217 protein-coding genes and 3 tRNA genes (1 of these 220 cut by a window edge) are annotated in these 230,686 nt (G+C 63.4%); 81 read left to right on the forward strand and 139 right to left on the reverse strand.

The window, feature by feature from the left end; all coding sequences use genetic code 11:
* Positions 1-276: 276 nt before the first annotated feature.
* Positions 277-897 carry a hypothetical protein gene (locus H6955_01295; GenBank protein ID MCP5312159.1) on the reverse strand — a complete coding sequence of 207 codons (621 nt, stop codon included), beginning with the start codon at positions 895-897 and terminating at the stop codon, positions 277-279.
* A gap of 423 nt (positions 898-1,320) precedes the next feature.
* Here H6955_01295 and H6955_01300 point away from each other — a divergent pair, with 423 nt between their 5' ends.
* Together H6955_01300 and H6955_01305 are read left to right on the forward strand one after the other, a co-directional pair.
* On the forward strand, positions 1,321-1,560 hold the full coding sequence (locus tag H6955_01300) for a heavy metal-binding domain-containing protein (protein MCP5312160.1): 240 nt from the start codon (positions 1,321-1,323) through the stop codon (positions 1,558-1,560).
* Positions 1,561-1,781: 221 nt separating this feature from the next.
* Entirely contained in the window at positions 1,782-2,102 is a 321-nt protein-coding gene (locus H6955_01305; protein ID MCP5312161.1) for a heavy metal-binding domain-containing protein, read from the forward strand.
* A gap of 7 nt (positions 2,103-2,109) precedes the next feature.
* Here the strand turns inward: H6955_01305 and H6955_01310 are convergent, their stop codons facing one another.
* The 9 genes from H6955_01310 to H6955_01350 all read right to left on the reverse strand — a co-directional run bounded on the left by H6955_01310 (position 2,110) and on the right by H6955_01350 (position 12,332).
* Positions 2,110-3,561 carry a sigma-54-dependent Fis family transcriptional regulator gene (locus H6955_01310; protein MCP5312162.1) on the reverse strand — a complete coding sequence of 484 codons (1,452 nt, stop codon included), beginning with the start codon at positions 3,559-3,561 and terminating at the stop codon, positions 2,110-2,112.
* A gap of 3 nt (positions 3,562-3,564) precedes the next feature.
* Positions 3,565-3,906, reverse strand: a complete 342-nt coding sequence (hypA, locus tag H6955_01315) for a hydrogenase maturation nickel metallochaperone HypA (GenBank protein ID MCP5312163.1) — start codon at positions 3,904-3,906, stop codon at positions 3,565-3,567.
* Entirely contained in the window at positions 3,899-5,104 is a 1,206-nt protein-coding gene (locus tag H6955_01320; GenBank protein MCP5312164.1) for a nickel-dependent hydrogenase large subunit, read from the reverse strand. The genes hypA and H6955_01320 overlap by 8 nt, the downstream gene beginning before the upstream one ends.
* 31 nt (positions 5,105-5,135) lie before the next feature.
* Complete coding sequence (locus H6955_01325) at positions 5,136-5,327, reverse strand: hypothetical protein (GenBank protein ID MCP5312165.1); 192 nt, start codon at positions 5,325-5,327, stop codon at positions 5,136-5,138.
* A 194-nt stretch (positions 5,328-5,521) separates the two neighbouring features.
* Positions 5,522-7,858, reverse strand: coding sequence for a carbamoyltransferase HypF (gene hypF, locus H6955_01330; GenBank protein MCP5312166.1), 2,337 nt, complete (start codon positions 7,856-7,858; stop codon positions 5,522-5,524).
* A complete protein-coding gene (locus H6955_01335; GenBank protein MCP5312167.1) occupies positions 7,855-9,312 on the reverse strand; it encodes a nickel-dependent hydrogenase large subunit in 1,458 nt (485 codons plus the stop codon). Before H6955_01335 ends, hypF begins: the two co-directional genes overlap by 4 nt.
* Complete coding sequence (locus H6955_01340; protein MCP5312168.1) at positions 9,309-10,319, reverse strand: HupU protein; 1,011 nt, start codon at positions 10,317-10,319, stop codon at positions 9,309-9,311. Before H6955_01340 ends, H6955_01335 begins: the two co-directional genes overlap by 4 nt.
* A complete protein-coding gene (locus H6955_01345) occupies positions 10,316-11,686 on the reverse strand; it encodes a PAS domain S-box protein (GenBank protein ID MCP5312169.1) in 1,371 nt (456 codons plus the stop codon). The genes H6955_01340 and H6955_01345 overlap by 4 nt, the downstream gene beginning before the upstream one ends.
* A gap of 262 nt (positions 11,687-11,948) precedes the next feature.
* Entirely contained in the window at positions 11,949-12,332 is a 384-nt protein-coding gene (locus H6955_01350; protein MCP5312170.1) for a hypothetical protein, read from the reverse strand.
* A 292-nt stretch (positions 12,333-12,624) separates the two neighbouring features.
* On the opposite strand from H6955_01350, the gene H6955_01355 reads away from it, so the two are divergent.
* The gene (locus H6955_01355) at positions 12,625-13,218 is read left to right on the forward strand and encodes a YceI family protein (protein MCP5312171.1); all 594 of its coding nucleotides are present in this window, start codon (positions 12,625-12,627) and stop codon (positions 13,216-13,218) included.
* Positions 13,219-13,257: 39 nt separating this feature from the next.
* On the opposite strand, the gene H6955_01360 is transcribed toward H6955_01355, so the two are convergent.
* The 3 genes from H6955_01360 to H6955_01370 form a co-directional block, all read right to left on the reverse strand.
* Entirely contained in the window at positions 13,258-13,635 is a 378-nt protein-coding gene (locus H6955_01360; protein ID MCP5312172.1) for a PilZ domain-containing protein, read from the reverse strand.
* 113 nt (positions 13,636-13,748) lie between these two features.
* The gene (locus H6955_01365) at positions 13,749-14,561 is read right to left on the reverse strand and encodes a class II glutamine amidotransferase (protein MCP5312173.1); all 813 of its coding nucleotides are present in this window, start codon (positions 14,559-14,561) and stop codon (positions 13,749-13,751) included.
* Positions 14,562-14,796: 235 nt separating this feature from the next.
* Positions 14,797-15,774: a M48 family metalloprotease gene (locus H6955_01370; GenBank protein MCP5312174.1), complete on the reverse strand. Its 978-nt coding sequence runs from the start codon at positions 15,772-15,774 to the stop codon at positions 14,797-14,799.
* Positions 15,775-15,908: 134 nt separating this feature from the next.
* Here H6955_01370 and H6955_01375 point away from each other — a divergent pair, with 134 nt between their 5' ends.
* The gene (locus tag H6955_01375) at positions 15,909-16,739 is read left to right on the forward strand and encodes a Mut7-C ubiquitin/RNAse domain-containing protein (protein ID MCP5312175.1); all 831 of its coding nucleotides are present in this window, start codon (positions 15,909-15,911) and stop codon (positions 16,737-16,739) included.
* A 23-nt stretch (positions 16,740-16,762) separates the two neighbouring features.
* Here the strand turns inward: H6955_01375 and H6955_01380 are convergent, their stop codons facing one another.
* Positions 16,763-17,323: a hypothetical protein gene (locus tag H6955_01380; GenBank protein ID MCP5312176.1), complete on the reverse strand. Its 561-nt coding sequence runs from the start codon at positions 17,321-17,323 to the stop codon at positions 16,763-16,765.
* Between the two features lie 383 nt (positions 17,324-17,706).
* Here H6955_01380 and nosZ point away from each other — a divergent pair, with 383 nt between their 5' ends.
* From nosZ to H6955_01435, 11 genes are all read left to right on the forward strand, one after another.
* Positions 17,707-20,013 (forward strand): Sec-dependent nitrous-oxide reductase, encoded by a 2,307-nt coding sequence (gene nosZ / locus H6955_01385; protein MCP5312177.1) that lies wholly within the window; start codon positions 17,707-17,709, stop codon positions 20,011-20,013.
* A gap of 100 nt (positions 20,014-20,113) precedes the next feature.
* Positions 20,114-20,431: a c-type cytochrome gene (locus H6955_01390; GenBank protein ID MCP5312178.1), complete on the forward strand. Its 318-nt coding sequence runs from the start codon at positions 20,114-20,116 to the stop codon at positions 20,429-20,431.
* 143 nt (positions 20,432-20,574) lie between these two features.
* Positions 20,575-21,291, forward strand: a complete 717-nt coding sequence (locus tag H6955_01395; GenBank protein MCP5312179.1) for a c-type cytochrome — start codon at positions 20,575-20,577, stop codon at positions 21,289-21,291.
* A gap of 78 nt (positions 21,292-21,369) precedes the next feature.
* Positions 21,370-22,566, forward strand: a complete 1,197-nt coding sequence (locus H6955_01400) for a hypothetical protein (GenBank protein MCP5312180.1) — start codon at positions 21,370-21,372, stop codon at positions 22,564-22,566.
* A 10-nt stretch (positions 22,567-22,576) separates the two neighbouring features.
* Positions 22,577-23,953 carry a nitrous oxide reductase family maturation protein NosD gene (nosD, locus tag H6955_01405; GenBank protein MCP5312181.1) on the forward strand — a complete coding sequence of 459 codons (1,377 nt, stop codon included), beginning with the start codon at positions 22,577-22,579 and terminating at the stop codon, positions 23,951-23,953.
* 47 nt (positions 23,954-24,000) lie between these two features.
* Entirely contained in the window at positions 24,001-24,843 is an 843-nt protein-coding gene (locus tag H6955_01410) for a 4Fe-4S binding protein (GenBank protein ID MCP5312182.1), read from the forward strand.
* 10 nt (positions 24,844-24,853) lie between these two features.
* Positions 24,854-25,831: a NapH/MauN family ferredoxin-type protein gene (locus tag H6955_01415; protein ID MCP5312183.1), complete on the forward strand. Its 978-nt coding sequence runs from the start codon at positions 24,854-24,856 to the stop codon at positions 25,829-25,831.
* A 7-nt stretch (positions 25,832-25,838) separates the two neighbouring features.
* Positions 25,839-26,729, forward strand: a complete 891-nt coding sequence (locus tag H6955_01420; protein ID MCP5312184.1) for an ABC transporter ATP-binding protein — start codon at positions 25,839-25,841, stop codon at positions 26,727-26,729.
* Positions 26,722-27,228, forward strand: a complete 507-nt coding sequence (locus tag H6955_01425; GenBank protein ID MCP5312185.1) for a nitrous oxide reductase accessory protein NosL — start codon at positions 26,722-26,724, stop codon at positions 27,226-27,228. The genes H6955_01420 and H6955_01425 overlap by 8 nt, the downstream gene beginning before the upstream one ends.
* Positions 27,229-27,238: 10 nt before the next feature.
* Positions 27,239-28,066, forward strand: coding sequence for an ABC transporter permease subunit (locus H6955_01430; protein ID MCP5312186.1), 828 nt, complete (start codon positions 27,239-27,241; stop codon positions 28,064-28,066).
* Positions 28,063-28,563 (forward strand): hypothetical protein, encoded by a 501-nt coding sequence (locus tag H6955_01435; protein MCP5312187.1) that lies wholly within the window; start codon positions 28,063-28,065, stop codon positions 28,561-28,563. Before H6955_01430 ends, H6955_01435 begins: the two co-directional genes overlap by 4 nt.
* Before the next feature lie 64 nt (positions 28,564-28,627).
* Here H6955_01435 and H6955_01440 read toward each other — a convergent pair whose 3' ends face one another.
* Both H6955_01440 and H6955_01445 read right to left on the reverse strand, forming a co-directional pair.
* Positions 28,628-29,890 (reverse strand): hypothetical protein, encoded by a 1,263-nt coding sequence (locus tag H6955_01440; GenBank protein ID MCP5312188.1) that lies wholly within the window; start codon positions 29,888-29,890, stop codon positions 28,628-28,630.
* A 212-nt stretch (positions 29,891-30,102) separates the two neighbouring features.
* Positions 30,103-30,504 (reverse strand): hypothetical protein, encoded by a 402-nt coding sequence (locus H6955_01445; protein MCP5312189.1) that lies wholly within the window; start codon positions 30,502-30,504, stop codon positions 30,103-30,105.
* A gap of 291 nt (positions 30,505-30,795) precedes the next feature.
* Between H6955_01445 and H6955_01450 the strand changes: the two genes are divergently transcribed.
* Genes H6955_01450 through H6955_01460 form a run of 3 tightly spaced genes read left to right on the forward strand, consistent with a single transcriptional unit; the run spans position 30,796 to position 32,784 of the window.
* Positions 30,796-31,860: a ChaN family lipoprotein gene (locus tag H6955_01450; GenBank protein MCP5312190.1), complete on the forward strand. Its 1,065-nt coding sequence runs from the start codon at positions 30,796-30,798 to the stop codon at positions 31,858-31,860.
* A 51-nt stretch (positions 31,861-31,911) separates the two neighbouring features.
* Positions 31,912-32,475 carry a cytochrome c oxidase subunit 3 family protein gene (locus tag H6955_01455; GenBank protein MCP5312191.1) on the forward strand — a complete coding sequence of 188 codons (564 nt, stop codon included), beginning with the start codon at positions 31,912-31,914 and terminating at the stop codon, positions 32,473-32,475.
* A gap of 3 nt (positions 32,476-32,478) precedes the next feature.
* Positions 32,479-32,784, forward strand: coding sequence for a hypothetical protein (locus H6955_01460; GenBank protein MCP5312192.1), 306 nt, complete (start codon positions 32,479-32,481; stop codon positions 32,782-32,784).
* A gap of 82 nt (positions 32,785-32,866) precedes the next feature.
* Here H6955_01460 and H6955_01465 read toward each other — a convergent pair whose 3' ends face one another.
* Positions 32,867-33,661: a pentapeptide repeat-containing protein gene (locus H6955_01465; GenBank protein ID MCP5312193.1), complete on the reverse strand. Its 795-nt coding sequence runs from the start codon at positions 33,659-33,661 to the stop codon at positions 32,867-32,869.
* Entirely contained in the window at positions 33,639-34,319 is a 681-nt protein-coding gene (locus tag H6955_01470) for a c-type cytochrome (protein MCP5312194.1), read from the reverse strand. Before H6955_01470 ends, H6955_01465 begins: the two co-directional genes overlap by 23 nt.
* Positions 34,320-34,446: 127 nt before the next feature.
* Here H6955_01470 and H6955_01475 point away from each other — a divergent pair, with 127 nt between their 5' ends.
* The gene (locus H6955_01475; GenBank protein MCP5312195.1) at positions 34,447-35,037 is read left to right on the forward strand and encodes a hypothetical protein; all 591 of its coding nucleotides are present in this window, start codon (positions 34,447-34,449) and stop codon (positions 35,035-35,037) included.
* Between the two features lie 15 nt (positions 35,038-35,052).
* Here H6955_01475 and H6955_01480 read toward each other — a convergent pair whose 3' ends face one another.
* The 6 genes from H6955_01480 to H6955_01505 form a co-directional block, all read right to left on the reverse strand.
* Positions 35,053-35,556 carry an Hsp20/alpha crystallin family protein gene (locus H6955_01480; protein MCP5312196.1) on the reverse strand — a complete coding sequence of 168 codons (504 nt, stop codon included), beginning with the start codon at positions 35,554-35,556 and terminating at the stop codon, positions 35,053-35,055.
* 27 nt (positions 35,557-35,583) lie between these two features.
* A complete protein-coding gene (locus H6955_01485) occupies positions 35,584-35,976 on the reverse strand; it encodes a hypothetical protein (protein ID MCP5312197.1) in 393 nt (130 codons plus the stop codon).
* The gene (locus H6955_01490) at positions 35,903-36,862 is read right to left on the reverse strand and encodes a DnaJ domain-containing protein (protein MCP5312198.1); all 960 of its coding nucleotides are present in this window, start codon (positions 36,860-36,862) and stop codon (positions 35,903-35,905) included. The genes H6955_01485 and H6955_01490 overlap by 74 nt, the downstream gene beginning before the upstream one ends.
* An 83-nt stretch (positions 36,863-36,945) precedes the next feature.
* The gene (locus tag H6955_01495) at positions 36,946-37,380 is read right to left on the reverse strand and encodes an Hsp20/alpha crystallin family protein (protein ID MCP5312199.1); all 435 of its coding nucleotides are present in this window, start codon (positions 37,378-37,380) and stop codon (positions 36,946-36,948) included.
* A gap of 138 nt (positions 37,381-37,518) precedes the next feature.
* Positions 37,519-38,871: an LOG family protein gene (locus H6955_01500; GenBank protein MCP5312200.1), complete on the reverse strand. Its 1,353-nt coding sequence runs from the start codon at positions 38,869-38,871 to the stop codon at positions 37,519-37,521.
* Between the two features lie 107 nt (positions 38,872-38,978).
* Positions 38,979-40,010 (reverse strand): toll/interleukin-1 receptor domain-containing protein, encoded by a 1,032-nt coding sequence (locus tag H6955_01505; GenBank protein MCP5312201.1) that lies wholly within the window; start codon positions 40,008-40,010, stop codon positions 38,979-38,981.
* Positions 40,011-40,499: 489 nt separating this feature from the next.
* On the opposite strand from H6955_01505, the gene H6955_01510 reads away from it, so the two are divergent.
* Together H6955_01510 and H6955_01515 are read left to right on the forward strand one after the other, a co-directional pair.
* Positions 40,500-41,624, forward strand: coding sequence for a hypothetical protein (locus H6955_01510; GenBank protein MCP5312202.1), 1,125 nt, complete (start codon positions 40,500-40,502; stop codon positions 41,622-41,624).
* A 99-nt stretch (positions 41,625-41,723) separates the two neighbouring features.
* Positions 41,724-42,263 carry a response regulator transcription factor gene (locus tag H6955_01515; GenBank protein ID MCP5312203.1) on the forward strand — a complete coding sequence of 180 codons (540 nt, stop codon included), beginning with the start codon at positions 41,724-41,726 and terminating at the stop codon, positions 42,261-42,263.
* Between the two features lie 34 nt (positions 42,264-42,297).
* Here the strand turns inward: H6955_01515 and H6955_01520 are convergent, their stop codons facing one another.
* The 6 genes from H6955_01520 to sufB are packed head-to-tail and all read right to left on the reverse strand — an operon-like array spanning position 42,298 to position 47,021.
* The gene (locus tag H6955_01520; protein MCP5312204.1) at positions 42,298-42,717 is read right to left on the reverse strand and encodes a SufE family protein; all 420 of its coding nucleotides are present in this window, start codon (positions 42,715-42,717) and stop codon (positions 42,298-42,300) included.
* A gap of 7 nt (positions 42,718-42,724) precedes the next feature.
* Entirely contained in the window at positions 42,725-43,051 is a 327-nt protein-coding gene (locus H6955_01525; protein ID MCP5312205.1) for an iron-sulfur cluster assembly accessory protein, read from the reverse strand.
* A 35-nt stretch (positions 43,052-43,086) separates the two neighbouring features.
* Positions 43,087-43,452: an SUF system Fe-S cluster assembly protein gene (locus H6955_01530; GenBank protein MCP5312206.1), complete on the reverse strand. Its 366-nt coding sequence runs from the start codon at positions 43,450-43,452 to the stop codon at positions 43,087-43,089.
* Positions 43,453-43,455: 3 nt separating this feature from the next.
* On the reverse strand, positions 43,456-44,802 hold the full coding sequence (gene sufD / locus H6955_01535; protein ID MCP5312207.1) for a Fe-S cluster assembly protein SufD: 1,347 nt from the start codon (positions 44,800-44,802) through the stop codon (positions 43,456-43,458).
* Positions 44,799-45,554, reverse strand: coding sequence for a Fe-S cluster assembly ATPase SufC (gene sufC, locus H6955_01540; GenBank protein ID MCP5312208.1), 756 nt, complete (start codon positions 45,552-45,554; stop codon positions 44,799-44,801). Before sufC ends, sufD begins: the two co-directional genes overlap by 4 nt.
* Positions 45,555-45,575: 21 nt before the next feature.
* Entirely contained in the window at positions 45,576-47,021 is a 1,446-nt protein-coding gene (sufB, locus tag H6955_01545) for a Fe-S cluster assembly protein SufB (GenBank protein ID MCP5312209.1), read from the reverse strand.
* 213 nt (positions 47,022-47,234) lie between these two features.
* On the opposite strand from sufB, the gene H6955_01550 reads away from it, so the two are divergent.
* From H6955_01550 to H6955_01560, 3 genes are all read left to right on the forward strand, one after another.
* The gene (locus H6955_01550) at positions 47,235-47,903 is read left to right on the forward strand and encodes an ABC transporter ATP-binding protein (protein MCP5312210.1); all 669 of its coding nucleotides are present in this window, start codon (positions 47,235-47,237) and stop codon (positions 47,901-47,903) included.
* Positions 47,900-50,407, forward strand: a complete 2,508-nt coding sequence (locus H6955_01555) for an FtsX-like permease family protein (GenBank protein MCP5312211.1) — start codon at positions 47,900-47,902, stop codon at positions 50,405-50,407. Before H6955_01550 ends, H6955_01555 begins: the two co-directional genes overlap by 4 nt.
* A gap of 107 nt (positions 50,408-50,514) precedes the next feature.
* The gene (locus H6955_01560) at positions 50,515-51,609 is read left to right on the forward strand and encodes a carotenoid 1,2-hydratase (GenBank protein ID MCP5312212.1); all 1,095 of its coding nucleotides are present in this window, start codon (positions 50,515-50,517) and stop codon (positions 51,607-51,609) included.
* Here the strand turns inward: H6955_01560 and H6955_01565 are convergent.
* Together H6955_01565 and H6955_01570 are read right to left on the reverse strand one after the other, a co-directional pair.
* Complete coding sequence (locus H6955_01565; GenBank protein MCP5312213.1) at positions 51,581-52,363, reverse strand: type IV pili methyl-accepting chemotaxis transducer N-terminal domain-containing protein; 783 nt, start codon at positions 52,361-52,363, stop codon at positions 51,581-51,583. The genes H6955_01560 and H6955_01565 overlap by 29 nt on opposite strands.
* Positions 52,364-52,591: 228 nt before the next feature.
* On the reverse strand, positions 52,592-54,379 hold the full coding sequence (locus tag H6955_01570) for an SLC13 family permease (protein MCP5312214.1): 1,788 nt from the start codon (positions 54,377-54,379) through the stop codon (positions 52,592-52,594).
* Between the two features lie 241 nt (positions 54,380-54,620).
* Between H6955_01570 and H6955_01575 the strand changes: the two genes are divergently transcribed.
* On the forward strand, positions 54,621-55,598 hold the full coding sequence (locus H6955_01575; protein ID MCP5312215.1) for a substrate-binding domain-containing protein: 978 nt from the start codon (positions 54,621-54,623) through the stop codon (positions 55,596-55,598).
* Between the two features lie 141 nt (positions 55,599-55,739).
* A complete protein-coding gene (locus tag H6955_01580) occupies positions 55,740-56,129 on the forward strand; it encodes a hypothetical protein (protein MCP5312216.1) in 390 nt (129 codons plus the stop codon).
* A gap of 21 nt (positions 56,130-56,150) precedes the next feature.
* Here the strand turns inward: H6955_01580 and H6955_01585 are convergent, their stop codons facing one another.
* Positions 56,151-57,734: an AAA family ATPase gene (locus tag H6955_01585; GenBank protein MCP5312217.1), complete on the reverse strand. Its 1,584-nt coding sequence runs from the start codon at positions 57,732-57,734 to the stop codon at positions 56,151-56,153.
* 209 nt (positions 57,735-57,943) lie between these two features.
* Here H6955_01585 and H6955_01590 point away from each other — a divergent pair, with 209 nt between their 5' ends.
* Both H6955_01590 and H6955_01595 read left to right on the forward strand, forming a co-directional pair.
* Positions 57,944-58,657 (forward strand): class I SAM-dependent methyltransferase, encoded by a 714-nt coding sequence (locus H6955_01590; protein MCP5312218.1) that lies wholly within the window; start codon positions 57,944-57,946, stop codon positions 58,655-58,657.
* 73 nt (positions 58,658-58,730) lie between these two features.
* Complete coding sequence (locus tag H6955_01595; GenBank protein MCP5312219.1) at positions 58,731-59,240, forward strand: histidine phosphatase family protein; 510 nt, start codon at positions 58,731-58,733, stop codon at positions 59,238-59,240.
* Between the two features lie 10 nt (positions 59,241-59,250).
* Here the strand turns inward: H6955_01595 and H6955_01600 are convergent, their stop codons facing one another.
* The 8 genes from H6955_01600 to H6955_01635 form a co-directional block, all read right to left on the reverse strand.
* Positions 59,251-59,871 carry a YdbL family protein gene (locus H6955_01600; GenBank protein MCP5312220.1) on the reverse strand — a complete coding sequence of 207 codons (621 nt, stop codon included), beginning with the start codon at positions 59,869-59,871 and terminating at the stop codon, positions 59,251-59,253.
* Between the two features lie 17 nt (positions 59,872-59,888).
* Positions 59,889-61,949 (reverse strand): hypothetical protein, encoded by a 2,061-nt coding sequence (locus H6955_01605; protein MCP5312221.1) that lies wholly within the window; start codon positions 61,947-61,949, stop codon positions 59,889-59,891.
* 149 nt (positions 61,950-62,098) lie between these two features.
* Positions 62,099-63,277, reverse strand: coding sequence for a 2-methylaconitate cis-trans isomerase PrpF (gene prpF, locus H6955_01610; protein MCP5312222.1), 1,179 nt, complete (start codon positions 63,275-63,277; stop codon positions 62,099-62,101).
* A 17-nt stretch (positions 63,278-63,294) separates the two neighbouring features.
* Complete coding sequence (gene acnD / locus H6955_01615; protein ID MCP5312223.1) at positions 63,295-65,889, reverse strand: Fe/S-dependent 2-methylisocitrate dehydratase AcnD; 2,595 nt, start codon at positions 65,887-65,889, stop codon at positions 63,295-63,297.
* Positions 65,890-65,911: 22 nt separating this feature from the next.
* On the reverse strand, positions 65,912-67,060 hold the full coding sequence (prpC, locus tag H6955_01620; protein ID MCP5312224.1) for a 2-methylcitrate synthase: 1,149 nt from the start codon (positions 67,058-67,060) through the stop codon (positions 65,912-65,914).
* A gap of 106 nt (positions 67,061-67,166) precedes the next feature.
* A complete protein-coding gene (gene prpB / locus H6955_01625; protein MCP5312225.1) occupies positions 67,167-68,057 on the reverse strand; it encodes a methylisocitrate lyase in 891 nt (296 codons plus the stop codon).
* 4 nt (positions 68,058-68,061) lie between these two features.
* Entirely contained in the window at positions 68,062-68,712 is a 651-nt protein-coding gene (locus H6955_01630; protein ID MCP5312226.1) for a GntR family transcriptional regulator, read from the reverse strand.
* Between the two features lie 61 nt (positions 68,713-68,773).
* Positions 68,774-70,669 carry a propionyl-CoA synthetase gene (locus tag H6955_01635; protein ID MCP5312227.1) on the reverse strand — a complete coding sequence of 632 codons (1,896 nt, stop codon included), beginning with the start codon at positions 70,667-70,669 and terminating at the stop codon, positions 68,774-68,776.
* Positions 70,670-71,024: 355 nt separating this feature from the next.
* On the opposite strand from H6955_01635, the gene H6955_01640 reads away from it, so the two are divergent.
* From H6955_01640 to H6955_01655, 4 genes are all read left to right on the forward strand, one after another.
* Positions 71,025-71,798: an FkbM family methyltransferase gene (locus tag H6955_01640; protein ID MCP5312228.1), complete on the forward strand. Its 774-nt coding sequence runs from the start codon at positions 71,025-71,027 to the stop codon at positions 71,796-71,798.
* Positions 71,799-71,872: 74 nt separating this feature from the next.
* The gene (locus H6955_01645) at positions 71,873-73,954 is read left to right on the forward strand and encodes a PAS domain S-box protein (GenBank protein ID MCP5312229.1); all 2,082 of its coding nucleotides are present in this window, start codon (positions 71,873-71,875) and stop codon (positions 73,952-73,954) included.
* Positions 73,955-74,178: 224 nt separating this feature from the next.
* A complete protein-coding gene (locus H6955_01650) occupies positions 74,179-74,835 on the forward strand; it encodes a response regulator transcription factor (GenBank protein ID MCP5312230.1) in 657 nt (218 codons plus the stop codon).
* A 294-nt stretch (positions 74,836-75,129) separates the two neighbouring features.
* On the forward strand, positions 75,130-76,872 hold the full coding sequence (locus H6955_01655) for an EAL domain-containing protein (GenBank protein ID MCP5312231.1): 1,743 nt from the start codon (positions 75,130-75,132) through the stop codon (positions 76,870-76,872).
* A 20-nt stretch (positions 76,873-76,892) separates the two neighbouring features.
* Here the strand turns inward: H6955_01655 and ppsA are convergent, their stop codons facing one another.
* The 10 genes from ppsA to phaE form a co-directional block, all read right to left on the reverse strand.
* Complete coding sequence (ppsA, locus tag H6955_01660) at positions 76,893-79,262, reverse strand: phosphoenolpyruvate synthase (GenBank protein MCP5312232.1); 2,370 nt, start codon at positions 79,260-79,262, stop codon at positions 76,893-76,895.
* A 73-nt stretch (positions 79,263-79,335) separates the two neighbouring features.
* On the reverse strand, positions 79,336-80,145 hold the full coding sequence (locus H6955_01665) for a kinase/pyrophosphorylase (GenBank protein ID MCP5312233.1): 810 nt from the start codon (positions 80,143-80,145) through the stop codon (positions 79,336-79,338).
* The gene (locus tag H6955_01670) at positions 80,138-80,977 is read right to left on the reverse strand and encodes a hypothetical protein (protein MCP5312234.1); all 840 of its coding nucleotides are present in this window, start codon (positions 80,975-80,977) and stop codon (positions 80,138-80,140) included. The genes H6955_01665 and H6955_01670 overlap by 8 nt, the downstream gene beginning before the upstream one ends.
* A gap of 170 nt (positions 80,978-81,147) precedes the next feature.
* Positions 81,148-81,627: a ribonuclease E activity regulator RraA gene (gene rraA, locus H6955_01675; GenBank protein MCP5312235.1), complete on the reverse strand. Its 480-nt coding sequence runs from the start codon at positions 81,625-81,627 to the stop codon at positions 81,148-81,150.
* Positions 81,628-81,635: 8 nt separating this feature from the next.
* Complete coding sequence (aceK, locus tag H6955_01680; GenBank protein MCP5312236.1) at positions 81,636-83,375, reverse strand: bifunctional isocitrate dehydrogenase kinase/phosphatase; 1,740 nt, start codon at positions 83,373-83,375, stop codon at positions 81,636-81,638.
* Between the two features lie 216 nt (positions 83,376-83,591).
* Entirely contained in the window at positions 83,592-84,899 is a 1,308-nt protein-coding gene (gene aceA, locus H6955_01685; GenBank protein ID MCP5312237.1) for an isocitrate lyase, read from the reverse strand.
* A 309-nt stretch (positions 84,900-85,208) separates the two neighbouring features.
* Complete coding sequence (locus tag H6955_01690) at positions 85,209-86,951, reverse strand: NAD-dependent malic enzyme (GenBank protein MCP5312238.1); 1,743 nt, start codon at positions 86,949-86,951, stop codon at positions 85,209-85,211.
* Between the two features lie 12 nt (positions 86,952-86,963).
* The gene (locus tag H6955_01695; GenBank protein MCP5312239.1) at positions 86,964-89,159 is read right to left on the reverse strand and encodes a malate synthase G; all 2,196 of its coding nucleotides are present in this window, start codon (positions 89,157-89,159) and stop codon (positions 86,964-86,966) included.
* A gap of 176 nt (positions 89,160-89,335) precedes the next feature.
* The gene (locus H6955_01700; GenBank protein ID MCP5312240.1) at positions 89,336-90,397 is read right to left on the reverse strand and encodes a class III poly(R)-hydroxyalkanoic acid synthase subunit PhaC; all 1,062 of its coding nucleotides are present in this window, start codon (positions 90,395-90,397) and stop codon (positions 89,336-89,338) included.
* A gap of 28 nt (positions 90,398-90,425) precedes the next feature.
* Complete coding sequence (gene phaE, locus H6955_01705; protein ID MCP5312241.1) at positions 90,426-91,856, reverse strand: class III poly(R)-hydroxyalkanoic acid synthase subunit PhaE; 1,431 nt, start codon at positions 91,854-91,856, stop codon at positions 90,426-90,428.
* 232 nt (positions 91,857-92,088) lie between these two features.
* Between phaE and H6955_01710 the strand changes: the two genes are divergently transcribed.
* The 4 genes from H6955_01710 (at position 92,089) to H6955_01725 (ending at position 94,971) form a co-directional block, all read left to right on the forward strand.
* A complete protein-coding gene (locus H6955_01710; GenBank protein MCP5312242.1) occupies positions 92,089-93,276 on the forward strand; it encodes an acetyl-CoA C-acetyltransferase in 1,188 nt (395 codons plus the stop codon).
* A 1-nt stretch (position 93,277) separates the two neighbouring features.
* Positions 93,278-94,015, forward strand: a complete 738-nt coding sequence (gene phbB / locus H6955_01715; protein ID MCP5312243.1) for an acetoacetyl-CoA reductase — start codon at positions 93,278-93,280, stop codon at positions 94,013-94,015.
* Positions 94,016-94,114: 99 nt separating this feature from the next.
* The gene (gene phaR / locus H6955_01720; protein ID MCP5312244.1) at positions 94,115-94,567 is read left to right on the forward strand and encodes a polyhydroxyalkanoate synthesis repressor PhaR; all 453 of its coding nucleotides are present in this window, start codon (positions 94,115-94,117) and stop codon (positions 94,565-94,567) included.
* 104 nt (positions 94,568-94,671) lie between these two features.
* Positions 94,672-94,971, forward strand: a complete 300-nt coding sequence (locus H6955_01725; GenBank protein MCP5312245.1) for an STAS domain-containing protein — start codon at positions 94,672-94,674, stop codon at positions 94,969-94,971.
* 5 nt (positions 94,972-94,976) lie between these two features.
* Here H6955_01725 and sthA read toward each other — a convergent pair whose 3' ends face one another.
* Positions 94,977-96,368 carry a Si-specific NAD(P)(+) transhydrogenase gene (sthA, locus tag H6955_01730; protein ID MCP5312246.1) on the reverse strand — a complete coding sequence of 464 codons (1,392 nt, stop codon included), beginning with the start codon at positions 96,366-96,368 and terminating at the stop codon, positions 94,977-94,979.
* Between the two features lie 179 nt (positions 96,369-96,547).
* Here sthA and H6955_01735 point away from each other — a divergent pair, with 179 nt between their 5' ends.
* Both H6955_01735 and H6955_01740 read left to right on the forward strand, forming a co-directional pair.
* Positions 96,548-96,793, forward strand: coding sequence for a hypothetical protein (locus H6955_01735; protein ID MCP5312247.1), 246 nt, complete (start codon positions 96,548-96,550; stop codon positions 96,791-96,793).
* A 7-nt stretch (positions 96,794-96,800) separates the two neighbouring features.
* Positions 96,801-97,103: a hypothetical protein gene (locus tag H6955_01740; GenBank protein ID MCP5312248.1), complete on the forward strand. Its 303-nt coding sequence runs from the start codon at positions 96,801-96,803 to the stop codon at positions 97,101-97,103.
* Here H6955_01740 and H6955_01745 read toward each other — a convergent pair.
* Positions 97,084-98,277 carry a ribonuclease H-like domain-containing protein gene (locus H6955_01745; protein ID MCP5312249.1) on the reverse strand — a complete coding sequence of 398 codons (1,194 nt, stop codon included), beginning with the start codon at positions 98,275-98,277 and terminating at the stop codon, positions 97,084-97,086. The genes H6955_01740 and H6955_01745 overlap by 20 nt on opposite strands.
* Complete coding sequence (locus tag H6955_01750; protein ID MCP5312250.1) at positions 98,274-100,694, reverse strand: DEAD/DEAH box helicase; 2,421 nt, start codon at positions 100,692-100,694, stop codon at positions 98,274-98,276. The genes H6955_01745 and H6955_01750 overlap by 4 nt, the downstream gene beginning before the upstream one ends.
* An 80-nt stretch (positions 100,695-100,774) precedes the next feature.
* Here H6955_01750 and lexA point away from each other — a divergent pair, with 80 nt between their 5' ends.
* A complete protein-coding gene (gene lexA / locus H6955_01755; GenBank protein MCP5312251.1) occupies positions 100,775-101,395 on the forward strand; it encodes a transcriptional repressor LexA in 621 nt (206 codons plus the stop codon).
* A 27-nt stretch (positions 101,396-101,422) separates the two neighbouring features.
* Here lexA and hspQ read toward each other — a convergent pair whose 3' ends face one another.
* The 6 genes from hspQ to H6955_01785 form a co-directional block, all read right to left on the reverse strand.
* On the reverse strand, positions 101,423-101,731 hold the full coding sequence (gene hspQ, locus H6955_01760; protein MCP5312252.1) for a heat shock protein HspQ: 309 nt from the start codon (positions 101,729-101,731) through the stop codon (positions 101,423-101,425).
* A gap of 24 nt (positions 101,732-101,755) precedes the next feature.
* On the reverse strand, positions 101,756-102,745 hold the full coding sequence (cmoB, locus tag H6955_01765; protein MCP5312253.1) for a tRNA 5-methoxyuridine(34)/uridine 5-oxyacetic acid(34) synthase CmoB: 990 nt from the start codon (positions 102,743-102,745) through the stop codon (positions 101,756-101,758).
* Positions 102,742-103,473 carry a carboxy-S-adenosyl-L-methionine synthase CmoA gene (cmoA, locus tag H6955_01770; protein MCP5312254.1) on the reverse strand — a complete coding sequence of 244 codons (732 nt, stop codon included), beginning with the start codon at positions 103,471-103,473 and terminating at the stop codon, positions 102,742-102,744. The genes cmoB and cmoA overlap by 4 nt, the downstream gene beginning before the upstream one ends.
* Before the next feature lie 21 nt (positions 103,474-103,494).
* Entirely contained in the window at positions 103,495-103,836 is a 342-nt protein-coding gene (locus H6955_01775; GenBank protein ID MCP5312255.1) for an SET domain-containing protein-lysine N-methyltransferase, read from the reverse strand.
* Complete coding sequence (locus H6955_01780) at positions 103,833-104,708, reverse strand: deacylase (GenBank protein MCP5312256.1); 876 nt, start codon at positions 104,706-104,708, stop codon at positions 103,833-103,835. The genes H6955_01775 and H6955_01780 overlap by 4 nt, the downstream gene beginning before the upstream one ends.
* A 70-nt stretch (positions 104,709-104,778) precedes the next feature.
* Positions 104,779-104,979, reverse strand: a complete 201-nt coding sequence (locus tag H6955_01785; protein ID MCP5312257.1) for a hypothetical protein — start codon at positions 104,977-104,979, stop codon at positions 104,779-104,781.
* A 158-nt stretch (positions 104,980-105,137) separates the two neighbouring features.
* On the opposite strand from H6955_01785, the gene H6955_01790 reads away from it, so the two are divergent.
* On the forward strand, positions 105,138-105,305 hold the full coding sequence (locus H6955_01790) for a hypothetical protein (GenBank protein MCP5312258.1): 168 nt from the start codon (positions 105,138-105,140) through the stop codon (positions 105,303-105,305).
* Positions 105,306-105,461: 156 nt separating this feature from the next.
* Here H6955_01790 and ihfB read toward each other — a convergent pair whose 3' ends face one another.
* The 7 genes from ihfB to H6955_01825 all read right to left on the reverse strand — a co-directional run bounded on the left by ihfB (position 105,462) and on the right by H6955_01825 (position 113,188).
* Entirely contained in the window at positions 105,462-105,785 is a 324-nt protein-coding gene (gene ihfB, locus H6955_01795; GenBank protein ID MCP5312259.1) for an integration host factor subunit beta, read from the reverse strand.
* Positions 105,786-105,862: 77 nt separating this feature from the next.
* Positions 105,863-107,539: a 30S ribosomal protein S1 gene (gene rpsA / locus H6955_01800; protein ID MCP5312260.1), complete on the reverse strand. Its 1,677-nt coding sequence runs from the start codon at positions 107,537-107,539 to the stop codon at positions 105,863-105,865.
* Positions 107,540-107,660: 121 nt separating this feature from the next.
* Entirely contained in the window at positions 107,661-108,335 is a 675-nt protein-coding gene (locus H6955_01805; GenBank protein MCP5312261.1) for a (d)CMP kinase, read from the reverse strand.
* Positions 108,328-109,647 carry a 3-phosphoshikimate 1-carboxyvinyltransferase gene (aroA, locus tag H6955_01810; GenBank protein MCP5312262.1) on the reverse strand — a complete coding sequence of 440 codons (1,320 nt, stop codon included), beginning with the start codon at positions 109,645-109,647 and terminating at the stop codon, positions 108,328-108,330. Before aroA ends, H6955_01805 begins: the two co-directional genes overlap by 8 nt.
* A gap of 103 nt (positions 109,648-109,750) precedes the next feature.
* Positions 109,751-111,205, reverse strand: coding sequence for a glycosyltransferase family 39 protein (locus tag H6955_01815; GenBank protein MCP5312263.1), 1,455 nt, complete (start codon positions 111,203-111,205; stop codon positions 109,751-109,753).
* A gap of 47 nt (positions 111,206-111,252) precedes the next feature.
* Positions 111,253-112,242, reverse strand: coding sequence for a glycosyltransferase family 2 protein (locus tag H6955_01820; protein ID MCP5312264.1), 990 nt, complete (start codon positions 112,240-112,242; stop codon positions 111,253-111,255).
* A gap of 31 nt (positions 112,243-112,273) precedes the next feature.
* The gene (locus H6955_01825; protein ID MCP5312265.1) at positions 112,274-113,188 is read right to left on the reverse strand and encodes a flippase-like domain-containing protein; all 915 of its coding nucleotides are present in this window, start codon (positions 113,186-113,188) and stop codon (positions 112,274-112,276) included.
* A gap of 232 nt (positions 113,189-113,420) precedes the next feature.
* Between H6955_01825 and H6955_01830 the strand changes: the two genes are divergently transcribed.
* Positions 113,421-113,762 carry a hypothetical protein gene (locus H6955_01830; protein MCP5312266.1) on the forward strand — a complete coding sequence of 114 codons (342 nt, stop codon included), beginning with the start codon at positions 113,421-113,423 and terminating at the stop codon, positions 113,760-113,762.
* 306 nt (positions 113,763-114,068) lie between these two features.
* On the opposite strand, the gene H6955_01835 is transcribed toward H6955_01830, so the two are convergent.
* Positions 114,069-114,929 (reverse strand): choice-of-anchor N protein, encoded by an 861-nt coding sequence (locus tag H6955_01835; GenBank protein ID MCP5312267.1) that lies wholly within the window; start codon positions 114,927-114,929, stop codon positions 114,069-114,071.
* A 768-nt stretch (positions 114,930-115,697) separates the two neighbouring features.
* Between H6955_01835 and H6955_01840 the strand changes: the two genes are divergently transcribed.
* Positions 115,698-116,252 carry a hypothetical protein gene (locus H6955_01840; protein MCP5312268.1) on the forward strand — a complete coding sequence of 185 codons (555 nt, stop codon included), beginning with the start codon at positions 115,698-115,700 and terminating at the stop codon, positions 116,250-116,252.
* Between the two features lie 287 nt (positions 116,253-116,539).
* Complete coding sequence (locus H6955_01845; protein ID MCP5312269.1) at positions 116,540-117,205, forward strand: phosphatase PAP2 family protein; 666 nt, start codon at positions 116,540-116,542, stop codon at positions 117,203-117,205.
* 7 nt (positions 117,206-117,212) lie between these two features.
* On the opposite strand, the gene H6955_01850 is transcribed toward H6955_01845, so the two are convergent.
* The 9 genes from H6955_01850 to H6955_01890 all read right to left on the reverse strand — a co-directional run bounded on the left by H6955_01850 (position 117,213) and on the right by H6955_01890 (position 127,362).
* The gene (locus tag H6955_01850) at positions 117,213-118,076 is read right to left on the reverse strand and encodes a prephenate dehydrogenase/arogenate dehydrogenase family protein (GenBank protein MCP5312270.1); all 864 of its coding nucleotides are present in this window, start codon (positions 118,074-118,076) and stop codon (positions 117,213-117,215) included.
* A gap of 8 nt (positions 118,077-118,084) precedes the next feature.
* Positions 118,085-119,182 (reverse strand): histidinol-phosphate transaminase, encoded by a 1,098-nt coding sequence (locus H6955_01855; GenBank protein MCP5312271.1) that lies wholly within the window; start codon positions 119,180-119,182, stop codon positions 118,085-118,087.
* A 25-nt stretch (positions 119,183-119,207) separates the two neighbouring features.
* Positions 119,208-120,293, reverse strand: coding sequence for a prephenate dehydratase (gene pheA, locus H6955_01860; GenBank protein ID MCP5312272.1), 1,086 nt, complete (start codon positions 120,291-120,293; stop codon positions 119,208-119,210).
* Between the two features lie 62 nt (positions 120,294-120,355).
* A complete protein-coding gene (locus H6955_01865; protein ID MCP5312273.1) occupies positions 120,356-121,531 on the reverse strand; it encodes a phosphoglycerate dehydrogenase in 1,176 nt (391 codons plus the stop codon).
* Between the two features lie 109 nt (positions 121,532-121,640).
* Complete coding sequence (serC, locus tag H6955_01870) at positions 121,641-122,726, reverse strand: 3-phosphoserine/phosphohydroxythreonine transaminase (protein MCP5312274.1); 1,086 nt, start codon at positions 122,724-122,726, stop codon at positions 121,641-121,643.
* An 86-nt stretch (positions 122,727-122,812) separates the two neighbouring features.
* Positions 122,813-125,380 carry a DNA gyrase subunit A gene (gene gyrA / locus H6955_01875; protein MCP5312275.1) on the reverse strand — a complete coding sequence of 856 codons (2,568 nt, stop codon included), beginning with the start codon at positions 125,378-125,380 and terminating at the stop codon, positions 122,813-122,815.
* 215 nt (positions 125,381-125,595) lie between these two features.
* Positions 125,596-126,357, reverse strand: coding sequence for a sulfur oxidation c-type cytochrome SoxA (soxA, locus tag H6955_01880; protein MCP5312276.1), 762 nt, complete (start codon positions 126,355-126,357; stop codon positions 125,596-125,598).
* Positions 126,354-126,848, reverse strand: a complete 495-nt coding sequence (soxX, locus tag H6955_01885; protein ID MCP5312277.1) for a sulfur oxidation c-type cytochrome SoxX — start codon at positions 126,846-126,848, stop codon at positions 126,354-126,356. Before soxX ends, soxA begins: the two co-directional genes overlap by 4 nt.
* 49 nt (positions 126,849-126,897) lie before the next feature.
* On the reverse strand, positions 126,898-127,362 hold the full coding sequence (locus H6955_01890; protein MCP5312278.1) for an Lrp/AsnC family transcriptional regulator: 465 nt from the start codon (positions 127,360-127,362) through the stop codon (positions 126,898-126,900).
* Between the two features lie 281 nt (positions 127,363-127,643).
* Here H6955_01890 and leuA point away from each other — a divergent pair, with 281 nt between their 5' ends.
* Both leuA and H6955_01900 read left to right on the forward strand, forming a co-directional pair.
* Positions 127,644-129,311: a 2-isopropylmalate synthase gene (gene leuA, locus H6955_01895; GenBank protein ID MCP5312279.1), complete on the forward strand. Its 1,668-nt coding sequence runs from the start codon at positions 127,644-127,646 to the stop codon at positions 129,309-129,311.
* A 135-nt stretch (positions 129,312-129,446) separates the two neighbouring features.
* Positions 129,447-131,378: a methyl-accepting chemotaxis protein gene (locus tag H6955_01900; GenBank protein MCP5312280.1), complete on the forward strand. Its 1,932-nt coding sequence runs from the start codon at positions 129,447-129,449 to the stop codon at positions 131,376-131,378.
* A gap of 2 nt (positions 131,379-131,380) precedes the next feature.
* On the opposite strand, the gene mtnA is transcribed toward H6955_01900, so the two are convergent.
* The gene (mtnA, locus tag H6955_01905) at positions 131,381-132,445 is read right to left on the reverse strand and encodes an S-methyl-5-thioribose-1-phosphate isomerase (GenBank protein MCP5312281.1); all 1,065 of its coding nucleotides are present in this window, start codon (positions 132,443-132,445) and stop codon (positions 131,381-131,383) included.
* Between the two features lie 136 nt (positions 132,446-132,581).
* Here mtnA and H6955_01910 point away from each other — a divergent pair, with 136 nt between their 5' ends.
* The 8 genes from H6955_01910 to H6955_01945 all read left to right on the forward strand — a co-directional run bounded on the left by H6955_01910 (position 132,582) and on the right by H6955_01945 (position 142,786).
* Positions 132,582-133,907: a TRZ/ATZ family hydrolase gene (locus H6955_01910; GenBank protein ID MCP5312282.1), complete on the forward strand. Its 1,326-nt coding sequence runs from the start codon at positions 132,582-132,584 to the stop codon at positions 133,905-133,907.
* A gap of 32 nt (positions 133,908-133,939) precedes the next feature.
* Complete coding sequence (gene ubiG, locus H6955_01915; protein MCP5312283.1) at positions 133,940-134,650, forward strand: bifunctional 2-polyprenyl-6-hydroxyphenol methylase/3-demethylubiquinol 3-O-methyltransferase UbiG; 711 nt, start codon at positions 133,940-133,942, stop codon at positions 134,648-134,650.
* Complete coding sequence (locus tag H6955_01920) at positions 134,647-135,333, forward strand: HAD-IA family hydrolase (protein MCP5312284.1); 687 nt, start codon at positions 134,647-134,649, stop codon at positions 135,331-135,333. The genes ubiG and H6955_01920 overlap by 4 nt, the downstream gene beginning before the upstream one ends.
* Entirely contained in the window at positions 135,320-136,087 is a 768-nt protein-coding gene (locus H6955_01925; GenBank protein ID MCP5312285.1) for a squalene/phytoene synthase family protein, read from the forward strand. The genes H6955_01920 and H6955_01925 overlap by 14 nt, the downstream gene beginning before the upstream one ends.
* Before the next feature lie 17 nt (positions 136,088-136,104).
* Positions 136,105-136,863 carry a YciK family oxidoreductase gene (locus H6955_01930; GenBank protein MCP5312286.1) on the forward strand — a complete coding sequence of 253 codons (759 nt, stop codon included), beginning with the start codon at positions 136,105-136,107 and terminating at the stop codon, positions 136,861-136,863.
* A 10-nt stretch (positions 136,864-136,873) separates the two neighbouring features.
* Positions 136,874-139,360, forward strand: coding sequence for a glycogen/starch/alpha-glucan phosphorylase (locus H6955_01935; GenBank protein MCP5312287.1), 2,487 nt, complete (start codon positions 136,874-136,876; stop codon positions 139,358-139,360).
* 168 nt (positions 139,361-139,528) lie between these two features.
* Positions 139,529-141,406 (forward strand): EAL domain-containing protein, encoded by a 1,878-nt coding sequence (locus H6955_01940; GenBank protein ID MCP5312288.1) that lies wholly within the window; start codon positions 139,529-139,531, stop codon positions 141,404-141,406.
* Between the two features lie 126 nt (positions 141,407-141,532).
* A complete protein-coding gene (locus H6955_01945) occupies positions 141,533-142,786 on the forward strand; it encodes an MFS transporter (protein MCP5312289.1) in 1,254 nt (417 codons plus the stop codon).
* A 29-nt stretch (positions 142,787-142,815) separates the two neighbouring features.
* On the opposite strand, the gene H6955_01950 is transcribed toward H6955_01945, so the two are convergent.
* Entirely contained in the window at positions 142,816-143,859 is a 1,044-nt protein-coding gene (locus H6955_01950; GenBank protein MCP5312290.1) for a thioredoxin fold domain-containing protein, read from the reverse strand.
* Positions 143,860-144,254: 395 nt separating this feature from the next.
* On the opposite strand from H6955_01950, the gene H6955_01955 reads away from it, so the two are divergent.
* Complete coding sequence (locus tag H6955_01955) at positions 144,255-145,166, forward strand: GGDEF domain-containing protein (GenBank protein MCP5312291.1); 912 nt, start codon at positions 144,255-144,257, stop codon at positions 145,164-145,166.
* Between the two features lie 25 nt (positions 145,167-145,191).
* Here H6955_01955 and H6955_01960 read toward each other — a convergent pair whose 3' ends face one another.
* The 8 genes from H6955_01960 to H6955_01995 all read right to left on the reverse strand — a co-directional run bounded on the left by H6955_01960 (position 145,192) and on the right by H6955_01995 (position 151,856).
* Entirely contained in the window at positions 145,192-145,749 is a 558-nt protein-coding gene (locus tag H6955_01960; GenBank protein MCP5312292.1) for an endonuclease, read from the reverse strand.
* Between the two features lie 122 nt (positions 145,750-145,871).
* Complete coding sequence (locus tag H6955_01965) at positions 145,872-146,717, reverse strand: rRNA pseudouridine synthase (GenBank protein MCP5312293.1); 846 nt, start codon at positions 146,715-146,717, stop codon at positions 145,872-145,874.
* On the reverse strand, positions 146,714-147,601 hold the full coding sequence (gene scpB, locus H6955_01970; protein MCP5312294.1) for an SMC-Scp complex subunit ScpB: 888 nt from the start codon (positions 147,599-147,601) through the stop codon (positions 146,714-146,716). Before scpB ends, H6955_01965 begins: the two co-directional genes overlap by 4 nt.
* Positions 147,602-147,603: 2 nt before the next feature.
* On the reverse strand, positions 147,604-148,374 hold the full coding sequence (locus tag H6955_01975; GenBank protein MCP5312295.1) for a segregation/condensation protein A: 771 nt from the start codon (positions 148,372-148,374) through the stop codon (positions 147,604-147,606).
* A 62-nt stretch (positions 148,375-148,436) separates the two neighbouring features.
* The gene (locus H6955_01980) at positions 148,437-149,651 is read right to left on the reverse strand and encodes a tryptophan--tRNA ligase (protein ID MCP5312296.1); all 1,215 of its coding nucleotides are present in this window, start codon (positions 149,649-149,651) and stop codon (positions 148,437-148,439) included.
* Between the two features lie 9 nt (positions 149,652-149,660).
* The gene (locus tag H6955_01985) at positions 149,661-150,341 is read right to left on the reverse strand and encodes a site-2 protease family protein (GenBank protein MCP5312297.1); all 681 of its coding nucleotides are present in this window, start codon (positions 150,339-150,341) and stop codon (positions 149,661-149,663) included.
* 40 nt (positions 150,342-150,381) lie between these two features.
* On the reverse strand, positions 150,382-151,005 hold the full coding sequence (locus H6955_01990; protein MCP5312298.1) for a threonylcarbamoyl-AMP synthase: 624 nt from the start codon (positions 151,003-151,005) through the stop codon (positions 150,382-150,384).
* 8 nt (positions 151,006-151,013) lie between these two features.
* Positions 151,014-151,856 carry a PHP domain-containing protein gene (locus H6955_01995; GenBank protein MCP5312299.1) on the reverse strand — a complete coding sequence of 281 codons (843 nt, stop codon included), beginning with the start codon at positions 151,854-151,856 and terminating at the stop codon, positions 151,014-151,016.
* 109 nt (positions 151,857-151,965) lie between these two features.
* Here H6955_01995 and H6955_02000 point away from each other — a divergent pair, with 109 nt between their 5' ends.
* From H6955_02000 to H6955_02015, 4 genes are read left to right on the forward strand one after another with little or no spacing between them, the layout of a single operon-like run.
* Positions 151,966-152,703 carry a hypothetical protein gene (locus tag H6955_02000; protein ID MCP5312300.1) on the forward strand — a complete coding sequence of 246 codons (738 nt, stop codon included), beginning with the start codon at positions 151,966-151,968 and terminating at the stop codon, positions 152,701-152,703.
* Positions 152,704-152,722: 19 nt separating this feature from the next.
* A complete protein-coding gene (locus tag H6955_02005; protein MCP5312301.1) occupies positions 152,723-153,271 on the forward strand; it encodes a septation protein A in 549 nt (182 codons plus the stop codon).
* Positions 153,272-153,275: 4 nt separating this feature from the next.
* Positions 153,276-153,578, forward strand: a complete 303-nt coding sequence (locus H6955_02010) for a YciI family protein (protein ID MCP5312302.1) — start codon at positions 153,276-153,278, stop codon at positions 153,576-153,578.
* Between the two features lie 29 nt (positions 153,579-153,607).
* On the forward strand, positions 153,608-154,465 hold the full coding sequence (locus tag H6955_02015) for a peptidylprolyl isomerase (GenBank protein ID MCP5312303.1): 858 nt from the start codon (positions 153,608-153,610) through the stop codon (positions 154,463-154,465).
* Positions 154,466-154,494: 29 nt separating this feature from the next.
* On the opposite strand, the gene H6955_02020 is transcribed toward H6955_02015, so the two are convergent.
* The 6 genes from H6955_02020 to surE form a co-directional block, all read right to left on the reverse strand.
* Complete coding sequence (locus tag H6955_02020) at positions 154,495-154,785, reverse strand: segregation and condensation protein A (protein MCP5312304.1); 291 nt, start codon at positions 154,783-154,785, stop codon at positions 154,495-154,497.
* 108 nt (positions 154,786-154,893) lie between these two features.
* Positions 154,894-155,907 carry an RNA polymerase sigma factor RpoS gene (rpoS, locus tag H6955_02025; protein MCP5312305.1) on the reverse strand — a complete coding sequence of 338 codons (1,014 nt, stop codon included), beginning with the start codon at positions 155,905-155,907 and terminating at the stop codon, positions 154,894-154,896.
* A 54-nt stretch (positions 155,908-155,961) separates the two neighbouring features.
* Positions 155,962-156,732, reverse strand: coding sequence for a peptidoglycan DD-metalloendopeptidase family protein (locus H6955_02030; protein MCP5312306.1), 771 nt, complete (start codon positions 156,730-156,732; stop codon positions 155,962-155,964).
* Positions 156,733-156,821: 89 nt separating this feature from the next.
* Entirely contained in the window at positions 156,822-157,400 is a 579-nt protein-coding gene (locus H6955_02035; protein ID MCP5312307.1) for a DedA family protein, read from the reverse strand.
* Positions 157,401-158,033 carry a protein-L-isoaspartate(D-aspartate) O-methyltransferase gene (locus H6955_02040; GenBank protein MCP5312308.1) on the reverse strand — a complete coding sequence of 211 codons (633 nt, stop codon included), beginning with the start codon at positions 158,031-158,033 and terminating at the stop codon, positions 157,401-157,403.
* Between the two features lie 23 nt (positions 158,034-158,056).
* Complete coding sequence (surE, locus tag H6955_02045) at positions 158,057-158,806, reverse strand: 5'/3'-nucleotidase SurE (GenBank protein ID MCP5312309.1); 750 nt, start codon at positions 158,804-158,806, stop codon at positions 158,057-158,059.
* 118 nt (positions 158,807-158,924) lie between these two features.
* Between surE and H6955_02050 the strand changes: the two genes are divergently transcribed.
* The gene (locus H6955_02050) at positions 158,925-159,470 is read left to right on the forward strand and encodes a Smr/MutS family protein (protein ID MCP5312310.1); all 546 of its coding nucleotides are present in this window, start codon (positions 158,925-158,927) and stop codon (positions 159,468-159,470) included.
* Between the two features lie 6 nt (positions 159,471-159,476).
* On the opposite strand, the gene truD is transcribed toward H6955_02050, so the two are convergent.
* A complete protein-coding gene (truD, locus tag H6955_02055; GenBank protein ID MCP5312311.1) occupies positions 159,477-160,529 on the reverse strand; it encodes a tRNA pseudouridine(13) synthase TruD in 1,053 nt (350 codons plus the stop codon).
* Positions 160,529-161,005: a 2-C-methyl-D-erythritol 2,4-cyclodiphosphate synthase gene (gene ispF / locus H6955_02060; protein ID MCP5312312.1), complete on the reverse strand. Its 477-nt coding sequence runs from the start codon at positions 161,003-161,005 to the stop codon at positions 160,529-160,531. Before ispF ends, truD begins: the two co-directional genes overlap by 1 nt.
* A 62-nt stretch (positions 161,006-161,067) precedes the next feature.
* Here ispF and H6955_02065 point away from each other — a divergent pair, with 62 nt between their 5' ends.
* The gene (locus tag H6955_02065; GenBank protein ID MCP5312313.1) at positions 161,068-161,829 is read left to right on the forward strand and encodes a TatD family hydrolase; all 762 of its coding nucleotides are present in this window, start codon (positions 161,068-161,070) and stop codon (positions 161,827-161,829) included.
* A 49-nt stretch (positions 161,830-161,878) separates the two neighbouring features.
* Here H6955_02065 and ispD read toward each other — a convergent pair whose 3' ends face one another.
* From ispD to H6955_02090, 5 genes are all read right to left on the reverse strand, one after another.
* Entirely contained in the window at positions 161,879-162,601 is a 723-nt protein-coding gene (gene ispD, locus H6955_02070) for a 2-C-methyl-D-erythritol 4-phosphate cytidylyltransferase (GenBank protein ID MCP5312314.1), read from the reverse strand.
* Positions 162,594-162,884 carry a cell division protein FtsB gene (gene ftsB, locus H6955_02075; GenBank protein ID MCP5312315.1) on the reverse strand — a complete coding sequence of 97 codons (291 nt, stop codon included), beginning with the start codon at positions 162,882-162,884 and terminating at the stop codon, positions 162,594-162,596. Before ftsB ends, ispD begins: the two co-directional genes overlap by 8 nt.
* Positions 162,885-162,914: 30 nt before the next feature.
* Entirely contained in the window at positions 162,915-164,192 is a 1,278-nt protein-coding gene (gene eno / locus H6955_02080; GenBank protein ID MCP5312316.1) for a phosphopyruvate hydratase, read from the reverse strand.
* A 123-nt stretch (positions 164,193-164,315) separates the two neighbouring features.
* Positions 164,316-165,149: a 3-deoxy-8-phosphooctulonate synthase gene (gene kdsA, locus H6955_02085; protein ID MCP5312317.1), complete on the reverse strand. Its 834-nt coding sequence runs from the start codon at positions 165,147-165,149 to the stop codon at positions 164,316-164,318.
* Complete coding sequence (locus H6955_02090) at positions 165,146-166,795, reverse strand: CTP synthase (GenBank protein MCP5312318.1); 1,650 nt, start codon at positions 166,793-166,795, stop codon at positions 165,146-165,148. Before H6955_02090 ends, kdsA begins: the two co-directional genes overlap by 4 nt.
* Positions 166,796-167,120: 325 nt before the next feature.
* Here H6955_02090 and H6955_02095 point away from each other — a divergent pair, with 325 nt between their 5' ends.
* The 9 genes from H6955_02095 to H6955_02135 all read left to right on the forward strand — a co-directional run bounded on the left by H6955_02095 (position 167,121) and on the right by H6955_02135 (position 174,277).
* Positions 167,121-167,564: a sulfur globule protein CV1 gene (locus tag H6955_02095; protein MCP5312319.1), complete on the forward strand. Its 444-nt coding sequence runs from the start codon at positions 167,121-167,123 to the stop codon at positions 167,562-167,564.
* A gap of 147 nt (positions 167,565-167,711) precedes the next feature.
* On the forward strand, positions 167,712-168,476 hold the full coding sequence (fnr, locus tag H6955_02100) for a fumarate/nitrate reduction transcriptional regulator Fnr (GenBank protein ID MCP5312320.1): 765 nt from the start codon (positions 167,712-167,714) through the stop codon (positions 168,474-168,476).
* A gap of 178 nt (positions 168,477-168,654) precedes the next feature.
* Positions 168,655-170,088 (forward strand): cytochrome-c oxidase, cbb3-type subunit I, encoded by a 1,434-nt coding sequence (gene ccoN / locus H6955_02105; GenBank protein MCP5312321.1) that lies wholly within the window; start codon positions 168,655-168,657, stop codon positions 170,086-170,088.
* An 18-nt stretch (positions 170,089-170,106) separates the two neighbouring features.
* Positions 170,107-170,733, forward strand: coding sequence for a cytochrome-c oxidase, cbb3-type subunit II (gene ccoO / locus H6955_02110; GenBank protein ID MCP5312322.1), 627 nt, complete (start codon positions 170,107-170,109; stop codon positions 170,731-170,733).
* A gap of 5 nt (positions 170,734-170,738) precedes the next feature.
* Positions 170,739-170,915, forward strand: coding sequence for a cbb3-type cytochrome c oxidase subunit 3 (locus tag H6955_02115; GenBank protein MCP5312323.1), 177 nt, complete (start codon positions 170,739-170,741; stop codon positions 170,913-170,915).
* Entirely contained in the window at positions 170,912-171,835 is a 924-nt protein-coding gene (ccoP, locus tag H6955_02120) for a cytochrome-c oxidase, cbb3-type subunit III (GenBank protein MCP5312324.1), read from the forward strand. The genes H6955_02115 and ccoP overlap by 4 nt, the downstream gene beginning before the upstream one ends.
* A 209-nt stretch (positions 171,836-172,044) precedes the next feature.
* The gene (locus H6955_02125; GenBank protein ID MCP5312325.1) at positions 172,045-172,344 is read left to right on the forward strand and encodes a hypothetical protein; all 300 of its coding nucleotides are present in this window, start codon (positions 172,045-172,047) and stop codon (positions 172,342-172,344) included.
* Positions 172,345-172,362: 18 nt separating this feature from the next.
* Complete coding sequence (ccoG, locus tag H6955_02130; GenBank protein ID MCP5312326.1) at positions 172,363-173,766, forward strand: cytochrome c oxidase accessory protein CcoG; 1,404 nt, start codon at positions 172,363-172,365, stop codon at positions 173,764-173,766.
* A gap of 7 nt (positions 173,767-173,773) precedes the next feature.
* Complete coding sequence (locus H6955_02135; GenBank protein ID MCP5312327.1) at positions 173,774-174,277, forward strand: FixH family protein; 504 nt, start codon at positions 173,774-173,776, stop codon at positions 174,275-174,277.
* A 32-nt stretch (positions 174,278-174,309) separates the two neighbouring features.
* On the opposite strand, the gene dnaQ is transcribed toward H6955_02135, so the two are convergent.
* The 3 genes from dnaQ to H6955_02150 all read right to left on the reverse strand — a co-directional run bounded on the left by dnaQ (position 174,310) and on the right by H6955_02150 (position 176,308).
* A complete protein-coding gene (gene dnaQ, locus H6955_02140; GenBank protein MCP5312328.1) occupies positions 174,310-175,032 on the reverse strand; it encodes a DNA polymerase III subunit epsilon in 723 nt (240 codons plus the stop codon).
* A 72-nt stretch (positions 175,033-175,104) separates the two neighbouring features.
* Complete coding sequence (gene rnhA / locus H6955_02145) at positions 175,105-175,554, reverse strand: ribonuclease HI (protein ID MCP5312329.1); 450 nt, start codon at positions 175,552-175,554, stop codon at positions 175,105-175,107.
* Complete coding sequence (locus H6955_02150) at positions 175,547-176,308, reverse strand: methyltransferase domain-containing protein (protein ID MCP5312330.1); 762 nt, start codon at positions 176,306-176,308, stop codon at positions 175,547-175,549. Before H6955_02150 ends, rnhA begins: the two co-directional genes overlap by 8 nt.
* A 132-nt stretch (positions 176,309-176,440) precedes the next feature.
* Here H6955_02150 and H6955_02155 point away from each other — a divergent pair, with 132 nt between their 5' ends.
* The gene (locus H6955_02155; GenBank protein MCP5312331.1) at positions 176,441-177,772 is read left to right on the forward strand and encodes a LysM peptidoglycan-binding domain-containing protein; all 1,332 of its coding nucleotides are present in this window, start codon (positions 176,441-176,443) and stop codon (positions 177,770-177,772) included.
* On the opposite strand, the gene H6955_02160 is transcribed toward H6955_02155, so the two are convergent.
* The 4 genes from H6955_02160 to H6955_02175 are packed head-to-tail and all read right to left on the reverse strand — an operon-like array spanning position 177,721 to position 184,315.
* The gene (locus H6955_02160; protein MCP5312332.1) at positions 177,721-179,790 is read right to left on the reverse strand and encodes an ABC transporter ATP-binding protein; all 2,070 of its coding nucleotides are present in this window, start codon (positions 179,788-179,790) and stop codon (positions 177,721-177,723) included. The genes H6955_02155 and H6955_02160 overlap by 52 nt on opposite strands.
* A gap of 17 nt (positions 179,791-179,807) precedes the next feature.
* A complete protein-coding gene (locus H6955_02165; protein ID MCP5312333.1) occupies positions 179,808-181,196 on the reverse strand; it encodes an ABC transporter permease in 1,389 nt (462 codons plus the stop codon).
* A 3-nt stretch (positions 181,197-181,199) separates the two neighbouring features.
* The gene (locus H6955_02170; protein MCP5312334.1) at positions 181,200-182,177 is read right to left on the reverse strand and encodes an ABC transporter permease; all 978 of its coding nucleotides are present in this window, start codon (positions 182,175-182,177) and stop codon (positions 181,200-181,202) included.
* Positions 182,174-184,315, reverse strand: coding sequence for an ABC transporter substrate-binding protein (locus H6955_02175; protein ID MCP5312335.1), 2,142 nt, complete (start codon positions 184,313-184,315; stop codon positions 182,174-182,176). Before H6955_02175 ends, H6955_02170 begins: the two co-directional genes overlap by 4 nt.
* Before the next feature lie 230 nt (positions 184,316-184,545).
* Between H6955_02175 and H6955_02180 the strand changes: the two genes are divergently transcribed.
* Entirely contained in the window at positions 184,546-185,322 is a 777-nt protein-coding gene (locus H6955_02180; GenBank protein MCP5312336.1) for an enoyl-ACP reductase, read from the forward strand.
* 58 nt (positions 185,323-185,380) lie between these two features.
* On the opposite strand, the gene H6955_02185 is transcribed toward H6955_02180, so the two are convergent.
* The 12 genes from H6955_02185 to prmB all read right to left on the reverse strand — a co-directional run bounded on the left by H6955_02185 (position 185,381) and on the right by prmB (position 197,114).
* A complete protein-coding gene (locus H6955_02185) occupies positions 185,381-187,297 on the reverse strand; it encodes a SurA N-terminal domain-containing protein (GenBank protein ID MCP5312337.1) in 1,917 nt (638 codons plus the stop codon).
* A 72-nt stretch (positions 187,298-187,369) separates the two neighbouring features.
* A tRNA-Asp gene (locus H6955_02190) sits at positions 187,370-187,446 on the reverse strand.
* 12 nt (positions 187,447-187,458) lie between these two features.
* A tRNA-Val gene (locus H6955_02195) sits at positions 187,459-187,534 on the reverse strand.
* Between the two features lie 14 nt (positions 187,535-187,548).
* Positions 187,549-187,821: an HU family DNA-binding protein gene (locus tag H6955_02200; GenBank protein ID MCP5312338.1), complete on the reverse strand. Its 273-nt coding sequence runs from the start codon at positions 187,819-187,821 to the stop codon at positions 187,549-187,551.
* Between the two features lie 199 nt (positions 187,822-188,020).
* Complete coding sequence (lon, locus tag H6955_02205; protein MCP5312339.1) at positions 188,021-190,468, reverse strand: endopeptidase La; 2,448 nt, start codon at positions 190,466-190,468, stop codon at positions 188,021-188,023.
* 256 nt (positions 190,469-190,724) lie between these two features.
* Complete coding sequence (gene clpX / locus H6955_02210) at positions 190,725-192,005, reverse strand: ATP-dependent Clp protease ATP-binding subunit ClpX (protein MCP5312340.1); 1,281 nt, start codon at positions 192,003-192,005, stop codon at positions 190,725-190,727.
* Between the two features lie 129 nt (positions 192,006-192,134).
* Positions 192,135-192,725 (reverse strand): ATP-dependent Clp endopeptidase proteolytic subunit ClpP, encoded by a 591-nt coding sequence (gene clpP / locus H6955_02215; protein ID MCP5312341.1) that lies wholly within the window; start codon positions 192,723-192,725, stop codon positions 192,135-192,137.
* Positions 192,726-192,824: 99 nt separating this feature from the next.
* Positions 192,825-194,126, reverse strand: coding sequence for a trigger factor (locus H6955_02220; protein ID MCP5312342.1), 1,302 nt, complete (start codon positions 194,124-194,126; stop codon positions 192,825-192,827).
* Between the two features lie 93 nt (positions 194,127-194,219).
* Positions 194,220-194,304: transfer RNA gene (locus H6955_02225), tRNA-Leu, on the reverse strand.
* Between the two features lie 142 nt (positions 194,305-194,446).
* Entirely contained in the window at positions 194,447-195,832 is a 1,386-nt protein-coding gene (hemN, locus tag H6955_02230) for an oxygen-independent coproporphyrinogen III oxidase (protein ID MCP5312343.1), read from the reverse strand.
* A 41-nt stretch (positions 195,833-195,873) separates the two neighbouring features.
* The gene (locus H6955_02235; protein ID MCP5312344.1) at positions 195,874-196,194 is read right to left on the reverse strand and encodes a general secretion pathway protein GspF; all 321 of its coding nucleotides are present in this window, start codon (positions 196,192-196,194) and stop codon (positions 195,874-195,876) included.
* Positions 196,191-197,114: a 50S ribosomal protein L3 N(5)-glutamine methyltransferase gene (gene prmB / locus H6955_02240; protein MCP5312345.1), complete on the reverse strand. Its 924-nt coding sequence runs from the start codon at positions 197,112-197,114 to the stop codon at positions 196,191-196,193. Before prmB ends, H6955_02235 begins: the two co-directional genes overlap by 4 nt.
* Before the next feature lie 182 nt (positions 197,115-197,296).
* Here prmB and H6955_02245 point away from each other — a divergent pair, with 182 nt between their 5' ends.
* A complete protein-coding gene (locus H6955_02245) occupies positions 197,297-199,291 on the forward strand; it encodes a HAMP domain-containing protein (GenBank protein ID MCP5312346.1) in 1,995 nt (664 codons plus the stop codon).
* 74 nt (positions 199,292-199,365) lie between these two features.
* On the opposite strand, the gene H6955_02250 is transcribed toward H6955_02245, so the two are convergent.
* From H6955_02250 to H6955_02270, 5 genes are all read right to left on the reverse strand, one after another.
* Positions 199,366-199,839: an Rrf2 family transcriptional regulator gene (locus H6955_02250; GenBank protein ID MCP5312347.1), complete on the reverse strand. Its 474-nt coding sequence runs from the start codon at positions 199,837-199,839 to the stop codon at positions 199,366-199,368.
* Positions 199,840-200,061: 222 nt separating this feature from the next.
* Positions 200,062-200,544: a DUF1249 domain-containing protein gene (locus H6955_02255; protein MCP5312348.1), complete on the reverse strand. Its 483-nt coding sequence runs from the start codon at positions 200,542-200,544 to the stop codon at positions 200,062-200,064.
* Between the two features lie 165 nt (positions 200,545-200,709).
* Complete coding sequence (gene trxA / locus H6955_02260; protein ID MCP5312349.1) at positions 200,710-201,081, reverse strand: thioredoxin; 372 nt, start codon at positions 201,079-201,081, stop codon at positions 200,710-200,712.
* Between the two features lie 119 nt (positions 201,082-201,200).
* A complete protein-coding gene (gene adk, locus H6955_02265; GenBank protein MCP5312350.1) occupies positions 201,201-201,848 on the reverse strand; it encodes an adenylate kinase in 648 nt (215 codons plus the stop codon).
* A 143-nt stretch (positions 201,849-201,991) separates the two neighbouring features.
* Positions 201,992-202,462: a cyclic nucleotide-binding domain-containing protein gene (locus H6955_02270; GenBank protein MCP5312351.1), complete on the reverse strand. Its 471-nt coding sequence runs from the start codon at positions 202,460-202,462 to the stop codon at positions 201,992-201,994.
* A gap of 234 nt (positions 202,463-202,696) precedes the next feature.
* Here H6955_02270 and H6955_02275 point away from each other — a divergent pair, with 234 nt between their 5' ends.
* A complete protein-coding gene (locus H6955_02275; GenBank protein ID MCP5312352.1) occupies positions 202,697-203,503 on the forward strand; it encodes a fumarylacetoacetate hydrolase family protein in 807 nt (268 codons plus the stop codon).
* A gap of 106 nt (positions 203,504-203,609) precedes the next feature.
* On the opposite strand, the gene htpG is transcribed toward H6955_02275, so the two are convergent.
* Complete coding sequence (gene htpG, locus H6955_02280; GenBank protein MCP5312353.1) at positions 203,610-205,517, reverse strand: molecular chaperone HtpG; 1,908 nt, start codon at positions 205,515-205,517, stop codon at positions 203,610-203,612.
* A gap of 117 nt (positions 205,518-205,634) precedes the next feature.
* Here htpG and H6955_02285 point away from each other — a divergent pair, with 117 nt between their 5' ends.
* Both H6955_02285 and H6955_02290 read left to right on the forward strand, forming a co-directional pair.
* The gene (locus tag H6955_02285; GenBank protein ID MCP5312354.1) at positions 205,635-207,266 is read left to right on the forward strand and encodes an alpha-D-glucose phosphate-specific phosphoglucomutase; all 1,632 of its coding nucleotides are present in this window, start codon (positions 205,635-205,637) and stop codon (positions 207,264-207,266) included.
* A 46-nt stretch (positions 207,267-207,312) separates the two neighbouring features.
* Complete coding sequence (locus H6955_02290) at positions 207,313-207,762, forward strand: YaiI/YqxD family protein (protein ID MCP5312355.1); 450 nt, start codon at positions 207,313-207,315, stop codon at positions 207,760-207,762.
* A 56-nt stretch (positions 207,763-207,818) separates the two neighbouring features.
* Here H6955_02290 and H6955_02295 read toward each other — a convergent pair whose 3' ends face one another.
* Positions 207,819-208,643 carry a kinase/pyrophosphorylase gene (locus H6955_02295; GenBank protein MCP5312356.1) on the reverse strand — a complete coding sequence of 275 codons (825 nt, stop codon included), beginning with the start codon at positions 208,641-208,643 and terminating at the stop codon, positions 207,819-207,821.
* 155 nt (positions 208,644-208,798) lie between these two features.
* Between H6955_02295 and H6955_02300 the strand changes: the two genes are divergently transcribed.
* The 3 genes from H6955_02300 (at position 208,799) to H6955_02310 (ending at position 213,075) form a co-directional block, all read left to right on the forward strand.
* Positions 208,799-210,274, forward strand: coding sequence for an FAD-binding protein (locus H6955_02300; GenBank protein MCP5312357.1), 1,476 nt, complete (start codon positions 208,799-208,801; stop codon positions 210,272-210,274).
* Entirely contained in the window at positions 210,274-211,329 is a 1,056-nt protein-coding gene (glcE, locus tag H6955_02305; protein ID MCP5312358.1) for a glycolate oxidase subunit GlcE, read from the forward strand. The genes H6955_02300 and glcE overlap by 1 nt, the downstream gene beginning before the upstream one ends.
* Positions 211,330-211,662: 333 nt before the next feature.
* Positions 211,663-213,075, forward strand: a complete 1,413-nt coding sequence (locus H6955_02310) for a dihydrolipoyl dehydrogenase (protein ID MCP5312359.1) — start codon at positions 211,663-211,665, stop codon at positions 213,073-213,075.
* 33 nt (positions 213,076-213,108) lie between these two features.
* On the opposite strand, the gene H6955_02315 is transcribed toward H6955_02310, so the two are convergent.
* The 4 genes from H6955_02315 to H6955_02330 all read right to left on the reverse strand — a co-directional run bounded on the left by H6955_02315 (position 213,109) and on the right by H6955_02330 (position 217,343).
* Positions 213,109-213,609 carry a DNA-deoxyinosine glycosylase gene (locus tag H6955_02315; protein ID MCP5312360.1) on the reverse strand — a complete coding sequence of 167 codons (501 nt, stop codon included), beginning with the start codon at positions 213,607-213,609 and terminating at the stop codon, positions 213,109-213,111.
* 60 nt (positions 213,610-213,669) lie between these two features.
* Positions 213,670-214,296, reverse strand: coding sequence for a response regulator transcription factor (locus tag H6955_02320; GenBank protein MCP5312361.1), 627 nt, complete (start codon positions 214,294-214,296; stop codon positions 213,670-213,672).
* Positions 214,297-214,299: 3 nt separating this feature from the next.
* Positions 214,300-216,927, reverse strand: coding sequence for a PAS domain S-box protein (locus H6955_02325; protein MCP5312362.1), 2,628 nt, complete (start codon positions 216,925-216,927; stop codon positions 214,300-214,302).
* A gap of 62 nt (positions 216,928-216,989) precedes the next feature.
* On the reverse strand, positions 216,990-217,343 hold the full coding sequence (locus H6955_02330) for a PilZ domain-containing protein (protein ID MCP5312363.1): 354 nt from the start codon (positions 217,341-217,343) through the stop codon (positions 216,990-216,992).
* A gap of 229 nt (positions 217,344-217,572) precedes the next feature.
* Between H6955_02330 and H6955_02335 the strand changes: the two genes are divergently transcribed.
* Complete coding sequence (locus tag H6955_02335) at positions 217,573-218,055, forward strand: RDD family protein (GenBank protein MCP5312364.1); 483 nt, start codon at positions 217,573-217,575, stop codon at positions 218,053-218,055.
* Positions 218,056-218,078: 23 nt separating this feature from the next.
* Here H6955_02335 and lptG read toward each other — a convergent pair whose 3' ends face one another.
* Both lptG and lptF read right to left on the reverse strand, forming a co-directional pair.
* On the reverse strand, positions 218,079-219,146 hold the full coding sequence (gene lptG, locus H6955_02340; protein MCP5312365.1) for an LPS export ABC transporter permease LptG: 1,068 nt from the start codon (positions 219,144-219,146) through the stop codon (positions 218,079-218,081).
* Positions 219,143-220,243 carry an LPS export ABC transporter permease LptF gene (gene lptF / locus H6955_02345; GenBank protein ID MCP5312366.1) on the reverse strand — a complete coding sequence of 367 codons (1,101 nt, stop codon included), beginning with the start codon at positions 220,241-220,243 and terminating at the stop codon, positions 219,143-219,145. Before lptF ends, lptG begins: the two co-directional genes overlap by 4 nt.
* A 118-nt stretch (positions 220,244-220,361) precedes the next feature.
* Between lptF and H6955_02350 the strand changes: the two genes are divergently transcribed.
* Together H6955_02350 and H6955_02355 are read left to right on the forward strand one after the other, a co-directional pair.
* Positions 220,362-221,861 carry a leucyl aminopeptidase gene (locus tag H6955_02350; GenBank protein ID MCP5312367.1) on the forward strand — a complete coding sequence of 500 codons (1,500 nt, stop codon included), beginning with the start codon at positions 220,362-220,364 and terminating at the stop codon, positions 221,859-221,861.
* 14 nt (positions 221,862-221,875) lie between these two features.
* Positions 221,876-222,304, forward strand: coding sequence for a DNA polymerase III subunit chi (locus H6955_02355; protein ID MCP5312368.1), 429 nt, complete (start codon positions 221,876-221,878; stop codon positions 222,302-222,304).
* 90 nt (positions 222,305-222,394) lie between these two features.
* Here the strand turns inward: H6955_02355 and pnp are convergent, their stop codons facing one another.
* The 7 genes from pnp to rimP all read right to left on the reverse strand — a co-directional run.
* Positions 222,395-224,491, reverse strand: coding sequence for a polyribonucleotide nucleotidyltransferase (pnp, locus tag H6955_02360; GenBank protein ID MCP5312369.1), 2,097 nt, complete (start codon positions 224,489-224,491; stop codon positions 222,395-222,397).
* A 33-nt stretch (positions 224,492-224,524) separates the two neighbouring features.
* Entirely contained in the window at positions 224,525-224,794 is a 270-nt protein-coding gene (gene rpsO / locus H6955_02365) for a 30S ribosomal protein S15 (GenBank protein ID MCP5312370.1), read from the reverse strand.
* A gap of 137 nt (positions 224,795-224,931) precedes the next feature.
* Positions 224,932-225,849, reverse strand: coding sequence for a tRNA pseudouridine(55) synthase TruB (gene truB, locus H6955_02370; GenBank protein MCP5312371.1), 918 nt, complete (start codon positions 225,847-225,849; stop codon positions 224,932-224,934).
* A gap of 2 nt (positions 225,850-225,851) precedes the next feature.
* A complete protein-coding gene (rbfA, locus tag H6955_02375) occupies positions 225,852-226,214 on the reverse strand; it encodes a 30S ribosome-binding factor RbfA (protein MCP5312372.1) in 363 nt (120 codons plus the stop codon).
* A gap of 26 nt (positions 226,215-226,240) precedes the next feature.
* Entirely contained in the window at positions 226,241-228,808 is a 2,568-nt protein-coding gene (gene infB, locus H6955_02380; protein MCP5312373.1) for a translation initiation factor IF-2, read from the reverse strand.
* Positions 228,809-228,823: 15 nt separating this feature from the next.
* A complete protein-coding gene (gene nusA / locus H6955_02385) occupies positions 228,824-230,326 on the reverse strand; it encodes a transcription termination/antitermination protein NusA (protein MCP5312374.1) in 1,503 nt (500 codons plus the stop codon).
* A gap of 15 nt (positions 230,327-230,341) precedes the next feature.
* Positions 230,342-230,686, reverse strand: partial view of a ribosome maturation factor RimP gene (gene rimP, locus H6955_02390; protein MCP5312375.1) — the 3' portion only. Its footprint extends 114 nt past the window's final position; 345 of the gene's 459 nt are visible here — the last part of the coding sequence; its start codon lies beyond the right edge, outside the window — the gene reads right to left on this strand; the stop codon is at positions 230,342-230,344.

The raw sequence follows: 230,686 nt of genomic DNA on the forward strand, positions 1-230,686 counted from the left end.
GGGTCGGTGGGTCGTTTTTTTGGCGCATCGCGTGGAGTCGTAATGGTGCAACGCGGATCGTCCAGGCATTCCGGCGTATCGTGAACCTCGACGCCGGGCGCCGCGTGGATCGGCTCCAAATCCTTCGCGATCCCTTTGCGCTCTTTCCGCGACGCGGACTACCGCCTTAACCAATGCAAATCGATCGGGCGCACCATCACGACACTTCACGTCGAGCATCGGGTGTCGGGGGATGAACCGCTCGCAAGGGGACACGGCTCATCCCATCGAAAGCCCTCACTTCGCTCGGTAGTGCTTCTCGCTGAAGCCCTCGTATTTCTCGACGAGTGTGCCGGTATACTTGTTCACGACCTGGATCCGAAGAACCGTGTATGCGCCTTGGTTCGGCGCGCAGTTGTTGATGTGCCGCATCTGGACCCTGAACTCTTCCGGGTTGGACGCGTTGCGAATCGCCTTTGCGGGATCGGTATAGGGTTGATGCGTCTGCCGGCTGTACGGAACGCAATTGATCACGTATTTGAAGTCGGCACCCTCTCTGATCGTCCACGGCCAGTTCTCGACCTTCAACGACTGTAGGCCGCGATTGGTCGGTATCGACACCAATGCACGCTCTCGTTCCTTGTAGGCTTCATCTATTTCGCCGAGTTGCCTTTGCAGGTCCGCGATTATCCGCCTGCACTCTTGTGGTGGCGGTGTCGACCCGCCTCCAAAACATCGCGTGAACCGTTCCCACAACTCCTGGCTTTTTTGAAACTTCACCCGCATCTCGGCTTCCTGCCGTCTAAGATCCGGTTCACGGACGATCATCTGTTCGAGTTCACCCGCCGATGCGGCCTGAACGGCAATGCCAACGATGGCGAAACTCAACAGCATCACTTTTCGCAAGATCGCTTCCATCTTGCATCCCTCCTTCCCGGTTCTGGCCCATCCTCACCTTCAACGCTCAACGAAAAGGCGAGTCCACCAGCGCCGCCCGTTCCTGATGAACTGCGGCCTATTTCCAGAATCGACCTAAATGGCGTGGAATGCCTTGATACCCGTCAACGGGCTAATGAGCACGCCTGCATCGGGGAGGCAGGCCGCATCCATGTTGGCCTGAGGACCTCGGGGCCGCCCCTCGCCGAAATCGGGGGTGAACGCTCCCGGAATCCGCGACCTGTTACACGGTCTTCAGATTGATGGGTCGATGCAGATCGGCGTGGCAGCCCCTTGGCTCAGGCATACGGATGCCAACCCCGCCCGTGCTTGCAGCGGTGCACGCCGCCGCCCAAGATGGTCCGGAACGGACAGTCCGGTAGCGCAGGCGACGAGGTGCAGCAGATGATCCTGACCACGACCCCGAACATCGACGGCCGAACGATCACCCAGTATCTGGGCGTCGTCGCCGGCGAGGCGATCCTCGGCGCGAACCTGTTCCACGACCTGTTCGCCGGGATCCACGACATCGTCGGCGGCCGCTCCGGCGCCTACGAGAAGGAACTGCGCAATGCCTTGATACCCGTCAACGGGCTAATGAGCACGCCTGCATCGGGGAGGCAGGCCGCATCCATGTTGGCCTGAGGACCTCGGGGCCGCCCCTCGCCGAAATCGGGGGTGAACGCTCCCGGAATCCGCGACCTGTTACACGGTCTTCAGATTGATGGGTCGATGCAGATCGGCGTGGCAGCCCCTTGGCTCAGGCATACGGATGCCAACCCCGCCCGTGCTTGCAGCGGTGCACGCCGCCGCCCAAGATGGTCCGGAACGGACAGTCCGGTAGCGCAGGCGACGAGGTGCAGCAGATGATCCTGACCACGACCCCGAACATCGACGGCCGAACGATCACCCAGTATCTGGGCGTCGTCGCCGGCGAGGCGATCCTCGGCGCGAACCTGTTCCACGACCTGTTCGCCGGGATCCACGACATCGTCGGCGGCCGCTCCGGCGCCTACGAGAAGGAACTGCGCAAGGCACGGGAGATCGCGTTCCAGGAGATCGAGGACGCCGCCGCGGCGCTCGGTGCGAACGCGGTGGTCGGCATCGACATCGACTACGAGGTGGTCGGCAGTCGCGGCGGCATGCTGATGGTGAGCATCAGCGGTACCGCGGTGCGCCTGGCGTGACCGGATGTCAGTCGCCGCCGCGATCGAGGCGGTAGCGATCCAGCTTGTTGCGCAGCCCGACCCGTGACAGGCCGAGTTCCTCGGCGGCGCGGCTCTTGTTCCAGCGATGGCGGATCAGGGCCTCGCGCAGAATGCGCGCCTCCAGCGCCTCGACCCGCTCCTTCAACGATCCATCCAGGCCAGCCATCAGGTCGGTGAGCGCCTCGTCGGCGCGCGGTGCGGCGCGCAGCACCCGCGGGCTCAGCAACGCGGCCTCGAGGACCGGTGCGCCGCTCATGACCAGCATCCGCTGGATCTCGTTGCGCAGCTCGCGGACGTTGCCGGGCCAGTGATAATCCTGCATGCAGGCGATCGCCTCGTCGCTGAAGCCCTCGCTGGGCTTGCCGAACGCACGCACCGCCTCGTCGAGCAGGCACTGGGCGATCACCACGATATCGCCGCGCCGCTGCCGCAGCGCCGGCAGGTGCAGGCGCACGCCAGCCAGCCGGTAGTACAGGTCTTCGCGGAAACGGCCGGCGCGGATCTCCTCGGCGAGGTCCTTGTTGGTCGCCGCCACGACGCGGACGTCGATGCGGCGCCGCTTCTCGCTGCCGATCGGGCGCACCTCCCCTTCCTGCAGCACGCGCAGCAGCTTCATCTGGAAGGTCGGTGAGGTGTCACCGATCTCGTCGAGAAAGATGGTGCCGCCGTCGGCCTGTTCGAACAGCCCGACGTGCTCGCTGACCGCACTGGTAAATGCGCCGCGGCGATGCCCGAACAGCTCGCTCTCGAGCAGTTGATCGGGCATCGCCGCGCAGTTCTCGGCGACGAACGGCCGGTCCGCGCGGTGGCTGTTGTAGTGGATCGCACGCGCGAACAGCTCCTTGCCGGTGCCCGACTCGCCGTCGATCAGCACACTGATGTCGTACGGCGCGATCTGCGCCACCTGTTCGCAGACCGCATTGATCGCGCTGTCCGGGGCACGCACGATGCCGTCCAGGCGGTAGCTGCGCTTGAGCCGGCTGCGCTGCTGGCCGACGCGCCGTTCCAGCGTCGGTGTCGCGACCCGCATCTCCAGCGAGAGCAGGCTGTTCTCCTGTTGCAGGCGGTACAGCTGGCAGGCGTTGCGCACGATCAGCGTGAGATTGTCCGGATGCCAGGGCTTGGTGACAAACTGGTAGATCCCGGCGCGGTTGATGCCGTCGATGATGTCATCCGGATCGGTATAGCCGGAGATGATCATGCGCACCACCCCCGGCCACTGCTCGCGCACCCGGGCGAGGAAGGCGACACCGGTCTCCTCGGGCATGCGCTGGTCGGCGAGGATCGCCTGGACCCGCTCGCGTTCCAGCAGCTGCTCGGCCTCGGCCGCGCTCTTCGCGGTGAACACCTCGAACTCCTCGTCCAGCGTGCGGGTCAGGGTCTGCAGCGACAGCGGTTCGTCGTCGACGATCAATATGCCGGGGCGGGTCGTGGTCATCGTCTACTCGACCTCGAGGTCCTTGATCCGCATCGCGTCGCCGTCGACCACCTGTAGCTGGTAGCTGCCGCACAGCGGGCAGGCGTCGAAGCGCTGCCGCACCTCGACCTCGCACCCGCACGGCAGGCACCAGGCACGCCCCGGCAGCTCGATGATCTCGAGTGCGGCGCCGTCGGCGAGCGAGCCGTGCGTGACCGCATCGAAACCGAAGCGTATCGCCTCGATCTCGACGCCGGACAGTCGGCCGATCTCCAGGCGCACCCGGGTGACCCGCGAGAAGCCCTGGCGCTGTGCCTCGTCCTCGATGATCTGCATGATCGACTCGCAAAGCGACATCTCATGCATCGTCGAAGACCTCGATGTGCGATTCGACGCAGGGATCGATGGCATCCACGAGCAGGCGTGCCCGCTGCACCAGCCGGTCGTCCGCCGGCAACGTCTGCAGCCCGAGCGCCAGCGCGCCCTGCGGATGGAAGTTCCACTCGGTCGGCGCGAGGATCCGGTAGTCGGCGACCCGGCCATCCTCCAGGCGCAGCCAATGGGCCAGCTGACCGCGCGCGGCCTCGACGCGGGCGATCCCGACCCCGCTGACCGCGCCGCCCGATGCGCCGGGTCCGGCGGCGGCCAGCACATCGATCAGGGCGCGGATCTGCGCCAGCGTCTCGGCCAGTTCCACGACCCGGGCCAGCAGCCGGGTCAGCAGGCCGTTGCCGTATTCGCTGGCGGATTCGGCGACCAGCGGGTTGCCGCGGCGCCGTGCCAGCGCACCGGTCTCGAAGCAGGCGCCGTCCCACTGCGGCGCAGCGACGAAGGCATCGCCGTCGATCGCCGCGAGGCGCGCCGCCAGCGCAGCGGCTTCGATCTCCGGGAGCGGCTCGACGCGGCAGCGGCCACGTGCCGCCTCGTCCCCTGTCGCAAATGTGCGCAGCAGCCGCACCGCGATCGCATCGCCGTGCGCCACCCATTGGAGCAACGGCTGCAGATCCGTGATCGACCGCCAGCGCGCCAACCAGGCCTGCGCCGGTTCACCGATCGCGACCGCCGCCAGGCCTTCGACCTCGTCGGCCAGGCCGAGCAGCGCGCTGCGATCCGGTTGCAGTCGACCGCCCCCGGGCAGGAAGGCATCACCGTCCGGGTACAGCGCGCGCTGCCACGCGGTGCGCATGCGTCCGAGCGCGCCGAGGCCGGCCGCCACCGGGGCCACGCCCAACCCGTCGGACCAGCCGAGCAGGATCCGGAACAGGTGCTCGCGCGCGGTCTCGGCCGCGACCAGCAGCGACCGGGCGTTCGTGTGCGCTGGATCGGCGGGACTGCCGGACACCGCCTCGACCGCCTGCACCGCGGCGCAGGCCTGCGCGGTCGCACAGACGCTGAACACCATAGGCAGGGTCGTCATCAGATAATCGACCGGGCGCCCCGCGAACAGGCGGCGCGCGATGTCGGTCGGGCGCGACGAGCGCAGCTCGACCGCGTCGACCCGCCCGGCGCGCGTCGCGAGGCGCACGCTGATCGCGCCGGCCGGATGCGCGGCGCCCGGCGTCATGCGGTCACCCGCGCGCGCGGCGCCGAGGTGATCAACCGCGCCGCAGTGCCCGCACGACCAACAACGCCACCGCGCCGACCAGCAGGACGCCGAGCAGGTGCTCCAACGACAGGTGTGGATGCAGGTGGGCGATCAAGTGCGGCCCCTCGTGGGCCGAGACGGCGCCGCTCACCCCGAACAGGCTGCTGGCGATGACCGCATGGGACGCTGGACTGGCTTTCATGGCGCGAACTCCCCCGCATCGGCCCACGACCGGGCCCTTTGTCGACAAATGGAATGACCAACCCCGAAACGCTGAGCAATGCCTGTGCCATACCGCGGCAATCCCTTTCAGGACCGGTACTTGGCGCGTAAGCGGCGGCCTCCGTGCCGGCCAGACTGGACATTGACGTTGCGATATCGCATAGGGCTGGAAAGTTAGTTTGCATTCGGCCGCGCCGCAAGCCCCTGCGCCGCGGCGATCACCGCCTGTCCGAGGGCGAGGCCGCCGTCGTTGGCCGGGACCTGCCGGTGGGCCAGCACCGTGAGCCGGTGACCATGCAGGCGTTCGACCAGGCCCTCGAACAGGGTCCGGTTCTGCATCACCCCGCCGGACAGCGCGACACGGTCCGTGCCCTGGGTCGTCGCGAGGCGGGCGGCCAGGCCCGCGACCGCATCGGCGAGACCGGCCTGGAAGCGTCCGGCGATGCGGGCGCGCGCGACACCCGCGTCCAGGTCGTCGAGGAGCGCCCGCCACATCGGGGCCGGGTCCAGCAGTAGCGGTTCGGCGTCGCCGGCCTCGACCAGCGCGAACAGGTATCCGGCCTCGCCGGCGACCGCCAGCGCCTCGAGTTCGATCGCCGCCTGCCCCTCGTAGCCGACCCCGGCGCGTGATACGTCCAGGGCACCGGCGACCGCGTCGAACAGCCGGCCACAGGAACTGCTCGCCGGCGCGTTCAGGCGCCGCGCGAGCATCGTCGCCAGCACCTCCAGTGGCTGGCCGTGCAGCCACGCGGCGAGTTCGCTGTCGGCGTAGCGGTCGAGAAAGCGCTCCCAGCCGACGTGCACCGCCAGGTGGGCGTAGGTGTTGCGCCAGGGCTCCAGCATCGCCTTGGCACCCCCTGGCAGCGGGGCCGGCTTGAGGTGTGCCAGGCGCCGGTAGCCACGGTAGTCGGCGAGCAGGAACTCACCGCCCCACAGGCTGCCGTCGTCGCCGAACCCCAGGCCGTCCAGCGCGACACCGATCACCGGCCCGCTATCCAGCGGCTGCCCGTTGTCGGCCAGCACGCTCGCGATATGCGCGAAGTGATGCTGTACACCGACCAGCTCGAGGCCCTCGTGGCGTGCCAGCGCCTGGCCGAAGCGGGTCGAGCGATAGTCCGGGTGCAGGTCGACCGCGACCCGCTGCGGCCGGTGTTCGAACAGTGCGCGGTACAGCGTGACCGCGTGCTCGAACGCGTCCGCGGTGCGCCCGTCCTCGAGGTCGCCGAGGTGCTGCGACAGCGTCGCCTGACCGTGCTGCAGCAGGCAGATCGTGTTCTTCAACTCGCCACCGAGGGCGAGTACCGGCGGCGCACGCTCGAATCCCGGCGGCAGCACGATCGGCGTCGGGGCGTAGCCGCGCGCACGCCGCAACAGCCGCGGCCGACCGGCCATCACGCGGACCACCGAGTCGTCGACGCGGTTGACGATCTCGCGATCGTGCAGCAGGTACAGGTCGGCGAGATCGCGCAGGCGCTGCGCCGCGTCAGCATTACTGATGCATTGCGGCTCCTCGCTGACGTTGCCGCTGGTCATCACCAGCGGGCGGTCCCAGTCGGCGAGCAGCAGCAGGTGCAGCGGGCTGTACGGCAGCATGAAGCCGAGCGTCGTCTGTCCCGGCGCGACATCGGCCGCGACCGCCTGCGGTCCGTCGGCCTCGAGCAGCACCACCGGTGCCGCCGGCGACGCCAGCAGGGCCGCCTGCTGATCGTCGACCGCGGCGTAACGGCGGATCACCGCGAGATCGCGCGCCATCAGTGCGAACGGCTTGCGGTGGCGGCGTTTGCGCCGGCGCAGCTCGGCCACCGCGGCGTCGCTGCCGGCGTCGCACGCCAGGTGAAAGCCGCCGATCCCCTTCAGCGCGACGATCCGCCCGGCACGCAGCAGGCGGCTGGCGGTCGCCAATGCGTCCTCGCCCGCCTCCACCACGGGGTCGCCCGCGGCATCCTCCAACCAGACGCGTGGACCGCACACCGGGCAGGCGTTCGGTTGTGCATGGAAACGGCGATCGGCCGGGTCGTCGTACTCCGCCTGGCAGGCCGGGCACATCGTGAATGCCGCCATGCTGGTATGCGCGCGGTCGTAGGGTATGCGCTGCACGATCGAGAGCCGCGGTCCGCAGTGGGTGCAGTTGATGAACGGGTAGCGGAAGCGTCGGTCACCCGGATCGAACAGCTCGCCGCGGCAGGCGGCGCAGGTCGCCGCATCGGCGACCACGCCGGTACGCACCGCACCCCGGTCACTGGCCGTGATATGGAACCCTTCGCCGAGCAGCGACGCGTCCACCGCCACCCGCTCCACGGTATCGATGCGCGCCAACGGCGGGCATTCGGAACGCAACCGGCTGCAGAAGCGTTCGATGTCCTGCGCAGCGCCGGCGACCCGGACCAGCACCCCGTCACCGTCGTTGCGCACGTCACCGTGCAGGCCGCAATCGCGGGCGATGCGCCAGACGGTCGGGCGAAAGCCGACCCCCTGGACCAGGCCGCGGACGCGAATCTCCTCGCCGTTCAATGGACGGTGCACACCATGCAGGGATCGAACGAGCGCACGATGTGCTCGGCCGCCAGCGGCGTGCGTTCGCCGGCGCGCAGCGGCGTCCCCTGCAGGGCCAGCTCCAGCGCCCCCGGTGTACCGTCGGCATCGCGCGGTGAGAAGTTCCAGGTGGTCGGCGCGACGATCTGGTAGTTGTGGATGCGGCCGCCGCGGATGGACAGCCAGTGACCGAGGCTGCCGCGCGCGGCCTCGACCAGGCCGACGCCCTCGGCCTCGTCGGGCAGCGCCGCGACGTTGCAGAAGGGTTCACCCGGTCGCAAAGCAGCGACCCATTCCTGCATCATCAGCACTACGCGGGCAATCTCGAGCAGACGCGCGACCACCCGGTTGCGCACGTTGCCGCCGGAGCCCGCGACCAGCGTGCGGGCAAGCGGATGCCCGTCGACGACCTGGCGCGCCAGTGCGCCGACCTCGACCACCTGTCCGTCCAGGCGCGGCGCCTTGCACCAGCTGTAGGCGCCCGCCTTGTCGGGTGCCGGCAGCGTGACACCGCGGCTCGGGTGACGGGCGTCGTCACCCTGCATCCACGAGGATGCGAGGTCCTCGCTGATCGCGGCCGTGTCCAGCGCCTGCGGTCCACCGTCCCAGACGCCGGCGGCGAACAGGCGCCGCCCCGCGCTCGGGTAGCTGCCGTAACTCATGAAGCGGTCGCCGGCACGGCCGAGCTGTTCCAGGTCAAGCGCATCGGCGACCGTCAGGAAGGCGCGCAGGTCGCTGCTGAACGGCGCCGCCGCGGCGGCCCAGGCACCAAGAGCATCGCCGCTGTCGAGCGCCACGACGGTCTCCAGCGAATCGCCGAACGTGACCTGCTCGAGGAAGCGTCGAAAGCCGCCGAGTTGCAGCGCCAGACGCTGGCGCTCCTGCGGCGCCACCGACCGCGTACTGCCGCCCGGCTGCAGGCCGAGGGTATGCGGCCACTTGCCGGCCAGCAGGCCCATCAGGTGCAGCAGGCCGGCACGTGCCGCCAGGACCTCGCGCGCGGCGGTACCGGTCAACGCGCGGAAACGCTGCGCGACCGGCGCGTACCACGGCTCCGCGGCATAGGCCTCGCGCGCGAAATCGGGCATGAAGAACAGGTAGAAGTGGCTGAAGTGGTCGGCGACGTTCTCGGCCGCCAGCACGAGGTTGGTCGCCAGCTCGCCGTTGCGCGGCATCGCCAGGCGCTGGGCATCGGCCAGCGCGTAGGCCGCGGCCATCGACTGCGACACCGAGCAGATCCCGCAGATCCGCGGCGCGATCACCAGTGTGTCGCGCGGGTCCTTGCCGACCAGGATCTGTTCGAACCCGCGGTACAGGGGCGAATTGACGTAGGCGGCCGCGACCCGACCGTCGGCGATGTGCAGGCTGACCTCGAGATCCCCCTCGACCCGGTTGAACGGGCCGACCAGCACGCGTCGCTCGCCGTCGCTCATCGGTACTTGGTGCTCTTTACCTTCGGTGCGATGCGCGCATGATCCGAGACGGCGTTGGTCTTCAGGCGCTCGGGCGTCGCCGCCTTCGACAGCGACGACAGCGCGACGAACCAGGCCTTGGGCATGTCGGTCGGCAGTCCGACCGGGATCCCGGCGACCGAGGGGGTCACGCTGAACGGGTGGCCAGGCTCCTCGAACTCCGGCGCCGTGCAGTTGATGCACGCGTAGCCGCCACGGATGCACGAACCCTCGCCGTTCCACAGCCGGATGTTGCAGTCGGCATGCGCCTGGGTGCCCAGGCAGCCCAGGTGTTCCATCAGGCAGCCGAGCTGCGACGGCGCCCGCGCGCTGGCCTTGTACTCGTAGTATTCGTTGCGCGGACAACCATGATGTACCAGCTGGTCGGCGTAGGCGCGCGGCCGCTGCAGCGCATCCAGGTCGGCCGCGGCGAGATCCCCGGCGGCGATCGCCAGCAGCGTCTCCAGCACCCAGTTCGGATGCGTCGGACAACCGGCCACGTTGATCACCGGCAGCCCGGCCGCCGAGCGGTAGGCGTCGTCCAGCAGGCCGCCCGGATGACTGCCGTCGAACTGCAGGCCGCAGGCATCGGTCGGATTCGGGCCGGCGGCCGTCACGCCACCGAAAGCGGCGCAGGAGCCGACCGCCAGCGTATAGCGGCTGCGGGCGGCGATCGCGCGCACCCAGTCGATCATCGGCCGTCCGGTCCCGGCGAGCACATGGAAGCGCCCGCTGCCGAAGGGTCCGCGCAGCAGTGCACCCTCGACGCACAGCACGTCCACGCCGATCTCGCCATCGACCACGGCCTGCAGCAGGTGGATCAGCTCGTCACCGCCGGTCTCGCTGAGCGAGGGATGCCACAGCAGGCGGATCCCGCCGAGTTCCAGGGTAGCGAGCAGGTCCGGCGACTCGGCACACAGCAGCGACATGCTGCAGCCGCCGCAACCGCCGGACTGCAACCACAACACGTCGAGCGTCGCCGCCGTCATCCCGCGTCTTCCAGCGGCAGCGACAGCGTGAACAGGGCGCCGCCATCGGGGTGGTTCTCGGCAACCAGTCCGCCACCGTGCTCGACGGCGATGCTGTAGCTGATCGACAGCCCGAGACCGGTGCCCTGCCCGACCGGCTTGGTGGTGAAGAACGGGTCGAACACCTTGAGCAGGTCTTCATCGGCAATGCCGTGACCGGTGTCGCGGACCTGCACCAGGACCTCGTCGTCGCTTGTCGCCACCCGTACCTCGATGCGTGGCGATGCGGCGTCGCGCAGCGCGTCGACCGCGTTCTGCACCAGGTTCATCAGGACCTGCTGCAACTGCCCGGGATGCCCGCTCACCATCAGCGACGGCGGCGCCTCGATGTCCAGTCGCAGGTCCTGGCGTGCGCCCTTGGTGACCCAGTGAACCGCGGTCCCGACCACGTGCACCAGGTCGAAGCGCGTCCGCTCCCCGCTCTGACCGGACGAGAAGCGACGCAGATCCTGCACCAGGTCGCGCACCCGTTCGGCTCCCTGCAGCGTGCCGTCCAGCAGGGGTCCGATATCGTCGAGGATCTTCGGCACGCGCAGTTCGTCGCGCAGCTGCCGCAGCTCGTCCGGCAGGTCCGCGGCATCCACCGCGGCCAGGTAACGCACCATGCGCTCGCGGTAGCGAGCCAGCGCATGCACATTGCCGTAGACGAAGCTGATCGGGTTGTTGAGTTCGTGGGCGACCCCGGCGACGAGGCGCCCCAGTGAAGCCATCTTCTCGGCCTTGATCAGCTGTTGTTGCGCCTGCTGCAGCTCCAGGTGCGCCACGTGCAGCGCCTCGTAGGCACGCCGCAGCTCGCCGACCGGCCTGCCGATCAGGACCATGCCCACGCGCCGCCCCCGCTGGTCGTAGCGACAGGTACAGTTCATCGCCAACGGGATCTTCTGGCCCTTGCCGCACAGCGTGACCTCGCACTCCCCGACGACGCCGGCGCGGATGCGCTCGACCATGTGCTCGGCGAGCGGCTGACAGTCGCTGCTGAACAGGGTCTGGAAAGGCCGCCCCTTGAGGGTCGCCTCGGCCTCGCCGGTCAACGCCTCCATCGCCTTGTTGACCTGCAGCACGTTGCCCTTGGCATCGCATACGATCAGCACGTCGGTCATCGACGACAGCACGCTGGCGATGAATTGCTGCGCGGCCTCCAGCGAGCTGTTCTTCTCTTCCAGCTCGACCTGGTAACGCACGAGGTCCGCATAGGTCTCGTCCATCTTGCGGATCACCTCGATCCACGCCGCGTCCTGCGAGGCGCGCAGCGCAGTGCCCGGATCGGACGATCCGTCCTGCGTCCGACTCGACGCTGTCGAGATCGGTGCGAGCCTGTCTTCGCTCATCCCGCTGCGCCCCGGGTGGCTGATACCGGTACAACTATAGGGGTGTTCGATTGATTATGCGCGAATCACATCGGCGAACGGGATTCTGCAGATCGAGTTGCAGAGCCGTCCGGCGTGCGCTCTGCAGATGATTGGACAGGAATCCGGACGCATCCGCACGCGCGGCATGGCACGCGTGGACGGGTAGACCGGGAGTCCGGGCCCGAAGACCCGGCGAACAACCGCGACGACGGCGGCCATCCGGGCCGCCGTCGCGCACGCATCAGGACGCGTCGACTGCCCCGGCCGAATCATTGCCGGCAATCGTGCTCCAGCCGCTGGTCGGGAAGCGCTCGTAGTAGGCGCGATAGGCGGTCGCTTCGGGGCTGCCGCGCTGCACCTCATACAGGCTGATGCGAGTCGGGCCGCTCGCGACGATGTCGCCGACGAACCGGTTCGGCGCGATGCCGTCGACGTCGGATGCAAGCATCAGCGCGCTCAGCGACGAGGCCGTACCGGATTCGACGACCGGCTCGAACCTCAGGTGCGCGGTATCGGCGCCGGGTACGTACTCGCTCGATCCGAACTGGCGCTGGAAATCGAACGGTTGGGCGATCGCACTGCCGGTGGCGATTGCGAGCAGACTGGCGATGAGGGTACGTTTCATGATCATTGTCTCCTGGGTTTCGTTTGCAACGGCAGATGTCCGTCTTGCCTCAGGAGACCCGGGGCAGCGGCATTTTTTTTCACACGCCTCAACGCCTGTCGACCCACTACCGGCGTTCATGCAGAACCCTGTGGCCACGAAAACGCGAACCGCGACGCAAAATCGGGCTTTGCAGGTATCGCGGTTGGGCGCGCCTGTTGATCGCTCCAGGCAGCACTCGCAGAATCGATCGGGTACCGATGAATGCAACAGGCCCCACCGGGGCCATGACACTGCGCGGAGGATGGCCAAGATGGTGAACAGGCAGATCGTTTTCGCCGGCGTCGCGGGCCTGGCCATGGTCGCGGTCACGGCGTCGGCCGCAGACTGGACACTGATGCCCGAAGAGTCACACGTGGTCTACACCACGACCAAGGTGTTCCCGGAGAACAAGTCGAGCGCTGCGGAGAACAACCGCTTCACCTCGCTGACCGGCAGCGTCAGCGACGCTGGCGAGGCCGAGGTGAGGATCGCATTGGCCAGCGTCGCGACCAATGTACCGATCCGCGACGAGCGCATGCGCACCATCGTGTTCGACACCGAAAAGTTTCCGGAGGCGACCGTGCAGGCGCAGGTGCCCCCGGTCGTCTTGTCCAAGGAAGGCACCCACCAGATCGATCTCAGCATGACGCTGGCGCTCAGGGACGCGACGAAACAGCTCACGGTACCGGTGGTCGTGTACAACGAGCGGGGCCGCGCCGTGGTCACTGCTTTACAGCCGGTGTTGATCTCGGCCGGTGATTTCGGCCTCGACACGGGGGTCGCGGAACTCACGAAGATTGCCGGCCTCGGGTACATCCCGGCGACCGTGCCGGTGTGGTTCCATCTGGTGTTCCGCCGTGACTGACGACGCCTGATGCGGTCGCGCGGCGTGCCCGAAGCGGGATCAGCCCCAGCGGGCCTTCTGCGCGACCTCGATCAGGCCGTCGATGACATCTTCGGATCCAGGATCCAGCTGCTCAAACCAGGTGCCGGCGACGTACTTCTCCTGCGACACGCGGCGTACCTCGCGCACCCGGCAACGCAGATCCAGTTCGCCGCGCCCGCCCGCGACGTCCGCCGGCAGGACCACCCGAAGATGGTCACCCGGACCGAGGATATGCCCGCCCTGGGCCAGCGCGACCACCGATTCGCGGGTCAACTCGAGGCCAATGCCGCCGACCGAGATGTCGGAGGACATCGCCTGGAACTGCTCGCCCCGGGCGCCACGGAGCCGAACGCTGTGCGCCCAGGGAAAACGCGGGTAGAGTCGGCGCTCCTGCATATCGCTTCCAATTGTAGACGCAACTTCGTCCAAGAGCTCAAAAAAGCTCTTCATCTATCAAATAAATAACAGATTTTGTCAGAATCACACCGGTATGCCGGTGACCGAGTCACTCACCCGACCTGACGCTCGGCTATGCGTCCGCGTTCGATCGCCAGGATTTCGCCATCCCCCAGCGGCCGCCAGTCCTCCTGCGTCAGCGGGACGCTGGCGACCAGGGTCAGTGCCTGGCGCACCGGATTCAGTACCACGCCCGACCGCGAGAGATCGGGCACACCTTCTTCGCAGCTGCGCTCCAGGACATGCATCCCCGGGCATACCGCCTCGCTACCGGGCGGCGTACGGCGGTGCGAGTGCACGAACAACGCCTCTCCGTCGCTGTACAGGAAGTTTGCGGTACCACAGCGACGCAGCTCGCGCGCGAAGTCGCTGACGATACCCAGTCGCTCGGCGAGGGACGGGACCTGCCCCTGGGCCGCGTCCCAGATCGGCGCCAGTCGCGTCATCAGATTGCAGAACGCCAGTTCCGAGTCCGTCTCGCCGAGCGCCAGGAAACGCGCCGGCGACCCGCCCTGCTCCGCACGAATCTCCGGCAGATCACCGTTGTGTGCGAATACATGCATCCTGCCGCCAAGCTCGCGTGCGAACGGCTGGGTGTTGGCCAGGCTCAGTTCGCCCACCGTGGCCAGGCGGATATGCGAGATCACCAGCTCGCTGGGTGGTCCGTGCCGCTCGATGTGCCTGACCAGGGCACTCTCGCTGGCGGCGCCGGGCTCGCGCAGCAACAACACATCGCGGCCACCGTAGAATGCGACCCCCCAGCCATCGCGATGAGGACCCTCGTCCCCGCCACGCCGGGCCAGTAGTTCGAGCGAGAAATCCACCGTCGTCGGACACCTGCTCGACATCGCAAACAGTTCACACATCGCAGCTCACCCACCCCCGCAGCCGGCCGTCGGCCATCAGTCTGAATAGCGTTCTCATCGTCCTCCCCTGGTGGGCCAAGCCGACAATTGTGTAACGCTCAGAGCCGATGTGCGAGTGCGAATCAAGGCGTGTTTCGCAGGCAATGGCCACTCCCCTGGCAAGGAACGCTGCGCGGAGTCGCGTTCGCACAGCGGCTACGGGAGGGCCGCGCCACACGATCAACGGCCTGACCCACTAGTGCCATAACCCGGAGACGTGCCAGCGCGGCGGCCGCGTGACCGGCTGGCCGAACCCATCCCGATGGCCCGCCCCGGCGTCCGACAATCTATCCGCCGGCCGCAGCGAGGGCCCTTGTTTCAGCGACATCAAGCGCCGGACGCGGTCGCCGGTCTGTGGATGGGTGCGCAGCAGTGATGGTTCGGGGACGCGTCGCCCGGGCATGAAGATCCTCTCCATCCAGCCACCCTGGATCTGTTCAATCTTGGCCAGTGCCGACGCCAGACCGTCCGGATCCCCGGTCAGGCGCACCGCATTCAGATCGGCGTCGTACTCGCGCGTACGCGACAACGCCAACTGTGCGAGCGCGCTCAGCGTCGGCGCGAAGATCAGCAGCCCGATCGCCAGCCAGTTGATCGAGACCGGGGCGAACAGCAGCAGCGGGAGGTTGATCAACAACAGAAGCTGCCCGATCAGCGACAACAGACTGGTGGTCCGACTGAACATGTCCGCCAGACCCATGACCCAGAGGTCGTTCGCTCGCACATGGCTGATCTCATGCGCCAACACGCCGATCAACTCCGGCAGCCGCAGCCGCCTGACCAGACCGTCGGTGACGGCGATCGCGGAACGCGTCGGCGTACCGACTGCGAACGCGTTGAGCATCCGGCTCGGCACATAGTAAAGCACCGGGCGCGATGGCAGGCCGGCCCGTTCGGCCAAGGCGCCGACCGCATTCCACAACGCCGGGGCTGCGCTGGCGTCGATGCGGCTCGCCCCGTACAGGCGCATCACCCACGCGGGAGAGGTCGTCGGATTGAGCAGCACCGCGACTACGCCGATTCCCAGCAGCGCCAGCAGCCCAGCCGTGCCCCACAACAACCAGCCGAGCAACGCCAAGAACCCGCCCATCGCCACCAACAGCAGCAGTGACTGTGCACGGTTCGCCCAGGCATGCTGCCGCCAGCGTTCGTTGTCGATGATGCCACCCCGCATCGCGCACCTTCCCCGACCCGCAGTACCTTTCCGTGACGGCTCTCCGACGATTCTGCCTGTCGTGAGGGCCCGGCTCAAACGCCTGCTTGGCATAATGGCAGTCAAACCCCTTCACCCGCCGGAGGCAGGGTCCGATGGCAGATACACGCAAGGAGCAGGGGCGACACCAGGCACAGGCGCCCGCCGCGCAAGCGACATTGCGCCTCTACGAGGAGTTGAACGATTACCTGCCGAGGGAGCTGCGCAAGCGCGATGTCGCGGTCAGGTTCTCGCCACCCGCGCCGGTCCGCCATCTGATCGAGACATTGGGCGTTCCGCATACCGAGGTCGAGCTGATCCTGATCAACGGCGACTCGGTCGGGCTGGAGACGAGTGTCGACGATGGCGACCGCATCGCGGTCTATCCGGTGTTCGAGTCTCTCGACGTCTCACCGTTGTTGCGTGTGCGTGAACGGCCTTTGCGATCGCCCCGTTTCATCGCCGACGCACAACTCGGTCGGCTTGCGCGCTACCTGCGCCTGCTGGGATTCGACACCCTGTATGAAAACGATCCCGGCGACGCGGCCCTGGTCCGTTTCGCGAGCGAACAACGGCGGATCATCCTGACGCGCGATCGGCGCCTGTTGATGCGCCGCGCAGTAACCCACGGCTGCCATATCCGCGACGACCGACCGCTGCGCCAACTGACTTACGTGGTCCGGCGCTGCGACCTCGCAGGACTCGCACGCCCGTTCACCCGCTGCATGGAGTGCAACGGGGATCTGGAGAGTGTTTCGAAGGAGGCGGTTGCCGATTACCTGCCCGAAGGCACGAGGACGCAGTATGACGCGTTTTGGCGCTGTCGCGATTGCCAACGCCTCTATTGGAAGGGCAGCCATTACGCGGCGCTTCAGCACCTGATAGACACAGCGCTCACCGAGCGCCGCGACTGTTCCGGCCGCGATCAGCGAGCTGGGGCGGAGTGATCCGCCCCGGCCGCTGATGAGAGCTAGGCCATCGCCGCCCGCTGGGTCTGGCGGAACTCCTCCAGGGCGGTCTGGAACCAGCCGGCGTGCTGGGCCTCCGAATCGATCACCCGCTGATAGACCGCCGCCGTCTCCGGCTGACCCTCGGCGAGTGCCTGGTCACGGAAGCCCGGGTAGATATCGCGATACTCGCGCTCCTCGACGCTGATCGCGACGCTCAGCGCCTTTTCGACGACGCCCTGCGGATTCATCTCGATCAAACGGTCACAGTTCGCCTGGATCGTCTCCAGCGCATCGATCGCCCGCTGTGTGTCCTCGCCGCGGCTCGGCACACCGATGTCGTCGTACAGTTCGCGCAACCAGACGGCATGCAGTTTCTCCTCACCCGCCACCTTACGGAACAAGCGCGCGAGATCGGGATGCCCGGCCTTCTCGGCCCAACGGGCGAACTCGGGATACATAATCTGGTTTTCGTATTCCTCGACATCGACGAACGATTCAGCAGTCTGGTGCGCGCGGCTTTCCTGCTTGGCGGCGGCGAAGCAGGCAAAGATCATGTCTTCGGTGATCTCAGGGACAGTCATGTTTCCTCCATCGGGGTTCTGTTTATTGGGCCGGCTGGCGCTGTAATGCTGCAACAGCCTCGCCGCCGGTGACAAGGCGTTTGACGCCCGCTCTCACAGAGTTCCAGGACAAGGCCCGCCAGCAGCTGATCGGGCAACCGGCGCGGGCATAATAACGGCACCGATGCGGCGGTGTGTCTAAATAAGGTTAAAGTCCCGCGCCGGTGCGTCGCCAAGACGAAGCACCCGTCGATATCACCTCGACGATCGGCCCAGGCGCTGCGCGCGACACATTTGCGCCCGTCCATTTTCATAAACTTGATCTTTATCAAGGCTCGTAACCGGCCAAAGTCGATGATGCGATCGACCAATCACCACCGACAAGAGGGGAGATACCGCCCACTATGAGAACCAAAAAGACAACCTTATCGCTGCTGCTTGGCCTTGCGCTCGGTGCTACCGGCACTGGCAGTGCGCTCGCCGACGGCCAGCTGGAAAAAGTGATGAAGGACCGCGGCCTGACCGAGAAGGATGTGCTCGCGGCGGCCAAAACCTATACACCGACCGGCGGACGTGACGAATACCTTGCGTTCAGCTCGGGGGGACAAAGCGGCCAGGTGATCGTCTACGGCATACCGTCGATGCGCATCCTGAAATATATCGGCGTGTTCACCCCGGAACCCTGGCAGGGTTACGGCTTCGACGACGAGTCGAAGGCGGTACTCGCCCAGGGCAAGGTGCGCGGTAAGGACATCCTGTACGGCGACACCCACCATCCGGCATTCTCCGAAACCGCCGGCGAGTACAACGGCAAGTATCTGTTCATCAACGACAAGGCCAACCCACGTGTCGCGGTCATCGACCTGCATGACTTCGAAACCAAGCAGATCGTGGTCAACCCCGTCTACAAATCACAGCACGGCGGTGCGTTCGTCACCGAAAACACCGAATATGTGATCACCGCTGCGCAATATGCCGCACCGTTCGAGAACGACTTCGTCCCGTTGGAGGAATTCAACGACAAGTACCGCGGTGGCGTGACCTACTGGAAATTCAACAACGAAACCGGCCGCATCGAGCCGGAGAATTCGTTCACCGTCGAGGCGCCGCCCTACAGCCAGGACCTTTCTGACGCCGGCAAGGGTCCGTCGCATGGCTGGTCGTTCACCAACTCATTCTGTTCGGAGCGCTACGTTGGTGGTATCGAGCGCGGTCGTCCGCCGTTCGAAGCCGGCTGTTCGGCCAAGGACACCGACTTCCTGCACGTGATCAACTGGAAGAAAGCGGAAGAGCTGTTCAAAGCGGGCAAGACCAAGAAGGTCAACGGCGGAAATGTGCTGCCGATGGACGTCGCCGCGAAAGAAGGCGTGTTGTTCCTGATCCCGGAGGTCAAGAGCCCGCACGGCGTCGATGTGTCGCCGGATGGCAAGTTCATGATCGTATCGGGCAAGCTCGACACCCATGCGACCGTGTACAGCTTCGACAAGATCCAGGCCGCGATCAAGGCCGGAAAATTCGAAGGCAAGGACCCCTACGGTATCCCGATCATCAGCCTGAAGGACTCGATCCACAAGCAGGTGGAGCTGGGCCTCGGTCCGCTGCACACGCAGTACGACAGCAAGGAGTGCGTGGTCTACACCTCGCTGTACGTCGACTCGATGGTTGCGAAATGGGACTACTGCCAGGGCAAGGTACTCGACAAGGTATCGATCCACTACAACATCGGCCACCTGGTCTCGATGGAGGGTGACTCGGTATCGCCGGATGGCAAGTACCTGGTTGCGCTCAACAAGCTGGCTATCGACCGCTTCAACCCGGTCGGGCCCCTGCATCCGCAGAACCACCAGCTGATCGACATCAGCGGCGACAAGATGGAGCTGCTGTACGACATGCCGCTGCCGCTCGGCGAACCGCACTACGTGGTCGCGATCAAGGCCGACAAGCTGAAGCCTGCCGTGCGCTACAAGTCCGGATGGGACAGCCGGTCCGACAAGGTCTCGGAGTTCAAGACCCGCGCCGGCCGCGAGAAGACGGAACGCACATGCGATGCCGGCGGAAACTGCACCACCGAGGTCTGGGGTACGGTCATTCGCTCGCATATCACGCCTGAGATCATCGAGGCCCAGGTCGGAGACACCGTCAAGATCCACCTGACCAACCTGGAGCGTGCCGAGGACGAGGTGCACGGCTTCGCGATGTACGGCCAGAACGTCCAGCTCTCGATCGAGCCGGGCAAGACGGCCTCGGCGACATTCGTCGCCGATCAGGAAGGTGTCTTCCCCTACTACTGCACCGAGTTCTGCTCGGCGCTGCACCTGGAGATGCAGGGCTACCTGCTGGTCCAGCCGAAGGGTTATCAAGCCACCGCCGTCTCGATGAAAGAGGGCGAGTCCTATACCCAGGCTGACTACGACAAGCAGGTGAAGACCAACGTCGAGACCCAGGGGGTCATCGACCAGGTGGTCGCCTACATCACCAGCCACAACTACCAGGACTTCCCGACCGTCGTCGGCCTGGTGGAAGACGCGACCGACCAGCTCGGCTTCGCCAAGGGTGCCAAGGAGAAATCCGAGGCCGCTGCGGGCAAGCAGGACTGGCAGAACGCGATGCTGTGGGCCAACCAGTGGTGGCAGTATCAGGTCAAGGCAGCCGACCTCGGTCTGCGCGCCAAGACCTTCCTGGAACAGAACGGGGCGAAGAAGGTCAAGTGACCTGACAGCAACCCGAAACAAAGGACTGACCGGGGGGCGCGAGCCCCCCGGCTTTGTTATCAACCACCCAAAGCCACAAATTTCACGAGGTTAAACAGCCATGTTCAAGAAACCACTGGTCGGCATCGCGCTGACCTCGGCGTTGGTGCTCGCCGCCGGTAGCGCGGTCGCGTTGGACGGCGCAGAGCTGTACCAGAAGAAGACCTGCTTCTCCTGTCACGGCAAGGATGCGAAGACACCGATATTGCCGATGTATCCCAAACTCGCGGGCCAGAACGCTGCCTATGCGGCGCAACAGATGAAAGACATCAAGAGCGGTGCACGCGCCAACGGCCAGGCCGCCGCAATGAAGGGGGTCATGCACCTCGTCTCCGATGAAGAGATCGACGCGATCGCACAGTGGCTGTCCACGCTCTGAGGCATGCCAGCCGGGCCGCCGGCCGGTCGGTTGGCGGCTTGACTACTGTCAAGGCACCTTTGTCAGTTCCGGCTAGTATTTCAGAGACACTCGAGTCCGACATTCTTTCGGACGCATCGACTGATTTTCGAGGAGTTTGGCCCATGAAACCGTCACATCTGAGACACACCATTGTCGCGGCGGCCATCGCCGCATTGTTTTCCTCCCCGGCGTTTTCGTGGAACGAGGGCGGCGGCGAACAGGACGAGGCCCTGCATCTGACACCCGACCTGGAAAATGGCATGGACGTGTACGAGGTCTGCTCGGCCTGCCACCTGCCGGAGGGCTGGGGTCTGCCGGATGGGACCTTTCCGCAGCTGGCCGGACAGCACCGCGGCGTGTTGATCAAACAGCTCGCCGACATCCGCGCACGCAACCGGGACAACCCGACCATGTACCCGTTCGCCCTCCCCGAGTCGATCGGTGACGCCCAGGCGCTGGCCGACGTGGTCGCCTACATCGAGAAGCTGCCGATGAACCCCGAGGCCGGGCGCGGCCCATGGGGACCGGACACTCCGGAATATGCCAAGGGTGAGCAGCTGTACAAGGACAACTGTGTCAAGTGCCACGGCGAGACCGGCATGGGCGACAAGGAAAAGTTCTATCCACGCATCAACGGCCAGCACTACAACTACATGGTGCGTCAGTTCGAATGGATCCGTGACGGGAAACGGCGTAACGCCAACCCGGACATGGTCGCGCAGATCAAGGGCTTCAGCGACGACGATATGAAGCAGGTGATCAACTACGTCACCCAGGTTCCGGTACCGAAAGACCAGCTGGCACCCTCGGCCGACTGGCAGAACCCGGACTTCAAGTAATCGCAAGTGCCTCGACCGACCGGTTACGAAACCGGTCGGTCTTCCCGCCTCCCCTCAGCCCGTTTTGGATTAGCAACGATGAACCCGCCCATCCAGATCCGTCAAAACCTCCCGGTAATGGCGCTCGCCATCGTGGCCATCGCCCTGCTGGTGGCGATCTACTTCGCCCCCACCTGGTGGGTCGCCCTGAAGGCACCCAACTATCCGCCGGAGGCCTTTCCGGATGGGGTCCGCATCCACTTCCATATGAATGGCGTGTTCAACGGCTGCCGCAAGATCGAGAGCACCGAGATCCGCGAGGACCAGGCGCTCGACTGCGTGCACGAGATGGACACGATCAACCACTACGTCGGCATGTACCCGATTGCGGCCGGTGGCGTCATCGAGCGCGCCTTCTCACCGTTCCTGGTATCGATGCTGGGTGTCATGATCGTGGGTTTCGCATGTTCCCAGCGGGCGTTGCGTCTGGGGATCATGAGCGCCGGTTTCGCATTCATCGTCGGTTGGATGGCAGTGACGTTCTTCGGCGAAGACGGGCTCAGCTTCCAGAACACCGGCTACGTCGAATCGATGGTGACCTCGATGGACCAGGAGGCCGGCAGCGAAGCGGAAGCCGAACCCGAGCCCTCGGGGATCATCGCGCGTCTGAAGGCGGAGATGGCTGAGGTCGCGGCGCGCGAAAAGGGCGAACAGCCTGCCGCAGCGGCCGAAGCGGAGGTCACCGAGCGCTCGGCCAAGACAGACTACATCGAGAGCCTGCGTGTCACCTACGAGAAAGACCGCGAGCGCCGCGGTGCCAGCGTGGTGCCCGAATGGAGCGGCAGTGGCCGGCAACTGCTGCTCTGGCACTATGAGAAGAGTCTTGGGCGCTACTTCAACAATCCAGCGGAGATCGGCCCCTTGGTGTCGGCGATGGGTACCGCCTTCTATGTCGTGTTCTTCGGCATTGTCGCTGCGATGCTGGTACTGCTGTACGGCGCGCTCCGCGGCAAAGGGCCCCTGTACTGGTTGCTGGCGGCGGTGCCCGCCTTGCTGCCGGTGTTCTTCATCATCGACTACTCCGCCTGGCTCTGGTGGTACGGCCACCGCCTGAACGACATGGGTGCCTTTACCGTCAAGCCGTTCATGCCGACCGTGTTCGGAGACGGCAAGGTGGCCCAGTTCTCGACGCACTCTTACCCGTACTGGGGATTCGGTCTGATGCTGGTCCTCAGCGTCGTCGTCGCACTGATGGTGATCATGCGCCGCAAGCAACTCAGTCGTGCCGATACCTGAGGATCGGGCGATGCACGTTCGCCTGGCGAGACCCTGGGCGGCAATACCGATCGCTTGGCTCATCCTGACCACGGTCGCCTCGGCCGAGCTGCCGTCGTTCCAGGCGCTGATCGACGCGGCGGAACCGAACAGCCTGCTTTCACCGCCGGCCGGCACCTATGCCGGTCCGGTCATCGTCGACAAACCGCTGGATATCGACGGTCGTGGCGAGGTCACGATCGATGCCGGAGGAAAAGGCAGTGTCGTGGTACTGGACACCGACGGCGCGACGCTGCGCAATCTGCACCTGATCAACTCCGGCGACTCTCACAACGACCTCGATGCCGGCGTTCAGGTACGCGGCAATTTCAATGTCGTGAAGGACAATCGCATTGAGGACTGCCTGTTCGGCGTCGATATGCAGCAGTCCGAAAACAATATCGTGCGCCGTAACCACATCACCTCGAAACCGGTCGAACTGGGCATACGCGGCGATGCAATTCGACTCTGGTACAGCTTCTCGAACCGCGTTGAAGACAACACCGTCGTCGACTCGCGTGACATCGTCGTCTGGTATTCGCGCGACAACGTCATCCGGCGAAATTCGGCGCGTGGCGGCCGTTACTCCCTGCATTTCATGTACTCGCAGTACAACCTGGTGGAGGACAACGATTTTCGCGGCAACTCGGTCGGCATCTTCCTGATGTACAGCGACAGCGTGGTGGTCCGCAGAAACCACATCTCGCACGCTGTCGGGGCCGCCGGCGTCGGTATCGGGTTCAAGGAGACCAGTGACGTCGACATCGTCGATAACGAGATCCTGTACTGTGCGACCGGGCTGCATCTCGACGTGTCGCCTTTCCAACCCGACACGAGCAACCGGATCCATGGCAATCTGCTCGCCTACAACGGTATTGGCATCCAGTTCCTGAACGATTGGACCGGCAACGTGTTCGAGGACAATCTGCTCAAGGGCAACCTGACCCCGGTCGCTGTCCTCGGCGGCAAGACCGCAGCACGCAACGACTGGAACGGCAATCATTGGGACGACTATGCGGGGTTCGACCGTGATCGCGACGGCATCGGCGACACGCCGTACGAACAGTATGCGTACGCCGACCGCATCTGGATGGACGTGCCGCCAGCCAGATTCTTCAAGGGCACGCCGATGCTCGAGGTATTGGATTTTCTCGAACGCCTGGCACCTTTTACGTCGCCCGACCTGTTGCTGAGGGATAATAAGCCCCTGATGGCCGCCGAGTTCCGGCTCGACAAGTCCCCGACGACACCGGTCGCACCCACCCGGTCGCCGAATGGCGACGACGCTTCGGGCCAATCGACCGATGCGCAACCGGCGGAGCCGGATGCGTACCAGCTGCTGTTGAAATCACTGGGCAGGCAGGACTGAATGGAACCGATGTCCCGCCACTTCCCGTCACCGCGAGGTTCCTGACAGTGGGCACAGAAAACCGCCCTCCCAAGGCGAGCAAGACACCAATACGCCGCGAGCAGAGCCGTCGCGAGTTCATCCGCTCGTCGGTGCTGGTCGGTGGCACCCTGATCGCTGCGCTTGCAGGCCTGGTACCGGTTGCCGGCGGCGGCACCCACCGCCTGCGCCCACCCGGCGCCCTGAAAGACGCCCAACTCGACGAACGCGACTTTCTGTCCGCCTGCATCAAGTGCGGCCAATGTGTGCAGGTCTGCCCGGTCGAGGCGATCAACCTGGCCGACCTTGCGGATGGCGTCGGCGTCGGGGTGCCGTATATCGATGCGCGTGCCCAGGCCTGTGATTTCTCGTGCGACGGCCTGCAATGCGTACTCGCCTGCCCGACCGGCGCCCTGACCCACAGCCTCAACTATCCGGCGCAGTCACGGATGGGCTTTGCGCGCGTGGCGCGCCCTGCCGCCTGTCTCGCCGCACAGGGAAAAGGCTTCGTGGGCCAGGCGCGCGGCCCCGGCTTCACCGGCAAGCTGCGTTTCGAGGAGATCGATCGCTGGAACCCGATCGCCGTCTCCGAACATCCTTATGATCTGGAACTGTGCGACCTGTGCGTGCGCCAGTGCCCGATCGAGATCCGCATCGCGCAGTGCGATGCCGGCAAACCACCATCCGGCGATCCGAACCAATGCCCGCCACGCCACGCGATCCGCCTCGAGCCCATCGGCAGCGGCAAGGCGATGCTGCCGGTCATCCAGGACGGCTGCGTCGGTTGCGGCGTCTGCGAGATGATCTGCCCCGTGGACGAGACGGTGATCGTGATCGACGTCGACACCACCGCCGACACCCTGAGCGCCTGAGGTCAATGCGATGAACTATTTCCTCGAATCGGTCGCACAGATGTTCGGTCGCGCGCCGAGCAAACCCGCCAGGGAAGAACTCAAGGTCGAGGTGCAGCAGATCTACGAGGAGAAACGCCGGCACAAACTGACCAAGGAGGAACTGCGCGGACTGGAAGAGGCGCACGCGCGTACCCGGCATCGCCACAAATGGCGCAACCGGCGCTGGGCGACGCTGATCATCGTCAACCTGCTGTTTGTCGTCTCCTACTACTTCGACGTGCAACTGGTGGAAGGTGCGCTGACGGCCTCACGCGTGGTCGGCTTCCACATGGCGGACCTGAATTCCGCGTTGCAGGTCATGCTGGCTTATAAACACGTGGTCCTGAACCTGTTGATCGGTACCGTAACGGTGTTTCTGTTGTGGGTCCTGCTCGGCGGACGCACCTTCTGTTCCTGGGTCTGTCCCTACCATCTGCTCGCGGAGTTCGCCGAGAAACTGCACCTGAAGCTGGCCGACAAGAAGCTGATCAAGCCGGTCTCCTTCCACCGCGGCGTACGCACGGTGTTCTACGTGATCTTCGCGCTGCTCGCACTCGTCACTGGCTATACGGTATTCGAGACGATCTCGGCGACCGGCATCGTCAGCCGCGCACTGATATACGGTCCGGGTCTGGCGCTGTTGTGGGTGCTGTTTCTGCTGTTGTTCGAGATCTTCGTATCGCGCCGTGCCTGGTGTCGCTACGTCTGTCCGATCGGCCTCACCTATGGCCTGGTCGGTACCATCTCGCCGATCCGTGTCAAGTACAACGTAAAGAACTGTCATCACGAGGGCGACTGCCGCAAGGTCTGCATGGTGCCACATGTGCTGGATACCACCATTCGCATGCGGGCACGCGATGTCGAGGTGCCGATCGGTGCGGATTGCACACGCTGTGGCCTGTGCGTCGACATCTGCCCGACCGACTCGTTGAACTTCGAGCTCGTCGGTTCCAAGAAACTGGGTTGAACGGCCGATGATCGTCGTCCACAGACTGCGCAAACGCCTTGGCCGGCGCGATGTGCTCCAGGGGCTGGACCTGGAGATCGGGCGTGGCCAGCGTGTCGCGCTGATCGGCTCGAACGGTGCCGGCAAGACCACCTTGATCCGCTGCCTGCTCGGCGAATACACGCATGATGGCGATATCCACCTGGTCGGGCTCGATCCGCGGCGCGCGCGCACCGAGGTCCTGCGCCATGTCGGTTTCGTGCCGCAGTTGCCGCCGCCGCTGAAGATGCCGGTCGGACAACTGATCCGCTATGTGGCGGCACTGTGCGGGGCGGACACCGCACGCATCGCCGCGGTGGCGGCGCGCCTCGGCTTCGATGCCGAACGCTTCCGCCGCCACCCCTTCGTGCGCCTGTCCGGTGGCCAGAAACAGAAGCTGCTGATCGCCACCGCGCTCGGCCGCGATGCCGACATACTGATCCTCGATGAACCCGCGGCCAATCTCGATCCCGAGGCCCGTGGCACCTTCTTCGAGTTGCTCGCCGAGCGTCAGAACGAGGCGGTGATGCTGATCTCCAGCCATCGCCTCGACGAGGTCGCGCCACTGGTCAACCGGGTGATCGAACTCGACCAGGGCAAGGTCGTGCTCGACGACCGCGTGGCCGACAGCGTGGATCTGACAAGCCGCCTGCGTTGTACGGTGCGGCTGTCGCGACCGGAAGGCGCCTTCGCCAAGGCCATCGCCGCCTGGGGATTCACCGACGCCGGACAGGGCCTGCATTGGCAGGGGACGGTATCGGGCGCCGATCGTTTGCGTTTCCTCGGCATGCTGTCACGCTACGCGGCGCTGATCGCTGCGCTCGAACTGCACGAACTGGATACGGCTGGCGCACAGCCGCGCGAGCGCGCGAATGCTTGATCGCCCTGTGCACCGCCTATGGCAGCTCGCACCGCTAGTGCTGCTGTTAACCGCCTGTTCCGGCGATCCCGGCACAGGCCCGGTCGAGGTCAAATGGGACCGCGACGTCTGTACCCGATGCAACATGGTGTTGAGCGATCGCCAGCACGCTGCCCAGGTCCGTTACACCCCGCAAGACGGCCGACGCAGCGAGGTGACCAAATTCGACGACTTCGGTTGTGCCGTGCTCTGGCTCGACCAGCAGCCCTGGAAGGACGAACCGGGGGTCGAGTTCTGGGTGACCGACTACCGTGACGGCCACTGGATCGACGCACGCAGTGCCCGCTATGTCACCGGGCGTCATACGCCGATGCAGTACGGGCTCGGCGCACAGGTCGATGCGTCGGCAGACAGCATGGGGTTCGCCGATGCGCGCCAGCACGTGTACCGCATCGAACAGCAATACAACGTCCACGGCGGCAATCTCGACCACCGCGTGGTACCGACACCCTCGAACTAGGAGCGCATCGATGTCATCCCTGTGGCTGACTGCCTGGACCGATATCCTCGAATCGCTGCGCGCCCGTTGGTTCGCGGTCTATACCCTGGTGTTCGGCGGCCTGGTGGTGTTGCTGTTCGTACTCGGCCTGACCGAGTCGCGGGTGATGGGTTTCACCGGGCTGTCACGGCTGATGCTTACCTACATCCAGCTCAGTATGGCGATCCTGCCGATCTTCGTATTGATCACCACGGTACGTTCGCTGGCCGGCGACCGCGAGGCCGGCGTCTTTGAGTACCTGCTCGCGCTGCCGGTTCCCCTGGGCGCCTGGTACTGGGGCAAACTCGCCGGGCGTTTCCTGATGGTGTTCACGCCGGTGTTCCTGGCCATGGTCGCCGCGCTGATCTGGGGTGCGCTGCAGGGTGCACAGATTCCGTGGCGGCTGTTCGGCTACTACACCGGCCTGCTGGTGGCACTTTCCTGGTGCTTCCTCGGCATCGGCATCCTGATCTCCTCGATCGCGCGATCGGTCGACGTCGCTCAGGGTGCCGCGTTCATCGTCTGGCTGGCCCTGCTGTTGTTCCTCGACCTGATCCTGCTCGGCGTGATGATCCAACAGCAGGTACCGGCCGAGACCGCGGTGGCGATCGCGCTGCTCAACCCGATGCAGGTGTTCCGCACCGGCACCATGATGCTGTTCGATCCACAGCTCGTGATGCTCGGACCGGCTGCCTATGTCATTCTCGACCACTTCGGCACCATCGGTTACATGGCCTTCGCACTGATCTATCCGGTCGTGCTGGGTACGCTCACCGCGTGGTTGGGTTTCCTGCTGTTCCGCCGGGGCGACCTGATATGACGCCCTCGCTACCGCTCACCGGGCATGGCTCCGGCTGGCGTGCGCCGCTGGCAGGTCTCGGCCTGGCGATACTGTTGGGCGCCCTGGCCTATCTCGGCACGGTCGCCTGGCCTCTGCTGTTCCCACGTCCGCAGTTCGTCGCCGACGCCGCAGACGATTGCGACCTCAGGGTCGGCCCCTGCACGGCGACGTTCGCTGGCAAGGGTTTCATCCGCCTCACGCTGCGGCCGCAGGACTTTTCGCCGTCGTCGGCGCTGCCCGTGACGGTCGAAACCGGCGGCCTCGCGGTCGAGTCGGTCGTGATCGAGTCGACCGGACGCGACATGAACATGGGCCTGATCCGCCACGAGCTGGTCGGCAACGCTGGCACATCCACCGGCGAGCTGGTGCTGCCGGTGTGCGTGCGTCGGCAGATGGCGTGGCAGGCCGTGGTCATCGCCGACGGCAGCGACGGCTCTTACCGGGCGCGATTCGAGTTCGAAGTCAGCCGCCACTGAGCGGCAGGCGCAGTGCCGCGGTCCGCTGGCTCCCGACAGACAGACCGGCGGTTTCGATCGCAGATCAATCCGCCCTCGCCAACACCCCGGTCGACGTACCCGAGGCTCCGGGCATGTGGCGGTTCAACCAATGCGCTGCGGCCGCGGACTCGTTGATCGTGCGCTGGCTGATCGCCGGGTCGGCACCCTGGAAGCCGAACGCCCGCACAGTGCGGGCCGAGCGCGTCGCGAGTGTTGCGTTGGCGAGATCGAAGCGCTCCGGATCGGGGTTGCGAAAGGTATCCACCGATTCGCGCGCGTCCAGTTCGGGGAACCGATTGCGGACGTAGAAACGCGCGGCGTCGGCAAAATGACAGCTCGCGCAGTCGAGGTTGTCGACATGGGTACGCAGCGGGTTGCGAAATCGCGCCAGCGCGTCCAGCTTGCGCTCAAACTCCGGCAGGTCGCGCGCGTCATTGAAGCGAAAGCCCTTGTTGATCACGGTGAACAGGTTGTCCGCGGCCGGATACTCGTCCGGCAAAACGTTGAAAATCGCGTCCATGCCCCGCTCCGCGCCGAGATCCACACCGTCGGCGACGGCGACGTTGAACACGTCGACCTGCGGTGCATCGACACGCGGGATCTCGAGAACGCGCCAGGTACCCTCGTCGTCCCGTTGCAGGGCGCCGAAGCGCCACCACTTCGTCGGCACCAGCAGTGCCGTGAACGTGACCCGACGCAGGTTGGCGGTCCCGGCATGCTGCAGCACGAGCGCGCGCAGGCGTTCGGCGAAGGCCTCCGCGGTTCTCGGATCGCGGCTGGCGGGATGCACGCCGAGCGACGCCCCCCGCGTGTCTACGCCCTGTGTCGCCACTTCACGTTTGAGCCGCCACAGCCCATCCAGCAGGGTATCGAGCGTCCTGTCGGACAGGCCATAGACGCAATGCACTGCCGCATCGCGCGCCACCCAGCGCTGTTGGGTAACGTCAAACTCGACCGGTTGCCAGACAAGGCGCAGTTCGGCGGCACAGGCACCAACCGAGTTCGCCGGGCAGGGATCGACGCGCACGGCGGTGACACGCAGCGAATCGCGGTACAGCGATGCGTTGCCCTTGCCGGGCTGGTACAGCGTCGGCAGCAGCCCGTAAACCGCCTCTGGCAACAACTCACCCTGTGCGCTCCGCTCATTCGGGGACAGATGCAGTGGCATCGCATCCGCGCCTCCCTCCGGCAATGCCAGCAGGATGCTGACGTCGTTCAGATCCCAGGCCGGCACACCGGCCATTGCCTGGATGGAAAAAGACAGGCCCAGGGCGATGCAGCCCAGGCGCTCAAACCAAGTGTTCAATGTGCTTCTCCTTTGCACTCGACGCGCAGCCCGGTCGTCACGCTTCGCATCCGCTCCGCGTGGCAGCCGAACCGGCACCTGCGGACGGAGTTACGTAGCGATACGTACCTTTGGCATCGGGACGCACCTCACCCGTGTCGACGGCACTGCAGGCGCGTCAGGCGCAGCACCGGGCGGTCAGGTACAGGCGGGGGATCGGACCGACGCTTCGTTCAGGCGAGCGGCGGGCCGCGGGTCGGAAAGGCGGAGAAGTGTTCGGGAAAATAGCCTGGACTGCGCGGCGCGACGGCCAGCGCCAGCAGATGGGCGATCCTGTTCGGACCGGGCACTGCAGCGGGAGGGGTTGCGTGGCCGAACATCTGCAGCATCTGCAATGCCGGACAGTCGGCGGAATCGGCCTCCCCAGTTCCCGGCCCTTCGGCCAGGGCGATGAAGACCGGCTCGTTGCCCTTGAGGGTACACAGCACCGTCCACACGCCGTCGGCATGGCGTTGCGCGAGCGGCGTCGCGAGGTAGGTCAGCAATGGCGACGCCAACAGACCGGCGACCAGCAACCACGCGGTCAGCGTGTTCCGCGTGGCTGTCGATCGACGCTGTCTGTAGGCGACGTGCATGGCGATGTGCCGGACTCCTTAGAAGCCGGCACATTCTGGCCGGCCGCGCCTCGGCCGACAATAGAACCTGCCTATCTGCACATAGCGTGCATCGATGGGCCACCTGCCCGCTTGCGTTACACTAGCCACATCACAGTGGCCGAGGCGTCCGGCGTCGCCGTGGGCCACGCGGCTGCCGATTGCCGGATCGTGGGGAGACGCGGGATGGCATCGACACCTTTGAAGTCCGGATCGATCGGAGTTGACCAGGCAGCGCCCGCCGCCGGCCACCCTGCACGCGGATCGACCTGCATGCTGATCGCGTCGCTGGCGGCGTGCCTCGTCTGGACCGCGGCAGTGGCAGCGACCACCGCACCAACCGAAGGCATCGCGCGCTGGCAGGCGCCTTTGGGCCAGCAACACCCGCTGACCGGACTGATCTGGGACACGGAATCCGCTACCTTCATCGATGAGTCGACGCTGCTCGACCGCCTGGTCGACGTACGTTTCGTGGTCACCGGGGAATCGCACAACAACCCCGACCACCACCGTCTGCAACTCCGTATCCTCAGGGCCATGTTCGGCAACGGGCGTCGCGTCGCCGTGGGACTCGAGATCTTCACCACCAGCGACCAACGGGCGCTGGACGACTTCGCCGCCCTGCTGGAGCCGCAAGAACACGAACTGGTCGATTTCCTGGGCTGGAACATGCGACATCGCAGACTGTGGGAACAGTACCGCCCCCTGGTGACATTCGCTGTCGAATCAGGGTTGCCGTTGTTGGCGATGAACATCTCGCGCCGCGAGACGGCATCCGTGATGCAGCAGGGCACCGATGCGCTGCCGCCGGAACTGGTCGAGCGCTTCGACCTCGATCAGCCACTCGATGAGCGCCAGCAAGCGACGCTGCAGCGCGACCTCGCCCGCGCCCACTGCGGCATGCTGTTCTCCTCAAACCTGGAGGCCCTGATGCTCGTCCAGCGGGCGCGCGATGCCACCATGGCCCATCGACTGGTGGCCACCGATGCGGGCGGCGGCGCGCTGCTGATGGCCGGTTACGGCCATGCGCGTGGCGACCGCGGGGTACCTCACCTGCTCGATGGCCTGCGGCGCGACGGAGATCTGGTCAGCGTGCTGTTCGCCTCGGTCAAGCCCGAGATGACCGAGGCCAACGACTACGGCCAATGGTTCGAGGAGGACACCCCGCCGTTCGATTACGTCTGGTTCACCCCCCGGGTGGATGACGAGGACCCCTGCGACCGGCTGCGTCGCATCTACCGGAAGGACCGCAAGGTGTCGCAGCCGGCGGATTCGCCGGACAACGGGCCGGCACGCGGGGCGACCACTGCCGGCGCTACGGCGCCATCCGAGCCCTAGGCCGTGCACGACCCGGCCGTAGCGGGCCTCGCGGGGCGCAATGCCTTCGACGTGGAAGGACCGGGGCGGATTCCAGGCAACCGCGGCATCTGGGTCGGCATCACCTGCATATTCGTCGAGTTCGGGGTGCTGTTCATCGTCTACTTCGTCGCCCGCGCCCATTTTCCCGAAGCCTTTCACGCCGGTGCCGAGCGGCTGTCCCGGTCGGCCGGCACGCTGATCACCCTGCTGATGATCAGCAGCAGCACCTGCATCGCGGCCTCGGTCACCACCTTGCGCAACGATCGACGCCGGGCATCGCTGTACTGGCTGATCGCGGGCTTGGTGCTGGCCCTCGGTTATCCGTTGACCAAGTACTTCGAGATCCAATGGAACCTGGTGCACGGTATCGATGCGCAGGCCGGCGTCTTTGTCGGTGCCTACTACTACCTGACGCTGAACCACCTGGTACACGCCAGCTGGGGAATCCTCGGCATGCTGTGGGTCCTCGCCCGCCACCTCGGCGGCGCCTACTCGCGTAACGAGCACAGCGGGCTCGAGGCCCTGGCCAGTTACTGGCATGCGACCGACATCATCTGGCTGGTAATCTTTGCGTTCTTCTATGTGTTGGCCTGAACCATGAAAGACGCAGGACAGCCCGGTACGCGCCTGGCCCCGTTGTTTCTTGCCTGGACGCTGCTGGTGACGTTCACACTGCTCAGCCTCACCCTCGGTGCATGGTTGCAGGGCGCCGTCTGGCTACCGCTGCTGGTCGCGGCGATCGTCTGGCTGAAGGCCTGGCTGGTGGCGCACTATTTTCTCGAGGCACAGCTGTGCCGCACCTTCATCCGTCGCCTGGTGTGGATCTTCGTCGCCTTCGCACCGATCTCGCTGGTGCTGACCGACCTGTTCGGGCGGCAGTTCGCGGCACTGACCCGCCTGTAGGCGGGAAAGGCTGCCCTGCCGTGGCGGCGTCAGCGGCCGGCCCCACTACGGGGAACGCGTCGCAGGGATCTCGACAGCCGGATCAATCGCCCGCCGCGGTCGTCGCGGCATCGGGTGCGCCGGACGGCGACGGGTCGGCAAGATCGATGGCATCATCCACGCGCGCGTTTGCCAGGTTCAGGCCACGCATATCGGCGCCGGTAAAGCGCGCGCGCTGAAGATCCGCGCCATTGAGGTGCGCCCGCCGCAGGCGCGCATCACTGAAATCCGCGTCGCTGGCGGCGGCACCCGTCATCTGGCTGTACGAAAGATCGGCACCACGAAAGGTCGTCCCGATCGCAACCATGCGCAACAGGTTCACGCGGCGCAGCACCGCTCCGCTCAGATCCGCCTCTTCGAGTTCCACGTCCTTCATGTACGCATGCGTGAAGTCGGCGTCGCGTGCCCGGACGCCGTTGAGCAGGGCGCCGAAGAGGTTGGTCCGGAACAGCCGGGCACCGTCCAGGTTTGCCGAGTCGGCCACGACATGGAACATGTCGGCCCGACTGAGTTCGGCATCCGTCAGCCTGCTGTCATGGAGCTTGGTCCAGCGCAGGTCCGCCTCGCGCAGATCCGCATCGCTGAGATCCGCCGCCGACAGGTCCGCGTTGCTCAGATCGACACCGCGCAGATCCGCACCCCGCAGGTCTGCGCCGACCAGTTTGCGTCCCTGCAGCGTGCAGTGACGCAGGTCGGTGGCAGCCGCCGGCGCCGAGCATTCTCCGCGCGGCAGATCGGCCGCAAGCAGGTCGTGCGATGCGAGCGGGGACACCACGAGCAACCACAGCGACGCACCGACCAGCCGGCGCAGTGCGTCAGTCGTCGAGGGTCGAGACATAGGCGAAGATGTCGCGCAATTCATCCGTACTAAACTCCGCCAAAAGGCTGTCGTCCGGCGCACTGGGGTCGTGGATGCGTACCTTGGCGATGTACTTGTCGACCTGACGCCACAGGTAGTCGGTGTACTGTCCGGCGAGCAGGGGCACCCCATCCTTCGCCTCTCCGCGGCCGTCGCGACCATGGCACGAGGCACATTCACGCCGGTAGCCCTTTTCACCGCGGTCGATGTCACCTTCGGCGCGCGGGATCTGCAAAACCCGTTTGGCCTCGTTGAGACGGGCCAGGGCATCGAACTCCGCGGCGTTCTCGTCGACCGGCGCCAGCCGGGACGGGAGTTCGATCGCGGCCAGGTAAGCCGAGATATCCTGAATGTCAGCGTCCGGCATCTGACGCTCGTCGACGTACTCCACCATCGCCAGGTTCGGGCGTTTGCGCTCGCGGAACAACACCAGCTGATCGACCAGGAACCGGTACGGCTGACCGGCCAGGCGTGGATAGATCCCCTGCTTTCCGCCCTGGCCGAATTCGCCATGACAGCCTGCGCAGACCTCGTTGATCTCCTCGCCGTTGTCCAGGTCGGGGTCGCGAGCGGACACGCTGCCGGCCAACAGCATCGCCGCACCAACGACTCGCCAGTACCTGTACCCACGCGGCATCGCATCGTCCTCGTCGTACATCGCCGTTTTCAGAGCCCCGTATACACCAATCCCCGGCCCATGTCCTTGTCACCGGACATGGCAACGGGCACCGGCCAACGGCAGTCCAATCGGCTAGCATTGCAGGATGAACGGGATTGCGTCACGACTCGGGAGCGCGGGACTGGTCGCACTGAACCTGTGCGCCACCGCCGTGGCGGACACCCCGTCGGCGGGCGCACGGTTCGACGCCTGTATCGACTACCACTGCGACATGCGCCAGACGGTGGCACTCGATGACCGGACCTGGCGAGGGATCGTCGCACCGCTGCGATCCGACGGCGACGCGGCCGCCGAGCGTACGGCGATCGCCGAAAGCATTGCGCGCATGGAGCACGAGGTCGGCCGGCAGACCGGCACCTGGCGCGATCGTCCGCGCAATGACGCCGACAACGGTGAGCCCGGTCAGCTCGACTGCATCGCCGAATCGACCAACACGACCACCTATCTGCGGATGCTCGAACGCGCAGGCCTGCTGCGTTGGCATGTCGTCGAAGAACGTCTCAAACGTCAGCGCTGGGTGTTTGCAGTCCATTGGACCGCGGTGATTCGCGACACGCACAGCGGTGAGCGCTTTGCCGTCGACGCCTGGTATGGCGGCAACGGCACCCCTCCCTTCGTGCAGCCCCTGCAGGACTGGCGAGCCGGCATCGAGCCACCGGCTACCCCGGATACCTGACGACCGGCTACCCGCTCAGGCGCTGGTCACCGGGATCCGTCGGCTCATGGCCGACCGCAGCTTGGGCAGGGTCACGTTCAATACGCCGCGCCGATAGTGCGCACTTGCCGCCTGACCATCGACCTCGACCGGCAGCGGGATCGCGCGCTCAAAGCTGCCGTAGGCACATTCCATCACGTGGAAGCGCCCCTCGCGCTGTTCGCGCTGGACCCGCTTCTCGCCACGCACCACCAGATGGTTGTCGATCACGTCGATATCGAAGTCGTCCCGATCCATGCCCGGGATCTCGATGCGTACCAGCAGACTGCGCTCGTCTTCCTGGACCTCGGTCGTCAGCAGCGCCCAGTCGGCCGCATGCCGCATCACCTGGTCCTCCCAGGTATCCAGATCCTCGCGTCGTGCCAGCGGACGGAAACGGGTCAGCGCCTGATCGGCGCGCTCGCGCAGGTTGTGCCAACCCTCGGCGAGGTTGTCCCAGGTCCGTCCGAGGCTGCGACGCAGTTGTTGCAATGTGCTCATGTGACTCCTCCTCCCGCGCGACCAGGGTCAACGCGGAAACATCAGCGACTCCAGGAGGCGCACCCGTTCTCGCAGACGCCGCATCTCGTCGAGCAGATCGATCGCCAGTGCGGCCCCTGCCGCGTTGACGCCCAGATCCCGTTCGAGGCGCAGTGCGCTGAGCGCGCGCCCCAGGTCGCCGCCAGCGAAACGCCACTCGCGTTCCGAGTGGCCTTGCGGTGACAGCACACCCTCGGCGACCAACACCAGGATCTTCTCCGCGGTCACGCCGCAGCAGCGCGACAGCTCGGCGAGCGTGAGGTGGTACTCGACGTCCGGTCGATGGGTCTGTCGTTGCGCTGCCACGTCAACCTCCCAGGTGTGCACGCGGGTTGAACGCGAGATCTCGCGCCATCTGTTCGTACAAGGCACGCTTGGCATCGCTGTCGGCCGGTGGCGCGACGATCTGCAATACCGCGAACTGGTCGCCGGGGGCCTCCCCGGGCACCGGCAGACCGCGCCCCTTCAAGCGCAGTTTCTGCCCGCTGCGCGCGCCGGCCGGGATCGCCACATCGACCTGTCCTCCGAGCGTCGGCACCTTGACCTTGCCGCCCAGCGCGGCCTCCCACGGCGTGATCGGCAGATTGAGAAACACGTCCTTGCCGTCCACCTGGTACAGCGGGTGTGCGCGCAACGCCACTTCGAGAAAGAGGTCGCCCGGCGGACCACCGTTCAGCCCGGCGCCACCCTGCCCGGCGAGCCGGATGCGTTTTCCGGCCGTGACGCCGCGCGGGACCTTGACCTGCAGCTTGCGCGACCGGTCGATCAGTCGACCCTGCGCATCGTATTCCGGAATCCGCAGCTGCAGGCTCAAGGTCGCACCGGCGAACGCGTCTTCGAGACCGACCTCGACCCGCGCGTGATGATCCTCTCCCCGCCCGACGGTGCGCGCACCGGCGCCAAAGCCCGTGCTGCGGAAATGCCCGCCGTGTCCGAACAGACTCTCGAAGAAATCGGAGAAACCGCCACGGTCGGCATCCGTGTAACCGCCGCCGGAAAACTCGAAACCCGCGTCCCAACCGGGCGGAGGCCGAAACTCCTGTCCGGCACGCCAGTCCTTGCCGAGCTGATCGTAGGCCGCACGTTTCTCGGGATCCTTCAGGACCTCGTAGGCCTCACCCAACTCCTTGAAACGCCGCTCGGCATCGGCCTCTTTGCTGACATCCGGGTGAAACTTGCGCGCGAGCTTGCGATAGGCACGCTTGATGTCGTCCTGGGTGGCGTCGCGTGCCACGCCCATCACCGCGTAGTAGTCTTTGTAGTCCATCGTTACGAGGCTGCCGCACTCAATTCGGGTCGGCGAAACGAGGCTCCGCTACCACACCGGGTGGCAGCGGAGCCCACGCAGGTTCAGCTGTTGACCGCAATCTTGCGTGGCTGGACCTTTTCGTGTTTGCCGATACGTACTTCGAGCACACCGTTGTTGCTCTTTGCAGTGATCTTTTCAGGGTCCGCGGTATCCGGCAGGCTGAAGCGCCGATAGAAGCTGCCGAAGGTCCGTTCTACACGCTTGTAGCCTTCCTTCTCTTCCTTCTTCTCGGACTCCTTCTCGCCCTTGATCGTCAGCATGCCGTTTTCCATGTGTACCTCGATATCTTTCGGGTCGACGCCCGGGATATCGGCCACGATCAAGAAGCTGTCCTGTTCCTCTTTGATATCCACCGCAGGCACCCAGTCACTGGTGGCCACGCTGCTGCCTTCACCGGTGCGGGTGTCCATCGCCTGTTGCATCTCCCTGCGCATCTGCTCGAGCAGTGTCCAGGGTTCGTATTTCATCAGAGTCATGACGGCTTCCTCCCTTCCGAATCACACAAAGTGACCAAGTTGGCAGGCTCTGCGTCCTACCTTCCTGCCCGAAAGATGGGGCCGAACGGCCGTATTTCAAGGGGCCTGTTTGTCCCAGGTCAAGGGTTCGCGGGACCTTCAGTCGACCAGCGTATAGCAGGGCGTGTACTCGCCTTCGAGCTTCATGCGCCGCTGGGCGACGAAGCGCTGCAGCAGGTCGTCCATCGCGGCCGTCATATCCGGCGGTGCATGGATGTGAAAGGGACCGTGCGCCTCGACCGCACGGATTCCGTTCTCCTTGACGTTGCCGGCGACGATACCGGAGAACGCGCGGCGCAGGTTCGCCGCGAGCCGGTGCGGCGCCTGGTCGCGATCCAGTGACAGTCCCGCCATCGCCGCGTGGTTCGGCACGAATGGCTGCTGAAAATCCTTCTCGACCAGTAGCTGCCAGTTGAAATAGAACGCATCGCGGCCGGCGCGGCGGAAATCGGTCACGGTTTGCATCGCAACACGCATCGCACGCGCGACCTCGACCGGATCGTCGATCACGATGCGGTACAGGCGCTGGGCGGCACCGCCGAGCGTTTGCGCCACGAAATGGTCCACCGCTGCGAAATAGTCGGCGCTCTCTGCCGGCCCGGTCAGGATCAGAGGGAACGGGTGATCGGCATTTTCCGGGTGCAGCAGGATGCCGAGCAGGTACAGCAGCTCCTCGGTGGTTCCGACGCCACCGGGAAAGATCACCACGCCGTGACCAATACGCACGAAGGCCTCGAGACGCTTTTCGATGTCCGGCAGGATCACCAGTTCATTGACGATCGGGTTCGGTGGTTCCGAGGCGATGATCCCGGGTTCGGTGAGACCGATATAGCGACCCTGGGCGATGCGTTGCTTCGCATGTCCGATCGCCGCACCCTTCATCGGTCCCTTCATCGCCCCTGGACCACAACCGGTGCAGACGTCCAGGCCACGCAGCCCCAGCTGGTAGCCGACCTCCTTCGTGTAGTCGTACTCCTCGCGGCCGATCGAGTGCCCACCCCAGCAGACCACGACGTTCGGCTCGACCCCAGAGCGCAGCAGGCGCGCGTTGCGAAGGATATGGAACACCGCGGAGGTGATGTGCTCGCTACGATCGAGGTCCAGCGACGGATCGCCCTGGATCTCGTTGTGCGTGTAGATGATGTCGCGCAGAACCGCAAACAGGTGTTCGCGGATACCCTGGATCATCCGCCCGTCGACGAAGGCGCTGGCCGGGGCGTTCTCCAGGCGCAGCTTGATGCCCTGGTTGCGCTGCATCAGATTGATGCCGAAATCCCGATAGGTGTCGAAGATCTCGCGCGCATCATCGGTATGGCTGCCGCTGTTCAACACCGCCAGCGCACAGCTGCGAAACAGCCGGTACAGTCCGCGGGCGCTGGTGTCCAGCAGGGTCTTGACCTCGAGTTGCGAAAGGACCTCGAGACTGCCTTCCGGGCTGACCGAGGCGCTGATTCTCTTCATGGATGCTCCGTGTTCGAACCCAAAGGGCCAGGATAGCCGGCCGATATGACGAAACGCCATCCCGCCTCCGTCCGGCACAGCAGCTGCCGCTCCGCTGCTTATTGTGGATAGCGCGGATTCTGCAGGATCAACTGGCGTAGTCGCTTCTGGAACTCGCTGTCGGATATACCGCTTTCGGTGAGAAAGCGGAGGTCGCCTGCGGACACATGCACCGGCGTCGAACTCGGCGGACGGCGTTCCCGGTTGTGGCCCGACATATAACCGATGCCGATCGTCAATCCGCGCGGATCACCGCCCTCGACAGCCGAGTAATCGTTCGGAAAAAGGTACTCGATCTCGTACGGCACCTCTTCGAGCACCTCGCGCGCGATCTCCACCGGCACGAAATCGCCGATGAACACCGCATCGGGGGCAGCACGATCGCGATGGTCAAACACGTTCACCGTCATTCCGTAGCTGTGCAGATCCCGCCGGATCTTTTCGGCCTGCTGTCGGGTCAGCCCCGCGTCATGCACGTACATCACCAGGTTGATATCGGGATACTGTTCGACCAACACGCGATCCAACAGGCCCGACCGGTACGCAAAGAACCCGAGAAGCGACAGCAGCGCCACGGCGCCCAACAGGTAGGCGAGCCTGGCCGGGACCCGCCTTCCGGCACCGGGTCCGGCTGACGACCGCCGGGGTGGCTTGACCGGTCCAGTTGAATTGCCGGCGACCAGGTTTTGCAGGACCGCAGCGATCTGGTCCAGCCGACCGACGTCCGCGTGGTCGGGCAGTTCGAGATACTGAATGCCGGTGAGCTGATAGCGCAGCCGGTTGGAGAGGTCGGTCGGTTCGAGATAGACGGGAAGAATCGTCTTGTGCTCCTCGAGCGCGATCGACAGTTCCTTGGAGACGTTCTCCGAATAGGCGCTGGCGGGAGACAGGAACAACAGGACACCCGAACTGTGCTGGATCGCATCGACGATCTGCTCGCTCCAGAACGTGGCCGCCGAGATGTCTTCGGTATCGCGCCACAGGTCGACGCCTCTCGCCTCTAGCGCGCCGGCGACGCGCCCGACCACCTCGCTGTCGCTCCTTGCGTACGAAACGAACACGTAATCTTTGGTGGGTTTGCTGGCGGTCATCCGAAACGAGACCCCGGGTTGCGATGTCAGGTACAGCGTCAGGCCTCGCGCAAACGATAACACAGCGCGCCAGCCGACGGCGCTGAGCCAGGCGCCGCCTTGCGGTCCAGCGGAACACCGGGCAACCCCTTAAGACATGGGTTCTATGCGTCGCGGCCGACGCGACCGGCGCGGTCACCCGGACACCAGCCCGACACCGGCCGGGGACTGATGGGCGCGTCAAATAACGCCTGTAGACAGTGGTTTACCCGGCGCGCTCAGACGTGAGGTGCATGTTCGATGGAGCCAGGCGGGACCCTCTGCTTGAGTCTGAGCTGACAACCCGGCGCGTACCCGAGGGTTGCCAGTCACGGCCGAGACCGGCTGCGGGTGGTGCCCATCTCTCGCCGGCGCCCCGGGTTGCCAGCCATCAAGACCTGTTCAGCGGCACGTTCGGTTCCGATCACGCCAACGACGCCGCAATGTCTGCACAATTGCAAGGAGCCAAAAATGAAGTTGAACAAATCAACCAGCGCGCTGACTGTCATCGCTTGTTCGTTGTTGAATCTGACATTCGCCGCGCCCGCCGCGGCGGACGGAAAAAGAGATTCCGTGTGCGAAAAGACCGCAAAGACGATGTACAGCGCCTGTCGGCTCGACACCTGGGATGACTACAACGTCGCCGAGGCCAACTGCATGAACCTGTCGGATCGCAGCGACCGGCGCGCCTGCAGCCGGGCCGCGCTGGCCGAGCGGCGCGAGGGTCTGGCGTCGTGCCGGGACCAGCTCGATGCACGCGAAGAGACCTGCGAGGTGTTGGGCGAAGACCGCTATGATCCCGACCCATTGCTCGACCCCGACATCGTCTTCGTCGAACCCGACGACGTCGACCCACAGCAGGCCAATCCCTTTGTCTCGGTCGTGAGCGGACATACCCACGTGCTGCGTGAAGGCGACGAGACAATCGTCGTGCACGTCACCGCGGACACCAAGGAGATCAACGGCGTGGCCTGCCGCGTCGTCGTCGATGCCGTGGTCGAGCAGGAGACCGACGAAACCGGGACCGAGGTCGAATACGCGCCGGTGGAGGTCACCGACGACTGGTTCGCACAGGACGTCGACGGCAACGTGTATTACTGCGGTGAACTGGCGCGCAATTTCGAAGACGGCGAGCTGGTCGACCTGGATGGCTCATTCAAGGCCGGGGTCGATCGCGCGAAGAGCGGGCTGCTGATCGCGGCGCAACCGCAGGTCGGGCTCGCCCACCGGCAGGAGTTCGCACTCGGCGAGGCCGAGGACGTCATCCAGTATGCCGATCTCGCTGCCCATCCCACCGACGACAACCCGCGCTTCCCCTGCGCGGCCGCCGGCGGATGTCTGCAGACGCTCGAATTCACGCCGTTGGAGCCCGATACCGCGGAGTACAAGTACTATCTGCCCGGGATTGGATTCGTAATGGCGGAGAAGCTCGAGGACGGTCTGGCAACCGGTGAACGCGCTGAACTCGTATGCACCGGCGATTCGCTCGACGTGCTGCACGACGCCGCCTGCGAGATCGCCGACCCCGAGGCACTGCTCGCCAGCCTCTGCCGCTTGTCACCGGACGCGTTCTGCACGGACCAGGACGAGCTCTGAGGTATGCTGAGTGTGTGCCCCGGGGACTGTGCCGCACGGCAGCCCCCGGGGCACCGCATGGCTTGACGGACGGATGGGCGCTCGGGAGGCCTCGGCACGATGCGGGACGTGGATCAGCGGCGGAAGAACTGGATCAGCGCGGCGGTGATCATCGTCGGCAGCGCACTGCTGATCGGACTCGAGATCATCGAGGACCCGGGTCTGAGCCTCGGTGAGATCCTCGTCGAACTGATTCAACCGGCGCTGATCATCTCGATCGCCGTCGGCATGGTCCGTCTCACCGACCAGGTGAGACAGCAACACGATCAGCAGCAGTTGCTGATCCGGGACCTGGAGACCGCGCGCGTCGAGGGTATGCGCTGGCGGGAACACCGGCGCGAACTGATGCGTGGTCTGAGCCAGGGTATCAGCGATCAATTCGATGACTGGGGACTGACGCCCGCCGAGCGCGAGGTCGGTCTGCTGATCCTAAAGGGACTGAGTTACAAGGAGATCGCCGTGCTGCGCGACGTCAGCGAGAAGACCGTGCGTCAGCAATCGTTCGCGATCTTCCGCAAAGGGCGATTGAGCGGCCGCGCCGCCCTGTCCGCCTATTTTCTCGAGGACCTGCTGATTCCGCCCCCGACACAGGGCCGCTGAAGGACTGCGCAATCGCGGACGGCATCCCGCCCGGTCAACCGCCGGTGAACGTGCGCGCCTGGGCCTTCATCAGCTCCACGATGGAGTAGATGCCGAAATGCCGGTTCGGGCTGAGATGGTCGGCGAGCTTCAATCGGTCGAACAGCTGATCGAGATCCATCGCCTCGATCTCCTGCGGCGTGTGGCCGCTGACCAGCTCGATCAAAAGCGCCAGCACACCCTTGATCACCGCGGTATCGCAGTCACCGACATACCTCAGGCGGTCGGGGTCGTCCGGGTCGCGCAGTGCGCACACCCAGACCTTGCTCATGCATCCCTGCACGCGGTTCTGTTCGGTGCGGTAACGCTCGTCGAGTGGTGGAAGCGCCTCGCCGAGTTCTACCAGGTAGGTGTAGCGCGCGTCCCAGTCGTCGAGGAACTCGAAGTTTTCGATGACCTCCTCGGGTGTCAGCATGCGCCGCTCATACGCTGAAGGATTCGCCGCAGCCACACATGTCCTTGACATTCGGATTGCGGAACTCGAAACCCTGGTTGAGCAGGTTGGTCTTGACGAAGTCCACGACCATGCCATCCAGGTTCGGCAACGATTGTTCATCGACCACTACCTTGACACCGTGGCTTTCGAACACCCGGTCGCCGTCCTTCACCGTGTCGGCATAGTCCACCACATAGGCAAATCCGGTACAGCCACTCTTCTTCGTACCGATACGCAGCCCCTCGCCGGCGCCGCGCTTGGCCAACTGCCCCGCGACATGGCGCGCGGCCGCCTCTGTCAATTCGATAGCCATTCTCGTTTCACTCCTGCCGGCGCTTTCAACCGGCATCAGAACATCCCCAATTCGAGCCGTGCCTCGTCGCTCATCCGACTCTGGTCCCACGGCGGATCCCAGACGAGCTCGACGTCGCAGTGGTCGACACCGTCGACCGACGCCACCGCCTGCGCCACCTGTCCCGGCAGGATGCCGGCTACCGGGCAACCGGGTGCGGTCAGCGTCATCTTTATCGCGATATCGCGTTCACCCACCGCATCGATCGCATAGATGAGCCCGAAATCGTAGACATTCACCGGGATCTCGGGATCGTAGACGGTACGCAGCGCCGCGATGATTTGCTCGAGACGTGCGTCCCCGGCAGGTCCGCCCTGGGTCGCTTCGTCGCCCATTACCGTGTCTTCGCTGGACGCCAACATGGGTCACACCTCGTCATCTTGCAACGTTTCCAACAGACGCTGGCTGAGCAGCGTCGCTGCGCGCGCACGTAGCGGCGCATGGTCGATACGATCGAGCACCTCCTGCGCGAATCCATGGCACAGCATCTGGCGCGCCTTGGCCTCGCCGATACCGCGCGAGCGCAGGTAGAACAGCATGTCGCTGTCGAGTTCGCCGACCGTGGTTCCGTGGCTGCACTTCACGTCGTCGGCGTAGATCTCCAGCTGCGGCTTGGTGTCCACCTCAGCGGCACGGGACAACATCAGATTGTCGTTGGCGAGTACAGCGTCGCTCTTTTGCGCGTCGCGTGCGACGACGATATGGCCGTCGAACACCACCCTGCCGCTGCCGTCGAGAATCCCTTTGAAGGTCTCGCGGCTGGTGCAATGCGGCACCTTGTGTTGCACGCTCAGATGCACGTCGGTCAACTGGCGGTCGCGCGCCAGCATCAGACCGTCGAGTTCAGCCTCGGCGCCTTCACCGGTGAAATCGACGTGCACCTCGGTACGTGACCAGGCACCACCCAGCGAGGCCTGTACCAGGCGATAACGACTGCCGGCGGCCAATCTGACCTGCAGGTCGCTGAGATGCTGCGCATTGCGACTCTCTTCCTGCAGGCGTCCATGGACCAGTTGGCTGTCTTCGCCCAACGCGACCTCGATCAGCGCATTGTTGAAGTACACGCCGTCGCCCAGGCCACAATAACGCTCGATCACTTCCACACGCGCACCCGGGTCGACAACGATCAGATGACGCGGATGCACGATCGCCGGTTCGTCCATGCCGACGCCGATATGCAGGATCTCGATCGGCCGGCCGGCATCGTGGGCACGCGGCACATGGATCAGAGCGCCATCCGACATCAACGCGCTGTTCAGCGCCGTGAACACCGTGCGATGTGCGGTGATCGCATCGAGCTGGTCGCGCAACACCTGTGGCAGGTTGTCTGCCATGCCCTGCAGGCTGCCGACCAGGATGCCGTCGTTGGTGCCGGGCACGGTACTGAGGGATGCGGCCAGGTGACCGTTGACGAACACCAGGCGCAGCGCGTCACTGTCCTGCAACAGCAGGTCCTCGATGTCCGCGGGCTGCAGCGCATCGAATGACTGCTCACGCATCGGGCGGTAGGTCGCCTGATCGAGAAATCCAATCGAGGTGTAGCGCCAGGCCTCCTGACGACGGTCCGGCAGCGGCAGGCCTGCAAACTCGGCAGCACCGCGTTCGCGCACCTGTTCCAACCATGCCGGGGTGCCGGTCAGGTTCGCCGCCCGCTGCCGGCCGGCACGCAGCACCTCTTTGAGATCGGTTCCGGTCGCCGTCACGTCGTTCATGCCGCCTCACCCTGACCGGTCAACCAGCCGTAGCCCTTGGCCTCGAGTTCCTTGGCCAGCGACTTGTCTCCGGAGCGCACGATCCGACCACCGGCCAGCACATGCACGTAATCCGGCTCGATGTAGTCGAGCAGACGCTGATAATGGGTCACCAGCACGATGGAGCGTTCTTCGCTGCGCAGCGCATTGACGCCGTCCGAAACGGTCCGCAGCGCATCGATATCGAGTCCCGAGTCCGTCTCGTCGAGGATCGCCAGTTTCGGTTCGAACACCGCCATCTGCAGGATCTCGTTGCGTTTCTTCTCGCCACCCGAGAACCCGGCATTGACCGGGCGTTTGAGCAGCTCGGGATTCATCGACACCATCGCGAGCTTTTCGCGCACCAGGCGCAGGAACTGCACCGAGTCCAGTTCCGGCTCGCCGCGTGCCTTGCGCTGCGCGTTCAGCGCCTCCTTGAGGAAGTGGGTATTGTTCACGCCCGGCAGTTCCACCGGGTATTGAAACGCCAGAAAGAGCCCGCGCACCGCGCGTTCCTCGGGTTCCAGGTCGATCAGGTTCTCGCCATCCAGCAGCACCTCCCCGGCCGTCACGCGATACCCCTCGCGACCCGCCAGGACGTGCGCCAGGGTGCTCTTTCCGGACCCGTTGGGACCCATGATCGCGTGAACCTCGCCACGCCCCACGTCGAGGTCGACACCCTTGAGGATCTCTTTGCCGTCCACCTCGGCGTGCAGCTGCTTGATCGACAACATCATCTGATTACTCTCCATCGGTTACCCCACCGCCCCTTCGAGGCTGATGGCGAGCAGCTTCTGCGCCTCCACGGCGAATTCCATCGGCAGCTCGTTGAATATTTCTTTGCAGAAGCCGTTCACGATCAGCGACACGGCGTTCTCCTCCGACAGCCCGCGGCTGCGGCAGTAGAACAGCTGGTCCTCGCCGATCTTCGACGTGGTGGCCTCGTGCTCTACCTTCGCGGTCGGGTTCCTGACCTCGATGTACGGAAAGGTATGCGCGGCACAGCGGTCGCCGATCAGCAGCGAGTCGCATTGCGTATGGTTGCGCGCGTTTTCGGCCTTCTGCGCCATGCGCACCAGCCCGCGATAGGCCTGTTGGCCGTTGCCGGTCGAGATGCCCTTGGAGACCACGGTACTGCGCGAGTTGCGTCCGATATGGATCATCTTGGTCCCGGTGTCGGCCTGCTGCCGACCCTTGGTCACCGCGACCGAGTAGAACTCGCCGATCGAGTCGTCGCCACGCAGCAGGCAGCTGGGGTACTTCCAGGTGATCGCCGATCCGGTCTCGACCTGGGTCCACGAGATCTTGGAGCGGGCCCCGCGGCAGTCGCCGCGCTTGGTCACGAAGTTGTAGATCCCGCCCTTGCCTTCGTTGTCGCCGGGATACCAGTTCTGGACCGTCGAGTACTTGATCTGGGCATCCTGCATCGCCACCAGTTCGACGACCGCGGCGTGCAGCTGGTTCTCGTCGCGCTGCGGCGCTGTACAGCCTTCGAGGTAGCTCACATAGCTGCCTTCGTCGGCGACGATCAGCGTGCGCTCGAACTGTCCGGTGTTTTGCGCGTTGATCCGAAAATAGGTCGACAGCTCCATCGGACAGCGCACACCCTTCGGGACGTATACGAAGGTGCCGTCGGTGAACACCGCAGCGTTCAGCGCGGCGTAGAAATTGTCGGTGTGCGGCACGACCGAACCGAGATACTCGCGCAACAGGTCTGCGTGATCGTGCATCGCCTCGGAGATGGAGCAGAAGATAACCCCGGCATCCGCGAGGTTTTTGCGGAAAGTCGTCGCCACCGAGACGCTGTCGAACACCGCGTCGACCGCGACACCCGCCAGTGCCTTCTGCTCCTCGATCGGGATGCCGAGTTTCTCGTAGGTGCGCAACAGTTCCGGGTCGACCTCGTCGAGGCTCTCCAGCGTCGGTTTCTTTTTCGGCGCTGCAAAGTACGAGATCGCCTGGAAATCGATCTGCGGATAATGCACCGCTGCCCATTGCGGCGCCTGCATCGTCAGCCAGTGACGAAACGCCTTGAGCCGGTATTCGAGCACCCATTCGGGCTCGTTCTTGCGCTGCGAGATCAGCCGGATGGTCTCCTCGCTGAGACCCGGCGGTATCACCTCGGTCTCGATCTCGGTCACGAACCCATGCTCGTAGCCCTTGCCGACCAGGGCGTCCATCTGTTTTATGGTCGAGCTCATCGCTGCAGTTAAATCCCAAGTGTTTTAGTCAGGTTTGTTTTTAGGGCCTGAACGGAGGAATTTCAATACGCCAAAGGTAGGGTTTAAGTCGTTTTTTGCTTGTGATCCGGCGTGGGCGCGGGCGTCGCCGGCCTCCCGGGGCCGCAACCCACCCTGTGGCACGGTTGGCGGTAACATCCGTCCGCAACGCCTCCAGGGATTCCGTCGCCGTCGATGCTGAAGGTCGAAAATCTGTGCAAACACTACCGCGCCGGCGACCGGTCGCATGCGGTCTTCACTTCACTCGACCTGCAGGTGGCACCGGCCGAGGTCGTCGCGCTGCTGGGCGCCAGCGGCAGCGGCAAGACCACCCTGTTGAACCTGCTGAGCGGCATCGACACACCCGACAGCGGGCGCGTGCTGATCGACGGCACCGACGTTCATGCGCAGCCCGAACCCGAGCGCACCCTGTTCCGCCGCCACCGGATCGGTTTCGTGTTCCAGTTCTTCAACCTCATCCCGACGCTGACGGTTGCCGAGAACATCGCGCTGCCCCTGGAACTGGTCGGTGGCGCCCCCCGGTCCAATGCGCAACGCGTCACCGGGCTGCTGGCAGCGGTCGGTCTGCAGGGCATGGCGGATCGCTATCCGGAGACCCTGTCCGGCGGTGAGCAGCAACGCACCGCGGTGGCGCGGGCCCTGGCCCACCGCCCCCAACTGCTGCTCGCGGACGAACCGACCGGCAACCTCGACGAGGACACCGCGGACGGTGTCATCGCCCTGTTGACCGGGATGGCGCGAGAACACGCAACGACCCTGCTGCTGGTCACCCACAGCGGGCGCGTCGCCGACGCCGCGGATCGCGTGTTGCGCCTGACCCACGGCCGGCTGGTCGATGCATGAAAGGGATCGCGGCACCGCTGCTGTTGCGCGCCGGTCTGCGCCACCTGGTGCACCATCGCTGGCAGGCCCTGCTGGCGCTGCTCGGGATCGCGATGGGCGTCGCCGTGGTGCTCGCGGTCGATCTGGCAAACAGTGCGGCGCGCGCGTCATTTGCTTTGTCCGCCGAGCAGCTGCGCGGCAATGCGACCCATCGTATCGTCGGGACCACCGGCGAGGTGCCCGAGGCGCTGTACCGGCGCCTGTTCACGACCCCCGGACACCCGCCGATGGCGCCGGTCATCCGCCTGCAGGTCGAGGTACCGGGAATTGGGCAACGCATGCAACTGATCGGCCTCGATATCTTTGCCGAGCGGGGCTTTCGCGACGCGCTCGGCGACAGCGTGCGCGGCCAGGCGTCGCTCGCCGACTGGCTGGGCGATCCGGGCGCCCTGGTGGTCAGTCGATCGGCGGCCGACGTCCTCGGATCGGACGTCGGTGACCCTGTGGTCGTCGGCTACCAGGGCCGACGGCAGACCCTGCGGTTGCTGGCGATCCATCCCGACCGACATCTGGCCAGCCGAGACCTGTTGCTGGTCGACATCGCGACTGCGCAGGCCCTCGGCGGTCGGCCGACGCATCTGAGCCACATCGACCTGATCCTGGATGCAGCGGCGCGCGACTGGGTCGCCGAGCGACTGCCGCCCGATCTGCAGCTGGTCGAGATCAGCGAGCAGATCGCCGGCATCGCACGCATGTCCGGTGCGTTCGAGTTGAATCTCACCGCCATGGGGCTGCTCGCGTTGCTGGTCGGCGTGTTCCTGATCTTCAACGCGATCAGCCTGGCGATCGTACAGCGCCGTCCCCTGCTCGGTCGGCTGCGCGCCCTGGGCGTGCTGCCGGGCGAGATCGCGGGCCTGGTGCTGGCGGAGGCGGCGATACTCGGCGGCATCGGCACCCTGCTCGGCGTGTTGCTCGGAATCTGGCTCGGCAATGCCCTGACCGCGATCGTCGCGGCGACCGTCAGCGAGCTCTACTACGAGGTCAGCGTCGCGGCTGCGCGACCCGATGCCTGGCTGTTGGCCAAGGCGACGCTGCTCGGGATGGGCGGCACCCTCGCCGCGGCCTGGTGGCCGGCGCGCGATGCGGCCGCGACCCCGCCGCTGACCACGCTGTCGCGTGCAGCCCTGGAACGCACCACGGTCACCCGTGTCGCACGTCTGGCGGCGGCCGGATCTCTGCTGGCCCTGCTCGGCCTGACGTTCGCGTTCCACGCGCCGGGCGGCGTCATCAGCGGTTTTGCCGGCCTGTTCATGCTGCTGCTGGGCGCCGCGCTGCTGACGCCGATGGCGCTGCGCGGCGTGCACCGCGTGCTGCGTCCGCTCGCCCGACGCGGTGTCTGGCGTATGGCGACGCGCGACCTCGATCGGCACCTGTCGCGCCTGGGCACCGCGACGGCGGCACTGAGTGTCGCGCTCGCCGCCAGTGTCGGGGTCGCGGTGATGGTGGAAAGCATGCGTGGTGCCGTCAGCAGCTGGCTCGACGATCTGCTGGCCGCCGACCTGTACATCGCCGCCGAGGGTTTCGACGACGGTGCGACGCTGCCGCCGACTGTGCTCGACGAGATCTCACGACTGCCGGGCCTGGCGGGGACAAGCCTGTACCGCAGCCGCACGCTGTCGCTGGACGGTGCGCCTTTGCGCCTGGTCGCCGCGGCACTCGCGCCGCGCTCACGCGCCGGCTTGCAGATGCTGGCCCGGGTCGAGGAGCCATGGACCCGCTACGATCAGGGCGCCGTGCTGATCTCCGAACCGCTGGCCCATCGCCTGGCGTTGAGCGCCGGCGACCGCCTGGTCCTGCCGACGCCGCAGGGTGAACGCGAGTTCCCGATCGCCGCCGTGGTGCGTGACTATGCCAGCGAACACGGCCGTGTGTTCATGCCGCTGGATCGGTACCGTGACCTGTGGTCGGACCCGCTGATCAATACGCTGGCGCTGTTCGGCGACAGCCCCGGGCCGACCGCGTTGCTGGATACCGCTCGTCGGCGGCTGTCGGCGCACCCCGGGCTGGTGTACACCGCGGCGCGCGAGATCCATGCCGAGTCGATGGCGGTGTTCGACCGCACCTTCCGTATCACCGAGGTGCTGCGCTACCTGTCGCTGCTGGTCGCGTTCATCGGTGTGCTCAGCGCCTTGATGGCGCTGCAGCTGGAACGCCGCAAAGAGTATGCGGTGCTGCGCGCCCTGGGCATGACGCCGTCACAGATCGCCGCGCTGATCACCCTGCAGTCCCTGCTGCTCGGCCTGCTCGCAGCCCTGCTGGCGATCCCGACCGGAATCGCGCTCGCCTGGGTGTTGACCGACGCGATCCAGGTGCGGGCATTTGGCTGGAGCATGGCGCTGCAACTGCCACCATCGCCGGTGTTGTTCACCCTGGTGCTGGGCTGCACCGCGGCGCTGCTCGCCAGCCTGTATCCGGCGTGGCGTTCCGCACGCCATGACCCGGCACCGCAGCTGCGCGAGGACTGAAGGTGCGCGTGCTCCACGGTCTGCTGTTGACGACGCTGCTCGCCGCCTGCGAACCGGGCACACAGGCGCCGTCGCCGCCGACAGCGCCGATCGCCGTCGCACAACGCATGGCCGCACCACCCGACCCCGGCTTCGCCCGTGCACTCGTACCACGGCCGTTCGTGTTCCCCGACGATCACGGCGCGCACCCGGCATTCGCGACCGAATGGTGGTATTTCACCGGCAACCTGCAGGACGACGCCGGTCGGCCGTTCGGCTACCAGCTGACATTCTTTCGTATCGGCCTGCGGCCCGGTACAGCACCCGCAGATTCGGCCTGGCGCAGTCACCAGTTGTACATGGCTCATCTGGCGATCAGCGACATCGCCGATCGCCGCCACCACAGCGCGGAGCGCTTCAGCCGCGCGGCGGCCGGACTCGCGGGCGCACATGTCTCACCGCTGGCGGTGTGGCTCGGTCCCTGGTCGATCCACTCGACCGGGGAACGGACATTCCCGCTACGCCTGCGCGCGCAGAGCGAGGGGTTCGCGCTCGATCTGCAGATCGAACGCGGACCCAAGGCACTGGTGCCGCAGGGCGAGCGCGGTCTTTCGCGCAAAGGTGCGGCACCGGGTAATGCCTCGTACTACTACTCGCTCACCCGCCTGCCGACCCGTGGCGAACTGCGAATCGGCGAACGTCGCCACACCGTCAGCGGCAACTCGTGGTTCGACCGCGAGTGGTCGAGTTCCGCCTTGGCCGCCGACCAGGCCGGGTGGGACTGGTTCGCCTTGCAGCTCGACGACGGCCGCGACCTGATGTTCTACCGGATGCGTGGGACCGACGGTAAGGCGCAACGCTTCAGCAACGGCGTACTGGTCGATGCCGAGGGGCAGGCTCAGAGACTCGATGCGGCCCAGGTCGATGTCACGCCCGACTATTTCTGGCGCAATGAGGATGGCGTAGGTTATCCGCTCGGTTGGCACCTGAGAGTACCGGCGCACGGCCTCGATCTGCGGATTCGCGCCCGGTTCGACGACCAGGAGATGCGGCACGCCGTGCGTTACTGGGAAGGGGCCGTCGGCGTCAGCGGCAGCCACGCCGGGGTCGGCTACCTCGAGCTGAGCGGTTACGGGCAACGCCCCCAGGACGGTGCGACGTCGCTATCCGAGGAACGGCACGCAGACCGGGCGGTCAGTACAGACCGGCATACATCGCAGTGATCTCGTTCATCTGACCGAGTATGCGGTTCATCGAACGGGTGACCAGCCAGGGAACCCGGGTGTTGTACTTCTTGCTGAAGTCGCTGATCTTGAACACGCCCCAGTTCTTCGCGACGTCGGCCAACGCAGCATCGACCTCGGGTGTGTTGATGTCCGCCCTCTGCAGGGTCTTCAGCGCATCGCTGAACTGCTCGACAGCGCTCCGGTACTGGGTCGCGAGGTGATCCTGCTCGACGCCCCAGGTCTGCAGCAGGTAGATCTTAGCGATGCGCTGCGACAACATGCGCTGCCGCCCCGCGATGTTGACCAGTTTCCCTGCCACCGTACCCGAGCGCTTCTCCAGCAGCAGCACCAGCTGATGTGATTCGCCAAGCAGCTGTTCGGCCAGGTCGTTGAGGTCTCCGGCCCGTGTGCGTTCCGGTCCACCGGACAGCCGTTCGCGCAGATCGCTCCACAGGTGCGTGATCCTGTCGATCTGCGCACGCTCCTCGGCGTTCGCCGCAAACGCCGTGAGTTCTGTCAGCTGTGCATCGTAGAGCGTGGCCGCGGCGTGCAGTTCGTGCTCTGCATCGTCGCCCAGTTTCATCCCGGCCAGCGCGTACGCCTTGATCATGCGCTGGGTCAGCATGCGCTGCCGACCGGCCTTGTTGATCGCGTCGCCCATGGTCAACACCTGCGCCTGCGCCGCGTCGACGACACCCGTGAGAACCGTGAGGACAACCGCCAAGGCCCAGATCCATCTGATACGTTGCATCGTTCGCTCCCTGATCGACTGAAGGCAATCCGCGTTTCTGCGAGCACCGCGTTCGCGCGGGCTTTCAAAAGGTAGTCGGCGCGTCGTGGCCAGGCTTGACGGTTCGTGGACCGGCAAACTTTGACGCAGTTAACAGATGCAGGGCACGAGGCATGAGCTTCGCACGCGGCCTCCACCGCAACGCGCCGGTGGCCAGCCGCGGGCGTCGTCGCGCTCGCCGGCGGTGATTCAGAAATGCCAGACGTGGGGGACCAGCGCGACCGTGAGCACCCCGACCAACAGGGTCAGCGGCAGGCCGATACGCACGAAGTCACCGAATCGATAGCCGCCGACGTTGAACACCATCAGGTTGGTCTGGTAGCCGATGGGCGTCGCGAAGCTGGTCGAGGCCGCGACCATCAACGTGATCACGAACGGCTCGACACTGACCTGCATCGAGGTCGCCGCCTGCAGGGCGATCGGAAACACCAGTACCGCGGCGACATTGTTGGTCGCGAATGACGTCAGCAGTGACGTCGCGACGAAGATCAATGCCAGTGCGGTCAGCGGGTCCGCGTGCGCGAGACCGATCAGCGTACCGGCAAGGAACGACGCCGCGCCGGTCGTCTCGAGCGCGGCGCCGATGCCGAACGAGGTCGCGATCACCACCAGCACCTGCCAGTCGGGTGCGCGTCGGGCGGTGCGGCCGTCGGTACACCCGGTCACGATCATCATGCCGGCGGCCAGCAAGGCCGCCTGCAGCATACCGAGCACGCCGCCGACCACCATTGCAACCATGCCGATGACGATGCCGATCGCGGTCAGCGCCTTGTCGTGTTGCAGCGGATGCGTATCGCCGAGCTGGCTGATCAGCAGGAAATCGCGTGAGTTGCGCTGTTGCTCGACGAACGAGGGCCGGCATTCGAGCAGCAAGGTGTCGCCGGCACGCAGCTCGATGTCGCCGATCTTGCGCCTTACCCGTCCACCGTTGCGATGCAGGGCCACGATCACCGCGCCATAGCGGGTGCGAAATCGCCCTTCGCGCACCCCCTTGCCGACGAGTGGACAGCTGTCCGAGAGCACCGCCTCGACAAAACAGCGTCCGTGGCGGGCGCCGCCGAGCTTGAAGACCTGGTCGGTGGCCGGCAGCAGGCCACGGGTGCGCTGCAGATCGAGTACCGAGTCGAGGATGCCGGCGAACACCAGCCGATCGCCCGCCTGCAGCCTTTCCTGTGATGAGACCGCCGGGATGCACTGGCCGGCACGGTCGATTTCGACCAGAAACAGGCCGGGCAACTGCCGCAGACCGGCCTCCTCTATGGTCTCCCCGACCAGGGGGCTGTCGACCGGCACCAACATCTCGGCGGTGTACTGGCGCACGTCGGCGTAGCTCGCCGCCGCGGACACGCGTCGCGGCAGCAGCCATTGACCGGCAGTGAGCAGGAACAGCGTCACCACGGCCACCACGGGGATTCCGATCCACAGCAGATCGAAGAACCCGATCCCGGGTGCACCCGTGCGCGCGGTGTACAGACCGTTGACCACCAGGTTGGTGCTGGTACCGATCAGCGTGCAGGTGCCGCCGGCGATGCTCGCGAAACTCAGAGGGATCATCAACCGGGACAGCTCGAGCCGGTGACGCTTGGCCCAGTCCTGTACCGCGGGGATGAAGATCGCGACCACCGGGGTGTTGTTGATGAATGCGCTCAGTGCCGCGACCGGCGCCATCAGGCGCAGACGTGCATGGGTATCCGAGCGTGGACGGCCAAGCAGCGACTGCACGATCCATGCAACCGCACCGGTCTCGGTCAGACCGGTCACGACCACGTAGAGCACCGCGACCGTCAACATCCCCTCGTTCGCAAATCCGATGAGGCCCTCGGCCGGTGTCACGACGCCGACGATCAACAGCAGTGACAGTGCCGCGGACGTCACGATGTCCGGTGCGATACGGGTGAATGCGAACAACAGGAAACTGGCCGTGGTGACACCGAGGGTGAACCAGCCTTCCCAGCCCGGTGTTGAAGGTATGTCCAAGGTAGAGGATCCGTCGTTGACTGCACCTGGCGACGACAACTGCCGCGTCCCGGTGCAGGAGTCTGTCGGCGGCGCTATCCGGCGTCAACCGGCCTCCGGTCGATCATCACCCCCGATAGGTTTGGAATATTCGTCGCACAGGCACGTCCACCCACACGAGGGCCGCGACCGAAAATGCGACCGTCACGCCAGCGTCACGCACGGGTGGCCTGCGGATAACAACGAACTGGAGGAGAAATCGATGACGATATTGACAAGCGGACTCACCCGCGGCCTGACGGCATTGCTGATCGGGATGGCCGCCGGCGTTTCCCAGGCCGCCGAAGATGCCGGGCATGGCTCGGACTATCGCACTTTCCATACCGATGGGACGATCGGCTACGGACAGATCGGCGACTCGTATACCGCCGACCTCGTGATGTACCTCGCCGGCAATCAGTTCATGGTGATGGAGGAGCTGATCAAGGATTTTCAGGGCAAACATCCGGATATCGCGACCGTGTATGTCGAGACCATTCCACCGGGTCAGATCCTGCAGGGCCAGCTGCTGAAGCAGGGCCAGATCGAAGGAAAGGACACCGCGATGAATCCGGACCTCTATGCCAGCGTCAATCTGAACCACCTGAAGAAGCTGCGCACGCTCGACAAGATGGACAGCTACAAGATCTACGTACGCAACCGATTGGAGCTGATGGTCGCTGCGGGCAATCCCAAGGGTATCAAGGGCGCGGAGGACCTGGGCCGCGACGACCTGGTGCAGTCGCATCCGAACCCGCTCACCGAGGGCATTTTCAAATTCTACGGCTCGGAGATGCTGAAGGATCTCGGCCTGTACGAGAAAGTCACCGGCGGCGCCCAGTGCAAGGGCTGCTGGGCGGTACCGGGCAAGACCTGGTTCACGCAACGCCACCACCGCGAGACCCCTCACCGCATCGAGCAGGGTGAGGCGGATGTCGGTATCGTCTGGACCACCGAGGTCGCCCACGCGAAGGCCGAGGGGCGCAAGATCGATGGTGTGCCGATCGCCGCGCCGTACAACAAGCAGGACAAGGTCGCCTACGCGATTGGCCCGTACAAACCGGGCCGCAACCCGGACAACGCGATGCGTTTCCTCGACTACCTCGCGACCACCGACGCACAGGACATCTATGCCAAGTATGGTTTCGTGCGCGCCACCGCCGAAGAACTGCAGCTGAAGCCGATCCCCAGCGCGAAATAATCGCTGCGCATTGCCGGTGCGTCGCCATGGCGGCGCACCGGCCCCCGCGTGGACCGACGAGGTACCACCGACAGATCGTCCACTGAATCGGTCGATTTGAGTATCATCGGTACATTCACGGACGACCCGACGAAACGATCGATGTCATTGCACAACGCGGGTGCCTGGACGCTCACGGTCCTGTCGCTGGTCGCTGGCCTGGCAGCCAGCATTGCGAGCGACGACTGGACCTGGTTCTCGCGCGCAGGCGCCGCGGTGGTCGCGGTCGGTATCGTGCTTACCTCGCACCAGATCTTCGAACACAATCGCCGCCTGCTCGATTACCAGCGTCGCGGACTGCGCAGTAGCCGGTCCGAGGCGCACGGTCCACATGCCCAGGACTGGGCGAACGAAAACAGCATCCGCCAGTTGATTCGCGCGCGCAGTCGCGAGGAAGAGACCTGGCGCAGTGAGTTCAGCGGGTTTCGCATGCTGGTCGGGGGCACCCTGGTCTGGGGATTTGGCGACCTGCTCGGGGTACTGTTCCGCTGACTGTCCGCAGGCGACCGTCGCTCAGCCGGCCAGCAGCGCTCTGAGCCGCTCCACCGGAAGCGGGTGCTCGGGCCCCACGGTCAGGCTGTGTGCCTTTTCCGCTTCATCCAGGGGTTCTGCGGTGGCCAGTTGCGCGTCCAGCACCGCGAGGTCGGCGTCCGAGACGTTGCCGGCCGCCGTGCGACGCCGCTGGATACGATCGCGCAACAGCGTCCGCGGCGCGTCACAGTCGATGATCACAAACGGCACCCGCAGGTCCGCCGCGAGCGCCCGGAATCGGGCTCGCTGCGCCGCTCGCAGGAAAGTGGCATCGACGATGGCGACGTAGCCGGCCGCGATCACGGTGCATGCGAGATCGGCAAGCCGCCCGTAGGTACGTTCGGTCACTTCCGAAGAGTAGCCGCCGATGTCGGTGGCATCACTGTGCGGATCGATGCCGAGCAGGCGCTTGCGCTCGACGTCGGAGCGTAGTCGAACCGCCCGCAGGTCCCCGGGCAGGCCGGCGGTGACATGACTCTTGCCGCTACCGGAGGCGCCATGGGTGATGACCAGTCCACCACGCGCCGGCGCGGTCAACCGGGCCGCCAGATCGAGATAGCTCACGAGTTCGCCATTGGCCGATTCACGCTCGAGCGGTGTCAGCTCCTGCTGCAGGCGTATCGCCGCGATCTTCGCGCGCACCAGCGCACGGTAGACCTCGTAGAACTGCAGCACGCCGAGTGCGGCATAGTCGCCGCTTTCGTGCAGGTAGGTATCGAGAAAGCGAAACGCGAGGGCGGGAAGCGCGCGGTGGTGCAGGTCCATGGTCAGGAACGCGATGTCGTTCGCGGTATCGATCCAGCGCAGTCCGGCGTTGAACTCGATCGCATCGAACACCACGGGTTCGCCGGCGATCAGCGCGACGTTGCCGAGGTGCAGATCGCCATGACATTCGCGCACCCGCCCGTCGGCCTTGCGCGACCGCAGGACCGGCTCGAGCCGTTCGAATCGCTGTTGTGTCCACGTCTCCAGGGTGTCCAGTTGCCCTGTGCCGGCGGCCGCGGCGGCGCGGATCTGCACGAAATTCTGCTGCATCGGCTGCAGCGCGACCGCCGGGTCTCCGTACGGCTCGGACGGAGCACATACGGCCGCATCGCGATGGAATGCCGCCACGCGCTGCGCCAGGCTTTCGATCAGTCGCGCATCGATCGGCACCTCGGGATTGGCCAGGATCGCATCCGGGTCGAAGCGCCGCATGCACACGGCCCAGTCGATCACCGGCCCGTCGCCGTCCACCTGCGGTGACCCGATCGATCCGCTGATCGCCGATACACCGAGGTAGATCTGCGGCGCCAGTCGGCCGTTGAGCCGCAGCTCCTCGCGACAGGCCCGTTCGCGCGCGTCCAGGCTGAGGAAATCGAGAAAACCGAGGTCGAGCGGCTTCTTCAGCTTGTAGGCGCGTTCTCCGGCCAACACAACGGTCGAGATATGGGTGTCGATGCGACGCCGCTCACCACCACCCTGTGGCCAACGCTGCGGATCGAGCAGCGAAACGACCAATGCCTCGTGCTGCGCCAGGGTCGCCACTGAGTTGCCAGATGCAGGCGTTCGTCGCTCGTCACTCATCAGCGTGGTCCTCGTTCGGCCGGCGTTGACCTTCCGGCAGTTTGCCATGTACCGCGCCGGAATCGACTGCAGTCGCCGTCGCCGCCCGCTCGGCGCGATTGATCCAGATCATGCGTCATGGAAATCGCCGCGCATTGAGAACACGCATTGTCAGACGGCCGGCGGCATGCATACACTGGTGCGAAAAACTTTCGGAGCTTTCCCCGATGATGCAGATTGCGCGCGGTGGCTCACTGCCCCGCACTTCCGATTTCGAGTTGATCGGCAGGTTGTTACCCCTCGAGGGAACGCGCCTGCTGGAGCTCGGTTGCGGTGCCGCGTTCACGACGCGCCGCCTCGCGGAGACCTTTGCGTTGCGCGAGATCGTCGCGATGGAGGTCGACCGGATCCAGCACGAGAAAAATCTGTTGATCCCCGACCTGCCCAACGTCACCTTCACGTTCGGCGGTGCCGAGGCGATCGGCCTGCCCGACGAAATGGTCGACGCGGTCATCATGCTCAAGTCGCTGCACCACGTCCCGGTCGAGGCGATGGACACTGCGTTCAGTGAGATCGCCCGGGTGCTGCGTCCCGGCGGCATGGCATACATCTCGGAACCGGTCTACGCGGGTGAATTCAACGAGATCCTGCGCCTGTTCAACGACGAACGGACCGTCAGGGAGGCGGCGTTCGAGGCGACGCGCCGCGCGGTCGACGAGCGGGCGTTCGACCTCCAGGAGGAGATCCATTTCGCGACGGTCACCCGGTTCGAGGGGTTCGAGGAATTCGAAAGCCGGATCATCGGTGCGACCCATTCGACGTTCGATATCGACGACGCGCTGCTCGAACGGATCAGGGAGGCATTCCTGCCGCATGTCGCGCGCGACGGCATCGCCGAGTTCGTCAATCCGATGCGGCTCGACCTGCTGCGCAAACCGGATTGAGGCAGACCGACACCCCCGAGCGGAGGTTCGTGTTAGCGTAACGCGACCGATAGCGTCACAGGTCAAGCCGACGATGCCTACCCTGATCCTGTTCCGACACGGCAAGTCCGACTGGAATGCCGACTATGCGAGCGATCATGAACGCCCGTTGACGCAACGCGGCAGGGAAGCGGCACGCCTGATGGGCCGCCTGCTGTGGCAGTCCGGTCAATTGCCCGATCTGGCGGTCAGTTCGACCGCGGTGCGCGCACGGGACACCCTCAGGCACGCCGCACAGGCCGGGCACTGGCACTGTCCGACACGCATCGAGCGCGCGCTTTACGAGACCACGGCCGCCGATACGCTGGCCTGGGTCCAGGCGCTCGACGAGAACCCGGACTGCCTGTTGCTGACCGGCCATGAGCCGACCTGGTCCGACCTGGCCGGCCGCCTGATCGGCAACGCGACGATCCGCTTTCCGACCGGCGCCATGTTGCGCATCGATTTTGCCGCCCCGTCCTGGTCGGCGGTCGGTTTCGGCGACGGCGAGATGCGCTGGCTGGCGACGCCGAAACTGCTGCAGAAGGTGAAGGGGCGCGGCTGACGCGGGTGCTTCAGCGCTGCTTCCAGGCGCCGCCCGCGTCCTGGTACCAATAGCCCTTGAGGGCCTCCTGTACCCAGACCTTCGCAAAGGTCGAGCGCACATCGGCCTCCCACTCCGGGTGTCCGTTGGCGCGGGCGATCTCGCGGTACAGATTCGCGCGGTCGGCATTCTCGTCCGCCACCAGCTTCTTCACCTTGTTGCGCTCCGGCAACGGCACCGCATTGAGATCGCGAATCGCATCCGAACCGTTGTTGTCGAAGCCGACCGCACCGCTGCGGTAGTAAGGCGCAAGCGCCGCCTGGCGTTGCTTCATGCTGCCGCGGATCGCGCTGATCGCCGGCGTGCTGATATTGATGTCGGCCTGGGCCGCATGCGCCGCCGGCACCAGCGCCTCGAGCACGCGGCCGAAGGCCAACGCCAAGGGATGGATCCCATGGCTACGCGATTCACCCTTCTGTTCCGGGGCCGGCTGCGCCGGCGGTGCCGGTTCCGCCTGATCGCTTTTGAGTACATCGCGCACGATGGTACGCGCCGCCTCTTCGGCCGCCGCGGCGGGGAAGTAGATATTGATCGTCACGCAGGCCGTGAGCGCCAACAGCATCAATGGAAAACCGAATACCTTCTTGACCATGCGTCACCCTTCCCCGCTCATTTGACCTGTGCCCCTTCGACCCGGATCTGCCGCAGACGTTCCACGAGTTCCTTCCAGGCCACGCTGCGGTTGCGCCCGATCACATCGATACGCGGCAGCCCCGCTCCCTTGACAAGGTAATAGCCGCCATCCGGGCGCGCAAGACCGTCGATCTGGGCGCGTTCGCCGTCGAGCGCAATGCGCAGGTCGATGCGATCGTAACGGAACTCGTCGAACACGCTCAGCACGGTACTCGACAGCCCGGCCGGGATGCCGCTGCCCAGCTCGGTGAGGTTCTCGACCGCCCGCTGGCTGATCCGGTGACGTGAATCGTCGCCGGCCGGTGTGTACAGGTGCATTCCGAAATGTGCCGGCTGCCATCCCACCAGTTGCAGACCTTCCACGTCGCCGTCGAGTTGTCCCTCGATGCGCCCGAACGAAAAGGTGTTGGTCAGCGCTTCGAGGTTCAAACCGCGCAGGGTCGCATCGGCCGAGAGTACCGGCGCCGCGCCGAAAGGTTCCTGGATGCGCAGGCCGGTGACCCGCACCTCGCCGCCGAAGGCGCTCATCTCCAGCCCACCGCCGATCGTGAACACCTGGTCCGCATAGCGCATGTCGCGCAACTGACCGGTGACGACGCCACCGAACGGGGGCCACTGCAGTGCCGCGGTCAACTGCTCCAGGGACACGCCATGCAACGACGCGCTGGCCTGCCAACGTGTCGCCGAATCGGCCACCAGCGCGCCATTCAACACGAAACTGTCGAGCGCCACCTCGCCACCCAGCAGGGGTACGACCACCGGTTCGAGCAGTTCGAACCGCTCGCCGGCGAATCGCGCCCGGATCGCGAAGCCACCGGTCGGTATGCGGTACAGCGCGGCGTCGGCAATCTCCAGGCGCGATACCGACACCTCGCGGTTGCGCTCCCAGGCGACGCTGCCGCTGGTTCGGCCCAGGGTGAATCGACCCCGTTGGTCCGACAGCGCCAGGTCATGCAGCTGCAGACCTGCCTGTTCGACGCCCCGGCTGTCGAAATGCAGCACGACCCCGACCTGTCCACCGACCTGCATGTCGTCGACGGCGCTGCCGATCAGGAAGGGCTGCAGCAGACGCCGGTACAGGCGCCCGGCGTCGTCGCTCTGCGCGGCGATCGTCAGGTCTTCGACCGCCATCTCGGCGCCGCCGAAGCGCCCCGTCCCCGAGACGTGCGCGGTCTGCGCAAGCAGCACGGACCAGCTGTCCAGGTTCAGCCGCGCCGGGTCCTGCGACCAGCGTCCGGTGACCGTGGCCTCGATCGCCCCCTGCGCCGCGTCCAGGTACAGCGGGTCGCTGTACAGAGCGCCACCGGGCCACGCGAGGCGCGCGTCGAACCGCCAGTCCGCGATGTCGCGTTGCGCGTCGATATGGAGTTTCGCGTTGATGTTTTCGGCGGCCTGTAGACCATCCGGGGACGCGTAGCTCCACTGGTCGAACGCGAGCTCGGCGCTGAGCCGTTGCGGCGACGCCGCTGCGCCGGTGATCTCGAGCGAGCCGCTCGTGCGACCCTTGATCTGCCAGTCGCGCGGCAGTTCCAACGCCCGGCCGAGTGGTCCGATCCGGGCGAGCGCGACACGTTTTGGTTGCACACGGAGGGTCCAGGCATCGTCGTGCCGAGTCAACGTGATGGCGACCTCGCCACCGGCGAGCGCCAGCTTCGGAATCGTCAGCTGGGCATCGCCCTCGGGTGCATAGGTGCCCTGCCAGGTGGCGTCCTGTGCCTGCAGCGGTGAATCGTCGACCTGCAGCCGGCCATCGCCGCATGCCCAGCCACCGGCATCGTGCAGGGCGTTCGGGCAGGTCAGTCGCAGGCCATGTACGGAGCCATAGTCGTCCGGCAGCGACAGCTCGGCGAGCTCGATCGACAATGCCAGGACGTCCGCTGCGGTTTCGGTGACGTCGATGGCGATGCCATGCGCGGCCCAGCTGTCTGCCTGGATGTCTTCGACCGCGAATGCGAAACGCAACGCCGCGATGACCGGCACGCTCGGCAATGCCAGCACGCCGACAAGGATCGCCGAGTACCACGCGGTGCGCTTCACCTGCCGCAATGTGCGGCGACCGGCCACATGCGTCAAGTCCCGTTGGCGGGGCCTGTGACCGCACAGTCAATGTATGAAGGTCGCCGGGGATCCGGCAGCGGCGACCGCGTCCCCGGATTCCCGCTGTTCGCGGGGCGCCGCACCGGTGATCAGTAGGCGTCGCCCGGAATCCGCACCCACCCCTCCATGAGCACGCGTGCGCTGCGGCTCATGACGACCTTGTCGACCGCCCAGCTACCGTCGCGCCGGCTCGCACCGGCACCGACGCGCAGCGTACCGGACGGATGGCCGAAGGTGACCGCATCGCGATCACCGCCGCCCGCGGCCAGATTGACCAGGGTGCCCGGGATCGCCGCGGCCGTGCCGATCGCGACCGCCGCGGTGCCCATCATCGCGTGGTGGAGCTTGCCCATCGAGAGCGCGCGCACGTTCAGATCGATGTCGCGGGCGTGGATCTGTTTGCCGCTCGAGGCCCGGTAGTCCCGCGCCGGGGCGACGAACGCGACCTTCGGCGTATGCTGACGCGCGGCCGCCTGTTCGACGCTGTCGATAAGGCCCATGCGTACCGCACCATGGGCACGGATGGTCTCGAAAGTGGCCAGTGCCTGCGCATCACCGTTGATCGCCTCCTGCAACTCAGTGCCGGTGTAACCGATGTCCTCGGCGTTGACGAAGATCGTCGGGATGCCCGCATTGATCAGCGTCGCCCGCAAGGTGCCGACCCCGGGCACCGCCAAGTCATCGACGAGATTGCCGGTCGGAAACAGCGCGCCGTCGGCGTCCGCGGGATCGAGGAACTCGATCCGCACCTCGGCCGCCGGGAAGGTCACCCCGTCGAGTTCGAAGTCGCCTGTCTCCTGGACCTCGCCATCGGCGATCGGCACGTGGGCGATGATCGTCTTGCCGATGTTGGCCTGCCAGATACGCACCACCGCGGTGCCGTTCGGCGGCACCCGTGCCGCATCGACCAGACCGCTCGCGATCGCGAACGACCCGACCGCCGCCGTGAGGTTGCCGCAGTTGCCGCTCCAGTCGACGAAGGGTTTGTCGATCGAGACCTGTCCGAACAGGTAGTCGACATCGTGATCCGGCCGGGTGCTCTTCGACAGGATCACCGTCTTGCTGGTGCTCGAGGTCGCGCCGCCCATGCCGTCGGTGTGCTTGCCGTACGGGTCCGGGCTGCCGATCACGCGCAGCAACAGGCGGTCGCGGGCCTCACCCGGCGCCTGGGCGGCTGCCGGCAGGTCCTCCAGTCGGAAGAACACGCCCTTGCTGGTGCCGCCGCGCATGTAGACCGCCGGGATCCGTACCTGGGGTGCAAAAACCATGTTCGTCGTCTCCGCGATCAGCCGGCTGCCGCCGACTCGAGGAAGTCCTGGGCAAAGCGTTGCAACACGCCACCCGCCTCGTAGATGGTGACCTCTTCGGCGGTATCCAGGCGACAGGTCACCGGAACCGACAGCGTCTCGCCGTTCCTGCGGTGGATCACCAGCGTGAGTTCGGCCCGCGGCGTGCGCTCGCCGATCACGTCGAAGGTTTCGGTACCGTCGATCGCGTAGGTCTTGCGGGTCTCGCCTGGCCGGAACTCGAGCGGCAACACCCCCATCCCGACCAGGTTGGTGCGATGGATACGCTCGAAACCCTCCGCGACGATCGCCTCGACGCCCGCCAGGCGTACGCCCTTCGCCGCCCAGTCGCGCGACGACCCCTGGCCGTAGTCGGCACCGGCGACGATGATCAGCGGTTGCTTGCGTTGCATATAGGTCTCGATCGCCTCCCACATCCGTGTCACCTTGCCGTCCGGTTCGATGCGCGCAAGCGACCCCTGCCGGACCTCGCCGTTGTCCCGCACCATCTCGTTCAGCAGCTTCGGGTTGGCGAAGGTCGCGCGCTGGGCGGTCAGGTGGTCGCCGCGGTGGGTTGCATACGAATTGAAGTCCTCTTCCGGCAGGCCCATCTTCGCCAGGTACTCGCCGGCCGCGCTGGTCGGCAGGATCGCATTCGACGGCGACAGATGGTCGGTGGTGATGTTGTCCCCGAGCACCGCCAACGGGCGCATGCCCTTGAGGGCCCGCTCACCCGCGAGGGCGCCTTCCCAGTACGGCGGGCGGCGGATATAGGTGCTCTGCGGCCGCCAGTCGTACAGCGGCCTGGCCTGCTCGCCGGTCTCCTGATGCAGCGTGAACATCGGCGTGTAGATCGAGCGGAACTGTTCCGGTTTGACGCTTGCATGGACGATCGCATCGATCTCTGCGTCGCTCGGCCAGATGTCCTTCAACGTGACCGGCCTTCCTTCGCTGTCGGTGCCGAGCGCATCCTTCTCGATGTCGAAGCGGATGGTCCCGGCGATCGCGTAGGCGACCACCAGCGGTGGCGATGCCAGGAAGGCCTGCTTGGCATACGGATGGATGCGGCCGTCGAAGTTGCGGTTGCCGGACAGCACCGCGGTCGCGTACAGGTCCCGGTCGACCACCTCTTGCTGAATGGCCGGATCCAGGGCGCCGCTCATGCCATTGCAGGTGGTGCAGGCGAAACCGACGATACCGAAGCCGAGGCGCTCGAGCTCCGGCAGCAGACCGGCCTCCTCGAGGTACAACTGCACGACCTTCGACCCGGGCGCAAGCGAGGTCTTGACCCAGGGCTTGCGGGTCAGGCCCAACGCATTGGCCTTCTTCGCCAGCAGGCCGGCGGCGATCACGTTGCGTGGATTGCTGGTGTTGGTGCAGCTGGTGATCGCGGCGATGATCACCGCACCATCCGGCATCTCCCCGCCATGCTGTTCGACCTTGCCGGCGATGCCGCGCGCGGCCAGCTCGCTGGTCGGTACACGCCGGTGCGGGTTGGACGGACCGGCGATGTTGCGTACCACCGCGGACAGGTCGAAGCGCAGCACGCGCTCGTATTGTGCCTCGGCCAGGCTGTCGGCCCACAGGCCTGCCTGCTTTGCGTAGCGCTCGACGAGGTCCACCTGCTCCGGTTCGCGGCCGGTCAGCCTGAGATAGTCGATGGTCTGCGCATCGATATAGAACATCGCCGCCGAAGCACCGAACTCCGGCGTCATATTGGATATCGTCGCGCGGTCTCCGAGGGTGAGATTCGACGCGCCTTCGCCGTAGAACTCGAGGTACGCAGACACGACCTTCTCGCTGCGCAGGAACTCGGTCAGCGCGAGCACGATGTCGGTCGCGGTGATGCCGGGCTGGCGCCTGCCGACCAGCTCGACACCGATGATGTCGGGCAGGCGCATGTAGGACGCCCGACCCAGCATCACGCTTTCCGCCTCCAGGCCACCCACACCGACCGCGATCACACCCAGCGCATCGACGTGCGGGGTGTGGCTGTCGGTCCCGACCAGCGTATCCGGGTAGGCCACCCCATCCCGCGCATGGATCACCGGCGACATCTTCTCCAGGTTGATCTGGTGCATGATGCCGTTGCCCGGTTGGATCACGTCGACGTTCTTGAACGCCTGCTTGGTCCAGTTGATGAAATGGAAGCGGTCTTCGTTGCGTCTGTCCTCGATCGCGCGGTTCTTCGCGAACGCCTCCGGATCGAAACCGGCATACTCCACCGCCAGCGAGTGATCGACGATCAGCTGCGTCGGCACCACCGGGTTGACCTGGGCCGGGTCCCCGCCCTTCTCCGCGATCGCGTCGCGCAGCCCGGCCAGATCCACCAGTGCGGTCTGACCGAGTATGTCGTGACACACCACGCGCGCCGGGTACCAGGGAAAGTCGAGGTCGCGTTTGCGCCCGACGATCTGCCTCAACGCATCGCCGAGTGCCGCCGGTGCGCAGCGCCGCACCAGGTTCTCGGCCAGCACGCGCGCGGTGTACGGCAGCGTGTCGTAGGCGCCCGGCTCGATCTCGTCGATCGCCTCACGCGCATCGAAATAGTCGAGCGAGGTCCCCGGCAGCGGTTTACGGTGTCTGGTATTCATCGGTTTATCTACACTTGCCCATTCAGCCGCGTTGGTCGAGCGGTACGAATTTCAGGTTCTCAGGGCCGACATAGTTCGCCGAGGGGCGGATGATCTTGCCGTCATGGCGCTGTTCGATCACGTGCGCACCCCAGCCGGTGGTGCGCGCGATCACGAATAGCGGCGTGAACATGTCCGTCGGCACATGCATCTGGTTGTACGAGACCGCGGAGAACCAGTCGAGGTTCGGGAACATCTTCTTCGCGTCCCACATCACCGACTCGATACGCTCCGCGATGTCGAACATCTTGGTGTCCCCGTTCTCTTCAGCGAGGCCGCGCGCGACGCGCTTGATCACCTCGTTGCGCGGGTCGCTGACGGTGTAGACCGGGTGCCCGAAACCGATCACGATCTCCTTGCGCGCGACACGTGCGCGGATATCGGCCTCCGCCTCATCGGGGTCGTCGTAGCGGCTCTGGATGCGGAATGCCTCCTCGTTGGCGCCACCGTGCTTCGGACCGCGCAGCGCCCCGATCGCGGCGGTGATCGCCGAGTGGATGTCGGAATCGGTGCCCGCGACGACGCGCGCGGTGAAGGTCGACGCATTGAACTCGTGCTCGGCGTACAACGTCAGCGAGGTATGCATCGCACGTACCCAGGACGCGCTCGGCTTCTCTCCGTGGAGCAGGTGCAGGAAATGTCCGCCGACCGTGTCGTCGTCTGTCTCGACGTGGATGCGCCGACCGTTCACCGCATAGTGGTACCAGTACAGCAGCATCGAGCCGAAACTCGCCACCAGGCGGTCGATGATGTTGCGCGTCTCGCCCTGCGCATGGTCGGACTTCTCCGGCATGCAGGCGCCGAGTACCGAACAACCGGTACGCATCACGTCCATCGGATGTGCCGACGCCGGCAGTCCTTCGAGGGCCTGCTTCACCGCGACCGGGAGACCACGCAAGGACTTGAGCTTGCGCTTGTAGACATCGAGTTCGGCCCGGTTCGGTAGCCTGCCGTGCACCAACAGGTGGGCGATCTCCTCGAATTCGCAATGCTCGGCGAAATCGAGGATATCGTAACCGCGGTAGTGCAGATCGTTGCCGGTGCGACCGACCGTACAGATCGCCGTATTGCCGGCGGCGGTCCCGGAAAGGGCCACCGATTTCTTCGCCTTGGGCAGGACTTGTTCAGCCATCTTCAGCTCCTCGAGTATTGTCATCCGCATCGGGCACGCGGGACCGAATGCGCCCATCCGACGACGGGCCGATCGCACGGGCAGGCGGCGATCAGGATTGGAAGATTCAGTTGCGCTCGCCGTCCGTGGCGAACAGTTCGTCCAGTTTCCGCTCGAATTCGTGGTAACCGAGGTAGTCGTACAACTCCATGCGGCTCTGCATCAGATCGACGACGTTCTTCTGCGTCCCTTCGCCGCGCAACGTCTGATAGACCTTGAGCGCGGCGGCATTGGCGGCACGGAATGCCGACAGGGGATACAACGCGATCGATACGCCGACACTGCCGAGTTCCTCGGTCGTGAACAACGGGGTCGCCCCGAACTCGGTGATGTTCGCCAGCACCGGCACCTTGACCGCGTCGACGAACTCCCGGTACTGCGGCAACGCATTCATCGCCTCGGGAAAGATCATGTCCGCACCGGCCTCGACACAGGCGCAGGCGCGGTCGATCGCGGACTGCATGCCCTCCACCGCCAACGCGTCGGTGCGTGCCATGACCACGAAGTCCGGATCGGTCCGGGCGTCTACCGCCGCCTTGATCCGGTCGACCATCTCCGACTGCGGCACGATCGCCTTGTTCGGTCGATGACCGCAGCGCTTCTGCTGGACCTGGTCCTCGATATGCATCGCCGCCGCGCCGCACTTGATCATCGAGCGTACCGTACGCGCGATGTTGAACGCGCCGCCCCAACCGGTATCGACATCGACCAGGACCGGCAGCGTCGTCACATCGGTGATCCGTTTCAGATCCGTGAGCACATCTTCCATCGTCGTGATGCCCAGGTCGGGAATCCCGCACGAACCTGCGGCCACCCCGCCGCCGGATATGTACAGGGACTTGAACCCCGAGGCCTCGGCGAGTCGAGCGTGATAGGCGTTGATCGCCCCGACGCACTGCAATGGCCGTTCCGCCTGCACCGCATCCCTGAACTGTCTGCCTGCTGATTCGATTGTCATGGTCTCAACCACCCTGCGAGTTTTCTTTGAGGAGTCGTTCGACGTTTTCGCGCGATGCGCGGACGTGTGCGCGCATCATCAATTCGGCCATCTCCGGGTCGCGTCGTTCGATGGCATCGACGATATGACCGTGTTCCGTGAACGCACGCGGTCCCCGTTTGCTGGGCATCCCGAACTGGTAACGGTATAGACGTACCAGGTGATACAGGTCGTTACACAACAGGTCGATCAGACGGGTGTTATGACTCCCCTGCACGATGCGGTAGTGAAAGTCCAGATCGCCTTCGCGTTGAAAATAGGCGTGCCCCGTATCCTGCGCGATCTGCGCGGCGTGCTGCCCGAGCAGGCCGCGCAGTTCTTCGACCTCCTCGAGCGTCATGTTCTGGGCCGCCAGGCGCGCGGCCATACCTTCGAGTGCCTCGCGCACGTGGAAGATCTCGAGCAACTGCCGGCTGCTCAGCGTCACGACACGGGCGCCGACGTTCGGCCGTCGCACCACCAGGCCGCAGGCCTCCAGTCGCCCGATCGCCTCGCGCAATGGCCCGCGGCTGATGCCGTAGGCGCGCGCGAGTTCCGGTTCGCTGATCTTGCTGCCGGCGGCGATCGTGCCCTCGACGATCGCCTCCTTCAGGCGTGCGAAGATCCGGTCCGGGATGGTGCCCGGACCTTCGTCGCCCCCGGGCGGCACTTCTGCCGTCACGCCAACGGGGTCCACGTCAGGCGCGTGCGTAGCCGATCTCACGCAGCGCCTCGCCGATCTCGTCGAGGATCGCCGGATCGTCGATCGTCGCGGGCATGTTGTACGTCTCGCCGTCGGCGATCTTGACCATGGTGCCGCGCAGGATCTTGCCGGACCGCGTCTTCGGCAGACGCTTGACGATTTTTGCCAGCTTGAACGCCGCGACCGGGCCAATCTGGTCACGCACCCGCTTCACCAGCTCCACGACCACCTCTCCGTCGTCGCGCTCGACACCCGCCTTGAGCACGATCAGACCGAGCGGCAACTGGCCCTTGAGCTGGTCGGCGACGCCGATCACAGCGCATTCGGCGACGTCCTGATGGCCGGCCAGCACTTCCTCGATCGCACCGGTCGACAGGCGATGGCCGGCGACGTTGATGACGTCATCGGTCCGGCTCATGATCCACAGATAGCCGTCCGCATCGCGATAGCCCGCATCGCCGGTCAGGTAGTGCCCGGGGTACTTGCTGAGGTACGACTGTACGAAGCGCTGGTCGTTGCCCCACAGGGTCGGCAGGCAGGCGGGCGGCATCGGCAGCTTGATCACGATGTTGCCCATTTCGCCGTCGGGCATCTCCTCGCCGTCCTCGGACAGGATGCGGACGTCGTAACCCGGCATCGCGACCGTGGGCGAACCCGGTTTGACCTCCATCGGCTCGATCCCCATCGGGTTCGCGGCGATCGCCCAGCCGGTCTCCGTCTGCCACCAATGATCGACGACCGGCTTGCCGAGCTTTTCGCGCGCCCAGAACAGCGTATCCGGATCGCAGCGCTCGCCGGCCAGAAACAGCGTCTGCATGCACGACAGGTCGTAGTGCTTCAGATGGTCGCCGTTCGGGTCTTCCTTCTTGATCGCGCGAAACGCGGTCGGTGCCGTGAACAACACCTTCACACCATGCTCACTGATGACCCGCCAGAACGCCCCCGGATCGGGCGTACCGACCGGTTTGCCCTCGTACATGAGCGTCGTGCACCCCGCAAGCAAGGGGCCGTAAACGATGTAGCTGTGCCCGACCACCCAACCGACATCGGAAGCCGCCCAATAGACGTCACCGGCCTCCACGTCGTAGATATGCTTCATGGTCCACAGCATCGCAACCGCGTGGCCACCGTTGTCACGTACCACGCCCTTCGGTTGCCCGGTGGTTCCGGAGGTATACAGGATGTACAAGGGGTCGGTTGCGTCAACCGACACGCAATCGGCCGGCTCCGCCTGCTCGACGGCACCGTCCCAGTCGTGATCACGCCCGGCGACCAGCGGCGCATCCGCCTGCGGCCGCGCCTTGATGATGCAGGCGCTGGGTTTGTGTTCGGAAAGCGCGATCGCCTCGTCGAGCAACGGTTTGTAGGCGACGACCCGGTTGGGCTCGATGCCGCACGACGCACTGACCACGACCTTGGGTTTGGCATCGTTGATCCGGGTGGCCAGCTCCTTGGCGGCGAAACCGCCGAACACCACCGAATGCACCGCGCCCAGCCGTGCGCTGGCCAGCATCGCGACCGCCGCCTCCGGGATCATCGGCATATAGATCAGCACCCGATCGCCCTTTTCGACCCCCTGGGCGCGCAGCGCGCCGGCAAAGGCGGCAACCGCATCGCGCAGTTCCGTGTAGCTGTAGGTCTTCTTCTGTCCGGTGATCGGCGAATCGTAGATCAACGCCGCCTGTGCACCGCGGCCCGCCTCGACATGGCGGTCTACGGCGTTGTAACAGGTGTTGATCCGGCCCCCAACGAACCAACGGGGCGCCGGCTCGGCGTCCGCGTCGAGTACCTTGTCCCAGGTCCGGTCCCAGACCAGTGACGCCGCGGCGTCGCCCCAGAATGCCGCCGGATCTTCGAGCGAACGGCGATACAGCGCCTGGTAGCTGCTCATGTCTTCCCCCTCTTCGGTCGATCAAGGCGCCGGGAAGACCCGGACGCGGGCGTTACGATGGTCGGTAGTGCCGGCACGCGGGCTACCGGGATCCGACCTCTGAGAATTATTGTCGACAATATTAACGACTGCTCAGCAAAACACGAGGATTTATCGCGCTTTCCACCATTGTTTTTTTCAATGTGTCGACATTGAGAAAATCCGCCCGCGCGGACTGCGGCCCATCGCCTCTGGCCCGGATACCGGGTGCGGCCGGCCGGGTCCGGTCCGCGGGCGCCCGCGAGAGGAAATGCGCTACCCTGCACCCCGCGACCGCAGCGAGGCGCTTGGACCGACTCCAGACCCGACCCATCAGATGATCAATCACCCTGCCAAGATGCGCCCGCCCCTGATCGCGATCGGGGCCTTTCTCGACTATTACGCGGCCCTCCGGCAGCGTGCCGGCCGCACGGTGTTCTGCTTCCAGGTCGGCGCCAACGACGGCCGCAGCAACGACCCGGTACACCGCTATTTCCGGGACTACGCCTGGCGCGGCCTGTTGATCGAACCGCAACGCGACGTGTTCGAGCAGGGCCTGGCACGCACCTATGCCGACAATCCACGGGTGACGTTGCGCAATGTCGCGCTGGGCACCGAAGACGGCAGCCTGCCGTTCTACCGGGTCGCGATCTCCAACGAGCGCTGGGCGCACGGCCTGTCGAGTTTCGTGCGCAGTTCGCTCGAAGAACACATCAGAAGCGGCTATATCGCGCGCAAGGCACACGAACAGGGCCTGTCGCTGCCCGACGACCCGGGGCGGATCATCGAGACCGTACAGGTGCCGACCCGGACCGTGTCGACGCTGTTGAAGGAACACGGCATCGACTTTTACGACGTGCTGTGCATCGACACCGAGGGATACGATTTCGAGATCCTGAAACTGTTCGATTTCGAGCGTTACCGGCCGGATGTTGTACTGTTCGAGAGCAACAACCTGAGCGAAGCGGATTTCGTCGCTGCACATGCCCTGTTGCGCAGATTCGGCTACCGGCTGTACTGGGAGAAAGGCGACACCCTCGCGGTGCGCATCCCCTACCCGTTACACCGCCGTCTGCTGCATCAGGCCAAGGGCTACCTGCGGCGTCTGTAGGAAACCCCAGCCCGGCCTGGCAGCATCCGTGCCGGCTAAACTGCTGCAACGCCGGAACCTATGGGAACGGGAACATGATCGAATCCGACTGGCAGGTACACAGCGAGACCTACGCCGTACCGCGTACCCACGGCGTCATGTTCGGGCCGCTGTTGGCGTTGAGCCTGATCGCGATGTTTCCAATTTTCGACTATGCGGCGAGCTGGCTGTACCCCGGGCGTCCCCACTGGCTATACGACCTGATCGCTGCGACGCTTTCCGCGATGCTGGCTCTGGCGATCGGTTACCGTGGCTACCGTCGTTTCTTCGCCTACCAGCAACTGCTCGAACAACACGTCACGCAGCGCCGGATTGCCGAGAATGAACTCGAGACCCTGTTCTCGCTGTCGCTCGACATGCTGACGATCACCGGACAGGAGCCGCAGTTTTCGCGCGTCAATCCGGCATTCAGCGAGACCCTCGGTTACGACGCGGATGAGCTGCTGGCCCGACCCTATACCGATTTCGTGCATCCGGACGATCGACCCGCCACGCTCGCGGCGATAACCCGGCTGAATGCCGGCGAGCCCATCATCGATTTCGTCAATCGCTACCGACGCGCCGACGGCAGTTACCGTTGGCTGCAGTGGCGTGCCTCGCACAGCAAGGTGCTCGGACTGACCTGCGCGGTCGCGCGAGACATCACCGAGGCGCGAATGCGTGAGCAGGCGCTGGCCGAGAGCGAGCAGCGCTTCCGCTTGCTGTTTGAAAACATGAGCGACGGGGTCGCGGTCTACGAGGCGACCGACGACGGCCGCGATTTCGTGTTTCGCGACTTCAACAAGGCGGGGGAGCGGATCAGCAGAATCAGCAAGGACGAATTGATCGGCCATCGCCTGACCGAGATCTTCCCCGGCGTGGAGACCTTCGGCCTGCTCGACGTGATGCGTGCGGTATGGCACGACGGCGAGCCGCGGAGCCATCCGGCACGACGCTACCGCGACCAGCGACTGGAACTGTGGGTAGAAAACTTCGTTTTCCGGCTGCCGAGCGGCGAGCTGGTGGCGGTGTATCGCGACATCACCGAGCGCAAGGCCGCCGAGGATCTGCTGAGACAGAGTGAAGCACGGTTCCGCGCGGTGTTCGAACAGGCACCGATCGGCATCGATCTGGTCTCTCCGGACGGTCTGGTGATTCGTGCCAACGAGGCGCTGCAGCAGATGCTCGGCTACCGCGAAGACGAGATGCTGGGTCGTAGCTTCAGGGATTGGACGCACCCGGACGACCTCGAAGGCAGTCAGGCGCTGGCACAGCGCCTGCGTGAGGGCGGCGACGACCGCCTGGCGATCGAAAAGCGTTATGTGCGCAAGGACGGCGGCACGATCTGGGCGAACACCCAGGTCGCTGCGGTCCGCGATTCGGCCGGTGTGCTGGACTATTTCGTGGCGATGGTCGAAGACACCAGCGAGCGACACCGTGCGCAGCAGGAAACGCGCGCGCTGCTGGAGCAGAACCGGTTCCTCGCGCGTCGCCTGCTGCAGGTCCAGGAACAGGAGCGCGCCTGGATCGCGCGCGAACTGCACGACGAGATCGGGCAGAGCCTGACCGGTATCAGGGCCGACGCACAGGCCATACTCTCACGCAGTCGAGCACCCGAACTGGTGCCGATCCGTGAGAGTGCCCAGGCCATCGACGAGGTCGCCAACCGACTGTACTCCGCCGCGTATGCCCTGATGCACCAACTGCGCCCGTCACTGCTCGACGACCTCGGATTGCATGCAGGTCTGGATCAGCTACTCGATCACTGGCGCCGCCAGCATCCGCGGACGCGATGCGTCTTCGAGTTCGACGATGCCTGCGAGGCGCTGCCGGACGACACCGAGTTGGTGCTGTACCGGACGGTGCAGGAAGCCCTGACCAACATCTCGAAGCACGCGGCTGCCGCCAGCATCCGCATCGATCTCCGGTGCCTGGCCCCCGAAACCACCGCGCCTGTCCGGATCCAGTTGTGCGTGTCCGACGACGGGCGCGGGTTCGATCCCGATGCCCCGCCGCGTGGCATGGGGTTGATCGGCATGCGCGAGCGGGTTATGTCGGTGGGCGGCGAATTCGACCTGCACACGGCCCGCGGAAAAGGCACCACCGTCTGCGTGAGCATCCCCATTGCGGTCGATTGACGCCAAAATAAGATGATTCCTTATTAAAAACCTTACCGTGCTAACGGATAATCCGTGCGCCCGAAACGGCCGTGCAAACACGCACTAAGCTTCTGTCATGCAAAGCCTGTTCATGCAGTCAGAGTGAGGCCTCCCGGACATCCGGGAAACCTGAAGTTCAGTAGATAGTCACATTATTTTTTGTCGTTTGACGCAATCAGGCGGTAACGGAAATGCGGAGCGGTGTGCAATCGACAGGCAGCAGGACTGGCGACGTCATCCGGACGCTGATCGTCGACGATCATCCGGTGGTACGCGACGGATTCCGCCGCCTTCTCGAAAGCACCGGGGAGATCTCGGTGGTCGCCGAGGCGGACACCGGGGAGGACGGCTACGAGGCATTCAAGGAATACCTGCCCGACGTCGTGATCATGGATCTCACGATGCCCGGCGCGGGCGGGCTTGAGGCGATACGTCGCATCAGTCAATGGGACAGCAACGCGCGGGTACTGGTGTTTTCGGTGCACGAGAACCCCATCTATCCGAAGAAGGCGGCTCAAGCCGGTGCCATCGGCTACGTGAGCAAGCGCTGCGCACCGACGGAGATGATCGAATCCGTGCGTAGAGTCGCGCAGGGCCAGCCGTATTTCGCCTCCAACCCACAGGTACCAGACGACGACCTGCAGGACGAGCAGGCGGCAATCGAGAGCCTCACCTTGCGTGAGTTCGAGGTCTTCAATCTGCTGGCGCTCGGCCATCCGGTGCCCGAGGTCGCGCGGATACTCAATATCAGCCAGAACACGGCCGGCGTACACCAGACCCGTATCATGCACAAACTGGGACTGCAGAATGCCGCTCAACTGGCGCGCCTGGCGATCCGTCACGGCATCGTCCGCGCCTGACATGGCGCCGTCGTTCGAGGTGCAGGCACCGCCGGCGCACCGCGAAACGCAGTGGCCGGCGATCGACATCGCGGTTTCCCGGAAGTGCCCGGCCGGAGTGGCGGTTGCAGCGCCCGTGCAACGGCGACTGCAAGGATGAGCGATGGTGCGACGACCGATCCACACAGCAGCGACGACGGACACGTCACCAGGCAAGGGGAACCCGGCCCCCACGCTGCGCACCTGCGTTTCGTACCGCCAATCGCCGCGCCTGCGCGCTGAGGTCCGCGGATTCCCACCGGGCCGCCCAGGCCCGTGACCCTCCAACCGCCCACACACGAGCGACAGGAGCTCGCCTACCGGGTATTCGAGAACATCCTCGAGGGCGTCATCGTCTGCGACAGCGAGTTGCGCATCCGCATGGTGAATCCTGCGTTCAGCGCGATCACCGGGTTCACCAGCGAACAGGCGATCGGGCAGACACCCAGGATCCTGAGTTCCGGGCGGCACGATCCGGACTTCTATCGAGCGATGTGGGAGACCATCGGGCATACCGGGCACTGGGAAGGCGAGATATGGAATCGGCGCAGGAGCGGTGAGGTCTATCCGGAGTATCTGAGCATTACCGCTCTCAAAGATGAGCACGGTTCCGTCCGGCACTACATCGGGGTGTTCACGGATATCAGCCACCGCAAGCTCTCCGACCACCAGCTGCACCGGCTGGTCCATTACGACAGCCTCACCGACCTGCCCAACCGCGAGACGTTCCGACAGCAGCTCAAGACACGTATCGTGCGCGCGCGGACCAATCAACGTCGTATTGCGGTGCTTTTCATCGATATCGACCATTTCAAATCCGTCAATGATTCGCTGGGACACAGTCAGGGCAACGCCCTGCTCCAGATCGTTGCCGAGCGCCTCAAGAAGGCACTGCGCGAAGGCGACCCGAACCGTCTGCCGGACGTGCTCGCACGCCTGGGGGGCGATGAATTCGTCGCCCTGGTGGACGACCTCGCATTGACCGAACATGCGGCACTGGTCGCCAAGGAACTGATGCAGCGGATCGAGGCACCGATCTCGCTCGGTGGCGTGAATCTGCACGTCAGCGCGAGCATCGGGATCGTGGTCTATCCCGACAGTGCCGACAACGTCGACGATCTGCTGCTGCACGCGGAACTCGCCATGCACCACGTGAAGCAGAACGGGCGCGCCAACCAGCAGTTCTTCACCCAGGCGATGCGTGATCACGTGAAGCGACAGATGGCGCTGCGCAGCGCCCTGCACGGTGCCCTCGAACGACAACAGTTCTATCTGTTGTTCCAACCCCAGGTGGTTGCATCCAGCGGCAGGATAGGATGCATGGAGGCGCTGCTACGCTGGCGCAGCCCCGAACTCGGCGAGGTGATGCCGGCCGAGTTCATCTCGGTGCTCGAAGAGACCGGCGAGATCGAACAGATCGGTCACTGGGTATTGGAAGAGGCGATGCGTCAGTGCCTTGCCTGGCAGACCCACTCCAGCAGTCCAATGCGCGTATCGGTCAACCTGTCTGCGCGACAGATGCGCAGCGGTCTGATCGCCGAACAGATCGCCGATGCACTGCAGCGCATCGGCCTGCCCGCAGGATGCCTGGAACTGGAGCTTACCGAGTCGTTGGCGATGGATGACGTGAACACCACCCAGCGCGCACTCGAATCACTGCACGATCTCGGCGTACGCATCGCGATCGACGATTTCGGTACCGGCTATTCGTCATTGAGCTATCTGCAGCACTTCTACCTGGATGCCCTCAAGATAGACCGCTCGTTCGTCCACCGATGCACGGAGAATCGCCACGAGCGCGAGATCATCCGCGCCACGCTGGCGCTCGCCCACAGCATGGGCCTGGAGGTCATCGCCGAAGGGGTCGAGACCGAGGCACAGCGTGACTTTCTCGTCGGACAGGGTATTGACCTGCTGCAAGGCTACCTGTTCAGCGTGCCGGTCGATGCCGACACGAGCACCGACCTGATCGAGCAATACAACGGAACGACGGATTCGTCGTCACCGACCTGCGACTGAGCGCAAACGATACCGCGGCTTCAGTCACCCGCCTTGCCTGCCAGGTACAGCCAGGTATCGACCACCGTGTCCGGATTCAACGAAATGCTGCTGATCCCCCGCTCCAACAGCCATTTCGCGAGATCCGGGTGGTCCGACGGCCCCTGACCGCAGATGCCGACGTATTTGCCCGCCTTGCGACAGGCGGTGATCGCCATATCGAGCATCTTTAATACCGCCGGGTTGCGTTCATCGAAGCTGTGCGCGATCAACCCTGAATCTCGATCCAGTCCCAGCGTCAATTGGGTCATATCGTTGGAGCCGATGGAGAATCCGTCGAAAAACTCGAGGAACTCCTCGGCCAGCACTGCGTTGGACGGAAGCTCGCACATCATGATGACCCGCAGGCCGTCCTCGCCTCGCCGCAGACCGTTTTCGCCAAGCAGGCGAATCACCCCCTCGGCCTCTTCGAGGGTGCGTACGAACGGGATCATGATCTCCAGATTCTTCAGCCCCATGTCGTTGCGCACCCTGCGGATCGCCTCGCATTCCATGTCGAAACAGGCACGGAAGTTCGGTGCCAGGTATCGCGATGCGCCGCGGAAACCGATCATCGGGTTTTCCTCGTGCGGCTCATACAGGGTGCCTGCGACCAGGTTGGCATACTCGTTGGACTTGAAGTCGGACATCCGCAGGATCACCGGGTGCGGTGCAAAGGCTGCACTGATGCTGGCAATGCCTTCGGCGACCCGCTTGACGAAGTACTCGCGCGGATCCTCGTAGGCCGCTATGCGCTCATCGATCTCGGCGCGGATGTCGGCAGGCACCCGGTTGAGCTGCAGCAATGCCTGCGGATGAATACCGACCATGTTGTTGATGATGAACTCCAGCCGCGCCAACCCCACCCCGGCATTGGGAATCTGCGCGAAGCTGAATGCGCGTTCGGGATTGCCGACGTTCATCATCACCTTGACCGGTACGCTCGGCATACTGTCGAGTTCGATCCGCTTCAGATTGAAATCGAGTACGCCTTCGTAAACGAACCCGGTATCGCCCTCGGCGCACGACACCGTGACCTGTTGGCCATCCTGCACGCGATCGGTCGCGTCCCCGCACCCGACGACCGCCGGAACACCGAGTTCGCGCGCAATGATCGCCGCGTGGCAGGTTCGGCCGCCGCGATTCGTCACGATTGCGGAGGCGCGCTTCATGATCGGTTCCCAATCCGGATCGGTCATGTCGGTGACCAGCACGTCGCCATCACCGATCTTGTCCATGTCGTCGAGGCTGGTGATGATGCGCGCGACGCCCGCGCCAATGCGTGCGCCGATCGATCGACCCTCGGCGAGCACCGACGATCGGGCTTTCATTTCGTAGCGCTCGATCACGTTGCCGCTGCGGCTCTGCACGGTTTCCGGGCGCGCCTGCACGACATACAACTGCCCATCGATACCATCCAGCGCCCATTCGATATCCATCGGCCGGCCATAGTGCTGTTCGATGCGGATCGCCTGACGTGCCAGTTCCTCGACCTGCTCGTCGGTGATACAGAACCGCCGCCGCTGTGTCTCTTCCACCGCAACCGTGGTCACCGGATGACTGCCGGTGTCGGCGTAGATCATCTTGATCGCCTTGCTGCCGACATTGCGACGCAGGATCGCCGGACGTCCGGCCGCCAATGTCGGCTTGTGCACATAGAACTCGTCGGGATTCACCGCGCCCTGCACGACCATCTCGCCGAGCCCGTAGCTGGCTGTGATGAAAACGGCGTCACGAAATCCGCTTTCGGTATCCAGCGTGAACATGACCCCGCTCGCCCCGAGGTCGGAGCGGATCATCTTTTGGATGCCGGCAGACAACGCGACCTGGGCGTGATCAAAACCCTGATGCACCCGGTACGAAATCGCCCGATCGTTGAACAGCGAAGCAAACACCTCGTGGATGCGACGTTTGATGTCGGCCAGGCCGGAGACGTTGAGGACCGTTTCCTGCTGGCCGGCGAACGATGCATCCGGCAGGTCCTCGGCGGTCGCGGACGACCGTACCGCCCAGGTCACCTCTGTGCCGTACTCCCGTTCAAGAACCGCGTAGGCCTGTTCGATCGCATCGTCGAGCACAGGCGGGAATGGCGTCTCCATGACCCACCGGCGGATCTGCCGGCCGGTCTCGGCGAGCTTGCCGACGTCATCGACATCGAGCGCGTTGAGTGTCTGGTTGATACGCTCGGCGAGTCCTTCATGGGCGAGAAACTCCCGATAGGCGTGCGCCGTGGTCGCGAATCCGCCCGGTACCTTGACCCCACCATCTGCAGTGAGGTTGCGCAGCATCTCGCCCAGCGAGGCGTTCTTGCCGCCCACCCGGTCGACGTCGCTCATCTCGACGTCATGCAACCACAGAATATATTCGCTCATCGTCGTCCTCTGTTGTGCTGTACCCCGAGACCCCGCGCCGCGATGTGCATGCGATGTCGCCGCGGATGGTGTCTCACAGGCTTTTCTTGATCAGTGACGCCAGTTCCTCGATGGAATGTGTCGTGGCATCCAAAACCGTCATGCCGTAGCGATGAAACATGTCCTGAGCCATCTGGACCTCTTTGTAACACCGCCGCAAGGTCGCGTATTCGCTGTTCGGCCGGCGCAATTCGCGAATTCCCGCCAGGCGTTCCGGATCGATCGTAAGCGCAAATGCCTTTTCTCTATTGGCCAGCAATTCGTCAGGCAGCTCACCGCGTTCGAAGTCTTCTTCAGTGATCGGATAGTTTGCCGCCCGCACACCGAAGTGCAACGCCAGGTACAGACAGGTCGGAGTCTTTCCCGAGCGCGATACCCCCACGAGTATCACGTCTGCCTGGTCGAACTTGTTCAGGCGCATACCATCGTCATTGTTCAACGCATAGTTGATCGTCTCGATACGCGCCTCGTAGTTGTCGGGATTAAGCAGCCCGTGGCTGATCCCTGAGCGGCGGGTCGGCTCCAGCCCGGTGGCCTCGATCAAATCCGGCATGAAACGATCGAACAGCTCGAAATAGTGGCAGTCTGAATGTTTCAGCAGATTGTTGATCTCATCATCGACCATGGTCGCGAAAACGATCGGCTTGCGCCCCTCGGCCTCGGCGCGATGCGCAAGTTCATTGGCCAGCGCCTGTGCCTTTTCGCGGGTATTGATGAACGGGGTGTACCGGGTGATGAAACGCGCATCGCCAAACTGCGACAACAGACTGTGCCCATAGGCCTCTGCCGTTATCCCCGTGCTCTCGGAGACGAAGTACACCGAGCGGCTCGCCGTCTCAGTCATACAGGTATTCCAGCCAGTGCCCGTCCTTTTCGAGCGCCGCCCGCGCCTCCTGCCAGCGTCCCGGCAGACGCAGGTGCTCAGCCATCGCTTCGTGCATCGCCTCTACGACCTTGCGGTATCCCGCCACGTAAACGAATACGCTGCCCTGGCCCATCAGGCGCCAGAGGGCATCCATATTCGCCGCGGTACTCTCTGCGCTGTCCAGCGCAGTCGCCGAGTAACGGGTCTTGAGGGCCTCGAACGCACGGTGGCTGGCCGCATCGAAATAGTGATGCTGGTCGTCCCGGGCGTCGTTCAGGTACAGGTGCTCGAGCCCGGTCGTCGGACCTTCCAGCATCAGCACCTTGCCCATCCAGTCGAGCCGACGCGCATGGACCTTCTGCGCCAGCCAGCGGAACGGCACCATGCCGCAACCTGCACCGATCAGCACCATGTTGCTGCGTGAGCCCATCGGGGGATAGAAAGGGTAAGGATAGGGTCCGTACAGGGGCATGCTGTCGCCCGGTTCGAGGGCCACCAGCTGCTGTGCCATGCCGGAACCGACCTCCGGATCGAGCTGGCGGACAAACAGCGTGATGTCGATGGTTTCTTCGAACGGCACCTCGCCGACACTCTCGACACTGTAGAAACGCAGCCCGCGTACCCCATCGGACACCGTATGGCCCGGCGCGAGGAACCCGACGTCCATGCCCGCTTCGAACGCCCTGCCCTGCGGCGCCAGATTGAACATCAGCTTGATGACCGGTGGTGTTCCCGAATGATCGACCGCCACGGACTTGTGCACCAACTGCGCGACAATCGGCTCCTCGATCGCGGCATCAGGCTTGATCATCTCTCTCAGTCCTCGCTTTCGTTTGCACTTTCGCCGACCTCAGCCGGCACATTCCGGATTCACCGGCCGATCGAAACCGTATCGGTCCGGCCGCCGGTCAAGTTTAGCTTCGCCAGGCGATGCCGGCACCGCACGCCGTGGAAGAGTCCCGGCGTCGACAGGCCCAGGGCTCATAGCAGTGGCCTGCTGCTGCAGATGATCCCGTCTTCGTCGGCGTACAGGTAATCGCCGGCCTCGAAATTGACGCCGGCGAAACGCACCACCACATCACGCTCACCGATACCTTTCTTCACACTCTTCAGCGGGTGCGTGCCGAGCGCCGAGACACCGAGATCCATCTGCCGGATCTCGTAGGCGTCGCGGATCATTCCGTTCAACAACACGCCCGCCCAGCCGTTCCCGACCGCCTTGGCGGCCAACAGATCACCCAGCATCGCACAACGTCTCGATGCACCCGCGTCGACCACCAGCACCCGGCCCCGTCCGGGCTCGTCGAGCGCCTCGCGGACCAGTGAATTGTCCTCGAAACACTTGATCGTCGAGACAGGCCCCGCATACCTCGGGCGGCCACCGAACGAAAGGAACCCGGGTTCGCATACCTGCAGCTCGTCGGAGAACTGATCGCAAAGGTCCGCTGTCTTGAATGTCATCGAAGCCGTCAATCCTCGCCGTAAATGTATCGAAAACGTTTGCTCACGGAATAGGGAAACACGTCGCGCTGGCGGCCGTTGCGTATGTCTTCCTGGATACCTTTCCAGTAATCGGCGTCCAGCAGATCGCTATGATGTTGCATGAAGGCGCTGCGCAGGTCCGGGTCGATCAGCAGGAAGTGCGCGAATTCCTCGGGAAACACGTCTTTGGGAGCCACCGAGTACCAGGGTTCCGCGGCCATCTCGTCCTCGGGCGTACGCGGTGGCGGAATGTGCCGGAAATTGATATCCGTCATGAACTCGATTTCATCGTAATCATAGAAGATCACGCGTCCGTGGCGCGTCACGCCGAAGTTCTTGTACAGCAGGTCGCCGGCAAAGATGTTGGCTGCAGCCATCTCCTTCAGGGCATCGCCGAACCCGATCAACGCCTGCTTTTTCTGTTCCGTGCTGGCGGTCTGGAAGAACAGATTGAGCGGTTCCAACCGCCGCTCTATGTACAGATGCCGGACGATCACCTTGTCGCCTTCGAGTTCCAGACTCTTGCCGCACTTCTCCTGCAATTCCTGCATCAGTTCCGGGTGGATGCGTGCCACCGGGAACGCGGCGTACGAATACTCGAGCGTGTCGGCCATGCGTCCGACCCGATCGTGCATCTTGACGATCTGGTACTTGCGTTTGACCGTCTCGCGATCCACCTCCTTGGGCGGTCGGAAGTGGTCGTTGATCACTTTGAACACGTAGGGGTACGACGGCATCGTGAACACCGTCATCACCATGCCCTTGATGCCGGGCGCGATCTCCAGCTGATCGGTGGAGTGCGCCAAGTGGTGCAGGAAACCGCGGTAGAACTCTGACTTGCCCTGTTTCTGCAGACCGATCGCCGTGTACAGGTCCGCCTTGGTCTTGGTGGGCAGCATGCGGTTGAGAAAATGCACCACCGCGGCCGGGGTGTCGGTCTCGACCATGAAGTAGGCGCGTGCAAAGCTGAACAGGTTGGCGATGTCGTCGCCATCCGTGAGCAGGGTGTCGACGTATACCGCACCGCGTTCGTCATTGAGGATCGGAATCACGAAGGGAATCACGTCGGCGCCGTTGATTGCGCGTCCCACGATGTACGCCGCCTTGTTGCGATAGAAGGGCGCGCGCAGGACCTGCAAGTGGAAATGCCGGCGCAGCGGAACCTGTGCCATTCTCGCGGATTTCGCCTGCCTTACCAGGCGTCGCACGTCACGGTGGATGTCCTCGAACGGCAGTTCGCAGCGAAACGCGTGCAGGATCTCGCACACCGATCGCGTCAGTCCGTTGCGAATCGGATAGTAGCTGTCGTATACCGGGTCGGCATCGTCGAGATACTCGGTAGACAGCCCGGGGCGCACGAAGATGTTGTCATTGTTGTAGTAGCGCCGATGGAACAACCAGGTAAACACCGAGTTATAAAAGGTCTCGGCGAGCTCCGGCTGCTTGTGCTCGTAGAGCAGACCGATGTAGCGCAGCTTGACCTCGCGCCAGAGTTCCTCGTCCACCTCGCCCTGCAGATCGAATTCCGCTTTGAGTCGGTCGGTGGCCTCGACGATTCGCTGGGTGTAGAGGTTGATGCGGTCGCTCGCCGCCTGTCGCTGTGCAGACCAGTCACAGGCCTCAAAGCGCTCCCGCGCGGCAGCGGTTATCTCGAGAAATATCCTGTAGTGACGGTTGAAGCCGTCGAGGATGGTCTCCGCGATGCGACGGGCATAGAGGTCTGTCATGCGCGCGCGGTCTTCCGCATTGGTCGAGCGATCGGCCAATGATGACCTTTCGGACGTGCCAGCGCCACGCCCGGATGGCACCGAAGCAGCCGGGTCGATCTGGGGCACTTGACGGGGCATGACGTTTTACGGGGATCGCGCTGGCGTGACGGCAGCCTGCCCGCGAGGTCCGTTCCGGATTCTCCGGAACGGACCCTGCGGCTCAGTAGTCACCCGTCAGGCAAACTGTTCCTCTTCGGTTGAACCGGCAAGCGCGGTCACCGAAGACGCGCCACCCTGGATCACGGTCGTGACGTCATCGAAGTAACCGGCCCCGACCTCCTGCTGATGCGAGACGAAGGTATAGCCACGATCGCGAGCGGCGAACTCGGGCTCCTGGACCTTTTCCACGTAGTGTTTCATGCCCTGGCCGCGTGCGTAGTCGTAGGCGAGATCGAACATGTTGAACCACATGTTGTGGATCCCTGCCAGGGTGATGAACTGGTACCTGTAACCCATCTCGGACAAGGCGTCCTGGAACCTGGCGATGGTCGCGTCGTCGAGATTCTTCTTCCAGTTGAACGACGGCGAACAGTTGTAGGCCAGCAGCTTGTTCGGGTTCTCGGCGAGTACCGCCTCGGCGAATTCGCGCGCAAAGCCCAGGTCCGGCGTACCCGTTTCGCACCACACCAGATCGGCGTACGGCGCATAGGCGAGGCCGCGGCTGATTGCCTGCTCGAGACCGTTCCTGACCCGGTAGAAACCTTCCGATGTCCGCTCACCGGTGAGGAACGGCCTGTCGTTCGGGTCCACGTCGTTGGTCAACAGGTTCGCAGCCTCGGAATCGGTGCGCGCCAGCAGCAACGTCGGCACACCCATCACGTCCGATGCGAGTCGCGCGGCGATCAGTTTCTCGACCGCCTCCTGGGTGGGCACCAGGACCTTGCCCCCCATGTGACCGCACTTCTTCACGGCCGCGAGCTGATCTTCGAAATGCACCCCCGAGGCGCCGGCGCCGATCATGTTCTTCATCAGCTCGAAGGCGTTGAGCACGCCACCGAATCCCGCCTCGGCATCGGCAACGATCGGCAGAAAATAATCGGTGTAGCCTTCCTGGCCTGGACCGATCTCCCGCGACCACTGGATCTCGTCCGAGCGTTTGAACGCGTTGTTGATGCGCCGAACCATGGTCGGCACCGAGTCGTAGGCGTACAGCGACTGATCCGGGTACATCGTCTCCGAGGTGTTGCCGTCGGCCGCCACCTGCCAACCGGAAAGGTAGATCGCCTCGATACCGGCCTTGGCCTGCTGCACCGCCTGACCGCCGGTCAGCGCACCCATACAGTTGACGTAGCCCTTTTTCGCCGTGCCATGCAGCAGCTGCCAGAGCTTCTCGGCACCACGGCGCGCGAGCGTGTGTTCAGGTTGCACGGAGCCGCGCAACCGCACGACGTCCGCCGCCGAGTAACCGCGTCGCACATCGAGCCAGCGCGGGTTTTCCGCCCAGTCTTTTTCGATGGCCTTGATTTGTTCGTCTCGGGTCATTTTCTCACTCCCGTCTATCGTGTAATTGTCCAGACCTGACTCGGTCCGACCGCCCGTCGGCGGTGTTGTTGCTCAGCCTTTTGCTGCATTGCAGCAATCGCCCTAAGCTACCGGCACTGACGGTCCAGATCAATCATCCGCGGCGGCGTCGCCGTGCATCAGCGATTCCGCTGACCTTTGGTTTTATTATCTTTAAAACAATAGCTTATGGAGCCACCATGCGTGTTGTGCAACGCATCAAGAGAGCTAAATGCAAAGCATTGATAAAGCCTATCCTGACGAACGCTGCGAAGCGGCGCGGGGGACCCTTCACGGCGCCCCGTCGGCCAGCACATACGGCAGGTATTCGGGTCGCCAGCACCGCGATTGCACGAACGCAGACAACGCCGGCAGATCGTCCGGATCGAGGTCGGACCGGCGTGCCGAACCGTCGCGCAACGCAACCCTCAGCACCCTTGCGGCGACCGCGACGCTGACCTGCCGCAGGTCGGCGATAGGCGGGAAGATGCGGCCCTGTGCCAGGTAGTGCTGCGCGGTGTAGTCGGCCAGCGCAAACGCCGACTCGATGACCATTGCGTCGCTGATCCGCCGGCAGCGGCCGAGAATCGCGGCGAATCCGATCCCGGGGAATACAAAGGCGTTGTTGCCCTGCCCGACAGGGTGGCGCTGGCCGTCGTATACGACATCGTCGAACGGACTGCCGGTGGCGACGATCGCCCGGCCCTCGGTCCAGTTGATCAGGTCGACCGGAATCGCTTCGCAGTGCGCGGTCGGATTGGACAGCGGAAAGATGATCGGGCGCTCACAGTGCGTACCCATCTGGCGCACGATCGGTTCGCTGAACAGCCCGCCGACCCCGGTCAGTCCGAGCAGCACCGTGGCACCGGCCTGTTCCACGACCTCCCACAGCGACGGTACCTCGCCGGCCAGCTGCCAGCCGGCGTAGGTCTCGCGCTGCTGGCTCACCGCCGATTGGTACGGCAGCGCGGAGACACCGTCGACCACCAGGCCGCCGGCGTCGATCACGAACATCCGACGGCGTGCCTGTTCGCGCGACAGACCCTCATGCACCAGCCCATCCTGGATCGCCTTGGCGACACCGACCCCGCCCGCCCCGGCGCCCACGACGACGATCGTCTGATCGACCAGCGCCTCGCCCTTCAACCGGCAGGCGACGATCAACCCTGCCAGGGTCATCGCACCGGTGCCCTGGATATCGTCGTTGAACGAGGCCACGCGGTCGCGATAGCGCTCCAGCACCTTGAACGCGACGTCTTTCGCGAAGTCCTCCCATTGCAGGATCGCCTTCGGCCAACGCCGCACCACGGCGTCGACGAAGCGATCCAGCAGCTCGAAGTACGCGTCCCCGCGCAGGCGCGGCTGGTGGACGCCGAGATAGTCCGGATCCTGCAGCAGCTCCTGACGATCGGTGCCGACGTCTATGTTCACCGGCATGGAGTGGAATGGGCTGACACCTGCGCCGGCGGTGTACAAGGCCAGTTTGCCGATGCAGATCGCGAGCCCGCCGTGTCCCTGGTCACCGATACCCAGGATCGCGGACGAGTCCGTCGCGACGATCATGCGCACGTCATACAAGGGATAATCGGTCAGGATCTGGTCGATATGCTCGATGTTCTGTGGCGAGACGGTAATACCGCGTGGCGCCTGGTAGAGATCGCTGTATTGCTGCACCGCCTTGCCGACCGTCGGCGTGTAGACGATCGGCATCATCTCTTCCAGATGCTGTTGCAGCATCGCGTAGAAACGCACCTCGGAACGTTCCTGCATTGCGCGCAGGTACTGGTACTTGGCGATGTCGTCGGGTTGCCGGGTGAAACCACGGTACAGGCGTCCCACCTGCTGTTGCAGGTCGCAAACCTGGGGCGGCAGCATGCCTTCCAGGCCCAGCACCAGCCGTTCCTGCGGCGTGAACGCAGTGCCCTTGTTGGTGGCCGCCATGCGCAACAGCGCGTTGCCGCGCAGATAGACCTCGAGATAAGCCTGACCCTCGTCGTCTGTCCGATACGCGAAATAGGGGCTCAGCCGCGCCACGAACCCGGGGTCTCAGGCGACATGCTGCAGTAGTGCTTTGAGTTCGGCACGGCGCGCGTGCAGCACCGGCTCGGTGTAGCCGTTGGGCTGCTCGCGTCCCTGGAGCACCAGGTCGAGCGCGGCACGGAAGGCCACGCCGTCGAAACCCGGTGCCATCGGCCGGTAGTCGGGATCGCCGGCGTTCTGCCGATCGACGACCTGGGCCATGCGACGCATGGTCTCCACCACCTGGTCCTCATCGCAGATCCCGTGATGCAACCAGTTGGCAATATGCTGACTGGATATGCGCAGCGTCGCCCGGTCTTCCATCAGGCCGACGTCGTTGATGTCCGGTACCTTCGAACAGCCGACCCCCTGGTCGATCCAGCGAACGACATAACCGAGAATCCCCTGGGCGTTGTTGTCGAGCTCGCGCTGTATCTGCTGCGCACTCAGGTTGCCGGGGTCCGTCAGCAACGGCGGTGTGAGAATGTCGTCGAGCGATGCGCGCGGACGCGACGCCAGTTCCGCCTGGCGCTCGCTTACATCGATGTCGTGGTAGTGCATCGCGTGCAGCGTCGCAGCGGTCGGCGACGGTACCCACGCCGTGTTCGCGCCGGCCAGAGGGTGTGCGCCTTTGGACTGGATCATCGCCGCCATCTGGTCTGGAATCGGCCACATCCCCTTGCCGATCTGGGCGCGACCGGCAAGGCCGCAGGCGAGCCCGATATCCACGTTCCAATCCTCGTAGGCCTTGATCCATGGCTGGTTCTTGATGTCCGCCTTGGGGAGCATGGGCCCGAGTTCCATGCTGGTATGGATCTCGTCCCCGGTACGGTCGAGAAACCCGGTATTGATGAAGATCACGCGTTCGCGTGCGGCACGGATGCACTCCAGCAGGTTGACGGTGGTACGCCGCTCTTCATCCATGATGCCGACCTTCAGGGTATTCCTCGCGAGGCCCAGGATATCCTCGACCCGATCGAACAGCTGGTTGGTGAATGCGACCTCCTCGGGGCCGTGCATCTTCGGTTTGACGATGTACACGCCTCCGCTACGCGAGTTCCGGTAGTGACCGTTGCCGCGCAGGTCGTGCATCGCGATCAGGCTTGTCATGACCGCGTCGAGAATCCCCTCGGGCACCTCCCGACCGGCGGCGTCCAGGATCGCGGCGTTGGTCATCAGGTGACCGACGTTGCGGACCAGCATCAGGCTGCGACCGGGAAGCGTCAGGGTTCCGCCAGTCGCGGACTGGTATTCGCGGTCCGGATTCAGTGCACGCTGCACCGGCTTGCCGCGCTTGTAGAAGGTCTCGCTGAGGTCGCCACGCATCAGGCCGAGCCAGTTCGCGTACACCAGGACCTTGTCCGAGGCATCGACTGCCGCGACGGAGTCCTCGCAATCCATGATCGTGGTGATGGCAGCTTCGAGTACGACATCCTTGATGCCGGCCGGATGCAGCTTTGCGACCGGATTATCTCGTTCGATCTGGATCTCGACATGCAGGCCGTGATTGCACAACAGCACGCTCTGCAGACGCCCGTCCTGCTCCCGGTAGCCGACGAACTCGGCAGGATCGACCAGGCCCGTGGTATGACCACTGGTCAGGGTGGCCGAGAGTCCGAGATGGTCGTTGAATTCGACCAGCGAATACTCGGCCACGTCGGCATGCGAACCATCGGTCAACGGTACGGAATCGTCGAGAAACTCGCACGCGCGGGCCACCACGGCCACCCCGCGTTTGGCATTGAAGCCCAGCCCTTTGGCCAACTCGCCTTCGTCGGGAATCACGTCGGTGCCGTAGAAGGCATCGTACAGACTGCCCCAGCGCGCGTTTGCGGCGTTCAATGCATACCGAGCATTATTGACCGGCACCACCAGCTGCGGCCCGGCGATTAGTGCGATCTCGTCGTCGACCCCGGACGTGGAGATCTGAAAGGCCTCGCCCTCGGGCACCAGATAACCAATCTCGCGCAGAAATGCCTTGTACTCGGCGGCATCGAACGCCGGTCCGCGATGCGTAAGGCACCAGCGGTCTATCTCAGACTGAATCCGGTCGCGCTTCGCGAGCAACTCACGGTTCAACGGGGCGAGATCGGCGACGAGACGACCGAAACCTTCCCAAAACGCATCGCCGTCGACGCCTGTGCCCGGCAGCGCCTTCTGCTGAACGAACTGGTAGAGGACCTCTGCAACCTGCAGGCCACCGACGGTTACGCGTTTCCCCATGACATGCCTTCCCTAATCCATCGCCATCGATGGAAGTAAAGCCTAAGGGCGCGGACAAGGGAATTCTCATAGGGAATTCGCCGACCTCATCATAGGTCAGCGCAATCATCGAACACCGTGGACGCCCGATGAGCCGGCGGTCCGCCCCGGCCGGGGCGGACCCTTGTCGGGAAGGGCTAACGCTTGTTGAGCCACTCGCCGATCGACGGCGGTACCATCTTCTGCGCCTTGCCGCTCACATAGATCCCGATGTGCCCACCGGGAAAGGACAATTCGGTGTAGTCCTTGCTGCGAATCGCGCCCTTCAGGGCCCGCGACGAGTCCGGCGGTACCAGATGGTCCTGTTCGGCAAACACGTTGAGGACCGGGACCGTTATCTTCTTCAGATCGACGGTGTAATCACCGATCTGGACTTCCCCTTTGAGCAGCTTGTTCTGCTGGAAGAAGTCCTTGATGAACTGGCGAAATGTCTCGCCTGCCTGGTCCGGGCTGTCGAAGATCCATTTCTCCATCCGCATGAAGTTCTTCAGCGCCTTCGGGTCGTCCATCAGGTCCACGACGCCGAGATACTTCTGCGCCATCAGCTGATAAGGCTTGAGGTTGAGGAAGGTCCAGTTCAGCATCTCGCCCGGGATGTTGCCCTGGGTATCGACGAGCAGATCGATGTCGACATTCTGCACCCAGTGGCTGAGCATGTTGTCCGGCGTCTTGAAATCCACAGGCGTCACCATGGTCACCAGGTTACGCACCTTCTCCTGGTGCATCGCCGCGTAGCACAGGCTGAAGGCGCCGCCCTGACAGATCCCGAGGATGTTCAGCTTGTCGATACCATGCCGTGCACAGATCACATCGACGCAACGGTCCAGGTAACCGTTGATGTAGTCGTCCATCGTCAGGAAACGATCGGCCGCATCGGGATAGCCCCAGTCGATCAGGTAAACGTCCTGGCCGCTTTCCAACAGGCCGCGAATTGTCGAACGATTCTCCTGCAGGTCCGTCATGTAGGGACGATTGACCAACGCATAGACGATCAGCAGCGGCGTCTTGTTGGTCGCCGGCTGTTCACCCTTGTAGCGGTACAACACCATTTTGTCTTCTTTGTACACCGGCTCTTTTGGCGTGACACCGCTTGGGATGTCGCCGACATCCATCAGATTGCCAACGCCCTTGGCCAGTTTTTCGTTGAATCCGCGAGCCTCGTTGAGAATCTCGTCGGGACGCATTTGAAACGGAATCATTTGTCGTGCACCTTTGGTCGATTAGCGTTCAGCCGAGCAGTTTCTTGGCCTGCCCGATCCAGTCCTCGCGCAGGATGCGTCCCTGCGTCTTCAGTGACTCGTCGAGTTGCTCCGCGAGCTCGGTGTTGATCTGGGCCAGCTTGGCGAAGTTGCGGATACCCTGTGCATACAGTTTCTCCATCATCTTCGGTCCAATCCCCTTGATCGCCGTCAGATCTTCGTCGTTGCCCTCTTCGATCGGCAGCTTGGACTGCGCCGGTTTCCCACCGGTGGTCGACCGGCCACGTGCCGTGACACCGTTGCCCTTCGCAAGCTGTTCGACCTGCGCACGCAAGGCGTCCAACTCGCGCTTCAGATGCCGGTTTTCACGTCGCACATCCTGTTGACGATGCTGCATCGTATCGATCTCTGAGCGGGTCGGGATATTGAGCAGCTGATACTGCTGTTCGGTGAGTTCGTTCAGATTCTTGCGTACCCGCATCAGCGCGTTGACCAGATCGCCGTAGACCACCTGGTACTCGTCGCTCATCGCGAATTTGCCATAGGCGTCCTCGCTGGCGTCGACCCACATGTCGTACAGGGCGCGCAGTGTCTCGATGTTGCGGCCTTCGGAATGCAGCGCCTGCAGGCGTTTCTGTACGGCGTCCAGCGATGCCAACGCAGTCTTGGCGAACGCGACCTTGTAGGCGCGCAGCGCATCATGGTAGTCGAGCAGATGTCGTGCGAGCGCCTGGATGCGTTCCTGCTGTTCACGTGTATAGCCCAGACCGGGCATCGACAACGCGCGGCAGAACTGCTCCTGCGCAGCCCCCATCCCGGGCATCTCGATGCCACCGGGCAGATGTCCCTCGGCGACGTCCTTGAGGTAGCTCTGCGACATGTTGAGCCAGGGCGCGATCGTGTCGGCCAGTTGCGCCCAGGTGCTCAACGTCGTCCCGCTGACGCCCGGCAGGTCGGGGGTCGTGACATCCAGGTTGTTCTGGATCTGCGCGATCCACTGCTGCAACGCGGCCTGCATCGACGACATCCACATCTGCATCGCCGCATCGGGTTGATCCTGGCCGGCGACGCCGAACGCCCCTTCGGCTAGGCTCATGAAGTTCTTGCCCATATCGTAGAAACGCTGCACGACGGTGCCGAGGTCGCCCTGGGCCTGCGGCTTCAACGCCGACCACCACTGGTCCATCATGCCGCCGAAGGGGTTGCCCGACGCGGACGCGGCAAACGGGTTGGTGGCAAACGGATTCCCGCCCGCGAATGGGTTGCCGGCAGCGAACGGATTGCCGGCGGCAAACGGATTGCCCGCGGAGAACGGGTTGCTTGCCGTGAAAGGGTTGAACGTGGTGTGTTGGCCGAGCGCCGCGGCACCGGCCTGCCTGGCGAAATCGTTCCAGGTATCCCAGTACTTGCGCTGGGTCGCAACCCACTCGTTGATCAAGGATTCGTTGTCGGTACTCATAGTCGGTGGTCCAAAATGGTGGTGCGGATGGCAATCTCTGTTGATCTCACGGCCGGCGTGAACGCCGGAATTGTGCATTGCACCAAAACACGCTAACATGCATTCTTGTGCAGTGCAACATAGTTCGGCGAAGGCCACCGGGCGCGGCAGAAATGCCCGGGGCGACGCTGCAAGTCTAGTTTCTGAATCGCACCCTGCAGCGACAGGGGCGTCCATATGTTAGGAGGATCTCATGAGCAAAGAAGTCGTTATCGTGGCCGCCGCCCGTACCGCGGTCGGTTCGTTCGGCGGAACCCTGGCGCAGGTCCCTGCGCATCGCCTCGGGGCTGTCGTCGTCAAGAACCTGTTGCAGCGCACCGGGCTCAAACCGGACCAGATCGACGAGGTCATCATGGGCCAGGTGTTGACCGCCGGGGCCGGCCAGAATCCGGCCCGGCAGACCGTGATCGAGTCGGGACTCTCGCAGGAAACACCGGCGATGACGATCAACAAGGTGTGTGGCAGTGGCCTTAAGGCCGTGCATCTCGCCTGGCAGGCGGTGATGTGTGGCGATGCGGAGATCGTGATCGCCGGTGGCCAGGAAAACATGAGCGCGTCACCGCATGTGCTCCCGTCCTCGCGCCAGGGCAAGATGATGGGCGACTGGCAGATGACCGACACGATGATCAAGGATGGCCTGTGGTGTGCGTTCAACGACTGCCACATGGGGATCACCGCAGAGAACATCGCCGACAAATACGGCTTCAGCCGCGCCGAACAGGATTTGTTCGCCGCCGAGTCGCAGAGCCGCACCGAGAAGGCCCAGGAGGCCGGCAACTTCGATGCCGAGATCGTCCCGGTCGAGATCCCGCAGCGCAAAGGCGACCCGATCGTGTTCGCCAAGGACGAGTTCCCGCGTGCCGGCACCACCGCGGAGAAGCTCGGTGGGCTGCGTCCGGCATTCAAGAAAGACGGAACCGTGACCGCCGGCAATGCCTCCGGCATCAATGACGGCGCCGCGGCCGTGGTGGTGATGACCGCCGAGAAAGCCGCTCAACTCGGCCTGAAGCCGATGGTGCGCATCGTGGCGTTCTCCAGCGCCGGCGTCGATCCCGCGATCATGGGCACAGGCCCGATTCCGGCGACGCAGAAGTGTCTCGAAAAGGCCGGATGGAGCGTCTCCGATCTGGATCTGGTCGAGGCGAACGAGGCATTCGCCGCGCAGGCGATGTCGGTCAACAAAGAACTTGGCTGGGACACCGCAAAGGTCAACGTCTCCGGTGGTGCGATCTCGATCGGTCACCCGATCGGAGCATCCGGCGCACGGGTCCTGGTGACCCTGTTGCACGGCATGCAGCGCGAACAGGCCGGCAAAGGATTGGCTACACTGTGTATTGGTGGCGGGCAAGGCGTCGCAATGGCGGTGGAAACCGTAGCATGAGATGCAGGGGCTGAAGGGTAAATTTGCGCTGGTAACCGGTGGTACCGGTGGCATCGGCACGGCGATCTGCCAGCGGCTGGCCGAGGCCGGGGCTCGCATCATCACGACCTATCGTAACCATGACAAGGCGGAGGCCTGGGCCACGGACCAGGACTTCGAGCCGGTCCTGGTAGCCTGCGACGTCGGTGACTACGATGACTGCGTGCGTATGCGCGAAGAGCTCGAATCGCACGGGCGTCACGTGGATATCCTGGTAAACAATGCCGGGATAACGCGTGACGCCTCGTTCAAGAAGATCACGCCCGAGCACTGGCGGCAGGTGATCAATGCCAACCTCGACAGCGTGTTCAATGTGACCCACCAGTTCGTACCGCAGATGCTCGACCGCGGCTGGGGTCGGGTGGTCAATATCGCCTCGATCAACGGACAGAAGGGCTGTTTCGGCCAGACCAACTACTGCGCGGCCAAGGCCGGTATGCACGGTTTCACGATGGCGCTCGCCCAGGAAGTGGCGCGCAAGGGGGTCACGGTGAACACCGTGTCGCCCGGCTACATCGCGACCGAGATGGTCATGGCGGTGCGCGAAGAGATCCGCGAGCAGATCATAGGTCAGATCCCGGTCGGGCGACTCGGGCACCCCGAGGAGATCGGCGCCCTGGTGGCGTTCCTCTCCTCTGACGATGCCGGGTTCATCACCGGAGCCAATCTGGCAGCCAATGGCGGCCAGCATATGCAGTGATCGGCAGCACATGCCGAAGACATCCAGGTTCGGCGGACCGCTATAATCCCCCTACGATCAACCATGAAATCCGATGAACCGGCATGAGGAGCGGCCCCAATGCCTGCTGAGCGACTGATCAAGAAATACCCCAACCGTCGCCTCTACGATACGGCCGAAAGCCGCTACATCACGCTCGACGAAGTGCGCGAAATGGTTCTGAAAGAGATCCCGTTCAAGGTGATCGACCGGCAGAGCGAAGAAGACATCACCCGCAACATCCTGCTGCAGATCATCATGGAGCAGGAGGCTGGCGGCCAACCACTGTTCACCGCCGACGTATTGGCGCGTTTCATCCGCAACTACGGCGAAGCCGCACAGTCCGGGTTCGCCGAATACCTCGATACCAGCCTGCGGTTCTTCAGCGAACAGCAGCACGCCCTGCAGGAACAGATGGGCAAGGCGTTCGAAGGAACGCCGATGGACTACTGGATGAAGCTCGGCGAGCAGAACATGAAGCTCTGGCAGGACATGCTCAAGACCGCACCACCGGGGCGCAAGAACGAGGATTAACCGGCAGAATCACGGGGTTATACGCCCGGTTTGCGCTTTGCGTCGTAAAGAATTCCCTTATATACTCGCGCGTCGCCTTGCAACGAGTTTGGCCCAAGACGCCGATGTCCAATATCCAACTGTCTACCCGCGACGGGGTCGCCACGATCACGATCCACGGCAACTTCACGTTCGATTCGAACCGTGCGTTTCGCGACGTCTACGAAAAGATACCGGCGCGCCAGCCAGTGAACATCGACCTGTCGAAGACTGACTACGTGGACAGTGCCGGGCTTGGCATGTTGATCCGGCTGCGTGAGCACGCCGGCGGCGACGCGAACGCGGTGCGCCTGGTCGGCGCGAACCCGACCGTCAAGCAGATCCTCGAAGTCGCGAACTTCGGCCGCCTGTTCACCCTCGTCTGACGCGGTCAGCGAATCCTGTTGCGCCCGTACAGCGCCGCCACGCGGTAGGCCTCGGCCATCGTCGGGTAGTTGAACGTCGTGTTGGCAAAGTAATCGATGGTATTCGCAGCCCCCGCTTGCGACATGATCGCCTGACCGATGTGCACGATCTCGGATGCCTGTTCGCCGAAACAGTGGATGCCGAGCAGCGCGCGCGTCTCGCGATGAAACAGCAGCTTCAGCATCCCGACACTGCGCCCGGCGATCTGCGCACGCGCCAGGTTTTTGAAATCCGCACGCCCCACTTCGTAGGGCACGTTCTGCTCGGTCAACTCACGCTCGCTGCGGCCGACCGAACTGATCTCCGGGCTGGTGTAGATACCGGTCGGCACATCACCGAGCAGTTCCCAGTCGCAGCGGCCATCGGCGATCAGTTGACCGGCGAAGCGGCCCTGATCGTAGCTGGCACTGGCGAGCGCCGGCGGGCCGATCACGTCGCCAACCGCAAAGATGTTCTCGCACGAGGTGCGAAACGTCTTGTCGACCTCGATCTGGCCGCGCTGGTTGATACCCACGCCGACGTCGTCCAACCCCATGTCTTCGGTGTTGCCGCTACGGCCATTGGCCCAGAACAACACGTCCGAGCGCACCTCTTTGCCCGACTGACAGCGCAACACGACGCCCTTGTCGGTGCTCTCGAGTGAATCGAACGTCTCGTTGTGCAGTATGACCACCCCCTGCTCGCGCAGGTGGTAGCTCAGCGCATCGGTGATCTCGTCGTCGAGATAGGACAACAGGCGATCACGCGTATTGATCAGGTTCACCTTCACGTCGAGGTTGGCGAAGATCGATGCGTACTCGCAACCGATGACGCCGGCGCCGAAGATCGTTACCCGGCGGGGCGTATACCCCATCTGCAGCACCGTGTCGCTGTCCAGTATGCGTGGATCGGAGAAGTCCAGCTGCGGAGGCCTATAGGGGCGTGAGCCGGTGGCAATCACGAAGTGTGCCGCGCGCACGCGCAGGGCATCGCCGGTGCGCCGGCTGACCTCCAGGGTCTGCGGATCGACGAAACGCGCCCTGCCATGGATCACATCGACCCGGTTGCGCGTGTAGAAGCGGTGACGCATGCTGACCTGCCGCGAGATCACCTCATCGGCGGTCTTCAGCAGCTGCGGCCAAGACACGTCCATGAACTGGACCGTGTGCTCGAACAGCGGGTGATGGCGGTAATCGGCCAGCAACTGTATCGCGTGTCGCAGTGCCTTGCTCGGAATGGTGCCCATGTGGGTGCAGTTGCCACCCACCTGGTCCGACATCTCGACCACCGCCACGCGCTTGCCCTGCTTCGACAGCTTCATGCTCGCGCCCTCGCCGGCCGGGCCGCTGCCGATCACCACCACGTCGTATTCCTGCATACCTGTCACCCCCGGATGTCCCGACCCACTATGCCGGACTTCCGGCCCAGCGTTCATGTTTTAACACAATGCTCAGGTTTGCATGGGGCACGTCGCGTACCGCGGCCGACGCGCATTTTTCGGCTACAGTTGAAAAAAAACCGTTAAAGCGATAGCCGTCGCGGTCGATGGAGCACTTCATGCAGCGAAAAGACTGGATATCCCGTGTGTTTCTGCCCAGCTGGACCGAGGACAGATCCCCAGACCGGGAACACCCTCATCGACGCCGTTTCACGGACGGATACCGGCGCAAGCGCGGGATCGTCAAAAACGTGTGGATCGCGAGCGGCGTGGTGATGGCAGTGCAGGGTTCGTTGGCGATCGTGATGGCAATCGCACTGGGCACGACCTTCCTGTCGTTCGTGATTCTCGACGAGACCGGTTGAGCGGCCGGTGCCGTTTTTCGACGAGAATCCGCTGCAACGTCTCGCACTGCAGCCCGATGATGCGGATGCGGTGCTCGATCTGCAGGGGCTGAACGAGGACCAGGCCCTGCACACCGTGGAGCAACTGCTCGGCGATCGGGGCACCGCCACGCGCTATCTGATTCGCTTCGACGCCGCGGCCGGCGATGGCCGCGAGACGCTGTTTCTGCCGCTGGGTCGCCGCCTGCTCGAGGCACGCCGTGCCGGCCAGTTACAGCGCTGTCTACCGTCGCCCGACGGCGCCGGTTACTTCATCGAGTTCGCAGACTGAGCCTTAGCGTCAGCTGGGGCGTGGCATCCAGTTTGCGCCGCAACCGGCTACAGCGTGCGTCGCGTTCGTCCGCCGTACAGGATCCCGCATAACGCATCGCCGCGCGCAGATCACGCCGGCGGTGCTCGTGAAGCTTGCTGAGTTCGAGCGACGCCGCCGCATTGCCACGCGCATACAGCGCAAGCCACTGTGTCTCGGCGCTCGCCCAGTCACCCTGTCGACGATACAGCCGCGCGAGGTCGAGTCGACCGTCGTCACTGAGCGATTCGCCGGCGTTCTCCCAGATGCGCTGTGCCCGCTGCGGGTCGCCGGCATCGAGCCATGCCCTGCCGATCGCCGCATGGTCCAACGGGGAATCAGCCTGACCCAGGTAGGCCCCGGCGAGGCATCGATGCAGCAAGGCCAACGAAACCACATCCTGAAAATTGTGCTCCAGCACACGCGCGATGGCCGTGGTGTCGCGTTCGCACAACCAGGTACGCCAAGCCGCAGGCGCCTGTGCACCCGGGAGGTCGTCGACGCGCTGCAGGCCCAGCAACCGCCGTTCTGCGGTCTGCAACCGACAGTCCGGCCAGTGCCGGCGATAGGCGCGACGCACCGTATACATCAGATCGAGATGCGGCAGGGTATCGATTCGAGCCGCGACCCGTTGCATCCGACAGCGGTTGGCGAGCAATGGCAGGTCGAAAGACTTGCCGTTGTAGCTCACCAGGCCGGTCGACGCGGTGCCGACGGTCGCGAGCAGATCGGTGAGCATCGCGCGCTCGGCGGCATACCGACCGAGCACGTACTGGCGGACCTCGAGCTGGTCCGTCGCGGAGAATCTCGCCACCCCGATCATGAACGCCAGATTGCCGACGCCGCTGGACAGTCCGGTGGTTTCGGTGTCGATATACAGCCAGTCGAGCGGTGGCAGCCGGCAGGTCTCGGGCAGCGCCGAGGGGTCGACCCCGACACACGACGCGGGCGACAGCCGGTAGTGGCGTTCACGGATCAGCAGACCGTCAGTCGTCTGTTCGGCCGCCAGCGCGGTACCCAGCACACTGCAGTCGTCGGGATCCATCGTTGCATGCCGCGCAGGTGGACGCAGGCGCTGCAGCCGCGTGGCCAGTGCATCGTCCGATTCCGGCCGCGCCTCGCCGCGCAACTGTCTGAGACGATCGCCGATGTTCACCCCGGTACTCCCCGAACCGCCGACAGACCCTGAAGCAGGCCGAGTACCGTCAGTGCCAGTTCGCGCGGCGAGTAACCGCGCTCCTCGTCGCTTGCCAGTACCGGGCCCACGCAGGCCGGGCAACCAAACCGGCAGTCGCAGCGCTGCACGAGTTCAAGCGCCCCGTGCACCACATCGGACTGCTGCTCGAACAGCGGTTCGGACAGACCGATCCCGCCCGGGTAGTTGTCATACAGAAACACCGCTGGGCGGAACACGCCCTGATAGTCCGGCGCGACCTCGTCGCCGGAGACGTCCCGCATCTGGCCGCGTCCGTTCGAACCCTGGGTTGCAAACCAGCGACCGTCACCATCGCCCACCGCACGACCGAGATCGCTGGCCTCGCTCATCATTCGCAATGCCGCGACGTGATGCATCGCATAGGCAGCACCCAGGAAACCGTCCAGCGCCATCTGTCGCGAAGGCAGTACGCGCTCGAGCTCGCCGGGCCTGATCTCCCACCAGACTGCGCTGGTGTGCATCTCCTGATCCGGCAGGTGGATGTTGCCGTAGCCGATGTTTTCGTGCGTGTAATAGCGAATCTTCTTGTAGCCGGCGAAACGCCTGACCAGATGCACCTCGCCGTGTGCGACGCGCGACTGCGCGAGCGCACGCTCGGCGAAACGGTCGAGGATCTTGAGCCGGGTGTAGACCACCGCGTCGGTGTAGTAGTCGGCGCGCGTCGGCCGCACATAGGCCTTGCGTCCATCCCAATCGAGATGCTCCACCTGGTACGGTGCCGCCTGCACCATGTAGATCGCGCCCTCGTAGAGCGTCTCGGGTGCCGAACTGAAGTCGACCTCGGCAATGACCTGGCGACCGTCCCTTTCCTGGTCGACGACGAGAAAATTGCCCTCCGCGACCGAACGCAGCGACACCGCGTTGGCCGGATAGTCGTCGGTCATCCAATGCCAGGTATCACCCTCGCGGTGCACCACACCGGCGTCCGTAAGGTATTGCATGAACTGGTCCAGCGGATGCCGCGCACTGAACGACTCGCCGTCGTGGAACGGCAGTTCGAACGCGGCACAACGCACATGATCGAGCAGCACGAGCAACTGGTCCGGGTCTATGCGGGCATGCTCGGGTGAGGCACCGAGAAAGAAGTCCGGGTTGCGCACGATGTATTGGTCGAGCGGTTCGCTGCCGGCGACCAACACCCCGAGCGAGGTGCGATTGCGTCGCCCTGCACGCCCGAGGCGCTGCCAGGTCGCAGCGATGCTCCCCGGGTAGCCGTTCAGGACACACACGTCGAGGCTGCCGATGTCGACACCGAGCTCCAGCGCCGAGGTGCTGATCACACAATCGATACTGCCGGCCCGCAGCCGCCGTTCGGTCTCGCGACGCTGCGTGGGGAGATAGCCCCCGCGGTAGGCGAATACGCGCGGCGGTCGGCGCGGGTCCTTGTCGAACACGTCCTTGAGATACTTGGTGAGCACTTCGACCATCAGCCGCGAGCGCGCGAACACGATGCTCTTCAAGCCGCTGCGGGTGGCCAGGCGGGCGATGCGGTTGGTCTGCGAGCGTGCCGAGGCGCGGATGCCGAGGTCGGGATTGACCACCGGCGGATTCCATAGCAGCAGCCGGCGTTCCCCTTGCGGCGCCCCGTTGCGCGTCACCGACGCCACCTGCTCGCCAAGCAGGCCGGTGGCCAGCTCGGCCGGGTTGGCGATGGTTGCGGAACAGAACACGAACTGTGGCGAGGCCCCGTAGAACGCCAGGATACGCTTCAGGCGGCGGATGAGATTGGCGACATGGCTGCCGAACACGCCACGGTAACTGTGCATCTCGTCGAGTACCACGTAGCGTAGGTTCTCGAAGAACTGTGCCCACTTGGTGTGATGCGGCAGGATCGCCTGGTGCAGCATGTCGGGATTGCTGATCACGATATCGCCACGCGTGCGCACCGCCTTGCGGGCATCGCCGGGGGTGTCGCCGTCGAAGGTGTAGGCGCGCACGCCGAGGTCGCCGGCCCGGTTGAGCTCCAGCAGCTCGGCGACCTGGTCCTGTGCCAGCGCCTTGGTCGGAAACAGGTACAGCGCCTTGCCCGCGCCGTCGCACACCGTCTGCAGGACCGGCAGGTTGTAGCACAGTGTCTTGCCCGACGCGGTCGGCGTGACGACGACGAAATGTCGTCCCTGCCGCGCCAGCTCCCAGGCCTCGGCCTGGTGCGCATACAGCCGCTCTACGCCGCGCGCCTCCAGAGCCGTGTACAGGCGAGGGTCCAGATCGTCCGGCAGCGGCGCCGTTCGTGCCGGCTGCGCCGGCAGTGTCAGCTCGGCACAGATCCGGTCGCGGTAGCGCATCTTGAGGCGTTCGGTCAGGTGCTCCACGCGATCGCGCTCGGTGGCGGTTGCGGACGAAACGATGGCGGGCATGGCAGAGTTCTCTGGTTGTTCTATAATCGAGCCCAGTATAGAACAGATAAAGAACCATCCGGCAACACGGAGAGAACAGCATGGTCCCGCCCACCCTCACCCGGCGACAGCAGGAGATCTACGACTATCTGCGCGAGCACCTGGCCGATTTTCCGCATCCGCCGACGCTGGACGAGTTGTGCGACGCGCTTGGGCTGAGTTCGCGGGGGTCGTTGCATAAACAGATCCAGGCACTGATAGAGGCGGGGCTGGTGGAGCCGATGAACAACCTGCGGCGCGGGATCCGGCTGGTCGAAGAGGAACCCGCGGTGGGCGCCGACACGGATGCGCTACCGCTGTACGGGTATATCGCCGCGGGACAACCGATCGAGGCAATCAGCAACCCGGAGATGATCGAGGTACCGCCTCAGCTGCGTACGCCCAATCCCTGCTACGTGCTCGAGGTGCGCGGCGACTCAATGATCGAGGAAGGCATCCTGGATGGCGACTGGGTGGTGATCGAGCACCGCCAGCAGGCACGCAACGGCGAGATCGTCGTCGCACTGGTCGACGACCAGGAGGCGACGCTGAAACGTCTGGAGAAGCGATCCAACGAGGTGGTGCTGCACCCGGCGAACAGCCGCCTCAGCCCGATGCACTACGGTCCGGATCGGGTACGCATCCAGGGCGTACTGGTCGGGCAGATGCGACGTTACCACTGAACGCCGCGTTCGTCGGACGGTGCCCTGTCAGTGGGTACGATGCCGATAGGCGCCGTCTTCGTAGCCGCTGAACACGTCTTTCAGCTGCGGGTGGTAGATCGGGGTTCTGTCCGGCGCGACGTCGAGATGGCGTTCGGCGACGTAGGTCTCGTGCTCTCCCCCATCGACCAGTACGCGATACCACGGCTGGTCTTTCGGCGGACGCGATCGCGCGACCTGCTCGTACCACGCCTCACTGCCCTGGAAGTCCGCATCGACGTCGATAACCACTCCGCGGTAGTTGAAGCGGTTGTGGTGCACGATCTGTCCAACGAAAAACTTGGGCGCGCTCGTCATCCACGGTTCTCCTTCAAGTGATGCTCAGGTATCCGCCACCACGATCGCACGCTGCGGTGCCGGATAGCCCTCGATGGTGAAGCGGTTATCGGCAGGGTCGAGGAAATCTGCAAGCGATTCGAAGGTCATCCACGCCGTGGAACGCTGTTCCTCGACGGTCGTCGGCGTCACATCAACAGTACGCACCCGGCGGAATCCACTGCGCATCAGCCAGACCTCGAGCATCGCCGTGCTGGGAATGAACCACACATTGCGCATCTTCGCGTAGCGCCCCTGCGGCACCAGAACCTGATCCACGCCACCATCGATCACCAGCGTCTCGAGCACCAGCTGGCCTCCGGCACGCAACGCACTTCGCAGCTCGCCGAGATGGTCGAGCGGCGAACGACGGTGGTATAGCACGCCCATCGAGAACACCGTATCGAAACGGTCGAGATCGCCAGGCAGATCCTCGATGCCCAGCGGCAGCATCGTCACGCGACCGACGAAATGCGGGTCGATAGCGGCCGCCAGTCCATGGATCGCCAGGAACTGCGCGAGGAACACCGCGGTCGGGTCGATACCGATCACGCAGCGCGCGCCGGCCTCGGCGATACGCCAACAGTGATAGCCGTTGCCACAGCCGACATCCAGCACCAACCGATCGTCGAGCGGCGCGATATGCGGCACGACACGGTCCCACTTCCAATCGGATCGCCACTCGGTATCGATCAGAAGTTCGCCGATCCGATAGGGTCCCTTGCGCCATGGATGCAGCGCACGCAGAGCATCCTGCAGCACAACAAGGTCCGACTCGGAAAGTGATTCCGCGGGTTGCAGGTGCCAGGCGCCGTCGGTACAACCCAGACGCCCCTGACCCAATGCCGGCAGACTGTCGAGTGCCGCCCGCCAGCGCGCCCAGTCGCCATGTGGCGCGCGCTCCAACACCCGCTCCAGCTGGGCGTCGATCACATCCGCCCAGCGCGTCAGCCCCTGATGATCCAACAGACGACGGACCCGCGCCGCGTCGATCATCGGCGCGCGACCAGCGACACGAAATTGAAACACTGGAACCACAGATCCGAGCGCGCGAATCCCGCCTCGCTCAGACGCTCGCGGTGAACCGCCAGGGTCTCCGGCACCAGCACGTTCTCGAGCGCACTGCGCTTGCGGCTGATCTCCAGTTCGCTGTAGCCATTGGCCCGCTTGAATGCGTGATGCATCTCGATCAGCAATGCGTCTTCCTGCGCATCCGCACCGGCAATCTTCTCCGACAGGATCAGGACACCTTCCGGTTCCAACCCGTCGCGTATCCGCCGCAACATCGCGAGGCGATCGCCGGGCGGCAGGAACTGCAACGTGAAGTTCATCACCACGACCGAGGCTCCGGTGATCTCGACGTCGCGCACATCGGCACATTGCCACTCGATCGACAGATGCGAATGCGCGGTTAATTCGCGCGCCTGGGTCAGCATCGCCGGTGCATTGTCCACGCCGACCACACGACAGCCGCGCCCCGCCGCTCCGCGAGCGAGTGCGACGGTCGACGCACCTAGGGAACACCCCAGATCGAGCAACAGGCTGCCGGGCTGTGCGTAGCGTCCGGCGAGCAACTGGATCATGTTGATCACCGCGACATACCCGGGCACCGAGCGCTTGATCATGTCGGGAAACACCGCCGCCACGGCCTCGTCGAAAACGAAACCGTCCGGACCGGGACGTTCCTCGGAAAACAGTGTGTCGCGACCGCCCAAATCAGTCATGACCTTCCGCCACCCAAACCGTCACGGCGTTCCACCATAGTCGATCGTGATCTCCTCGTCGCATCCAATGCGGCGACAGGCATACAGGTCGAAGCCATCGAACTCGGCGTTGCAGCGCACCCCATGGTTGAGGAAACGCAGGAGATTGCGGCCACGCCGGCCGACCGGAGGCGCCCCGTCGGACGATCCGTAGACCCACAACACATGCGTTCCATCGCGTTGCGCCGCAGGCCCGTGAAAGGTACCGATGTAGGTCCCGCGAGGGATGTCCCGGGCGGCGAACACACCGCGCCCATGGATCCCCGACTCAGCGACATAGACCCAGGCGCTCAGTGTCCGATCGGACAGTCGTCGGCGGCTCATGTCGGCACCTGGACGCTCTGCATTGCGACATGTCCATCTCTGCCGACCACGGTCCCCCAGCCGACCTGATGGTGCGGCAGTGTCGCCGTGTCGATTTCACTCAGCATGTCGCCGAGCGCGCGCAACGCACCCTCTTGGCCTTTCCACATCACCAGCAGCTTCTCCATCAGCGGGAGACGTGCGAGCCCCTCATGTTCGGCACTCGCTGAAAACACGTGCCCAGCGGGCAACACGGTACGGCTTTCTGCGTACAGGTATTCATGCACATTGTCCGGCGTCACCCCGGGCTGTCGCAGCATCTCGTCGACCGATGGCAAAGTGGTTGGGATCTCCGGTACTGCCGACCGCTGCCCCTGAAGCTGAGGCAGATAGGGATACTTGCCGCGACCAAACGACGTATAAGAGAAACGACTCGATTCGAGCGCCGCGAGCAGCGCAGGGTGTACCTGCCAGTCGGGGGTGGCCAGACCGATCGCGCGACCGTCCCCGACGGATGCGTAGGTCTCGATCATCCGTGCGTACTGGCGCTCGACCCAAGGCGCTTCGGCGTGCGCGAGGCGCGTCGCCCATCGCACGGGCGACATGCCGAACAGGCCGACGTCATGACCGTTGTCGCGCGCCAGGCGCAGCAGGCGCAGCGATTCCGGCGCCAGATCCGGACCCGGCAGGAAGGTGCCGTACGCAAGCGCCGGCAGCCCCAGTGCGCTGCGATCGCGCCACGTGTGAAACGGACGTCTCCCGGAAAGATCGCGGCCCAGCGGAAAGAAGAAACTCGCTCGGACCTGGAACTCGCTGAACAGGCGCATCAGGTTCGGCACGCCCTCGCGCAGACCGCGCACGGTGCCTACTTCGATGCGTAAAGCTACACGCATTGCGAAGAAATCTTGATTCTTTGGACGGACCGTCGAGTTTGAACGCCCCGGGACGGGCTTACAAGGTCGCTCAGCTGGCGACGCAGTTGCCTTCGTAGACGGCCATCACCGCCTTGAGCTCTCGCAGCACCGCATGGATCTCGGCACGTGTCAGGCCGCGGACCTCGGGAAGCACCCTGCCCGCCTCGAGGGCATCGATATCCGACCAGACGGATCGACAGCCCTTCAGACAGAGCCTTTCGACACAATGCTCGACGCGGTGATGGTCCAATACGGTGCCCCTGCATGTCCCGGCGCTGCACAATAACCGTATATCGGAATATTGTCATTATCTGCGGTTAACATGAGCGCAATCTCGGTTCTTGCTTTGTTCTCTTTTCGTGCTAAATTAAAAGAGAACCTAAAGAGAACGTTTTAGAGGAGCCGCACATGCCCAGCAGCCGTTACTTCATGCGCGACATGAACCACGACAAGATCGAAGGCATCATGGATTTCAATGTCGCCGCGCGCGGCAACCGGTCGCGCTCGGTGTTCGAGATCGGCGTCTTTTTTGCCGCCGTGACGACCTACCTGTGCGCCCTGGCGTTGTCCGCATAGCGGCGCACGCCACTGCTTGGAACCCCCACCGGCAAGGGACTGCCACCTACCCGCCCGCTCGGTTGACCGGATGACCGCGACGTCGATTCGGGCATAAAAAAGCCGGCAAACTGCCGGCCCTTTCCACGGTACAAACTCCAGGCGTCTGCGCACCTGTCATCCCACCTGTTCGTTGGGCTCTTCTTCCATGGTGCCATCGAATTTCAGGTTGACGCGTTCGCGCAGCTCCTTACCGGGCTTGAAGTGCGGCACATACTTGCCGCTGAGCTTCACCGAATCACCGGTCTTCGGATTGCGCCCCATACGTGGCGGGCGAAAATGCAGCGAAAAGCTCCCGAAGCCGCGAATCTCAATACGCTCGCCGGACGCCAGGGCCTGGCTCATCTGTTCGATCATGCATTTCACGGCCAATTCGACATCGCGATAGGCAAGGTGGCTCTGCTCGCGAGCAATGACTTCGATCAGTTCTGACTTAGTCATCTAAATCCAGTCCGTTTCTTGGTGGATGCGGCGGCCATAACGGCCGCCGCGTTTTCCGTCTCGGCCTTGACGACCGATTATTCTTTGTTGGCGTCCAGCTGGTCCTTCAGCAACTCACCGAATGCCGTGGTGCCGGCACCGCTGTCGCTCGAGTAGGTCGCAATCGCGGCCTTCTCTTCGTCCATGTCCTTGGCCTTCACCGACAACGAGATCGTCCGGTTCTTCCGGTCCACACCCATGAACTTGGCCTCGATCGAGTCGCCCTCTTTGAGGATCGAACGCGCGTCCTCGACACGATCACGCGACAGCTCGGAGGCACGCAGATAGCCCTCGACACCATCTGCCAGCGCGATCACCGCACCTTTGGCGTCGACCTCCTGGACGGTACCGGTCACGAACGAGCCCTTCTCGTGCATCGCCAGGAAGCTCGAGATCGGATCCTTGTCGAGCTGCTTGATCCCGAGCGAGATACGCTCGCGCTCGGGGTCGACCGCCAGCACCACCGTCTCCAGTTCCTGACCCTTCTTGTAGTTGCGGATCATCGCCTCGCCGGTGTCGTCCCAGGAGATGTCCGACAGGTGCACAAGACCATCGATGCCACCATCCAGACCGATGAAGATACCGAAGTCCGTGATCGACTTGATCACGCCGCGCACATGGTCACCCTTGTTGAACTTCTGCGAGAAGTCTTCCCACGGATTCGCCTGGCACTGCTTCATGCCCAGCGAGATACGGCGACGCTCCTCGTCGATGTCGAGCACCACGACCTCGACCTCGTCACCCAGGGTGACGACCTTGCTCGGGTGTACGTTCTTGTTGGTCCAGTCCATCTCGGACACGTGCACGAGGCCTTCCACGCCGTCCTCGATCTCGACGAAGGCACCGTAGTCGGCGATGTTGGTGACCTTGCCGAACAACCGCGTGCCTTCCGGATAGCGTCGCGTGATGTTTTCCCACGGATCCTCGCCCATCTGCTTCAGACCCAGCGAGACGCGCATCTTTTCACGATCGAACTTCAGTACCTTGACGGTGACCTCGTCGCCAATCTCCACGACCTCGGAGGGGTGCTTGACGCGTTTCCACGCCATGTCGGTGATATGCAGCAGACCGTCAATACCGCCGAGGTCGACGAACGCACCGTAATCGGTGAGGTTCTTGACGACGCCCTTGATTTCCTGGCCTTCCTGCAGATTCTCGAGCAGCTTGTCGCGCTCCTCGCTGTATTCCTGTTCGACCACCGCACGGCGCGATACAACGACGTTGTTGCGCTTCTGGTCGAGCTTGATCACCTTGAACTCAAGATCCTTACCCTCGAGGTACGAGGTATCGCGCACAGGGCGAACATCGACCAGCGAACCCGGCAGGAACGCACGGATCTGATCGAGTTCGACGGTGAAACCGCCTTTGACCTTGCCGTTGATACGGCCGACGACGATCTCTTCCGACTCGAAAGCCTTCTCGAGCTTGTTCCACGCGTGATGGCGTTTCGCCTTCTCGCGCGAAAGACGGGTTGCGCCGAAGCCGTCCTCGACGGCATCCAGCGCGACTTCAATCTGGTCACCAACCTCGCATTCGAGATTGCCGTCCATATCGAGGAACTGGCTTTTGGGGATCACGCCTTCGGACTTGAGTCCGGCGTTGACGATCACGTGCTCGTTGTCGATCGAGACAATGGTACCGATCACGATCGCACCGGGCTGGAGATTGGTGTTGTTGAGGCTCTGTTCAAAGAGCTCGGCAAAGCTTTCAGACATTAGATATTTCCCGATCCGCAACGTGGCGGACCACCATACCGGTGACGCTGGGTCAATCCGGATTTTTCAGATTGCATTCAACCCGGTTGCCCGGGCACCTGGCCGGTTCGACACAGACGCGTCAAACCGAAACGGAAAAGACCTTGCGTGCCTGCTGCAGCACAAGATCCACGACCTCGTCGATACCCAGCGCAGTCGAATCGATAAGGATCGCATCCGACGCCGCCGCCAACGGCGAGACACTACGATTTCGATCGCGCGCATCTCGCGCCTCGATCTCCTCCGTAAGGGCGGCGAGATTAGCAGGCAATCCTTTTTCTATCAACTGCTTATAGCGTCTTTCTGCGCGCACCGCCGCACTTGCGGTTAGAAATATCTTCAACCCCGCAGCCGGAAAAACCGTGGTTCCCATGTCGCGCCCATCGGCGACCAGCCCCGGTGGCGTCGCATAAGCGCGTTGCCAGTCGAGCAATGCGGCACGTACGGCCGGCATCGCCGCGACTTTCGAGGCATTGCTACCGGCACCCTCGGTGCGGATCCGGTCGGTTACATCGATGCCGTCGAGCAGTATGCGATTTTTCTCAAAAACAACATTAATTTTAGAAGATAAATCACTGATTTTGTTTTCATCTTCAAATCCAATGTCGGCGTTCTCGGTCGCTAGGCCCACCAGACGGTAGAGTGCGCCGGAATCCAGCACGCGCCAGCCAAGGCGATCGGCCACGCGCTGCGCGATGGTCCCCTTCCCGGATCCGCTCGGACCATCGATCGCAATCACCGCCACCGGCTCAACCATGGGTCGCCTGCACCCGTGCGCCGGCCGCGGTCGCGAGATCGACGAAGCCCGGGAACGAGGTGTCGACATTCGCACAATCGTCGATCCGGATCTCGCCGTCGGCGCGTAACGCGGCGATCGCGAACGCCATCGCGATCCTGTGGTCGCCATGGCTGTCCACCGCGCCACCGCCGATCGCCCCCCCGCGGACCACGATGCCATCCGGCGTCGGCGCCGCGTCGACACCGAGCGCCTGCAGGCCGTCGGCCATCACCTGGATGCGATCGGACTCCTTGACCCGCAGCTCCTCCGCACCGGTCAACACCGTCTCGCCCTCGGCACAGGCGGCGGCGACGAACAGCACCGGAAACTCGTCGATGGCCAATGGAACCTGGTCCTGTGGAATACGAATGCCACGCAACGGTGCCGAACGCACGCGCAGATCCGCCACCGGTTCTCCACCGATCTCGCGCCGGTTCAGTACCTCGATGTCTGCGCCCATCTGACGCAGAATGTTGATCACGCCATCGCGCGTCGGGTTGACGCCGACGTGTTCAAGCACCAGGTCGGAACCCGGGGCGATGCTCGCGCCGACCAGGAAGAACGCGGCCGAAGAGATGTCTGCCGGGACGTCGATGTCACAGGCCTGCAGACGGCCGCCGCCGCGCAGACAGACGCGTCCCGCCGATGCGCTCACCGGGTATCCAAAGCCCTGCAGCATGCGCTCGGTGTGATCACGGGTCGGCGCCGGTTCGCTGATGCAGGTCTCACCGTCGGCATACATGCCGGCGAGCAACAGGCAGGACTTGACCTGCGCGCTGGCCACGGGCAGCGGGTAATCGATGCCGCGCAAGGACGCGACGGCGTGCACCTGCAGTGGCGCGGTGCCGCCCGACGCACTGTCGATCCGTGCGCCCATCTGTGCCAGCGGATCCGTGACCCTTTTCATCGGCCGACGTGTGAGCGAGGCGTCACCCACCAGGGTCACCTCCATCCCCTGCCCGGCGAGCAGCCCCGTCATCAGGCGCATCGAGGTACCGGAGTTGCCGAGATCGAGCGCCGCCGACGGCGCCTTCAAACCGTGCATGCCGACACCGTGGATCACCACCCGCCCCGCGTCCGGACCCTCGATCCTCACACCCATGTCGCGAAAAGCGCGCAGCGTGGCGAGGCTGTCCTCACCTTCTAGGAAGCCGCTGACCCGGGTCACACCCTCGGCCAGCGAGCCGAGCATGATCGAACGGTGCGATATCGACTTGTCGCCAGGCACACGCACACGGCCGGTCAGACGACCACCCGGCGCAGCGATGAACTGCAGTTTGTTCAGAGACAACGGGGTTTCCTTGCAAGCAACGCGGGTGCGCAAGGCTAGTCGCAGTTGCGTAAAAACACAAGGTTTTTCAGGAAAAACATGGCGTTAACAACATCCCCGCGGCCTATTGCGGGTACCCCCGGAACCCCTGCAAGTGATAGAGGTGCACGGTGATCGATAGGTCACGCAGTGGCTGCACCTGTCGCTCACCGAGGTAGAGGTGCCGGGAAAATGCACCCAGTACCGCTGCGTCGAGCGGTTCGTCGCTGACAAAGATGAACTCGTCCGCGGGCACATGGGAGATGTCCGCCGCCATCGCATAGTGATTGTTCGGTACGCCACCATCCGGCCCCCACCAGGCGACCTGCATGCGGCGCGGCACCGTGTAATACGACAGATAAGCCAGATAGCGCCGCGAGTCGCTCAGCAACCACGCCTCAGGATAAGGCGCAATGGCCTTGGAAACCGCCGCACCGAGTTCACGCCAGCCCAGCACACGGTAGTACGGCGTCTGTTGGCGCGCCAGCTCGATTCCCAGGCCTCGGGCGATGAAATGGTAGTGATAAAGCACGCTCAGTAACGCCAGGTTGATCAGTATCGCCGCGAAGAACAGGCGCACTCGCTGGCGGCGTACCAAAGCGGCTGTGACAAACACCGTGGCGCTGACGAAGGCAGGCGCGGCCCAGTTGGGGAATGCACGGCTCAGCAACGCCTGCAGACTGATCACGCCCAGCATCGCCAGCGCCGGGAACAACATCAACCGATCGGCGTCGGATCGATAACCCTCACGGCGTCCGGCCAGCCAGACGAAGTACCCCATGAATACCGGACCAAACACCAGAAACTGCGCGCCCAGGAACTCGGCCAGTCGAGCCGGATGAAACAGTTGCCGGTCGAGCTGGGAGATCTCGGCAGTGTGCCGGAAACTGATGAAATCGTGCTCGGCGTTCCACCACAGGTTGGGCGCCAGCAACAATGCCGCGACCATGATGCCCACCCACAGGCGGCGATCCGCGAGCCAGTGCCGTTGCGCGCGATCGACCAGCAGGTATCCCAGCAGGCCGACCGCCAGCACGCCCATGGTGTACTTGCTGAGCATGCCCAGGCCCGCTGCGGCACCCGTCGCCAGCCACCAATGCCAGCCGCCGGTACGGATCGCACCGATGAACAACCACAAAGTGAGCGCCCAGAAAAACAGCAGCGGCGCATCGGTCGAGATGAACAATGCGTTGAAGCCGACCAGCGGCATGCAGGCGAACGCAATCCCTGACCACACCGCGGTGCGTTCGTCGTACAGCGCACGTCCGATCGCGTACACGACCAGCGCCGTCAGTGAATACAGGATCACGGCGCCGGCATTGATCGCGCTCTCGGACGCACCCCAAAGTGTCGTCGTGAGATGTATCACCCACGCGACCATGGGTGGCTTAGAGTAGTAACCCCAGTCCGGCTGCAGTGACCAGTAGTAGTAATACGCCTGGTCGTAGAACAACGGCAGTCCGGTGCCCCAGATCACCAGCAACCGGTAGACCGCGAGGACGCCGACCACAGCCACCAGCAGCAGCCTGCCTCTGGTCACATCGAATCCTTCTCCCGGGTTATCCGACATCTCGCGCCCGCGCGGCGTCAGCCACCGACGTGCCATTCGTCGGTCAACTCTTGCGTATCGGCCAGCGAATACGCCGGTCTGCCACTGGATTCGAAAAAGGTGCGCGCCAGCAGTTCGGCCAGCACGCCCGTGGTCAGAAACTGCGCCGACGCGATCAGGCAGAGTATCCCGACCAGCAGCAAGGGACGCTCGCCGATCGATTCGCCGAGACCGAACTTGATCACTGCAAGGTAGCTCATGATCAGTGTCCCCAGCGCGCCCAGCACCAGGCCGATGCTGCCGAAGAAGTGACCCGGTCTGGCCCTGTAGCGCAGGAAGAAACTCATCGCCAACAGATCCAACAGGACACGAAAGGTGCGCGAGATACCGTATTTCGACTTACCGGCCTGACGTGCCTGGTGGTGGACCTCGGTCTCGCCGATCCGCGAAGGACTGGTCACGGTCGCCGCCCAGACCGGGATGAAACGATGCATCTCGCCGAACAGCCGGATCTTCTTGATGACCGCCGCACGGTACACCTTGAGGCTGCAACCGTAGTCGTGCAGCGCAACCCCGGTCACCCGGGCGATCAGCTTGTTCGCAATGCGCGAAGGCAGCTTGCGCATGATCAATGCATCCTTGCGCGACTTTCGCCAGCCCTGCAGGAGATCCAGGTCGCGATCCCGGAGTTCCTTCACCATGCGCGGGATATCGGCGGGGTCGTTCTGCAGATCGCCGTCCAGTGTCGCGATCAGCTCGCCACGTGCGACATCGATGCCGGCCTGCATTGCGGCCGTCTGACCGTAGTTTCGGCTCAGCCTCAAGGGCTTGACATGCGCACCGTGACGCTTCGCCGCCTCGGCGAGGGACGCCCAGGTGGCATCGCTGCTGCCGTCATCGACACAGATCAGCTCCCAGCGCAGCGTGCAGCCGGCAAGCCCCTGATGAACACGGCCGATCAGGGCGTCGACGTTGTCCTGTTCGTTGAACAGCGGAATCACGATGGAGAGCGTATCGGAGGGTGCCACGGGTCTTCCAGGTCAGCTTCAAAGCATCGCATTATCGCTCATCGACCGCGATCCGGTCCGGAATCAGCCACGCAAGGGCGCCGAATGCGAGGGTGCACGCGAGAATGAACAAGTGCAGATTGACCGCGGCGGCCAGCAGCGCCTCGCGCGGCACTGCCGCCATCGAACCGCCGAGCACCATCGCCAGCTCGTAGCTGCCGAACCCGGCGACCCCCTGCACCGGCAGCGCGTTGCTGATCTCGGCGGCGATCACACCGGGCACCAGGGGACCCGGTTCGCCACCGATGAAGAACCGGGCAACGCTGACGAACGCGGCGAGCTTCAGCGTCCAGGTCGCGAGGGTCCACAACAGCAACCGCAGATAGTCCGTATAACGTGCCGGCAGGCCGTCGACCAGGATGCGCAGGCTGCGCACCATGCGTCCCTCGCCTTCGATCCCGTGCACGATAGTCTGGCGCAGCGGCTGCAAGACCAGCGGCAGGACGGCACCCATCGCTACCGGCAACCAGAGCCATGGCGTACCACGCCATGCGAAGGTCACCAGACCCAGCCAAAGCAACACCCACAGGTCGGCGACCCTCAGCCACAGCAGGTTCGCGACGCTGCTCACGTAACCCTCGCCGAACCGACGCTTCATCATGACCGGAAAGGCCACCTCACCGGTACGCATTGGCAACAGGTTCAACAGCGTCGTGTGCAGTACGTTGATGCGCAGGAAGACCGCAAACGGCGCGCGCAGGCGCGACCTGTAGAGTTCGTACAGTCGTATGGCACGCGTCAGGTAGCTCAGCGCGGTCAGCAGGACAAGGAGTGCCAGTTCTTCAGGCGGAAACGCCTTCCAGGGTCGCAGCAATGCGACCCAACCCACCTCTGCCTGCACCCACCACACCAGGCCCGCCAGCATTACGAGGGCCAATGCCCATTTCAGCGCGCGCTTGTGCGTCATCGGCAGGCGAACGGACGGCGCACCGTCGGGTGCTGTGTCGTTACTCGGGATCGAGGGTTCACGCCCCGCATTGTGGTTCAGATACAAGGGCCGGCGCCAGCGGCAGCTCACGGTTGGGGGTTGTCGCCGTACCGCCGGCAGATCCATACTGCGGCGGCATTCAGAATCGCAATCGATGTGTCACCCGCTCGACCGCTGCAGAGAGGGCGGGAGACGCCGGAGAACAAATGCCATGCGTCTGACGAAGGCGGTCGCGGCCTGGGGGACACCCGTGTTCCGGGAGGTGCTCAAAGCCGAGATCGAGCATCTCGGCATCGCCGAACTCCCGCTGCAGCAGGCATTGTGCTCCGGGCACCGCGCACTCGATTCAGATCTGCAGGCGATGATCAATGCCGTCGACGAGAGCGACGGCGTGATTGTTGTACGGGTCGGACTGTTCTACAGCGGCATGGACGGCGGGTCATGCTGTGCCGACGACCCTTCTCCGATCGATCCTCACCCCGAATACTGCGAACTGCAGTTCAGCATCGACCCTGCCAGCGGTGATGCCGTCGCCAGCTTGCTAAACGGCTAGCCTCACCGGCAACCTGGGTCACGGCGAGTGACATCGGTAACGCGAATGCGGCAGACCGGCGAGAGGGTCTCCGCGCGGCGGTACGAGATCAGCCCGGTCGCCCGATGACACCAGACAGGCCGTGCCTCTCCGGGCGTATCGAAAACGCCGCCGACGTGCGAAGCGCGCGGGACCCTGGGCGCCACCCGGCACACAGCCGCCGAAGCAGTCGGCCCACCGCCCCCGCGAAGCCCACCGATGCGCAGAGATTCGACAAAGAAAACCCCGCTGCGCGGGGTTTTCGCCAACACCGGTTGAGAAACTCGATCAGGCGTTACGCCGGCGACGCATGCGCAACGCTGCAATCAGCCCGCTGATCCCCAGCAGTGCCAACGGGGCCGGGGTCGGAATTTCCGCCGGCGGGTTGGTGGGATCGCCGGGCTCCGAGGGCTTGAACGTCACGTCATGTGACGGTGGGTTGAACGAGGTCGCGATGTTCTGACCGGTAGAGGTCGTCTCCAGCGCCACGACGTCGAAATGGATCCACGCGAGCGACTCGAAACCGGACAGCAGGAACGACTTGATCTCGCCATCTGCCGCCCCTGTCTCATCGGCGAAATCCGGTACTGCGCCGCTGTTTTTCGCGAAAGTCCCGATGTCGAAAAACAGATAGTCCGAGACGTCATCTTTCAGCGGATCATGGTTATTGGGAAACAGGCCGCTCAGCGTGGTAGTCGTCAGGAATGGCGAGATACCACTCAGTTTCAAGCCCGCCGCGTCGGCCAGCGTGCCGTCAGGTATCGACAGCACCGCGACGGCCCCATGTCCGTTGAAAGGTGCATACGGGTAGACCTGTCCCTTCCTGACGTCGCCGTAGTCACCATAGGACCCATACTGGCCACCCAGATTCAGCGTATTGGGGCCGTAGACGCCGGCAAACAAAACGGACAGCGAGTCACCACTGACGACCGCCGTGTCGGTTTCGGTCGGGTTCGTCAGGGTCGCTTGATAATCGACATAACCGCCCGACCCATCCGACACACCGACCTGAAGAACCGGAACCGCCAGTGCACCTTGCGCAAAAACGAAGGCGGTCATCCAAATGGCTGCGCCGGTCAACCGGGTCCAGCGCATCGGGGAAACCAGAAAACTTTGATTTTTCATTTTTCTTGAAGCTCCAAGAAACATTCGGCACTACTTGTTGTGTTGCGGGATGACCACGACCTACTGGCACCGCGCCAACTGCGGCGACGTATCTCAACCCGTCTCGACTCGGCACAGGCATTTCTCGTACGACATCTATATGCGGCACCACTAATATGCTGAAACATCGAGCGAATTTCCCAACTGCGCGCCGCTCGCTGCCGCCAATTGGGATCGAAATTCGGAGATGTGGAAAAAATCCTGACACCCGCGAGAGGAAACCAAGCCGTCAGGTGACACCACTGGGATTGCCGGCAAGGTATGCCGTGCTGGGATGGCGTCTCGGACGCCACCTACGCCGCAGACGCGATCAGCCACAGGATCCAGGGCGCCGGCGCCTCTTCCATCAGTACCAACCACTTTTTCGGCCGGTCGCCCCCCCTATTCCACCGAAGCCACCGCGGTGATCATCGGCAGCACCCTCGCATTGGGCAATGTTGGTCGGAGCCCACGCTCTGGCCATACGCGCGCATCGAACCGGTGGCCACAGCGCGGATGCCGAAAGGTCTGACGGCGCTGAACCGGAGGTCCGAGGGCGGTCGGTGCTTCCTGAGCCGCGACCGAAAGGCGCTGTACCACCGGGAGGCATGTGGTATCGGGCAACGCAATCGGCGATCTCCCTGCGGCAGATCAACGCGTTGACGACGTGTCTTCGCGTATATTTTGGATAGAAGTGTGGCGCAAGCTTTCCGCCGGCTTCACGTGTTACCTCAAGCGGTGGAAACAGCCACGAAGCGGGGAGGTACACATGCCATGAACAGGATCGACATTACGCGAACCAGTGGGTTCCTATCCTTGGTCGCAGCCTTGATCGTCGGTCTGATGAGTCAGATCGGCGCCGTCGCAGCAGAGCGTGCCGTACCGGTTACGGTCGTGAATTCGGAAGTGTCGCCGGTACCGGTGCAGGCGATGGGGATGGTCGGCATCCCCTATCAAGACCGCCAGATACTGGTGATCCCGGCAGGTGACGCCGGCGGCAACGTCTCATTTCTCGCTCCGGCACCGGACAGTCTGCTGGTCGTCGAGTATCTGACCCTCACGATCGACAGCCGGGACGAGCAGCAGGGCTACCTGATGCTGGAAACCCAGCTGGACGGCGAGGCGATTGCGCACAATCTCGGGCCTTTGCCGCCCATGGTCGTCACGGGACTGGGCAGTGGCACGTCCCAGTTCCTGCAGCGCAACCTCACTGCCTACAGTGACGGACCGCCACGGTTGCTGTTTACCCGCGGCACGGGACTGGACGGGGAACGCGCGATACTGCAGGCCACGATCGTCGGGCGGCTCGTGCCGAACCCGGCACCGTAAAGGGACCCCGGCATGCGGACCGCCCGCCAGAGGCGGCGGGAGGTCCGTGCACCCGAGGCGGCTGAGGGGTCCGGATGCGGTCGCCGATGAAACGCCCTGGCAGGAGACAGGGGGCACAGTCCCGGGGCGCCCGGCTTCGCTTCGGCACCTGCTTGTCAGGCGTGGAGCAGCGCGGATCGCAAACGCGACGACGCCTGCGAACGGAGCGTGCAGGCGCCGTTTGTTAGACTAGGCGCTTTTCCAGGAAAATACTCTTGAGTTCTCGGCCATCTTCCGGCGCCGGCCCGCTGCCAGACGCCCTGCAGATTCCGCTTCTGCTGCTCCCCGCTTTGGCGCTGCTGTTTTTTCTCGTACCGCAGATCGACCTGCGGTTCAGCGGCCTGTTCTACGACGCCGCCGACGGGTTCTTCCTGAAGGACCTGCCGCCGGTGCAGTTCAGTTACGCGGTGTTCCGCGACCTCCCCTACTGGCTGATCCCGATACTGTTGTGGCTGTGGTTCGCCAGCTGGCGCTGGGGCGGCCGGTCGGAAAGGCCGGTGCGCCGCGCGATCGTATATCTTCTGGTCGTGTTGTTGCTGGGCCCGGGACTCCTGGTAAACGAGGTGTTCAAGAACCATTCCGGCCGCGCACGACCTGCGCAAGTCGAGCAGTTCAACGGCGATCGGCAATTTTCGCCAGCGTTCGTCATTAGCGATCAATGCGAACGCAACTGCTCGTTTGTCAGCGGACATGCCGCGATGGGCTTCTTTTTCCTGGCGTTCGCGTGGGCGCTGCGAGATCGTCGCTGGCTGCTGTACGGCGGTCTGATCGGCGCGCTGGTGGGCCTGGGGCGCATCGCCCAGGGCGCGCATTTCCTCAGCGACATCGTGTTCAGCTATGGCGCCGTGCTGGTGACCGCCGTGTTGTGCGCGCGGCTGATCCTCGGCCACTGGTCGCCGGAGGGCGGCGATTGATGCACGCTCACTTGAACCCGTCGACGTAACGGTCGCGGGCCGCCTTGGCGCGCTCGAAGATCTCCAGCAGGCGCTCGCCATCCGCCTCCGATATGTCCTTCGCGAGCTCGGTCATCTCGTTCGCGAACGCGGCGAGCATCGGGCCCAGTGCATCGCGATTCGCGATACAGATGTCCCGCCACATCACCGGATTGCTCGATGCGATGCGCGTGAAGTCGCGGAAACCGCCGGCGGCGTAACGGAAGATCTCGTCGTTCTCCTTCATGCGCGCAAGCATGTCGACCAGGCCAAACGCCAGCATGTGTGGCAGATGGCTGGTGGCCGCGAGCACCTCGTCGTGGTGCTGTACCGACATCTCGGTCACTTCGGCACCGCACGCTTCCCACATCTCACGTACCCGGGCGACCGCGTGCGGTTCATTTTCCTCGAGCGGCGTCAGAATCACCCGCCGATTCCGATACAGTTCCGCAAACGAGGCCGCCACGCCGTTCTTTTCCGTCCCCGCGATCGGGTGGCCGGGCACAAAACGACCGAGCAGCTCGGGTGCCGCGGCGCGGCAGTCGGCAACGACACTCGCCTTCGCGCTGCCGCCATCGGTAACTAACGCAGTCGACGGCAAAGTTGCACGCATCGCGCCGAACGCATCGCGCATGGCGCCGAGCGGAACCGCGAGGAATACCAGGTCCGCATCACTTACCGCCTCACCGATGTCGTGGGTGTAGCGATCGACGACACCCAGACGTACCGCCTCTTCGAGGTTCTCCCGGCCGCGACCACAACCCACGACCACTTCGACGCGATCCGCTTCGCGCAGCGCACGCGCGAACGATCCACCGATCAGGCCGACACCGATCACCGCGAGCGTACCGATGCGACCGCTCAAAGGACCTGCTCCAGTGCGCGCAGAAAGCGCGCGTTCTCGTCCTCGAGGCCGACGCTGACGCGCAGGTGATTGGGCAGGCCGTAGTTCGCGATCGGTCGGGTGACCACACCAAGGCGCAACAGTGCCTGATCGACCGGCGCCGCCTCGCGCCCCAGATCGATGGTCAGAAAGTTGCCCGACGACGGAATGTATCCGAGGCCGAGTGCGGTCACCCCCGTGGCCAGCTGCTGCATCCCACGGGTGTTGAGCTCAACGGATCGCCGGAGGTAGTCCCGGTCGGCGAGCGCCGCCAGTGCGCCGGCCTGGGCGAAGCTGTCGACATTGAACGGCTGACGCACCCGGTTGAGCAGGTCCGCGACATCCGGATGCGAGAGGCCGTAGCCGACCCGCAGCGCCGCCAGTCCGTAGGCCTTGGAGAAGGTACGGGTCACGACCAGATTGGGGAAATCACCCAACCAACGGCTGGTATCCGGGTAGTCCTCGGCATGCACGTATTCGAAATAGGCCTCGTCGACGACGACGATCACATGCTCGGGAACGGCGGCGATGAACGCACGGAGCGCTTCGGCGCCAAGCAGGGTGCCGGTCGGATTGTTCGGATTGGCGATCCAGATCACGCCGGTGGCGTCTCCCAGCAGCGCTCGCATCGCATCCAGATCGTGCCCGTAGTCGCGCGCCGGCGCGATCTTCAGCGTCGCGCCCGCCGCCATGCTGCTGATCGGGTAGACCGCAAACGCGTATTGCGAGAACAGGCTCTCACGGCCCGCCCAGAGGAAGGCACGCGCGACCATGTCCAGCACGTCGTTGGAGCCGTTGCCGACCGTGACGCACGCCGCGTCCACCCGGTGATGCGCCGCGAGCGCGGCACGCAGGGCATAGGCGGCGCCGTCCGGATAGCGCGTAAGCTCGTCGATCTGCGCCTCGATCGCCGCACGCACGCGGGGGCTCGGCCCGAGCGGATTCTCGTTCGACGCGAGCTTGATGGAACCGGTGATACCGAGCTCGCGCTCGAGCTCCGACAGTGGCTTGCCGGGCACATACGGGCGTAACGCGGCGAGACCGGGGGCGGCTTGATCGATGAATCGGTTGCTCATGACGGCACGGCGGAAGTGGCGATAGTCAGAGTACGGCCTTGGGATAAGAGCCGAGTTCCTTGTACATTCCGGCCTGCTGGCGCAACGCCAGCAGCGCCTTCGCGACCTTGTCGTCGTCGCGATGCCCGCTGATGTCGACGAAGAATACGTAATCCCAGTTACCCCGCCGCGACGGCCGGGATTCGATCCGGGTCATGCTGATGCCATGCTCCGCCAGCGGGGCCAGCAATCGGTACAGACCACCGGACTCGTTGCGCGTCGACAGCAGCAGGCTGGTCTTGTCGTCGCCTGATGCCGGCACCACCTGCTGGCCGATGACCAGGAAGCGTGTCGTGTTACCGGGGTCGTCCTCGATGTTCGGCGCCAGCACCTGCAGCCCGTAGAGCTCGGCGGCCGTTACGCCAGCGATCGCTGCGGTGCGCGGTGTGTCGGCCGCGCGCCGCGCCGCCTCCGCATTCGAACCGACCGCGACACGTTCGACATGCGGCAGGTGTCGATCCAGCCAGGCGCGGCACTGCGCCAGCGACTGCTGGTGCGAATACACCACCTTGAGTGTGCTGAGATCGGGGTCCGTGCCCATCAGGTTCTGGTGGATGCGCAGCGTTACCTCGCCGCAGATCCGCAACGGCGAGTTGATGAACATGTCGTGGGTGTGACTGATCACCCCCTCGCTCGAATTCTCGACCGGTACCACGCCATAGTGACAACCGCCGCTCTCGACCTCCTGAAAGACGTCCGAGATGGCCGTCATCGGCACCGTGGTCACGGCGTGGCCGAAATGTTTCAGTGCCGCGGCCTGGGTGAAGGTGCCCTCGGGGCCGAGAAACGCTATGCGCAACGGCAGCTCGAGTGCCAGGCACTCGGACATGATCTCGCGAAACAGGCGCGCCATGGATTCGTCGCCGAGCGGCCCGGCATTGCGTTCCTTGATGGCCCGCAACACCTGCGCCTCCCGCTCGGGACGGTAGAACACGGCCGAACCATCCGCCGCCTGCTTGATCTGCGCGACAGCCTTGGCGGCCTCCGCACGCGCGTTCAGCAGTTCCTGGATCTGCCGGTCGATCTCGTCGATACGGTCACGGATCTCGGCGAGTTGCTGTTGTTCGCTCATGAGCGGATTCTAGTGGGCCAAGCGGGGAATTGTGTAGCGCTCAGCCGTGTCACCCGCAATCCTCAATCACAGCCCAGGCAACGTACCGACAGCACACCGTCGATCGCGGTGATGCGGTCCATCGCGCCTTGCGACGGCGGCCCATCGACGTCGATCAGCGTCACCGCGATCTCGCCGCGCGACTTGTTCAGCATGTCGATGATATTCAGGCCCGCTTCGGCGAGATCGGTGGATATCTGGCCCAGCATGTTTGGCACGTTGCTGTTGACCACGGCGATCCGATGACCGTCCTCGGTACGTGGCAGGTTGATCTCCGGGAAATTGACCGAGTTCGTGACGTTGCCGTTCTCCAGCCAGTCACGCACCTGGTCGGCAACCATCAGCGCACAGTTCTCTTCCGCCTCGGCGGTGGATGCGCCCAGATGCGGCAAGGTGATCACACGTGGATGGTTCTTCAGCAGGTTGCTCGGAAAATCGCAGACATAGGCGTACAGGTGGCCACTTTCGAGCGCCTGCACCGCGGCCTCGTCGTCGATGATCCCGTTGCGCGCGAAGTTCAGGAGCACCGACGACTTCTTCATCAGCTTGAGCCGCTCCGCGTTGATCATATGCCGCGTGGCATCGGTCAGCGGGACATGGAAGGTGATGAAATCCGCCTGGGCGACGAGGTCATCGACCGACAGTGCCTGCTTGACGTCCGAATCCAGTGCCCAAGCGGCACGCACGGTGATCGTCGGATCGTAACCGATCACCTTCATCCCCAGGGCGCGCGCGGCATTGGCGACCTTGACGCCGATCGCACCAAGACCGATCACGCCGAGCGTGCGACCCGGCAACTCGAAGCCGACGAAGCGCTTCTTACCGGCTTCGACCTCTTTGTTGATCGTCGCGTCGTCGCCGGTCAGCGCAGCGGCGAAGCGCCACGCCTGGCCGATGTTGCGCGCGGCCATCAACATCCCTGCTACGACCAGCTCCTTGACGGCATTGGCATTCGCGCCCGGCGCGTTGAATACCGGCACACCGATCTTGGTCATCTGATCGACCGGGATGTTGTTGACCCCGGCGCCGGCCCGCCCGATCGCCTTGACCGACGGCGGCAGCGTCATATCGTGCATTTTCGCCGAGCGCACCAGGATCGCGTCGGGGGTCGAGAGTTCGGACGCGATTTCATAGCGATCGCGCGGGAAGCGGTCTAGGCCGACCACGGAGATATTGTTCAGTGTCTGGATCTTGTACATCGGTTCGCCTTGGAATATTTCACTGCCTTGCGCACCACGACCGCACGCGACACGCCGGTCCCGGACGCAGCAGCCTAACGCGCGGGTCCGCGTGCCGGGTTGACCTGGTTCAAGCGCGCGTGCGTTCGAACTCCGCCATGAAGTCGACCAGGGCCTGCACACCCGCCTCCGGCATCGCGTTGTAGATGCTGGCGCGCATGCCACCGACCGAACGGTGTCCCTTGAGTGTCTTCAGGCCGGCCGCGCTCGCACCCTTGAGAAACGCCTCATCCAGCGATGGATCGGCCAGGGTGAACGGCACGTTCATCCAGGAGCGGCATTCCGGATCGACCGGGTTGGCGTAGAAATCGGAGGCATCGATCGCGTCGTACAGCAGCTCTGCCTTGCGCTGGTTGACGACCGCCATACCCTCCAGGCCACCGAGGTCCTTCAGCCAACGGAACACCAGGCCGGCGAGGTACCAGCCGAACGTCGGCGGCGTGTTGTACATCGACCCGTTGTCCGCATGGATCGCGTAATCGAACATGGTCGGTACGCCGTCCAGCGGCTTGCCGATCAGGTCCTCGCGAATGATCACCAGCACCAGACCGGCGGGGCCGATGTTCTTCTGCGCACCGGCGTAGATGAGGCCGAAGCGCGACACATCGATCGGTCGCGAGAGGATGGTCGACGACATGTCGGCGACCAGCGGCACATCGCCGGTCTCGGGCACGTAAGGGAATTCGACGCCCTCGATCGTCTCGTTCGGCGTGTAGTGCAGGTACGCGGCGTCGGCCGATACGCTGAAACCGTCGGCGGCCGGCACACCCGTGAACTTGCCGTCGACCTCGCTGTTCACCGTGACGTTGATGGTCCCGTAGCGTTTCGCCTCGGCGATCGCCTTTTTCGACCAGGACCCGGTGCGGAAGTAGTCCGCCTTGCCCGTCCTGCCGATCAGGTTCATCGGGATCATCGCGAACTGGCTGGACGCACCACCCTGCAGGAACAGCACCTTGTAGTTCGACGGCACTGCCATCAACTCGCGCAGATCGGCCTCGGCCTCGGCGGCGATGGACATGAACTCCTTGCCGCGATGGCTCATCTCCATCACCGACATACCCGAACCGTGCCAGTCGAGCAGCTCGTCTCGGGCCTGTGCCAGGACTTCTTCGGGAAGCGCCGCGGGACCGGCGCTGAAATTGTAAACACGGGACATAGTGATTTCCGGTCAGGTTGAATGATGCTTCGCAAGATGGGATGCGCAGCGCCGGTCACCGGGACCGCGCCGCGCAGAAACGGCCATCAATCGTCGTCGACCTCTGGCGCGTCGTATTCGTCGTCTTCGGCGTCCAGCGCCTCGATGCGTTCGATGCCGATCAGCTTCTCGTCCTTGGACAGGCGGATCATCGTCACGCCCTGGGTATCGCGGCCCATCTGCGAGACGTCGGCAACACGGGTGCGCACCAGGGTGCCCCGGTCGGTGATGAGCATGATCTCGTCATCCTCGGTGACGCGCACCGCGCCCACCTGCTCGCCGTTGCGGTCCGAGGTCTTGATCGAGATCACACCCATGCCGCCACGCCCCTTGACCGGGAACTGTTCGACCGGCGTGCGCTTGCCATAACCGTTCGCGGTCACCGTCATCACGTCGCCGTCGTCGCCGATGATCAGCGAGATCACCCGTTGATCCTTGCCGAGCCTGATCCCGCGCACGCCGCATGCCGTACGTCCCATGGCGCGCACGTCCGACTCCTTGAAGCGAATCGCCTTGCCGGCCGAGTTGAACAACATGATGCTCTGGCTGCCATCGGTGATGTCGACGCCGATCAGCTGATCGTCCTCGCGGAGATCGACCGCGATGATGCCGCTCGAACGCGGTCTGGAGAAATCCACCAACGGTGTCTTCTTGACCGTACCCGAGGCGGTCGCCATGAACACGAACCGGTCCTGCGCGTATTCACGCACCGGCAACACCGCATTGATGCGTTCGCCCTGCTCCAGAGGCAGCAGGTTGACCATCGGCCGACCGCGCGCCGTGCGTCCGGCCTGCGGCAGTTCGTAGACCTTGAGCCAGTAGCATTTGCCGCGACTCGAAAAGCACAGGATGGTGTCGTGCGTGTTGGCGACGAACAGTTTGTCGATGAAGTCCTCGTCCTTGGTCGTGGTCGCGGTCTTGCCGCGCCCGCCGCGGCGCTGCGCGCGGTAGTCGGTGACCGGCTGCGCCTTGGCGTAACCCTGGTGCGACAGCGTCACGACCACGTCCTCTTCGGTGATCAGGTCTTCGAGGGTCAGGTCCATCTGGTTGAGCACGATCTCGCTACGGCGCTGGTCGCCGAACTGCTCGCGCACATCGACCAACTCGTCCTTGATCACCTGCATCAACCTGTCGGCGCTCGAGAGGATTTCAAGCAAATCTGCAATTTTATCCAGTATCTCCTGGAATTCATTGATAATTTTATCCTGCTCAAGCCCGGTCAGCTTCTGCAGGCGCAGATCGAGGATCGCCTGCGCCTGGGTCTCCGTCAGACGGTAACCCTCGGCGGTCAGGCCGAACCCGGGCGCCAGGTCCTCCGGACGCGAGGCATCCGCGCCGCTGCGCGCCAGCATCGCGTCGACCGTGCCCGACTGCCAGGCGCGCTCGACCAGGGCGCGCTTCGCCTCGGCCGGACTCGGTGCGGCCTTGATCAGCGCGATCACCTCGTCGATGTTCGCGAGTGCGACCGCCAGACCTTCGAGGATGTGGGCGCGCTCCCGTGCCTTGCGCAGTTCGAACAGGGTGCGCCGCGTGACCACCTCGCGGCGGTGACGCAGGAAATATTCGAGCAGTTGCTTGAGGTTCAGCGTTCGCGGCTGGCCGTCTACCAGCGCAACCATATTGATGCCGAACACGTTCTGCATCTGGGTCTGCTGATACAGATTGTTCAGCACCACCTCCGGGACCTCACCACGCCGCAGTTCGATCACCATGCGCATGCCATCCTTGTCGGACTCATCGCGCAGCTCGCTGATACCTTCCAGCTTCTTTTCCTTGACCAGCTCGGCGATCTTCTCCAGCAGGCGCGCCTTGTTGACCTGGTAAGGCAGCTCGCTCACGACGATGCGCTGGCGGCCGCTGTCCATGTCCTCGATCGTGGTACGCGCGCGGATGTACACCTTGCCACGCCCGGTGCGGTACGCCTCGCGCACACCGCGGACCCCGTTGATGATCGCGGCGGTCGGGAAATCCGGACCCGGCACGATCTCCATCAGGTCCTCGATCCCGACCGTCGGCTCCTCGATCAACCGAACGCAGGCATTGATCACCTCGGTCAGGTTGTGCGGCGGGATGTTGGTCGCCATGCCGACCGCGATGCCCGACGACCCGTTGACCAACAGGTTCGGGAACTTGGCAGGCAGGACTTGCGGTTCCTGCTCCGATTCGTCGTAGTTCGGCGTGAAGTCGACGGTCTCTTTGTCGATGTCCGCGAGCAGTTCGTGCGCGATCTTCGACATGCGCACTTCGGTGTAACGCATCGCGGCCGGCGCATCGCCGTCGACTGAACCGAAGTTGCCCTGACCGTCGACCAGCATGTAACGCAGGGAAAAAGGCTGCGCCATGCGCACGATGGTGTCGTACACCGCCGTATCGCCGTGCGGGTGGTACTTACCGATCACGTCGCCGACCACGCGTGCCGACTTCTTGTATGGCTTGTTCCAGTCGTTGCCGAGTTCGCCCATCGCGAACAGCACCCGACGGTGGACCGGCTTCAGGCCATCGCGCACATCCGGCAGGGCCCGCCCGACGATGACGCTCATCGCGTAGTCCAGGTAGGACTGCTGCATCTCGTCTTCGAGATTGACGGGGAGGATTTCCTTCGCGAACTCGGTCATCGGTGGTTTTCCAGGTCGGCGGCCCGTCGGAATTTTTGCGTGGCGCGGGGTGCATCACCGCGCCGGCGCGTGATTATCGGGCTGTTCAGGCCCGAAATCCTACCATACCCCGGGGGTGCGAGATAGACGGAAAAGGCCGCAAATCGCCTTACAAGGCGCGAGAGCGGCGCCCTGCCAGGCTTAAATGTCGTTTTTTTTGATTGGCGGAGCGCAAATCAGAAGCGCACCGCAGGTGTCTCGATCGGCAGGCCATTGCCGCGCGCGGTCACGTACAGTTCCAGCAGATCGAATTCCTCCGACCCCGCTTCAAACGGCTCGGCCCGGAACGATACGAAACACTCGCTGAGGCGCTGTTGAAGACTGGTGATCCGCCCGGACCCGAGACGGTACTCGGGGAAGCCGTTTGCCTGCCCCTGGCTGAGGGGCTGGCCACGCAGCATCTGTCCCTGATGTTGAACGTGACAATGCTGACACGCCATATTGAGCTGCCCGAAACGGGTGTTGTACAGCTGCTCGCCCTTGGCCAGCAGCGGCACCATCGGGCCATCGGTCTGTACGTTCACCGGTTCGCCCTTGGCGCGACTGCGCACGAACGTCTCCAACGCGATCAGGTTCGCATCACCCGGGATCAACGGGAACCGGTCGAGGTTGATCTCCCAGCAATGATTGATCCGCCGTTGCAGCGTCACCAGGCCGCCCAGGTTCGGGTCGAATACCGGATAACGCGCGATCTGCCCGACGTCGAAATCAGCGCCGTCGTCACCGTGACAATCCGCGCAGGCATTCACTTCGTCTTCACGGTGTTCATGGAACAGCTCCGAGCCGCGATCGACCGCCATCAACCCCGGGTTCTCGAAGTCGTCATCCTGCATCGCACGGGTGCTCTCGTCGAGAAACGCATAGCCGCTCACGGGCTCGGCCTGGGCAGCGCACGTGCCCGCCACCCACACCAGGCCGTACAGAATCCACCGCCTCATTGCAGCGACACCAGATAGGCGACCAGGTCCTCCACCTGCTGCGCGGTCAGAAACGTCTTACCCCAATACTCGCCGGCGACGCGATTTGCCGAACGTGGGTCACTGTAAAAACCGGGCATGATCGTCATCGGGTTGATCTGTTGTTCGTCGACCACGCGCAGGCGGATCTGCGCCGCGCTGTAGCGCGCCCCGACACCGTGCAGCGGCGGGCCCAGGGTCCCGTGGAAGGGTTCTTCATCGATCGGCATCTGATGGCAGGCCAGGCAATTCCCCGCGTGGCTGTCGGCGGCCAGTGCCCGCCCGCGTTCGGGATCGCCGACCAGGCCGCACAGGGGCGCCTGGATCGCGTAGTCGCGAACCTCCCAGGCGCAATACGCGGCGTCGACGGCATCCTGCGCGACACCACACCCCGAGAGTGCCAGCAGGCAGATGCCGGTAAGCCAGTGCATGCCCGCTGCACTCTTCATGCGACTGCGATTGGTGTTCGGCATCCGTCGAATGCTAGACGCAAGGTCGTCTTGGCACCTTGACCGAGGTCATTCATGGAATGGGCAACGCGGTCTTGTCCACGACGCGGCGCATCACGAAGCTCGAATGCACGCCGCTGACGCCCTCGATCCGCGTGATCTTGTTCAGCAGCAGCGCCTGATAGGCCTCCATGTCGCGTACGGTCACCTTCAGCTGGTAATCGGCGTCCTGACCGGTGATCAACAGGCATTCCATGACCTCCGGGAGCGCGCCGACCCGTTCCTCGAAATTCGCGAACCGTTCGGGCGTATGCCTATCCATCGATATGAAGATCAGCGCGGTGAGACTGAGACCCAGCCTGCCGGGATCCAGCATGGCACGGTAACCGGTGATCAACCCCGTCTCTTCGAGTGCCCGCACCCGCCGCAGGCACGGCGACGGCGACAGCCCGATACGCTCAGCCAGTTCGAGGTTGCTGATGCGCCCTTCCTGTTGCAGCACCTCGAGGATGCGCCGGTCGAATCGATCGATCTGCATCGGATTGCTCTCCCACCGGTCTACATGACAATAATTAACCACTTTTTAGAACTTATGTAAATTTGTATTGTGTATTTTTGGCTTTTAAAAGGCATTTTCGCAATCAAAAATCGCTGCGCAGGACGTATCCTTTCTCCGTCGACCAAAAGTTGGCAATCCCGCGCACCGGCCCACGAGGCACCGCGCGACCACCGCGACCCAAAAGGTCATGGAGAGACGGCCCGCCCCTCCCCGCATCGGGGAGGCACGGCCACCCAACAGCGACGCACCGGAGAACCGACGTGAGCCATTTCGATCACCGCAAATACCGACCCGCACAACGCATGCCGATGCACAACCGGCAATGGCCGGAGCGGTCTATCGACCAGGCCCCGATCTGGGCAAGTGTCGACCTGCGCGACGGCAACCAGGCGCTGCTCGACCCGATGAACGTTACGCAGAAGCAACGCCTCTGGAAGCTGCTGGTCGATATCGGCGTCAAGCAGATCGAGGTCGGCTTTCCGTCTGCCAGCCAACCCGACTACGACTTCGTGCGCTGGTTGATCGACCACGACCAGATCCCGGACGACGTGACCGTGCAGGTGCTGGTACAGGCGCGCGAGACGTTGATCAAGCGGACCTTCGAGGCGCTGCGCGGCGTGCGCCGCGCCATCGTGCACGTGTACAACTCGACCTCGACCGTACAGCGCGAACGCGTTTTCGGACGCGATCGAGACGGGATCAAGGCGATCGCGGTCGCCGGGGCGCGCATGCTGCGCGACGAGGCCGCACACCACCCGGACACCGAATGGGTGTTCCAGTACTCGCCGGAGAGCTTCAGCAACACCGAATGGGACTATGCCGTCGAGGTCTGCGACGCGGTGACCGAGGTGTGGCAGCCGACCCCGGATCGTCCCTGCATCATCAATCTGCCGGCCACGGTCGAGAGCAGCACCCCCAATCTGTTCGCCGACCAGGTCGAGTATTTCTGCCGCCATGTCGCACGACGCGATGCGCTGCTGATCTCGTTGCACACGCACAACGATCGCGGGACCGCGGTGGCCGCGGCGGAGCTGGGCCTGCTGGCCGGCGCCGACCGCGTCGAGGGCACCCTGCTGGGCAATGGCGAACGCACCGGGAACATGGACATCGTCACGCTGGCGATGAACCTGTACAGCCAGGGTGTCGATCCGCGACTGGACCTGTCCAATCCGGACGAGATCATCCAGGTCTACACCCAGTGCACGGGGCTGCCCGTCCATCCCCGTCACCCCTGGGTCGGCGAGCTGGTCTACACGGCTTTCTCGGGAAGCCACCAGGACGCCATCCGCAAGTGTCTGCAGCGTCAGCAGGCCGACGAGCCCTGGCAGGTCGCCTACCTGCCGATCGACCCGCGCGACCTGGGCCGGGACTACCAGGCGATCATCCGCGTCAACAGTCAGTCCGGCAAAGGTGGCGTGGCGTTCGTCCTGGAACGTGATTATGGGATGGTGCTGCCGCGCTGGCTGCAGGTCGAACTCGCGCAGATCGTGCAGCGGGAGAGTGAACGGAGCAGTGGCGAGGTCGACAGTGCGCGCATCCATGCGCTGTTCATGCAGCACTTCGCCGACGACACGCACCCGATCGGCCTGGCGGCTTACCGCCTCGACCGCCGAGAGGGCACCGACGTGATCGAGGCGCAGATAGAACGCGGCGGGCGCCTGCAGTCGATCACCGGCGCTGGCGAAGGTGCGATCGAGGCATTGGTGAACGCCTGGAGTACGACCTATGGCAACCGGATCAACGTGGTCGACTACAGCGAGCACGCGCTGGGCAGCGGCACCTCGGCCGACGCCGTGGCCTATGTGCAGTTGAGCATCGATGGCCAGCGTTCGGCCGGTGCGGCGTTCGATCGCGACACGGTCAGCGCCTCGATGCGTGCCGTGCTGGCCGCGCTCAACCGGGCGGACCCGACGCGCGCGGCGGCGTGAGTCGGCGCCATGGTCGCCCTGCACGACCATGGCGCCTAGGGTATGTCCTTATTTAGCACCCCGGGCGCCGCTGCGGGTCAAGCTTGTGTCGACGATGCCGACAAGGTGGTTCACCAGACAGGAAGGTGAACCACAATGCTGCGCAATATCCCGATCGTCCCGCGTTTGCTCGGCAGTATCACCGTCGGCGGCCTGATCGTCGGCCTGGTCGTGTCGTCGATCGTCTATCAGCACGTCACCGGCGGATTCGAGGCCTCCGAACAGCGCGAGCTGCGTGCCGCGTTTTCCAGCGTCACGGCCGAGATCGATTCACTCGGCCGCGAGGCGCAGTCGTTGAGCGCCGCGATCGCCGGTATTCCCGATGTCCAGCAGGCGATGCTCACACAGGACCGCCAGCGCCTTGCCGACATGTTCGTGCCGGGCTTCAAGCAACTGAAAGCGGATCACCAGGTCCGGCAGTTCCAGTTCCACCTGCCTCCGGCGACCTCGTTTCTGCGCGTCCACAAACCGGAAAAGTTCGGCGATGACCTGTCCGGTTTCCGTAAGACCGTGGTCGAATCGAACACCAGGTCGTCACCGATTCGCGGCCTGGAGATCGGCGTCGCCGGCCTTGGGGTACGCGGCGTGGTGCCGATCCGGTCCGGCGACCGGCATCTGGGCACGGTCGAGATGGGGATGTCGTTCGGCCAGGCGTTTTTCGACGAGTACACCGCCGCACACGGCGTGAAACTGGCACTGCAGCTCAATCGCCAGGGCACGCTCGAGCCCTTCGCCTCGACCTTCACCGGCGACCTACCGATCGACGCCGCACATCTCGCCCAGGTGCTTGCCGGGCAACCGGCGCGCGGCACAGCGGTACTCGATGACGTCCCCTATGGCGCCTATGCCGATGTCGTACGCGACTTCTCCGGCGAGGTGATCGGCGTATTGCTGGTCGCCAAGGACCGCTCGTTTTTCGCGCAACAGCTGGCGTCCATCCAGCTGACATCGTTGTTGAGCGGCCTGGTCGGCCTGCTGTTGTTCGGCCTGGCCGCCTGGCTCATCGGCAGGAACGTCGCCAGGCCCATCCAGCAAGCGACCGGCATGATGGAGGAGATCTCCACGGGTGATGGCAATCTCGACGTCGGTCTCGACACCCAGGGCAAAGACGAGATCGCCAATCTGGCGGTCGGGTTCAATGGTTTCGTCGAGACGATTCGCGGTCTGGTGCGCGAGGTCAGCCAGGCGAGCCGCCAGGTGGATCGCGTCGCCAATGAACTGGTTCAGACCGCCACGCACACCAGCGGCCGCATGAGCCAGCAACAGGCCGAGACGGCACAGATCGCAACCGCGATGACCGAGATGTCCGCGACGGTACAGGAGGTCGCGGGACGGACCGCCGAAGTCGCATCGACCGCCGAGACGACCCTGTCGACGGTGAACAACGGCAATGCGGCGGTCGACGACGCATCGCGCGCGATCCATTCACTCGCCGACGACATCCGCTCGGCATCAGAAACGGTGCAGCGCGTGCACGGCGAGAGCGAACGCATCGGCAAGGTGCTGGAGGTGATCCGAGGGATCGCGGAACAGACCAACCTGCTGGCACTCAACGCCGCGATCGAAGCGGCGCGTGCCGGCGAACAGGGCCGCGGATTCGCCGTTGTCGCCGACGAGGTACGTCAACTGGCGCGGCGCACCCAGGAGTCGACCACGGAGATCCAGGAGATGGTCGAGGGCCTGCAATCGAGCGTCCAACAGACGGTGTCCGTGATGGACCGCAGCAGGGAGCGTGCCGACGACACCGTGGGGCGCGCCGCCCGGGTGAACGAGCTGCTGAGCCAGATCTCCGCGTCGGTCAATACCATCACCCAGATGTCGATCCAGATCGCGACCGCCGCCGAGGAACAGAGTCACGTGGCCGAAGACATCAACCGCAACGTCACCAATATCAACCACATGGGCGAGGAGAACGCGACGGCGGTACAGCACACCTCGGCGGCCGCGCAAGAACTCTCGCAGAGCGCCGACAGACTGGTCGCCGTCGTCGGCCGATTCAAGATGCGCGACGGACAGGCCGCGGTGTAAATTCAGCCGACCTGCATGTGCGCCGCCAGCTTGGCACGATCAGGGCGCTCGATCACGCCGCGTTCGGTAACGATCGCATCGACCAGTGCCGCCGGGGTGACGTCGAACACCGGGTTCCAGGCATCGACACCCTGCGCGGTGGTCGGCTGCCCCGCACAGTGCAGGACCTCCTCGGCGGGACGCTGTTCGATCGGAATCGCGTCCCCGTCCGGCGTCTCCAGATCGATTGTCGAGGTCGGAGCGGCAACCATGAAGCGCACGCCGTGGTGGCGTGCGGCGACCGCGAGGCCGTAGGTGCCGATCTTGTTCGCCACATCACCGTTGGCCGCGATGCGGTCCGAGCCCACGATCACCCACGACACCCCGCCGCGTGCCATGCACGCCGCCGCGGCACTGTCGGCGATCAACTTGACCGGGATCGCGTCACGCACCAGTTCCCAGGCCGTCAACCGCGCCCCCTGAAGCCAGGGCCGCGTCTCGTCGGCATACACGGTGGCGATCTTGCCCTGACCATGGGCGGTGCGAATCACCCCGAGCGCGGTTCCCCAACCACCGGTCGCCAGCCCCCCGGTGTTGCAATGCGTGATCACCGCCGTCGGTCCCTCGATCAGCGCGGCGCCAAATTCACCCATGCGCTGGTTGTCGGCGCGGTCCTGCGCATGGATCGACTGCGCCTCGGCAAGCAGCGCCGGCACCGGATCACCGTCGCCCGACGCCGCGATCAGCGCGCGCATGCGGGTGATCGCCCAGAACAGGTTGACCGCCGTCGGTCGTGCCGCGGCGAGCATCTGCAGATCCACCTCGATGGCGTCGCGCCAGCGAACCGGATCCCCGCGGTGGCGGTCGCGCGCCGCGAGAACGATGCCATACGCGGCCGCGATGCCGATCGCCGGTGCGCCGCGCACGACCATCGCATGGATGGCCGCCGCCGTCGTATGTAGGTCCTTGCATTCGATGAACACCTCGCGCCGCGGCAACTGACGCTGATCCAGCAGATACAAGCGGTCACCGCGCCACAGTACGGCGGCATCGGCGGTTACGGGGATGTCCAGGGTGACTTCGTGCATGGCGATGACTCGTCGGCAAACAATTTGGTGAACACATCGTGATCGTACAACGGGGCACCCGCCGAGACATCCGGACCGGTGCAATCCCACGAATTGCGGTATTTTACGGGTTTCACCTCAAAAACAGGCTGAGACCGTGCAGGCAGAACTTCTCGTCCACGCCGACTGGGTAGTCCCGGTCGAACCCGACGGCGTATTGCAGCGCCACAGTGTCGCGATCGAAGACGGTCGCATCAAGGCGATCCTGCCGCGTAGCGAGGCGGAACAGCAGGTCACGGCGGTGCAGTGCATCGACCTGCCGGGCCACGTCCTGATCCCCGGTCTGATCAATGCACACACGCACACGCCAATGACACTCTTCCGCGGTCTGGCCGACGACCTGCCACTGATGACCTGGCTGAGCGATCACATCTGGCCGGCCGAGGCCCGCTTCGTCCATGAAGAATTCGTCGCCGACGGTTCGCGCCTGGCGATTGCCGAGATGCTGCGCAGCGGCACCACCTGCTTCAACGACATGTATTTCTTCCCGGACGTCACCGGTCGGGTCGCCAGCCAGGCCGGCATGCGCGCGGTGATCGGGCTGATCGTGATCGACTTTCCGTCGGCCTGGGCAGGCGACGCCGACCAGTACTTCGACAAGGCGATCGCGGTGCACGATCAGTTCCGCAACGATCCCCTGGTGCATAGCGCCTTTGCGCCACACGCTCCGTACTCGGTTTCCGACGCCCCGCTCCGCCGCGTGCAGACGCTGGCCAGCGAGCTCGACCTGCCGATCCACATGCACGTTCACGAAACGCTCGCCGAGGTTCGCGGCGGCATCGAACAGTTCGGATGCCGTCCGATCGAGCGCCTGCGCCGACTGGACATGCTCCATCCGGGACTGGTCGCGGTCCACATGACCCAACTCGAGGACGACGAGATCGAGCTGATCGGCGCCTGCGGCGCACAGCTCGTGCACTGCCCGGAATCGAACCAGAAACTGGCCTCCGGGCACTGCCCGGTGTCCCGCCTGATCGATGCCGGCGTCAACGTGGCGATCGGTACCGACGGCGCCGCCAGCAACAACGACCTCGACATGCTGGGCGAGATGCGCAGCGCCGCCCTGCAGGCGAAGGCTGTCAGCGCCAATGCGTGCTCGGTTCCGGCCGAAACGGCACTGCGCATGGCCACACTGAACGGCGCGCGCGCCCTTGGCATCGCCGACCGCACCGGTTCGCTGAGCGTCGGCAAGAGCGCCGATATCGTGGCCCTGGATCTCGGCACCCCGGAGACACAGCCGGTCTATCACCCCGTGTCACAGCTGGTCTACGCCGCTGGACGCGAACAGGTGAGGCACGTCTGGATCAACGGCCGACAGCTGTTGAACGACCGTGCGCTGACCACGATCGATCTGTCGCAGACGCTGCAGCGCGCAGCAAACTGGCGGGATCGGGTCGAGGCCGGCGATACCCAGGGCGTATAATCGGAATCCCAGCATTACCCGGGTCCCAAGCGATGTGTGCAGCCATCAATGTCGATCACGCCGAGATCAACAAATTCGAGCAACTGGCGTCGCGCTGGTGGGATCCGCACAGCGAGTTCAAACCGCTGCACGAGATCAACCCGCTGCGCCTCGACTACATAGATCGATGGGCCGGCCTGAAGGGCAAGCAGGTGCTCGACGTCGGCTGCGGCGGTGGCATTCTCGCCGAGTCGATGGCGGCACGTGGCGCACAGGTGACCGGCATCGATATGGGGAAGGCACCGCTCGAGGTGGCACGCCTGCACCTGCTGGAAAGCGGGCTTCAGGTGGACTATCGGCAGGTGCCGGTTGAACAACTCGCGACCGAGCTCCCCGGACAGTTCGACATCGTCACCTGCATGGAGATGCTGGAGCACGTTCCCGACCCGGCATCGGTGATCAGCGCCTGCGCGGACCTGGTGAGACCGGGCGGGCAGGTGTTCCTCTCGACCATCAACCGCAACCCCAAGGCCTACCTGTTCGCGATCGTCGGTGCGGAGTACCTGTTGCGGATGCTCCCCAAAGGCACGCATGACTTTGCGAAGTTCATCAGGCCTTCGGAACTGGCGCGCTGGACGCGCGCCGCGGGGCTGGACACGCGCGACATCACGGGGCTGACCTACAACCCCCTGACCGGCATCTATCGCCTGGATCCGCGCGATGTCGACGTCAATTACATGGTGGCCACCGAACGACCTGCATGACCCTGCGCGCCTCGTCATCTCCGACGGTGCTGTTCGACCTGGACGGCACCCTGGCCGACACCGCCCCCGACCTGGCGTACGCGCTCAACCGTACGCTGGAGCAGTACGGTCAGCCCACCCTGCCCTATGCGAAGATCCGCCCGGTGGCCTCCTTCGGATCCGTGGCGCTGATCCGCCTGGGCTTCGGCCTGGACCGTGACGAGCCAGGATTCGCCGAACGGCAGGGCTTTCTGCTCGATGTGTATTCGGCCAACCTGTGTCGGGAAACGTCGTTGTTCGACGGTATGTCCACGGTATTGGAGACGCTGCGCGACCGTGGGACACCCTGGGGGATAGTCACCAACAAGCCCCGTTGGCTCACCGAACCGCTGATCGATGCGATGGGGCTCGGCCTCCTGACCCGTTGCATCGTCAGCGGCGATACCTGCGCGCAGCGCAAACCGCATCCGCAGCCCATTCTGCACGCCTGCGGTCTGCTGGGCAGCGACCCGGCCGATACCTGGTACGTCGGCGATGCCGGTCGCGACGTGCAGGCCGGGCGCGCGGCCGGCTGCACCACGGTCGGGGCGCTATACGGTTATCTGCACCCCGATGATCCACCAGAGGCCTGGCTCGCGGATTACACCATTGATCGCCCCGAGCAGCTGCTGGCGCTGCTGGACCGGGACAGTGCCCCTACCTGAAGCATCGGAGTGGGGCTTTCCGAATCCATCCACACCGTTCGGTTCGGCGGTGTACTACGCGATCCGTTTCAGCCCTGCCGAGGAACGCCTGCGCAATGCCTTGCTGTACGCCTGGCATGACACGGTCCGGCAGATCGCCGACTGTCCATCCGACCCCGGAGTGGCACGTCTGAAACTCGACTGGTGGCGCGAAGAGGTCTCACGGATGGCGACCGGAACCGCGCAGCACCCGTTGGCGCTCCGCCTGCAGGAGCTGGCACTGGACCGGCAGGCGCTGGAGTCCATGCATGCACTGTTGCAGGCCGCCGAGGCGGCGGTCCTGCTTCCCCAACCCGCCGACGACCGGCAGTTCGCCGCGGCCTGCCGCGCCCGCCTCGGCGAGTTTTTCGTGCTCCTCGCAACGGCGGGCGGCCAGCCGCGGGATGGGTCCCGCGAAAGTGGCGCCTATTGCGAGGCGATAGACCGTATCCGGCGGCTGCATTCGGCGCCGCACGGTGCACCTTCGGAACTCGTCGAGGCATTGCGCCACAGCGCCTCGGTTGCGTCACGCACAACCCGCGTGGACGCGCTTTTGGATCAGTTCGAGGTGCCCACGGGGTCGACGCGCGCCCAGCTGACACCCTTCGCCCGTCGACTGCTGGCCCTGGCGGAAGCAATGCACGAAAAGCTGCGGCGGAAAGGTTATCCTGTCGACGAAACAGCCATCGACCGACCGCCGATCGCCAATCTATGGACGGCATGGCGCTGCCGCTGAAGTTACCGGGACCCGCTATGCAGCAAGACTACAAACCAAGCGACGACCTCCTCGAAAACCGCGTCATCCTCGTGACTGGCGCCGGTGACGGCATCGGTCGCGCGGCGGCACTCGCGTTTGCGGCGCACGGCGCAACCGTCGTGCTGCTGGGCAAAACGGTCAGCAAACTCGAGGCCGTCTACGACAAGATCGAGCGCGCGGGTGGGCCCGAACCGGCGATCTTTCCCATGCAGCTGGAAGGTGCGACGCCGTACGACTACGGTGAGCTGGCACACGCGATCGACAGCAACCTGGGGCGCCTGGACGGCATCTTGCACAATGCGGCACTGCACCCCTATCTGAGCCGCATAAAGGACTACGAGACCGAGGATTGGCTCAAGGTGATACAGGTCAATCTGAACGCGCCGTTCATGATCACCCAGGCCTGTCTGCCTCTCCTCGAGCGCTCGCCCGATGCGAGCGTCGTGTTTACGACCGACGCGGCGGGACGACGCGGCAAGGCCTACTGGGGTGCCTACGGGGCGTCGAAGTTCGCGATCGAGGGCCTGACCCAGACGCTTGCCGCCGAGCTCGAAAACACCCCGATCCGGGTAAACTGTATCGATCCGGGACCCACCCGCACGGCCATGCGCAAACGCCTCTTTCCCGGCGAGGACAATGCGACGCTGAAGGCACCCGAAGTGCTGATGCCACTGTATCTGTGGGCGATCGGTCCTGACAGCCAGGGTGTTACCGGGCAACGTCTCACGTGGGAGCAAAGCGAGCCGCTCGGCTGACGGAAGGGCCATGCTCGGTATCGACAACGGAAACAACCGCGAACGGACTCGCACCGGCCGAAGTGTCGATGTCCTGAAGCGGGCAATCCTCGACAATCTGTTCTACGTGCAAGGTCGCTATCCGGATGTCGCGACCAAGAACGACTGGTACCTCGCACTCGCCTACACGATCCGCGACCGCATGCTGCACCGCTGGATCGCGACCTCGCAGACCTACAAGAACACCCAGGCACGCACCGTGTGTTTTCTATCGGCAGAGTACCTCACCGGGCCACAGCTGGGTGTCAACCTGATCAACCTGGAGATCTGGGACAACGTACATGCGGCGCTGCGTGAGCTCGGACTGGACTTCGACGAGCTGCTCGACCAGGAGCCTGAGCCGGGCTTGGGTAACGGAGGGCTCGGCCGACTGGCCGCCTGTTACCTCGATTCGCTGGCGACCCTGGAGATCCCTGCGATCGGCTACGGGATCCGTTATGAATTCGGCATGTTCGATCAATGCATCGACGATGGTTGGCAGGTCGAACTCACAGACAAATGGCTGTTGCACGGCAACCCATGGGAACTGCCGCGGCCGAAACTGACTTTTGACGTGTTTTTCGGCGGGCATACCGAGCATTACCAGGACGATCATGGCCGCCACCACGTACGCTGGATTCCGGAACGTGTGGTCCGCGGTATCGCCTACGACACGCCGGTGATGGGGTTCGGCGTCAATACCGTCAATCTGCTACGACTCTGGAAATCCGAGGCGCCCGAGTCCTTCGACTTCGCCGCGTTCAACGTCGGCGACTATTTCGGCGCGGTGGACAAGAAGGTCGTCTCGGAGAACCTCTCCAAGGTTTTGTATCCCAACGACGACCGGCATGCCGGCAAGCGTCTGCGTCTCGAGCAGCAGTACTTCTTTGTCAGCTGCGCATTGCGCGACATGATCCGCATTCAGCAACGCAGTGGCGTCGGGTTGGACAGGTTTCACGAAAAGTACGCCTGCCAGCTCAACGATACCCATCCGGCAATTGCAGTGCTGGAACTGCTGCGACTGCTGATCGATGAGCATCAGATGGAGTGGGACACGGCATGGGATGTCACCCGCCGAACCTTTTCCTACACCAATCACACGCTGCTCCCCGAAGCGCTGGAGAAGTGGTCGCTGGAGCTGTTCGGCAGCGTGCTGCCACGCCACCAGGAGCTCTTGCTCGAAGTGAACCGACGGTTTCTCGATGACGTCAGGATCAAGTACCGCGGTCGCGACGAAGGCCGCATCACGCACCTGTCATTGATCGAGCAGAACGGCGACGAGTACGTCCGAATGGCCAACCTCGCCTGCGTCGGCAGCCACACGATAAATGGCGTAGCGGCGCTACATACCGATCTGTTGCGCTCGACCGTGTTGAAAGACTTTCACGAACTGTGGCCCGAAAAATTCACCAACGTGACCAACGGTGTCAGTCCGCGCCGCTTCATGCGCCTGGCCAATCCGTGGATGAGCGAGCTACTCGGCGAACGCATCGGCTGCGACTGGGTGCGCGATCTCTCGCTGCTGAAAAACCTCGAGGCACATGCCGATGACACGGCGCTTCTCGACACGTGGTATGCCGCCAAGCAACAGGCGAAGATCCGACTCGCCGCGATGATAAAGGAACGCAACGGTCTGCAGGTCGATCCCGAATCGTTGTTCGACGCACAGGTCAAGCGCATCCACGAGTACAAGCGGCAACATCTGAATCTGCTGCATATCGTGGCCCTGTACAACCGCATCAAGGACGATCCGAACCTCGATGTGGTGCCGCGCACCTTCATCTTCGGTGGCAAGGCCGCACCCGGCTACACCATGGCCAAGCTGATCATCAAGGCGATCAACGCGGTTGCCGAAGTGATCAACAACGATCCCGAGGTCCGCGACCGCATCAAGGTGGTTTTCCTGCCCAACTTCAACGTCAAGAACGGGCAGTTCATCTATCCAGCCGCCGACCTCTCCGAGCAGATATCGACCGCCGGCAAAGAGGCATCGGGTACCGGCAACATGAAATTCTCGATGAACGGTGCCCTGACCATCGGTACGCTGGACGGCGCGAACATCGAGATCCGGGCGGCGGTTGGCGACGAAAACTTCTATCTGTTCGGCCTCACCGCGGAACAGGTGGAACACACCCTGCAGCAGGGTTACGATCCACGCGCCAGGTATCTCGATAATGTCGAACTGCGTGCAGCGATCGACCTGATGAACTCAGGCCTGTTCGCCCACGGCGACCGGGATCTGTTCGCTGCGCTGACCGGCAACCTGCTACACCGGGACAGCTATCTCGTGTTGGCCGATTTTCCCGCTTATCTGCAGGCCCAGGCCGAGGTCAGCGACCATTGGCGCGACCGACAACAATGGGCCCGGAAATCTCTTCTGAACGTCAGCCGGATGGGCGGGTTCTCTTCGGATCGGGCGATCCGGGAGTACGCGACCCGCATCTGGCGGGTCGGCCGGACACCCGTGGAGATCCCCTGACCGCTCCGTTTCGGTGCAACGATCCGGGTCCCGCCACCCATCCCTATCGGCGACGCCCTCTCTCAAGTCACTCTCTGCGCCGCCGATAGGGGCTGAATGAGGCAATCATCCGACACGTCATCGACAGATTCCGATCGACGTCTGGATACCAGGCTCGAACAGCTGCGAATGATCTATTCGGCAGTGCCGATGTCGCTGGTCGCCGTATTGCTCAACAGTTCCATCCTGAGCGCCATGCTCTGGAACGTCGTGTCGCCCGTGCTGAACCTCGGCTGGCTGGGCGCCACCTTTGCAGTCTCCCTGTATCGCTGGGCAATGTTTCGTCGCTTCTGTGCAGTCCCCCGCGAACGACAGGACACGCACCATTGGTGGCCCCGCCTGGCCGCTGGCACGCTCGCCTCCGGTCTGGTCTGGGGGACGACCAGCGTGCTGCTGTTCACCGAGGACAGCATGCTGCATCAGCTTTTTCTCGCGTTTGTGATCGCGGGCATGAGCGCCGGTGCCGTGAGTACCTTGTCGGCCAGCTTTCCGCTGGCCGCCGGCTTTCTCGGGCTGACCCTGTTACCGATGACCTGGCGATTTGCGCTTACCGGTGGCGCGATCGGCTACGTGATGGCGTTCATGAGCGGGTTGTACTGCATTGTCGTCACGGTGTCCGCACTGCGCCTGAACCGTACCATCGTCGAGTCGCTGCAGATACGCCACGAGCGCCGGATGGCCGAGGAGACCATTCGCCACCAGGCGCACTACGACGCACTGACCGATCTGCCGAACCGGCGCATGCTGCTCGAGCAACTCGGACGTGAGATGGCCCGGTCGGTGCGTCACGGCCATATCGGTGCGGTGTTGTTTCTCGACCTCGACCATTTCAAGACGATCAATGACTCACTAGGACACCGCGTCGGCGACCAGCTGCTCAAGCTGGTCGCGAAACGTATTGTCGAGCGTGTCCGCCGAGAAGACACAGCATCACGGCTGGGCGGCGATGAATTCGTCATACTGGTACCCGAAGTGGCCGAGAAACCCGGCAATGCGACGAACAATGCGCATCGCATCGCCGACGAGATCATCCAGCTGTTCCGCGATCCGTTCAGCGTTCAGGGCCATGAGCTGCACCTGTCGGCCAGTATCGGCGTGGCATTGTTTCCGTTCGAACAGAAGAACCCGGAAGACCTGCTGCAACAGGCCGACGTCGCGATGTACAGTGCAAAGGAACGCGGACGCGACAACGTCCAGTTGTTCATACCCAGCATGCAGGCAGTGGTCGATCAGCGTCTCAATATAGAGCGCGGGCTACGCCAGGCCATCGACAACGACGAACTCGAACTCTTCTACCAGCCACAGGTCGTCGAGAACGGCCGCATCATCGGCGCCGAGGCACTGCTGCGTTGGCATCACCGGCAACAGGGCACCATCTCGCCCACACAGTTTATCGCGGTAGCGGAGGAAACCGGGCTGATCTATAAACTCGGTGACTGGGTGCTGCGGCGTGCCTGCGAACAGCTTGCGCAACTCGGACGCAGCTACGGTATCCGGATTTCAGTCAACATCAGTCCGAAACAGTTCCGTGAATCGGGGTTTGTCGAGCGCCTGCAGCGCGTACTTGAAGAAACCGGCGCCCCCCCTGAGCTGCTGACCCTCGAGATCACCGAAAGCCTGGTTATCGACAATATCGAACAGACCATCGAGCGCATGCGGACGCTCAAGTCGCTCGGCATCAGTTTCTCACTGGATGATTTCGGTACCGGACATTCGTCTCTGGCATATCTCAAACGCCTGCCGCTGGATGCGATCAAGATCGACCAGTCCTTCGTGCGCGACATCACCACCGACCCGAACGATGCCGTGATCGTCGAAACTATCATCGTGATGTCACAACACCTCGGACTGCAGGCGGTCGCCGAGGGTGTCGAGAGCGACGAAGCGCTGCAGTTCCTGCAACGCAAGGGGTGCCGACAGTTCCAGGGATATCTGTTCGGAAGGCCGGAGCCCTTCGAGCAGCTACAGCTCCGGTTGCACAAGTGGCTACAGGCATACGCCTCATAGACGGCAATCCTCACCGGGTTTGACCCGGCAGCCGACGCGGCTCGCATTGGACCCTGGAGTGCCAGGTTTGGTAGCTTGGCATCACTGCCCGAGCCAACCACCCCAGATACAGCGACAAAGACATCAGTGACACCCACAATCCTGATTCTCATCAGCGGACTCGGTCTGCTCCTGGTAGGTGTCGGACTGCTGGGCACACTGCTGGGCGTCCGCGCGACCCTGGAATCGTTCAGCAACGTTCAGGCCGGCCTGATCATGGCCGGTTACTACTTCGGATACATCGGCGGCACCTTGCTGGCCCCTGGCATCATCCGGCGGGTCGGTCACATACGATCGTTCGCCGCGTTTTCGGCGGTCACTGCCTCGTGCGCGCTGGGTTTCGGAATCGCCGTGCACCCCTGGGTCTGGACACTGCTGCGGGTGCTGAACGGCCTGTGCGTGGTCGCCCTGTACATGGTGGTGGAAAGCTGGCTCAATGAGCAGAGCGCTGGGCCGGCTCGCGGTCGGATTTTCTCCTTCTACATGACCAGCACGCTGTTTGCGCTGGGCATCGGACAGTTCCTGCTGTTGGCCGGGGATCCCGCCGGGCTCGAGCCGTTTGCGCTTGCCGCAATACTGATTTCACTCGGATTGGTCCCGGTTGCCATCACACGGGTGCATGAACCCCGCATTGATCTCGCGGTACCGCTGCCGATGGGCGAGTTGTTGCGTATTTCGCCACTCGGCGCCTTTGGGTCACTGTGCGCCGGCATGGTGAACGGGATCTTCTGGGGCATGACCGCGGTATTCGGGCAGCGGCTCGCGCTGGAGCACTCGCAAATCGCCCTGTTGATGAGCACCACGATCCTCGGTGGCGCGATACTGCAGTGGCCGATCGGCCATCTGTCGGACCGGTTCGATCGCCGCAACGTGCTGATCGCCACCAGCCTGGCCACCGCGCTCGCGGCATCCATCGCCGGATACATCGTGTTGAACGGTTTCCCCGGACTGACCCTCACCGCCGGGCTCTACGGTGGACTGATGTTCGCGCTTTACGGCATCAGCGTCGCCCACACCAACGACCACCTCGATCCCGGGCACATCCTCGGCGCCACCCGCGGGCTCTTGTTGATATACGGCGTGGGGGCCATGTCCGGCCCGCTGCTTGGTGGTATTGCGATGGAACTGGTGGGACCGGTGGGCCTGCCCGCCCTCTCTGCGGCCACCGCCGCGCTGCTGGCGCTGTTCGGGATCTACCGCGTGATGCGGCGTTCACCGCCACCGCTGGAGCAACAGACCGCCTATGTGCCGCTGGTCCGGACCACCCCTGTCGCACTGGAGATGCACCCAGATGCGGATCCCTCGCCGGAACTCGATCTCTCGGAACCCGATCAGCAATGAGATTCGCGCAACCCTGCCCGCGCGACGCCTCAATCCATCAAGTCGATTTCCACCCCGCGTTCCCGCAGCAGTTCGGTTCTGCGCTGTAGGAAGCGCTGAAAAGACGACTGCCAGCGGTAGGCACCGGACGCTACGTAATCGATTGCACCGTGCACATGAAAGGCACGCAGATAGGCCTCGGTGCGAAACACCTCGCGCCCCTGCCCATCGAAGAACACCAGGCTGGGCGCATACTGAATCCCCAGTTCGCGCGCCCAGTCTGACGCGCTGAGTTCGCGTCCGTCCGGCGTTTGCAGCACATCGGAAGCGCGTATATCGACCTGGGCCACGTCCACATTGCTCAACGCATAGGCAAGCTCGGTGCGCCCGAGGACATCACGATGAAGTTCGTCGCACTCGGTGCAGCTGCCCTGCTCGAACATCACCAACAAGGCGCGTGCCGGTTCAGCACGTTCCGCAAGGCGCAGGGGTGCTGTCAAAGCCCCCGGGAATGCATTCAGGCGCAGGTTCGGTGCGCTCGGTGCGGCAGCTGCCAGATAGTCACGGAAGCGACCCTTCGCATCGTGCCGCCCCGCGACGAAGTCGAGCGCCGACTCAAACTTGTGGGGTGCGAAGTATCCGTTGATGCGCAGCACCACGGCGCCGGTCTCGTCGAGAAACAACAAGGTTGGCGTGTACTGCACGCGGAGCGCACTCGCGAATGCCTTCTCGGTGGTGACTTCACCGGCGAGATCGGTGACCTCCCGGTCACCCCAGATATTGACCGCGATCACATCGAACGCGTCGCGGGTCTTCTGCGCAATCTTACGACTGCCAAAATTGTCGTTGAGCAATTTCGCACAGTACGGGCAGCCATCCTGGTAGAAGTACAACAATACGCGCTTGCCCGCTGCCGTCGCCTCGCGGACGTCATCGCGCATGTCGAGAAAAGAGTTCTTGAACCACGCCGGTTTCTCTTGGAAGCCGGGATTGACCATCCCCTGCTGGAGCGCGACGCCGTGGGAGTCCGGTTGTGCCGCGCCGACCGTTGCGACAAGCAACACCAGACCCACCACCACAATCGACATACGCATTTTCCGCTCCTCTCGGGCCAGGCACAGGATGAGGCAACGCATCCCAGCAGACACGCCACCCAATTGACCGGCGCAGGCGCTTCACCTGTGCAGCTTTCAGTCGTCCACCGGCGCATGTTAGGGGCACACCCCTCGTATTGGAATGCGTCGACGCGCCATGCAGGGCACCACACACCCGGGATTGCGGACTACTATGACGGGAAGTCGGCGCAGAACGGGCTTCCCGACAAACGCCGGGGTTTCGACGTTTAGGAACCGGATGGTAGGCAGGAATCCTGACGGCAACCCGTCAGGTCGCGATGTACTGAGTACAAGACATTGAAATAAAAGATAATAATGGTTTTGGCACGGGTTTCGCTACGTCTGAGACGCAAACCAGCGACAGGAACGCAGCAATGGAAACCCTCGGTTACATCAACACAGGCAATCTCGCATTGGTCAGCCCGCTACAAGCCCATGGGACCGTCCTGCCGACAGCACCGGAGAACCTCGGCCCACGGGTGCTCGAATTGTCGAGCATCCTGCAGACGACCCTGGACATTCAGGCGCAAGTCCTGTTGTTCGGCAAGGAGATCCAGCGCTACCTCGCGATCGACGGCATCGTGTACACCCTCCCGGACAGCGACGAGACAGTCGTCTACGGACGCGAAGGTTCGCACCGCGCGACCTACGACCTGAAGCTGGAGGACAAGGTACTGGGGAGCATCCGCATCTGCCGGGAGATCCCGTTCGCGGCAAAGGAGATCCAGTCGCTGGAGAACCTGCTGTGTGCGCTGGTCTATCCACTGCGCAACGCGCTCAGCTACAAGCATGCCGTCGAACTGGCGTCACGCGACCCCCTGACCGGCGTGCAGAACCGCATGGCGCTGAGCAGCGCGCTCACCCGCGAGGTCGATCTAGCGCATCGCCAGGAACTGCCGCTGTCGTTGCTGGTGATCGACATCGATCATTTCAAACGCTTCAACGACGAACACGGGCACACCTTCGGCGATGACGTGCTGGTCGCCGTGTCGCAGACCATCGCCAACACCATTCGCCGGAGTGACTTGCTGTTCCGCTTCGGTGGCGAAGAATTCGTCGTGCTTGCAAGCCATACCGGCGAACAGGGCGCAATGCTGCTGGCCGAACGCATTCGTGAAAACATAGCGGCATTGCAGACGGTGCGCGGTCGCGACGTGCGCATCACCGTCAGCGTCGGTGCGGCACGCCTGCAGGATGCCGATGGACCCGATCAACTTTTCAAACGCGCCGACAAGGCCCTGTACGCCGCAAAAGACGCCGGTCGTAACCGCAGCCAGCTGGCCTGATCCCGCCACGGTTTCAGCGAATTGTTCAGGCGCTCCCCGTCGGACAGATGGCACGTATCTCGCAGCTCGCGCACCTTGGCGTCTTGCGACATGCCTGCTTGGCGTGTATCACGATCAAGGCGTGGAACTGCTGGTACAGGTAAAGGTCGCTGCCGAGCGCACGCTCGAATCCGTGACGCAGCTCTTCGTAGGATTCACGGCCGTCCGCCAATGCAAAACGCTGCATCAGCCGCCGGGTATAGGTATCGATCACGAACACCGGCCGGTCCAATGCATACAACAGGATGTCGTCGGCCGTTTCGGGGCCGATACCGTTGACGCCAAGCAACGCGGCCCGCTGTACGGCCGCATCGCGTCGCGCAAACGGCCGCACACCGCCCTGTGTGGACAGAAAGGCACAGAGATTGCGCAAGCGACGCGCCTTTACGTTGAAATATCCGGCAGGTCTGATCGCTGCGGCCAGCGCGGACTCTTCGATGGCAAGCACCGCGTCGGGATCCAGGAGTCGCATGGCCTTCAGTTGAGCGATCGCCTTCTCGACGTTCGTCCAGGCGGCATTCTGGGTGAGTACCGCACCTACCATCACCTCGAACGGTGAATCGGCCGGCCACCAGGGTTGCTCACCGTACGCAGTGCGCAGCGCCGCGTACAGACCTTGCAACAGGGGCGCCGGCGGGCTGAAACGCTTTCCGGGTCGCCGACCAGTTACCGTTTGCGGCGGGTTTTCCACGGCGACCCCGCGGCTTTGGCTGGCGCCTTCGTTGGTTTCGCGACCAGACTCCCCCAGGGGCGATCCTGTTTGAGCCCCACGGACTGCAACAACACCCGGCGTTCCTCGGGTGTCAACTCGCGCCATTGCCCGGCCTTGACGCTGCTGTCGAGCACGACAGGGCCATAGCGCACGCGTTTTAGGCGCGACACAGTGACCCCCACCGCCTCCCAGAGACGACGGACCTCGCGCTTGCGACCCTCCATGATCACCAAGTGAAACCAACGGTTGCTGCCCTCGCCGCCCGCGTCTACGACGTCTTCGAAACGCGCCGGCCCGTCCTCGAGTTCCACGCCATTGACCAGGCGCTTGACCATCTCGGGCGTGACCTCGCCGTTCACCCTTACCGCATACTCGCGTTCGATCTGCGTGCGCGGGTGCATCAAGCGATTGGCCAGTTCGCCATCGTTCGAGAACAACAGCAACCCGGCGCTGTTGACATCGAGGCGGCCGACGGCGATCCAGCGGCCGGAAGGCAGTCGCGGCAGGTGGTCGAAAACCGTTTCGCGTCCCTCTGGATCGCGACGCGTGACCAGTTCGCCCTCGCGCTTGTTGTAGATAATGGCGTAGCGTTGGTTGATCTGCAGGCGCTTGCTGCCGACCGGCTTGCCGTCCACCTCGATACGGTCGTCAGCGCAAGCGCGATCGCCGAGGTGTGCGATCTTCCCATTGACCTTTACCCGACCCTCGCTGATCAGGGTCTCAAGCTGACGGCGTGAGCCAAGTCCGGCGTTCGCCAGCAGCTTCTGCAGGCGTTCACCCGGCGCCGACGTCGCGTTCATCGCGGCTCGGGCACCACGTCGGCGGCGACCCGGTCCGTCCAGTCGGACTCGATATCCGCACTCTCACCGGCATCGGCCGCCACCGCCGCGGGGTCATCGGGGCCAGCCGCGTCTTCGTCGCCGACCGGGCGCGACGTCTCCGGGTCTTGCGACTCGGCTGCGAGATCGGTTTCGACGGCCGCCGCGGCCTCTTTGCCAGGTGCTTCCGACGCCTCCAATGCCTCCGCCGCGCCGTGCGTATCTGCAGCACCCTCTTGCGCTTCGCTGGCGTCGCCCGCAGGCACCTCATCGCCGACCTGCTGCGATTCGCCGGCCGCCTCGGGATCGCCGAGATCCAGTTCGCGGTTGATCTCGTCCAGGTCCCGCAGTTCGGCCAGGGTCGGCAGCTCGTCCAGCGATTTGAGACCGAAATAGTCGAGGAAGTCGCGCGTGGTGCCGTATAGCGAGGGCCTGCCAGGCACATCGCGATGACCGACGACCCGCACCCATTCGCGCTCCATCAGCGTCTTGATGATGTTGGTACTGACCGACACGCCCCGGATGTCCTCGATTTCGCCACGCGTGATCGGTTGCCGGTAGGCGATCAGCGCGAGGGTCTCGAGCAGCGCCCGCGAGTAACGTGCCGGCCGCTCTTCCCACAACCGCGAGACCCAGGGGGAGCAGTTCTCGCGCACCTGGATGCGCCAACCGCTCGCGACCTCGGCGACCTCGATCCCGCGCCCCGCATAGTCGCTGGACAGCTCCTCGAGCGCGGCACGCAGCTGGTTCCTGTCCGGGCACTCGATCTCGGGAAACAGCGCCTGGATCGCCTCGATGGACAAAGGCCTGCCGGCGGCCAGCAGCGCCGCTTCGACGATGTTCTTCAGTTCAGTCGTTTCCGCCATGCTCACCCCCCGCGCGCCCTGACGTGGATCGGCGCGAACGATTCCGCCTGCACCAGTTCGATCAGCTGCTGCTTGATCAGTTCGAGGACCGCCATGAACGTCACCACGACACCCGCCCGACCTTCGCCTACATCGAACAGGTCGGTGAACTGGGTGAACCGGTCGCCGGCGACCGATTCCAGCACGCGGCTCATGCGTTCGCGCAGCGACAAGGGCTCGCGGCTCACGTGGTGACTGCTGAACAGATCCGCGCGATGCAGTACGTCTTTCAGCGCCAGCAGGACCTCTTTGAGATCCACGTCAGGCGGGGTCTGATCGACGTGCTTGTATGGTACGGCAACACTGACCGGAAACACGTCGCGCCCGAGCTGCGACAACTCGCCGATATCCTCGGCGGCCTGTTTGAAGCGTTCATACTCCTGCAAGCGGCGGATCAGTTCTGCACGCGGGTCGTGCTCGTCGTCTTCGGCGGTCTCCACCCGCGGCAGCAGCATGCGCGACTTGATCTCGGCGAGCATCGCGGCCATCACGAGGTATTCGGCCGCCAGCTCGAAACGCAACTCCTGCATCATCTCGATGTATTCCATGTATTGCCGAGTGATATCGGCAATCGGAATGTCCAGGATGTCGAGGTTCTGGCGTCGGATCAGGTACAGCAGCAGATCCAGCGGTCCCTCGAACGCATCGAGAAACACCTCGAGTGCGTCAGGCGGGATATAGAGGTCCTTCGGCAGCGTGTACTGAGGTTGCCCCTGGACGACCGCGAAGGGCATCTCCTGCTGCTGCGGAGAGACGGCTTCGGCCGGCGCTTCAGACACGGTGGCTTCCACGCGGCTCAGTAGTCGAGCGACATGGCATGGCGCACCTCTTCCATGGTCTCGCGCGCCACCTCGCGCGCATGCTCGCAGCCCTCGTTGAGGATGTTGTGCACCAGGTCCGGTTGCTCGGCGTATTCGCGACCACGCTCCTGAATCGGCTTGAGTTCCGCGAGCACCGCGTCGATCACCGGTTGCTTGCACTCGATGCAACCGATCGACGCCGATCGACACCCCTTCTGGACCCAGTCCATGACACCCTGATCCGAGTAGACCTGATGGAATTGCCAGACCGGACAAACCTCCGGATTTCCAGGATCCGTCCGCCGCACCCGCGCCGGGTCGGTCGGCATGGTGCGCAGCTGTCTGTCGACCAGTTCCGGCGCCGCGTCCAGTGGGATCGTATTGCCGTACGACTTGGACATCTTCTGGCCGTCCAGACCGGGCATCTTCGACGCCTTTGTCAGCAATGGCTGAGGCTCCGGCAGGATCACCATGCCGCCGCCCTCGAGATAACCGAACAGGCGGTCGCGGTCGGCGATCCCGATGTTCTGTTGCGAGTCGAGCAGCGCGCGCGCCGCGGCCAGCGCATCGTCGTCGCCCTGCTCCTGATAGGCGCGCCGATAACTGTTGTACAGCTTGGCGTTCTTCTTGCCCATCTTCTTGATCGCCTGCTCGGCCTTTTCCTCGAAATCGGGTTCGCGTCCGTAGATGTGATTGAAACGACGGGCGATCTCGCGGGTCAGTTCCACATGCACGACCTGATCGTCCCCTACCGGTACGAGCCCGGCGCGGTACACCAGGATGTCCGCCGACTGCAGCAGCGGATAACCGAGGAATCCGTAGGTCGAGAGGTCCTTCTCCTTGAGCTTGTCCTGTTGATCCTTGTAGGTCGGCACCCGCTCCAGCCAGCCGAGCGGGGTGATCATCGACAGCAGCAGGTGCAGCTCGGCGTGTTCGGGCACACGCGACTGCACGAACAGTGTCGCCTCACCGGGATTCACGCCGGCCGCCAGCCAGTCGATGACCATGTCCCAGGTGCTCTGCGGGATCATCCCGGGATCGTCGTAGTGCGTGGTCAACGCATGCCAGTCGGCAACGAAGAAGAAGCACTGGTACTCGTGTTGCAGTTCGACCCAGTTCTTCAGCACGCCGTGATAATGACCGAGGTGCAGGCGCCCGGTGGGACGCATGCCGGATAACACGCGGGCATGTTGCGCAGCGACGGCAGGCAAGACTCTCTCCTATGGAAACAAGGTGGGCAGTATACCCAACACGAGGTCGGAACCGGGCAGCAGCGCAATGGCGCCAAACACCACCGGACCCAGGATCATCCCCAGTACATTGGTGACCAGCAAAGCAATCAGGATCGCCAGGCCGAACGGTTCGATGCGCGCGAATACCCGCGCGGCACCGGGCGGCAAGAGCCCGGTAAGAATCCTGCCGCCGTCCAGCGGCGGAACCGGCAGCAGATTCAGGGCCATCAGCACCAGGTTGACGAATACGCCGGCTACCGCCATGAGCAGCAACGGCATCGCGACGGCCGGCAACGTGTGGATCAGGCGATGGGCAAACAGCAGCACCAGCGACCATCCCAGCGCCATCAACAGGTTCACTCCGGGACCGGCCGCCGCGACGATCGCCATGTCCCGCCTGGGTTCCCGCAGCCTCGCGGGCACCACGGGGACCGGTTTGGCCCACCCGATCAGGAATCCGGTCAGCGCCAGCATCGCGACCGGCACCAGAATGGTGCCGACAAGATCGATATGCGGGATCGGATTGAACGTGATCCGACCCAGTTTGCGCGCGGTCGGATCCCCCAACCGGTCGGCGACCCACCCGTGTGCCGCCTCGTGCACGGTCACCGCGAAGATCAGCGGCAACGCCCACACCGCGATGCGCTGCACCAGATTCAGTTCTTCCATGCGCCGGATTATATCCCTGCGAGGTGGCCGTGCGGCCCGGTCAACCCAGCAACAGGGCGACATCGCCCTTGCCGATCCGCAGGACCCGTGGCGTGTCTTCGTGCAGGTCGATGACGCTGGTCGGCTCGAAACCACAGTAGCCGCCGTCGATGATCAGGTCCACGGCATGCCCCAGCGTCTGCCGCATGTCGTAGGGATCGGTCATCGGCAGATCGTCTCCGGGCAGGATCAGGGTGCTGCTGAGCAGCGGTTCGTTGAGTTCGTCGAGCAGCGCCAGCGCGACCTTGTTATCGGGAATTCGCACACCGATCGTCTTGCGCTTCGGGTGCATGAGCCGCTTGGGCACCTGTTTGGTCGCCTTCAGGATGAAGGTGTAGGGACCCGGGGTCAGGTTCTTGATCAAGCGGTGTGCCTGATTGTCCAGTTTGGTATACGCGGACAACTCCGAGAGACTGCGCCCGATCAACGTGAAATTGTGATCGTCGTCCAGGCGGCGGATCTGGCGAATCCGGTCGATAGCCGATTTATCGCCGATGTGGCACCCGATCGCGTAGCTGGAATCGGTCGGGTAGATGATGACGCCGCCGTCGCGGACGATCTCGGCGGCCTGCCGGATCAGACGCACCTGGGGATTGTCCGGGTGGACCTGGAAGAACTGCGACATATATTAATTCAATGGCTTATCTGCCATTCCTTCCAAATTGGTTTACAACCATCCGGGAGTTCCGGCAGATGCCCCAGCTCGATCCAGGGGTGTTCGGGACCGTGGTAGTCGGAACCCGCCGAGGCGCGCAGGCCGAAGTCCCGGGCGTGTGCCGCCATCGTGAAATAGTCGTCGCGGCTGTGGCTCCCCGAGACCACTTCGAGACCCGCACCACCCACCTCAACGAATTCACCGAGCAGGCGACGCAGCTTGCTTCGGGTGAGCGGATAACGCGCCGGGTGTGCGATCACCGCATCACCACCGGCGGTACGGATCCAGCTCACCGCATCCTCCAGGGAGGCCCACCGCCCCGACACGTGCCCCGGTTTGCCACTGACCAGGAAGCGCCGGAACACGCTGCGCACGTCCGGCGCATGCCCGCGATCGACCAGAAAGCGCGCGAAATGCGTGCGGCTGATCAGGCGCCCGCCGGACAGTGCGCGGGCACCCTCGAACGCATCCGAGACGCCGGCGTCACCGAGCCGACGGCCGATCTCCTGGGCCCGCCAATCGCGGAATTCGCGCAGGCCGGCGAGGCCCTTCTGCAGGACCTCGCAATCACTGGAGACACCGAGCCCGAGGACATGGATGGTCAGCTTCTGCCAGCTGACCGACACCTCGACACCGGGGACGAACGCCATGCCCAGCGAAGCGGCCGCCGTGGACGCCTCGGTGAGCCCGTCGAGGGTATCGTGATCGGTCAGCGCCATGACCTCGATACCCGCTGCATGCGCCCGCTGCATGAGCTGTGCCGGCGACAGACTGCCGTCGGAAGCGGTGGAATGGGCGTGAAGATCGTATCGGCTCGGCATAACCGCGCATTGTATCAGTACGCGCCGCCGGCGTTCGCAGCGACGTTGCCCGGCGGACTGCGACGCCGTGCCGCCGACCGGTTCGATGCGCGTGCTACACTCGCCCCGCATGAGTATTCCACCCGTCGATCTCGTCTACCTGCGCGACCAGTTCCGCGAGCTTGCGGCGCGGGTGCGAGAAGCGCGCGACGCCGCAGGTTTCACCCCGGGCGAGATCGACACGCCGGCGCTGTTGCGCGATGCGATGGCGCAGCTGGTCGACATGCTGGGTGACCACCGCGATTCGGATGCGGACTCCGGGTTGAGTGCCGGAGAATTGAATACGCTGACAGAATACGGCCTGCATCTGCTCGACGAACTGGCACAGCTTGCGCGTGACGTGGGTCAGGCATCGCTGGCGGCGGAAGTCGAGTGCCTGAGCCTACCGCTTGCGCTGTGGGTCGCGCGCAGCGGCGGAGAGATCCGACGTCTGGCGCCGGTCGTCAATGCGCTCGCACAGTTCGCGAACGAATCCAAGAGCCCGCAGGACATGGCCGCACTGTACGCATGCTGCTGCGAGCTGGTCGAAGCGGTCAGTCCGCTCGCCTACGATGAGACACTGGCCGAAGAGGCACTGAAGCCGTGGCGGCTGCTGCTGCTCAACCGCGCGATCGTGGCTACGCGCAGCCACAATCCGGAACTGATGCAGCAGGCGTTCGATGCAATTGTGGAACAGCTGCCGAACGAGGCACGGCGCTTCTTTGCCGAAGGGATGGAGCAGATGGCCGTGGTCGACTACCCCAAACACGTACAGGAGCTGATGCGCCGCTATTTCCTGGCGTATGCGGCACCGCGGCACCTGCACTGAACAGACGGCGGTCGTTGTCATGAAGATGCTGGCCGATCTCTTCCCTGTCCTGCTGTTTTTCATCGCCTACCAGTTGTTCGATATCTATGTAGCGACCCAGGTGGCAATCGCCGCTGCGGTGCTACAGGTGGCGTACAACAAGCTGCGGCACGGCACGGTCGAGACCATGCACTGGGTCACCCTTGGATTGCTGGTCGTGTTCGGCGGACTCACTTTGGCGCTTCGCGATCCGACCTTCATCAAGTGGAAACCGACCGTGGTCAACTGGCTCTTCGGTGCGGCATTCCTGGTCTCCCAGCTGTTCATGGAACGCAGCCTGCTGCGCCGCATGATGGACCACGCCGTGAGCATGCCGGACAGTGCCTGGGCGCGGCTCAATATGGCCTGGGTCGCGTTCTTCTTTGTGATGGGCGTAATCAATCTGTATGTCGCCTACAACTTCCCGGAAGACGTGTGGGTAAACTTCAAGCTGTTCGGCTTCCTCGGCCTGACGCTGCTGTTCATGCTCGCTCAAGGTTTTTTCCTGGCGCGTTTCATTCAAACCGATACCCCGACGAACGAGGACTGAACCGATGCTCTATGCAATCGTCAGCACCGATGTCTCCAACAGCCTGCTGCTGCGCAAAGGTGCGCGTCCCGCGCACATCGAACGCCTCGAGGAACTGCAGCGCCAAGGCAGACTGGTGCTCGCCGGGCCCAATCCCGCAATCGATGCCAGCGACCCGGGCGACGCCGGTTTTACCGGCAGCCTGGTTGTCGCTGAGTTCCCCAGCCTGGAAGAAGCCAAAGCCTGGGCCGACGCCGACCCGTACGTGGCCGCCGGCGTATATGCCGGCGTGACGGTCAAACCATTCAAACAGGTATTTCCGCGATAAGGCTGCGAGCGCAGCCGGAGGACCCTCAAATGCAGTACGACACGCCGTCGATCAAGCGGCATTCGCCTTACATTCCACGTAGTGCTTTCGCTCCGTTGCGCGCCGCCGGCCTCGCACTCGCGATCGTCATGGCCGGCGCGGCCGGTGCCGAATCCGTCGAACCGCCGCAGCCGCTGGTGAAGATCGACGACTTCATGCTGAACAACCTGCATTTTGCGCTGTTCGCCAGTCAGACCGGGCGGGACCCGCAGGACCCCGAGGAACAACTGCGCCTCCTCAACGAGTTGGTGAACAACTTCATGGTGGCCAACTCGCCCGAAGGCCAGGCGCTCGCCAAAGAACCCGAGGTGGAGGCCGCTCTGGAGGTCGCGCGCGCGCGACTGATCGCGCAGACGTATGTGCGCTCCGCACTGGAGAAGTCGCCGATCGACGAGGCACAGGTAAAGTCGATCTACGACGCCGAGTACGCGGCGCCCGGCGTCGAGTACAAGGCACGCCACATCCTGCTGGAAAACGAGGCCGATGCGCGCGACGTCATTGCCGCACTGGACGCCGGAAAGGATTTTGCCGAACTCGCCAGTGAACGTTCGACCGGACCGAGCAAATCGGTCGGTGGCGATCTGGGATGGTTCGCCGGCGACGAAATGGTGAGCGCGTTCTCACATGCCACGCAGGAGCTTGCCGACGGGCAGTACAGCAAGACGCCGGTCAAGACCCAGTTCGGATGGCATGTAATCCTGCGCGAACAGAGCCGCGAGGTCCCACCTCCGAGCCTTGAGTCAGTGCGCAGCGAGATCGAGCAGCAGATTCGTCAGGAGCAGGTCGCGAAGCTGGTTGCAGCCATCAGAGACAAGACCAAGATCGAAGTGCAGCGCCTGGAGGAATGACGCGGCGCCGGCCGTCCTCGCCTGTCCGATCAGTCGTCGGACTTCTGCGGCGGGCGGCCGATCTTGCCGATCGGCACCACTTCGGCGGTCGGTTTCTCGTCAGTGAAATACGGCCGCTCCTGAGCAACCCCGGCGGCATCCGCCAGTTCGCGTTCACGCAGGGAGATCAGCCCCAGGCAGTGGCGCACGTCCTCGATGGTCTGTTCGGATAGCGGATGCTTCATCGCCCGACTGGGCGGAGTGGTGTCCTTGATGATCTGCGCCAGTACCTTGCGCATCACCACCAGGATCTCGCGTTCTTTCTTGCTCGGATCGCCCATGCCGACTGCCTCCACGAATTGCGGAAGTCAGCATACCCGAACGGATTGCCCAGAATCCACGTGTCCGTTGAGCCATTAGCGGCGCGCCACGGTCCCGGTCCGCGCCGCTCACTTGAAGATGGTGTCGATCGAAAAACCTTCCTGTTCGAGGATACCGCGCAGGCGCTTCAACGCGTCCATCTGGATCTGCCTGACCCGCTCACGGGTCACGCCCAATTCATTTGCCACCTGTTCGAGCGTCGAGTTTTCGTATCCGTGCAGGCCAAAGCGGCGTTCCACTACCTCTCGCTGCTTGTCGTTCAGTTTCGACAACCATTCATCGAGATGGCCCGAGATGTCGTCAGCCTGGATATGCTCGGTGGGATCGGTCGCATTTTCGTCGGCGATCGTGTCGAGCAGGGGTTTGTCCGCTTCCTTGCCATATGGCGTGTCGACCGAGGTCACACGTTCGTTGAGTCCGAGCATGCGCTTGACTTCGTCGATCGGTCGATCGAGCAGATCAGCGATCTCTTCCGCCGTCGGCTCGTGGTCGAGGGTTTGCGTGAGTTGTCTCGCCGCGCGCAGATAGACGTTGATTTCCTTGACCACGTGGATCGGCAGTCGAATGGTGCGCGTCTGGTTCATGATCGCGCGCTCGATCGTCTGGCGAATCCACCAAGTGGCGTAGGTCGAGAAGCGGAAACCCCGTTCCGGGTCAAATTTCTCGACCGCGCGGATCAGACCGAGGTTGCCCTCTTCGATCAGGTCGAGCAAAGCCAGACCGCGGTTCATGTAGCGGCGTGCGATCTTCACGACCAGGCGCAGGTTGCACTCGATCATGCGTCGCCTGGCGGCGACGTCACCCTTCTGGGCCAGCCGCGCGTAATACACTTCCTCTTCTGCCGTCAGCAGTTTGGAGAAGCCGATTTCGTTCAGATAGAGGCGGGTCGCATCGAGCTGGCTATCCGGGATCTCTCCGGCCGCATAGCGGCTCTCCCCTTCATCGCTGCTCTCTGATTCTTCTTCGACCGCGTCGACGATTTCCAGATCCTTAGGATCGTTGGTGTCGATTCCCACATCTACGTCGTCCCCGTCGATGTCCTCGTCAGCATCGAGTTCAACGTCGTCGCGTTTCGCCGGCATGCCCCCTCCACCCTATTCAGCCAAAAATCGACGGACGGTCGGACCGACTGGCGTTCAGCGCCGCGGCAGCAGACTTACCGGATCCACCGGCTTACCGTCACGCCTGATCTCGAAATGCAGCAAGGCATCGCCGTTGTTCGCGGTACCCATCTCTGCAATCTTCTGTCCTTTGGTAACCTGGTCACCTTCTGCGACCAGAATCTTCCTGTTGTGCCCATAGGCACTCAGGAAATTGTCGTTATGTTTGACGATGATAAGCCGCCCGTAGCCGATCAGTCCACTCCCGCTGTAAACGACCTTGCCATTCTCGGCGGCACGAATCGGATCGCCGGCCTTGCCGGCAATTTTTACGCCCTTGCGCAGCGGATCGTCTTTGCGAAACGTGGATACGACGCGGCCTTGTACCGGCCAGTGCCATTGCAGCGCGCGCACCGTCGACGAGGGTGAGGGTGAAGAGGGTGAAGGTCCCGGAGGCGACACGCGCGGCGCGCGTGCCTGAGTACTCGGCCGCGGAGCAGGCGGAGCAGGTGGTGTTCGCACGGGTGGTGGTGGACGCAAGCGCAGCGACTGTCCGGCGTAGATCCGGTACGGCGCACGAATGCCGTTCCACGCGGCGATCGCCCGATAGTCGATCCCACTCTGCCAAGCGATGCCGTACAAGGTATCGCCTCGCTGCACGCGATAACTATCGCCGCTGATGGACGGACGCGAGGGCGGTGCCGGCCGCGCCACTGTACGTTGACCACGCGACTCCACCGGCGCACGCCAGCTGGCCGTGCATGCCGCAAGCAACAACAGCGACAGTGCCGCACAACACAGCCGCAGCGGGCGCACAGACACCCGCGTCGACGCACTGTCCAGCCGGTTCGGATTGAACTCCTGCCTCAAGATCCCCGCTTCTATCCTGCGCTCGATCAGAACCTGTACAGCAGGACTATGATGACCAGCAGGGCCACCGTCAACCAACCCAGCCAATCTATCCAGCGATGCAGTCGTTCCTCCATGCGTGTGCCGCCCCAGGCCATCAACAGCGCGACCAGGAAGAACCGCAACCCTCGACCGACGAACGAAGCCATCACGAACGGCAGAAACGACATACTGAGCAGGCCGGCGGTGATCGTGAATATCTTGTATGGGATCGGGGAAAAACCGGCAGCGAATATCGCCAAGACGCCCCATTCTTCGAACCACTGCCGGGACAGCGCGAAGGGCTCGGCGTATCTGCCACCCTGGATCCATGCCTCGACAAGTTCGAACGCGAACATGCCGATCAGATAACCGAACATGCCGCCCAGCACCGAGGTGAGCGTGGTCAACGCCGCGAACCCGATTGCCCGTCGCGGTTGCGCCATGCTCATTGGCGCGAGCATGACGTCCGGAGGGATCGGGAAGAACGACGACTCCGCGAAACTCAGGCCGCCGAGATACCACGGCGCGCGCGGGTGACGGGCCCAACGCATCGCGCGCGCATACAGTGGCGAAAAAATCTTCACTCAGCAGACCCCGTCGAGCAAGGGTACGAAACTGACCCGCTCGAGCATCTCATGCTCGTAGCCGTCAGCCGTGCGGGTGACCCGCACCAGGGCCTGCTCCTCGCGCCTGCCAACCGGCAGCACCATGCATCCGCCGGGACGCAACTGTTCAACCAGGGCACGTGGAATCCCCTCGGGCGCCGCGGTCACGATGATGCCGTCGAACGGTGCATACTCGGGAAGCCCAAGACCGCCGTCGGTGTGCTTGGTGACGATGTTGCGCATATCCAGACGCTGGAACCGTCGCCGCGCGCTGTCGAGCAATGTCTTGACACGCTCGACTGTGTATACCCGGCGCACCAGCGGCGCCAGCACCGCCGTCTGATAACCCGACCCGGTGCCCACTTCGAGCACATTTTCCAAGGCCCCACCCTGCAGCAAGGCCTCGGTCATCCGCGCAACGATGTAAGGTTGCGACAATGTCTGGCCACTGCCGATCGGAAGGGCCGTGTCTTCGTACGCGCGGCTCGCCAGCGCTTCGTCTACGAATAGGTGGCGCGGCGTGTTGCGTATGCGCTCGAGAACCCGCGGATCGCGGATTCCCTCTTCGCGCAGCCGTTGAATCAGACGCTCACGAGTGCGCTGCGAGGTCATGCCGATACCCAGATGGGGCGCCGTCACAGCGGTCGCTCCAGCCATGCACCAAGCCCCGACAATGCCTGATGGCGAGTGAGATCGACCTGCAGGGGCGTGACCGATACCTGGCCGTTGCGCACGGCGTGGAAATCGGTCCCTGGACCCGCATCCTGCTCGGCGCCAGCCGGTCCGACCCAATAAATCGGTCGGCCACGTGGATCTTCGGCCTTGACCACGGGTTCGGCCTTGTGTCGGTGCCCGAGTCGCGTGGCAACGACACCGCTCAGCGATTCATACGGCAGATCGGGGACATTGACGTTCAGGATCGAGTCGGACGCCAACGGGTGGGCGCACAGCCGCTGGACCATTTCGACAGCGATCCGCGCCGCGGTGTCGAAGTGCCGCGGAGTGTGCGACGCGATCGAAATCGCGATCGCCGGATAGCCGAGGAAACGCCCCTCGGTCGCCGCCGCGACGGTACCCGAATAGATGACATCGTCGCCCATGTTGGCGCCGGCGTTGATACCTGAAACCACCATATCGGGTTCTTCGGTGAGCAGCCCGGTGATCGCGAGATGGACGCAGTCGGTGGGCGTCCCCTCGACGCGTATGAAGCCGTTCTCCGCCTCACTCGCCCTGATCGGCTGCTCGAGGGTCAACGAATTGCTCGCACCACTGCGATCGCGATCGGGTGCGACAACCACGGTTTCTGCAATACCGGACAACGCCACGTGCAAAGCGCGCAGGCCCGGGGCCTGGTAACCGTCGTCGTTGCTGAGGAGAATTCGCATGCCTTCCCGGAATACGACCGGCCGTCAGTCCGGCGCGATCTCAAGAGCCGGAATGATACTGCAAACCCCACACTGCCTCATCTTGATCTCAGTCCGCCGAGCCGCTTCAATCCCGTGCATGGGAGACGCGGACGACAAGCGCGACGATACCGACGACGAGGCAGCGTTCCGCGCCGCGATGGCCGACGTCGCCCCGATGAAAGAAAAGCGCGCTGCCCCCTACCGCCGGCGCCGACGCCCGGAGCCCTTGAACCTGCCGGTCGGTGACGAGGCGACCGAAGAATTTGCCGACCTCGCGATCGAGACCGGTGATTTTCTCGAGTTCCGCAGGCCCGGCATCCAGAACCGGGTATTCCACGACCTGCAGCGCGGTGTGATCGAGGCCCGCGCGACGCTCGACCTGCACGGCCTGCGGGTGCGCGAAGCGAGCCAGGCGCTCGACCGCTTCCTGGTACAGAGTCTTGCCGCAGGCCGGCGTTGCGTTCGGATCATCCACGGCAAGGGACGCGGTTCGGACGGCCAACAGCCGGTCCTCAAACAGAAGACCAATCAGTGGTTGCGCCAACGCGACGAGGTGTTGGCTTTCGTCACAGCGCCACGCTGGGACGGTGGAACCGGCGCGGTGTACGTCCTGTTGTCCGGCAAACGACGACAAGCAGGCTGAGTGGTGTTATCCGGCCGAGCGGAGAAGTTCGCGTAACACCGTGGTGGCATAACCGCCGGCAGGCAGCCCGAACGTCAACACCAACGCATCTTCCTGCCACGTCCACGTCAGTTCCGAGACCACCAGGCGCAGGGCACGCCGATCGGCATCGACGCCCATACGGGCCAAGGCATCGATCCAGTCCGCCCAGGGCCCCAGTACATCATGTTCCCGCTGGGCGGCCAGCTGCACGGGCTGCAAGGCCCTTCCCGATCGTCCGCACAGTGGACCGCTCGGATGGATATCGAGATCGGCCAGGCGAGTGGCAATGCTCGGATCGGCCGGATCATGCATGAACTGGCGTTGCGAACCCTCCAGCTGGAGCACGTCGCCCTCGACGGCGCATTGCCAGCTGCCGTCGGCAAGCCGCGCCGCCAGAACCTGATTGAACAGATGCGATCTGGCGGCGGACAACAGCAGACTGCGCTGTTCGCGGCCCGGTCTGCGGCCGCGGCGTCCGATCATGTCGGAGAAGCGCTGAAGATTTCCTCCGCGATGCCCGAATCGCTGGTTGCCGAAATAGTTGGGGACACCTTCGCGGGCGATTCGCTGCAAGATGTCTTCAGCTTGTGCCGTGTCACCGCGTACCGCCGTGACGCGAATCTCGAAGCGGTTGCCGCGCAGGCTGCCACGCCGCACCTTGCGGTGATGGGGTACGGCCGACAGGACCTGCAGCGAATCGTCCTCCAGCAGCGACCAATCGGGTGCTTCGCGACCCGCCAGTTGCACGCTGAAATGCTGCGTGGTGTCGGCATTGCGATCTTTCAGGCCCGCGAAACCGACAGCGACCTGGGCGACGCCGGCATGCCGCGCGAGCAGGCGCGCGACCTCGGCCGTATTGCGACCGCGCTTGCGCACCCTCAACATCACATGCTCGCCGTGCCCGGATGCCTCGTACCCAAGTTCCTCGACGACCACAAAATCCTCGGGCACCTGTCGGAGGACGCCGTCGAGCACTGGTCCGCCGAACGCACGAGGTAGACCGAGCGTCGGTTCTTCAGGCAATTCCGGGATGGGCATCAAAGGTCGGTCAGCAGGACGACCGCGTGGGCCGCGATACCCTCGCCGCGACCGGTGTACCCCATCCGCTCCGTGGTCGTCGCCTTGACGTTGACGCGGTCGACCGAGACCCCCATGTCCTGTGCAAGATTGGCGCGCATCGTATCGATATGCGGCGCCATGCGTGGTGCCTGAGCAACCACGGTGCAGTCGAGATTGGAAACCCGCAGACCCTGCCCGGCCAGTGCGTCGCGTACCCGACGAAGCAGGATGCGACTGTCGATATCGCGGTAGGCATCGTCGGTATCGGGAAAATGCCGCCCGATGTCGCCGAGTGCGGCAGCGCCCAACAATGCGTCGCACACCGCGTGGACCAGCACGTCGCCGTCAGAGTGCGCCTCCAGGCCGCGCGTGTGTGCGATCCGGACACCACCGATCGTTACCTGGTCTCCGTCGCCGAAACGATGTGCATCGAATCCGTGACCTATCCGCATTATTGCCATCCCAACCTCTCAAGCAGGCGGCGATTCTAACACCGGCGTCAGGCTAAACTTCAGACATGCAGTTGTTCGACACGCATTGTCATATCGACGTCGAAGAGTTCGACGATGACCGGGTGCAGGTATTGCAGGCGGCGCGCAGCGTGGGCGTCCGGGACCTGCTGGTGCCGGCCGTCATGCGCTCGACCTGGCCGGGATTGGTCGCGCTGTGCGCGGCGGACGCACATCTGCATGCAGCATTGGGCATGCATCCGGTCTACCTCAATCGCCATCGTCCCGAAGACGTCGACGCGCTGGCAGACGCCGTCGCAAGCCAGCCGCCCCTCGCGATCGGCGAGATAGGCCTGGACTGGTACGTTCCCGGGCTCGACCGACAGGTACAGCAGCGGCTGCTCGAAGATCAGCTGGCAGTCGCCGAGGCAAGTCACCTTCCGGTCGTCCTGCACGTTCGAAAGGCGCACGATGCGATGCTCAACACGCTCAAGCGCTTTCGCCTGAACGGCGGCTTCTGCCACGCGTTCAACGGCAGCATTCAACAGGCCGAACGCTATCTGGAGATGGGTTTTCGACTCGGGTTCGGCGGCATGCTGACATTCGAACGCTCGACAAGGCTGCGACGTATCGCCGCGCAGCTGCCGCTGCAGGCTATCGTATTGGAAACCGACGCGCCCGACATGACGGTGGCATCGCACCGTTACGAACGCAATAGCCCGGCGTACCTTCCGGAGGTACTTGAAACCCTCGCCAGGTTGCGTGACCTGCCCGCCCCGGTGGTCGCTGAACAGACCACGCGCAACGCGCGCGAGGTTCTCGGCCTGTAAGCACCGCATCGCCTATCCGTGTGGACGGCGTCCGGGCGCAAAGGCCGGGTCAAGCGATCACGTGCTCGCCGGATTCTGCCTGGCGCTGCAGGAAAAAGGCCGCCAGCGGCAGGTCCTCGGGGCGGGTTATCTTCAGATTGTCGGCGTGGCCTTCGACCATGACCGGGGTCCGCCCCGACCACTCGACCGCGCTGGCCTCGTCGGTCACCAGCTGGCCGGCGTCGAGTGCCGCTTCCATTGCCTCCAACAACACCCCGAAGCGGAACATCTGTGGCGTGAAGGCGCGCCAGAGATGGTCGCGGACGACCGTCTCGACGATTCGATCCGCGGCATCGGTGCGCTTCATGGTGTCGTGCACCGGCAAACCGAGGATTCCGCCCACGTCGTGGTTACGCAGCATATCGATCAGGTGATCAATATCGGATCGCCGGACACAAGGCCTCGCGGCGTCGTGGACCAGCACCCAGTCCGACGGGCGTGCGCGACGCTGGAGCGCATGCAATGCATTCAACACCGAATGACATCGCTCGGCGCCACCCGTCACGCGGACCAGATCGGGATGGCCGGCAAACTCCGTGTGCTCCCACCACCGGTCTTCGTCGCTCAGGGCGAGGTAAAGCCCGTCGACCGACGGGTGCATCAGCGTGCGCTCGATTGCATGGTCGATCACGGGTCGGCCGACAAGGTCGAGATACTGCTTGGGAACGGCACCACCCATGCGCCTACCCACGCCAGCGGCCGGCACCACGACCCAGAATGAGGGTTCAGTCACGACCGCTTTCCGTGGGCGGCAGCAGCTGGAAATAGGTCTCGCCTTCGCGGATCAGGCCCAGCTCGCTGCGCGCCCTCGCCTCGATCGCTGCCAGTCCGTGTTTGAGGTCGTCCACCTCGGCCTGCAGTGTCGCGTTGCGCTCATGCAGGTCATCGAGTTCGGCGCGCTGCAGCGTGAGTTGCCGCTTCAGGCTGTGCACCTCGGCAAGACTGCCGTCACCGACCCACAGGCGATACTGCAACCCAATCAGCACCAGCAGCAGGAAGCCGAATATCAGCTGCAGTTTCCAGCTCACCGCCGTCCGACATTCCAATCAGAAACAGGGAAAGGCACTCTTGCCTGCATACACGGCGTCGTCGCCCAGCTGGTCTTCGATCCGCATCAACTGGTTGTACTTGGCGACGCGATCGGAACGCGACAAGGAGCCGGTCTTTATCTGGCCGGTGGCAGTCGCCACGGCCAGATCGGCGATCGTGGTGTCTTCGGTCTCTCCGGACCGGTGCGAGATCACCGCGCTGTAACCGGCGTCCTGCGCCATGCGGATCGCCTGCAACGTTTCGGTCAGGGTGCCGATCTGGTTGAACTTGATCAGGATCGAGTTGGCGATGCCCTTGTCGATGCCTTCCTTGAGGATCCGGGTATTGGTTACGAACAGGTCGTCGCCAACCAGCTGGATCTGCTTGCCCAGACGCTCGGTCAGCAGCTTCCAACCATCCCAGTCGCCCTCGTCCATGCCGTCCTCGATCGAGATGATCGGGTACTGGCCCACCCAGCCGGCGAGAAACTCGACGAATCCGGCAGAGTCGAACGACTTGCCTTCCGATGCAAGCACGTATTTGCCGTCCTTGTAGAACTCCGAGCTCGCCGCGTCCAGGCCCAGGTAGATGTCCTGGCCGGCCTTGAAACCGGCCTTGCCGATCGCTTCGAGGATCACCTCGATCGCCTCCTCGTTGGAACGAAGATTCGGCGCAAAGCCACCCTCGTCCCCCACCGTGGTCGCGAGCGAACGTTTGCCCAGCACCGATTTGAGCGCGTGAAACACCTCTGCCCCGTACCGCACGGCCTCGCGGATGGAACCAGCGGCGACCGGCAGGATCATGAACTCCTGCAGGTCGACGCTGTTATCTGCGTGCTCGCCGCCATTGATGATGTTCATCATCGGTACCGGCATGCGGAATCGACCGTTGCCCAGCGACTGATACAGTGGCATCGCCTTCTCTTGTGCCGCCGCATGCGCGGCAGCCAGCGAAGCGGCCAGGAGCGCGTTGGCGCCGAGGCGGGACTTGTTCTCTGTACCATCGAGATCGATCAAGCGTCGATCGATGGCCTCCTGCCCGGTCACTTCCTGGTCCAACAGTGCGTCGCGGATCTCACCGTTGACGTTCGCCACCGCGGTCAACACGCCCTTGCCGAGATAGCGGCTCTTGTCACCATCGCGCAGCTCGAGCGCCTCCCGCGAGCCGGTCGATGCGCCGGACGGTGCCACCGCGCGGCCAATCGCACCGTCGGCAGTCAACACATCGGCCTCGACGGTGGGATTGCCCCGTGAATCGAGGATTTCGCGGGCGCGGACGTCGATGATCTCGGACATGGGTACTCCTAAAACTTCAGGGTTCAGATGAATGAGCCGCGATCGGTAGTCGGCAACGCAGACAAGGATGCGACCGCCAATCGGTGATGTAACGCGGATGCGGCCGGAAGACGACCGAACACGTCAAAGTTCCTGTTCGATGAAGCCACGCCGTTTGACCACCCCGTCGATTGCTACCAGGGTCTCCAGCAACGGCTGCATCTTGTCGAGCGGCCAGGAATTGGGGCCATCGGAGAGCGCGTGCTCCGGATCGGGATGGGTCTCCATGAACAGACCCGATATGCCCACCGCGACAGCCGCGCGCGCTAGCACCGGCACATGTTCACGCTGTCCGCCCGACTTGCTTCCCAGGCCGCCAGGCTGCTGTACCGAGTGTGTTGCATCGAACACCACCGGACATCCGGTCGAGCGCATCACTGCGAGCCCGCGCATGTCTGACACCAGGGTGTTGTAACCGAATGAAACGCCGCGTTCGCACACCATGATCTGCGAGTTACCGGTGGCGCGCGCCTTGTCGACGACGTTGTTCATATCCCAGGGCGCGAGAAACTGCCCCTTCTTGATGTTCACAGGTCGCCCGGCACGCGCGACGCTCTGAATGAAATTCGTCTGCCGACACAGAAATGCCGGTGTCTGCAGCACGTCGACGACGGCCGCGACCTCGTCAAGCGGCGTGTCTTCGTGGACATCGGTGAGTACCGGCACACCCAACTCGGTCTTCACCCGCTCGAGAATGCGCAATCCCTCCTCCAGGCCGGGACCGCGCGGACTCGCATGCGACGAACGATTGGCCTTGTCGAACGACGATTTGTAGATGAACGGAATGCCGAGTGCGGCGGTCATGTCCTTCAATGTGCTCGCCACCTCCAGCGCCGAACCCTCGCCTTCGATTACGCAGGTCCCTGCGATCAGAAAGAACGGGTGATCGAGACCGACTTCGAAACCACAGAGGTTCACGCGGACACCGCCTCTTGCACCTGCTCGTTGTGATGTTGCACGGCCGCCTCGATGAAGCCCTGAAACAGCGGGTGACCATAACGCGGCGTCGAGGTGAACTCTGGGTGGAACTGACACGCCACGAACCACGGATGCGACGGAATTTCGATCATCTCGACAAGGCGTCCATCGATCGACGTCCCTGCGACCTTCATACCAGCGTCTTCGAGGTCCTGCCGGAAACCATTGTTGAATTCGTAGCGGTGCCGATGTCGTTCACTGATCACATCCTGACCGTACAGGCGGCGAGCGATCGTCCCTTTGGCCAAGCGGCACTGCTGCCCTCCCAATCGCATGGTCCCACCCAGATCGACGTCTGCCCCGCGCTGTTCGATGGAACCGTCGGCGTTCAACCATTCGGTGATCAACGCGATCACCGGATAAGGTGTGCCGGGATTGAACTCCGTGCTGTGTGCGCCTTCGAGTTTTGCGACGTTGCGCGCGAATTCGATCACCGCGACCTGCATACCGAGGCAGATGCCCAGATACGGCACGCGGTTCTCTCGCGCAAAACGCGCCGCGGCAATCTTGCCTTCGACGCCCCGTTCACCGAAGCCACCGGGGACGAGGATTGCGTCCATGCCCTCGAGACTCCCGGTGCCGTCCTTGTGCAACACCTCGGAGTCGATGTAATGGATGTTGACCTGCCGCGCTGACTTGATGCCGGCGTGTACCAGGGCTTCATTCAGCGATTTGTAGGATTCGGTCAGATCGACGTATTTGCCGACCATCGCGATATCGACTTCGCCATCGACCTTGTCGAGCCCATCGACCACTGCCTGCCATTCACTCAGGTCCGCCGGCGGCACGTCCAGCCGCAGCTGGTCGACAACGATCTGGTCGAGGTCCTGTTCATGCAGCATCAGCGGGATCCGGTAGATGCTGTCGGCATCGATCGCGGAAATCACCGCACGCTCCGGCACGTTGGTGAACAACGCGATCTTGCGCCGCTCACCGTCCGGAAGCGGACGGTCCGCACGACACAACAACACGTCCGGCTGGATACCGATCGAGCGCAGTTCCTTGACCGAGTGCTGGGTCGGCTTGGTCTTGATCTCGCCCGACGCGGGGATGTACGGCACCAGGGTGAGGTGCATGAACAGGGCGTTTTCCCGCCCCATCTCCACACCCATCTGGCGGATCGCCTCGAGAAACGGCAGCGACTCGATATCGCCGACCGTTCCACCGATCTCCACGAGCGCGACATCGGCGTCATCCGCCCCGAGACGGACGCTTTCCTTGATCTCGTTGGTAATGTGCGGAATGACCTGCACCGTCCCGCCCAGATAATCGCCACGCCGCTCTTTGCGGATGACATTCTCGTAGATCTGGCCGGTGGTGAAATTGTTGTTGCGACCCATTGTCGTGCGGATAAACCGCTCGTAATGGCCCAGATCGAGGTCGGTCTCCGCGCCATCATCGGTAACGAAGACCTCGCCGTGTTGGAAAGGACTCATCGTACCGGGGTCTACGTTGATGTAAGGGTCGAGCTTGATCATCGTGACCTTCAGGCCACGCGCCTCAAGCAAGGCCCCCAGGGAGGCCGAGGCAATACCTTTGCCAAGCGACGACACGACGCCGCCCGTAATAAAAATGCATTTAGCCATGCGCCGATGGGCTCGAAAGGAGGTTGAAACGGACGGGATTAAACGGTACCAGATGGCCAATCACGGCTCAATCGGCGAATAAAAAAACGCATGCCGATCACCACACAATACGCATTATTATTGTCTTATATTCCAAACCGTTACCGGTAGTCTTTTTTTCGTTTCCGCCGCTAGTGGTCAACAACCGGTTGGTCTATAGTGTGGGATGCTCGGAACGAAGGACCCCCGAGCTCGTGCCGACTGCTCTCATCGTAATGACGGGTACTGTCGATGCAGGGAAGCACACCTCCACTCACAGCAAAATGCACATAAGGAGTCATCCAACATGCGGAATTTCGCAAAAGCATTCGGCGCTGCGGTTGTCGCGGGCGCAGCTGCACTCACCATGTCCTCGGCCAGCGCCTGGTGGGGCGGCGGTCCTTGGGGCGGCAACAACTGGGACAACAACTACAACCGGGGCACCGGCTACGGCAATACCTCCGGTTGGGGCGACGGCTGGGGTGATGCATCGGGTTCCGGTGGCGGCGACTTCAGCATGAACATGAGCGGCCGTGGCAACACCAATATGCGTGGCTACGGCAACGGCTACGGCGCCGGCGACGGCTGGGGCCGCGGTTACAACTACAGCGCACCGGGCTGGGGCGGCTATGGTCCTGGCTACGGCTACGGCGGTCCCGGCTGGGGTGGCCCGGGTTGGGGCGGTCCTGGTGGCGGCTGGGGCGCACCTGTGGCGCCGCAGGCACCCGAAGCGCCTGCTGCAAACCAGTAATCCGCGTTGCGACAAAAAAACCCGTCCATTTCCAGGACGGGTTTTTTTTGCACCCAACGGAGGTTATTGATCAGGGTCAAAAAACCCCGCACAATTCGGTTATTAGGCATCGATGTGCTGAAACAACGATCGACTGAGAGACCCAACGTGACCGAGAAGAACGTCATCTCCCTCGACAAGATCAAAGTCGCCTGCCGCGACTGCAGCCTTTCCACACTCTGTCTGCCGATGGGTCTCCGCCCCGAGGACGTCGACCGACTCGATGCCATCGTCAAGCGCAATCGACCACTTCAGCGCGGCGACAACCTTTTCCGCGCCGGCGAACCCTTCCGCAGCCTTTATGTCGTAAAGACCGGAGCGGTCAAGACCTTCACCCAGACCAACGACGGCGACGAGCAGGTGGTCGGCTTCCATCTTCCGGGCGAAGTCCTCGGTCTGGATGCGATCCAGGACGGCTCGCACGGCTGCAGCGCGCGTGCATTGGAGACGACCGCGATCTGCGAACTGCCCTTCGAACGGCTCGAAGACCTGTCGTCGAACATCCCAAGCCTGCAGCACCAGATGTTCCGCCTGCTCAGCAAAGAGATCAGCCACGAGGCCGAGATGATGGCACTGCTCGGCCGCTGTACCGCCGAGGAGTGCGTGGCGTCGTTTCTCCTGAGCCTTTCGGAACGCTTCCGGCGGCGCGGCTTTTCGGCGACCGACTTCTTTTTGAGCATGTCACGCCAGGAGATCGGCAGCTACCTGGGGTTGGCACTCGAGACGGTCAGCCGACTGTTCACACGCTTTCAGGAGGACGAGATCCTGAAGGTGGAACGCAAGCATGTGCAGATCCTCGATATCGAGCGGCTGCGCGCGATGGTGACGCACCAGGTACACCTGGAGGCACACCGCGCCCATCCCTCGACTTGATCTACCTCAAGCCGGCAACGACGAAAATCCTTGCGGATTATTAGCAAACGCTCAATTTGATCCAGATCAAAGCAAGGCTTGATATTCACCTTAGTCTTGCACAGCCAAGTTGGTTTGCGCCCGCCCGGGCTCGAAACGGCTGCTGCTGGTTTTATCACTATCCTTTGGGAGACGCGTAATGGAGTCACAGACCACATATAATTACAAGGTCGTGCGCCAGTTTGCGATTATGACGGTCGTCTGGGGCATCGTGGGGATGCTCGTCGGCGTCATCGTTGCGGCACAGCTGGCCTTTCCAGATTTCTTTCTTTGGGACGGCGTTTCGTTCCTCAGCTACGGCCGGCTTCGCCCACTGCATACAAATGCGGTGATCTTTGCATTCGGTGGGTCGGCGCTGTTTGCCACCTCATACTATGTTGTGCAGCGCACCAACCAGGCCCGCCTGTTCGGTGGACCGCTCGCCGCCTTCACCTTCTGGGGCTGGACAGTCGTCATCCTGCTGGCCGCGATCAGCCTGCCGCTTGGTATTACCTCCGGTAAGGAATATGCCGAACTCGAGTGGCCGATCGACCTGCTGATCGCTGTCGTCTGGGTGGTGTACGCCATCGTGTTCTTCGGCACCATCATGAAGCGCAAGGTCAAGCACATCTACGTCGCCAACTGGTTCTTCGGCGCATTCATCCTGACGATTGCGGTGCTGCACATCGTCAACAGCGCCTTTATCCCGGTCACGCTGACCAAAGGCTACAGCTTCTACCCGGGCGCGATCGATGCGATGGTTCAGTGGTGGTACGGCCACAATGCGGTCGGCTTCTTCCTGACCACTGCATTCCTTGGAATGATGTACTACTTCGTGCCGAAACAGGCGGGGCGTCCGGTCTACTCCTATCGTCTTTCGGTCGTGCACTTCTGGGCGTTGATCTCCACCTACATGTGGGCGGGCCCGCACCATCTGCACTACACCGCGCTGCCCGACTGGGCGCAGTCGGTAGGCATGATCTTCTCGCTGATCCTGCTCGCACCTTCCTGGGGCGGCATGATCAACGGCATCATGACTCTGTCCGGCGCCTGGCATAAGCTGCGCACCGACCCTGTCCTGAAGTTCCTGATCGTCTCGCTGTCGTTCTACGGCATGTCGACCTTCGAAGGGCCGATGATGTCGATCAAGACCGTCAACGCGCTGTCGCACTACACGGACTGGACCGTCGGGCATGTGCATTCCGGCGCACTGGGCTGGGTCGCGATGGTTTCGATCGGCTCCTTGTACTATCTGATTCCGCGCCTGTTCGGTAAGGTGAACATGGCCAGCATGAAACTGGTCGAGTTGCACTTCTGGATTGCGACCATCGGTGTGGTGCTGTACATCGCCGCGATGTGGATCGCCGGTGTCATGCAGGGCCTGATGTGGCGCGCTGTCAATGCCGACGGCACCCTGACCTACTCGTTCATCGAATCGGTCGAACGCACTTATCCCTTCTACTACGTACGTCTGCTCGGCGGCGCCATGTTCCTGTTTGGCATGCTGTTGATGGCCTACAACACGTGGAAGACGGTCTCGGAAGGACGTGCCGCTGACGCGGACGACGCCATCCCGGCCGCTGCAGCCCACTGATCCGAAGGAGTATCAACAATGTCACATGAAGTCGTTGAAAAGAACGTCGGCCTGCTGGCGATATTGGTCATCCTGGTGATCAGTGTCGGCGGCCTGGTTGAAATTGTCCCGCTGTTCTTCCTGTCGGATACCACGGCACCGGCTCCGGGCGTGAGCAAGTACAGCGCGCTACGCCTGGAAGGACGCGATGTGTACGTCCGTGAAGGCTGCTACAACTGCCATTCACAGATGATCCGTCCGTTTCGCGCCGAGACCGAACGCTACGGTCACTACTCGGTGGCCGGCGAGTCGGTGTACGACCATCCCTTCCAGTGGGGCTCGAAGCGTACCGGTCCTGACCTCGCACGCGTCGGTGGACGCTACAGCGATGACTGGCACTTCGTTCACCTGAACAATCCCCGTGACGTGGTACCTGAGTCGAACATGCCGGCCTACCCCTGGCTCGGCAACACCACACTGACCGGAGAAGACACTGCCGCGAAGATGAAGGCTCTCAACATCGCCATCGGCGCAACCTGCCCGACCTGCGAGCTGTACAGCGAGCAGGATATGGCCAACGCACAGAAGGAAGTCGAAGGTAAGACCGAAGCACAGGCCCTGGTGGCCTTCCTGCAAGGTCTCGGCCTGGCTTCCAAGCAGTGGTGATCGTTATGGACATTAACGATATCCGCGCCTGGCAGACCGCCATTCTATTGGTCTCGTTTATCGGGATCGTTATCTGGGCTTACAGCAAGCGTCGCAAGACCTCTTTCGACGAGGCCGCAAACCTGCCTTTTGCCGATGAAGATCAGCACCGGGCGACGATTGAGAAGGAGAACCTGTCATGAGCAGTTTCTGGAGTGGATGGATCATCATCCTGACGGTAGCCAACATCCTGGGCTGTCTCTGGCTGGTCTGGTGGACGATGCGCGGCCGCGCGGGCGAAGCGGCAGAGGGCGATGTCACGGGTCATACCTGGGACGGTGATCTGCAGGAATACAACAACCCCCTGCCGCGCTGGTGGCTGTGGTTGTTCTACATCACGCTGGCGTTCGCAGGCGGCTATCTGGCGCTCTACCCGGGCCTGGGCAAGTTCCAGGGTTTCCTGGGCTGGTCGTCGGGCAACACGCTGAGTGCCGGTGACGGCTCGCAGTATGGCGGTGAAATGGCCAAGGCTGCCGAGAAGTACGACCCGATCTTCCAGCAGTACGCAGCGGTCGCAGTCACCGATCTGGCCAGCAAACCGGAATATCAGGAGGCCCGGGAGATGGGCAAACGCCTGTTCCTGACCTACTGCATGCAGTGCCACGGTTCAGACGCCGGCGGGTCGCGTGGCTTCCCGAACCTGACCGACAACGACTGGCTGTGGGGCGGCGCGCCGGAGCAGATCCAGACAACGATCGCGAACGGCCGCAACGGTGTGATGCCACCGCATGCCCATCTCGGTGACGAAGCAGTCGACAATGTCGCCAACTACGTGTTGTCACTCTCGGGCCGCGACGTCGATGCCGCCAAGGCCCAGGCAGGCAAGGAGACCTTCATGAACGCCGGGTGCATCGGCTGCCACGGTGTCGAAGCGACCGGCAACCAGATGCTGGGGGCTCCCAACCTCACCGACAAGACCTGGCTGTACGGCGCAAGCCTCGGCACCGTCAAGCAGACCATCACCAATGGCCGCATGGGCGTCATGCCGGCGCACAAAGACCTGCTGGGTGACGAGAAAGTCCACCTGCTGACCGCCTATGTGATCAGCCTGTCGCAGCAGTAAGCAGCGACACCCACCGGGCCCTGGCCCGGGCGGTAGATCGGGGATAATGCGAATTATCAACGACATCCGCCCGGTTCCAGGGCCATAATTTATTGTATTGTCGGTTTTGTCGCGGCCATTCCCTGGCTACGGGACACCCCCCCGCCACACCGGAGCACGAATCGACCAGCCGGCCCCATCGAGGGCCGGTTTATTTACAGGAAGCGAACATGTCTACTCTGCCAGCCACTCAGTCTGACAAGAATCAGCTGCCGGTTGTACAACAGATCATTTCGGTCATGTGGCCGTCCTTCCTCACCGCGAGCGCGGCGACCATCATTTTCTTCACGCTGTTTGATCCGACGGACCTGGGCATCATCGGCGGGTTTCCGGATCTGACCCGGATCGGTGGCTACACCATCGGCTTTTTCAGCTTCTGGCTGCTCACCTCGATCAGTTGCGCACTGACCTGTTACTTCCGCAGACCCACCAACAGACCGCCTCATCCCGGCGGGCAGACGAATCCCTGACAAATGGAACGGCAGACAATGTCCCAGCCAGCAGCGAACAACAACCAGGCTCCGATCGAACAGGAGCTCTACAAAAAGCGCCAAAAAATCTACGTGCGCGAAGTGCACGGGATCTTTGCCGCCCTGCGTATCGCAGCAATGGTCGCCCTGCTGGGCATCTACTATGGCCTGCCGTGGATCAAATGGGATGGACACCAGGCAGTTCTGTTCGATCTGCCGGCACGCAAGTTCTATATCTTCGGCCTGACCTTCTGGCCGCAGGACTTCTTCTACCTGTCGATGCTGCTGATCATCGCGGCGATCTCGCTATTCATGTTCACGGCCTTGGCCGGTCGCCTGTGGTGTGGCTATGCGTGCCCGCAGACCGTGTGGACCGAGATCTACATGTGGATCGAGCGCAAGATCGAAGGGGTTGCCCGGGTACAGAAAAAGCGTGACCAGGGTCCACACGATGCCGGGTACTTCGGTATCAAAACGGCAAAACATGCCGCCTGGCTGGCGTTTTCGCTGTGGACCGGTTTTACGTTCGTCGGCTACTTCACGCCGATCCAGGAACTATGGACCAGCGCCTTCAACTGGTCACTGGGCCCCTGGGAGACGTTCTGGATCTTCTTCTATGGATTCGCGACCTATGGCAACGCGGGCTTCATGCGCGAACAGGTCTGTATCTATATGTGCCCCTATGCGCGCTTTCAGAGCGCGATGTTCGATCATGACACGCTGATCATTTCTTACGACGAGAAACGCGGTAATCCCCGCGGCTCACGGAAGCGCGGTACGCCTTCCTCCGAGGTCGGGCTCGGAGACTGCATCGATTGCGGACTCTGTGTACAGGTCTGCCCGGTGGGCATCGATATCCGCGACGGTCTGCAGTACCAATGCATCGGCTGCGCGGCCTGCGTCGACGTCTGCGACGATGTCATGGACAAGATGGGGTACCCCCGCGGCCTTGTGAAATACACCACCGAGAACGCGCTTGCCGGCAAATCGACCAAGCTTCTCCGCCCCCGCATCTGGGTCTATGTGGGGATCCTGTCGTTCGTCAGCGCGGCGCTGGTGTACGCACTCCTGACGCGGATACCGATCGAAGTGGACATCATCCGCGACCGTAACGTGCTGTACACGGAAACCGACCAGGGCCTTATCCAGAACGTCTACAACCTGAAGCTGATCAATATGGACAACCAGCCACAGCGCTACAGGCTTGCAGTATCCGGTATGGAAGGCATGCAGGTGATCGGCCAGACCAGCGGGATCGAGGTCGACAGCGGCGCTGTCGTGGATCTCCCCTTGCGCGTCGAGGTCGATCCGGTCGAGTTGAAATCCTCGAGTACCGAGATAATGTTCCACATCGAATCCGAGATCTCCCCGGACATCTCGATCGACGAGCACGCCCGGTTCCTCGGCCCGGCAACACGGTAAATCATCCATGAGACGTCCACCTCGAGAAGACACGGAGCCCTGGTACAAGCAGTTCTGGCCCTGGTTCCTGATCAGCCTGCCGCTCAGCGTGGTGATCGCCGCACTGTTCACCATCAATCTTGCGCTGAAAACGGACGACGGCCTGGTAAGCGACGACTACTACAAGGAAGGCCTGGCGGTGCACAAAGTCGCCGACAGCTCCGCGAAAGCCGTGGCGCTGGGGATCGCCGGTCAACTGCGTTACGACGCAGATACCGGAGCCGTCAACGTCACGTTCGACCGACCTCTGCCAAATGGGACGGCCACTTTGTCACTGGACGTGACGCACCCCACTCTGCCGCGTCAGGACCAAGTGACACAGCTCACACCGTCTGGCGAAACGACCTACGCCGGGCGCCTGCAGCCCCTCGGAGCGGCACACTGGAAACTCAAGCTTTATCCGGCCGACAAGATCTGGCGAATCGAAGGTCGCCTGACACTGCCGCAATCGTCGGTCGCGCAGTTGAACTGAACGGGACACGAGGCCACGGTGCCTCGTGCGACTCAGTCTTGGGAAAGCCCCCGCCAGATCGCGGCACCGCCTGATGCCTTTTCAATCGCGGCAAGGCGCCGCTCGTGTGCCTCGAGTTCCGCCGCACTCGCCTTGACGACCGCCAACTCGATTCCGTCGCGACGTACCCTGCGAATACCCGCAGCGCCGGGATCCGATGCACTGCCTGCAAGGGAATCGGCATCCAGAGAGAGTGCCGTCTGGCCGCCGGTCATCGCGAGATAGACGTCGGCCAGGATCTCGGCGTCGAGCAATGCCCCGTGTTTGTCGCGCCGACTGTTGTCGACGTGGTAGCGACCGCACAGCGCATCCAGACTGTTGCGTTGTCCGGGGTGCTTCTTTCGTGCCATGACCAGCGTATCGAGTACCTGGCAGTGGTCCGCGATTTTCCCCACCCCGTCCAACCGGGCCAGTTCGGCATTCAGAAATCCAACGTCGAACGGGGCGTTGTGAATCACCAGTTCCGCATCGCGCAGGTACGCCACCAGGTCGTCGGCCACATCCGCGAACCGCGGTTTGTCGGCGAGGAACTCGTTGGTGATGCCATGCACCTCAACCGCCGCGGCATCGATCTTCCGATCAGGCTGCAGATAGACATGGAAGTTGTTGCCGCTCAACCGTCGGTCGAGCAGCTCCACACATCCGATTTCAATGATCCGGTGGCCCTGCTCTGGCTCCAGGCCGGTGGTTTCGGTGTCGAGAACGATTTGCCGCATCTGGGTGTGCCTTCTTTCCGGTTTCGGACTCAATGGTTTGCGGACCGGATTGCCCGCGCAATGTAACCCGGTTCAATTCTCAGCGTGTTGCAGCCGGTCGATGCCGAGGTTCGCCAGCGCGTCCGCTCGCTCGTTTTCGGGATGCCCCGCGTGTCCCTTGACCCAGTGCCAGCTGACATCGTGACGTGACGCTGCCGCATCCAGCAGACGCCACAGGTCGTCATTCTTGACCGGCTTTTTCGCCGCGGTTCGCCAGCCATTGCGTTTCCAATTGTGAATCCACTGCGTGATGCCATTCTTTACGTACACCGAATCGGTCGTGACATCCACTGCACAAGGCCGCGTCAATGCCTCCAGGCCGCGGATCACCGCGGTCAATTCCATGCGGTTGTTGGTCGTCGCGGGATCACCGCCGAACAACTCTTTTTCGCGGCTGCCGAACCGCAGTACCGCACCCCACCCGCCGGGCCCTGGATTGCCGCGGCACGCCCCATCGGTGAACAGCTGCACGCGGTCAGGCATCGCGCACCTCCCGCACCGTCGGTTCAATTGCACGCGGACCCAGCACCTTCAAAGTGGCTCGGCGCTGAGGCAGCGGTGTGATCCGCGATACCCGCTTGACCGCTCGAACGATGTAGACACCGGCCAACATGGGCCAGACCCGACGTCCCAGACGCTCGACTGCGTCCAATCGCACGCTGCGTGTCGGGGGACGGAATTCCATGACATCCATTCGCTCGATACCAAAACCCATCAATGTCAGCCAGTCGTTCAACCGCGGATACGACAGGAACTGCCCGCACCACGGGACTGTCCCCCGCCAGCGGCCGAACAATCGCCAGATGCCCCACAGGCTGAACGGGTTGAACCCGATCACGATCACCCGACCTTCGGGAATCAGCACCCGCTCCGCCTCGCGCAAAACCAGGTGCGGGTCGGGCGAAAAATCCAATGTATGTGCGAGGATCACCGCATCGACGCTGTCTGCCGCCACCGGCAGGAACTGCGCATCCGCGACGATCACATCGCTCCCAGCCATGCCGTCGCGGTGGCCGATCAGCGTCTTGCGGCGAATGGGACAAGCGGAAAGGTGATCGAGATCGTTCCCCAGGTGACCGAGCTGCAGCAACTGATAACCGAACAGATCTCCGACCATCGCACTCAGGGCATCGCGCTCGTGAGCCAACACCCGACTCCCTGGCAACGCGGCAAACCATTCCACAAGCGACTGTTCCAACTCACTATTTTTCTTCACACAGGGTCTGAATTGAGACATCTTGGCATCGCTGCTGGCAGCCGGTTTCGGCATTTCGTATATTGATCCGCCATGCACGCGGCGGACGACATGACCGATTCTGACCAATGCGCTCAGCGTCAGCAATGCTCTCGGGCCGGTCGGTGGGCCCTGATGCTGTTCGGCGTTCTACTGTTGGGCGCCTGCGCAGGGCACGCCCCCAAGCCGCCGACCGAGGCTGTCGTAACCGCGGACGAACTGCCGGCTCAGGATGTCTGGGACGACGAGGAAATCGTCGATGACCTGATCCCGGAGACCGAGCCGCCGGTTGCTGAGATCGACCGCGAGATTTGGCCTCGCCTGCGCGCCGGTTTCCAGCTGCACGACATCCAGCACAGGCGCGTGCAGCAGGAGATCCGCCTGTTGCAGCGCTTCCCGAATGCTTTCCGCGGCCTGATGGCGCGTTCCGAACCCTACCTGTACCACATCCTCAATGCGGTGGAATCCGCCGGTCTCCCCGCCGAGTTGGCACTGTTGCCTGCCATCGAGAGTGGATTCAGGCCCCATGTGCACTCACCGGACGGAGCGGCCGGACTCTGGCAGTTCATGCCTGCAACCGGACGTATGCTGGGGCTGCAGCGTGACTGGTGGTTCGACAAGCGACGTACGGTACGCGCCTCCACCGCAGCGGCAATCCTCTATCTTGAGCAGCTGAACGAGCAGTTTTCCGGTGACTGGCTGCTGACATTGGCAGCCTATAACGCGGGTTCCGGCAAGGTGAGCAAGGCGCGACGCAACGCGGCCCGACATGGTAGGCCGACCGATTACTGGTCGCTCGACCTGCCGCGCGAAACGGATCGCTATGTGCCCAGGCTTCTCGCGCTCGCTGCGGTCGTCACCGATCCGTCCGCTTACGGGCTGGATCTTCCCGAGGTGCTCGACCAACCCTATTTTGCCCCGGCCAAGACCGCCGGCCAGATCGATCTGAACGTCGCAGCGCAGCTGGCTGGCGTCCCCGTCGAGGAGCTGTTGGTGCTGAACGCGGGGAACCGTCGGTGGGCGACCGCACCCGGCGGACCCCACGAACTACTGCTGCCGGTCGACAAGGTCGACCGGTTCGCCGCGGCATTGACTTCGCTACCGGTCGACAAGCGCCTGCGCTGGTCGCGGCACCACATTCAACCGGGCGAAAGTCTCGGCCGGATCGCACGGCAATACGGTGTGACAGTGGAAGCGATCAAGCGCTCCAACGGGCTACGCGATTCACGTATCCGTGCCGGCCGCGACCTGTTGATCCCGTTGTCAGATTCGGTGACGGTCGCCGATACCCTACCGACCGGGAACTCAAGGCAGCGACTGCACTATCGAGTGCGCAAGGGGGATTCGCTGTACACCATCGCTCGACGTTACCAGGTGTCGGTCGCCGACCTGCGTCGTTGGAATCAGGTCGGGCGCTATATCCGCCCGGGCGAACGGCTCACTGTGTTCATCGATCCGGACGCCTGATCGCCATCATCCGAGACCGTCAGCCAGCACGCCACCCGTCTGCCGGGTTGTAATTCCGTGATCTCCGGATAACGTTCGCGACACACCGGCATTGCATGCGGGCAACGTGGGTGGAAATGGCAACCGCTGGGTGGATCGATCGGCGACGGCATGTCACCCGGCAGACGAATCACTTCGCGCTCGTGCGTCGGATCAGGGACCGGTACGGCGCTCAGCAGCGCTACCGTGTAGGGATGTCGCGGTACATTCAACACCTCCTCCACGCGGCCGTATTCCACGATGCGCCCGAGATACATCACGGCGACTTCGTGGGCCAGGTAGGCCACGACAGAAATGTTGTGGGTAATGAACAGATAGGAAAGACCCATCTCGCGTTGGAGTTCGCGCAACAGATTCAACACCTGGGCCTGTACCGAGACATCCAGCGCACTGGTCGGTTCGTCGCAGACGATCAGACGCGGTTGCAATGCCAGCGCCCGGGCAATGGCAATACGCTGGCGTTGTCCTCCCGAGAACTCGTGCGGATAGCGCTGAGCCGCATCCGCCTGTATCCCCACCTGCTGCAACAAGCGTTCGACGATTTCGCGTCGCTGGGCGCGCCCCTCCCCTATGCCCTGCGCGACCAACCCCTCGGCAACGATGTCCTCCACCAGCATGCGAGGATTCATCGACGATGCGGGGTCCTGGAAGATGATCTGAAACTCGCGCCGCAGACGACGCAGCGCGGCACCCTTGACCTCGGCGAGATTCGTGCCATCGAACAACACCGAGCCCTGCGTCGGCCGATGCAGCTGCAGTATGGCCTTGCCGACCGTTGTCTTGCCGCACCCGGATTCACCGACCAATGCCACAGTCTGGCCGCTCGCGATGGCCAGATCGACACCGTCGACCGCTTTGACATAACCCGCTACGCGTCGCAGGACGCCCTTGTGGATCGGGAAATGCACCTTCAGGTCGCGCACATCGAGCAACGCTCCCCCGCTCTCGATCGCCGGGGTACCGGCATCATCGCCTTCCTGCATGGCGTCGCGCACTTCGTCCTGCGACAGGTGGCAGCGATATCCGCGTCCGGGCTCGCCCCGCCAGGGCGGCAATTCCGACCGACAGACGTCGCGCGTCAAAGCGCATCGATCGGCAAACCGACAATGTTGAAACTCCTGGTCGAGCGCGGGCACTATGCCGGGAATCACATCCAGGCCACGGCCGCGCTGGTTGGCCTTCGGCACCGACCGGAACAGCTTCCGACTGTACGGATGTGCCGGTCGTGAAAAGAATGCACGGACCTCGTTCACTTCCATCAGCTGTCCCGCGTACATCACCCCGACACGGTCGGCCATCTCGGCGACGACACCGAGATCGTGGGTGATCAACAGAACCGCCATACCGGTTTCCCGCTGCAGCTGCTTGAGCAGGTCGAGCACCTGCGCCTGGATCGTGACGTCCAATGCGGTCGTGGGCTCGTCTGCAATCAACACCTCCGGCCGCCCGGCCAATGCCATCGCGATCATCACGCGCTGCTTCATGCCACCGGAAAGCTGGTGAGGGTAATCCTTCACACGCCGTTCGGGATCCGGTATGCCGACCGCCCGAAACAGCTCGACGACCCGATCTCCGACACGGTTCCGGTTGTCCTGGTCATGCAGGCGAACCGCCTCGGCAACCTGTTCGCCTACCCGCATCACCGGATTCAGCGAGGTCATGGGCTCCTGGAAGATCATTCCAATGCGACCACCCCGCTCGTCGCGCATTTCCGCCTCGGACAACTCGCGCAACGACTGGCCACGCAGCCGAATGTCGCCTCCGACGATGCGACCGGAGAACGGCAGCAGCCGCATGATTGACAGTGCGATCATCGATTTGCCGCAGCCCGATTCGCCGAGCAGGACGAATGTCTCACCGCGCTTGATGTCTAGACTGACCTGATCGACTGCCCGGACCGGGTGGGTCGTGCTTCCCAGATGCGTCGAAAGTTCGGAAAGTTCGAGCAATGGCTCGGACGCCTTGGTCTGACGATTCATCGCGTTTTCGATCATGCTCATCGCTGACGTCTCAATCTTGGATCGAACGCATCGCGCACGACGTCGGAGAACAGGTTTGCCGCCAACACCAGCGTGAACATGAAACCGAACGCCGCCAGCAGTGACCACCACACTACCGGTTCACGCGCCAGCTCCAGTCGTGCGCCATTGATCATGTTGCCCCAGCTGTTGGTCGCCGGATCGACGCCGATACTGATATACGAAAGCACAGCTTCCGCAAGTACGAGGCCGCTGAAATCCAGCACGATCGTGATCAGCACGATGTGCATGACGTTGGGCAACACATGCCTCAACAGGATCCGGAAATGACGTACCCCGAACGCCCTCGCCGCCTGGACGTACTCGAGTTCGCGCAACTTGAGGGCCTCGCCGCGCAGCAAACGGCACAAAGACGTCCAGCTGGTCACCCCCAGGATCAGACACAGGAACAACAGTCGCAGATCCGCCCGCTCGGTGAGGCTGTTGAACTCGTCGGCATGATTGCTCATATAGATCTGCATCATCAGTACGGCCGCGGCGATCAGCAGCACGCCGGGGATCGAGTTGAGCGTCGTGTAGACATACTGGATCAGGTCATCGACCCAGCCACGGAAATAGCCAGCCATGATGCCGAGCAAAATAGCTGCAGGCAGCATCACCAAAGTGGTCAGGGTACCGATGATCAACCCGGTGCGGATACTCTTCAGCGCCTGGAAGAACACGTCTTCGCCAACCTTGTCGGTACCCAAGACATGATAGTAGCCGGACAACCCCCAAAGGGATGCGAACAACGCAATGACCAGCAGCGCCGTCCAGGCCGTAACATGCCAAGGAACTGGCAATCGCCCACTCAGCAGGCGACCGAGACGAGGTAGGTTGAAACGACATGCCAACAACAGCAGTGCCGCCCAGATCAAGAGGCCCGCACCCGCACCTGACAATCCCTTGCGCAGGATGTCGCCAAACCTGCCCTCGCCGTCCTCGGGCAGGTGTGCACCACCGAAGGTGAGCCGTGGAAAGTCGCGCACGGTCGTGCCGTCGTCGCGGGTGATCGTCTCCTTGCTGAAAAGGTGGGTAGCGAACGGTTCGGAATACGTCTTTTCGCGTTGCGTGCGCAATGGTCCGGCCAACAGATCGAACACGCTCAGTATCTCGGTCGAGTACACCGGCTCGCCCTGCTCGTCTCCGGAGACCCGCGGATGGTAGTGCAGCGTATCGAGTAGCCCTACGAGGACATAGAATGCCAGGACCACAACCGCGGCCTGCCCGGTGCGGCTTTCGGCGACTCGTCTCCATGGCTGGGCGAGATGGTCATGACGTCTTGTGTACAGGCCACCCGCTACTGCAAGCCCGAGCAGCAGGTAAACCAGCGCGTCAGTCCAGAGTATCACGGGTTGAAAAGCCATCGCTCAGTCCAACCGCACACGCGGATCGGCGATCGTGTAAGAAATATCGGTCAGCAGCAATCCTATGATGTACAACACCGCACCTAGGAAGACCATTGCCCGAACGATGGCGAAATCCTGGTTGTTGATCGCATCGATCGTGTAGCTGCCGAGGCCGGGAATCCCGAAGAACGACTCGGTCAACAGACTGCCGATGAACAACAGCGGCAACACCACGACCACGCCGGTCAGGATCGGAATCAACGCGTTGCGCAACACGTGCTTGAAAAGCACCCAGTGCTCGGCCAGTCCCTTGGCGCGTGCGGAGCGCACATAGTCACGGTGTATCTCCTCCAAAAAAAGTGTTCGATACCAGCGCGTCCCGGAACCGATGCTCCCGATAACACCCACGACGACGGGCAGCACCAGAAACTTCCAGGCATGGATGCCGGTGTCGTAACCGGAAATCGGCACCAGATTGAGTAACTTGCCCACCAGGAACTGGCCGCCGATGATGTAGAACAGACTGGAAATCGACATCATGGCCACGCAGATCACCACGCCCCAGAAGTCGAGGTAAGTGGCACGAAAGAACGCCAGCAGCAGCGCAAACGTAATGTTGACCGCCAGCCCGACGATCAGTGTCGGCACCGCAATTGCCAGGCTTGGCCACATCCTCTGCGCAATGTCATGACTGATGTCGCGCCCACTGTCGGACTGACCGAACTCGAACAGGAACAACCGCAACGACTTCTCGAACAGAATGGTCTCGGTCAGAACGCCGGCACCTGACGCGGCCGGGTTGAACAACAGCGGTTTGGCATATCCATGCTCTTCTTTCCACGACTCGATCGCCTGATCGGTCACACGTTTTCCGCCCAGGTGCATGCGCGCCATGTCATCGGGAGAATTCACCACGAAAAACAGCACGAAAGTGAGTGCATTGACACCAATGAGGATGGGTATCGCATACAACAGGCGGCGAACGATGTACGCCGTCACAACGCACGTCTCCGTTCCCTGGCACGAAAACCCCGCACGGCCGGGACAATCGACACCAGCAATAGCAACACCAGGATACCAACGGGCCAAGCCACCGGCTGGTTCCACACACGTTGTGCCGCCGCACGCATGTCTCCGTCGATGCGTTTGTACTTGAGGGTGTTGTTCGCCATCAAATGCGGCTTTGCATTCCTGTACCAAGCGTGGTGCAGGCTGAACGCCTTGGGGAAAAAGCCGAACATCCACGGCGATTGTTCGCGCAGGATCTCGACCATCCTATCGATTGCCCGTTGGCGATGCGGTCCGTTCGGCAAATCTTTCATTTCCACGAACAGTGCATCGAACTCGTCGTTCGTGAAGTTCGCGGCGTTCTCGCCTTTCGACTTGACCTTCGCATTGGGACCGTACAACAGGAAGAAGAAATTTTCCGGGTCCGGGTAGTCGGCATTCCATCCCCAGCTGAATATCTGTGCCGTGCCGTTCAGCATCTTGTCCTGGAAACGGTTGTAATCCGTTGCACGGATCACCAATTCGATACCCAGCTTGGCCAACTGCTTGCGGTACCACTGCAGCATCGCCTTGCTGTCAGGTCCCGCCGCCGGCGTATCGTAGTTGAGGATCAGCGGTCCACCCGTTTTCGGATCACGGCCGTCGACGTAGCCCGCCCGGACCAGCAATTGCTTTGCATCGTCGATACTGCGGCGTTGCGCGCGACCGTCGCGCCAAACGTGGGTGACCGGATTGATGCCCGCTTCGCCATCCAGATATCCAAATATGCCTGGGGGAATCGGACCGAACGCGACCTCGCCGCGGCCGTTGCGGAAAATCGAGATGTACTCCTCGAAGTCCATCGCAATCGCGATTGCCTGACGTAGCAGGCGGGCACGCTCGCTGTCGCCGCCCACGACAGGATCAAGCATGTTGAAACCCGTGTAAAACACGGATGTCTCGACTGCGGTGCTCAGTTGAATGCCACGCTGTTTCATCTCCTCGGTCAGGCTTGCCTCACCCCCGCTGCCGAACTGTACCGCCTGATCGAAGCTGTCCGACCCGATGCCAGAATTGTCGTAGTAACCCTGCAGGAACTTGTTCCAACGCGGTATCGCTTCGTTTTCAAGCGAGTAGACCGCCTTGTCGATGAACGGGATGGTTCTACCCGCATCATCCAGCAGTCCCTCGGCCTTATCGGCCACGGACCCGTCGTCCGGATAGACCTCGCCGTGGAAGTTCGGATTACGCTGCAGCACCATGCGCAGATTTGGATTGTTCTCGGTCAACATGAAGGGGCCGGTGCCGATCGGATACCAATTGAGATTGATGTTTTTTTCGTTCAATCCCGGCTGCAGATAGAACCGTTCCGCCTCCCACGGCATGGGCGCAAAGAAATTCATCGCCAACCAGAACACGAACTGCGGATATTTTTTTTCGACTCGGATTCGAAAGCTGTACCGGTCAATCTCCGTCACGCCTTCCATCGGGAAATCGCGCAGATCGACCCAGGACCGGGTTCCGGCATCGTCGTTGGATGCGGCGGATTTCAATTTCGCGGCTTTGGCGAATTCCGAAAATCCACGGATATGCTCTCCCATGAGACTTGCGATCGGCGAATGATTTGCCGGAAACGCCAGGCGTTTGATCTGGTAGATGTAGTCGGCGGCGACCAGTTCCCGCGAACCGGTCTGACGGAAATCGGCAAGCGAATTCACCCTGCCGAGGGTTTGCGCATCCAGCGGCCAATAAGCCGGGCTGCCATCCTCGCGGACCGCGAACGCCGGGTGCGGCTGATAGCGGATACCCGGTTTGATCTGCAATACATAGTCGGTAAACGCAACCTCGGACGCAGGCGCGTCCTCGTCGAGCGTAGAACCGTCATGCCCGACATACCGCACCTCCGGCATTGCAGCGGCCGTCAACGGCACCAGCGCGTACGGTCGACGCAGAAAATGGTATTGCAGCGGTGGCTCGTAGACCTGAGAAATGAATGCCCATTCGTTGGCGCTGTATGAACGCGCCGGATCGAAGTGCTTGGGACGCTCTGAGAAGCTGCTGAAGAAAACAGCTTTGCGAGCCTCCCCGGCGCGATAGGGATCATTCCAGGCCTCCCCCGTGCAGCCGCTCAGCAACGCCGCAGCAAGCATTGCCAAGCCTCCCGCCCGGAATCGCCGCGAAGCACCTAATGCTTTGAATACAAGGTAGATTTCGGTTAACGTACGCGCCATTCTTTACGACTGATTCTCGCTGCGACCCCGGAAAAGACAATGCGCCATCCGATGATGTCACCCTGGCGCATTCCTGTCAGCCGATACGTACTGCGTAGTGAGACACGAACCTGCTTGGCTGCCAGCCGAAAACAACCGTGAGGGTGGATATGGGATTTCTACAAGACAAACGCGTACTCATCGTAGGCGTCGCCAGCAATCGATCGATCGCGTACGGTGTCGCTGCCGCGATGCACCGTGAGGGCGCTCAACTCGCCTTCACCTACCAGGGGGACAAGCTCCGGGATCGCGTAACCGGTTTTGCCTCAGAGTTCGAATCGGACATCGTGTTGCCGATGGACGTCACCAGCGACCAAGAGATCGCCGACGTCTTCGCGGCGCTCGCACAACGTTGGGACGGACTCGACTGCCTGGTACATTCGGTCGGTTTTGCGCCGAAGGATCAGCTGGAAGGCAGCTACATCGATGCCGTCACCCGCGAAGGTTTCCGCGTCGCCCATGACATCAGTGCATACAGTCTCGCAGCGCTCGCCAAGGCAGGCCGCAATATGATGCAGGGCCGCAACGGGGCGATCATCACGATGAGCTATCTGGGTGCGGTACGCACGGTTCCGAACTACAACGTGATGGGTGTCGCGAAGGCCTCGCTGGAAGCCAACGTTCGCTACCTGGCCGACTCTTTGGGACCGGAGGGGACCCGGGTGAACGCCATCTCTGCCGGCCCGATCAGAACGCTGGCCGCATCGGGAATCAGTGGTTTTCGTGGCATGCTGGCGGAGGCCGAACAGAAAACGCCTTTGCGGCGGAATGTGACGATCGACGAAGTCGGCAATGCCGCCGCGTTCCTGTGCTCGGATCTCGCATCGGGCATCACCGGAGACGTCTTGTATGTCGACTCCGGTTATCACATCCTGGGTATGGCCTGATCCACAGGTCAACGGGGCAAGCGGCCGGCAGGTCGCTTGCCCGGCGACGCGCTACCCATCACTCCTCGATGGGTTTGATCTCGATATCCGCGCGACCGCGCAGGTCACGGGTGACGTAACTCATCTGCGCGTTCCCGGCCTGGCTCATCATCTGCTGCCCGAGCATAGGCTTCTCCACGTCAGAAACCGCATCCATCCGGCCGCCTTCCACCGCCGCGATCTCGATCAGGAAATAGTCGCCATCGGGTGACGCGGCGCCGACGAAGGCAGACTTGCCTCCTGCAGGCGGCGACAGCGAAAACGCGGCTGACAGCACCTCGCCCGGCACCTTGGTATCACGCCGGCCGATCGAACCGGCCTGCTCGACCGACCACCCTTTCGCAGCGGCCGCATCGGCGAGAACGACATCTCCGGAGCGCAGCTGCGCGAGCAACCGATCGCCCTCTGCCGCTGCCGCCTGGATCTCCCGTTCTCGCCTGAAGTCCCGTTCGATCGCCGTCTTGTTGTCGTCGAACGACTTGACGCCTTCCGGCTCGTGTTCGACGACCCGCACGACGGCTGCCTGTTGCGGCCCCAGTTCCATCAGTTCGCTGTTGTGCCCGTCGTTCAGCACATCATCGGAGAAGGCCGCGTCGCGCACCTTCGGCGACGACAGTGGCTCTTGAAGGCCCCCGGACCGCGTCAGCCAGTCCGATGTCTGAATCTCCAGGCCGAGGGCTTCAGCAGCTGGAGCGAGGCTGGCGGAGTCTTCATACGCGGTCTGCGCGAGACGTTCCGCATAGTCGAAGTACAAGGATTCGGCCTCGAACTTGCGATAAGCCCGATCGACCTTTTCACGGACGTCGTCGAAGCCAGCCTTGGAGCCGCCGCGAATGTCCGTCACCTCGACCAGATGGAACCCGAACTCGGTGCGCACCGGCTCGGTGACCACCCCGGGCGCGGCGGCGAATGCCGCTTCCTCGAACTCCGGCACCATGACGCCACGTTCGACCCAGCCCAGGTCGCCGCCGTTCTGTGCGGAGCCCGGGTCGGCGGATTTCTCGCGTGCCAGCGCGGCGAAATCGGCACCGCCACGCAGCTGGCCGAGCAGGCCCAGCGCTTCCTGCCGGGCGGTCTCCACCGCGGCATCATCGGCACCCGGGGGGACGGCAATCAGGATGTGCCGCATCGCACGTTCCTCGGGGGCGACGAACTCCGCCTTGTGGTCGGCGTAGTACTGACGCAACGCTTCGTCGCTCACCTTGACCAGTGCGCTCAGGCGTTCGGCGTCGAGCAAAAGGTATTCGAGCTTGACGCGCTCGGGCGTCCGGTAACGATCGATGTTCGCGTCGTAAAAGGCGCGCAACTCCGCCTCTTTGACCTCGACCGAACCCGCAAAATCGGCGGCCGGAATGCGCGCAAAGCTCACACTGCGCTTCTCGTTGCGCAAGCGCACGAACGCCTGCATATCGGCATCGGTCACGAACGCCGTATCACGCACCCCGCTGCGCAACTGTCCCAGGGCCATATCCTGGCGAATGCGGGCCTCAAACCCTGCGCGGCTCATCCCCTGATTGCGCACTGTCGCGTCGTACAGATCCTGGTCGAATCTTCCGTCGCGCTGGAAGACCGGGACGGATCCGATGAAGGCCCTGGCCTGGGCGTCACTGGTGCGCAGATTCCATGCCGCGGCATTGTTGGTCAGTACCATTTCCTCGACCATCGCATCGAGGACACTGGACTTTATCTTCTTGGCGTCCAGCAAACCTGCAGCATAGTCGTCACCCAGCTGCTGACGCAGATTCTCGCGAAAATCGCGAGTGCGCTCGTCAAGCATGCGTTGCGTGATCTTGTCTCCGTCGACGACTGCGACTTCGGGCTCACCGCCGACACCGAGGTATTCCTGGATACCCCAGAGTGCGAACGGAATACTGATCAATACGACAATTGCCCAGGCAATCCAGCCCTGAGCTTTTTCTCTAATGGCCTGAAGCATGGTTGTTGAATCTGTAGGATTGGCTGCAAAGTGAAACGGGGCATCGAATGATACCCCGTTTGGCACTAGATATGGCGGAGTGGACGGGGCTCGAACCCGCGACCCCCGGCGTGACAGGCCGGTATTCTAACCAACTGAACTACCACTCCGAACTTCATCTTTGGTGGGTGCTGCAGGGATCGAACCTGCGACCCTCGCCTTGTAAGGGCGATGCTCTCCCAGCTGAGCTAAGCACCCGGTTGGGAGGCGCGCTAGTTTACAGCGTCCTTGAACGCTTTGCCAGCCTTAAATGCAGGCGCCTTCGACGCCGCGATCTCGATGGTGCCGCCGGTTTTCGGATTGCGCCCGGTCCGCGCTGCGCGCTCGCGCAGCAGGAAGGTGCCGAAGCCGACGATCGATACCGCGTCATTGTTTTTCACCGATTGGGTGATCGCATCGATCAAGCCATCCAACGCTCGCCCCGCTGCGGCCTTGGAGATGTCAGCGGAATCGGCCATTGCCTCGATCAGATCAGATTTGTTCATTCGAACGGTGCCCCCTTGATGGATGTTTCAACCGCATTTCTTGTCGGCTGCAGTATGGTGGAAATGAAGCTGCCGGTGGGTAAGAAATTCAAAGCGGGCCGCTTTATAGCAGCCGCGAAAATGAGGTGTCAAGCGAGCGCCGCCGCCCCATTGGCGGCGCCCGACTGAGACATTCTTCTACCAGTGTTGGCGACAGGTTTCAATGATGGCGCAACGCATCATTGGCGTCCTCCGATTTTTCTTCTTTGCTTTCAGCCGCCTTCACATCATTCGCGTCTTTAGGAGGACGCGGTTTTGGCCGATCAGCCAATGCGACCTCCAGCACTTCATCGATCCAGCGCACCGGTCGGATGTCGAGATTCTGTTTGATGTTCTTCGGGATCTCGACGAGATCACGCTCATTCTCTTCGGGAATGATGACGGTCTGGATGCCACCTCGGTGGGCTGCCAGCAACTTCTCTTTAAGTCCGCCGATCGGCAGCACTTCGCCACGTAACGTAATCTCTCCGGTCATTGCGACGTCAGCACGCACCGCAATACCCGTAAGCGCCGAGGCCAGCGACGTCGCCATGCCGATACCGGCACTCGGTCCGTCTTTCGGTGTGGCGCCTTCCGGTACATGGATATGCACGTCGATACGCTGGTAGAAGTCGTCGTCGAGCCCCAACGCGGCAGCGCGGCTACGCACCACCGTCATCGCCGCTTGAATCGATTCTTTCATCACATCGCCGAGTTGCCCGGTGTGCGTCAGTCGACCTTTGCCCGGTGTCAATGCCGTCTCGATGCGCAACAACTCGCCGCCGACCTCGGTCCAGGCAAGACCGGTGACCTGTCCAACCTGGTCGTGCTCGTCGGCACGGCCGTAACGAAAACGCTTGACCCCCAGATACTTCTCCAGGTTTTTCGGCGTCACCGTGACATTTTTTCCGTGGCGCTGTTCCAGCAGGACGTCCTTGACGACCTTGCGGCAGATCTTGGATATCTCGCGCTCGAGGTTCCTGACACCAGCTTCTCGCGTGTAATAGCGCACGATGTCGCGCAACGCGGTCTCACGAATCGTCAGCTCGTTTTCCTGCAGGCCGTTGTTCTTGATCTGTTTCGGCACCAGATAATTTTGAGCGATGCTGACCTTCTCATCTTCGGTGTAACCCGACAGACGAATGACCTCCATGCGGTCGAGCAGCGCTGGTGGGATGTTCATGCTGTTGGCAGTCGCAACGAACATGACCTCGGACAAATCGAAATCGACTTCCAGATAGTGGTCCTGGAAGGTGTGGTTCTGCTCCGGATCGAGCACTTCGAGCAATGCGGATGCCGGGTCCCCCCGGAAATCCATTGCCATCTTGTCGATCTCATCGAGCAGGAAGAACGGATTCTTGGTACCTGCTTTGGTCAGGTTCTGAACGATCTTGCCCGGCATCGCACCGATGTAGGTGCGTCGATGACCACGGATCTCGGCTTCGTCACGCACCCCACCCAAGGCCATGCGGATGAACTTGCGGTTGGTGGCGCGTGCAATCGACTGGCCCAAAGAGGTCTTGCCGACACCCGGCGGCCCGACGAGACACAGAATGGGTCCCTTCAGCTTGCGCACGCGCTGCTGCACGGCGAGATACTCGAGTATCCGCTCCTTGACCTTTTCCAGCCCGAAGTGGTCTGTATCCAGCACCTCTTCGGCCTTCGCGATGTCGTTCCTGACCTTGGTGCGTTTCTTCCAGGGGACGTTGACCAGCGCGTCCACGTAATTGCGCACGACGGTCGCCTCGGCCGACATCGGCGACATCAGCTTCAACTTGTTGAGTTCCGCAGTGGCCTTGTTCTTGGCCTCCTTGCTCATCCCCGCCTTCTCGATCTTGTGCGCAAGTTCCTCGAGTTCGTTCGGCGCATCGTCCAGCTCCCCGAGTTCCTTCTGAATGGCCTTCATCTGCTCATTCAGGTAGTACTCGCGCTGGTTCTTTTCCATCTGCCGCTTGACCCTGCCGCGAATACGCTTCTCCATCTGCAGGATGTCGTTTTCGCCTTCCATCAAAGCCATCAGATGCTCGAGCCGTTCGCGGACGTTGAACATCTCGAGCACGTGTTGCTTTTCATCGAGCTTCAGCGCCATATGCGCTGCCATCGTATCGGCGAGGCGTGACGGCTCGTCGATGCTGGCCAGCGAGGTCAGCACTTCGGGCGGCACCTTCTTGTTCAGCTTCACGTACTGGTCGAACAGCGCGGTCGCGGAGCGCATCAGCACTTCCATCTCGCGTTCGGGTAATTCGATGACGTCTTCCGCCGGGTCTATCTCCGCCGTGAAGTATTTCTCCGCCGCGGCGATCTCCCTGATCGACGCCCGTTCGCCACCTTCGACCAGCACCTTGACGGTGCCGTCCGGCAGTTTGAGCAACTGCAGGATACTGGCGAGCGTTCCAATGTTGTACATATCGGCAGGCTCTGGCTCATCGACATCCGCACTGGTCTGCGCCACCAGCAGGATCTGTTTGTTGTCCGCCATAGCGGCGTCCAACGCACGGATCGACTTTTCGCGACCTACGAACAGCGGAATGACCATGTGGGGGTAGACGACGACGTCACGCAGCGGGAGGACCGGGATGGCACTCGGCTGTTCATCGCGCACGCTGATTGCAGAATCTTCCTGTCCCATCGATTTCCTCCGTCGCCGCCCGTCAGGCGGTGTCAAAACTGGCACACAGGCTGCCGAGGAAAATACCGGGTCCCCGACCCCAGCAAGATGCGGCTCGGGCGACAAAAATTCAACCAGTGAAATGCCGCGTATTCCTCTTTCCGGCCACGACCCGGCGGATGCAGCGCCCCGGGGAACCGTCTAACGCGAATCCGCGGGCGTACCAGATCCCGCGGTGTCAACGACACCGTGATGCGGCACCCATTGCGAGGTGCCGTCAGTCCGAGGCGGCCAACTGACGCGGTTCGGACCCGCCGAAGATCATGTAGGGCGCAGAATCCCCAGTGATCACGGCTTCGTCCACGACGACCTTGGTGACGTCGTCCAGCGACGGAAGGTCGTACATGGTATCGAGCAGGACATGCTCGAGAATCGTCCGCAGACCGCGCGCACCGGTCTTGCGCTCCATCGCCTTGCGGGCGATTGCACGCAGTGCGTCTTCACGCACCTCGAGCTCGGCACCCTCCATCTCGAACAGGCGTTCGTACTGCTTGATGAGTGCGTTGCGCGGTTCGGTCAAGATCTTCACCAACGCTTCTTCGTCGAGTTCCTCTAACGTCGCGACAACCGGCAGACGCCCGACGAACTCCGGAATCAGGCCGTAGCGGATCAGGTCTTCCGGCTCCACGTTGCTCAGAATCTCGCCGACTTTGCGCTTGTCGTCCCTACTGCGTACTTCGGCCGAGAAACCGATGCCACCTTTTTCCGAACGGTCGCGGATGACCTTGTCGAGCCCGGCGAATGCGCCGCCGACGATGAACAGGATGTTCGAGGTGTCGACCTGCAGAAACTCTTGTTGCGGGTGTTTTCGGCCACCCTGCGGCGGCACTGACGCGATGGTCCCCTCGATCAGCTTGAGTAGCGCCTGCTGCACGCCCTCCCCGGAAACGTCGCGAGTAATCGACGGGTTGTCCGACTTCCGCGAAATCTTGTCGATCTCGTCGATGTAAACGATGCCGGTCTGCGCCTTTTCGACGTCATAGTCGCACTTCTGCAGCAGCTTCTGGATGATGTTCTCGACATCCTCACCGACGTACCCAGCCTCCGTGAGCGTGGTCGCATCGGCGATCGTGAACGGGACGTTGAGCATCCGGGCCAGGGTTTCGGCCAGCAGGGTCTTGCCCGATCCGGTCGGGCCGATGAGCAGGATATTGCTCTTGGCAATCTCGACCTCGTCCTTCTTACCCTTGGCCTCCAGCCGCTTGTAGTGGTTATAGACGGCAACCGAAAGCACCTTTTTGGCACGCATCTGTCCGATCACGTACTGATCCAGGGTGCCATTGATCTCTTGAGGGATCGGCAACTTGTCGGACGTCTGGCCGACACTCTCCTGCATCTCCTCACGGATGATGTCGTTGCAGAGTTCGACGCACTCGTCACAAATGAACACCGACGGTCCGGCGATCAGCTTCCGCACTTCGTGCTGGCTCTTACCGCAGAACGAGCAGTAGAGCAGTTTGCCGTCGTCGCCTTTGCCGTGCTTCTTGTCGTCGCTCATAGTCGCTTACCCTGTACCGCGCAACTGCCCGTCAGATTGCGCCCTGCCGGTTTTTGCACCCTCAAGATCTCATAATATCCGAATGCCTTCGGATAACAAGCCACCTGATTTGCGCGGCAATCCGCGACCTTACTGGTCGCGCGGCGGCCGCCTGTCCAGTACCTGATCGACCAACCCGTAGGCGACCGATTGCTCGCCGCTCATAAAATTGTCGCGGTCGGTGTCTTGCTCGATACGTGCCAACTCCTGGCCCGTGTGGTGCGCCAGGATCTTGTTGAGCTTCTCGCGGATCAACAGGATCTCACGGGCATGAATCTCGATGTCTGTCGCCTGTCCCTGAAAGCCGCCCAGCGGCTGGTGAATCATGATCCGGGAATGCGGCAGGGCGTATCGCTTGCCCTTTTCGCCGCCCGCAAGCAGCAGCGCACCCATACTCGCCGCCTGGCCGATGCACATGGTCGTAACGTGCGGCCGAATGAACTGCATGGTGTCGTAGATCGCCAGGCCGGCAGTCACCGACCCACCCGGCGAGTTGATATACAAGTGCACGTCCTTGTCCGGATTCTCCGACTCGAGAAACAGCAACTGCGCAACGATCAGGTTCGCCATGTGATCTTCCACCGGGCCGACACAGAAGATCACGCGCTCCTTCAACAGCCGCGAGTAGATGTCGTAGGCGCGCTCACCCCGCGCGCTCTGCTCGACGACCATCGGTACCAGACCCAGACCCACAGGCTCAATTCGGTTCATAAGCTGAATATCGGAAGTTGATACGATTACTTGAAGCTACCTGCAAATCCCGGGCCCGGCAAGCAGCGGTTAAGCGGCGGCATCCATAACCTCAGAAAAAGTCTTATTTTCTTCGGCAACCTGCATTTGCCCCAGCGCCCAGTCGACGACCAGATTCTCGAGAACCAGGTTCTCGATCGATTTACGTGCATTGCTGTCACGCAGGTAATACTCGATCACCTCTTGAGGATTCTCGTACGATTCCGCGAACTCGCTCACGGTTTCGCGCAATTGCGCCTCGTCCGCCTCGAGTTGCTGGGTGCGAATGATCTCCGAGACCAACAGGCCAAGATGTACCCGCCGGCGCGCCTGGTCGGCGAACACGCTGGCCGGCAGATCGACGCTGGAGCGCTGACCGCGTTCCTGCATCTCCTGCACCATCTGCTGCTTCATGCGCTCCGATTCCTGGTCAATCAGCGCCTTGGGAATCTCCATCGGCTGCGCCGCAATCAATGCATCCATCACCCGTTCCTTGGTGATCGACCGCAGCTTCTGTTTCAGCTCGTGCCGCATGTTCTTGGTCACGTCGGTACGCAGCCCCTCGACGGTACCGTCTTCGACACCAAACGCCTTGACGAATTCCTGGTCAATCTCGGGCAGTTGCGCCTCCGCCACGCGCAGTACCTTGACTTCGAAGGTCGCGTCCTTGCCCGCGAGGTGCTGGGCCCGGTAATCATCCGGAAACTTGACGTTCAGCGAGCGCTGGTCGCCGGCCGCTGCACCCACCAGACCCGATTCAAAACCTTCGATCATTGCACCGGAGCCGAGCACCAGCGGTACATTGTCAGCCGAGCCGCCGTCGAACAGTTCGCCGTCGATCGATCCTTTGAAATCGATGTAGACCGTGTCTCCGTCCTGGGCCGCGCGCTCCACATCGTTCCAGACGGTGCGCTGCTTACGCAGCTTTTCGATCATCTCGTCGACATCGGCATCCGCCACCTCGGCGACGGTTCGGGTCACCGTCTGCCCGGACAGGTCGCCGATCTTGACCTCCGGAACGACCTCGAACACCGCGGTGTAACCCAGGCCGCCCTCTTCCCCGGACTCGCGCAATTCGATGCGCGGCTCGCCGGCGGGAGTCAGCTGCTGCTGGCTGGCGGCCTCGAACAGGGTCTCTTGGATCAATGCGCCGTAGGTCTCCTGGCGGACCTGTTCGCCGAACCGCTGTTTGATTGTGCGCATCGGGACCTTGCCCGGCCTAAACCCGTCGAGACGCACATGCCGCGCCAGGTCTTTGAGCCGCTTGTCCATCGCCGCGGCGACACGTTCCGCCGGCAGGTCGACCATCAGGCGTTTTTCGAGTCCCTCACCCGATTCCACAGAAACTTGCATTCGATTTCACCCCGGCAGATCGGTCTGCCTGTTCAATTTAGTCGTCGATTGGCGCCTGCCGGATCATGAACAAACGGCAGACGTGATGCGCTTTGGTGCGAAAGGAGAGACTCGAACTCTCACGGGTTGCCCCACTGGAACCTAAATCCAGCGCGTCTACCGGTTCCGCCACTTTCGCGAGGCCACTGCAAACCGTGCATTATAACTGCACAAGAGAACGGGATACAGCCCGCCGGCGCACCGAGGGGGCGCCGGCCGAAACGCCGTTTCCGGAAAGATTTCAAGCAACTGCGCGCGCCGGCGCAGGTCGGCCGGGCGGTTCAGATCACCTTGGAAAACCGGGTTGTCTGACCGTCCGCGTCGAGATAGCGGTCGAACACCATGCAGATGTTGCGAATCAGCAGCCGACCGACCGGCAGGACGTCGACGCGATCGCCCGAGAACGCGATCAGGCCGTCGTCGGCCATGACCTCGAGTCGCTTGATCTCGGCGGCGAAATACCGGTCGAACTGGATATCCCAGGCTGCCGAGACCTGCCCGAAGTCGAGCGAGAAATTGCAGATCAGGTCCGTGATGACCGCACGCCGCAACCGGTCGTCTCGGCTCAGTTCGATACCTCGAAACACCGCCAGTTCGCCGGCGTCAATCCGTGCGTAGTATTCGTCCAGGGTTCGAACGTTCTGAGCGTAGGTATCGCCGACCATTCCGATCGATGTGACACCGATTGCCACCAGGTCGCAGTCGGCATGCGTCGAGTAACCCTGGAAATTTCGGTAAAGATGGCCTTCACGCTGCGCCACGGCGAGCTCGTCGTCCGGGCGCGCAAAGTGATCCATACCGATGTAGACATACCCGGCGTCGGCCAGATGCTGACCGGCGCGCTGCAGGATATCCAGCTTCTGGTCCGGCGACGGCAGTTCCGATTCATTGATCCGGCGCTGCGGCTTGAAACGCTCCGGCAGGTGCGCGTAATTGAACACCGACAGGCGATCCGGCGCGGCCTCGATGACCCGGTCCAATGTGTCGATGAACGAATCCGGCGTCTGTAGAGGCAGGCCGTAGATCAGATCGACGCTGATGGATCGAAAACCCTCGTGGCGCGCGGCGCTGAGCGCGCCGAATGTCTGTTCGGCGGTCTGGATCCTGTTCACCGCCTTCTGCACGCGCGGATCGAGGTCCTGCAGCCCGAGGCTCATCCGATTGAAACCGATCTCGCGCAACAACCCGATCGTTTCCGGCGTGACCTCGCGGGGATCGATCTCGATCGAATACTCGCCACTGTCGTCGTCGCGCAATTGAAAGTGGCGACCCGTGACTGCCATCAGTTCGCGCATCTGCTGGGCACTGATAAATGTCGGTGTGCCACCACCCCAGTGCAGCTGATCGATAGGCCGGCCCCGGTCGAACAACGCCGCCTGCATCTCGATCTCACGATGCATCCGATCGAGGTAGGGTTGCGCCCGACCCCGGTCCTTGGTCACGACCTTGTTGCAGGCACAGTAGAAACAGACAGTGTCGCAGAACGGCAGGTGAAAATAGAGCGAAAGCGGCCGACCGCTGGCGTTGCTGGCGGCGGCCGCATCCCGGTATTGCGCATTGCCGAAGCCGTCGTGAAACTGCACCGCGGTGGGATACGAGGTGTAGCGCGGGCCGGACTGGTCATACCGACGAATGAGATCGTGATCGAGAATGAGAGTCTGTTGCATTGTGGGCACCCTATCTGCCTGCCGTCCGCCCGACGCACCGGTCAATCCTCATCGGGGACGTCCAGGCCTTTGCGGTGGGTCTCGTTGATCTGTTTCAGCAACGTATGAAAAGGAATCTGATCCTCGTGCCTACGCAGTACCTCCATGAACAGCAGATCCTCCCTGCCGAACTGGTAGGTGCCTCCTAGCATCGCATCGTAGACCTGTTTGACTCCCTCTTCGAGGGGTTCGATAAACGCCGGGAACCGCTGGAGGTCTTCCATTTCGTACAACAGGCAATCTTTCAGGTCGGTCACCTCGAACATCGCCTGCTTGACCCATTCCGCATACTCATCGGGCGTACGCGCCCTGCGCAGACTCATTCCTCACCCTCCTCGAAGACCTCGCGAAATTCCTCCAACTGTTCCGCTGTCAGAAGAAATACACCATCGCCGCCGCGTTCGAAATCCAGCCACAAAAACGGAACGTCGGGATACCGCGCCATCAACAGATCGGCGCTTGCCCCGACTTCGACGACCATGATACCACCGGGCCGCAGGTAGTCGGCGCCCCCCGCAAGGATGCGTGACACCACGTCCATCCCGTCCTCGCCCGCCTCCAGGGCCAATGCGGGCTCATGTCGGTATTCCGCGGGCAGCCCCTCCATTTCCGCCCGGCTGACATAGGGCGGATTGCTGACAATCAGGTCATAGCGCTCGCCGTCCAGTCCGTCGTATACGTCCGCACGCAGCGCCCTTACCCTGGCCTCCAGGCGATGTCGCTCGATATTCCGCACGGCGACGTCGAGCGCTGCGGGCGAAACATCGCTCAGGTCAACCAATGCATCGGCAAATGCGTATGCGCACGCAATTCCAATGCAACCGCTGCCACAGCACAGATCGAGCACGCTTCCGACCTGATCGTCTTCCAGCCAGGGCGCAAACCGCTCGCCGATCAATTCGGCAATCGGTGAACGCGGAATCAGCACGTTCCTGTCGACGAAAAAGTCCAGACCCGCAAAACGCATCTCACCGATCAGGTACGCGGCCGGCACGCGGCGTTCTATGCGCGCCTGAAACAACTGCATGATCTCGTCGGCCTCGTCCGTCGTCACCCGTGCGTCGAGATAACCGTCCGGCATTTCGTGTCCGAGGTGCAGCACATGCAGGACCAGGGCCAGCGCCTCGTCCAGCGCATTGTCCGTACCATGACCGAAATGTAACCCGGCCTCGTTGAATCGGCTCGCCCCCCAGCGCACCCAGTCGCGCAGCGTCAACAGCGCGTTCGCGCCCGGATCTCGCATCTTCCCGTCTCCCCTCGCACGGTCGCACCCAACTCGCTCGGAACTGCGGACAGGCCCCGAAGTCGCGTCGTCCGCCGCGGCTCTACTATAGTCGCACTGGGAGTCTCGCTGGCAAGGCCGGCGTCGACCGTCTCCATCAGCCACACGCCGCCAGTAGAGATCCGAAACGCGAGACTCCCGGAGTGCCGAGAATCCATCATTCACTGAAATTCCAGATCGGCGTCGCCATCTCGCTGCTGACCACGCTGTTCGCGGCGTCGACCCTCTACTCGCTGCACGTCATCGACCAGCAGCAGGCCGACGATGCCCTTGTGCGCCTGGCCGGCAGGTTGCAGTTCAACCAGCAGCAACTGACGGTGCAGGCGATGCGCTATCAGGAGAATGCGCCACGCGACTACCCGAGCTACAACCGCGATCTGCGCCTGTATTTCGAAGACCTGAAGAACACGCGCGCCAAACTGACAGAGGCGATCGAGGCCTTCGCCGCCAATCGTTTCGACGTTTCGCTCACCGGCGATTCCATGGCCATGCCTCCGCGTTTGCCAGCGCGTTCCCATGCGATCGCAGGCGAGCTCGCCGAGACCTGGAACGACTTCTCGCGGAAGCTGGACGAAAAGATAGGACCGGATCTGGACGAACCGCGTCTCGAATGGGCGGCCCAGTGGATCTCCGAAAACGATGCGGCACTTGAATCGATCGCACAGCGCCTGTCGGGTACGCTGCGGAATGACGTCGCCGACCGAGCGGCACGGGCCAACCTGATCAACCGCTCGCTGTTGCTGAGCGCGCTACTGGTCGCGTTAGGCACTGCATGGTGGTTCTACAGGCGCGTGCTCGCCCCACTGACGGCGGCCGTCGACGGATTCAAACAGGTCGCCAATGGCGATTTCGCGCACAAGGTGCCGATCTCCCACGACAACGAGATCGGCTGGCTGGCACAGTCCTTCAACCATCTGTCGGATCGCATGGATGCGCTGCGCAAGCTGCTGACCCGGCTCGAACAGGGTGCCGATCTCGAGGCGACGTTGCGCACTTTGTCGGAACTGCTGCCGCCACTGATCCCGGTCGACTGGATTGGCGTGTTGGTGCGCGGGCCGGACGGCTTGATTCACCTTGAGATGGCATTCAGCGACGGGCGCCCTGATACCGTTGGCTCGCTCAGTTTCGAACCTGACCGGACCCTGCTGGAGGAATGCATCAATAGCCGGGAACCGCTCCATATCCCCGACGTCCGCGAGATGGCCACGCTCTCTCCAAGCTACGTATTCCTGCAGCGCCTGGCCGACCGCGGGCGGCGCGACGCGATCATGCTGCCGATCGGCGGCGGTGCAGCGATCCAGGGCGTCGCGGTGTTCGCCAGCCGTTATCCGAACAATTTCCGCAGCGAGCATCTCGCGTTGCTGCGCAATCTGGGCGTCCTGCTCGGCATCAGTCTGGGCCGCACGATCCAGTTGGTCGAAAGCAGCCGGCTGGCGACAATCGGCCAATTCGCTTCCGGGATCGCCCACGAGATCCGCAATCCGCTCGGCACGATCGGATTGGCGCTGGAGTACCTGCAGTCACTCGACGGCCTGCCCGATGCCGCAACCAAACGCCTGGCGATCGCCAGCGGCGAAGTCTCCAGACTCGAGCGTCTGTTGGCCGACATGCTGACGTATGCGAAACCACTCCCACTCTCCCGGCGCCCGGACGACCTCCCGGCACTGGTCGCGGAGACGGCGGCAACCGAGATGAGCGAGGCGCAACCGATCGAGGTACATGCGTCGGCCTGTCCGGCCGTCGCGATGGACCGTGACCGCATGCGCCAGGTGCTCTTGAACCTGCTGCACAACGCGCAGCATGCATCTCCGGAAGGGACTGCGGTACGGGTGCGGTGCGAGCCTGGCGTACCCGGCTGGGTGGAGGTACGTGTCAGCAACGCCGGCCCGCCCATTCCCGAGAAAATCATGGAACGGATCTTCGAACCCTTCGTCACGACCAAGGCCACCGGCACCGGTCTGGGACTCGCGATCGTCCACAGGATCGTTCGCGCCCATGCAGGTCAGATCAACCTCGTGACGGGGACGCCTGACGGCACCACGGTCACAGTGCGGCTGCCGACGGCACAAGGGGGTACGGAGGCTTCAGACGTCGCGGAGGCGCAGGACCGGATCCCCAGGTCGTCGACCTCCGCGTGATGCACGGTCACCCGTACGCGGTTGCGGCGCCGGGCGTCATCGCGCCGGTGCCGCAACCAAAAGCGATCGAGGTGTCAGGCGGCCTGGTGCTTGAGACCGACGACCTGTGACGCGGCCTTCTTCTCGCGCCGCGCAGCCTCGCGCATCTCACCGCGCTGCACGAGATCGTGCAAGGTGATGTCGCTGAGGAACACAAAGATCTGTTGGCTCAGATCGTCCCACAGGCTGTGCGTGAGGCAGCGCTGACCGTCCTGGCAATTCTGCCGACCTTTACAGCGCGTGAACTCGACCCATTCATCGACCGCGCAGATGATGTCGGCGATCGAGATCTCGTCCGATTCGCGACCCAGATAGTAGCCGCCCCCCGGTCCACGGACACCGCGCACAAGCCCCTTGCTACGCAGCGCAGCAAACAGCTGCTCGAGATACGACAGGGAGATGCCCTGGTTCTCGGAGATATCCGCAAGGGTCACAGGGCCCTGGGTACCGTTCAGCGCCAGGTCCAGCATGGCGGTAACGGCATAGCGTCCTTTGGTTGAGAGTCTCATGTTCGCATTCCTCGTGTGCTGCACCTGAAGTGCATTTACCTACTAATTTTCTCGGGTAAGAAGGTAGCAGTAACCCAGGAAAACAGTCAACATTTATTTTGAACAGATTCCGTCCGCTATGACCTGGACAGAATCTCGTTGCTACCCAAAGTAGACCGCCGCATGACCGGCATAGTTCAACCAACCCGCGACAAACCATTGCGGCGCCGACGGTTTTATCGATCAACTGAGGTCGCAGGCGGACCGATGCAGGCGGGTGACATCGTCGACGAACAGATGTCCCTGGCGGAGACAGAACGCAAGCCAGCGCGAGACGAACAGGTTGAGCCGCCACTTGTTGCGCAACCCCGGTGCCTCGTAGAGGCGGCGCGTCGGCAGCACTTGCTGACGCAGGTCCTCGACCTCGACCTGGCGAGCGTCGTGGTAGACGCGCAGCACCGCATCCGGTTCCGAGAGCCCATCGGCGTCATTCGCGAAACGGTAGGTCAGCCGCAACAGGGTCGTGTAGGGGGTCTGTTCGATGATGGTGAGGTGGAGATCCTGGTGGTCCGGACGCCTAGACCGGTGCTCACCACGCAGTCGCTTCAACTGGGGTACCAGACTGTGCAGATGCCGGTAATTTTCTTCGCACAGGTCGAGCAACCCCCCGACCGTTGGGTTGTCATCGAGCCAGTTATCGATAGGTGCGTTGTTCGGACGCTGCATCAACCTGACCTGCGGATATCAGGTCCCAGTATAGCCGCGTGTTGCCGCGGCAATGCGAGATAGCTGTGGTCCGACCAAAAACGGATCGGGCCAGGTAACGACCTGGCCCGCAAGATGCTTCGGTGCAACCGCGGGCGCATCGTGCCCGGGCCGGGTGCGGGGTGACTAGGCGTGGCCGGATTGCTGTTCGGCTACCTGTCGGCGCACCTCGTCCATGTCGAGTTCGCCGGCCTTCGAGACCAGTTCCCGGAACGCCGATTCCGGCAGCGCGCCGGCTTCGCTGAAGATAATGATCTTGTCACGAAAGATCATCAGCGTCGGGATCGACCGGATCTGAAAATGTCCCGCAATCTCGTGTTCCTCTTCGGTGTTCACCTTGGCGAATACGACGTCGGCGTGATCTTCGGACACCTTCTCATAGGTGGGAGCGAACGACCGGCACGGACCACACCAGGGCGCCCAGAAGTCGACGATCACGAAGTCATTGTTGGTGACGACCTCTTCGAAATTTTCCTTGGTCAACTCGACGACTGCCATGGCGGCCTCCGATGGTTCGGTGAGACTTGATAGATGGCGCTAGTTTACCACAGCGCGTCGCCAGTCGGCGAAAAAAGCCCGGAAATCCAGGCTTTTGGCGCAATCTGACCGATTGCGGATCAGCCGTCCAGACCGGAAAAAATCTGTCCGCGAATGTCGTCGACGCTACCGACGCCGTTGATCTTGACGTACTTGCAGTTACCGGCCTGCGCCTCTTTGCTGTAGAACGCAATCAGCGGCTCGGTCTGGTCGTGGTAGACCTTGAGGCGCGCCTTCACGGTCTCTTCCTGGTCGTCGTCTCGCTGAATCAGCGGCTCGCCGGTCACGTCGTCGACGCCTTCGGTTTTCGGCGGATTGAACACCACGTGATAGGTGCGACCCGAGGCCAGATGGACCCGGCGCCCCGACATGCGCTTGATGATCTCTGCGTCCGGCACATCGATCTCGACGACCGCATCGATCGGCACCCCGGCCTCCTTGAGCGCTTCTGCCTGCGGAATGGTGCGCGGGAAGCCGTCGAACAGGTAGCCGGCCTTGCAGTCGTCCTCTTTGATGCGTTCCTTGACCATCCCCATGATGATGTCGTCGGAGACCAGACCGCCCTCGTCCATGATCTTTTTGGCCGCGACGCCCAGTTCGGTGCCCGCCTTCACGTGCGCACGCAGCATGTCGCCGGTGGAGATCTGCGGGATCCCGTAACGCTCTTTGATGTAGTTGGCTTGAGTGCCTTTGCCGGCACCAGGGCCGCCGAGAAGAATGACGCGCATGTGTCTGCCCCCTAGAGATTCCAGTTTTTTCAGGGGGCGGAGTCTGCCATACGCGGCGCGGAAACCTCTAGTCGAGTATGCGAATAGGTCGATTCAGGCGATTTATCCGGCCGATCGGCGGTGACAACCGCCGGAAAGCGGCGCTAAAGGTGGCGGTCGATGCCGTGCGCCTTGAGTCCCCAGGCAAACAGCGATCCAACACGCCGGTCGGCCTGCCGCAGGCGCCGATTGAGCACGCCGAACAGGTCTTTGAGCACCACGTAGCCGCGCTCGGGGTGGGTCTCGAAATACCGCGAAAGGGCTTCGGCGTCGAACACCAGCAGCTCGCACGGCTCGACGGCGATCACCGAGGCACTGCGCGGCGCGGATTCGAACAGGCTCAGTTCGCCAAATACCTCGCCGGCACCCAGGTCGCAGAGGCCGGGTTGGATGTGTCGATGATCCTCGATTTCGACGCGTCCACTGACACGCACGCTGCCCCGCTCGATGAGGTAGACACAGCGGTCTTCGGCACCTTCGACGATGATCGTCTGTCCGGCCTCGAATGGAAGCCTCTGTGCGACCCCGCTCTCGAGCAAATGGGGATCGCGCAGAACGTCTACGATGGTGGGCATGAGCGCCCCTCTCCGATTAAGCTGCTGCAGGGAATATCGACAGGACCGGGGCAAACCTGAAGGATCGCCGATCCTGGCAGACTGTGACCCCGTGCGCAGCATTACGGGACACAAAAGGCCCACAGGCGGGGATCGACAGCACTGCCTCGAGGCCGGAGCGCCCGGGAATCACCGCGCGACCACCCCCCGCCCGAAGCGCCGGCGGAGGGTTACCGACCACAACAGGAGATCACGATGCGTATCGCACGCTGCATCGACAGACAGGGCCGGATCCGCTGGGTCGAACCGCACGGGGAGCAACTGGGTCAACTGCTCGAGGTCGCGCCCGGGCTCGACGACGTCCGGCGACTCGACGAGCGGATCGAGGTGCAGCGCTGGCTGGCTCCCGTGCGGCCAACCGACATCTACGGCATCGGGCTCAACTACCGTGCGCACGCGGCCGAAACCGGCGCGCCGATTCCGGAGAACCCGGTGATGTTCATGAAGCCCAGTACGGCCGTCACCGATCCGGGTGAACCCATCCTGCTACCGCGCGCCTGTGAACACGGCCCGGAGGTCGACTACGAGGCAGAGCTCGCCGTGGTGATCGGCAGGACAGCGCGCGATGTCAGCGAGGCCGACGCGCTCGACCATGTCTTCGGGTACACCTGCGCCAACGACGTCTCGGCCCGTCGCTGGCAGAAGCACGCCGGGGGTGGCCAGTGGGTGCGCGGCAAGAGTTTCGACACCTTTTGCCCGCTCGGGCCTCTGCTTGTCACTGCCGACGAGATCCCGGACCCCCAGTCCCTGCCGATCCGCTCGGTACTGAACGGAACCACGATGCAATCGAGCACGACCGGCGACATGATCTTCTCGGTGGCCAAGCTGATCGCCTTCATCAGTCGCGACACCACGCTGCTGCCCGGCTCCGTGATCCTGACCGGGACGCCCGAAGGCGTCGGCTTCGCGCGCAAGCCGCCCGTCTACCTGTCCCACGGCGACACCATCGAGATCGTCATCGATGGCATCGGTACGCTGCGCAATCCGGTGCGCAACGCCTGACGGATGGCCGACAGCGGCACGGCGATGCGTCCAGCGGTGTGCGGCAGATACAGAAAGAGGCCGGCGCCTGCGCGACCGGCCTCCCGCTTTCCGGAACGATCGTCGTTCAGGCGGACAGGTCCAGCATCAGGCGGTTGAGCCGGTGTACGAACCCGGCCGGATCGTCGAGTTGGCCGCCCTCGGCGAGCAGTGCCTGATCGAAGACCAGCTTGGCCAGCTCGGTGAACTTGTCTTCGTCCACTTCGTTTTCCATCCGCTGCAACAAGGGATGCTCCAGGTTGACCTCGATGATCGGCGTCGGCATTGGGGCATCCTGGCCGAGCTGCTTCAGCACGCGCGCCAGGTTCTGACTCATGTCGTAGTGGTCCACCACCAGGCAGGCCGGCGACTCGGTCAACCGGCTCGACACCCGCACTTCCTTGACGGTGTCGCCGAGTGCCGACGTGACCCGCTCGATCAGGTGCTTGTGCTCCTCTGCGGCCTTTTCGACCTTCTCCTTGGTCTCTTTGTCCTCCAACTCGCCCAAGTCAAGTTCGCCCTTGGCGACCGATTGCAGGTGCTTGTCCTTGTAATCCGTCAGGTGCGATACCAGCCATTCGTCGACCCGGTCGGTCAACAGCAGGACCTCGATGTCCTTCTTCTTGAACACCTCGAGGTGCGGGCTGTTACGCGCCGCCGACAAGGTGTCCGCGGTGATGTAATAGATCTTTTCCTGTTTCTCCGCCATCCGCTCGATGTATTGGTCCAGCGACACCGTCTGCTGATCGCCTTCGGACTTGGTCGAGGCGAAACGCAGCAGGCCGGCGATCTTTTCCCGGTTGGCGAAGTCCTCGGCCGGCCCCTCTTTGAGGACCTTGCCGAACTCCTTCCAGAACGACTGATACTGCTCCGGTTCGTCCTTGGCCAGTTTTTCGAGCAGGCCGAGGACGCGTTTGACGTTGGCGTTGCGGATGCTGTCGATCTTCTTGTCGTGCTGGAGAATCTCGCGCGAGACGTTCAACGGCAGATCGTCTGAATCCACGACACCTTTGACAAACCGCAGGTAGTGCGGCATCAGCTTGTCCGCCTCGTCCATGATGAACACGCGCCGCACATACAGCTTCACACCGTGCTTGGGCTCGCGATCCCACATGTCGAAGGGCGCCCGCGACGGGATGAACAGCAACGAGGAGTATTCGTGCGTACCCTCGACCCGGTTGTGCGCCCAGGTCAGCGGATCCTGGAAATCGTGGCAGGTGTTCTTGTAGAACTCGTGGTACTCCTGATCTCCGATCTCGGACTTGTTGCGCATCCACAGCGCTGTCCCTTTGTTGACCTGTTCCCATTCCGGCTTGGCCGCTTCCTCGCCCTCTTCGGGGGGCGGCACCTCGGACAACATCTCGACCGGGATCGCGATGTGGTCGGAAAACTTGCCGATGATGCTGCGCAGGCGCCAGGGTTCGAGAAACTCCTTTTCGTCATCGCGCAGATGCAACACGATCTCGGTGCCGCGTTCTGCACGCTCGACGTTCTCGATGGTGTAGCTGCCCTCGCCGGTGGACACCCATCGCACCCCCTCGTCGGGCTGCATGCCGGCACGACGGGTGGTCAATGTGACCTTGTCGGCGACGATGAACGCCGAGTAGAAACCGACACCGAACTGGCCGATCAGCTGACTGTCTTTGGTCTGGTCGCCGGAAAGGCTTTCCAGGAACTTGCGGGTCCCGGAGCTGGCGATGGTACCGATTGTCTCGGTGACCTCCTGGCGACTCATGCCGATCCCGTTGTCGGTGATCGTCAGGGTGCCGGCGGCGGCGTCCACCGCAATGCGGATCCGCAGGTCGGCCTGCCCTTCGTACAAGGCGTCATTGCCGAGCGCTTCGAAGCGGAGTTTTTCCGCCGCGTCGGAGCCATTCGACACCAGCTCGCGCAGGAATATCTCCTTGTTCGAATACAGTGATCGGATCACCAGGTTCAGCACCTGGCTGACTTCGGCCTGAAAATCCAGGGTTTCCTTCTGCGCGGTCACGGTCATTGCGGGCTGATCCTCCGGATGGCAAAAAAGCTGTCGCAGCAGATGGCGGCGAAGAAGCGGGATTTCAAGAGGTGGCTGTGGTAAAAATCCGGCCAGACTCTGCAGGACCCCGAGATCATGGCCTTCACTACCTATTCCACCCAGCCCTACACCGACCAACGCCCCGGTACTTCCGGACTGCGCAAGCGAGTCGAGGTGTTTCGGCAGGGCAACTATCTGAAAAACTTCGTGCAATCGGTCTTCGACACCCAGCGGGAACTGAAGGGTGGAACCCTGGTTCTGGGCGGGGATGGGCGATTCTATAACCGCGACGCGATCCAGATCATCCTCAAGATGGCTGCGGCCAACGGCGTGGCACGGGTGCTGGTCGGTCGCGGCGGCCTGCTGTCGACGCCTGCGGCGTCATGCGTCATCCGCAAGCATGCGGCCGCCGGCGGCCTGATCCTCTCGGCCAGCCACAACCCGGGCGGCCCGGACGGTGATTTCGGGATCAAGTACAACACCGCAAATGGCGGCCCGGCGCCGGAAAAGGTCACTGAAGCGATCTACGCGCGCACGCTCGAGATCGCCAATTTCCGCAGCGTCACTGCAGACGACATCCCGCTCGACGAGATCGCGACGCACGAAATGCACAAGATGCGGATCGAGGTGATCGACCCGGTCGCCGACTACGCCGAGCTGATGGCCACGATCTTCGATTTCGACGCGATCCGCGCATTGCTGGCCAGCGGTTTCCGCATGCGGTTCGACGCCATGCATGCGGTCACCGGGCCCTACGCCGTCAGAATCTTCGAGGAATTGCTCGGTGCCCCGCCGGACACGGTGATCAACCGGGAGCCGCTGGAGGACTTCGGCGGGCACCATCCCGATCCGAACCTCGTCCACGCTGCAGAGCTGGTCGCGCTGACACAGGGTGCGGACGGGGTGGATTTCGCCGCGGCCTCGGACGGCGACGGTGACCGCAACATGATCCTGGGACGCGATTTCTTCGTGACGCCCAGCGACAGCCTCGCGGTACTGGCGGCCAACGCGACCCTGATCCCTGCGCACCGCGGCGGCATTCCCGGGGTTGCGCGCTCAATGCCCACCAGCCAGGCGGTCGACCGGGTCGCAGCCGCGTTTGGGATCGAGTGCTTCGAGACGCCGACCGGTTGGAAGTTCTTCGGCAATCTGCTGGACGCCGGCCGCATCGCCTTCTGCGGTGAGGAGAGTTTCGGGACGGGGTCCGATCACGTACGCGAGAAAGACGGCCTATGGGCTGTTCTGGCGTGGCTCAACGTGATTGCCGGCCGCAACCAGTCGGTCGCAGACATCGTCACCGAACACTGGCGTCAGTACGGACGCAATTACTATTCGCGGCACGACTACGAAGGCGTCAAGAGCGCTGCCGCAGAGACGCTGATGCAGGCCCTGCGGGACCGCCTGCGGACCCTACCGGGTACCCACCTGGACGGTATCGAAGTCAGCTACGCCGACGACTTCAGCTACACCGACCCGATCGACGGCTCGGTGAGCCGCAAACAGGGCATCCGCATCGGATTCGGCAACGGGTCACGCATCATCTACCGGCTGTCCGGCACCGGAACCGTGGGCGCGACGCTGCGCGTCTACCTGGAGGCCTACGAGCCGGATCCGTCGCGGCAACAACTCGACCCGCAGGTCGCACTCGCGGGGTTGATCGACACCGCTAACCGTTTCGCCCAGATCCAGCAGTTGACCGGGCGTGCCGCACCCGATGTGATCACCTGACGCCGCTTCCGGCTGGGGCCCTGGCGGCGATAGGGAGCACGACACGATGCATATCTGGGTGGATGCCGACGCCTGTCCCGCGGCGATCAAGGAGATCCTCTTCCGTGCTGCACAGCGCCGTGGCATTGCCATGACACTGGTCGCGAACCAGGCACTGCAGACACCCCGGTCGCCGCTGATTCGCAGCGTGCAGGTCGCCCAGGGATTCGACGTCGCCGATCGACATATCATCGACCGTCTGCAACCGGGCGATCTGACGGTGACCGCCGATATCCCACTCGCGAACGAGGCCATCGCCAAGGGCAGCGAGGTCATCAGCCCGCGTGGTGAGCGTCTTACCAGCGACAACATCGGCGAGCGCCTGGCGCTGCGCAACTTCATGGATGAACTGCGTGGCAGCGGCGGCGTGACCGGTGGACCCGCGCCGTTCAATGCGACCGACCGCCAGGCCTTCGCCAACGCCCTCGACCGCCTGCTGACCGAACGACTCGCCTGACCACTCCGGCCGGGCTAAGCACCTGGCGCGTCCGCGCGTTCATCCCCGGCGCCGGATCAGTAGTGGCGTTCCACCCCGACCCGCTGCATGATTTCGATCGCCAGTTCCTCGATCGACACCGCAGTACTGTCGATGAACGGGACGGCATTGCTGCGAAACAGGTCCTCGGCCGCGGCCACCTCCCGCCGGCACTGCGCCAGGCTGGCGTAGTCCGAGCCCGGCCTACGCTCTTCGCGGATGCGATGCAGTCGGTCAGGTGAGATCGTCATGCCGAACAGCTGCTCACGATGGGCTCGCAGCGGTTCGGGTAGCCTGCCGAGCAGGAAATCGTCCTCGGTCAGTGGGTAGTTGGCGGCCAGTATCGCGTACTGCATCGCCAGGTAGAGGCAGGTTGGCGTCTTGCCGCTGCGCGACACGCCAACCAGAATGAGATCCGCCTTGTCGAGTCCCTTGAAGCGTGAACCGTCGTCGAAGTTGAGGGCGAAGTTCACGGCATCGACCCGACGGTCGTAGGCATGCAGATCGCCGATACCGTGGCTGAGTCCGATGTGCCCGCTGTGCGGTATCCCGATGGCCGCCGAGAGCATCGGCAGGTAGTTGTCGAAGATGTCGAACACCTTCGCGTTTGCCTCCTTCAGCCGGGCGCGCAGAGACTCGTCGACGATACTCGAAAACACAATCGGCTGGCTCTCGTCCTCCTGTGCGGCACTGTCGATCTCCCGCACCGCGGCATCGATCTTTTCCAGTGTGTCGAGAAACGGCAACACCATGCGCTCGCAGCAGTGCTCCTCGAACTGCGTCATCAAGGTACGCACCAGGTGTTCCAGGGTGATACCCGTACGGTCCGAGATAATGAACAGCGAGCGCGTCGGATGCTCCATACGGGACCTCTTTGTTGTTGTTCCGAACCGGCCTGCCAGCACACGCAGCCTCGCCGGCATCTTAGCAAACCCGCCCGGGGCACCCCCGCGCCGGCGTGCCCAGCCACAAAAAAACAATGCCCACCCCAGTCGCGGTTTTTTGCAACAATTGCCCCATGAGTGAACTGCCACTTTCCGAACGTCGCGCACGGCTGGCCACACGGTTGCGCCAGGTGGTCGCCGGCCCCTTCGTGCTCAGCAGTGACGAAGAACTCAAGCCGTATGAGTGCGACGGCCTGTCGGCGTACCGTGTGGTACCGCTGCTGGTGGTGTTGCCCGCCTCCGCCGACGAGGTGCAGGCGGTGCTGAAGATCTGCCACGAGGCGCACGTCGCGGTGGTCGCGCGCGGCGCCGGTACCGGGCTTTCCGGCGGGGCCCTGCCGCACGAAGACGGTGTGCTGCTGAGTCTCGCCAGACTGAACCGGATCATCGCTGTCGAACCCGACAACGTCTGTGCACGCGTGCAACCCGGTGTGCGCAATCTGGCGATCAGCGAAGCCGCTCGACCGCATGGACTGTATTACGCGCCCGACCCATCGTCGCAGATCGCCTGCTCGATCGGCGGCAACGTCGCTGAGAATGCCGGCGGCGTGCACTGCCTGAAGTACGGGTTGACGGTCAACAATCTGCTCGCCGTCGAACTGGTCAAGATGGACGGAGAGCGCATCACCCTCGGTGGTGGTGGGCTCGACGGTCCCGGGTACGACCTCCTGGCATTGATCACCGGTTCCGAAGGCATGCTCGGCGTGGTCGTCGAGGTGACCGTCAAACTGCTGCCGATCCCGCAGCGTGCACAGGTCGCGCTGGCGGCGTTCGACAATGTCGAGACCGCAGGCCAGGCGGTTGCCGACATCATCGCTTCCGGAATCCTGCCAGCCGGACTGGAGATGATGGACAACCCGGCGATTCGCGCCGCGGAAGACTTCGTCCACGCGGGTTACCCGACCGAGGCCGCCGCGATCCTGTTGTGCGAGGTGGATGGTGGCAACGAAGAGGTGTCCGAGGACATCGCGCGGGTACGTCAACGGCTGCTCGACTCGGGTGCGACCGAGGTGCGCACCGCAGGCGACGAAAACGAGCGGGCGCGCTTCTGGGCCGGACGCAAGGCGGCATTCCCGGCCGCCGGGCGGATCTCGCCCGACTACTACTGCATGGACGGCACGATACCGCGCAAACACCTGCCCCGGGTGCTGCGCGAGATTGCGCGCTACTCGGGTGAATCGGGGTTACGGGTCGCCAATGTGTTCCACGCCGGAGACGGCAACCTGCATCCGCTGATCCTGTACGACGCCAACGTGCCCGGCGAACTGGAACTGGCCGAGGAGGTGGGCGGCCGTATCCTCGAACTGTGCGTCGAGGTCGGCGGGACCATCACCGGCGAACACGGCGTCGGGCTCGAAAAGATCAACCAGATGTGCGCCCAGTTTCCGCCGGAGGAACTGCAGGTGTTCCATGACGTCAAGGCAGTGTTCGACCCGCACGGACTGTTGAATCCGGGCAAGGCGATCCCCACGCTGAACCGATGTGCGGAGTTCGGCGCAATGCACGTAAAGGCCGGTGACCTGCGGTTTCCACATCTGGAGCGATTCTGATGAGCGACATCGCCGCGGCGCTCGCGGAGCAGGTACGGGATGCGGCGGAGCGCCGCTCGCCGTTGCGCCTGGTCGGCAACGACAGCAAGGCGTTCTACGGCCACCCCGTCACCGGAGACGCATTGCCGCTGAACGGCCACCGCGGTGTTGTCCGCTACGAACCCACCGAACTGGTCGTGACTGCCCGCGCCGGGACACCCGTCAGCGAGGTGGAGTCCCTGCTGGCCGACAACGGCCAGATGCTGGCGTTCGAGCCGCCCAGCTTCGCCGGCGTTGCAACGCTGGGAGGCGCGGTAGCGAGCGGTCTTGGCGGTCCGCGGCGCCCGTGGGGGGGCGCACCGCGTGACCTGCTGCTGGGCATGTCGTTGCTGGACGGCCGCGGACGCGTCCTGCGATTCGGTGGCGAGGTCATGAAGAACGTCGCGGGCTACGACGTGACGCGACTGATGGCCGGCGCCCTGGGCACCCTGGGGGCGCTGCTCGAGGTGTCGGTCAAGGTTCTGCCGGCACCCAAGGTGGAACGCAACCTGGTGCTGCAGATGCCGCGCGACCGCGCGCTGGCGCTGATGCGCGACCTGGCGCGCCAACCGGCACCCCTGTCCGGCGCCGCGCATTTCGACGATCGCCTTTACCTGCGCCTGTCGGGGAATGCCGCCAGCGTGACGGCCTGGGAACGGCAGATCGGCGGCGATGGCGGTTCCGGCAACGAGTTCTGGCGAGGACTGCGCGATCACACGCTGGCGTTTTTCCATTCCGACAGACCATTGTGGCGCCTGTCGCTGCCACCCGCGGCGCCCCGTCTCAGCTGCGAACACGAGGTGCTCACCGACTGGGCCGGCGCGCAGCGCTGGGTGTATTCGCGTTGCCTGGCGGACGAGATCCGCGCCGAAGTCGCAAAAGTCGGCGGACATGCCATACTGTTTCGACATGGCGACGACAAAATCCCTGTATTCCACCCCCTCGACGGCGTACGCGAGCGCCTGCACCAGGGACTCAAGCAGGTATTCGATCCGGTCGGGATCCTCAATCCCGGTCGCCTCTACCCGTCGCTCTAGGCGTCTGGCCCTGTTGGTCGCGGTGATGTGCTCGGGTCTGTGCCTGGCACCGGCGGCACACGCATTTTTCTGTCTGAAGGCGTTCTCCGGCAACCGCAGTTTCGGGCGCCCGGCACCCGCCTATCCGGCCGGCGGTTTTCCTCCACCGCTGTACACGGTCCCGCCGATCATGCAGCAACCCGTGACAGCCGGTACACGCCCGATTGTCCGATACCAACCGCTCCGCCCGCTCGTCTGGCGGCCGGCCAATTACCGCTCGGGAAGACTCTGAATCACAACCTCACGACCGGTTAGAATACGGGCCGGTCAATCAGGTATTTCGAGGTTGCTCCAGTGCAAGAGCGCGAGGTAGATGTCGCAATCATCGGCTCCGGCAGTGCCGGGCTTTACGCGATGGGCAAGGTGAGGCCATCGGGCAAGTCAGTCGTACTGATCAACGGCGGCGAACTGGGCACGACCTGTGCCCGCGTCGGCTGTATGCCCTCCAAGGCCGTGGTGCAGGTCGCCGAGGACTTCCACCGGCGCGGCGTGTTCAAGCGCTTCGGTCTCGAGGGAGAGGAGAAGCTGAGCCTGGACGTCGCCGAGGCGATGGGCTATGTCCAGGACCTGCGCGACATGTTCGTCGAGCGGGTGATCTCCAACAGCACCGACAAGATGCCGGAAGGCATGTTCATCGAGGGTTATACCCGGTTCGTCGGTCCCAACCTGCTGGAAATGGACGACGGTCAGCGCATCCGTGCCGGCCGGGTCATCGTCGCGACAGGTTCGAGACCGATCATCCCGGATGCCTGGCAACCGTTTCGTGATCGCATCATCACCACCGACGACTTTTTCGACCTCGAACACCTGCCGCGCTCGATCGCGATGGTGGGGCTTGGCGTGGTCGGCCTGGAACTCGGGCAGTCGCTGCATCGTCTCGGCTGCCAGGTCGTGGGCATGGATATCCAGGAAGCGATCGGCGGCCTCACCGACCCGGCGGCGATCAAGGCGGCGATCGACATCGTCGGCCAAGAATTCCCACTCTGGCTGGGAGAGGGTGCCGAGATCAGCGAAGGCACAAACGGCCTGCTGAAGGTCAGTGCCGGCGACAAGAGTATCGAGGTGGAGCGGGTGTTCGCGAGCATCGGCCGCCAGCCGAACGTCGAAAAACTCGGCCTCGAGACCATCGGTGCGCCGACCAACGATCGGGGCATTCCGATCTACGATCCGCACACCATGCAGGTGGGCGACCTGCCGGTGTTTCTCGCCGGCGATGTCACCGGTGAACGCCCCTTGCTGCACGAGGCCGGCGATGAAGGGCGGATTGCCGGACACAACGCGGTTAGCGAAACGATCACCGCGTTCCAGCGCAAGACGCCCTTGAGCATCACCTTCTGTGACCCGAACATCGTCCAGGTCGGCCAGAACTATGCGTCGCTCGATCCGGACACAACGGCAGTCGGCGAGGTGCAGATGGGACCCGTGGGCCGCGCCTTGATCATGGCCAAGAACAAGGGCGTCATCCGGGTGTATGCGGACAAGGCGAGCGGCAGGATGCTTGGTGCCGAGATGGTGTGTGCCAAGGCGGAGAACCTCGGCCATCTTCTGGCCTGGTGCATCCAGCGTGACCTCACGGTCGGGGAATTGCTGCAGATGCCCTTCTACCACCCGGTGATCGAAGAGGCGCTGCAGGCGGCGTTGTACGATCTGTACGCCAAAGTGGATAAGAAGAACCGGGGACCAATCACGGAACTGCGCGTCCAGTGACATTCGACGGCGGGCCGCGCCGGCCCGCCGACTTCAGTCCGGCCCGCTGATTACCCGCCAGGCGGCCAGTTTGCGCTCGAAACTGTAGCTGGCGTTTGCCGGACTGGTGGACGGCAGCCTGAGCGTGGGTAGCGAGGAACCGGCGTCCGGCAACACGTGGCGTCGAAACGCCTGTTCGGCCATCTGCCCGTTGAAATAGACCGCTCGGATACCGGGATGCCCGGCGAAGAAGGTTGCGAAATCGTTGGCCACGATCGATGATGGCTCGATGCTGGCATCCAGGCTACCCGGCCGGTTGCAGGTCTTCAGGACATCCCAAAGCGCGATTCGCTGCATGCGCAGCCCCCGGCACCGCGCCTCGTAAGGCAGGTGACGATCGATGCCGAAGACGCAATCGATGATCGGCCAGAATGCGTTGCGGGGATGCGCATAGTATTGGCCCACTTCGAGCGACTGTCGGCCGGGCATCGATCCGAGGATCAACAGGCTTGCGCGCCTGTCGGCGATCGGCGGGAAACCGTGTACCCGGCTCATCGTGCGGACCGAATTGGATGCGATCCTATGCTTGGCCGCATTTCTGCACGCACCGCACGCTCAGTCTCCGGCGTCGACCGCTAGCACCATGCGCACGAGTTCCGCCAGTGACCCCGCCTGCATCTTTTCCATCACGCGGGCACGGTGGGCCTCGATGGTCTTTGCCGACACGCCCAGGGTGTTGGCGATCTCCTTGTTCGACTTGCCCTCGGTCACCATCATCATGACTTCGTGCTCGCGCGGAGTCAGGTGGGCAAGGCGCTCCTGGATCTGCAGGTGTTCGACTTGATGTACGCGCTGCTGCTCTTCATACGCGATCGCCCGTCGTATCGCATCCAGCAGTGCTTCGTCATTGAACGGTTTCTCGATGAAATCGATGGCTCCCGCTTTCATCGCGCGTACAGCCATGGGTACGTCACCGTGCCCGGTGATGATGACCGCCGGGATACGGATGTTCTTCTGCACCAGATAATCCTGGAGATCGAGCCCGCTCATTCCGGGCATGCGTACGTCGAGGACCAGGCAACCCGCCCTGCCGGGCTGATACTGCGCAAGAAAATCATCGGCCGAGGAGAAACTTTCCACCAACATGCCAACGGACTCGATCAGCCATTTGAGCGAGTTGCGCATCGCCTGATCGTCGTCGACAACGAACACGGTTGATTTGGCGATCGGGGCTTCTGACATAGATTACGACGCAGCGCTCACCGCCGCTTCGGTGTTGGGCGGCAGTTGGATGGTGAAGGTGCTGCCCTTGCCGGGCCAGGAATCAGCCTGAATCTTACCATGATGGTTGTCCATGATTGTCTGGCTGATGGCCAGACCCATGCCCATGCCGCTCTCTTTGGTACTGAAAAACGGGTCGAACAGATGTTCCATCGCTTTTCCGCTGATCCCAGAACCGTTGTCGATCACACTGACATAGACCATTCCGTCCGCACGCGTCCCGGACTCGATGACCAATCGTCGCTCGGCCGGGGCGATATCGCTGAGTGCATCGAGCGCGTTGCGCAGGAGGTTGATCAACACCTGCTCAATCTGCACCGAATCGACCCGCACCCATAACTCGTGCTTCGAGAGCCGGCGCTCGATGACCACCTGCTGACGTTTGAGCTCGTTGCTGATCAGCGAACAGGTTTCACGTGCAAGCACATTGAGGTCTACCACCTCCCGCACCGGCTGGCGGCGGCTGACCATACCACGTAGGCGCTTGATGATCTCGCCGGCTCGATTGGCCTGCGCGGAGATCTGTCCCAAAGCGTGAAGCAGTTCGTCCTTGCCGCCGATGTCCAGACGCAGCCGGCGCGCGCACCCGTTCGCGAAGTTCACGATTGCCGACAGCGGTTGGTTCAATTCGTGGGCAATGCCGGTCGCCATCTCGCCCATATTGCTCAATCGCGTGACGTGCACCAGCTCGTTCTGGCGACGCTTCAACTCTTCCTCGGCGACACGCTCGCTGGTGATATCGCGTGCGTATACGTTGACGTAACCGAGTTCGGCGACCGGCGCGATCATCAACGAGAACACGCCATCGTCGGTCGTGACTTCGAACTCGCTCGTCGTACCGCTCGCGAGTACATCCTCGATTCGGTTGCGCCAGAATACCGGGAGTGTCTGCAATGGCCGGCAACCCCAGTGCCTGAGCAGCGGCGCACTCGGCTGATTCGCATAGGTGATGACTCCGCGGCGATTGATGCGCAGCACCGGTATCGGACTTTCGCTGGGAAACGCCGCCAGACTGCGGATCTCTGCCTCTCGCACCTTGCGTTCCGCGATGTCGCGCAGGTAGAGCGTGAACACCAGCTGTTCCCCGAGGAAAACCGGCTTTATCGCGAGTTCGACCGGAAAGACGCGTCCATCTCTGGCGACGGCCTGCATCTCCAGACGCTGCAACGGTGCCCCCTGCTCCGCACCGGCCAGCGAAAGATACAGGATCTTTTCGAACGTCTCCCGCCACTTGGGCGCGACCACCAGCTCGCTGAAGGAACGACCGACCGCTTCGTCATGGCGGTAGTCGAAGGTATCTTGCGCAGTGGGGTTGAAATCGATGATTTCGCCACGTTCGTTGACCGTGATGATCGCGTCCAGCGAAGCATCCATGATCGCCACCCGCAGCTTTTCCGTTTCGAGCAGTTCCGTTTCGTGCTGTCGCCGCATCTCGTCGCGCGCGCGCATAACCAGTTGCACGAACTCGCGTATCCAGTCTTCGAGGATCAACAGCTGGTTGCCGCGCCGATCCACCCCAGTGTCCGGGATATCCAGCGCCCGACGCGACAGGTTCGATACCCGCCTCAGCAGACGGCTGATGCGGCTCGACAGCAGCAGAAACAGCAACACGAACGCCGAAATGATCACCGCCGCACCGATCAGGCGTTGCCGCCGCTCTAGGTCGAGCACCTGCTGCCCGGTGCGTTCGAATGAGCCGCGCGGCAGCAGCGTCGCGAACAGCAGGCTCAGATCGGCATCATCGTATTCAAAAAACGACTGCGCCCTGATCAGGAAGGCGCCACGCATCGCGGCCAGCGCCGTGCCTGGCGGGGCAGCGGCGGGACTGCTGCTCGACAGGATGCGCTGCGCGTCGGCATCGAGAATCGCAACCACGTTGTGGCTGGATTTCACAAACTGTTGAGAAGCGATCAGGAAAGGCGTGTCGAGCGCGATCAGCACCACCACGTTGCCCATCGGCACCCGGGCGTTGTCTTCGGTCGGTTCGGAAACGATCAACCAGGGCCGGTCACCCAGCAGCGTGACGAACGACCGCCGCCGGGGGGATCCGATCTGGCCCTTGAGGTCAGTGAGCAGCGACGTCGGGAGGGGACTTCCGCCCGGATTGTACATCTCGCGGATCGCACCTTCCGGGTCGACCAGGAGGAAGATCTGCGGCGCCACACCACCCTGCCAGTTCAGGTCGTCAGGCAACCAGGGTGGCGGATTGCCCGCCAGGTAGTGAACGATATCGCGGGACCGTCGACTCCAGATCACCGGATCGAGGTAATCCGCCATGCGACGATGGCTGGATACCAGGCGCGTGAAATACACGAACGAACGTCGGTATTCGTCGAAACGGATCAGCGATTCACGTGCCTGCTGATCGAGCTGGCTCTCCAGTGCCTGATCGAAGATACCGCTCAGTGCACGCGTCTGCAGACGATCCACTACCAGCCACAGTATCAGACCGGTCAGCAGGCCAAACGCCAGCGCGAGGGCCGGAATCGGGATCCCCTTGAGTAGCCTGCGTGTGAACGATCGTTTGCTAATGGAAGCGATCCCGTTGAGCCGCTGTGGGCGAATTATCGCCCCGCTTCCGGGATAAACCAACTCGGCCCGGGCAGACCCGGGCGGCCGCCCCCGCGTCGCCGGGGCAGCCGAGGGTCAGCGTCTCAGATGGCGCGCAATACCGGGACCGCCTTCATCGGAACGGGCGGCATCTGGGGCAACAGTCTGTCCAATGCGTCGCGACAGGTCGCGTCGAGTTCGCCGAATTCGATACCGAATCCGTGCAGGCTCTGATGCGCAACACGCCCGGCGACACTGAGGCAGGCGCCGCACACCTCGTTGCCCGGTTGGAAAGTCACCGTCACCGAAGCGCCGATGGGAACGATGCTGGTCTCCGCCCTGACGTAGAGGCCGCCGATGCCGAGGTCGACGATCCGACCGCGCAGCAGACCAAACCGCGGGCATCCGACCACCGCATCCAGCGATACTGCCTTGCGATCGTGGGTTCTCTGCTCCATTGTTTCCTCCTGTAGATTCCGTCCGTTGCACGCGATCTTGAGCCGCTTGGCCGAACGGAATGCGCACCATTATGGGGAACGAGTAATCGCAGACTATTAGGGCCAATCCGCCGCAGCCCCGGGATTTTCCCTAGTCGTTCTAATAATTTTTTTAAAAACAATATCTTGTCGCTCAATTCTTTAGTATTTTCAATCCGCGGATTGTGACCTTTTTCGCCAAACCGGAACCATGACACCCGATCAGCCCGTCAAAGACGCCGAAACTTCCTGGTCGCCGAATCCCATCGAGCACGCCGTCGCACCCGGTCTCGCGCGACGGCTGGCGGCAATGTTTTACGACAGCTGGCTGGTGGCTGCGATCATTCTGCTTGGCGCGACCGCCGACACCTTCGCGCGTGCGGGACTCGGGCTCGCCGCCGACTATCCCCACTATGCCTTGCAGGCCTACCTGGTGACCGCGCCGGCGGTGTTCTTCGGTTGGTTCTGGACACACGGCGGGCAGACCCTGGGGATGCGTGCCTGGCGACTGAAGCTCGTGGCGGAGACCGGGGCGCCCGTGAGCTGGAGACAGTCACTGGGCCGCTATGCAGCCGCCTGGCTGTCACTGTTCGCGTTTGGTCTGGGCTATCTGTGGGTCCTGTTCGACCGCGATGGGCGCGCCTGGCATGACCGGATCAGTCGCACCCGGCTGGTACTTGTCCGCCGCGACTGAATCGGGCACCACCGGGGCCCGCGTCAGCGCACCTTGCGCATCATCTGCAGGCCGATCGCAAGGAAGGCCGCCGCAGGCAGCAGGGCACTCAGCAGGGGGCTGAACTCGTACACCACCGCTACATACGACATGCCGCGACTGAGCGTGTAGAACGCCATACCGAGCACGACCCCGAGGAATACGCGTTGCCCCATGCTCACGAAACGCTGGTGTGCGAGTACAAACGGGACACTGATGAACAACATCACCAGGGTCGCCAATGGCGTCGCCAGCTTGACCCAGAACGCCACCTCATAGTCCGTTGCGGACTGGTCATTCTCGCGCATCACTTGGATATACCGATACAACTCCCCGATCGGCAGCATGTTCGGCTGGATCAGGACGGCACTGAGCAAGCCCGGGTCCAGCAGCGAGTCCCAGCGCGCCTGCGCCAGCCGCCGCTCACTGACGCCCTGCTCCGAAATCTGCGTCTGCGCGATGTCGAACATCAACCAGTGGTCACCGCGGTGCACCGCGCGTTCGGCGCGCGTCGCGAGTTTCAAACGGCGCGCATCGTCGAATTCGTAGACGAAGATGTCACGCAACCGGGCGCCCGGGAGAATCCCGCGAATGTTGACGAACGATCGCCCGTCACGCGCCCAGAAACCGTAATTGGTCTTCAATGTGACCTTTTCCTGGGTCTGTTCGATGCGGTGCTGCAGTCCCCATTGCTCGGCGGCCGGTGCAACGTATTCGCCGAACAGAAAGACCACCAGCATCATCACCGCCCCGGTCTTCAGCACCGCCCAAACGATCTGTCGCAGCGAAAATCCGGCGGCGCGCATCGCCACCAATTCGCCGTTGGCGCCCATCGCACCAAGACCGATCAGACTGCCGATCAATGCCGCGACCGGAAATGCCTCGAAAATGTAGCGCGGCGCTGTCGACAGGGTCACGAGGAAGGCGTCTACCATCTGGTAGTTACCCTTGCCGACGTCGTCCATCTCTTCCATGACGCCGAAGAACAGCAACAGGATCACCAGTACCAGCAAGGTGGTCGCTGTCGCCTTGATCATGGTGCCGCCGATGTAACGATCCAGCAGTGTCGTCATGATTGGCGCGTCGTCCAACGCCGGCGTTGCACCGTCAGCCAATTCGAATCGGCCAACATGATCCCGCCGGCAACGAACAGCATCAGCAGCGGCAACCACCACATTCCGATCCACTCGGGCACGGCGCCGGTCGCCAGCCACCGCTCGGCCACCCGCTGCAGGTTCATGAAGATGAAATACAGCACCACCGCGAACAACAGTCGCCCATAGACCCCGGAGCGCGGGGGTGAACGCGCCAGCGGCACCGCCAGCACGCCGAACGCGATCAATGCGAGGGGCACCGAGATACGGTATTGCAGTTCGGCACGATCACTCGGTTCGCCCGAGGCGAGCAGCACCTGCCAGGATTTGGCACTCTGCGGGACCCTGAGTCCGCCGGATTCCAATGTCGGTATCCGGACCGCATATTCGTCGAAGCGTCCGACCGTGTAGTCCAGACGGCCTGGCACCCCTTCGTAGCGATGCCCGTCGGTGAGGATCACGAATCGTTCCCCCGTCTTCGGATCGGTCGTCTGATAGGCCTCTTCCGCGGTGACCAGGCCGAGCTTGCCCTGTTGCCGGTCCTGTACGAACACCCCCTCGAGTTTTACGCCGTCAGCGCTCAATCTTTCGGTATAGACGACCAGCCCTCCCTGGCTGAACTCGTTGAATCGGCCCGGTCGCACGCCCGACAGATCCGCGGTACTCGACTCTTCCGCCTGCAAGCGGGTGACCTGCGACTTCGCCCACGGCAGCAGTTCCATCACCAGCACGGTGACCACAATCGCCAACGGCAGGGCGGCGAGCAATACCGACCGGAAGATGCGCGCCGGGCCGACGCCGGAGGCTGCGAGCGCAACCATCTCGCTGTCGCGGTGCATGCGCCCCAGGACCCACAACACCGCGAAAAAAAATGCCGGGGGGACAATCAGGCCGAGTGTCTTGACCAGTTCGAGCCCGACGACCAGCAGCAGGATATTGGTACTCAACAGTCCACTGGCGGCCTTACCCAGGTAGCGCACCAGGATGTTCGAGACGAACACCAGCATGATCACCAGCAGCACCACAACCAGTGTCTTGAGGATTTCACGCAGCAGCAGGCGGTCAATGATCCCCATCTCGCTTCCCTTACGCTCCCGATTCGCTACACTCAGGCGTCGACAATGCCGAACCTTACCGTTATCCACGATCGTGCGGAAGCGCGCACAGACGCATCCTGCACATCTGAGAGGTCCCATGGAGTACAACTGCAAACTCGGTGCTGCAGAAAGCATCAAGACCGCCTGTCTGGTCGTCGGAGTCTTCAAGAACAACCGTTTGACGCCGCAGGTCGAAACGCTGGACCAGGCGCTCGGCGGTCAGATCAAGGCGGTCCTCAAGCGCCAGGATTTTTCTGCCGACTCGGGTGAAATCCAGTTGCTCTATGAACCCCGGAACTGCGCGGCAGAACGGGTCCTGCTGGTTGGTCTGGGCGAGGAAAAGGATTTTTCCGCCCGCACCTACGGCCAGGCACTGTTACCGGCGTTCTCTCGGCTCGAGAAATCCGGAGCTGCCAACTGCCTGGTGATGCTGCCGAACGATGCCAAAGACGATTCCACCTACCGACTGGTGCGCGAAGCCGTCAAGGCGGCCGAGACCGCGGTATACCGGTTCGAGCAATGCAAGAGCACGGCGTCGCCACCCAAGCGTCCTCTGAAACGGATCGATTTTCTGGCGTCCGGTCGGGGTCAGTGCAGTGCAGCCGAGCGGGCATCGGTGCACGGCCGCGCGATCGCCATCGGCACGAGGCTGACGAAAGATCTCGCGAATCTGCCCGGCAACCTCTGCACGCCCACCTATCTCGCCGAGCAGGCCCAGGCTCTGGCGCGCGGTCGTCGGAAGCTGAAGGTCACGGTACTTTCCGAAGCCCAGATGAAGAAGCTCGGCATGGGCGCGCTGCTGTCGGTATCGCGCGGCAGCCGGCAACCCGCAAAACTGATCGTTCTCGAGTACTCCGGTGGCAAGACCGGTTCGAAACCGGTCGCCCTGGTCGGCAAGGGACTGACATTCGACGCCGGCGGCATCTCGATCAAACCCGCGGCCAATATGGATGAAATGAAGTACGACATGTGCGGCGGCGCGAGCGTACTGGGCACGATCGCTGCCTGCGCCGAGATGGATCTGCCGATCAACGTGGTCGGTGTGGTGCCAAGTTCCGAAAACCTTCCCGACGGTGACGCGAACAAACCCGGCGACATCGTGACTTCCATGTCCGGCCAGACGATCGAAGTCCTGAACACCGACGCGGAAGGGCGCCTGATTCTGTGCGATGCGCTGACCTACACCGAGCGATTCAAACCGGCGGCGGTGGTCGATATCGCGACCTTGACCGGCGCCTGCATCGTGGCCCTCGGCGACCAGGCGAGCGGTTTGATGGCAAACGACGACGACCTGGCCAATGAACTGCTGGATGCCGGCACCGCCACCGGCGACCGCGCCTGGCGACTTCCGCTTTGGGATGAGTATCAGAAGCAGCTGGACAGCAATTTTGCCGACATGGCGAACATCGGTGGCGGTCGCGGGGCCGGCACGATCACCGCAGCCTGCTTCCTGTCGCGTTACACCAAGGCGTTCAAGTGGGCGCATCTGGACATCGCCGGCACCTCCTGGCTGACCGGCAAAGACAAGGGCGCCACCGGCCGACCGGTACCATTGCTCACGGAGTTTCTGATGCGACGCTGCAAGGTGGCCATGTAAGCCGAAGGCCTGGCATGACTCAGATCGACTTTTACGTATTGCGTGCCGACGCGCGCGGTGACCGTTTCGCACTGGCCTGCCGGATTGCCGAAAAGGCGCGCCGCGCCGGCCATCGCGTGCTGATACACAGCCGTGACGCCACGCAGGCGAGGCACGTCAACGAACTGCTGTGGACGCTGTGGGAGCAAAGCTTTGTCCCGCACGGACTGCTAGGCGAGGCCGAACGTGACATCAATCCGATCCTGATCGGTGACGGACACGCCGATGCCGACGAGCACGACATCCTGATCAATCTCGATCCGGAGATACCAACCTTCTTCGGCCGCTTCGAGCGGCTCATCGAGTGCGTCGATCATGACGACGCCGTGCGCGAGTCCAGCCGCGAGCGATTTCGCTACTACCGCGCACACGGCTACCCATTGGATACCCACGACATCACCTAGGTCCCGTCGCAAAAGACGGCGTCCGCATCGCGGACCCACGAAAAAAGGGCCCGAGGGCCCTTTTTTCCTGTCTGCACAGACCGGGGCGAATCAGGCCTCGGCCTCTTCGTTGACCGCCTTCATGCTCAGGCGGATGCGCCCCTGCTTGTCGACCTCGAGCACCTTGACCTTGATCGTGTCTCCCTCGTTCAGCTTGTCGCTGACCTTCTCGACACGCTCGTCGGAAATCTGGCTGATGTGCACGAGACCATCCTTGCCCGGCAGGATCGTGACGAACGCGCCGAAGTCCATCAGGCGGGCGACACGGCCTTCGTACACCTTTCCGACCTCGACGTCGGCGGTGATCAACTCAACGCGTTTGCGCGCCTCGTCACCCGCACTCTTGTCGACCGAGAAGATCTTCACCGTACCATCGTCGCTGATGTCGACGGTCGCACCGGTTTCCTCGGTGATCGAGCGGATCGTAACGCCACCCTTGCCGATGACGTCGCGGATCTTGTCGGGATTGATCTTGAACGAAATGATGCGCGGTGCATGCTCGGACATCTGTGCACGCGGCGCATTGATCGCCTTGTTCATCTCCTCGAGGATGTGCATACGCCCATCCTTGGCCTGAGCCAGCGCGATCTCCATGATCTCTCGGGTGATGCCGTCGATCTTGATGTCCATCTGCAGCGCATTCACGCCGTTCACGGTGCCGGCAACCTTGAAATCCATATCGCCGAGGTGGTCTTCATCGCCCAGGATGTCGGTCAAGACAGCGAACTGATCGCCTTCCTTGATCAAGCCCATCGCGACACCGGCGACCGGCGACTTGACCGGCACGCCCGCGTCCATCAGCGAGAGGCTCGTGCCGCAGACCGATGCCATCGACGACGAACCGTTCGACTCCGTGATCTCCGATACGACGCGGATCGAATAGGGGAACTCACTCATATCGGGCATGCACGCGAGCACGCCGCGCTTCGCCAACCGTCCATGGCCGATCTCACGCCGCTTGGGACTGCCGACGCGGCCAAGCTCACCGACGCAGAACGGCGGGAAATTGTAGTGCAGCATGAACCCTTCTTTGCGCTCACCTTCCAGCGCATCGATGATCTGCGAATCACGCTCGGTGCCCAGTGTCGTGACGACCAGCGCCTGCGTCTCGCCGCGGGTGAACAGTGCGGACCCGTGGGTCCGCGGCAGCACGCCGGTGCGGATGTAGATCGGTCGCACCGTCTTGTTGTCGCGACCGTCTATGCGCGGCTCGCCCGCGATAATCCGACCACGCACCGTGGCCTTCTTCAGTTTCTCGATCGCACCGGCCACTTCGGCTTCGTCGAATTCCGGCGATTCGCCTGCACACAGCTGATCCTTCGCCGCCGCGACCGCCGCATCCACTGCCGCGTACCGCTCCATCTTGTCTGCGATGGTGTAGGCGTTGCGCAACGCATCCCCACAGGCGCTCTCCACCGCCGCCTTGAGTGCTTCGTTGACCGCCACTTCGGGAAGTTGAATAACCGGCTTGTTGACCTCCGCCGCCAGCTCCTTGATCGCCTGGATGACGACCTGCATCTGCTCGTGACCGAACAGCACGGCGCCCAACATGACCTCTTCGGAAAGCTGGTCCGCCTCCGATTCGACCATCAGCACGGCGTTCTCGGTGCCGGCGACGACGAGATCGAGGTCGGTGTTGTCGCTCAGGCCGGTCGGCCCGTTGAGGATGTAATTGCCGTCTTTGTAACCGACACGCGCAGCACCGATCGGACCCTGGAACGGCGCCCCCGAGATCGCGAGTGCTGCCGAGGTGCCGATCAGCGAGGGGATCTCCGGATCGATCCTCGGATTCAGCGACTTGACGGTGCAGATCACCTGGGTCTCGGAGATGAAGCTCTTCGGGAAAAGCGGTCGGATGGGACGGTCGATGAGTCGCGAGGTCAGGATCTCTTTTTCCGAGGGACGACCCTCGCGACGGAAGAATCCGCCCGGGATCTTACCCGCGGCGTACGTCTTCTCCTGGTAATCGACGGTCAGAGGGAAGAAATCGCGACCAGAGTCCGGTTTCTTGTCGTAAACCACGGTGACCAGCACCACAGTGTCCGCCATGTTGATCATCACTGCGGCGTCCGCCTGGCGGGCGATTTCACCGGTTTCCAGCGTTACTGTGTGTTCGCCGTACTGAAACGTTTTCTTGATCGCGTTCACTTGTTAATCCTCAAATCGTTACCGGGGGGCCGCTCAGCGGCGCAAACCGAGGCGGCTGATCAGCTCGCGGTAGCGTTCCACGTCCTTCGATTTGAGGTAATCGAGAAGCTTGCGGCGCTGGTTGACCAGGCGCACCAGACCCTGTCGGGAATGATGGTCTTTCTTGTGGGTCTGGAAATGCGGCGTCAATTCGGCGATGCGGGCGCTCAGCAGCGCGACCTGCACCTCCGTGGAACCCGTGTCTTTCGGGTCTTTGCCGTATTCGCTGATGATCGACTGCTTCTGCTCTGCACTCATTGCCATGACATTTCTCCTGTCAGTATGCCTTCTTGAAGCCCCCAACAATGAGTCCAGGCGACTTCGGCGGTGATAAGCGGCAGACCGATCGGGCCTGCCGGTGAAATTAAGGCCGCATATTCTCTCTCAATTCGCCGCCGATGTCAGCCACCGGTCATCAACCGGCGCGGCGCGATACGCCCGTCGTCCTGGACCTCGCCCAGCGCCAGAAACTGGTCGCCATGAAAAATCCGCACCCACCCGGAGGTCGGCGCCTTGGGCACCAGCACGGCCTGGCCCTGGCGGAGGTAGAACGCCGAATCGGCACTCACACGCACCTCCGGCCAGTCGGCCAGGGCGGTGTCGACCGGCAGCAGCAATGCGTCCAGCGCCGACTGGCCCTGGGCGGCGACTCTCTCCAACTCATCCATCGTGTACATCGGGTAATCCGTGTAGGGGCCGACCCCGGTTCGCCGCAGTGCCACGACATGCGCGCCGCAGCCGAGCGCCTCGCCGATGTCTTCGGCCAGGGTCCGGACATAGGTTCCCTTCGAGCAATGAACCCGCAATTCGAATTCGGGGAGTTCCACGGTACCCAGCGTCAACGCGTGCACATGCACCGTGCGCGGTTGGCGCTCTACGACGACCCCCTCACGCGCCAACTCGTACAAACGCTTGCCCTGGTGCTTCAGCGCGGAGTACATCGGCGGCAACTGTTGAATCTCGCCGACGAAGCGCGGCAAGGTGCGATTGATGTCGTCGACCGTGACACCGTCCGTGGGCCGCTCTTTGACGATCTCGCCCTCGGTATCACCGGTCGCCGTCGTCTGCCCCAGCCGAACCCGGAATACGTAGTGTTTGTCCGCATCCAGCAGGAAAGCCGACAACTTGGTCGCGTCGCCGAGGCAGATCGGCAGCATGCCGTCGGCCAGCGGGTCCAGGCTCCCCGTATGCCCCGCCTTGCGCGCATCGAACAACCGCTTTACGCGCTGCAAGGCATGGTTGGAGCTCAGGCCCAGGGGTTTGTCGAGCAGCAGGATGCCGCTGACCGCGCGACCACGGGCTCGCCCACGACGCCCCACGATCAGTCCCCGCGTCCTTCGTCTTTGGCAACTGCCTGGTCGATCAGCGACGACAGGCGCATGCCGGTCTCGATCGACTTGTCGTAGACGAACGAAAGACGCGGCACGGTACGCAGGTTCATGGTTTCCGCCAGACGCCGGCGCAGGAACGCCGCCGCCTTGTTCAATGCGGTCTCGGTCGCTTTTGCCTGTGCCGGATCCAACACGGTGAAATATACCTTGGCGTGAGAAAGGTCGCGCACGGCGCGGACCTCCTGGATCGTCACCCGGGACAACCGCGGGTCCCTGGCCTCGTCGCGCAACAGCATCGCGAGTTCACGATGCAACTCCGCGCCAACACGCTCTTCGCGCCCGAATTCGTGCATCTCGACGCGCCTCCAGACCTCTAGACTCAGAGCTCGCGCGCGACTTCAACGCGCTCGAAGACCTCGATCTGATCGCCGGGCTTGACGTCGTTGTAGTTCTTCACGCCGATACCGCACTCGGTGCCAGCCTTGACCTCGTTCACGTCGTCCTTGAAGCGCCGCAGCGACTCCAGTTCACCCTCGTAGACCACCACGTTGTCGCGCAATACGCGGATCGGGTTGTGGCGCTTGACAGTACCCTCGACCACCATGCACCCGGCGATGGCGCCGAACTTGGACGAACGGAACACGTCCCGAACTTCCGCCAGGCCGACAATCTCTTCCTTGATGACCGGCGACAACAGACCCGAGATCGCTTTCTTAACGTCGTCGATCACCTCGTAGATGATGCTGTAGTAACGCAGATCCAGACCGTGTTCCTCGACAACCCGGCGGGCGCTCGCATCGGCGCGCACGTTGAAGCCGATCAGGATGGCATTCGACGTGACTGCGAGGTTGGCATCCGATTCGGTGATACCGCCAACGCCAGAAGCGACTACGCGCACCTTCGCCTCGGGGGTTTCGATCTTGAGCAGCGATTCACGCAACGCCTCCACCGAGCCCTGCACATCGGCCTTGACGATGAGATTGACATACGCCACCTCGCCTTCGGCCATCTGCGAGAACAGCTGATCGAGCTTTGCGGCCTTCTGTTCGGCGAGCCGCGAATCGCGGTGGCGCACGCGGCGCAACTCGGCCACTTCACGCGCTTTGCGTTCGTCCGCCAGCGCGATCAGGTCGTCGCCTGCCGACGGTGCGGCGGACAAACCGAGCACCTGCACCGGGATGGACGGCCCCGCCTCCTTCACCGATCGGCCGTTCTCGTCGAACATCGCGCGCACGCGCCCGAACTCGGCGCCGGCCACGACGGGATCGCCGCGCTTCAGCGTGCCCGACTGCACCAGCACGGTGGCGACCGGGCCGCGTCCCTTGTCGAGGCTCGATTCAACAATGATGCCGCGCGCCAGTCCATCGTGAACCGCTTTGAGCTCCAGCACCTCAGACTGCAGCAGTACTGCTTCGAGCAGCTGGTCGATGCCTTCGCCGCTCTTTGCCGACACCTTGACGAACTGGGTGTCGCCACCCCATTCCTCCGGCACCACCTCCTCGCCGACCAGTTCCTGCATGACCCGGTCGGGATTGGCCTCCGGCTTGTCCATCTTGTTGATCGCCACGACGATCGGCACGCCGGCCGCGCGGGCGTGCTGGATCGCCTCTTTGGTCTGCGGCATCACGCCGTCGTCCGCCGCCACCACCAGGATCACGATGTCGGTCGCCTGCGCGCCACGCGCGCGCATCGCGGAGAAAGCCGCGTGGCCGGGTGTATCGAGGAAAGAAATCATCCCGTGATCGGTGTCCACGTGGTAAGCACCGATGTGCTGGGTGATACCTCCGGCCTCGCCCGCTGCCACACGCGTGCGGCGAATATGGTCGAGCAAGGAGGTCTTTCCGTGGTCGACGTGACCCATGATGGTCACGACCGGCGCGCGCGGCAGCAGTTCGCCCTGCTGCTGCTCCTCGTCGGCGGCCGCCAGGATCTCGACCTCGACGTCCTCGTCTTTCTGGGCCACCGCGGTGTGCCCCATTTCCTCGACCACCAGGATGGCGGTCTCCTGGTCGAGGACCTGGTTGATGGTGACCATCATGCCCATCTTCATCAACGTCTTGATCAGTTCACCGGCCTTGACCGACATGCGCTGCGCGAGATCGCCGACCGAGATCGTATCGGGCACCGCGACTTCTTTGATCACCGGTGCTGTCGGGCGCTGAAAGGCATGCTGCGAATCGCCACTGGCGTCGCGCGCGACCCTGCGTCCCACCTTTCCGGTACGCTGCCCGCGTTTGGCGGTCGCAACGTGCAACTCCCGCCGCCCGTGCCGGCCGCGCTCGGCGCTGTCGTCAGTTTGCTCACGGAAACGCTTGCCCTTCTTCGTGGGCTTTTCCGCGGCCTTGCGCTGCTCGGCCTCTTGCTGTGCCCGCTGTTGCGCTTCCTGTCGCGCCTGCTCTTCGGCCTGCCGACGCGATTCCTCCTCGGCCGCGACGCGAGTCTCCTCCGTCTTGCGGCGCGCCTCCTCTTCAGCCGACCTACGCGCCTCTTCGGCACGCCGCCGCGCTTCCGTTTCCTCTTCGAGAAGACGCCGCTGCTCGGCCTGTTCAGCGAGCGCACGTTTGGCGTCTTCGGCTTCGCGGAGCAGCGCTTCCTGTTTTGCCCCGTCGTCCTCGGGCGGCTTCACGACCACGCGTTTGCGTCGCACCTCCACACTCACCGTCTTGGCCACGCGCGCCGTCGCGGAACGTGCAGTGGTCCGGCCGGCCGCCGGTTGATGAAGTTCCGTGGTGGTCTTTCGCTTGAGCGCGACACGACGTGCACCGCCTGCAGATTCCTGCTTGCCGTGACTGCGGCGCAGGTGGTTCAACAGGCCCACCTTTTCCTGCTCGGTGATTATGTCTTCCGCACTCTGCTTGGAGATTCCGGCATCACTCAGCTGCTTCAACAACCGGTCTACCGGTATACCAACGTCTGACGCCAGTTGGCTTACCGTGACTTCGCTCATACTTCGATCCCCTAATTATTCGGCACTCTGTTCAAACCAGGGTGCGCGCGCAGCCATGATCAGTTCCCCGGCGCGCTGTTCATCCATGCCGTCGATTTCCATCAACTCGTCGATGGACTGCTCCGCAAGGTCTTCCATGCTGACCACGCCACGCGACGCGAGCTGGAATGCAAGCTGGCGATCCATACCATCCATCGTCAGCAGATCCTCGGCAGGCTCGACATCACCGAAGGACTCTTCGCGCGCGATCGCACGGGTCAAGACGGCATCTTTCGCACGATTGCGCAGTTCCTCGATGATGTCCTGATCGAACTCCTCGATGGAGGCCATCTCCGCGGCATCGACGAAAGCGATCTCGTCGATGTTCGTGAACCCCTCCTGGACCAGGATGGCAGCGACCTCTTCGTCGACGTCGAGTTGCTCCATGAAGTGCTTGATATAGCCCTGCGCCTCGGCCTCGCTCTTCTCGGCGGCCTGTTCTTCACTCATCACGTTCAGCTCCCAGCCAGTCAACTGACTGGCAAGGCGCACGTTCTGCCCGCCACGGCCGATGGCCTGCGAGAGGTTCTCGTCCTTGACCGCGATGTCCATGCTGTGCGCCTCCTCGTCGACAACGATCGAGGTAACGTCCGCCGGTGACATCGCATTGATCACGAACTGCGCCGGATTTTCATCCCAGAGGATGATATCCACGCGCTCGCCCGCGAGCTCGTTCGACACCGCCTGCACGCGGGAGCCACGCATGCCGACGCAGGCTCCGACCGGGTCGATGCGCGGATCGTTCGTACGCACCGCGATCTTGGCGCGCAGCCCCGCATCGCGCGCAGCACCGATGATCTCGATCAGCCCGTCACCCACCTCCGGTACCTCGAGCCGGAACAACTCGATCAGCAGGTGCGGCGACGTTCGCGAGACGAACAACTGGGGCCCGCGCTGTTCCGAGCGGACGTCATAGAGATAACCCCGCATACGGTCGCCCGCACGCGCAGCTTCTTTCGGGATCACTTCGCTCTTCGGGATCAGTGCCTCGGCGTTGTTGCCCAAATCGAGCAGGATGGAGCCGCGGTCTGCACGCTTGACGATACCCGTCACCAGTTCGCCGACGCGCCCCTCGTAGGCCTCGACGACCTTCGCCCGCTCGGCTTCGCGTACCTTCTGCACGATCACCTGCTTCGCGGTCTGCGCAGCGATACGGCCGAAAGATATCGATTCGATCTCGTCTTCTATGAATCCGTCGACCTGGATGTTCGGGTCCTCCGCGCGAGCGGCAGACAGCGTGATCTCGGTGATCGGGTTTTCGAGCACCGAGGTTTCCGCATCATCCACGACGCGCCAGCGGCGGAAGGTCTCGTAGTCGCCGGTCTTGCGATCGATCGCCACTCTGACGTCGATCTCACCGCCGTTCTTTTTGCGGGTCGCCGACGCCAATGCCGCCTCGATCGCCTCGAAGATAATCTCCTTCTCGACGCCTTTTTCGTTAGACACCGCGTCCACGACGAGCAAGATTTCTTTGTTCATCACACCGCCTTCCACCTAGAACTGGGGTACGAGCCGCGCTGCAGCGATCTGTGCAAACGGCAGCCGCACCGTATCTCCTTCCACCTGCAGGACCACATCGTCGCCATCGACCTCGAGGATGGTCCCCTTGTAGTTGCTTCTTCCGTTCAACGCCGCGTTCAATTTCACCCGGGCCACATGACCCGCGAAACGCGCAAAATGCGCTCTCTCGAACAGGGGGCGATCCAGGCCGGGAGAGGACACTTCCAGCGAATATTCGCCGCGGATCGGGTCATCCACGTCGAGCACACCGCTGACCTGATGACTGACCCTCTCGCAGTCCTTCAGGCCGATACCCTGCTCACCGTCGATATAGACGCG

It is taken from the genome of Chromatiaceae bacterium (genome assembly GCA_024235395.1).
Lineage (GTDB): Bacteria > Pseudomonadota > Gammaproteobacteria > Chromatiales > Chromatiaceae > Thiosocius.

What these genes read in the sequence shown, in the direction of transcription:
- H6955_02200 (MCP5312338.1), bottom strand. Translation starts at nt 187,821, where the DNA reads ATGAACAAATCTGATCTGATCGAGGCAATGGCCGATTCCGCTGACATC.
- H6955_02350 (MCP5312367.1), top strand. Translation starts at nt 220,362, where the DNA reads ATGGAGTACAACTGCAAACTCGGTGCTGCAGAAAGCATCAAGACCGCC.
- rbfA (MCP5312372.1), bottom strand. Translation starts at nt 226,214, where the DNA reads ATGCACGAATTCGGGCGCGAAGAGCGTGTTGGCGCGGAGTTGCATCGT.
- H6955_01595 (MCP5312219.1), top strand. Translation starts at nt 58,731, where the DNA reads ATGCCTACCCTGATCCTGTTCCGACACGGCAAGTCCGACTGGAATGCC.
- hemN (MCP5312343.1), bottom strand. Translation starts at nt 195,832, where the DNA reads ATGCAACAGACTCTCATTCTCGATCACGATCTCATTCGTCGGTATGAC.
- rpsO (MCP5312370.1), bottom strand. Translation starts at nt 224,794, where the DNA reads ATGGCAATGAGTGCAGAGCAGAAGCAGTCGATCATCAGCGAATACGGC.
- H6955_01835 (MCP5312267.1), bottom strand. Translation starts at nt 114,929, where the DNA reads ATGTTTCTTGGAGCTTCAAGAAAAATGAAAAATCAAAGTTTTCTGGTT.
- sufB (MCP5312209.1), bottom strand. Translation starts at nt 47,021, where the DNA reads ATGAGCTCGACCATAAAACAGATGGACGCCCTGGTCGGCAAGGGCTAC.
- H6955_01890 (MCP5312278.1), bottom strand. Translation starts at nt 127,362, where the DNA reads ATGCAGATCGATCGATTCGACCGGCGCATCCTCGAGGTGCTGCAACAG.
- H6955_01530 (MCP5312206.1), bottom strand. Translation starts at nt 43,452, where the DNA reads ATGTTGGCGTCCAGCGAAGACACGGTAATGGGCGACGAAGCGACCCAG.
- H6955_02115 (MCP5312323.1), top strand. Translation starts at nt 170,739, where the DNA reads ATGGACATTAACGATATCCGCGCCTGGCAGACCGCCATTCTATTGGTC.
- H6955_01485 (MCP5312197.1), bottom strand. Translation starts at nt 35,976, where the DNA reads ATGCCAAGCGTGCCTTGTACGAACAGATGGCGCGAGATCTCGCGTTCA.
- H6955_01900 (MCP5312280.1), top strand. Translation starts at nt 129,447, where the DNA reads ATGCTGCGCAATATCCCGATCGTCCCGCGTTTGCTCGGCAGTATCACC.
- H6955_02065 (MCP5312313.1), top strand. Translation starts at nt 161,068, where the DNA reads ATGCAGTTGTTCGACACGCATTGTCATATCGACGTCGAAGAGTTCGAC.
- trxA (MCP5312349.1), bottom strand. Translation starts at nt 201,081, where the DNA reads ATGGCAGTCGTCGAGTTGACCAAGGAAAATTTCGAAGAGGTCGTCACC.
- H6955_02355 (MCP5312368.1), top strand. Translation starts at nt 221,876, where the DNA reads ATGACTCAGATCGACTTTTACGTATTGCGTGCCGACGCGCGCGGTGAC.
- H6955_01550 (MCP5312210.1), top strand. Translation starts at nt 47,235, where the DNA reads ATGCTGAAGGTCGAAAATCTGTGCAAACACTACCGCGCCGGCGACCGG.
- H6955_01390 (MCP5312178.1), top strand. Translation starts at nt 20,114, where the DNA reads ATGTTCAAGAAACCACTGGTCGGCATCGCGCTGACCTCGGCGTTGGTG.
- lon (MCP5312339.1), bottom strand. Translation starts at nt 190,468, where the DNA reads ATGGGACAGGAAGATTCTGCAATCAGCGTGCGCGATGAACAGCCGAGT.
- H6955_01470 (MCP5312194.1), bottom strand. Translation starts at nt 34,319, where the DNA reads ATGCCGCGTGGGTACAGGTACTGGCGAGTCGTTGGTGCGGCGATGCTG.
- hypA (MCP5312163.1), bottom strand. Translation starts at nt 3,906, where the DNA reads ATGCATGAGATGTCGCTTTGCGAGTCGATCATGCAGATCATCGAGGAC.
- prpB (MCP5312225.1), bottom strand. Translation starts at nt 68,057, where the DNA reads ATGACAATCGAATCAGCAGGCAGACAGTTCAGGGATGCGGTGCAGGCG.
- H6955_02295 (MCP5312356.1), bottom strand. Translation starts at nt 208,643, where the DNA reads ATGGAGCATCCGACGCGCTCGCTGTTCATTATCTCGGACCGTACGGGT.
- H6955_01420 (MCP5312184.1), top strand. Translation starts at nt 25,839, where the DNA reads ATGATCGTCGTCCACAGACTGCGCAAACGCCTTGGCCGGCGCGATGTG.
- lexA (MCP5312251.1), top strand. Translation starts at nt 100,775, where the DNA reads ATGGTCCCGCCCACCCTCACCCGGCGACAGCAGGAGATCTACGACTAT.
- H6955_01375 (MCP5312175.1), top strand. Translation starts at nt 15,909, where the DNA reads ATGGCAGATACACGCAAGGAGCAGGGGCGACACCAGGCACAGGCGCCC.
- cmoB (MCP5312253.1), bottom strand. Translation starts at nt 102,745, where the DNA reads ATGATCGACGCGGCGCGGGTCCGTCGTCTGTTGGATCATCAGGGGCTG.
- H6955_02135 (MCP5312327.1), top strand. Translation starts at nt 173,774, where the DNA reads ATGAGACGTCCACCTCGAGAAGACACGGAGCCCTGGTACAAGCAGTTC.
- sufD (MCP5312207.1), bottom strand. Translation starts at nt 44,802, where the DNA reads ATGAACGACGTGACGGCGACCGGAACCGATCTCAAAGAGGTGCTGCGT.
- H6955_02000 (MCP5312300.1), top strand. Translation starts at nt 151,966, where the DNA reads ATGAGTATTCCACCCGTCGATCTCGTCTACCTGCGCGACCAGTTCCGC.
- H6955_02050 (MCP5312310.1), top strand. Translation starts at nt 158,925, where the DNA reads ATGGGAGACGCGGACGACAAGCGCGACGATACCGACGACGAGGCAGCG.
- ccoP (MCP5312324.1), top strand. Translation starts at nt 170,912, where the DNA reads ATGAGCAGTTTCTGGAGTGGATGGATCATCATCCTGACGGTAGCCAAC.
- H6955_01640 (MCP5312228.1), top strand. Translation starts at nt 71,025, where the DNA reads ATGATCAATCACCCTGCCAAGATGCGCCCGCCCCTGATCGCGATCGGG.
- infB (MCP5312373.1), bottom strand. Translation starts at nt 228,808, where the DNA reads ATGAGCGAAGTCACGGTAAGCCAACTGGCGTCAGACGTTGGTATACCG.
- H6955_02335 (MCP5312364.1), top strand. Translation starts at nt 217,573, where the DNA reads ATGACACCCGATCAGCCCGTCAAAGACGCCGAAACTTCCTGGTCGCCG.
- H6955_01495 (MCP5312199.1), bottom strand. Translation starts at nt 37,380, where the DNA reads ATGACTCTGATGAAATACGAACCCTGGACACTGCTCGAGCAGATGCGC.
- H6955_01600 (MCP5312220.1), bottom strand. Translation starts at nt 59,871, where the DNA reads ATGGTCAAGAAGGTATTCGGTTTTCCATTGATGCTGTTGGCGCTCACG.
- H6955_01940 (MCP5312288.1), top strand. Translation starts at nt 139,529, where the DNA reads ATGATCTATTCGGCAGTGCCGATGTCGCTGGTCGCCGTATTGCTCAAC.
- H6955_01670 (MCP5312234.1), bottom strand. Translation starts at nt 80,977, where the DNA reads ATGATCAAGCCTGATGCCGCGATCGAGGAGCCGATTGTCGCGCAGTTG.
- H6955_01325 (MCP5312165.1), bottom strand. Translation starts at nt 5,327, where the DNA reads ATGAAAGCCAGTCCAGCGTCCCATGCGGTCATCGCCAGCAGCCTGTTC.
- H6955_02160 (MCP5312332.1), bottom strand. Translation starts at nt 179,790, where the DNA reads ATGAATCGTCAGACCAAGGCGTCCGAGCCATTGCTCGAACTTTCCGAA.
- htpG (MCP5312353.1), bottom strand. Translation starts at nt 205,517, where the DNA reads ATGACCGTGACCGCGCAGAAGGAAACCCTGGATTTTCAGGCCGAAGTC.
- dnaQ (MCP5312328.1), bottom strand. Translation starts at nt 175,032, where the DNA reads ATGCGGCAAATCGTTCTCGACACCGAAACCACCGGCCTGGAGCCAGAG.
- H6955_02300 (MCP5312357.1), top strand. Translation starts at nt 208,799, where the DNA reads ATGAGTGAACTGCCACTTTCCGAACGTCGCGCACGGCTGGCCACACGG.
- H6955_01825 (MCP5312265.1), bottom strand. Translation starts at nt 113,188, where the DNA reads ATGACGCACAAGCGCGCGCTGAAATGGGCATTGGCCCTCGTAATGCTG.
- soxA (MCP5312276.1), bottom strand. Translation starts at nt 126,357, where the DNA reads ATGAGGCGGTGGATTCTGTACGGCCTGGTGTGGGTGGCGGGCACGTGC.
- ccoO (MCP5312322.1), top strand. Translation starts at nt 170,107, where the DNA reads ATGTCACATGAAGTCGTTGAAAAGAACGTCGGCCTGCTGGCGATATTG.
- ccoG (MCP5312326.1), top strand. Translation starts at nt 172,363, where the DNA reads ATGTCCCAGCCAGCAGCGAACAACAACCAGGCTCCGATCGAACAGGAG.
- ppsA (MCP5312232.1), bottom strand. Translation starts at nt 79,262, where the DNA reads ATGAGCGAATATATTCTGTGGTTGCATGACGTCGAGATGAGCGACGTC.
- H6955_02320 (MCP5312361.1), bottom strand. Translation starts at nt 214,296, where the DNA reads ATGTCAGAAGCCCCGATCGCCAAATCAACCGTGTTCGTTGTCGACGAC.
- H6955_02270 (MCP5312351.1), bottom strand. Translation starts at nt 202,462, where the DNA reads ATGCCCACCATCGTAGACGTTCTGCGCGATCCCCATTTGCTCGAGAGC.
- H6955_01395 (MCP5312179.1), top strand. Translation starts at nt 20,575, where the DNA reads ATGAAACCGTCACATCTGAGACACACCATTGTCGCGGCGGCCATCGCC.
- H6955_01750 (MCP5312250.1), bottom strand. Translation starts at nt 100,694, where the DNA reads ATGCCCGCCATCGTTTCGTCCGCAACCGCCACCGAGCGCGATCGCGTG.
- prpF (MCP5312222.1), bottom strand. Translation starts at nt 63,277, where the DNA reads ATGGTTTTTGCACCCCAGGTACGGATCCCGGCGGTCTACATGCGCGGC.
- hspQ (MCP5312252.1), bottom strand. Translation starts at nt 101,731, where the DNA reads ATGACGAGCGCGCCCAAGTTTTTCGTTGGACAGATCGTGCACCACAAC.
- H6955_01935 (MCP5312287.1), top strand. Translation starts at nt 136,874, where the DNA reads ATGCTCGGTATCGACAACGGAAACAACCGCGAACGGACTCGCACCGGC.
- H6955_01805 (MCP5312261.1), bottom strand. Translation starts at nt 108,335, where the DNA reads ATGGTTGAGCCGGTGGCGGTGATTGCGATCGATGGTCCGAGCGGATCC.
- rpsA (MCP5312260.1), bottom strand. Translation starts at nt 107,539, where the DNA reads ATGTCTGAAAGCTTTGCCGAGCTCTTTGAACAGAGCCTCAACAACACC.
- H6955_01990 (MCP5312298.1), bottom strand. Translation starts at nt 151,005, where the DNA reads ATGTCGCAGTTCTTCCAGGTCCACCCGGACAATCCCCAGGTGCGTCTG.
- H6955_02255 (MCP5312348.1), bottom strand. Translation starts at nt 200,544, where the DNA reads ATGCAGCGTCCGAACAACGCACCTATCGATAACTGGCTCGATGACAAC.
- clpX (MCP5312340.1), bottom strand. Translation starts at nt 192,005, where the DNA reads ATGAGCGACGACAAGAAGCACGGCAAAGGCGACGACGGCAAACTGCTC.
- H6955_01320 (MCP5312164.1), bottom strand. Translation starts at nt 5,104, where the DNA reads ATGACGCCGGGCGCCGCGCATCCGGCCGGCGCGATCAGCGTGCGCCTC.
- H6955_02235 (MCP5312344.1), bottom strand. Translation starts at nt 196,194, where the DNA reads ATGAGTCTGCGCAGGGCGCGTACGCCCGATGAGTATGCGGAATGGGTC.
- H6955_01520 (MCP5312204.1), bottom strand. Translation starts at nt 42,717, where the DNA reads ATGCTGACACCCGAGGAGGTCATCGAAAACTTCGAGTTCCTCGACGAC.
- H6955_01665 (MCP5312233.1), bottom strand. Translation starts at nt 80,145, where the DNA reads ATGACTGAGACGGCGAGCCGCTCGGTGTACTTCGTCTCCGAGAGCACG.
- pheA (MCP5312272.1), bottom strand. Translation starts at nt 120,293, where the DNA reads ATGAGCGAACAACAGCAACTCGCCGAGATCCGTGACCGTATCGACGAG.
- aceK (MCP5312236.1), bottom strand. Translation starts at nt 83,375, where the DNA reads ATGACAGACCTCTATGCCCGTCGCATCGCGGAGACCATCCTCGACGGC.
- H6955_01710 (MCP5312242.1), top strand. Translation starts at nt 92,089, where the DNA reads ATGAGCAAAGAAGTCGTTATCGTGGCCGCCGCCCGTACCGCGGTCGGT.
- H6955_02155 (MCP5312331.1), top strand. Translation starts at nt 176,441, where the DNA reads ATGCTGTTCGGCGTTCTACTGTTGGGCGCCTGCGCAGGGCACGCCCCC.
- H6955_01490 (MCP5312198.1), bottom strand. Translation starts at nt 36,862, where the DNA reads ATGGACTACAAAGACTACTACGCGGTGATGGGCGTGGCACGCGACGCC.
- H6955_01365 (MCP5312173.1), bottom strand. Translation starts at nt 14,561, where the DNA reads ATGTGTGAACTGTTTGCGATGTCGAGCAGGTGTCCGACGACGGTGGAT.
- eno (MCP5312316.1), bottom strand. Translation starts at nt 164,192, where the DNA reads ATGTCCGAGATCATCGACGTCCGCGCCCGCGAAATCCTCGATTCACGG.
- H6955_01335 (MCP5312167.1), bottom strand. Translation starts at nt 9,312, where the DNA reads ATGAGCGACGGCGAGCGACGCGTGCTGGTCGGCCCGTTCAACCGGGTC.
- sthA (MCP5312246.1), bottom strand. Translation starts at nt 96,368, where the DNA reads ATGCAGGAATACGACGTGGTGGTGATCGGCAGCGGCCCGGCCGGCGAG.
- nosD (MCP5312181.1), top strand. Translation starts at nt 22,577, where the DNA reads ATGCACGTTCGCCTGGCGAGACCCTGGGCGGCAATACCGATCGCTTGG.
- H6955_02015 (MCP5312303.1), top strand. Translation starts at nt 153,608, where the DNA reads ATGCAGTACGACACGCCGTCGATCAAGCGGCATTCGCCTTACATTCCA.
- rraA (MCP5312235.1), bottom strand. Translation starts at nt 81,627, where the DNA reads ATGACATTCAAGACAGCGGACCTTTGCGATCAGTTCTCCGACGAGCTG.
- phaE (MCP5312241.1), bottom strand. Translation starts at nt 91,856, where the DNA reads ATGAGTACCGACAACGAATCCTTGATCAACGAGTGGGTTGCGACCCAG.
- H6955_01415 (MCP5312183.1), top strand. Translation starts at nt 24,854, where the DNA reads ATGAACTATTTCCTCGAATCGGTCGCACAGATGTTCGGTCGCGCGCCG.
- H6955_01510 (MCP5312202.1), top strand. Translation starts at nt 40,500, where the DNA reads ATGAAGTTGAACAAATCAACCAGCGCGCTGACTGTCATCGCTTGTTCG.
- H6955_02090 (MCP5312318.1), bottom strand. Translation starts at nt 166,795, where the DNA reads ATGGCTAAATGCATTTTTATTACGGGCGGCGTCGTGTCGTCGCTTGGC.
- H6955_01400 (MCP5312180.1), top strand. Translation starts at nt 21,370, where the DNA reads ATGAACCCGCCCATCCAGATCCGTCAAAACCTCCCGGTAATGGCGCTC.
- soxX (MCP5312277.1), bottom strand. Translation starts at nt 126,848, where the DNA reads ATGCCGAACACCAATCGCAGTCGCATGAAGAGTGCAGCGGGCATGCAC.
- prmB (MCP5312345.1), bottom strand. Translation starts at nt 197,114, where the DNA reads ATGCGAGATCCGGGCGCGAACGCGCTGTTGACGCTGCGCGACTGGGTG.
- H6955_01645 (MCP5312229.1), top strand. Translation starts at nt 71,873, where the DNA reads ATGATCGAATCCGACTGGCAGGTACACAGCGAGACCTACGCCGTACCG.
- H6955_01555 (MCP5312211.1), top strand. Translation starts at nt 47,900, where the DNA reads ATGAAAGGGATCGCGGCACCGCTGCTGTTGCGCGCCGGTCTGCGCCAC.
- H6955_02290 (MCP5312355.1), top strand. Translation starts at nt 207,313, where the DNA reads ATGCATATCTGGGTGGATGCCGACGCCTGTCCCGCGGCGATCAAGGAG.
- H6955_01790 (MCP5312258.1), top strand. Translation starts at nt 105,138, where the DNA reads ATGCCCAGCAGCCGTTACTTCATGCGCGACATGAACCACGACAAGATC.
- H6955_01700 (MCP5312240.1), bottom strand. Translation starts at nt 90,397, where the DNA reads ATGATTCCGTTTCAAATGCGTCCCGACGAGATTCTCAACGAGGCTCGC.
- H6955_01975 (MCP5312295.1), bottom strand. Translation starts at nt 148,374, where the DNA reads ATGCCCTTCGCGGTCGTCCAGGGGCAACCTCAGTACACGCTGCCGAAG.
- H6955_02165 (MCP5312333.1), bottom strand. Translation starts at nt 181,196, where the DNA reads ATGGCTTTTCAACCCGTGATACTCTGGACTGACGCGCTGGTTTACCTG.
- H6955_01345 (MCP5312169.1), bottom strand. Translation starts at nt 11,686, where the DNA reads ATGAGCGAAGACAGGCTCGCACCGATCTCGACAGCGTCGAGTCGGACG.
- rpoS (MCP5312305.1), bottom strand. Translation starts at nt 155,907, where the DNA reads ATGCCGGCGAAACGCGACGACGTTGAACTCGATGCTGACGAGGACATC.
- H6955_01840 (MCP5312268.1), top strand. Translation starts at nt 115,698, where the DNA reads ATGAACAGGATCGACATTACGCGAACCAGTGGGTTCCTATCCTTGGTC.
- H6955_01950 (MCP5312290.1), bottom strand. Translation starts at nt 143,859, where the DNA reads ATGCGTATGTCGATTGTGGTGGTGGGTCTGGTGTTGCTTGTCGCAACG.
- mtnA (MCP5312281.1), bottom strand. Translation starts at nt 132,445, where the DNA reads ATGCACGAAGTCACCCTGGACATCCCCGTAACCGCCGATGCCGCCGTA.
- ubiG (MCP5312283.1), top strand. Translation starts at nt 133,940, where the DNA reads ATGTGTGCAGCCATCAATGTCGATCACGCCGAGATCAACAAATTCGAG.
- surE (MCP5312309.1), bottom strand. Translation starts at nt 158,806, where the DNA reads ATGCGAATTCTCCTCAGCAACGACGACGGTTACCAGGCCCCGGGCCTG.
- H6955_01355 (MCP5312171.1), top strand. Translation starts at nt 12,625, where the DNA reads ATGGTGAACAGGCAGATCGTTTTCGCCGGCGTCGCGGGCCTGGCCATG.
- H6955_01865 (MCP5312273.1), bottom strand. Translation starts at nt 121,531, where the DNA reads ATGTACAAGATCCAGACACTGAACAATATCTCCGTGGTCGGCCTAGAC.
- H6955_01425 (MCP5312185.1), top strand. Translation starts at nt 26,722, where the DNA reads ATGCTTGATCGCCCTGTGCACCGCCTATGGCAGCTCGCACCGCTAGTG.
- H6955_01560 (MCP5312212.1), top strand. Translation starts at nt 50,515, where the DNA reads ATGGCCGCACCACCCGACCCCGGCTTCGCCCGTGCACTCGTACCACGG.
- H6955_01830 (MCP5312266.1), top strand. Translation starts at nt 113,421, where the DNA reads ATGCGTCTGACGAAGGCGGTCGCGGCCTGGGGGACACCCGTGTTCCGG.
- ihfB (MCP5312259.1), bottom strand. Translation starts at nt 105,785, where the DNA reads ATGACTAAGTCAGAACTGATCGAAGTCATTGCTCGCGAGCAGAGCCAC.
- H6955_02220 (MCP5312342.1), bottom strand. Translation starts at nt 194,126, where the DNA reads ATGCAAGTTTCTGTGGAATCGGGTGAGGGACTCGAAAAACGCCTGATG.
- H6955_01465 (MCP5312193.1), bottom strand. Translation starts at nt 33,661, where the DNA reads ATGTCTCGACCCTCGACGACTGACGCACTGCGCCGGCTGGTCGGTGCG.
- adk (MCP5312350.1), bottom strand. Translation starts at nt 201,848, where the DNA reads ATGCGCGTCATTCTTCTCGGCGGCCCTGGTGCCGGCAAAGGCACTCAA.
- H6955_01310 (MCP5312162.1), bottom strand. Translation starts at nt 3,561, where the DNA reads ATGACCACGACCCGCCCCGGCATATTGATCGTCGACGACGAACCGCTG.
- H6955_01930 (MCP5312286.1), top strand. Translation starts at nt 136,105, where the DNA reads ATGCAGCAAGACTACAAACCAAGCGACGACCTCCTCGAAAACCGCGTC.
- prpC (MCP5312224.1), bottom strand. Translation starts at nt 67,060, where the DNA reads ATGGCTGAACAAGTCCTGCCCAAGGCGAAGAAATCGGTGGCCCTTTCC.
- cmoA (MCP5312254.1), bottom strand. Translation starts at nt 103,473, where the DNA reads ATGACTGATTTGGGCGGTCGCGACACACTGTTTTCCGAGGAACGTCCC.
- H6955_02285 (MCP5312354.1), top strand. Translation starts at nt 205,635, where the DNA reads ATGGCCTTCACTACCTATTCCACCCAGCCCTACACCGACCAACGCCCC.
- ccoN (MCP5312321.1), top strand. Translation starts at nt 168,655, where the DNA reads ATGGAGTCACAGACCACATATAATTACAAGGTCGTGCGCCAGTTTGCG.
- H6955_01295 (MCP5312159.1), bottom strand. Translation starts at nt 897, where the DNA reads ATGGAAGCGATCTTGCGAAAAGTGATGCTGTTGAGTTTCGCCATCGTT.
- H6955_01775 (MCP5312255.1), bottom strand. Translation starts at nt 103,836, where the DNA reads ATGAGCCGCCGACGACTGTCCGATCGGACACTGAGCGCCTGGGTCTAT.
- H6955_02150 (MCP5312330.1), bottom strand. Translation starts at nt 176,308, where the DNA reads ATGTCTCAATTCAGACCCTGTGTGAAGAAAAATAGTGAGTTGGAACAG.
- nosZ (MCP5312177.1), top strand. Translation starts at nt 17,707, where the DNA reads ATGAGAACCAAAAAGACAACCTTATCGCTGCTGCTTGGCCTTGCGCTC.
- H6955_01370 (MCP5312174.1), bottom strand. Translation starts at nt 15,774, where the DNA reads ATGCGGGGTGGCATCATCGACAACGAACGCTGGCGGCAGCATGCCTGG.
- phaR (MCP5312244.1), top strand. Translation starts at nt 94,115, where the DNA reads ATGCCTGCTGAGCGACTGATCAAGAAATACCCCAACCGTCGCCTCTAC.
- H6955_01585 (MCP5312217.1), bottom strand. Translation starts at nt 57,734, where the DNA reads ATGAGTGACGAGCGACGAACGCCTGCATCTGGCAACTCAGTGGCGACC.
- rnhA (MCP5312329.1), bottom strand. Translation starts at nt 175,554, where the DNA reads ATGCCTGACCGCGTGCAGCTGTTCACCGATGGGGCGTGCCGCGGCAAT.
- H6955_01960 (MCP5312292.1), bottom strand. Translation starts at nt 145,749, where the DNA reads ATGGTAGGTGCGGTACTCACCCAGAATGCCGCCTGGACGAACGTCGAG.
- H6955_01305 (MCP5312161.1), top strand. Translation starts at nt 1,782, where the DNA reads ATGATCCTGACCACGACCCCGAACATCGACGGCCGAACGATCACCCAG.
- lptF (MCP5312366.1), bottom strand. Translation starts at nt 220,243, where the DNA reads ATGGGGATCATTGACCGCCTGCTGCTGCGTGAAATCCTCAAGACACTG.
- H6955_01475 (MCP5312195.1), top strand. Translation starts at nt 34,447, where the DNA reads ATGAACGGGATTGCGTCACGACTCGGGAGCGCGGGACTGGTCGCACTG.
- H6955_01480 (MCP5312196.1), bottom strand. Translation starts at nt 35,556, where the DNA reads ATGAGCACATTGCAACAACTGCGTCGCAGCCTCGGACGGACCTGGGAC.
- H6955_01565 (MCP5312213.1), bottom strand. Translation starts at nt 52,363, where the DNA reads ATGCAACGTATCAGATGGATCTGGGCCTTGGCGGTTGTCCTCACGGTT.
- H6955_01350 (MCP5312170.1), bottom strand. Translation starts at nt 12,332, where the DNA reads ATGAAACGTACCCTCATCGCCAGTCTGCTCGCAATCGCCACCGGCAGT.
- H6955_01985 (MCP5312297.1), bottom strand. Translation starts at nt 150,341, where the DNA reads ATGGAAGAACTGAATCTGGTGCAGCGCATCGCGGTGTGGGCGTTGCCG.
- H6955_01575 (MCP5312215.1), top strand. Translation starts at nt 54,621, where the DNA reads ATGACGATATTGACAAGCGGACTCACCCGCGGCCTGACGGCATTGCTG.
- H6955_02040 (MCP5312308.1), bottom strand. Translation starts at nt 158,033, where the DNA reads ATGACCTCGCAGCGCACTCGTGAGCGTCTGATTCAACGGCTGCGCGAA.
- H6955_02330 (MCP5312363.1), bottom strand. Translation starts at nt 217,343, where the DNA reads ATGGAGCAGAGAACCCACGATCGCAAGGCAGTATCGCTGGATGCGGTG.
- H6955_01515 (MCP5312203.1), top strand. Translation starts at nt 41,724, where the DNA reads ATGCGGGACGTGGATCAGCGGCGGAAGAACTGGATCAGCGCGGCGGTG.
- H6955_02005 (MCP5312301.1), top strand. Translation starts at nt 152,723, where the DNA reads ATGAAGATGCTGGCCGATCTCTTCCCTGTCCTGCTGTTTTTCATCGCC.
- H6955_01955 (MCP5312291.1), top strand. Translation starts at nt 144,255, where the DNA reads ATGGAAACCCTCGGTTACATCAACACAGGCAATCTCGCATTGGTCAGC.
- H6955_01430 (MCP5312186.1), top strand. Translation starts at nt 27,239, where the DNA reads ATGTCATCCCTGTGGCTGACTGCCTGGACCGATATCCTCGAATCGCTG.
- H6955_02315 (MCP5312360.1), bottom strand. Translation starts at nt 213,609, where the DNA reads ATGAGCCGGGTACACGGTTTCCCGCCGATCGCCGACAGGCGCGCAAGC.
- H6955_02185 (MCP5312337.1), bottom strand. Translation starts at nt 187,297, where the DNA reads ATGCTTCAGGCCATTAGAGAAAAAGCTCAGGGCTGGATTGCCTGGGCA.
- phbB (MCP5312243.1), top strand. Translation starts at nt 93,278, where the DNA reads ATGCAGGGGCTGAAGGGTAAATTTGCGCTGGTAACCGGTGGTACCGGT.
- H6955_01460 (MCP5312192.1), top strand. Translation starts at nt 32,479, where the DNA reads ATGAAAGACGCAGGACAGCCCGGTACGCGCCTGGCCCCGTTGTTTCTT.
- H6955_01380 (MCP5312176.1), bottom strand. Translation starts at nt 17,323, where the DNA reads ATGACTGTCCCTGAGATCACCGAAGACATGATCTTTGCCTGCTTCGCC.
- H6955_01450 (MCP5312190.1), top strand. Translation starts at nt 30,796, where the DNA reads ATGCTGATCGCGTCGCTGGCGGCGTGCCTCGTCTGGACCGCGGCAGTG.
- serC (MCP5312274.1), bottom strand. Translation starts at nt 122,726, where the DNA reads ATGTCCCGTGTTTACAATTTCAGCGCCGGTCCCGCGGCGCTTCCCGAA.
- H6955_01505 (MCP5312201.1), bottom strand. Translation starts at nt 40,010, where the DNA reads ATGACCGCCAGCAAACCCACCAAAGATTACGTGTTCGTTTCGTACGCA.
- H6955_01360 (MCP5312172.1), bottom strand. Translation starts at nt 13,635, where the DNA reads ATGCAGGAGCGCCGACTCTACCCGCGTTTTCCCTGGGCGCACAGCGTT.
- truD (MCP5312311.1), bottom strand. Translation starts at nt 160,529, where the DNA reads ATGCCCATCCCGGAATTGCCTGAAGAACCGACGCTCGGTCTACCTCGT.
- H6955_02275 (MCP5312352.1), top strand. Translation starts at nt 202,697, where the DNA reads ATGCGTATCGCACGCTGCATCGACAGACAGGGCCGGATCCGCTGGGTC.
- glcE (MCP5312358.1), top strand. Translation starts at nt 210,274, where the DNA reads ATGAGCGACATCGCCGCGGCGCTCGCGGAGCAGGTACGGGATGCGGCG.
- H6955_01995 (MCP5312299.1), bottom strand. Translation starts at nt 151,856, where the DNA reads ATGCCGAGCCGATACGATCTTCACGCCCATTCCACCGCTTCCGACGGC.
- sufC (MCP5312208.1), bottom strand. Translation starts at nt 45,554, where the DNA reads ATGTTGTCGATCAAGCAGCTGCACGCCGAGGTGGACGGCAAAGAGATC.
- nusA (MCP5312374.1), bottom strand. Translation starts at nt 230,326, where the DNA reads ATGAACAAAGAAATCTTGCTCGTCGTGGACGCGGTGTCTAACGAAAAA.
- H6955_01635 (MCP5312227.1), bottom strand. Translation starts at nt 70,669, where the DNA reads ATGAGCAGCTACCAGGCGCTGTATCGCCGTTCGCTCGAAGATCCGGCG.
- H6955_01300 (MCP5312160.1), top strand. Translation starts at nt 1,321, where the DNA reads ATGATCCTGACCACGACCCCGAACATCGACGGCCGAACGATCACCCAG.
- H6955_01965 (MCP5312293.1), bottom strand. Translation starts at nt 146,717, where the DNA reads ATGAACGCGACGTCGGCGCCGGGTGAACGCCTGCAGAAGCTGCTGGCG.
- H6955_01340 (MCP5312168.1), bottom strand. Translation starts at nt 10,319, where the DNA reads ATGACGGCGGCGACGCTCGACGTGTTGTGGTTGCAGTCCGGCGGTTGC.
- acnD (MCP5312223.1), bottom strand. Translation starts at nt 65,889, where the DNA reads ATGAATACCAGACACCGTAAACCGCTGCCGGGGACCTCGCTCGACTAT.
- H6955_01780 (MCP5312256.1), bottom strand. Translation starts at nt 104,708, where the DNA reads ATGCGTGTAGCTTTACGCATCGAAGTAGGCACCGTGCGCGGTCTGCGC.
- H6955_01855 (MCP5312271.1), bottom strand. Translation starts at nt 119,182, where the DNA reads ATGAGCAACCGATTCATCGATCAAGCCGCCCCCGGTCTCGCCGCGTTA.
- H6955_01695 (MCP5312239.1), bottom strand. Translation starts at nt 89,159, where the DNA reads ATGGGGAAACGCGTAACCGTCGGTGGCCTGCAGGTTGCAGAGGTCCTC.
- H6955_01590 (MCP5312218.1), top strand. Translation starts at nt 57,944, where the DNA reads ATGCAGATTGCGCGCGGTGGCTCACTGCCCCGCACTTCCGATTTCGAG.
- H6955_01445 (MCP5312189.1), bottom strand. Translation starts at nt 30,504, where the DNA reads ATGCACGTCGCCTACAGACAGCGTCGATCGACAGCCACGCGGAACACG.
- H6955_02180 (MCP5312336.1), top strand. Translation starts at nt 184,546, where the DNA reads ATGGGATTTCTACAAGACAAACGCGTACTCATCGTAGGCGTCGCCAGC.
- H6955_02095 (MCP5312319.1), top strand. Translation starts at nt 167,121, where the DNA reads ATGCGGAATTTCGCAAAAGCATTCGGCGCTGCGGTTGTCGCGGGCGCA.
- H6955_01920 (MCP5312284.1), top strand. Translation starts at nt 134,647, where the DNA reads ATGACCCTGCGCGCCTCGTCATCTCCGACGGTGCTGTTCGACCTGGAC.
- H6955_02020 (MCP5312304.1), bottom strand. Translation starts at nt 154,785, where the DNA reads ATGGGCGATCCGAGCAAGAAAGAACGCGAGATCCTGGTGGTGATGCGC.
- H6955_01435 (MCP5312187.1), top strand. Translation starts at nt 28,063, where the DNA reads ATGACGCCCTCGCTACCGCTCACCGGGCATGGCTCCGGCTGGCGTGCG.
- scpB (MCP5312294.1), bottom strand. Translation starts at nt 147,601, where the DNA reads ATGGCGGAAACGACTGAACTGAAGAACATCGTCGAAGCGGCGCTGCTG.
- H6955_02010 (MCP5312302.1), top strand. Translation starts at nt 153,276, where the DNA reads ATGCTCTATGCAATCGTCAGCACCGATGTCTCCAACAGCCTGCTGCTG.
- gyrA (MCP5312275.1), bottom strand. Translation starts at nt 125,380, where the DNA reads ATGACCGAGTTCGCGAAGGAAATCCTCCCCGTCAATCTCGAAGACGAG.
- H6955_02250 (MCP5312347.1), bottom strand. Translation starts at nt 199,839, where the DNA reads ATGAGACTCTCAACCAAAGGACGCTATGCCGTTACCGCCATGCTGGAC.
- H6955_01725 (MCP5312245.1), top strand. Translation starts at nt 94,672, where the DNA reads ATGTCCAATATCCAACTGTCTACCCGCGACGGGGTCGCCACGATCACG.
- H6955_02175 (MCP5312335.1), bottom strand. Translation starts at nt 184,315, where the DNA reads ATGCTTGCTGCGGCGTTGCTGAGCGGCTGCACGGGGGAGGCCTGGAAT.
- H6955_02125 (MCP5312325.1), top strand. Translation starts at nt 172,045, where the DNA reads ATGTCTACTCTGCCAGCCACTCAGTCTGACAAGAATCAGCTGCCGGTT.
- lptG (MCP5312365.1), bottom strand. Translation starts at nt 219,146, where the DNA reads ATGACGACACTGCTGGATCGTTACATCGGCGGCACCATGATCAAGGCG.
- H6955_01580 (MCP5312216.1), top strand. Translation starts at nt 55,740, where the DNA reads ATGTCATTGCACAACGCGGGTGCCTGGACGCTCACGGTCCTGTCGCTG.
- H6955_01735 (MCP5312247.1), top strand. Translation starts at nt 96,548, where the DNA reads ATGCAGCGAAAAGACTGGATATCCCGTGTGTTTCTGCCCAGCTGGACC.
- H6955_01525 (MCP5312205.1), bottom strand. Translation starts at nt 43,051, where the DNA reads ATGGCTATCGAATTGACAGAGGCGGCCGCGCGCCATGTCGCGGGGCAG.
- aceA (MCP5312237.1), bottom strand. Translation starts at nt 84,899, where the DNA reads ATGACCCGAGACGAACAAATCAAGGCCATCGAAAAAGACTGGGCGGAA.